We start from the raw sequence: 226436 nt of genomic DNA on the forward strand, positions 1-226436 counted from the left end.
CCACAACAGCTCGTCCTCGCCCGAAGAATTATCATGGCAAACGTGGTCTGTTCAGCCAGCAGAATTTCCATAGGTGAACGATCACTACCGGCGCAAACCGAGGTGAATCCCGTGCGACATTCGCGCTCTCTGTTCAGCACGACGCTACAAACATCACTCAAAGAAGAGGTGTTCACAGAGAAGTGTTTTTGTTCTGTGAGACCGGAGTCATCTTCAAAGAAGCTGTACTCGAGACGATACTGCTGGCGTTCAGCAACGTCTTTCCGAATCGGTTGCTCGTCTGATACGGATCGTTGTAGCGTTTTACCGGTTATCGCTGACCCGGTCAGAGCGATCACCGGTAAAGAATTACAACGGACCGTATGACCCACCCTCGAGCCGTCCCGAGAACACCCGGGCTTCGATTCGCGAAATGGGAACGATGTACCGGTGCGACTGCAGGACGTGTCGCGGTCACACCGGAACTGCCTGACGGCAGACCGTCCGCGTCGTCAGCGTTCCTCGTCGATCACCGCCACCTCGAGCGGGTCGGTATCGATCATGATCAGGTAGCCGGCGTACGCGAAGCGGACGGTGACGTCCGTGTTGGACTCGAGCACTGCCGTCAGCGCGCCGGGGTCGACGACCTCGTACAGCGGCGGCAACGTCGTAGGGCCGCGGCCCTCACGGGCCGCGACACGTGTGAGTACCGTGGAAATAGCTGGATGCATCGTGATCGTCGGGAAGCTGGATGATTCTCGCGGCGAACGTCGACTCACAATCGGGGCAGGTGACCGGCCCGTCGGTCGTCGTCGCGCGGAGGTCGGTTCCACAATCGCAGTGAATGGTTATTCTCGAGGCCATGGTTCGTTGTTCTCTGGGCCCCGACGCGACGGAACACAACCCAACAAACGAACCGGACGCAACGCTCCTGGTCCGAGGGGACGTCGGCACATCTTTATTTCGCCAACGTCAATGATGGATTGCTCCCGCGACGCGGGGGCGGTGTTACGAGCCGGAGTGGCATGCGTCCAACAAGCACTCCGGCTTAGCGCACTTTCGTGCGCATTCATTGGGTACGCAATCATCCGTAAAGAACGTTAGGATACTGACCGGTTGGGCCGATTGCGCCAGAGGCGAGAGACGTTCATCGCAGTGATCATCGCCGTCCTCATGGCGACGTTGCCGGCTTGTTCTACAGCGTGTCAGAGAATCGTTCACAGCGATCAAGAGAACGTGTACTGATCGGAGTATGTGGAGGAAAGAAGAGACGGAGCGTTCTGTTATCGTGGCAACGGGGAGTAGCCACGCCCTCCCCAGCCGATTCGCTCGGTCACTCCGTTCCCTCGCTCATCCCTCGCGCATGTCGGACTGCGGTTCGTCGGTGACTCACCGCAGTCCTGCGCGCGCCACCGAAACATCCTCACACGACAGCGCCCCGTGTGAATCGGTAGCATTCATCTCACTCCGCTCGAGAATCGGCGGCCGGTACTGGCCGTGCTGGCCGCTCGAACGTTACTGAGAGATTCTACCGACGCCGCTATTGCCAGCGACCGCTATCCGTCGGTGTCCCAGACGTCCGCCAGCGGACTCGAGCCCGAGGACCGCCGGGATCGACGCCGCGTTCGCCCGCCGTCACGACCGGCCGACGATCCCGAATCGCCCCCCGTTCCGTTCGCACTCCCCGCATTCGCGTTCCGTCCGGTACTTCGACCCCGTCCTCGAGTCGAGGACGTCCCTCCGAGCGCCGCTCGTGGCTCGAACTCGGGGAGGTCTGGCTGTTCCATCCGATCGACCTGTTCGGCGAACCAGTCGGGCATGTCCGTCCGCGCGCGCTCGAAGCAATCGACCAGGCTCGAGTCAGCGAGGTAGGTCGCGCCGTGGTCGTCCGGCGCGCGGATCACGCGGCCACAGGCCTGGATGACCGTCCGCAGCGCCGATCGGAAGTACCAGGCCCACTGGCCCTCCTCGAGACGGTGGGCGACGCGGGAGTCGCTGGTGTTCAAAAACGGCGCCTTGCAGATGACCTGGAACCGACAGAGGTCGCCTTTGAGATCGAGGGCTTCCTCCATCTTCACCGAGAGGAAGACGTCGGGCTCGTCGCTTGCTTTCCACTCCTCTAGGTCGGCGTCGCGGCCGTCGCGGTCGTGGGTCCGGACCCGGTCGCCGACGCCGAAATCCCGCAGGAGGTCGGCGAGTTGCTCCTGAATGTCGTAGGAGTGGGCGTGGACGAGCCCCTTCTCGTCGGGGTGGGCCTGCATGACCCGGACGATCGTGCGAGCGATCTTCGGGATCGTCTCCCCGCGGTGTTCGTAGGTCATCTTCCCCTGCGTGACGTCGTACAGCGGCCGGTTCTCGACGGGGAACGTGTGCCCGACGTCGACGAGGGCGACGGCCGACGGCTCGAGGCCGACCTGCCGACAGAACGCCTCCTTGTTCAGAATTGTCGCCGACAGCAGGGCGAACTTGTTGCCCCGATCCCAGACGGTGTGGGCGAGGTACTTCTCGGGGTTCATCGGCTTGATCGTCAGCGGGCCGCCCGTTTCGTCCTCGCCTTCTGGATCGTCGTCTTCGCTTCCATCGCCGTCCCGCCCTCGAGCGCTCTCGGCAGGCTCGGACTGGTCGACGAGCCACGTCGTTGGGCTCTTCGGGTCGCGAAAGTCGGAGACGAACCACTCGAGTTCGCCGATGAGTTCCTGGAGCCGGTCGCGTTCGCGGACCTCCGCGGGCGAGAGCGCCTCCTGGGCGAGCAGGTCGTCCTTCCGTCGAGTACAGGTCTGGGCGAGGTTCTCGGCGTAGCGCACCGCACGTTCGACGCGATCGACCTCGGGGACGCGAAGCTCGTCCCAGAACGGTACGGTGCGGGGGCCCAACTGGATCGTCGCGTACATTTCGGCCCACTCCGCGAGGCCGTGGGCCTCGTCGACCACGACGACGTCGCGTGTGCGAAAGACCTCGCTTCCCGCCGTCTGCATGAAGTACGCGAGCGTCATCGCCGCGATTTCCCGATTCGACGCGATCGCTCGGTCGGAAAAGTACGGGCACCGGTGTTTCACGGAGCAGTCGTAGCCGCGCTCGCGGACGCACGGAGCCTGGTTGACCGGCGTGTTCCGCTCCTCCGGCAGGATGCAGGTGTAGTTGGATTTCCCGCGGATGACGTTTAGATCCGAGAGCATGTCGTCGGCCGCCACGTCGTCTAACTGCGAGACCTGCGGGGTCGTGTAGTATGCCCCCGACGCCTCGCTCGGCTCGGCTTCCTCGACCGTTCGAGCACAGCCGGCGACGGCTCGAGCGAGCAGGGACTTGCCACTCCCCGTCGGCGCGCGCACGAGGACGACGTCGTTGCCGGCCGCGAAGGCGTCTCGAATGTCTCGGAGGGCCTGCTCCTGGTTCCCGCGGTAGCTCGGCGCGGGAAACGCCTCGAAGATCCGCTCGGGATTCACCGTTCGAGTCACGGCGCGGTCACACCCTAAAGGCTACGGACCGCCGCGATCGAAGGAGCCGGCTACCACGGGGTAGCCGGCCGATTACAAATACCGAATCGCGCCACAGATCTACTGCGGAAGGGTCGCTCAGCGGTAGAGCACCGCGGTGCCCTCCGGGTCCGCGGCGGCATCACCTGCCTCGTGGCGTTCGAATCCCACCCCTTCCGCTCCAGTGTCGTCTCCTGTCGTCCCCACTCCGTCCACCCCTGTCGTTCCCACTTCGTCCACCCCTGTCGTCCGCCGTGTCCTACTCCGTCCGAAGCCGAGAGGTCTCCTCGTCGACCTGCTCGAGTCGGTCGACGTCCGCGGCGGTCGGATCGTCCGGAATCGCCGCGATACAGGGATAACACAGCAGGTGTGACGTTCCGTCCTCGAACTCCAGTGTCATCGCGGTGCCGTCGCTGCCGTCGTCCTCGCCGAAGGTCCAGATGTTGGCGATACCGCCGGCGAGCGACACCGACCGGCCACAACCGTCACAGGAGTCCGTTGCCATACCCGGACGTCAGTTCCGAACGGTGAAAGTCGTTATCCCGCGAACGACCGATTCGGACGGACTGCTGTCAGACGATCTACTGTCCGTCGTTTCCGGAGCGATCCCGATTCGAGAACGGTGGCGTCGCGAAAAACCGGCGGCAGGGAAGCCCGGTCGTGGCATCTCCAACCGCCACGGGTGCCGGCCGATAGTATAAATCGATCGACGTGATAGCGACGACTATGGAGGTGAACTGCGAGGGCTGTGCGGGCTGTTGTCTCGACTGGCGACCGTTACTCGAGGAGGGGACGTACGACCGCGATCGCGGATCGATTCGCGACGGGGACGGCGATCAAGATCCGATCGACGACGATCCGACGTTCGTCGCGCTCACCCGCGAGACGGTGCGGACGTACCTCGAGCAGGGCGTCGCGGACGCCCTGACGCCACGCTTGTGGCACGCCAGAGACGAACGCGAGGGCGTCGAGATCGACGGCCGACAGGTCGCCGCGGTCGCCGGACGCCCGGTCTTCTTCGTCGGCCTCCGAAAGCCGCCAAAGCCCGTCGCGCCGTTCGATCTCGAGGAGCCGTCGTGGCTGGCGACCTGTGTCTTTCTCGATCCGACGACGCTCCAGTGTCGTGTCTACGGCGGCGAATTGTTTCCCGAGGAGTGTGGCGCCTATCCGGCACACACCCTCACGCTCGAGGCTCAGACGGAGTGTGAACGCGTCGAGGAAGCGTTCGGCGGCGACCGCCTGCTCGAGTCAGCCGTCGCGGAGGACCTCGACGGACTGTTACTCGGCGACACCGCGATCGGGGAGAAACTCTTCTGTCACCCGCGGCCGGCGGCCCTCGAGGGGGTCATCGATCGGCTGGCAGCGGGCGTGTCGACGACCGAGGACCGAGCGGAAGCGATCGCCGTCGCGGCCGCCTCGAGCCCCGGTACGGTCGCGATTTCGGAAAGCCACTACGATCGGGCGAAAGCGCGAGCGCTCGAAACGATGAGGGATGGAGTGGCGGACGAAGACGAGTCGGCGAGCGGAGGCGAACCTGGAGCCTCCGGCGACGGAGCGTCAGAGAATGGGTCGTGGGTCGGCCCCGCGATCGACGAGTGGCGACGGCGAGCGGAGGCCGACGGCACGGTTCCCGACCCCGAGGTCGCATCGGACATCGAAGACGGTCGTGGCGCACCGGCGACGCCGGGATGGGACACAGTCCGAGAGGAAAACCACCGTGGTGAAAAGCGACGGTGATCGATCGAATCACCGAGACTGTCCTCGAGCGATGTCGATGAAATCACAGTCGTGACAGCGATGTCAATCGGTCGAAGATATAGTAACAACTGAAACGATTTACACACCGATCGCCGATCAGTCTGGCGATCGGGTGTGCAATGACTTTCAGTGGCTACTATAGGTGCCGGACGCGTGGCTCACCGGAAAGGAAGCGACGAAAATCGGGGTCCGGACCACTACTCCGACTTGATCTCCTCGAACTTGTTCAAAAGCGCTTCCGCAGAGTCGCCGGAATCGTACTCGACCTGTCCGTGATAGATCGTCCGCTCGTCGTCGAAATCCGCGTCGACTCTCGAGGCCTGTTGTTCGCGGCGCTCGTGTTCGTCTTCGTCATAGGCACCCATTGACATGGTAAGCGTACACATTGTAGGGCGGTATCGCATATCAATGTAACGGTCGATCATATTTTGCCGACCGGTTCGAGGTGAACGCGGGTATCGTCCCTCGTAACACGTATCCCGACGTACGGCGTAGTACCCGTGTGGCACGGCCGCTTCGCTTTCGCTATTCGCCCACGGATTGGACCGAACAGCGGGTCCGACGGAAGATTCTACAGCCGTTGCGATCGAACATCGGCGCGCGTTCAACGGCGCCCGAGTTCGACATCGGCGGTGGGTGGGAGACGCATCGATTCGAGATGCAAAACGGGGACACCGCACTGTTTGCGCGGACGGACGGGGAGGCCTACTGGATGGGGAACACGGAGACGCCGTCTGCGCTGTGGAAGACCGACAAGTTCGGCTGGCGGGAGATTCCATACCGCGTCTCCCGGTGGACACAGCGAGAACTACTCGCGACGCTCCACGAGGAAGAGCCCTGGCTCGCGGACTATCCCTACATTTCGTGGTACTTTCTCCCTGTGTTCATGTCTAAAGACGGCCGCGAATCGACGCGAGCGTTCTTTCGCGAACACGCCGCCGGCTTCCCGGACGCCGGTCGACGGGAGACGACGCGATACTTCGAGTCGTTTCTCAAGACCGGGGTTCTCGACGAGTACAGACACGTCATGGCCGGAAAGCTGGGAACGAGCGATCACGTCGACCGGGTGCGGATGAGCGCCGCGATGGGCGAGTTCATCGCCGCGAAGATCCTGACCGACGCCGACTACGACGTCGTCCCCGAGATCGAGGTCACCACGGGTCACTCCCTCGACTTCCGCGCTCGAGACGCCGAGACGAACGTCCTCGTCGAGGTTACCCGCCCCCAGCCGCCGAAAAATCGCGCGGCCGCCGGCCCCGTCGCCGCCGTTCGCGACACCGCCGAGACGAAGGTCAACGGCCAGCTGGCCGAACACGGCGGCGGCGCAGTGTTGTTCGTCGACTGCTCGAGTTTCCGTGACGACGCCTGGAACGCCGTCCGCGGGGAACGACCGGACGTCCGCCACCGCCCTGCGGTGGTCTACCGCGCCCGACCCGACGGCCACGTCGAAGGCTATCGGAAGGGGTCGGTCCCGCTCGAACTCGAAGACGCGATCGACGTAGTAGACTAACGACCAACTGATCTCGAGATCCGACATACCGCTCTCCGCGGGAGATTTCACCGAACGCGAGCGTTGTCCGCGATCGGCCGGAAGCAGACCCGAGAAAAAACGTTCGTTCCTTAGAACGACACGGCGTCGGGCGTGTACGGACTGCCGACCGGAGTCGGATCGCGGTCGCTGTAGCCGACGCGGCCGATCGCCTTGTCGCTGACCGCGGAGTAGACGGCGAATCGAGCGTCTTCGGGTGACTGGAACGTCTCTGACTCGAGGCGGGTGAGTACCTCCTCGACCGTCTCGGTTCCGTTCGGGAGCTCGAGGACGCGGTCCCCGTGTTCCGCCATCAGTTCCTCGGTCGTTGCGGGATACTCGTAGTCGTCGATGACCTCGCCGGTGCCGTTGAGCAGCATTACACCTACATCTTGTGTGAACAATGATTATAAACATTGTCCATAAAGAATCCTAGCGGTTCGGAAGGGATTAGTTTCCTAGTATCCCCCTAGAGACCGGTTTCGATCGGGAGAGAAACCGCTATACCGGGGCCGACGCACAGGTGAGCTATGCCCTATGCCGACCTGCACGTCCACACGACTCGTTCGGACGGCAGTCTGGAACTCGAGGCGGTCCCCGCGGCGGCCCGACACGCCGGAGTGGACGTCGTCGCCGTAACCGACCACGACCGGGTACAGCCGTTCGACGAGCCACTGATAGAGCGCGAGGGGGTGACGATCGTCCACGGGATCGAACTCCGGGTCGAGGCCGACGACGGACAGCGTCTCGACCTGCTCGGCTACGGAGTCGAGCCGAGCGGAGCGGTCGCGGCGATGACCGAGCGGATCCAGTCGAACCGCAAAGAGCGCGGACGGGCGATCGTCGACTGCGTCGAGGACCGCCTCGGCGTCGATCTGGGTCTGACCGCGCGCGAGGGATTCGGCCGCCCGCACGTCGCGAGAGCGATCGACGACCATCCCGACGCCGACTACGACTATCAGGGCGCGTTCGACCACCTCATCGGATCGGAGTGTCCGTGTTTCGTCGCCCGCGAGATACCGTCGTTCGATCGCGGACGCGAGGTGCTCGCCGATGCGGCCGAACTCGTCTCGCTGGCGCATCCGCTTCGGTACGACGACCTCGAGGCGGCGCTCGTCCGAGCGGCGAAACTGGACGCCGTCGAACTGCACTACCCCTACGATCGCGAGGTCGATCTGGAGCCGATCGAGCGGACGATCGAGCGAAAGGGTCTGCTCGTGACCGGCGGATCAGACGCTCACGACGCCGAATTGGGACGAGCTGGCCTCTCGCGGGAGGAGTACGAACGACTCGGGTTGACCGAACGGTAGCGTCCGTTCTGACCGAGAGCGGAGGGTTCAATGTACACGAGTTCATACGGGGTGGTATGAACTGCCACTACTGCGACCGCACGGCCGCCTTCGCCGCCGAATCCGACGGCGTCAAGGTCGGCCTCTGCGAGGAACACTTCCGCGAGCGGTTGCAGGAACTCGCAGAGAGCGACGGACTCGAGACGCTCAAGGAGAAAGTCGACGTCGACCGCGCGGAGTAATACGGACTGTTGTCGCGGTTTACCGGTGATCGGTGGACCCGCTCGAGCGGTCACCAGTGTGAAACTCCAACGGTTCGTCTGCAGGCGCTTTTCGCCGTGTCGTTCCTACGCCGTACGGCCAGCGTCGACGTCGATCGCGTCGACCGGACAGACGTCGACACAGAGCATACAGTCGATACACTGGGCCTCGTGAGTCGGTTCGGCCTTGCGCTCGCTCTCGGGGTGGCCCGGCGTGTCGACCCACTCGAAGACGTCGACCGGGCAGTCCTCGAGACAGGCGCCGTCGGCGATACAGAGGTCGTAATCGACCGCGACGTGCGTCCCGCGGATGCCGAGTTCCTCGGGTTCGTCGACGGGTCCCCAGACGGCGAGGCCGTTTTCTTCGCCGACCTGCTCGCGGCTCTCGTGGAACTGTGGATCTATGGCCATTGCTAACAGAGACGAACGGGTGGCGCACACTTAAAAGTACGGACGGCTTTTAAACTCGAGCGAACGACGTCTCGAGCTAGGCCCTCCTAAATTCGGGTGAAACGGGCGTCTCCGTTCGGTATCGAGATTTTACCACATCGGGAGTTTATATACGAGGCATCTCCGATCGACGTCCCCGAGCGGATACTCGCCGAGGTCGACGATCGTCTCGGTCAGGTGTGAGACGAAACCGATCAACTGTGACGGAGCACCGATACCGCGGTTACTTACGATCTCGCGGAGACCTAGCCGAGCGAGATGACACGGGTCCGAATCCTCAGCACGGGCGGCACGATCGCGAGCACCGCCGACGGTACCGACGAGCCCGGAAAGACGCCCACGGTCACGGGCGAGGATCTCGTCGACGCCGTCCCCGAACTCGCCGACCACGCCGAGATTTCGGTGGAATCGGTCTGCCAGCGCTCTGGCTTTCAGATGGATGCCGAAAACGCCACGGCGATCGTCGACGCCGTCGAGAGGGCCAGCGACGTCGACGGGATCGTCGTCACGCACGGCACCGACACGATGGCCGAGTCGGCCTACTACGTCGACGTCGTCGCCGAGCGCGACCTCCCGGTCGTCTTCACCGGGGCACAGCGGCCGTTCGACCAGCTCGGCACCGACGGCCCGTCGAACCTCGAACTGGCGGTTCGGACCGCCGTCGACGAGCGCTTTCGCGACGCCGGCGGCTCGTATCTCGCGTTCAACGACACGGTTCACGCCGCCCGCTGGGTCGTCAAGTCCCACACGAGCAAACTCGAGACGTTCAGCTCGCCCGGCGCGGGACCGATCACGGAGCGAACGCCGGCGGGGCTTCGACTCCTGGGCGAGCCGGGCCGGTACTCGAGTCCGATCCCCGGCGCGCGTCTCGACCCCGGTGTCCGCGTCGAGATCGTGACGAACGCGCTTGGCGTCGGCGGACGGCAGGTCGAACGCGCGTTAGAGGAGACGGGGAGAGGTGACGGTCTCGACGGCGTCGTCGTCGCCGGAACCGGGCTCGGAAATACGACCGGTGAACTCGGGTCCGCCCTCGAGGCGGCACTCGCGGACGACGTTCCCGTGGTGCTCACGTCCCGCTGTTACGAGGGCGAGACCGCCGGGTTGTACGGCGGCCCCGGCGGCGGGGAAACGCTCCGCGCGGCGGGCGCGATCGGCGGCGGCGACCTCCCTCCCTGGAAGGCGCGCATTCGTACCGTTCTCGCGATCGCCGACGGGGAGTCGGCGTCGGCGATCGAGCGCGTCAGGGCGGCCTTCGAGGACGTGGATCCGTTCGAACGGTCGCCGTAACGGTCGGTTTTGGACGTCATCGACGACGGCCGGCAGGAGTGGCTACGTATACAGCGGCGGCGGTCCCAGAGCAGACGACCGGAACCTACACGACGATCCCAGTCGTTCGTCCGATATGACACGAACCGTCGACGAGCTCCGAAACGAGATCCGACTCGCCGTGGGCAGATACGAGCGCATCGAGTCGACCGCGTTTACGAAAGAATCACTCGCCGCGATCTGCGAGGCCGTCGGCTACGAGATCGAGACGAACCCGCTCCCGCCGAAGCCGGAGATGCGTGCGGGTATCCTCTCGGCGATCGGCGAACTGGACGCCGATTCAGACGACGCCGACCGTCCGTTCCGAAAGGCCGAACTCGAGGCGATCGAAGCGGTGCTTCGAGAGGACGCCCAGTAGCCGTCGGTGACAGGCGAACCGGACGAACTGTTGCCGGCCAGTTCCGGGACGATCACGGTCAGCCCGGTACGAGACGACGACGACGGATAGCCGACGAGCCGACAGAACCATCGACTGGTCGCCAACGAACCACCGACGGACCCTCGACAAACCGCCAACGAACCACCGACGGACCCTCGACGAACCGCCAACGAACCGCCGACTGACTGCCGATGAACCACCGACGGACCGGTGACCGACCGGTAATCGCTCACTCCTCCTCGAGTGAGCCGGACGCTTCGAAGGCGTCGCCGTCGTAGGCGAACGTCCGGCGCTCGCCTTCCTCGTAGTCGAACCGGCGAAGCGCGGTTCCGCGATCGGTCTCGACCACGACGCGTTCGACGCCGTCCTCGAACAGCGGGAGCGAGTTTCGGAGCGTGCGGAAGGGGCGCCGCGGGAGCTGTTCCGCGATGAGTCGGTCGTCGACGGCGGTCTCGTCCGCATCGGCTGGGCCGGGTTCGGACTCGAGTCGGGAGACGGTGACCGTCGCCGGCCGCCGGGCGTCCTCGTAGTTCGGCAGTCGGACGACGAGCCGATCACCCTCGTCGTCGATCGCGACGTCGTCTTCGGGTTCGACTGCGAGTTCCGGTGCCTCGAGGTCGAACTGTGTCGCGTGCGTCTCCGAGCCCGCGCTGTAGCCGACCGTGTAGGCGTAGCGGCCGCCGCCGAGGTGGCCGACCGTCCGACTCCCCCGCCGGTCGACCGGGTCGCCGTCGTAGAGGAACAGTTCCGACTCGTCGACGTTGCCCGGCTGGACCGAACTCAGCGGGAGCGGGAACTCCCAGGGATCGACCGCAAACCACCGGTCGTCGACGAGTTTGTACAGCCGCCAGTAGTAGGGGTTGCCCGACAGCGACTCGCAGCCGTGGTTGACGAGGTCGAACTCGACTTTCGCTGGGGTCGTGACCGATTCCGCGCTCGGCTCGAGAAACACCGGCGTCTCCGGGGTCGCATCGTGGTACCACCGGACGTCGTCGTCGGGTTCCGGAAACGACGGGGGGCCCTCGCCGTCGAACGCCGAGTCGCCGTCGGGTCCGGGTTCGTCGGTCGGCCAGCAGACGATTTCGAACGACTCCTCGCGCCGGACGAACGCGTACCGGTCGGCCTCGATCGGCGGCCTGTCGTACTGGTGGTGGCCCAGCAGGTAGTGCTCGCCGACGACCTCCTCCTCCGCCTCGAGCGTGAGCCGGTCGGGAAACCAGTCGTCGCCGACGTCCTCGAGTCGCCACCGGCCGTCGTCGTCGCGGTAGTAGCCCGATTCCGTCTCTGCGAGTGGATGGTCCGCCGCGGGCGCGAGATAGACGGAGTCGTTGTCCTCGGTTCGCCCCGTCGTCGGATCGTCGAGGATCAGCAGCCGGCGCGGCTGGAACGTCTGTTCGTACGGTCGATCGTTCCTGACGGTCGAGACGAGCGTCGCGGGCGAGTCCGCGGTCGCCGGCTCGGTGAACTCGAGGCGAGCCGAGAGGCCGTCGTCGGTCGAGACGCGACCGCCGACGACGGTGGCGGTGAGCGGGGCCGTCTCGAAGTCGACGATCGACGGCTCGTCGAACGGGAACGCGCTCTTGCTCGAGTCGGCCTCCGCGTCCTCGTCCGTCGTCGACTCCCCCGGGTCGTCGACCTGAAACGGAGGGCGTTCGGCTTCGGCGTCGGGGTCCTCGAGGGCGGTACAGCCGGCGAGGAGGGCGCTTCCGGCGAGGGCGGTCGCGAGAAAGCGACGACGTTGCATATCAGAGACGACTCGAGGAATCCGTATAAGCTTCCGGTTAGGTGAACAATTCGTTTTACCCGAAGATCGGCCGCGAACGCACCGCTTTTGGACGGCCCGTGAGTAGTGCTCGTATGAACCTCACACACCGCCCCCGCCGCCTTCGGCGCGACGGCGTTCGCGGCCTCGTCAGCGAGACGAGCCTCGAGCCGAGCGATCTCATCGCCCCCGTCTTCGTCGACGCGACGACGGACGAACGGATCCCCATCGAGTCGATGCCCGGCCACGAGCGCGTGCCGGTCGACGAATCGGTCGCCCGCGTCGAGGAAGTCCTCGAGACCGGCGTCGAGGCGGTGATGCTCTTTGGCATCCCGGAATCGAAGGACTCGGAGGGGACGCGGGCCTGGGTCGACGACGGCGTCGTCCAGGAGGCCACGCGCCGGATCACCGACGAGACCGACGCCTACGTCGTCACGGACGTCTGTCTCTGTGAGTACACCGACCACGGCCACTGCGGGCCGCTCGAGGAGGAGTTGCGAGGTGAAGCGGACCACGAACATGGCCCCACCTGCGAGCACGATCCGGCGCTGACCGTCGACAACGACGCCACCCTCGAGTCGCTCGAGCGGATCGCGGTTTCTCACGCGGAGGCGGGCGCACACATGGTCGCACCGAGCGGGATGATGGACGGGATGGTCGCCGCGATCCGGAACGGCCTCGACGACGCGGGCTACCAGGAGGTGCCGATCATGAGCTACGCCGCGAAGTACGAGAGCGCCTTCTACGGCCCGTTCCGGGACGCCGCCGACGGCGCGCCGAGCTTCGGGAACCGACGCCACTACCAGATGGATCCCGCGAACGCCCGCGAGGCGCTGCGCGAGGTCCGCCTCGACGCCGAGCAGGGTGCCGACGTGATGATGGTCAAACCCGCCCTCCCCTACCTCGACATCGTGAGCGCGATACGGCGAGAGTTTGACCACCCCGTCGCCGCGTACAACGTCTCCGGCGAGTACGCCATGCTCCACGCCGCCGCCGAGAAGGGCTGGCTCGAGTTAGAGGAGGTCGCACACGAGTCGCTGTTGTCGATCAAGCGGGCCGGTGCGGATCTCATTCTCACCTACTTCGCCGAGGACGTCGCCGAACGACTCGACTGAGTCGGGTCGAGTTCGATCGTTTCTGACGAGCGTCCATCCGGCGTCCGCCTCGGCGTTCGAACGGCAACATCTGCCGCGCGCGAGCCGTCTCGGCGCGAATACGCGCAGAATGGGAGGTCGAACGGCAATATTCACCGACCGCCGACCGGTTCGGCCGTCTACGAACGTCCAATATATAGCCACAGTATAGAAAGACCGAAAGATGCTCGATCCTTATACACATTATATCCACTCTAGATTTTCACGTCTTCACCTATTACGGCCAATTTTTCGACGTTAACCAACGCTAAGCCTTATATATAACAGGTCCATGCCAGTCAAACGTGATTCAGAACACGAACCACCCCATTATCGGGGAAAGCATGGACGTTTGTCAAGCAATATGCGGTGATTCGAACGTATCGATGGGGGTGTGTCGGTAATGGAGTCGTTCGTTCTCCAGGCGACCGAGGCCGACCTCGAGTCGCTCGCGACGGGGATGAACCTGATGTGGGCGCTGACGGTCACCTTCCTGATCTTCTTCATGCACGCCGGCTTCGCGATGCTCGAGGCCGGACAAGTGCGTTCGAAGAACGTCGCGAACCAGTTGACGAAGAACATGCTGACCTGGGCGGTCGGGATCTTCGTCTTCTTCGTGATCGGGATGGGGATCGCGAACAACGTCGGCGCGGCACTCGGCGGCGGCGAGTCGAGTCCGCTGACGATGTTCGGCCAGGGCTCGTTCGACTGGGCGATGTGGCTCTTTAGTGCGGTGTTCGCGATGACCGCCGCCACGATCGTGTCGGGTGCGGTCGCGGGACGCGCAAAACTCCGCGCGTACGTGACGTACACGTTCATTCTCGCGGCGGCCATCTACCCCGTCGTCGCGGCGATGGTCTGGTACGCCCCCGGCGGGACGCCGATCCTCGAACAGCTCGGCTTCGCCGACTTCGCGGGCGGGATGGTCGTCCACGGCGTCGGCGGGGTTGCCGGACTCACGGCGGCCTGGATCCTCGGCGCCCGCATGGACAAGTACAACGAGGACGGGAGCGTCAACATCATCCCCGGTCACTCGATGACCTTCGCCGTCCTCGGGACGCTCATCCTTTGTTTCGGCTGGTTCGGCTTCAACGTCGGGACGGCCGCAGAAGTAATCGATACTGCAGCGATGGCAGAGGGAGAATTCGTTCTCGGTGACTTCGATTACGTCGGTAGCGTCGCGATGGTCACCGCCCTCGGCATGGGCCTCGGTGCACTCGGCGCTTCCGCCGTCTCGCTCGCGATGAACGGGAAAGTCGACACGCTGTACGTCGCAAACGGCATGCTCGCCGGTCTCGTCGGGGTCACCGGTCCGACCGACCTCATCACCCCGATGGGTGCGATCGCGATCGGCTTCATCGCCGGCGCACAGCTCCCGATCGTCTTCAAGCTCGTCGACGAGAAGCTCAAAATCGACGACGTCTGTGCGGTGTTCCCGGTCCACGGGACCGCGGGGATGCTCGGCCTCATCCTCTTCCCGCTGTGGTCGATCGAAGGGACGGCCATCGGCGGCGGCCTGATCGCCGGCGGTATCCTCTCGATCGAGGCCAGCGCGTTCGCCCCGCAGATCATCGGCGTCGCCGTCATCACGATCTGGACGGTGCTCGCGACCGCAGCCGTCTGGGGTGTGTTCAAACTCGCCGGAGAGGCTCGAGTCACGCCCGATCACGAACGTGACGGCCTCGACCTCGCCGAACACGGCGTCGACACCTACCCAGAGTTCGGCGGTCCCGACGTCGCGACCGACGGCGGCCACACGTCGGACGAGATCATCCGTGCGGATGGAGGCGAACCGAACGACGGCGAACTCAAGATGGTCACCGCAGTCGTCCGTCCGGATCGTCTCGGTGCCATCAAGAAAGCGCTCGCGGAAGTCGGCGCGCCGTCGCTGACGGTCACCAACGTCTCCGGCCGCGGCTCCCAGCCCGCGAAGAAGGGCCAGTGGCGCGGCGAGGAGTACACGGTCGACCTCCACCAGAAGGTCAAAATCGAGTGCGTCGTCGCCGACGTCCCGGCCGACGAGGTCGTCGAGGCGATCGCCGACGCCGCAAACACCGGCGAACCCGGCGACGGCAAAATCTTCGTCCTCCCCGTCGAGAGCGCCCACCAGGTCCGAACCGGGAAGACCGGCCAGGACGCCGTCTGAGACGCCTCGAGGACGAACGAAAACGGCGGAACGGATTGCTCTCTTTTCGGTTTTCGAAGTTCGAGCCGACGGCGACGCGAACTAGTCACCTCCGGACATGAACCGACGGACAATCGTTCGGACGAGCGGACGCCTCGATCGAGGCGGTGTACTCCAGAACACCTGCTTTCCAGGGCAGTACGTGGTGTAGTATACGTTGCCTGACATATATGTCACCCCCCGCCGTCGGTAGAGTTAGAATGAGATCGAAACCACTCTCACGGACGAACCGGCGGGCGAACGCGGACGACACCGAACGCGAGAAGACGGAGGCACACCGATGACGGTCGCCGACGCCACCTTCGGCCCCGAACTGTTCGTACTCGGGCGAATCGTCTTCGCCGGCGTCCTCGGATACCTCGCCGTCGGAAACCTGCTGGACCTCGAGTCGATGGTCGGATACGCAGAGAGCAAGGGCGTTCCGCTCGCCGCGATTTCGGTGCCGGCCGGAAGCCTCCTCCTGATCGCTGGAGCCGGATCGATCCTCGTGGGCGCGTTTCCGCTTCTCGGTGCGCTCGCGATCCTGGCGTTCCTGGTCGGCGTCACGCCAACCATGCACGACTTCTGGACGCTCGAGGGGATGGAACGGGGGAACGAACGGGTTCACTTCCTCAAAAACGTCGGACTGGCCGCCGGTGCGCTGGTGTTCGCCGCGGTCGCTGGTCCCGAGTGGCCGTACGCGATCGGGGTGGGTATCTAATGTCGACGACGGTCACGGGTTTCACGGATCCGTTCTGTACGTGGTCCTGGGGTTCCGAACCGATCGTTCGTCGCCTCGAGACGGTGTACGGCGATCAACTCGAGATCGAGTTCGTGATGGGCGGCCTCGTCGGGGAGTTCGAGACGTTTCGCGATCCGGCCAACGGCATCACCGAACCCGCCCACGTCGCCCCCCACTGGGAGGAGGCGGCCGAGCGCCACGGCATGCCGGTCGACGCCGACGTCTGGCTCGAGGAGCCGCCGAACTCGAGCTATCCGGCGAGCATCGCCTACCAGGCCGCCACGTTCCAGGACGGCGAACTCGCCGACGACTACCTACGGCGGGTGCGCGAGGCGTTCGCCGCCGAGCGCCGGACGATCGACCGCACCGACGTGCTGATCGAACTGGCCGAGGAGGTCGGCCTCGACGTCGACCGGTTCGAAACCAACCTTCACGGAGAACGCGCCCGCGACGCGTTTCGCGAAGACATGACGCGAACCCGGCGCAACCGGGCGAACGCGTTCCCGTCGTTTCGTGTCGAGAACGGCGACGACGGGCGACTACTGCGCGGATTTCAGTCGTTCGATGCGATCGCGCAGGCGCTCGAGGAAGTCGACCCCGCACTCGAGCGTCTGGAGCCACCCGAACTCCTCGAGTTCGTCGAGCGCTACGGCCGGGTCGCGACCCGCGAAGTCGACGAGGTGTACGAACTCGAGCACGAGGAGGCGCTCGAGCGTCTTCGGGGCCTGGAAGCGGAGGGACGGGTCACGTCGATCGAACGCGGCTCTGGCATCTTCTGGGAGGTGGCGTAGATGGGGCGACTGGTCGATGGCGCCTGGTTCACCGACGACGAACTCGACGACGACGGTCGAACGCGCGAGCCGACGACGTTCCGCAACGCGATCGGTACCGAGACGTATCCGATCGAATCCGGGCGGTACCACCTCTACGTCTCCCGGGCCTGTCCGTGGGCCCACGGCGCCGTCCTCGTCCGGAAACTGCTGGGACTCGAGGAGGCCATTTCGATGGATGTCGTCGACCCCCACCGACGGACCGACGGCTGGGAGTTCACGCCTGAAAAGGACGGCTGTACGCCCGACACCGAAACCGGCGCCGACTACCTGCGAGACGTCTACACGACGGCCGACCCGACGTACACCGGGCGGGTGACCGTGCCGGTGCTCTGGGATCGCGAAACCGAGACGATCGTCAACAACGAGTCGATCGAGATCATGCGGACCCTCGCCGACGCGTACGCCGAGGAAGCCGGCGTCGACCGCTACCCCGACGCGCTGCGCGAGGAGATCGACGCGACCGTCGACGACCTCTACGGCTCGATCAACACCGCCGTCTACCGGGCCGGCTTCGCGGATAGCCAGTCGACCTACGAAACCGCAGTTGCGGAGCTGTTCGACGCCCTCGAGCGCTGGGAGGACGTGCTGGCTGAGCGGCGGTTTCTCGTCGGGAATCGGTTGACGCTCGCTGACCTCCGGCTGTTCGCGACCCTCGTTCGGTTCGACGCCGTCTACCACACCCACTTCAAGTGCAACACCCGGGCGCTCGTCGAGTACCCGGACCTCTGGGACTACACGCGGGACGTCTTCCAGCACCCCGGAGTCGCCGAGACCGTGAACCTCGAGCACGTCAAAGAACACTACTACCGCAGTCACACCGACATCAACCCGACCGGATTCGTCCCGGCCGGACCCGATCGGGAGTTCGCGGCCCCGCACGATCGAGACGCGTTGGACGCCTCGACCGACACCGAATCGAACGCCGCGTCGAACTGATCGGACGCTCGAGCCGGTATCCGCCGCGTTGCGTACGAACTGAGTTGCGACCCGGTTCCGCCGCGTTCGTGCAAAAAAGAATATAGTTATCCGCACCGACGCCTCTAGGACGGACATCATGCCGGAGGAGAAACGACAGCGGGAGATCGAGCGACGAAATCCCGGAGCCTGTCCGACGATCGATTCGCTCAACGAAATCGGCGAGACCTGGCGGCTCAACGTCATCCACGACCTGATGGAAGGCGAGAAACGATTCAACGAACTCAAGCGGTCGACCGGCGCCCGGTCGCGCACCCTCTCGAACGCGCTCGAGCCGTTGATGGAACGGGGCTACGTCGAGCGTCGAACCGAAGAGGCCGCGCCGATCGCCGTCTACTACAGCCTGACCGAGAAGGGACGAGCGCTCGAGGCGGTGTTCGACGAACTCGACGAGTGGGCGACCGAGTGGGTCGATCGGGTCCCGGCGGATTCGATCGAGTCCGACGCCCCAGCGGACCGCTAGAATCCACACCGCGATCTATTCACTCCTCGATCGAGACGTTCTCGAGACCGTGTGCGTACTCGCTCGGATTTGGAACGAACCCCTGGACGGCGTTTCGATATCCCGTTACGTACTGGGAGTAGGTGAGCGTGAACGCGGGAAGGTCGGCGTGAATGCGTTCCTGGAACTCGTCGTACACCGCCTCGCGTTCGTCCGGGTCGAAGACGGTACGTCCGCGTTCGATCAGCTCGTCGGTCGTCTCGTCCTCGTAGCCCGTGTAAATCAGCGTATCTTCGGAGTGGAAAAACGAGGCCAGGCGGTCCGGATCCGGCCACCAAAACGCCGACCACGACTCGAGGGAGACGTCGAACTCGCCGGACTGCTTGGCGCTGTCGAGGGCTCCCCACTCGGTCACCCGAACCGAGGCGTCGATGCCGACGGCCGACAGCTGATCCTGGAGAACGTCGGCGAGGAGTTCGAGTTCGGGCCGAAGCGTGTACGTCCACAGCGTCACCTCGAAGGGCTCGCCGTCGCGGCTCCTACCCTCACCGTCTCGATCCCATCCCGCCTCCTCGAGTAACTCGGCGGCGCGGTCGAGGTCGTAGGCGTACGGCTCGAGGTCCTCGTTCGCCCAGTGAGTGAGCGACGGGGAGAACGGCCCGGTCGCCGGCCGGCCGACCCCCTCGAGGACGTCATTGACGATCGCCTCCGCGTCGATGGCATGGGCGACCGCGCGACGAACGCGAACGTCGTTGAACGGCTCGCGAGCGACGTTGAACGCGAGAAACCGGATCGCCGAGACGTCGTAAACGTCGACGGTAACGTCCGGATCCGACTCGAGGGTGTCGACCGCCGACGCGGGGAGGAGATCGCAGACGTCTTGTTCGTCGTTTTGTAGGCTCAACACTCTCGTCTGGTTGTCCGTGATCCGCTCGTAGACGACCGTCTCGAGGCTCGGAGCCGCGCCGTAGTAGTCCTCGTTTCTGGAGATCGTCACCGACTGCTCGGGCTCCCACTCCTCGAAGGTAAACGGTCCGGTACAGCTCACCTCCTCGAACGTTCCGTCGACCACGCCCTCCGGACTGAGTATCGCGGCGTCTCGAAGCGTCAGGTACGCCGGCAACGGGGAGTGGGGCTCGTCGGTGACGATCTCGAGTTCGTACGAGCCGGTCGCATCGATCGAGGCGATCGGAAGTCCGACCAGCCGGCTCGACTCGTCGAATGCCCGCTCGAGCGAGAACTCAGCCGCCTCGGCGTCGAACGCCGTTCCGTCGTGAAACTCGACGTCTTCGCGCAACTCGAACGTCCAGGTCACCTCGTCGTCCCCCACCGACCAGTCGGTGGCGAGCTCCGGGCGAACGCGCATCTCACGATCGACCCCGACGAGGTTCTCGTAGACGCCGAGCTGTCCCAGCGTCATGTCTCCCTCGACGGGATCGAGCGATCGAATCTCCCACGTCGAAGCCATGTTGAACGTCTCCGAGTCGCCGTCAGCGGCGCCAAGACATCCCGCAGTGGCGAGTGCAGTACAGCCGATACCCGCCTCGAGCACGTTGCGTCTCGTCGGTAATCGATCCATACCACTAGAAATGAGAGTGTTTTATTAATATTTGTTATTTTATACCGCTTCATTATTATTTCAGATCGACAGCGGAACGTCCCGATGAGAAGAGACGACGTTGACGTGCCGACTGTCGCTCGAGCGAACCTCGGTACTACTTTGCCGTCCGAACCCGAACGCCCCCCACATGAACGACGACAACTCGCGTGCCCTCTACGATCGGGCGCTGTCGGTGATGCCGGGAGGAGTCAACTCGGCCGTTCGCGCAGCGATCGAACCCTATCCGTTTTTCGTCCAGAAGGGCGACGGCGGGCACGTCATCGACGCCGACGGCAACCGCTACCTCGACTGGGTGATGGGACTCGGACCACTCCTGCTCGGTCACGACCTCCCCGATCCCGTTCGGGCGGGCATCCAGCGAAAAGCCAGCGAGGGGCCGATGTACGGGACGCCGACCGAAGTCGAGGTCGACCTCGCCGAGTTCGTCGTCCGCCACGTCCCGAGCGTCGAAAAGATCCGATTCGTCAACTCGGGAACCGAGGCGACCGTCTCCGCGGTCCGACTCGCCCGCGGCTACACGGGTCGGAACAAGATCGTTATCAATCAGGGCGGCTACCACGGCGCCCAGGAGTCGACGCTGGTCGACGGCGACGCCGATGATCCCAGACCCTCTTCCGCGGGGATCCCACAGTCGTTCTCCGAGCACACGATCCCGGTGCCGTTCAACGACGAGGAGGCGGTCCGCGAGGCGTTCGAGAAACACGGCGACGACATCGCCGCCGTCCTCACCGAACCGATCCTCGGCAACTACGGCATCGTCCATCCCGCGGAGGGCTACCACGAGTTCCTCCGCGACGTTACGGACGAGCACGGATCGCTGTTGATCTTCGACGAAGTGATCACGGGATTCCGCGTCGGGGGCCTCGGCTGTGCCCAGACCGAGTTCGGCGTCACGCCCGATCTGACGACGTTCGGCAAGATCGTCGGCGGCGGCTTCCCCGTCGGCGCCATCGGCGGCCGCGCCGAAATCATCGAGCAGTTCGCCCCCGCCGGCCCCGTCTTCCAGGCCGGCACCTTCTCCGGCCACCCCGTCACGATGGTCGCCGGCCTCGAGACCCTGCAGTTCGCGGCGGAAAACGGCGTCTACGAGCACGTCGACGAGCTCGGCGACCGACTCCGGGACGGCCTCTCCGAGATCGTCGCCGACCAGGCCCCGGAGTATACCGTCGCCGGCACCGCCAGCATGTTCAAGGTGATCTTCACCCGCGACGGCGAAGCGCCGAAAAACGCCGCCGACGTGAAAAACGCCGAAACCGACCGCTGGCGTCGGGTCTTCTGGGGACAGATGAAAGAGCGGGGAATCTTCCTCTCGCAGAACCAGTTCGAGTGCCAGTTCGTCAGCTACGGCCACACCGACGAGGACGTCGACCGGACGCTCGAGGCGTACAAAGAGGCGCTGTGACGGGATCGGCTCGACCCACGCCGCGAGCGACGGCCGAGCAGGCGGCGCCGCCGACCGAGACGGACCGAGGCTCGATACCGGCCGGCTGATGGCTCGAGTCGCGACGCCCCTCGATGGGCTCGGGTGGGAACGCCTCGTCGAGCGCCTGCTGTATCTCTTTCCGCCGGTGATCGGCGTCGGAATCGTCGGTGTACTTCAGGAGGCGGAGTCGGGCGTTCCGTTCCTCGAGTCGGGGCTGGTGCTGGTCGGGACGTTCGGCTATACCCTCCTGAGCGTCGGGCTCGCACTCTCGCTGTTCGCGGACGCGCACAGAGTTCGGCGACAGGGGGCCGCGAGCGAGCACTGGCGACCGAGTCCGTGGGGGAACGCCCTGTTCGCGTTGCTGTGGCCGCCGGTCGCCGGCGTCTTCTACCTCTATCGGCGTCACAAGCGATTCGGGACGCGACCCGACTGGTCCGGCTGGTGGCTCGTCGTCGCGGCATCGCTCGTGACGACCGCGATCGGTTTTGCCGGGGCGGTGATCGCCGTTTTGCTCTCGCTTCCGGGACTGTTCCTGACCGCCGTCGGACTGGCCGGGGCGATCGCGTTCGGCACCTTCCCGATCGCGATCCACCGGGACGCCGCCTACGTCAGCACCTACGGCGACTCGTGGCGGCCCAATCCCGGCCTCTATCTGGGGCTGGCCTTTCTGAGCCTCTCCGTCGCGCCGTTACAGCCGTTGCTGGCGGGCTACTACCTCCTTCGTCGACGCCGAACGGGCGTTTCGAGCCCCTGAGCGTCCGAACGGAACAATGCTGAGACGTGTGTGGCGTGGTCGCGCGAAGTCACGACGAGTGAGACGCAGTAGGATCGCCACGCTGATGCGTCGCTCAGTCGGCCACAATCACGATCGCATCCCCGTAGCTGGCGACTGCCTCAAGCACCGCCTCCCGATCGTCTTCGGGAACGTCGAACGACTCGAGGGTCGCGGAGAGGTGCCTCGCGATCACGTCGAAGTCCGCGGGATCGATCTCGAGATGAGCGTGAGCGGCCCGCATGTCCTTGCCGTCGTACTCGACTGGCCCGTCGGCGACGGCACTCAGAAACAGGGTCTGGTGTGCCCGTTGGTGGTGCATGTCGACGTCCTCGAAGAAGTGTGCGACCTGTTCGTCGGCGAGTACCCGTTCGCAAAAGTGGCCGACGACGGTCGAAATCGTCTCCTCGCCACCGAGTCGTTCGTACAGTGTCGTCGGTCACCGATCGGGTTCTCAACGCCTCGAGATCAATCAGGATCCGAACATGATGGGGGCGTTACGCGGTATCTCGCTCGAGGAAATCACTCGCGGGAATCGCCCGGGTACGAACCGTCTCGAATAGACCGTCGAGCCAGGCGTGTGCGGCTTCGGAATCGCTAACAGCGAGCACCGTCGGGATACCAGTGTCGTCGTTCGCAACGACCGTGACGACGTCCTCGTGGACGGCGAACGAAAACGGAACGTCCTCGACCACGCGCATCGACACGGTCTCGGCGTCGTGTGAGCGCTCGAGCAGGTCTGGCGTGACGTTCCGGAACGTCTCGAAGACCGCCGGCGTCACACACATCTCGACGTCCATCTCGAGATCGAACATCGCCGCCGCTCCCTCGACGATCGACTCTCGCGTGCCGATCGCGCGCATGCCGACGAGGACACGATCGGAGTCCATCCAGAGTTCCAACGCTCGATCGTTCGGCGCGTACGGATCCGTTTTCGTCGCCACGACGATCTCGGCGTCTGTCAGCAGGTGGGCGTTCGCCGCGAGTTCCGGCGAGTCGACGGCCGAGAGCAACGGTTCCAATCGATCGGTTGCCTGCACGGCGTCGACGGCACGGCGAGCGGCCTCCAGGATCACCGCACCCGTGGTCGTCGTCCGATAGCCCCTCGGCGTGGACTCGAGCAAGCCGTCGTCCTCGAGGTCGTTCGTCACCCGGTAGATCGTGGCCCGCGAGCGCTCGAGTTCCTCGACGAGCGCGCCCCGGGAACGAGGCTCGTCTCGACAGGCGTCCAGAACGTCCGCCCGGCCGAGAACCTGCGAAACATCATCGAGTTGGCCTCCGTTCATACGTCGACTAATCAGCCACCGAGCATAACTGTTCGCCGGTGAGACGATGTCTCGAGCACGATACGAGCCAGGACGGGAAAGTATAAACTTCGATACTGTGTGCAAAATTCATGCAAAGCGAACAATCGTTGCGAGTGGGTGTTTTTGGGGTGGTCGCACTCGCCGCGTTAGTTCTGGTGGGGACGGTAGGCGGGGTCGGTCTCACCGGGGGTGGACCGTCTCTGTCCGTCGAGGGGGGCGACGGGACGACGGACGAGCCACTCGAGAACCAGTCGGAAGGGGAGACGACGGACGAACGCGGAGACAGTAGTGGTGAGCGGGATGATACCAGTTCCGACGGGGGAGCGTTCACGGTACAGTCGTCTATACAACCCCTAGGAGAGGAAGATGCGTCGCTCGGTCCGAATCTACTCGAGAATCCGGCCTGCGTTGTGGAAGGTCAAGTAAAAGCAGAAGATCCAGTTGACTGGACCGTCGAACAGGGGGAAATCGAGTGTAACGAACCCGAGCCAGATTTCATGCCAGATCCCATAGAAGGAGAGTACGTTTTCATAGACTGGGAGGATCTGGAACCGACGACCGACGAATCGGTCGTCACGTAGACAGTTTCGGTGACCGGTGGCTCGGAATACCAGTTCAGCGTGTGGGTCGGATCGGACGACGTGACGGACGACTACGCACAGTTCGAGGTGCAGTTTCTCGACGACGGTACCCTCATCGGCGACGGGATGATCGACAGCGGGGAGTTCCAGCCCGAAGATCATACTGAGCCTGTCCAGTTCACCGAGTCGACGGTCGCCCCGCCGGATGCCGACGAAGCCGTCATCCGAATCAAACTGATTAACGGGGGAGACTTCGGTCTGGATCGACCGTTGCTGTGGGCTGATCAGGTGCAGTTCCAGGAATTTAGCGACGCACCAACCACGTTCGACGTCGACGGCGTCGAAACGGGAATCGAGCAGACGCTCGAGCCCGACTGGACGCTGTTCGACGACGAGTTCGGCGAGGACGAAGACGATCGCGGATTCGACGACGACGCGGTGATCACCCACTTCGGCGGCGGCGACCTCGGCGGGAGCGTCACCGACAACGATGCGGGGGAGACGGCCGAGCTGGCCGGCGGCGATCTGCAGGTAAACGCCGATGGGACGTTCAGCCTGACGAACCCGACGCAGACGGGAACCTTCGAGTTCGACTATCGGCTGGGTCTCGAGGGCGACCACGACGACGCGACGGTGACGATCGACGTCTACGACCACGAACTCGAGAATCCGCTGTGTGAGGAGTGGGACGGAACCCAACAAGACCAACCGGTGGGATGGGAAGGTGTCGATATCTCCTGTCTCGATCTCGAGGCGTTACCGTTTGGCGAGACCGATCACACGGCCGTCGGGGAACGGTCGTTCACGGACAACTACATCAACCTCGACGACGAGGTAGACACCGAACAGACGGTCCACGTCGTTGGCGGTGAGACGTACACCGTTTCGGGACAGTACGGAACTGACGCTGCCGAGTACTCCGGGACCGTCGAATTCGAGTACCTCGATTCGGACGGTAACGTGATCGCTGAGGAGGGATTTACACTCGAGAATCTTCAGTCGGAATCGAGCACGGACTTCGATCGGTTCACGGAGGTTACCGACGCCCCCGACGACGCGAAACGGGCGACCCTCCGACTCACGGTCGTCCGTCCGAGCGGGCACGAAGATCCTGCGGGCGTCTACTTCGACGACCTCTCGATCGAAGCGGGCGATTCGGGAGAGGACCCGGTGAACGCCCGCGACGTCACGACCGAAGTCGGCATCTATCACGCGTTCGAGCCGTCGGACACCCTGTTCGACGATTGGGGCAACGGCGTGGACGAACTCGGCACCCCAGACGCGACACTCGTGAACTTCGGCGGCGGCGATCTCTCGGGGAGCGCCACCGACTACGAGCCGGGCGATTCGGTCTCGTTCGCCGGCGGAACGCTCACCGTCGAGGACGACGGCTCGTTCAGCCTCGAGGAACCCACGGAGGTCGGCACGCACGCATTCGAGTACAAGATCGAGAACGAACACGACTCGAGCACCGCGACGGTCGAAATCTGGGTCAGGGACAGTACGCTGTTGGACGCTGATTGCGATCCCAACGAGTTCGACGCGTGGGTCGACGTCTCACCCGGAAACGGGAATCTCGGCTGTATCGATCCCCAGCGGTCCGGGCCGGTCGACCCGAACGGCGAGCAAAGTCCGCCGGTCGGGTCGTACGCGATCGGTGACCGTGGCGGGGACGGATACGACGCAGTGGGTGAGCAGACGGTCCCTGTTCGGGATGGCTATACGTACGAACTTGCGGGATTCGTCGGAACTGAAGCGACCCCGGAGGATAGCTACGTCACGCTCGAAGTCGACTATCTAGACGAAGCGGGGACGGAACTCGGCGTGTCGGAAGGCGACGACGTCGATCTCTCCGAGATGAGATCCGAGGGCACGACCGAGTTCGACGCGTTCTCGGACACGACTGTTCCGCCCGAAGACGCGACCCACGCCACCGTTCGAGTGTTCATCAATAGTGCCGACGAGATGGATCTTGGTGGTGACGCCTACGCACGCGCATACGTCGACGACCTCTCGTTCGAACTGCTCGGCATCTCGCCCGAAGCGAACGACGTCGACGGACTCGAGGTCGGTGTCGACGACACGCTCGCCACATCCCTCCTCGAGGGCCACAGCACCGGCGCGGACGGAGTCAGTCTGTACCGAGTCACGGATTCGAACGAATGGGAACGGCTTCCGACGAGGACGCGCCGTCCGATCCCGGGGAGCCCGAAACCGACGACCCCGGAGCGGAGCGAACCAACGACTCGGCCGACGGTACTGACGACGAAGGCGAAGTCGAGATGGGTGACAGTACTGACGACGACGGCGAAGCCGGGGCGGCCGACGATTCCGACGGCGTTCCAGGATTCGGTGCGGTGGCTGGCCTCGTCGCCCTCTTCGTCACACTCGCCGTCTCGCGTTTGCGATCCGAGACAAGCGAAACCCGACGCTAACGAGGCTGTCGACGGGATGGCGGCCACACCTGCCGCCTGACGATCCAAGCTGTCGACGGGATGGTGGCCCACACTTGTCCGCCCGACGAACGGGTCTCGAGAGATCGGCGATGACGAGCGCGGGACAAGCGTGCGCTTTTCATACCTCAGGCGACGACTGACGCCTATGAGAACGCGCGGGACGTTACGACTGGCGACGCGAGGATCCGCTCTCGCCCGGCGGCAAGCCTCGCTGGTGAAAGGAGCCCTCGAGGATCGACGGTACGAGGTCGAACTCGTCACCGTCGAGACGACGGGCGACCAGATCAGGGACGAACTCATCCACCGGCTCGGAAAGACGGGCGCGTTCGTCCGCGAACTCGACGAACGAGTGCTCGAGGGCGACCTCGACGGTGCGATCCACTCGATGAAGGACATGCCGACCGAACAGCCCGACGAACTCGTCACGGCCGCGGTTCCGGAACGCGGATCGCCGGGCGACGTCCTCGTGACGCCCGACGGATCGACGCTCGAGGAACTCCCCGACGGAGCGACCGTCGGCACCTCGAGTCTGCGCCGGCGCGCACAGGTGCTCGCCGAACGGTCGGATCTCGAAATCGAACCGATTCGGGGCAACGTCGACACCCGCCTCGAGAAGTTGCTCGCGCCCGCGCTACAGGAAGAACACGAGAACCGGAGCGAGGCGGATAGCGAACGAAAAGCGAATACGGGCGACGAGGAGTTCGAACCGGCGTACGACCGAACGGTCGACGAGTGGTTCGACGGCCTCTCGGAACTCGAAAAGCAGGCCCTCGGCCGCGAGGTCGAGACGGGGTACGACGCGCTCGTACTCGCCGAGGCCGGCCTCGAGCGAAGCGGACTCCTCCACGCCGTCGACTACGAGCAACTGCCCACCCGGTCGTTCGTTCCCGCACCGGGCCAGGGCGCCCTCGCCGTGACGGCCGTCGACGGCGAGACGGCGGGCGAAATCCAGAACGCGATCGACCACCCGCGGAGTCGGGTGGAGACGACCGTCGAACGGACGCTCCTCGCGGAACTCGGCGGCGGCTGTATCGCACCGATCGGCATCTACGCCATCCTGCAGGGCGAGTACGTCCACACGCGGGTGAGCGTCTTCGACCGCGACGGCGAGCAGTCAGTGACCGCCACCCGTGACCTTCCAGTCGAACACCACGCGGAGGCGGCCCGCGAGTTCGCCGCTGACCTCGCCGACCGCGGCGCGGCGGAACTGATCGAGGGCGCGCGCGAGGACGCCGGAGACGGCGCGCCCGTCTCCGAAGACGATCAACCGGAGGGAAAGTAACGGGATGACGTCGAACGAGAGGGACACGGACGGCGAATCGGGCCCAAATACGGAGCCCGTCACCGAACCTGGAACGGTTTACCTCGTCGGGAGCGGTCCCGGCGACCCCGAGTTACTGACAGTCAGGGCAACGCGACTGCTCGAGGACGCGGACGTCGTCCTCCACGACAAGCTCCCGGGTCCGAAGATCATCGACGCGCTCCCCGAGGACCGACGCGAGGACGTCGGCAAGCGCGCCGGCGGCGAGCGCACCCCGCAGTCGGAGATCAACGAGCGGCTGGTGGAACTCGCCCGCGAGGGCAACTCCGTGGTACGACTCAAAGGCGGCGACTCGTTCGTCTTCGGCCGCGGCGGCGAGGAAGCTGAGTACCTCGCGGCCCACGAGGTGCCCTTTGAGGTCGTCCCCGCAGTCACCTCGGCGATCGCCGCCCCCGCAGTCGCCGGGATTCCAGTCACACACCGGGATCACGCCTCCTCGGTTTCGTTCGTCACCGGTCACGAGGACCCCACGAAAGAGGAGTCGGCCGTCGACTGGACGGCGCTCGCGGCGACCGGCGGCACGATCGTCGTCCTCATGGGCGTCGGTCGACTCCCCGACTACGCGGCCGCCTTGCGCGAGGCCGGGATGAACCCGGAGACGCCGGTCGCGCTGATCGAACGCGGTACCTGGCCCGGCCAGCAGGTAGCGAACGGCACCCTCGAGACGATCGTCGAGGTTCGCGACGAGGCCGATATCTCGCCGCCGGCGGTGACGGTGATCGGCGACGTCGCCGCCAGCCGCGAGTCGGTACGCGAGTTCCTGCAAAACGAGTATGGCGAGCGCGAGGACGGGGTCTGATCGATGAGCGATAGCCCGACGGTCGCCGTCTTCCGCCCCGACGACGAGCGAATCGACGACGCGATTTCCGTTCTCTCCGACCTCGGCGCCGACCCCGTTCCGGACCCGATGCTCGCGGTCGAGCCGACGGGCGCGAGTCCGCGGATCGACGCCGACTACGCCGTGCTCACCAGCAAGACCGGCGCGGAACTCGTCTCCGCGGCGGGCTGGACGCCCGGCGAGGCGACGGTCTGTGCGATCGGCCCCGCGACGGCCGACGCCCTCCGCGCGGAGGGGTACGCGGTCGACGTCGTCCCCGAGGAGTACACCTCGAGCGGGCTGGTCGAACGGCTCGACTCCGACGTCGACGGGGCACGCCTCGAGGTCGCCAGAAGCGATCACGGGAGTCCGGTGTTGCTCGAGGGCCTCGAGGCCGCCGGCGCGTACGTCCACGAGACGATTCTGTACCGACTGGTTCGACCCGAGGGAAGCGGCGACTCAGCCGAACGCGCCGCGGCCGGCGACCTCGACGCCGTCTGCTTCACCTCGTCGCTGACCGTCGAGCACTTCCTCGAGGCCGCGACAAACCGCGGCGTCCGCGAGGAGGCGCTCGAGGGACTCTCCGACGCCGTCGTGGGGGTCATCGGCGAACCCACGCGGGAGACGGCCGCCGAACACGGCATCGAGGCCGACGTCGTCCCGCCGGAGGCGACGTTCGACGCGCTGGCGAGGGCCGTCTGCGAGCGGTTGGACGCCTGATACGGTTTGCTGTAACGATTTACCGGTGCGACCGCAGGACGGATCGCGGTCGCACCGGAAATGACTGACAGCAGACCGTATGATACGGACTGCGATGAGTCGGCCCCTGTCGGCCCAAAACGGCGGGCGACCGACCAGCAATCAGTCATCGCGGACCGTACGAGCCGACGATCAGCGTCGGCGCCCGCCCGAACGCTCGAGATCGGGTCGGCGCTCAGCCGCTCACTCGAGCAGTCGAAACGCCACCAGCGCCGGCAGTGCGAAGCCGAACGCGTTGACCGCACCATGCCAGCGGACCATCTCCGGAATCGTGACGAGCGCGGCGGTACCGGGGAGCGAGGAGTAAGAAAACGCGAGCGCGAACGTCATCCCAGTACACAGCGAGAGCGACGCGACGAGGAGGAGAACGCCCGGTATCCGCGGAGCGACGGGAACGACGCCGCGGATCGTGACGCCCGCGAAACAGACGACGCCGGCGACGAACGGGACGACCGCGACGAACTCGAGGAGCGGGGAGACAGTAATGCCGACCGCGACGGCGAGGATGCCGACGACGACCGCGACCGTCGAGGCGGCCGCCGCGCGTCCGGCGAGCGTCGGAGGGAACTCCCGGTCGTCCGCGACGACTCGAGCCACCAGGCCGACGACGAGCGGGAGGACGAAGCCCGCGTAGTGAAAGTGGACCGCAGTCAGGAGGACGATGATCGGCGCGAAGCCGACCGAGACGCCGGCGACGGAGAGCAAGAGCGCGACCGGGGCGACGGGAACGTACAGAAGCGCGGCGTCGACGGCGAGCGCCGGCAGTGGTCCGACGCCTCGAGAGCGGAGATTTCGAACTCCGAGGACCGCCAGGATGGCGGTGACGGCGAGCCACGGAACCACCAGCGCGACCGCCGCGAGCGATTCCCGGGGCAAGGCCATCGCGGCGACGGCCGCCGTTGCCGCAGGAAACTGTCCGACGACGGCGAGCGGATAGAGACGCGGGGTCCGGCCACCGCTCGAGTGGCGGGCCGGTCCCCGGTGTTCGCGCGGAACGAGGCCGATCCCGAGCGGGACGAGGACGAACGTCGCGAGCGCGACGTACAGTTCGACGGGCGACAGCGCGATCCACCCGGCACCCGGCGCCGAGACGGCGACGAGCGCGAGCCAGACGACCGCCCCGAGGACGGCGCTCAGATCGGTCACACGCCGTCCGGCGAGACGCGGCGTCGAAACGCCCACCTCGGGAGCCGGGGTCGCCGCTCGAGTCGCCGTCTCGAGGTCGGTCACCCCCGCTCACCTGGCAGTTCGACGTCGGCCAGCGGCGGCCGGCTCGCCGACCCGTCGTCGACGGATCGGAAGTCGTTCTGAAACGACCCCTCGTAGCCGAATATGGACCCAACGAGCGGGTTCTCGATGTCGGCCTCGACCCGGAAGCACTCGGTCTCGTCGTCGTACCAGTCAGTGAGGCGTCCTCGAGCCGAAAGTGGTCCCGGAAGCGCGAGAGAACGCCCCCCGACGCGGAGATACTGGGTCCCGATCGAGAGCGCGAGCGCGCCGTCTTCGGCGTCGGCGTAGAGATCGGCGGCGACGTGTCCGCGCGTGCCGAAGAGATCGACGATGCAGTCGCGGGCGGGGTTCCACCGGAGCGTGTCGACGAACGTCCGCGGCGGCGACGTGTCGAACCGTCGCTCGAGGCGAAGCGCCTCGTTCCCGTTTCCGTCGACGAACGGCTCCGTGACGACCGAAAATCGGACGTCGGTCCCGCCCTCGGGGAAGAGAAAGTCGTCTATCGTGGCGAGCCACAGGACCGGCAGTGCGAGGGGGCTTCGCGTGAGTTCGTCCATTCGGCCGACGCCGACCGCCTCGCGGCCGCCCGCGACCTCGAGGCCGTAGCGGTCCCGAACCTGCGGGTGAAGCGTCGACCAATCCTCGCCGACCGCGCGTTCGAACAGTCCCGTCACGGACCCACCTCCGGATCCCGATCGGGGCGGTCGCGGCTTGCTCGCCGCTCCCGGTTTGCACTCACCGCTTGCTTCGCACTCCCTTCGCGCGTCGCACGCTCGTCGGAGGCGCCCGCACGGATCTCCGCCTCGCTCGGCACGTCGGCCGAGAACCGTCGGAGCGACTCCGGGTCGACGTCGAACGCCGCCAGCGCGTCGTCGTCCGTCGTGTTCTCGAGTGAGAGAGCACGGTACTGGTCCCTGCCGAGGGGAATCCAGGGGAGCGGATCGGCCAGCGCCGCGAGGGCGCCGGTCAAGAACATCGGAATCGGGACGACGACGCCGTCGCGGACGCGCGTCACGACCTCCGCCAGCGTGAGCGCCTCGGGGCCGCCGATCTCGTAGGCGTTCCCGACGTGGCGGTCGTCCGCGAGGCCGTCGGCGATCAGCGGCGTTAGCTCCTCGACCCAGATCGGTTGCAAGAGCGTCCGACCGCCGCCTGGGAGGACGATTATGGGGGTCGGAGCCAGCCGCTCGAGAAACGCCACGAACGCACAGCCGTCGCCGAACACGACCGACGGGCGGTAGATCACCCACTCGAGGGAGGATTCGCGGACGACCCGCTCGGCCCGCCGTTTCGCCCGGAAGTACGCCGTCTCGACGCCCGACTCGACGCCCAGCCCGCTCAACTGGACGAACCGCCGAACGCCGGTTCGTTCGCTCGCCTCCACGAGGTGGCGCGTCCCGTCCGCGTGGACCGACTCGTGACTTCGCCCTCGCGACTGGACGTGGGACGGAAGCGCCACGAGGTTCACGACGGCGTCGTGGCCGTCGACGACGGCCTCGAGGTCCGGTTCGGTAACGTCGACGGCGACCGGTTCGACGCCGGCCGGCAGTTCGGCCGGGTCGGGTGATCGCGAAGCCGCGGTTACGTCGTGGCCCTGGTCGACCAGAACGCGACACAGCGATCGGCCGACGAACCCCGAACCGCCCGCGACGAAGACGTCCATACCGAACTGTTCGGACAGGAGGACATAACGGTACTGCCGGACGGGGCGGCGGTTCGTCGGCCGATCGTGAGTCCGGAGTCGTCGGACCGGAGGTTTATCCCCCATGACGACCCACAGTCGACCGATGCACCGATGACCGGACCGGTCCCCGAACTCGCGGAGCGAGCGACCGCGTGCGCCGAACGCCTCCACGAGGCCGATCGCGTCCTCCTCGCATCCCACATCGACGCCGACGGACTGACGAGCGCCGCGATCGCGACGCGGGCACTCGAGCGCGCGGAGATTCCGTTCGAAGTCGTCTTCGAGAAGCAATTGGACGAGGACGCCATCGCCGATATCGCGGCGACCGACTACGAGACGGTCCTCTTTACGGACTTCGGGAGCGGGCAACTGGACGTCATCGGCGAGTGCGAGGACGAGGGCGCTTTCACACCGATCATCGCGGACCACCACCAGCCGGCCGACCGGGACACCGAATACCACCTCAACCCCTTGCTGTTCGGGATCAACGGCGCCTCGGAGCTCTCGGGTGCCGGCGCGAGCTACGTCCTTGCGCGAGCGCTGGCGGCGGTTGCGGACGGCAAAGCGGACCGAGAGCGAGCAGACGGTTCTGACCGTGCAGTGACGACCGACGGCGGCGCCGCCGTGGATGCTAGTTCGACCGCGCTCGCGGCTCGAGCGGACAACCGCGACCTCGCCGCGCTCGCCGTCGTCGGCGCCGTCGGCGACATGCAGGCTTCGAGCGGCGAGCTCCACGGCGCGAACGCGAAGATCGTCGAGGAGGGCGTCGACGCCGGCGTCCTCGAGACCGGGACCGACCTCGCGCTGTACGGAAAACAGACCCGTCCGCTCCCGAAGCTACTCGAGTACGCCACCGACGTCCGCATTCCAGGTATTTCGAACGACGAGGGCGGCGCGCTCCGGTTTCTCGACGACCTCGACCTCGAGTTGAAACGCGACGGCGAGTGGCGCCGGTGGGCCGGCCTCACGAACGACGAGAAACAGACCGTCGCGAGCGCGCTCGTCAGGCGAGCCGTCGAGTCAGGCGTTCCCGCGGGAAAGATCGACGACCTCGTCGGGACCGCGTACGTCCTCTCGGACGAGCCAGTGGGCTCGGAGCTTCGTGATGCGAGCGAGTTCTCGACGCTACTGAACGCGACCGCCCGCTACGACCGAGCGGACGTCGGCCTCGGCGTCTGTCTGGGCGATCGCGAGGGGGCGCTCGAACGCGCCCGGAAACTGCTTCGGGATCACCGTCGGAACCTCTCGTCGGGGATCGACCTCGTCACCCGCGAGGGCGTCACCGTCGAGGAACACGTCCAGTGGTTCCACGCCGGCGATCGGATCCGCGAAACAATCGTCGGTATCGTCGCCGGGATGGCGATGGGCAACGACGGCATCAGCCGGTCGAAGCCGATTCTCGCCTTCGCGGAGAAGACGGACGACGGCGGCGCAGACGACGTCGAAACCAAGGTCTCCGCACGCGGTACGCACAGGCTGGTCCGTCGCGGTCTCGACCTCTCGGTGGTCGTAGGCGAGGCCTCTCGAGCCGTCGGCGGCGACGGCGGCGGTCACGACGTCGCGGCCGGAGCGACCGTTCCGCGCGGGAAGGAAGCGGAGTTCGTCGAACTGGCGGACGAACTCGTCGGCGACCAGCTATCCTGATCGGTCCATCGAACCCGGCACCGTCGGAACGAGCGGCGTGCGAGACGTGAGGAGATACGCCGACTTCCTGATCGCACCCTTCGCATACTGGACGGAGCTCTTGTGGACGGGCGTGCGCTTGCCGCGGATCTGAGTGCGGCCCTCGAGGATCGCCTCGACGAGGTCGTCGCCGTCGATCTCCGCTTTGGAGGCCCGTCCATTCTCGGGTGTCACGAGAATCTCGGTGTAGGCTTTGCCGACGTTCGGCAGGTAGTGGGCGTCGCTCGCACCGATCTCCGGATACCCGCGCCGGCGGGCGAACGTCCGTGCACGGCGATTGCGGTAGCCGGTAAAGAGCATCGAATTGTAGGTCTCGATCGCGTCCGCGTCTGTAATGTGTCGTTTCCGGACGCCGTGGCGGCTTCGCTGAAACGGATGTGGAACGATGGCGATCCCGCCGAGTTCGCGGACGGTCGCGACGGTCTCGTCGAACGGAAGTCCGGGATCGGGCCGCGTCTCGACGCCGATCGCAAGCAAGTGGCCGTGACGCGTCGACACCTCGACGCCCGGAATACCGATCAGCCCGTACTCCGGCGCGAGTGACGCGGCGCGAAGCGACTCGCCGATCTCGTCGTGGTCGGTGATGACGACGCCGTCGAGGTCGATGTCCGCCGCGTGCTCGAGAACGAGTTCGATCGGTTCACGGCCGTCGTAGGAATCGTCGGAGTGAACGTGAAAGTCGATAGCGAAAGGGATTGGCGTCGTCATAGGATTCCGCCGGTCAGTGCCAACAATAGCCCGTTGGTCAGCATAAACACTGTGTTGTCCGTGGTGACACGCGCCGGGCAGTTCGATATAGCACCATGTAGTATATTCTCATGAGCACACCCGATGTCTGAACTCGGACGATCCGTCGGGAGACGCCCGTTGGAAGGTCTCGAGTGCAAGCGACCGGTCGCCTCGAGGCCCACAAACGAGAAACGAGTGATACGGTTTACTGTAAGTCATTTCCGGCGCAACCGCCGCCCGAGTCGCGGTTGCGCCGGTAAATCGTTACAGTAATCCGTATGAGACCACCCACTGCAGTTCGATCGGACTGATGGAAAGCCCGGCGAGAGCCAGCCGCCAAACGCTGGTGGAAAATGCAATTATCGACGCGCCCGCGTGGATTCGATCACGACGAATCGACGCCGACCACAAGGGATCGAACGGAATCGATTCGAACGACGATCCGTCGATACCCGAGCGAAACGCTCGGTCGAAGACCACCTGGTGTGTCGAGAAGAAGGTGGTCCAATACGGACACGAACCAGACTCGAGAGCGCACGGACAATATCGTAACAACTGAAACTGTTCTTCTCGCTCACACTCGAGCGGCAGACACGAGCGAGTTGGTCGCTGATTCGCGAGCAACGGAGGAAATCGACGACGATAGCATGACCGACCAATTCAGGGACGAGTTCGGACCGAAGTCGAGCTTCGACGAAACGATCCGCCGCGAGACGAACGCCGCCAACCAGCTCCGGGACACTCACACCTCTGACCTTCGCCACGCCGGGACCGTTCGGGAATATCCGCCGACAGTCGCTTCGAGAGTGACGACGACGGCGGTTCGACGCAGAAGTGGTAGAACGGAAAGCGAACGCAATAAATCGTATTTCGATATACTCAATGAGGTAGATTCCGATAACACAGTTTCGGAGGATACGATACTTCTCCCTCGAGCATCGCCTGATCGTTCGGAGTTCCCGAAACTGTGCCCGTGGATCACCCACCACTGTCCAGGAGAGACGATGTTTGCCATATTTTGTGGGCCAAGCGGCATCTCGGAGCGTAGCCACTCCTCCCGAAGCGGGTGCGACCGTCTCCTGGTAGCCAATCGTCCGTGTGAGATCCGAGAACACTACTTCGACGCACCCACCGGCTGTCAGCACGGCGTCTCGTCCATCCCGATCTCGAGGATACACGAAGGAGAAACCCGTACCCGGTATCTCTCGGTATAGGCGGTCAGTGGCTCCTCTGTTGGCCAGTAAGAACGAGTCGATCTAACCGCTCTGCTCTCGCTATCCAAAATCTCTTCTCGAGAGCGGTAGAATAAAAATTCATTACGAGAAGAGATATCTATGCGCTACGAGAACCCCATACTCCCGGGATTTCATCCAGATCCCACTATCTGCCGAGTCGGTGAAACCTTCTACCTCGCTACGAGCTCCTTCGAGTACTTCCCTGGCGTCCCGCTCTATCGAAGCGAGAACCTCGTCGACTGGGAACCCATCGGTCACGCACTCACTCGCGAGTCGCAACTCGACGTACGAAACGTCGGCCCGTCCGGTGGCATCTTTGCACCCACCCTCCGGCACAACGACGGGACCTTCTACCTCGTCACGACGAACGTCAGCGGCGACGGCAACTTCTTCGTCACCGCCGAGGACCCAGCAGGTGAGTGGTCTGACCCGACGTATGTGGACGCACCAGGGTTCGATCCCGACCTCTTTTTCGACGGCGACGGCACCTGCTACTTCACGTGTCACGACGAAGACACCGAGAATCCGATCCGTATAGCCGAACTCGACGTCGAGACCGGCGAACTCGGCGAACCGAAGACGATCTGGACCGGCTTCCGTGACCCGTACGTCGAGGCCCCACACATCGTCGAACGAGACGGAACGTATCACCTGCTCCTCGCCGAAGGAGGGACCCACGCGGGTCACATGGTCGTGGCGGCGCGTGCCGACCATCCGACGGGTCCGTACGAGGGGTGTCCGGACAATCCCGTCCTGACACACTGGGGTCGTCCACGAGCGGATATCCGTGCCGTCGGCCACGCCGACATCGTCGCGGACGACAACAGGAACTGGTGGCTCGTCTGTCTCGGCATCCGCCAGCGTGGCCCGTGGCCGAGATACCACCATCTCGGTCGAGAGACGTTCCTCGCACCCCTCTCGTGGGAGGACGGCTGGCCGGTAGTCAACGGCGGTGAGCCGCTCGAGGCCGAGATGGAGGCGTCCCTCCCCGGCGAACGCCAGACAAAACCGAACACGCTCGAGTACACCGAAACCACGTTCGCGGACGGGTTGGACGTCGAGTGGCAGTTCCGCCGCAACCCAGATTACGAACGCTATCAGACAGGGGCAGAAGGGCTCCGCCTCCGCGGCGGTCCAGAAACCCTCGACGAATCCGGTTCGACCTTCGTCGGCCGTCGGCAGACAGCCTTCGACTGCCGGGCTGAACTGTCACTGTCCTTCGATCCAGACAACGGCGAGGAGGCCGGCCTCGCGGTGGTAGCCAACGAACGGCACCACTATCAACTCGGTGTGATCCGGCGGGACGGGCAGCGAGAAGCCGTCGTCCGCCTCCGTATTGGAGACGCGACGGACGTGGTCGGACGAACCCCGGTTGGGGCATCGACCGACCTGGCTGTAGTGGCCGACACCGACGACTACCGCTTTCGCGTAGACGGCGACAAACTCGCATCGGCGGCGACCCGCTACCTCTCGACGGAGGTAGCGACCGGCTTTACGGGCGTCTTCCTCGGTCCCTACGCGACTGGGAACGGAACCACGTGCGAGACGGATGCGGTGATCGAACGTTTCGTTTACGAATCCTGAAACGTTCACCTGGAGCTGGAGACTGCGCTCACACGATACCGCTCACCAGCCCTCGTCTCGAAGACCAGCACGCCATCGTCGCAGTGTGCGTCTACCGAACCACCGTCGGACGCCTCGACTGCGAGGTCAGGCGTCGCCCGCACGCGACAGCGCACTCCGGACCCCGACTGGATGGTCGCGCTGTCCAGACTCCCGTCCGACCACTCGAGATCGACTTCGAAATTACCTCGAGCACGCAGTCCCGAGACCGATCCCTCGGTCCACGTGTCGGGGAGTGCGGGGAGGAGACGGATCTCGTCGCCGTGACTTCCTAGCAGCATCTCGACGACACCCGCGGTGGCACCGAAGTTCCCGTCGATCTGGAACGGCGGATGGAGGTCGAACAGGTTCGGCGCCGTCGAGTCCGTGAGCAACGTCTCGACCCACTCGTGGGCCCGCTCGCCGTCTTCCAGGCGGGCGAACTGGTTGACCAGCCACGCGGCGCTCCAGCCGGTGTGACCCCCGCCGTGCTCGAGTCGTCGCTCCAGTGACGTTCGGACCGCATCGGCGAGTTCCGGCGTCTCCCGTGGCGTGATCTGGTCGCTCGGGTGCGCGCCGTAGAGGTGGGAGATATGGCGGTGCCCCGGGTCAGCCTCGTCGTAGTCTTCGATCCACTCCTGTAACTGGCCGTGTTCACCCACCTGTATCGGAGGAAGGCGCTCGGTAGCGGCGACCAGATCCTCGTGGAACTCGCCCGTGATATCCAGTACGTCCGCGGCGGCGACACAGTGATCGAAGCAGTCGCGAGTGAGTTGTACGTCCATAGTCGGCGCGTAGGTGACCGTCGCCTCCTGTCCGTCGTCGGTGACGTAGGTGTTCTCGGGCGAGATCGAGGGCGCGGTCACCAGCCAGTCTTCCGCGGGGTGTTCGACGAGGAAATCTAGGAGGAACGCCGCTGCGTCCCGCAGGATGGGGTATGCCGTCTCGCGGAGGAACGTCTCGTCGCGGGTGAAGGCGTAGTGGTCCCACACCAGTCCGGAGAGCCACGCCGCGCCCATCGGCCAGAGCCCCCACTGTGCGCCGTCGACGGGCGCCACGTTTCGCCAGAGGTCCGAGTTGTGGTGAACGGTAAAGCCATCACAGCCGTAGTGGGCCTCGGCAACGCGCCGGCCGGGGTCGCGCAACTCGTCGACGAAGTCGTACACCGGGGCCGCACACTCCGCGAGGTTCGCCTGCAGCGCCGGCCAGTAGTTCATCTCGAGGTTGATGTTCAGCGTGTAGCCGCTGTTCCACGGTGGGTCGAATTCGTCGTTCCAGACCCCCTGGAGGTTCGCGGGCTCGGTCCCGGGTCGGGAACTCGCCAGCAGGAGATAGCGCCCGAACTGGGCGTACAGCGCTACGAGGTGCGGATCGTCGGCACCCTCAGACATCCGGTCGAGACGCTCGTCCGTCGGCCGGTCGACGGGCTCGCCCAGGTCCAGTTCCACGCGGTCGAACAGGGTGCGGTGGTCGGCGACGTGTGCGCGCCACACGTCGTCGTAGGGCCGGCCCGCAATGGTGTTCAGGACGTCCTCGCAGGTCGCGGTCGGATCCGCCGTCTCGTGGCTCGTACACCCGGTCAACACGACCGTCGCGTCGTTGGCACCCGTGACTTCGAGGCCGGCAGCTGCCGCACCCGGTGCGTCCGCACCCGTCACACGCTCGAGCACTCCCTCGGGCGCGTTCACGCGGCCCTGTGCTTCGAAGCGCAGTCCCCAGCCGCCCGCACCGCGGTCGTCGGTCGGCGTATCGGTGACCGAACCACGGAGGGAAAGCGTGTCGTCCTGGACAGCCGCTCGCGCACCCCGCTCACGATCGAGGCCGACCGTCACGTCCACGTCGTCCTGACCGTCGGCAGTGAGTCGGACCACCATCACGTCATCCGGCGCCGAGACGAAGTACTCGCGAGTGTAGGTCGTCCCCTCGTGGTCGTAGCGGACGCGCACGAGACCCGCCGACAGGTCGAGTTCGCGTCGATAGTCGGTGACGTCGTCGTGGCCCACGTCGAGAACGAGATTGCCGAAGGGCTGGTAGGGGCGCAGGCGGATCGGGTCACCCATCAGTTTCTCCTCGGCGAGCGCCTGTGCCTGCTCGACGTCGCCGTCGAAGAGGTGCTGTCGTATCTCCTCGAGATGCTCCCCTGCGACCGGGTTCGTCCGGTTTTCGTGACCACCTGCCCACAGCGTGTCGGCGTTGAACTGGATCCGGTCGACGCCAGGGCCTCCGAAGACCATCGCGCCGAGACGACCGTTACCGATGGGGAGCGCTTCGAGCCACTCCGCGGCCGGCGAGTCGTACCATGTCGTGGTCTGCGAGTCGAAGGCACCAGGCATGGTTCCAGATTGCGGACTTGCCGGTTAAAACTGGGCCTTCCGAAGAGGGTCGTTGTTTGTTACCCATAACGGTTGTGGGAATCTCGACCATCCGAAGCCACGAGTCGGTGATGGGCTTCGAGGGGGGCGAGAACGACGACGGACCGACCGACCCGCAGTCCCGGAACCGAACGCCCGCATCAATCGTTAGGTTGGCCTAAAATCCACCACCTTTATATCGTTTTAGGTTAGCCTAAAGGATAGAGAGAGCGATCGAACTCGAGCAGCCCGACAGGGCCGATTGCTCGAGCAGGCGCCCACGGAGAAGAGGAGAGTACGCATGGTCGGAACGACACTCAGAGAGATTCGAAGCCGCATCGAACAGTTGACGGTCGACGACGGGCGATACGCCGTCGTCTGTGCCCGGTCCGGAGAACAACCCGTTCCGGTCGTCGGAGAGCGATTCGCAACCCGTGGCGACGCCGCGAAAGCGGCACAGGCGACGGAACGGTATCGGGACGCCCTCCGTCGGTACGATCCACAGCTTTCGTTCTACGATCCGATCGTTACTGAACGACAGACCGGAGAGGCGACCGAGGCAAAGACACCCCGGGAGCGTCGGGACAGCCGGTCGACGAACTCCGAGACGGGCGTTCGTGACCGACGGAACGAGTCGCTCATGGAGTTCTGTCACGACGTCTCCGGGGCGGTCTTCGAGTCGCTGTCGGCTCGAGACCACGGCGACGTCGAGCGAACGATCATGGACACCTACCTGGCGGCGGCCGAAACCGTCGCCGACCGAGACCTGCTCTGTCTGGTGTTACTCGAGACGATGGCGACGGAACTCGAACGACAGCTCTCCGTCACGGAACGCGACGAACTCGTGCGCGAAGCGGCGAGGCACCTGGCGCCCGCCCCGCCCTCTTCGGATCCGATCGTCGAGAGCCTCGAGTATCTCTCGTCGCTCTCGCTCGTCGCCGGATTCGGCAGTACTCGATACCCGATCCCCGAGACAGGTGAAGATGCGTGGATCGTCTACGTCCACGGATACGCAGTCGACAGTAGCGGACGGACGTTTCCGACGCTTCCATTCGGCGTCGACCTGTTGCGTCGAGTGGACGAACCGTCGTCAACGTTCGGCGTGACCGAGGCTAACGCGCTCGGAGACGGCAACTGGCGGCTCGTATTGACCGCACAATCCACGGCCACGGGCGGCCTCGTCTGCGCCCGTGAACACAGATGACGACGATCGCGGATCGGGCGAGAGAGCGCGTCTCGAGCGAGGCGGAGGCAGTCGAACGGCGACTCGAGGCGATCGAGACGTTCGAGCGACGGGTTCGGGATATTCCGGTCGATCAGCCTAACGTAAGCGCCTCGCGGGCGACAAACGGGATGGTTCCGACCCTCGTCCGGGAGACAACGCCAGCCGGTAGGGCCGGCGACACGACCGACCGTTGTGCCGTCGTCCGACGCGAGTTCGCTCGAACGATCGAGCCACACAGCACCGCCGACATCGGTCACGAGGAGACGCTCGTCGAGACGATCGCGGCGGAGTTTACCGACGACGTCGCGCTCGCACTCACAACCGGGGGCGAGTGGACGCAATCGGTCAAAACCGCGGTTCTCGAGAGGACAGCAGAACGGCGGTCCGAAGCGGACGGAATGCGAACGGCTCTCGAAGCCGAACGGCAGTCGGTGCGAAACGCGATCGACGTCGTCGACGACGTGACCGAGATCCTCTTGTCGGTCACAGAGGGGTCGCTTCTCGACTGGGGGTTCGACCGTCTCAGGAAGAAACACGAACGCCTCGAGACCGCCCACGAGCGCCTGGAGTCGCTCCTCGAAACGCGTCAGCGTACGCTCTCCGAAACGGCCAACCGATACCGGAAAGGAGGACACCGCCACCGATCGATCGTCGAATACCTGTATGCGGAGTTTCGGGTCACCTATCCGATCGTTTCGATCGCGACGCGGTTGTGTAGACTCTGCAGACAATGTCAGCGAACGCTCCGGGATCAACTCACGAGACGGGTTTGACGGTCGGCACTCACGGGACGGTTCACCGAAGTAGCACTCACGAGTCGGTTCACGGAGCCGTCGTGTCCATGGATTCAGGGACGAAACACGTGAGTGAAACCCGATCGAGAACGCGTTGAACTTCGATCGGGTCCGCCGCGTCGCTGACGACGTCGTGAACGCAGTGCATGCACTCGAGGAGCCCGTCGACGGCCGCTCGGCGGGTCGATACGTGTCCGATCGTCTCCGAAATCGTCCGGTCTGCAAGCGAGTATCGGTAGCGAAGTTTCCAGCACCGGCAGATTCCGAGACTGGGATGGGATCTGTCGGCGGCGGTGACGTCGGCGATGAGTTCGATCGGTGGACGGCTGTGACGATAGGCGAATCGATCGTCACGGAGTTCCGTCGGCCCCCATCCCGGCGGCAGTTCCTCTCTTGGGATGGGGTGTTGATCCGTCGGCATAGGTGAGCTATCGATGGTGACTCGGGTGGCAGTTCCGCTTGCGCACGCATCCACCGTATGTAGGAGGTGCCTACCGGTTACACTGGGAAGAACGTCAACCGAAACGACGTGATCCCGATGTCGGAGCCGATCGTCCGACTTTTGTCGGTGCTGACCGACTGATCGGATATGACCGACTTCGATCCGGAACAGTTCGAAGACAAGTACGCAAACTACTTTCCCGAGCTCCAGCAGGCGTACAAAAACGCGTTCAACCGGATGAACGACCGATACGACTCGGAACTCGTCCACGCGATCGACCAGCAGGTGCTAAACGAGAGCGAGCCCTTCTACGAGGGAGACGGCGAGTTCCGAATCGAACTTCCGGAAGAGCCGTACGACCGCCTCTCAGGAGTACTCGTCGAGAAAGACCGGTTCGAGGAGGTCCTCGAGCGACACGTCGAAGAGATCGAAACCGAACTTCGGCGCGTCTTCGGTTTCGCCTGAGAACGACCGTACCGAGTGACACGCGGATCGCACAGCCCGCTGGTCGGCTGATCGCACAGCCCGCTGGTCGTCCTCTGTTCGCCGCTGCGGTTCTCGCGTCACCCGAATCGCGCATCCGTCCTGTGACTACGCCACAGCCGATCGACAGCAGTTCGTCCGAACCGAATCGAACACCTGGGACGGAAGGTTTAGGGGCTCGGCCCCCCAACGGTCGCCCATGAGTACCGAAACCCAAAACGACGGAGACGACCTCGAAGAGCGCGTCACGAACTTCCTCCGTCGAAACTTTCCGCAGATCCAGATGCACGGCGGCAGCGCGGCGATTCAGGATCTCGATCGCGAGAGTGGAGAGGTCACCATCGCCCTCGGCGGTGCCTGTAGCGGCTGTGGTATCTCGCCGATGACGATTCAGGCGATCAAGAGCCGGATGGTCAAGGAGATTCCCGAGATCGAGCAGGTCAACGCCCACACCGGTATGGACGGCGGTGGCGACGACATGGGTGGCATGAGTCCGTCGTTCCCCGGCGAAACCGTCGACGACGGCGAAGCCGACGAAGGACCGGAAGCACCGTTCTGAACGGCTTCGAAGCTGTTGACGTTCGTTTTGCGTTTTTGTCGACATCACACCGAGTGGATGCGCCTCGAGCGCACGACGGTACACCGGAAACCGGAGCGACCGCCAGCGCCGATTGCGGTTCGAGTGAACGTCACCGACGGTTATCGGAGATCCGATCCCCGTTCCCACGTCTCGACCAGTGACGTAAGCGCCCGGTTCGTCGGAACCTCGATGCCCAGTTCGGCCGCCCGGTCGACCACGTAGCCGTTGATGGCGTCGATCTCGGTTCGTTTTCCGGCGCGGACATCCTGGCGCATCGAGGAGGTGTTCGCCGCGGTATCCGCGGCGACGTCTTCCATCGCCGCGAGCGCCTCCCGGTTCGTGAGGGAGACGTCACACGCTCGAGCGACGCGCGCCGTCTCGCGGGTCGCCGCGCGGGCGAGGTCGTTCGACGGCCCTTCGAGGACGGCCCCGTTGTCGACGTCCGAAAGCGCCGTGACCGGGTTGATCCCGGCGTTGACCGCCAGTTTCTCCCACAGTCGGCGAGGCATGTCGTCGACGACGGTCGTCTCGAGGCCGGCCACGGCGAACGCCTCGCCGACTCGATCGGCGAGTTTGGACGAACCGCCGTCTCGCGGGCCGAAGACCACGTCTCCGAGCCCCGTACACGCCACGACGCCCGGCTCACGGAGAATTGCACCGTACGTCGCCGTGCCGGCGAGCACCGGTGCCTCGAGTCGGTTCGCGAGCGTCTCTTCGTTTCCCATTCCGTTCTGGAGCGAGCAGACGGCGTCGAACGAGCCGGTCGCGAGCGCGGCGGCGGCCGACGCGGTGTCGGACGTTTTGACGGTGACGATCGCGAGATCCGCCTCGAGCGCCCGCCCGTCGGTCGTCGCGGTGGGAGCGACGTGGGTCTCGAGTTCACCCGTGATCCGGAGGCCGGACTCCCGGACGGCGTCGACGTGGGACTGGCGACCGACGAGCCTCACGTCGTTGGTTCGGTCGCTGGCCAGGATTCCGCCGACGAGGCTTCCGAGGCTTCCGGCGCCGAAGACGACGATCTCCATCCGTGACTCGCAGTGAGAAAGGCGGAGTAAAAACGATTTCCGTCTGCCCGCAATCAGTCTTCGGTCCAGTAGTAGAGGCTTTCCCGACCGGTTTCACAGGATGGACAGCTATCGGGGAGCTCACGGTCGAGTTTTCCCATCTCGCCGCACTCGAGACAGCGCCACATCAGGTGGGCCTCGCCAAACTCGTGGCCCGATCGGACGTGTTCGACGCTCATCCCCTCGAGGCCATCCCGGAGCGTGACGTAGAACCCCTCCTCGTCGAAGCCGCGGATACGACCGATCTGTCTGCCGTCCTCGGTGTACACTTCCGTCCCGAAGCCGAATCGCGGTCGTTTTTCTTCGGACGCCATAGGAAACCCGACGCGTCGGAGGGATATAAAAGGAAGACGATGGTTAGCAGGCGTGAGCGTACAGAATACGGATGGGTTCCGAACGGACGTCGTTTCCCTCGTAAACCACTATGCGCGATATTGATTCGAACCGGGTGAGTGGCGAGGGCAGATCAACCACACACGGGATTGAAGGTCGGATTAAGCTGTGTTGGTAGGCGTGTGATCAGAGATCCACGTGTCAACTCGTGTCGTCGTTTCGCCGATCGTTGCGTCAGTCGTATCGACGACTGTGAACTCCTCGTCTGTGGTATTCTTGAACCACTGGTTGAACGCTACTTGGTCGTCGATGTCGGACTGATCCATCTCGAACTCGCCGGGGTGTCGTCCTGGGGAACGAGCCTCTAGTCGGCGCGCTTGCTCGTCGTCGTCACAGACGAGTGTGAGATAGTGGATCTCCGAGAAACACTCGTGTTGAGGGTGTGCTTCGATGCTCGCAGGAACGCCGAGTCCCGCACCGAACAGAACCGGAGGACGCTTCGACTGGGCAATATCTCGACAGAGACGAAGCCACGTTCGAACGTACCAATCGATTTCGTCCCAGAATTCCTCACGCCACACGACGTCCGAATCGAGGAGTACGACATCGTCGCGCGTCCCGCGAAGTTCACGGAGTACCGCTGACTTCCCGGTCCCACCCGCTCCACTGACGATCAGAAGCGGCTCCTGGTGGATCGATTGGTCGTGCCCACAGTCCGGACAGACGACCACGGATTCCGCCGAATCGACGGTCATATCGAGGTGGACCGCTCCACAACCGGGGCATTCATCGAACATACCTACGAGTTCTCACCCAGGCACCATAACATTTATTACCTGACTGAGCACCCACTCAGTATGGGCGGCGAAGACGTCGATCACGGGACGGGCGTACCTGACAGCGAAATTATTTGGGCGGTCATGCAGGCGCTGTCGAAACACGGCTATGCAGACCTCACAACGAAGAAAATCGCCGCAGAGTACTCGAGAGGAGAGTCAGCACTCTACTATCATTACGACTCGAAAGACGCGCTCATCTGTGCGTTTCTCGATTCGTCGATCGATTGGTTCGACGAACAACTCGAGATGATCGACGCGAAAACTCCAGAAGATCGACTGTACGAAGCCTGTGGTATTCTTCTCGGAGATGTACTCGACTCGGCGGAATACGGCGAATACGAGGGACTGTACATCGCCCTCGCGGAGCTGACGGCTCATGCACCGCACAACGAAGCATTTCGGGAACGGTTAGTCGGCCATCAACAGTCAGTTATCGATACTCTCGCCGAAATAATCGCCGACGGTATCGATGCTGGAACGTTCAAAGACGTCGAACCCGAGGCGGCAGCTGCGTTTCTCGTCGTTAGTTGTGATGCCGTGATCGACCACGCAGTACTGCTGGGGATGGACGACGTCGCGTCGGTGATTCGAGAGCAACTGTTCGCGTTCATCCGAACGAATCTGTCGAAAGCCGACCCAGTCGACTGAATTCGATGGTGGCCAGAAAACGAATGAGAAGCAGACGACGGCGGATCGGGTCGCCACGCGCTACATGAAGTCCTCGATCCCGCTTTGCTTGTTCTTGTCGTTTTCGAAGACACTCTCGAGGGATTTCTCGAGCACCTCCAGACGCTGTTTCGTGTAGTCGCGGCAGTCGTACTCCTCGGCAACCTGGATCGCCGTCTGCATGTACTTGTTCACCGAGCCCTTGTGGACGGTGAGGTTGACCCGGCCGCCACACTCGCGACAGTCGCCGGTCAGGGGCATCCGGCGGAACTTCTCGCCGCAGTCGAGACACCGCGTTTCCTGGCGGGAGAACGCCCGCAGGTTCCCGATGAGGTCCGGCAGGAAGTGGTACTCGATGACCCGCTCTGCGACGTCGGTCTCGTCGACCGCCTCGAGCTTTCTCGAGAGCTCGAGCTGGGCGTCCATCTTATCCATCATCGAACCCAGCGTCTTGTACGCCGAGAGGTCCGGCCCCATCGCGATGTCGGTCGTGTCGTGGGTGTGAGAAAAGCCGGTGTACTCGCCGTCGGTGCCGAGGGTGTCCTCGGCGATCCGGACGTCGACCTCGCCAGGGTCGGCCTGCTCGAGTGTCGCGAGGTAGAACTCGCGGGGGTACTCGGAGACGATGTCCATGTTGTGAGCCTCGTCGTCGATCTCGGAGGGGTCGATCCTCGAGGACATGACCAAGGGTGCGTCCATACGCCCGCCGCGTTTGTCTGGCAAGAAGCTTATACTAAAGTTCAGAAGGCCGTCCATGAGCAACATTACGCAGTCCTCGTCACCGTCGCAATTCCGCCGCTTCGCGGCGTGGAAGTACGGATGCGCATATCCAACTGCCGCGCTCGTGAAACCGATAACCCTCCCGACAGTTGCGGCGCTCGTGTGCGGTGCCATCCCGAAGACGAGTTCGCCGACGAGGTCCTGTCGATCCTCGAGTTCGTAGAAGGGCTCGAGGCCGTAGTACTGCTCCAAGAGATCGTCGATGAAGTCGGCCGTCTGCATCATGTGTTCGGCCGCGCCATCGGAGAGGACGATGTCCTGTACTTTGAGTTCGACCAGTTGATCCTCGTGGACGAGCGCTTCACCGTGGATGTCTTCTTCGTAGCCGAGCGCCTGAAGCTGGCCGACGTCGACGTCGAGTTCGCTCGCCCGCACCGAGGTGACGGGGAGGTCGGTCATGTCGTAGCGGACGGTGCCGTCTTTGAACGCCGAGACGTCGTGTTTCGCCCTGAGAACCCCTTTCTCCATCGGTTCGGGGATCTTGTTCGTCGAGGTGAGTCCCTTGACTCCTTTGAGGATCTCGAAGGCGTTCTCGCGTTCGCCGACGGACTCGAGGGCGTCGCGGTACTCGCCGTGGACGTCGACCTCGCGGATCTCGACGCAGGTCGCTTCGACCTCACAGTGGCCACACTCGACGCGGCCGGCCTCGTCCGGTTCGATGACCTGCTCGCAGTCGGGACAGCGGTAATCCGGAACCGTCCGGTCGCCACAGTCGGGACAGCGGTTCTCGAACGTCTCCGTGCCACAGCTCTCACAGCGTTGGCGACCGATCTGTAGTTCGACGACGCCGGGCGTATCCGACATCGTCTCCGCGTGCGTGGCGGCGTCGGCGACGTTTCGCTGTGCGCCGCCGGCTTCGCCGATCGGGAACAACGTGTGAACGGGTGGGCTCAGGTCGCGACGCTCCGATTTCTCCGGTCGGCCCATCCGGTTGCCGACCCGAGTCGGCGACCGTTCGCGGACCGCGAAGGGGGCGACCTCGTTGACCGCCTCGATCGCGTTCTCACCCGGTGATTCGTGGCCCCAGGTTCGTGCACGTTGGGAGAGGTCCTCGATCGCCCAGGTTCGCTCGAGTTCGATCCCGGCGTCGGTGGCGGGCTCGCCCCCCAACCCGGTGTCAGCGCCCAGGTCGCCGACCTCCGATGCGCCGTCTGTCGCCGTGTGACGGATCTCACATCCAAGCGTTCGCGCGAGCAGTTTCCAGTCGTCGACCTCGAGGCGACCTGCATCCTCGCGCTGGCGGTGTTCGATTACGATCGTCTCGAGGGCCGCGGCGATCCCGTCGGCGTAGTCGAGGACGAGGGTTCCCGTCCCATCGCCACCGTTCGACGGTTCGATCCAGCCGTCGACGACGGCGCTTGCGAGCGCGTCGAAAGCGTCGACCGAGAGGTCGTGCCAGAGGTAGGTGTACTCGGGGTGTAACGGCGCGTCGTACTCTGTGGCCCACTCGATCGCCCGGTCGACGCCGGGGTGTTCGAGGTCGATCCGAGGGTCGTCACGGAGCGCCTGGACGTCCCCGCCGGCGGCCTCGAGGTCCTGGATCCACCACTCGGGCGCGTACGACGCGGGCGCGAGCGGGTGGTTGTTCTCGACGAATTCGCCGTAGTTGACGAGGTACTCGCCGAGATCGAGGATCTCCTCGACGCCGTTTCTGATCTCGAGGGCGTCCGCGGGATCGTCGATCCGCCGGACGTCGCCGTTGGCGAGTTTCACGGTCGGCCCCTCGATGGAATCGACGGGGACGACGCCCGCCGCCTTGCCGGGGCGTTCGGTCTTGATCTGCGTGCCAGTTGCGAGGAAGTCGTCGACCAGGTGCATCGCGGCGGGGTGGACGCCGGCGGTCGCGAAGCCGTGATTGCGCGCACGGCCGTATCGGAGTCGAAATCCGCCCTCCGCACAGGGGTGAGAGAAAACCGGCCGGCCGGCGATCAAGTCGCGCAGAAACTTCTTCGACGAGTCGACGCGAGGCGGCCCCTCGGTCTCGTCGGCGTCCGGGGACTCGTCTTCGTCCGCGGGACCGCTCTCGTCGTCATCCGCATCGGTCTCGCCTTCCCCGTCGCCGTCGTCCGCCGAGTTCTCGTCCGCCGACTCGTCGTAGTAGGTACCGTCGATCAGGTCCTGGAGCCACGGCCAGTCAATCTCGTCGAGTTGGGAGGTGTACCGTTGGATTTTGGGTGCTTTGAGCGCGATCCCTTCGGCCATGACGAGACACATCCCGCCGCGGGCGCTGTTGGTGTCGACCCGCTCGAGATCACGAAAGCCGGAGACCTCCTCGTCGCCGGTCGCCTCCCCGTCTAACATGATCGGGAGGTGTTTCGCGATGAACTTCGTCTCCTTGTCCTTCGGGGTGTACTGGAGGCCGGTTTCCTTGTCGTAGAGGGCGACTTCCTCGGCGTAGCGTTCGACCTCCTCCTCGCGGGCGTCGTACTGTTCCATTCCCACGAGCGCGCGCGTGTAGTCGGCGACGAGCACCGACAGCGCCTGTGCGGTCCCGCCCGCAGAACGGATCGGACCGGCGTAGTAGACGTTGACGAACTCCGTCCCGTCGCCGTTTTCTAAGATCTCGACCTTGTCGATCCCCTCGATCGGCGCGGCGACGACGCCTTCGGTGAGCAAGGCGACCGCCGTCCGGACGGCACCCTCGACTTTCCCGTCTTTCGTCTCGTAGTCACCGACGCGACCCTCCGCGAAATCCTTCGCGAGTTCGAGCGCCGCCTCTTCGCGGCTCATCTCACCCTCGAGTTCGCGGACGCGTTCGGCGACGCCGTCGATGCCGAGGATGTTCTCGACCCGATCGGCCATGTCCTGTGCGACCGGAATCTCCACTTCGGGTTCGGGATCGGCGCCGCGTTCTTTCGCGCACTCGGCGACGTCGAACGCCTCGTCGAGTTGCGATTCGAGGCGCTCGAAGTAGCGTTCGTCTTCCGTGCGCATCTCAGAGCCAGAGGTCAAGTTCGGTCGTCTCGTCGTACTCGCGCTCGAGTGGTTCCTCGAAGACGCGCATGTGAACCTCGCCGGCCCAGACGGTCGCCGCGTCCAGGTGGCCCGCAAAAGCGTTCCCGTCGGCGTCCGAGAGGACGGCGTGGGTGTGGGCGAACCGATCTCCGTCGAGGAGCGCGACGTTGCCGACGCAACTGGCGACTTCGAGCGGTTCGTCGAACTCGATGGGGTAGTATTCGCAGTCGTCCTGATCGTAGAACCAGCACTCGGCGTCCTGGACCGCCCCCAAGGCAGTAAACCACGCGGCGTCGGCGTCGACCGCTTCGGCCAGCGACTCGATCTCGGCGCGCCAGTCCGCCCCCGTCTCGAGGCGGGCGACGTACTCGGCCGTGGTTTCGACGGCTCGATAGTTCATACGCCGATACTGTGTCGGCCGGGAAGAAAAAGATGTTCGGTCACCGTCGATGCAAACTGGGCGGTCGAAAGAGATGCAGTCGGTCGGGATAGTTCAGCACTGATGTCGAAAGAGAGTCACCAGTGTACACCTTTCAGCATCAATGAGAATAACCGTATACAATTGCCTTAATTACCCAAATTCTGTTAAGTAAATATTCATACTGGGCGAACAAAGACCAAAACCAATAAGAGTTACCCCCACGGCAATATGCGTATCATGGGAACTAATCACCATGACCTCACCCGGCGAGGGCTACTCGCCTCGGGTGCGACGGTCTCCGCAATTACAATCGCAGGGTGCATCGGTGGAAACGGCAACGGTGACGACGGAAACGGTGCCGGGAACGGCGACGGAAACGGCAACGGGCAGGCCTCCGGCGACCCGGGTACGATGGAGTTTACCCAGGAGTTAGAACGGGACGAGGACTTCGACCCGATCCACTCCAACGACGCCTACAGCATGCAGGTCGCCAAGCTGGTCTTCGACAGCCTCTACACGTGGGACGAGGGCCTCGGTCTCGAGCCACAGTTGGCCGTCGACTACCCGGACATCGAACGCGACGGCACGCGCTTCCTTTATGAGATCCAAGACGGGATCGAGTTCCACAACGGCGAGGAGGTTACGGCGAACGACGTCGCTCACTCCTTTATGGCCTACCAGGAAGAAGACAGCGTCAACGAAGCGCAATACGACATGATCGAGTCGGCCGAGGTCGTCGACGACTATCAGGTGCAAGTCGACCTCGACCACCCATACGGGCCGTGGGAACTCGACACGATGGGGATCTACGTCGTCCCCGAAGGCGAACGCGAGTCCGACGACGACCGCGATGAGTTCAACACGAACCCCGTCGGCTCCGGACCGTTCGTCTGGAGCGACTTCGAGCACAACGAGTACGTCACCTTAGAGCGCAACGACGACTACTGGGGCGAGCTTCCCGAACTCGAGGAAATCACGTTCGTCGACAACGTCGACGCCGCGAGTCGGGTCGCCGAAATCCGTGCGGGGGACACGGATGCGATCGCCGACGTACCAAACGACGACTGGGACGAGCTGGAAGGCGAAGACGGCGTCAGCGTCCACCTCACCGAGAGCCCGTCGTACATGCACCTGACGTTCAACTGTCGGGACGACGCGCCGACGGGCGACGCCGACGTTCGACGAGGGATCTGTCACGCGTTCTCGATGACGGACTTCGTCGAGTCGCGTCTCGAGAACGTCGCGGACCCGCTGTCGGCGCCGATTCCGCCGATTACCAACGAACAGTGGGGCTTCCCGCTCGACGAGTGGCACGAGGAGTACTATCCGGGCTACGACCCCGACCGAGCCCAGGAACTACTCGACGGCGCCGTCGACGACGACTGGAGCCCGCGAATCCTCGCGCCAGGCGACCACCGCGGCGACCTCGCAGAGCGGATCGTCACCCGGCTGCACGAACTCGGCTACGACGGCGCCGAAGCCGTCACCCTCGAGTTCGGGCCGTTGCTCGAGCAGACGGTCTACAACGAGGATCCGAGCCCGGACGACTTCCAGGCGTACCTGCTGGGCTGGACCGGCGGTCCCGACCCGGACGCCTACCTCTACAACCTCTACCACGAGAGCCAGGTGGGTATCAACCAGGCACACTTCTACGAGGGAAGCGCAGACTTCCACGACGACATCGTCGCCGCTCGCCAGTCGGCCGACCAGGACGAACGCTACGACCTCTACGAAGGCGTCATGATCGAGATGCTCGAGGAACTACCGTCGCTTCCGGCGTACTCGTTCCACAACACGATGGCCTCTCGTGACTACGTCCAGGGCCTCGAGCCACACCCGCAGGTCCAGTACAACCCGCGTCTCGTCTCGAGTTACTCCAACGTCTCCATCGAGTAATCGGTACTCGGCGGAGGTATCTTTATAGTACGCAACCGACGAACGAATACACGTTTCGAACACCAGACACTGACGATAGCTTATGGGACTACTTCGATATACGGTCGCCCGCCTGATTCAGGCGATTCCGGTCCTGATCGGGATCACGGTGATCACGTTTATCCTCGCGAACCTGGCGCCCGGCGACCCGGTCCGGCTCATGTTGCAGGGCCAGCAGGTCGACCAGGAGGTCATCGAACGGGTCGAACAGCAGTACGGCCTCGACAGGCCGATACACGAACGATACGTTACGTACATGGTAAATCTCCTCCAGGGAGATCTGGGTCACAGCATCCAGCGCGACCGACCGGTGACCGATCTGGTCGTCCAGCGCGCCGGACCGACGCTGATGCTCGTCATCTCGGCGTACGCGTTCGCGCTCCTCACCGCGATTCCACTCGGCATCCTGGCCGCGACGCGACGCAACGAGCCCGCCGACCACATCTCCCGGATCGTCGCCCTCCTCGGCGTCAGCACGCCCTCGTTCTGGATCGGGATCATGCTGATCCTCGTCTTCGCGATACAGCTTGGATGGCTCCCCTCGAGCGGGTTGGTCTATCCCTGGTGGGGGCCCGACCACTACGGCTACAGCGGCTATCCCGAGTTGCTCTTCCAGACGATCAGGCACCTGTTGTTGCCGATGGTCGCACTCGGGACGTTACAGATGGCGACGCTGATGCGCGTCGAGCGCACGCAGATGATCGAATCGCTCCAGGGGGAGTACGTGAAACTCGCCCGCGCCTACGGCGTCCCGGAGCGGACGATCCTTCGAAAACACGCCTTCCAGGTCGCCCAGCTTCCGATCATCACGATCGTCGGCCTCAACCTCTCGACGGCGCTGGGCGGCGCCGTCCTCATCGAGTACGTCTTCAACATCAACGGGCTCGGACGGCTGTTGCTCGAGGCGATCATCGGACTCGACTATCAACTGATCATGGGGATCACCGTCGTCATCGGCACGATGTTCGTCATCGGCGTGATCATCACCGACATCTCGTACGCCTACATCGATCCCCGCGTCACCTACGGAGACCGTGAGTAACGATGGCAATTGGAGAATCACAACTCGACGGCGACGGAGGACCGAGCGAGGACGTCGAGGCGCAGTTTGGCTGGCGCTACACGTTCGGCAAGGTCATGCAGGACACCACCGCCCGGTGGGGGTTGTACGTCGTTGCCTTCGTCCTGTTCGTCTCGGCGTACACGATGGTCGACAGCAACCTCTCGCGACTCACCTTCGGTGCGATCTCCGACTTCGCGATGGCGGAGGCGTTACCGATCTTCGATCACCCCGAACGCATCCCGCCGCCGGGCGAGATCGAGGGGAACGTTCCGCCGGCGTTTCACGTGGACGGAACGCTCTCACACCCGCTCGGGACCGATCCCGACGGACGAGATTACTTCACCAGAATCGTCTACGGCGCACAGGTATCGGTGAGCGTCGGGATCGTCTCGACGCTGATCGGCTTCGTCGGCGGGACGATCGTTGGCGCGGTCTCGGGGTTCTACGGCGGCCGCGTCGACGACGTCCTGATGCGGCTGGTCGAAACCGTTTACGCGATCCCGCCGCTGATCCTCATCATCGTCTTTACGGTCTTCATCAGCGGAGGGACGCCGGACATCACCTACGCCATCATCGGCGTCGGTATCACGTTCATCCCCGTCTTCGCCCGGATCATCCGGAGCGAGGTGCTGTCGGTCCGCGAGATGGACTACATCGAAGCGGCGAAGGCCTCCGGGGTAAAGAACAGAAACATCATCCGCAGACACGTTATTCCGAACAGCTTCGCGCCCGTGCTGGTCTACGCGACCCTCCAGATCGGCGTGACGATCCTCATCGTCGCGGGGCTTTCGTTCCTCGGCTTCGGCGCCCAGCCACCGACGCCCGACTGGGGACAGATGCTCAACGTCTCCCACGGCTACATGCACTCGAACGTCTGGCTGTCGATCTGGCCGGGACTGGCGATCCTCGTGACGATTATGGGATTCAACCTCTTCGGCGACGGGCTACAGGACGCACTCGACCCACGAACTAACGATTAACCATGGCAGAACCACTACTTCGCGTCGAGAATCTGAAGACGCAGTTCTTTACGGACGCCGGTACAGTGCGCGCGGTCGACGGCATCTCCTTCGAAGTCCACGAGGGCGAAATCGTCGGCCTCGTCGGGGAAAGCGGTGCGGGCAAAAGCGTCGCTTCGATGAGTCTTCTCCGGCTCATCGAGAGCCCCGGCGAAATCGTCGGCGGCGAGATCACCTACAAAGGCGAGACGATCTTCGGCGTCGAAGAGGGGCCGGATGGCGAACTCACAGAGCGTGCGGATATGCTCTCGAGCGAGGAGATGCGCACCCAAATTCGGGGCAACGAGATTGCCGTCATCTTCCAGGACCCGATGGAGTCGTTAAACCCCGTGTTCACGGTCGGGGGGCAGTTACGCGAGTTCATCGAACTCAATCGCGATCTGGCGAAAGACGAGGCGAAACGGGAGGCGATCGACATGCTCCGAGAGGTCGGCATCCCCGATCCCGAACAGCGATACGAGGAGTATCCCCACCAGTTCTCCGGCGGGATGCGCCAGCGCGTGCTCATCGCGATGGCACTCGCCTGCGAGCCGAGTCTCATCATCGCCGACGAGCCGACGACGGCCCTAGACGTCACCGTCGAGGGACAGATCATCGAACTCGTCGACGAACTCCAGGAGAAGTACGGGACGAGTTTCATCTGGGTTACCCACGACATGGGCGTCGTCGCCGAGATCTGTGATCGGGTGAACGTGATGTATCTGGGCGAGATCGTCGAGCAGGCGCCCGTCGACGAACTCTTTCACGACACCAAACACCCCTACACGACCGCGCTGTTGAACTCCATGCCCCGGCCCGACCGAACCGTCGAGGAACTCGAGCCGATCGAGGGCGTGATGCCCGAAGCGATCTCCCCGCCCTCGGGCTGTCGGTTCCATCCGCGCTGTCCCGACGCGAAGGAGGTCTGTCAGCGCGTCCACCCCGAGGTGACGGCGGTCGATCAGGCAGACGGACAATCTCATCGAGCGGCCTGCGTCAAACACGACGCGTTCGACGTCGGCTACGACGAGAGCGTTCCCCTAGACGAGGAGCCACAGGTCACTGCCGGCACGCCCGGCGGAGGTGAGAACCGATGAGCCAAGCGGACGAACTGGGCTCGGAGATGACCGGCGAGGACGTCGCCTTCGGCGACCCGCTCGTCGAAGTCGAGGGGCTCAAGAAGTACTTCTCACAGGAGTCCGGATTGCTCTCCGGACTCTCGGTCGATACCGACCAGTTCCCGCCGATCAGCGCCGACCGAACGCAGGTCAAAGCCGTCGACGACGTCAGCTTCGAGATCCGACGCGGCGAGACGCTCGGCCTCGTCGGCGAGTCGGGCTGTGGAAAGAGTACGCTCGGTCGGACGATCCTCCGATTGCTCGAACCGACGGCGGGTCGGATCTCGTTCAAGGGCGAAGATCTGGCGGATCTCGACGGCGAGGCGCTCCGACAGAAACGCTCGGAGATCCAGATGATCTTTCAGGATCCCCAATCCTCGCTCGATCCGCGGATGAAGATCGGCCAGATCGTCGAGGAGCCGATGCGCGCCCACGACATGTTAGACGACGAAGGACGCGAGAATCGGGCCAAGATGCTCCTCGAGAAGGTCGGACTCGACCCCCACCACTACAATCGCCACCCCCACGCGTTCTCGGGGGGCCAGCGCCAGCGGGTCAACCTCGCTCGCGCGCTGTCGGTCAATCCGGATTTCATCGTCTGTGACGAACCGGTGAGCGCACTCGACGTCTCCATTCAGGCCCAGGTCCTGAACACGATGGAGCAACTCCAGGAGGAGTTCGGCCTGACCTACCTCTTTATCGCCCACGACCTCTCCGTGATCCGCCACTTTTCGGACCGCGTCGCGGTGATGTACCTCGGCAATGTCGTCGAACTCGCCGAGAAAGAAGAGCTGTTCGAGAACCCCCAGCATCCGTACACGGAGGCACTGCTCGAGTCGATTCCGGTGCCGGACCCGCGCGAACGTGGCGCTCGTGGCGTCCTCGAGGGAGAGGTTCCGAGCCCGCTGGATCCGCCATCGGGCTGTCGGTTCCGAACGCGCTGTCCACGGCTGATCGCCCCCGAGGGCTACGAGTGGACCGACGAGGAGTGGGAACACACCCGGGCGTTCATGCGATCGGTCAAACGGCGGACGTTCGAGCCGACGGCGGCGGCCGAGATCCGGGCCGAATTCTTCGGTGACGAGCTTCCTCGCGGTGAGGCCGGCGAGATCGTCGCCGAGGCGATCGACCTCGTCGCGACCGACCGGGACAACGGCGAGGACGCCGAACTCGAGGACGGCGTAAACTGGGCCGGGGCGACCGAACTGTTGCTCGAGTCGTTCGCCGAGGAGAGCATCTGCGCCCGCGAGCAACCCGACTACGCCGTCGAACCCGAGTACGGTACCGAGATACACCGCGCGGCCTGTCACCTCCATCGCTGACGAACGAAACGCCCGTTCGTCGCTGGCAATGTCGGTTCGAAAATTCAACCGCCGTGATCGGCTGCGACTCGAGGGTAATTCGAGAATCGTACACTAATACTGGCCATTCCAGCTGAGGGACGTATCGTCTCGAGAGAGCTCGGGACGACTGGTAAGGGATGTGACCAACAGGAAGAATCATCGCAATAATACTTTTACCGATGACGAGGCTAGGAACTCGTGTATGAGTAAACTTCTCCACATCGTCACAACGTACACGAACACCGGCGCAAAGATTCGACGAACGATCGAGCACTCCCCGGATCTCGGTGACGAGCCCACCGACGAGCGGCCGTCAGGGCGGATTCCGCCTGGCGGCTTTCTCACGGGGTGAGCGGCGTCGAGAACGGGAAAGCCGACACGCACCGAGGGGCCGGCGATAACCGAACCATACCGGTACGGTCGGATGGGGCGAAGAGTATACAAAGATACGAGCGCATGCCCCCGTCTTCCCGTGAGTGACGAGCGTTCCGACGCTCCGTCGGAACCGAGGAGCGAACAATCAGGGGTTGAGCGGACAACTCAGTCACCGACCACGGACGGTGGATGACGGATTTCCGACTGCAAGCGTTTTTGTATGGTCCCGTATAGCACGGAATGCTACGGAATCGGTGAGATGCCGGCCCCGAACCACAAGGGGTGGCGAACCAGCGGTGGTTCGCACGGCGATGACACGGATTCCGATGGGACCTGTTTGACCGGGCCACAGCCCTACACAGGGGAGAAAACGAGAGTTTCGCCGGTATCAAGCGAGAGCAAGCTCTCGCGGACCGTCGGAAGACTGTGTCTTCCGAGATGCTGCCGGTTCCCCTTGAGTGCGGGTTGGAACCTCGAACGCCACGCTCGGCGGAAATCCGATGGTCGGATTCCACGTCCTTCAGGGCGTGGAGGAGGTCAATTCACTCTGTACTCGTTCGACCGATTCATCGAACTCAAGTATCACTCGGCGAGGACGAGCGGAGAAACGAAGGGAAAAACGGCGTGGCCCTCACCCGAGCAGGTAGCGCAGTTTCGGGAAGCGCTCGACGATCGGGTGTGCTTCGATGTAGCGGTCGAGGCCGACGATCCGGCCGGCCGCGAACGCCCCGAGTGCGAGGAACACCGCGGCGTAGACGAGCTGGTCGTTGACCAGGCCGCCCGCAACGTCCCAGCTGCCGAAGTAGAACAGCACCATCTGGGTGGCTGCTCCGAGGGCGGCGAGCCGGACGAAGACGCCGGCGATCAGTGCCAGCCCGATCAGCAGTTGCGTCCAGGGGACGATCACGTCGACGGCGGCCATCATCGCGCCGCTTTCGGCCATCAGCGCGAACAGGCCGCTTGCGGGACTCGCCGCATCGACGTTCGCGAGGTAGCCGTGGGCGCTGAACTCGCCCGCGACCTTGCCCCAGCCCGCACTCAGCATAACCCAGCCCATGACGAGCCGGAGTCCGACGACTGCCCACGCGCTGAGCTGGTGTGGACGTCCGTCTATCGTCACGCCACCGAGTCGACTTTCCAACCTGTTTATCGTGTTTGTTTCCATGATCGTCCACCTCTTACGGTTCAACGTTGAACGACCGGACACATATAAACGGGATTCGATTCCCAGCGAGAGGGAACGGTCCGAAAGAGCCGATTACCGGCCGAAACTCGCACCGAGCGTTTTCGAACGCGACAGCCCCGTCCTCGCGTCGTCGCTCTCGGTTCGTCCGAACCGCTAACAGCAGTTCAGACGCGGTCACAGGACGGGGCGGCCGATCCGATCGGTCGACTGTCGGTTCGTCTCACTCGAATACGGGTGCGGGCGGTTCGTCGTCGAACAGCTGTGACAACAGTCGCTCCTGGCCGGTTCTGAGGTGGCGGTTGATCGTCGGCTGGCTCACGTCGAGCATCTCGGCGACCTCCTCGCCGGTGCTCTCGCGAGGCCACTCGAAGAACCCGGCGAAGTACGCCGTCCTGAGCACCTCGAGTTGGCGGTCGGTTAGCTCGTCGAACAGCGATGCAACCAGTTCTCCCCGGGTGTGGACGGCGCGTTCGACGTCGCGTCGACCACGGAGGTCGACCCGGTCGTAGTGGCTTCGAACCATGGCGACGAACTCCCTGACGTCGGCCCCGGTCGGGACGTCGACCGTGACGACGATCCGCTCGCCGTCGGCACGAACCGCCCGCGGATTGGCGCCAAAACGCACCAGTCGCGACGCCAACACCTCGCCCGAGACCGTCGCCTCGAACAGACACTCGTCGTCCGATCGGGATATCAATCGGTAGTCGGCCACCGAAACGAGCGCCTCGAGCGCCGCCGACACGTCCGCCGGCTCGGCCCCGCTGACGCCGAAGAACAGTCGCGACTCGTCACCAGCGTGGGTTCCGAGTCCACGGTACTCGACGCGAGCCGTCGTCGCCGATGCGATCCGGGAGAGAACGTCGTCCGGCGCCTCGAACTCGAGCGTGAGTTCGACGCCGGTTTCGGCGTGGAACGCCTCCCGCGTCCGCACCGCCTCGACCGCGTTCGCGATGCTCTCGCCGAGTTCCGCGAACACGGTTCGTTCGAGGTCGGTGAACACGTCCGGCTCGTCGGCGTAGACCGTGAGCACCCCGTGGGTGTACTCCTCCAGCGACAGCGGGACACTGATGATCGACTGGAAGCCGGCGGCGAACGCCCGCGTTCGCCACGTTTCGGCCTGGAGATCGTCGACGACGTTCGAGACGACAGTCGGTTCGGCGCTCCTGGCTGTCCGAGCGGCGGGTTCCGCCGCCGTCGACGGATCGAGCGCGACGTCGTCGAGGTACTCCTCGTCGGTTCCAGCCCACGTTCGGGGCTCGAACGATCCGTCGGCGTCGACCGACCCGATCCACGCGAACGCGACGTCGTCGACCTCGAGCAGGCGCTCCGGAACGGTCCGTTCGATCTCCGCCCGGCTCTCGGCGCCGACGAGCGATCGGTTGATGCGCCTGATGATCCCGTTGATCGCGATCTGGCGTCTGAGCCGGCGATTTCGCGCCGCCAGCTCCTCGTCACGTTCCAACAGTCGTTGCTCGCTCTCGAGGCGATCGAACGCGGCCTCGGTCGTAGCGACGAGCGTTTCGATTAGCTGTCGATCCTGCAAGGCGATCGAGGACGCGGTCGAAGCAACCGTGAAGACGCCGTGATCGCCGACTGGAACGACGAGCGCGCTCTCGACGGCGTCACCAAAGGGCGTCGGTCGATCACCCGACGACGGATCGTCGACGACGGTCTGACCGCCGGTCGCGAACGCGTTCCAGAGCGGGGAGTCGACGGCGCCGACCGGTATCGCACGCGCACCCCCACAACAGTCGACGAAACCGTCCGACGCGGCCGGCTCGAGGCGGTTCACCTCGGGATCGAGACGATAGAGAGCCGCCCCTCCCTCCTCGACGATCTCGTCGGCGGCCTCGACGACCAGCTCCGTAGCGGACTCCACGGTGTCGATTCCGAGCAATCGACGGGCGACGTCGTGAAGCGATTCGAGGGCGATCTCGCGTCGTTTCAGATCTGAGATATCCTGGACGGCACCGCGATACCCCACGAGGCGTCCGTCGTCGAAGACCGGAGCGCCGAACGTGCGAACCCACCTGACGTCACCCGATTGCGTCCGCAGACGCGCCTCGAGATCGTAGCTCGACTCCGTTTCGAGGGCGTTCTCGACCTCGCGGCGAACGCGGGACCGATCCTCCGGATGGTAACTCTCGATGGCCGTCTCCAGATCGGGAGTCACGTCGAGCGGGAGGTCGTGGAGCCGGTAGAGTTCGTCCGTCCACCGTACCGTCGACGGTTCAGTCTCAGCGTCGACTTCCCAGCCGCCGACGCCCGCGATCCGCTGGATGTGTTCGAGAAACGCCCGCGTTCGCTCGAGTTCTCGCTCGCGTTCCGTTCGATCCGTGACGTCCTGGATCGAGCCGCGGACGGCGACGACCTCGCGATCACCCGCCGCCGCCTCGGAGTCGTACCACCGCTCGCCACCGACGACCGGATCACCGATTGCACGAACCCAGCGACGGTCGCCGTCAGCCGTGATTACCCGGAGTTCGAGGTCGTACGGTTCGCCCTCCTCGACCGCGCGGTCGATCGCGGTCCGAAGCCGCGACCGATCGGCCGGGTGGTAAAACGCCAACGCCTCCTCGAGCGAGATCGAGGCGGCAGTCTCGGGTCCCAGGCCGAATATGCGGGCGACCTCGTCGGTCCACTGCAACTCGTAGCCGTCCCCCTCGACGACGAGTTCCCAGGCGCCGACGTTCGTCAGTTGCTGGGCCTGTTCGAGGAGGTGCGTCGTTCGTTCGAGTTCGCGCTCGTACCGGTCGCGATCGGAAACGTCCCGGCCGACGCCGACCTCGACCGGATCACCGTCCGGGTCGGCCACCACCGAGGCGACGAACTCGTAGGGGGTCCGGTCGCCGTCTTTGGAGACGATCTGTGTCTCGATGTGCGTATCGCCCGTCTCGAACGCCTCCTCGATCGAGGCTTCGATCGAGTCGAGATCGGCGTCGTCGAAGTACTTCGGGCCGTCCATCCGCTCGATCTCCTCGTTCGAGTAGCCCGAGACTTCGACCAGCGTCTGATTCCACTCCCGGAGTTCGCCGTCCTCGTCGAGAACGAAAAAGACGTCGTCGATCGCGTCCAGTACGTCGTCGGTGAACGCGGAACGGCGCTCGAGTTGCTGGACGCGCCCCCGTAGTTCCCGGTCGCGTTGTTGGTACACCCTCACCAGCGCCGCCATGTCGTCGATCGCCGACGAGAGGCGACCGATCTCGTCGTCTCGCTCGAGGTCGAAGGTCACTTCGCTCGATCGCTCGTCGTAGTCACCTCCCGCCTCGTCGACGAACGTCCGGACGTCGTCCGCGAGTCGTTCGATCGGATCGTTCGATGGTGAACCGCCATCGACGGCGAGTCCGAGCAGGCAGACGACCGTGGCCCCGAGGAACGGATCCAACGCCACGTCCGCCACGGGACCGACGAAGGGGTCGAACCCGAGTGCGTGTGATGTGGCAACGAAACCGAACAGACACGTGACGTACCCGCGGGGGAGTCGCCTTCCGGACGAATGGACTCGAGACGGACGCGGGGAAGCGATCATACATCCGGTACGCGTCGAACGGGAATGATCCGTGTGGTAAATATCGGCGACGAGCCGTAAAGTTCAGCGAACGTCGCGGGCGAACCGAAGATGTGGCGGGCAACCCCGTGGTACCACATCTCGATTCTATACACGTAGCGTCCGGGCGCAAAGCGGTTACGTGTATAACGAACAGCGGGATACCCACGTCCGCCGTTTGCCCCTGTATGGCAGGAACGACGCTCGATTACTACCGCGATTCTCCCAGCCTCCGCGTCGTCGACGCGCTGGCAAGTGCAACTGACACCGATCCGCTCGACCTCGAACCGCTGTACGACGTCGTCGACCCCGAGGCGTTGGATCAACTCTTCAGAGACGACGTCGACGTCAGCGGCCGCGTCCAGTTCTCGTACGACGGTCACGCGGTCGAAGTGGGAAGCGACGGAACAGTCACCGTAGACGGGACAGTCTACGATGACCGCTAGTACCGTTCCGAACGTCGACCGTGGGGGAGAATTCGGCGGCGAGAGCCGACTCGAGGCCGCGGCCACCTCACAGGAGGATGCTACGGGAGGAACGAATTCCCGACCAGATCGTCCTGTCCGTCACGGTAACCGGGGTCGGGGTGGCCAACTGCGGTCGTCCGGCGACCACCGTCACCGAGCCCGGCCGGAACGGTCGGAGGGTCGATGATCGTCACCTGTCCCGAGATCGGGCCGCCGAAATCGGCGGTCTGCTCGCCAATTAACGTCCTCGTACTCGCGGTCGATCGTGCCTATCTCGAGCGCGTCGAGACGATCCTCGACGACGAACTGCTCGAGGTCGACACGGCGGGATCGACGAGCGACGCGTTCGGGCGTCTCGGGGAGGTCGACTGTCTCGTCAGTGAGTTCGACCGAACCGAACCCGGCGGAACATCGCTCCTCGAGGCTCTTCGCCACCGCGATCCCGACCTTCCGATCGTCTTTCTCGTGGACGACCACGAGCGCGCTACGGACGTCACCGACGTCGATAGACACGGCCACCCCTCGCTGGTCGATACAGTAGTGCGCCCCGAGAGTGTTCCACAGATCGAGCGACTCGGCCGGCGTATTCATCAACTCGTCCAGCTTCGTCGGTTCGCGGCGCTATCGAAGCGGTCGCTCGAGGGAATCGAGCTTCTCGAGACGCCGATCGCGATCGTCGATCCCGACGGCGATCTCGCGTTCGCGAATCGCTCGTTCGCCGTCCAGTTCGGCCACGATCGAGCGGAGCTTCTCGGTACCCGCTGGCGAACGTTGTTCACCGACGAGACCGTCGAACGGTTCGACTCGAGCGCCGTGCCGACGGTCGAAGACGGGTGGCGCTGGACCGGCGAGTGTACGGGCGAGCGCAGTGACGGCACGACGTTTACGGCGCCGACCACGATCAGCAAGGTCGACGACGGGAGTTTGATCCTGTCGCTTCTCGAACGTGAGGATGCCGAGTAGTCGACGACGAATCGGTGTCGATCCGTTGGATCGGGGTGTCGTTGTCGCCCCCTCGTCAGAACGGCGAGAACCAGATGAAACCCGCCACGAAAGCGACGAGCGCGGCGAGTGCCACCGTTCCGCGGACGATCCGCGGAGCCCACCGCTCGCGCCAGCCGGCGACGCGGACCGTCGGCACCCGCTCGACCTGCCTGATACCGGATTCGGATCGGTACGTAAAGACGACCGGGAGCGGATACGTCCCCGGCGAAGCGCCCGCTCGCGTGTTGATCTCGAGGAGGTACACCGGCTCGTCGCGTCCGTTTCCGCCGAGCGGTTTCCACTCGAGGGCGCCCGTCGCTTCTCGCGTCCCGTCTCCGACCGACCCGGGCCACAGTTCGCTCTCTCCCCCATCGGCCGTCTCGGCGACGGCCGGGGTCGACGAACTGGCGGCCAGACTCCGGCGTACGACGCCCGGGTCCTCGAGATCGAGCAGGTCGGTTCCGTCGTAGAAGACGTTGAGTTCGTTCTCTCTAACCGTGCCGGTTCCAGAGACGAAGATACCGAGATCGATCGTTTCGCCGGGAGCGATCCGATCGTCCCGAAGGAGCACGTCGAGTTCGTTCTCCTCGATCGCGGCGGTTCCCGAGACCGAAACGCCGATCTCGAGGTGTCCGTCCGACTCGATCCGAGATCGCTCGAGAAGCGGGGCGATCGGAAACTCGGTTTCGGAGTCGGCTCCGGACGAAGACGAATCGGCCATTGCCCACCCATTCCGGCGAGAGAAATTCAGCGCTTCGGCCGTCTCGAGCGGACGGCGCCTCCGTATCGCACCTGTCGTACTCGAGTGTGCGTCGAGTGCCCAACTGACCAGAGTGTACGTCACGTCCCTGGCGCACTCGAACGCCCGTATCGGGTATCCGAGCCGTACGTCCCTACGTTCCGTGGTCCCAGCTTCCCATGTACTCGCGTTGGGTGTCGGTCAGCGAGTCGAACGCGACGCCCTCGGCTGCGAGTTTGATTTCCGCAATTTCCTTGTCGAGTTCGTCCGGGACGTCGTGGACGCCCGGGCCGTACTCGTCGCCGTTCTCGAGCATCTCTCGCACGCAGACAGCCTGGATGCCGAAGCTCTGGTCCATCACCTCGACGGGGTGGCCCAGTGAGACGGGCGCGGCGAGGTTGACGAGGCGGCCCTCGGCGATGACGTTCAGACGACGGCCGTCCGCGAGTTCGTAGGCTTCGACGCCCTCCCTGGCCTCGTAGCGGTCGACCGCGAGATCGTCGAGTGCCTCGAGGTCGATCTCGATGTCGAAGTGGCCGGCGTTGGCGAGCAAGACGCCGTCGCCCATCTGCTCGAGGTGCTCTTCGACGACGACATCGCGGTTGCCGGTCGTCGTGAGGAAGACGTCACCGATCTCGGCCGCCTCAGACATGGGCATGACCTCGTAGCCCTCCATGTGGGCTTCGAGTGCGCGGCGCGGTTCGACCTCGGTGACGATCACGTTCGCGTTCTGTCCAGCGGCTTTGCGGGCGACGCCCTTCCCGCAGTAGCCGAAGCCGGCGACGACGACGTTCTTGCCGGCCCACGAGAGGTTCGTCGTCATGGCAATGGAAGCGAGCGAGGACTCGCCCGTGCCGTGGACGTTGTCGAACAGCCGCTTCATCGGCGTGTCGTTGACGGCGAAGACCGGGTACTCGAGGGCGCCGTCGTCGTCCATCGCACGCAGGCGGTGGACGCCGGTGGTCGTCTCCTCCGCACCGCCGACGATGCCGTCGATCAACTCGGGGTAGTCCTCGTGGATCGCGGCGACGAGATCCATCCCGTCGTCGACGGTGATCGTCGGCTCGTGGGCGATGACGGCCTCGATTGCCGCGTAGTACTCCTCGTCGTCGACGCCGCGTTTGGCGTAGCAGGTGATGTTGTCGTGGGTATCGAGCGCCGCCGAGACGTCGTCGTGCGTCGACAGCGGGTTACAGCCCGTGACGGCGACCTCTGCACCGCCGTCCGCGAGCGTCTCGACGAGAATCGCGGTCTTCGCCTCGACGTGCATCGCCATCGCGATTCGCTCGCCCTCGAATGGCTGGTCGTCGACGAACTCCTCGCGGACGACCTCGAGAATCGGCATGTGCTGGGCGGCCCACTCCATCTTGCGCCGGCCCTCCTCCTGTGCGGACTCGAGATCGTCCAGCTGATCGCTGATCGGGGGATACGAACTGTCGGTCATGTATCGATAGACGGAGACCGGAGCCAAAACGGTACCGAAGCGGAGACGTAATTTCCTGTGAACGTTCACTGTCGCCGTCTTCGAGCGACGACGCCGTCACAAAGAGAGTGCCGCTCGAGAGAACCGATCGTCACACGACGCATCGAGCGTCGACGGTCGCGTCTGCGATCGGCCACCGACACCAGCGACGACGCGTGCCTCTGACTGGAGATTCGACGTACCCTACCCGCGTCGTCGCACCGCGTCGGTCCTCGAGCGATCGGATGAGAGGGAGGAGCTACGGCGGGCCGGCGTGACTCGGCGGTCCGCTACTGCTGTCGTCGCTCCCGTCGTCTTCGGTCGGCGAACTCCGATCACTCGCTGTATCGGTGCCGGACTGGTCGGTGGTATCCGACCCGTTAGGCCGGTCGACGTGATCCGACGCGGTACCGGGCTGGCCGACGTGATCCGGCACGCTTCCGGGTCGATCAGCGGTATCCGGCGCGTTGCCGGCGTTGTGCTCGTGGACGAAACTCGAGACGAGGTGCCCGAACGGAACGCTCGAGTCGTGTTCGTGGACGAACGACGAAACGAGACCGCCGAGCGAATCGTCGGCGGACTCGTTACCGGTGTCGGCTCCGTTGCCATCGGTACCGGTGTCGGCTTCCTCGCCGTCTTCGTCGATCGCCACGAGCGTCGTCTTCGTGTCGACGCTGTCCACGTCAGTCGAAACCGTGATCGACACCGTTACCGGTTCGTCGGGACTCGAGAGTTCGACCACGCCATCGGCGTCGGTCGCGTACTCACCGGTACCCTCGTACGGCTCGGTACCATCGACCGAAACGACGACCGTCGCATTCTCGACTGGACTCTCGTTCGCGGTCACGGAGACGAGTCCGTCGTCCGCGACCACGAGCGACAGGTCATCGTGCGCGTCCGATTGTGCGCCCACGACGCCAAGCGGTGCGAGCGCGGACAGCACAACGGCGACTGCGATCGTCACTGCGAGTGCTGTGTTCCCTGTCATCCATCGGATCGTTCAGGAGAGAGTGAATAAACCCCGCCAGACGTTCTGGACGGTTCGGGACTGTAACGAAAGTGCAAAATTCAGTTAAAACGTTTACGAGGGGCCCTGGGCGTTTTGATCGTTTTTTACGTTCTCGAAACGAAGCGCCGAGTCCGGCTCCAGTCAGCCGTCGATCCGATCCACCAGCGCTGCCGCCGCCGCCTGTGCTCGCTCGAGTACCGCCGATTCGTCGAGTGTCAAGACCTCGCGATCGCGCATGAGCACCTGGCCGTCACAGACGGTATGGCGGACGTCCGAGGCCGCCGCCGCGTAGACGAGGTGACTGACGAGGTCGTGACGCGGCGTCAGATGTGGCGCCTCGAGGTCGATCACCGCGAGGTCGGCGGGCGCACCCTCCTCGAGGCGACCGGCGTCGAGTCCGAGCGCGTCGGCACTCCCCTGGGTCATCATCCGAACGACGGTTTCGGCCGAGACCGCGGTCGCGTCGTCGGCGGCGAGTTTCCCGATCATCGCCGCGTCGCGGGCCTCGTCTAACATCGAGAGATCGTTGTTCGACGCCGCACCGTCGGTCCCCAGTCCGACCGTCACGCCCGCATCCAGTAGCTTCTGGACGGGGGCCATTCCGCTCGCCAGTTTCATGTTCGAGGCCGGGCAGTGGATCACGCTCGCACCGGTCTCGGCTAACAACTCGATCTCGCGCTCGTCGACGTGGACGCCGTGGGCGACGAAGTCCTCGGGCTCGAGCAGTCCCTTCTCTACGGCGTACTCGAGCGGGCGGACGCCGTGTTCGTCGACGATCGGGTCGACTTCGTTCGTCGTCTCGTTGACGTGAAAGTGAAACGGAACGCCGAGTTCGCGGGCTTTGGGGACGAATTCGTCGAGGTACGCCTCGCTGACGGTCGTCAGTGAGTGGGGCTGGAACGTCGTGTTGATCCGCCCGTCAGCCGCGCCGTCGAGATCGCGTGCGACCTCGAGGCTCTCGACCATGTCGGCGCGCGCACCGTCGTCGTCTTTTCCGACGGTGATCGCGGTGAACCCGAGAAGCGCCCGCAGACCCGCCTGCTCGACGACGTCGGCGATCTCGTGGACCTCGAAGTACATGTCAGAAAAGGCCGTAGTGCCGGATTTGATCATCTCGAGAACGCCGAGTTCGGCGCCGATACGGATGTCCTCGCCGGTCAACTCGGACTCGGCGGGCCAGATATCCTCGCTGAGCCAGGACTCGAGTCGCTTGTCGTCTGCGTACCCTCGCAAAAGCGTCATCGAGGCGTGTGAGTGCCCGTTGACGAATCCGGGCGTCACGAGCGCGTTCGACGCATCCAGCGTTTCGTCGCCCGCGAGATCCGTGCCGATCTCGAGAATCTCGCCGTCGTGCTGATCCACCAGCACGTCCGCACGCGTCACCGTCCCGTCGGGCCTCAACACCTGTCCATCGGTGATCGAGAGCGTCGTCATCGCGTAGACGTTCTCGAGCGGAGAGCCTTATACTGTCGATCGACTGGCGGCTGACCGTCGAGTCATACCGCCGGACAGAACGACGTGAAGTCGATCGTGAATACGGGTCGTCGCTCTCGGCGCCGCCCCAAGCAAAACGATCGACTCCGTATCGACTTCTGTCCGCCAGTATCAGGCGGTGACGATCCGAGACGGCGGAACCCGCACGAACACTAATACGCCCTCCGGCGGAAGACGGCTGTATGTCGAACGAGGAGGAAGCCGCGGACGCTTTCGGCGTCCTCGCAGATCCGACACGCATCGCGATCCTCCGGGCGTTTGCCGAGGCGCTCGACCGGATCGAACTCGGCACGGACGATCCGATGCCGGTGCTCTCGTTTTCAGACGTCTACGACCGGGTAGAGATCGACTCGACGTCACAGCTGTCCTACCACTTAGAGAAACTCGACGGGACGTACCTCCGACACACCGAGGAGGGATGGCAGTTCACGTTCGCGGGCGAATCCATCGTCCGGCTCTTCCTGTCGGGTGCGTACGCCGGCGCTGTCGAGTTCGAGCCGGTCGACGTCGACGGTCGCTGTCCGTTCTGTGACGCCGAGGCGCTCCGGGTGGTCGTCGACGACCTCGCCTTGCTTCGCGAGTGTGGCGACTGCGGCCGGCGAATGGACGGAATACAGGTGACCCCCGCACAGATTCGAGACCGCGATCCGGAGTCGTTGCTCGCGAGTGCGAACGCGAACAGACTGGCGCTGTTCTGGCAGTTTCGCGAGAACGTCTGTGACGAGTGTGGCGGTGCCGTCGACCTCGAGTTTCAGGAGAGATCCGCCGACAGCCCCCTCGAGTGGACCGTTCGCGGGCGCTGTCGCCAATGCTGGCGGGTCGTCCACGGACCGCCGTCGATCTGGCTCGCGACTCACCCCGCATCGATGGGGTTTCACTGGGACAACGGAATCGACCTCCGTACGCTGGCGTTTCGAGACCTGATGGGACGGCTCGAGTCAGACGACTGGCGGACCGAACGCGTCGGGGAAGACGAGTACGAGATCACGTACCGACTCGACGAGGCGGAGCTCCGACTCACGGTCGACGACGACCTGTCGGTGACCCGAACCGAGCGCGTCCGACGCGACTCGATCCCCGACGCGTGATCGTGTCACAGCCGTGACTCAACGATCGTTGAGTGATCGGCGGCGGGTTCCCAGTGGATCGACCGTCGAGTCGATGTCACCGCCGAACTCCATCGAACGCGCTCAACGATCGTTTTGAACGCGATCGAACACGTGTTCAATCTTTGATAATACTTACGTAGGCGTTCGGCGGACGTCCTCACGATTGCAAATGTCGATGACAACCGAACGCCGACGACAGCTCTCGAGGGTCGACCGACTGCCGACCGCAACCGTCCGTGACCAGGACCGACATCGTCCGCCGGAGGTGGAGTATGGCGAGTGAGCGTCCAGGCGAAACCCCGAGAAGCGACGAGGGGTTCACCACCTCGAGACTCCTCGGCCGGTGGCTCGTCTTGTTGGCGACGCCGGTGGCCCTCGGGGCCGTGTTGTGGGTTCATCCCCACGGCGGCGAGAACCTCTACGAGTCGCTCTCGCCGGTCGCCGACACCTGGTATTTCATCCACGTCCTGTTGTTACCCCTGTTCGGACTGCTCGGGATCAGCCTCTACGTCCTGTTGAACGGCTACGACGGCCCCGTCGCCACGATCGGCCGGATCGGAACCGCGATCTACCTCGTGTTCTACCTCGGATTCGAGGCGATCGCCGGGATCGCAACCGGGATCTTGATCAGGGAAACCCAGACGCTCCCGGCGGAACAACGGGAAGTGGTCGCGGAGGCCGTCCAGACGATGGTCGCCGATCCGATCGTCGGCGCCGCGGCCCTGATTGGGACCGTCGGGTCGACGGTCGCGGTGGTCGCGATCGGCGTCTGCTACCGACGGGCCGGTGCCCCGCTCGTTCCCCTGCTCGGTCTCGTCGGCGTCCCTCTCACGGCCGTCGCCCACGGCGGTGGCCTGGGCGACGTCATCGGCATGGCACTGTTTCTCGCGAGCGTCGTCTGGCTCGAGTTCGGCTGGCGACGGGTCGACGACCGGCCGTCACCGCAAGCGGCGTGAATCAGCCAACGCCGCAGGCGGCGTGAATCTCGGGTGTGAGCGGATTTCGGCGCGACTCGAGGCGGATACCGATCGCGGAAGTGGCGCTATCGAAACATCCAGCTCACGAACTCGCCCGTACACACCGTCGAGCTACTGGGTCCGGAACCGTTCGAGAAGCTGATTCCGTGATCCTGCCCGCGGCTGGTACAGGTCTTCGTCAACGTCGCGACGTGGGTCCTGTTGTCGCCCTCCTCGAGGATGTAGATCGTCTGATCGCCGTGCTCCCAGCCGTCGACGGTCGTCGTGACGTTCTCTCCGGGTTCGACGGTGACCTCGTGGCTGTTGACGCCGTCGTCGACGAGCGTCACGTTCCGGTCGTAGTTCGGCCAGACGAGATCGGCGAAACTCACCAGCCGTTGGTCGCCGTCTTCGGTCGTCACCTCGAAGTTGAGATAGCCCGCCTCGTCCATGTCCTCGACGGTGTAGGCGGTGACGTGGTACTCGACGTCGTTTTCGTTCTCGACCGTCAGGATCGGTTCGGGCGTCCCCGTCGCGGCGCCGATTCCGATCAACACCGTAAACAGGGCGACGACGCTTAGGAGGGCGATGAGGCGGCGACTGACCATACGACCGATTGGTCGGTCACCGATAAAAGCGCATTCGTTCCGGCTGAGAGACACGAATCGGTTCTGGGCCGGCCTCGAGCGCGATCGTCCGACGCCGCGGAACCGCTCGCCCGACGCGTCGAAACCACTCGTCGGATGCCACGGGATCGTTCCTCGACGCCACGAAATCGATCGGTAGACTAACGTGTGCGTGAGCGACACGTTCAACGAAGAGTCGATGCCCTCCACCAGACGACAGCTTCTCGCCGCCACAGGGCTGACCCTCGTCGGCGGCGTCGGAGCCGTGGCCGCCACCGAAGAGACCATCGTCGGCGAGCGCTCCGTCGCGGAGACGGAGTCGAACACGTCCGCCCTCGAGTGGCCAGTCTCCCAGTACGATCCGGCCGGAACCGGCTACAACCCCGACGCGTCGGGGCCGACCGAGGATGTGCGCGTCGCCTGGAGCCACGAGTCGACCGACTGGTTCCGCGGGGCCGCGCCGCCGATCCGGCTCGAGGACACCATCTACGCCGTCGGCGAGGGACTGCTCGCCCTCGAGGCCGACACCGGTGAGCGCCGGTTCGCACGCCGGGGCCCCTACACCTCGAGTCCCGCCCGGGTTTCGGCCTCCGCCTACCGGACGGACGCGCTCGCGGTGACGTCGACGGCCGGCGTCTTCGGTCTCGGCGCCGGCGGCGGGATCCGGATTCCGGGTCTCGGACGCTGGTTCGGCGGCCAGCGCTGGGAGGGGCCGGGGGTCGGGTTCCATCCCTCGTCGCCCGAGCACCGCCCGTCCGTCGATCCAGTCGCGGTCGACGGAACGGTCTACGCGCCCATCTACGGCACGAACGATCTCGTCGCCCTCGAGGCGAACGACGGAACCGAACGCTGGCGGATCACCCACCACGAGGACGATCCAGTGGGCGTCTCGTACGGCCGACCGGCCGTTCGCGACGATACCCTCTACGTCGCCAACTGGCCCCATCAGGTGACGGCCTACGACCGCGACGACGGGTCGATGCGCTGGCAACGCGAACGCGACGACCAGATGCAACTGTGCTCGGTGCCGACCGACGAGGGCGTCGTCGTCACCTCCCGCAACGGCATCGCCCTCCTCGATCTGGAAAACGGGGAGACGATCTGGCACCGCGACCTCGATGGGAACGCAGTCGAGGGGACGGCGGCCGTCGCCGACGGAACGATCTACGCGAGCGACGGTCGCGAGACGTTTTACGCGCTCGCCCTCGAGACGGGCGAAGAGCTGTGGTCGGCGCCGTTCGAACGCGAGACCGAACCCGTCGTCGCCGACGGAATGGTCTACGCCGTCGAGGAGGATCGGGCATTGATCGGCTTCGACGCCGAGACGGGCGACGAGCGGTTCCGGTACGAGCCCTCCCAGGTCCCGTTGTCGCCGCCCATCGTCGGCGACGGAATGCTCTACGCGGTCAACCGTCGTCGGGTAATTGCACTCGAGGAAGCCTAATAGAGCAGATGGAACGCGACTTTAGGACCCATCACGGCGTCTCCCGGCAGACGATCGGGGACCGCAGGCGCCGCAATCCCCTCCGGCTGGCGCGCCACCCTCAGGGAGCCCCACTCGAGGGCGAAGACCTCCGAGTCCGACGACTCGTCGGTTCGAGCGATCGGTTGCAGTCGAAGGGAGGGTTTCGCTTCGGCGATTCTCACCGGGGCGCCCGGCGGGGCGAACTCGAGTGCGATTCGAGCGGTCGTCGAACGAATCCCTGGCCGGCCCGAGTGGCCCTGAAACGCGGAAACAACACCAATCGCTCCGTCGGCCTGACCGGGCATTACGAACTCGGCTCGCACCGCCAGTAACCGGGCCGCTCTCGGACGACGTATCCACTCGCCTCGAGAACCCCCTTCGTTTCCACTGGAACGTCCCGTTCCAACCCCTCCTCGTGGATCTCGACGAACAGGATCGGGCGATGGCGCTCGAGGACGTCTCGAGCGCCGCGAAGGACCTCGGGGGCCGCTCCCTCGACGTCGATTTTGAGAGCGTCCGGAACGGGAACCCCCGCGACTGGACGGGTTTCCGGACCCGCCAACGAGCATCGAGGCTCGATTCGGCCGTCTACGGACTCGTGGCGCTCGTTCGCCGTCTTGGGTTCGACCCGCTTCGTCGCCTCGGAGCCGAACACTAACGCGTCGAGCGTCCGGACCGGTACTCGTCGCACGTCGACGACCGACCCGTCCCAGCGGGTGGCACTCTTCCGGTCGAACGCCGAGAGTTCGGGATTCGAAGCGCGATAGAACGGCCGATACCCGACATCGTCTCCAACACCGATCGGGCGGACGTCGATCCGGTCCTCGAGGGAATTCAGGCGAGCGTTTTCCCGGAGACGAGCGACGACGGGGAGGGACGGTTCGAACGCGACCACCCGCCGATCCGGCTCCCCGCTTGCAAGCGCGAGCGCGTAGATTCCAACGTGTGCGCCGACGTCGAAGACGACCGCGTCGGGGCCGCAAGCCTCGTCCAGTTCGGCGAGCATCGCGTCCGTTCCGTGTCGGTTGAGCGGCTCGAGACAGCGAAAGCTCCCCGCCGGCGTTCGATTTCGCCTCGAGATCAGCCGGTGTTCGTAGTTCGCGGCCGCGACCCGGTGGTACGCCCGCCGGCCGAGACGTTCGGCCGCGGCGCGTGTCCGGCGAATCACCTCGATCGAACCGTCGTTCACGGTCGTCCAGTGCCACGACGCGGGCCCAGTTGTACGTTCGGCCGCGCCGCGACGGGCGAGAACGGGATCAACGACTACGACGACGGCCGTCGTAGCCTCGAGCGATGAGCCGGCAAGCGGTCGAACGAATCGTCGACGCCACCCTCGACGCCACAGTCCGGTCGTGTCGACGGCCGGCTACCGGGGCGATTGCGGAGACCTACCTGATCGAACTCGAGGGCGGAGGCGGTACCGCGTCGAGGGTACGAATGGATGACGCCGACTTCCCGGAACGTGCGGTCTGTAAACTCGGCGGTGTGAACGTCTGGACCGGCGACGTGATCGAGCCCGCGGTTCTCGAGGTCGTCGGCAGGGAGACGGAGCTTCCGGTTCCCAACGTCCTCGCGACGGGACGGCTCGAGGGTGGCGCCGACGAGCTACCCGACCGGTGGGCGCTGTACGAACACTGCGTGGGGACGAATCCAGGGCCGTCGTACCCGAACCTCGAGTCCGAGGTTCGACGGCGGCTGGTCGCCGACGCCGGTTCGCTCCTCGGACGGCTCCACGCGGCCACACCGGCCGAATTCGACCGCGTCGGCGGCCTCGCCCGCTGTGATGGGCGTTTCCAAGGAGGCCGAGACTGGCGGCGACGACTACGCGTCTGTGAACCGGTCGGTTGGCACGCACTCGATCCGGGTCCGCTCCTCGAGATGCTACCGGTTACGTTCACCGGAGACGACGGCTGTCGTCCGGTGTTGACACACGGCGACTACCAGCCCGGCAATCTGCTCGTCGACCGATCGGGCGCGGTGACGACGGTGCTCGACTGGGGGAACGCCCACGTCACCCACGCGGAGTACGCGCTCGCTCGAGCCGAAATCCGGTTCATCGACGTGTACGCGCGGCGGCTCTCCTCCGCACACCGCTGGGAACTCCGGCGAGCGTTCCGGGCGGGGTATGCGCGTCACGCGATGCTCAAATCCGGGTTCGAGGAACGAAAACGGACGTACACGGCGCTGTGGCTCCTCCAGTCGGCCGCCAACTACGCCACGATCGCAAGCGACGAGCGCGGTCGCCGACAGCTACGCCGGCAGTGTCGAAACGCCCTCGAGCGGTAGTGGTCGCGAACGCTCGAGAAGCGGCGTTCGCTCGCATCGACCTCGCACGACGGAGAACAGTCGGCGGATTTATCCTCCAGATTGTCTAACGGACGAACATGAACGGCGCCGGAAACGGAGACGACGCGGAGGCCCACGGAGCGAGAGCGGACGACCGTGACGGCTTCGACGACGGGCGCCCTGGGGATGACGAGAGACGAATCAGGGTCGATCTCGCCGATTCGAACGACGGTATGGATGCCGACCCCGCCACGAGTCCGGCGCCATCGACGCCGGATCCGAACGACCCCGATCCGAAAGGCGGGCCGACTCCAGGCCCGAACGCGGTGAGAAACTGGAGCATCCTCTTCGGGGCGCTGGCCGTCGTCTCGTTCGTCACGGCCGCGGTAACCGTCGCGACGGGCAACGACGTTCTTCCGGTAGCCGGCGCGAGCGTCGTCGGTCTCGCGTTCGCCGCGATCGCGATCGTCTCCTCCCAGCGTGCTCCTTGGTTGCTCGAGTGGCTCGACGCGGCCTGGGTCGAACACCGCCGGTACGTCTGGTTTTCCACGGGGCTGTTCGCGTTCGGGATCGTCCTCGGCGTTTTGCTCTTGTTCGCGGGGGTCAACCTGTTCGAACTCGTCCTCGAACTCCTCGAAGAGGAGCTGTTTCCGGAACTCGAGGACGAGGAGTTCGAGTTGACGGCGACGTTCTTCATCGTCAACAACACGCAACCGTTCTTGCTGTCGATCGTCGGGGCGCTCTCGGTGGGCGTGCTCACGGCGTTCGTCATGCTGTTCAACGGGCTCATCGTCGGCAACTTCGTCGCGGCCATCGTCGGCGACATCGGCTTCGATTACGTGATCGTCGGCCTGGCACCCCACGGCATCTTCGAACTCGCGGCGCTGTTTATCGCCGCTGGCGTCGGCTTCCGTCTGCTCTATCGGTTCGCCGAACGGATTCTCGGTCATCGTGAGGCCTTCCTGACGAAGCCGTACCTCCTTCGGACGACCTCGCTGGTCGTCTTCGCCTGGCTCATGCTCGTCCTCGCGGCGTTCGTCGAAGCGTACATCACCCCCGAACTGCTCGAGATGCTGTTCGCCGAACGCCTCGAGGCGCTCGAGAGCGAAGCACAGAACCCGTAGGCCGCGTTGCGATCCGCCCACTCGATGGGCGACGGACGAACTCGGAGAGCGCCGCGTTGAATACCGTTCGCGTCCGATCGCCCGTATGCGACTGTTCGTCAGCGTCGACCTTCCCGAGGAGCTCACAGAGCCGGTCGCCGACCTCCAGACCGAGTTCGACGACGCCTCGGGGCTGAATTTCACCGACCCCGAACAGGCCCACGTCACGCTCAAGTTCCTCGGCGACGTCGACGAGGATCGGATTCCGCCACTCGCCGACGAACTCGAGGTGGCCGTCGACGACAGCGGCGTCGATCCATTCACCGTCCGCTACGGCGGGCTGGGCGTCTTTCCGAGCCTCGAGTACATCAGCGTCGTCTGGCTCGGCGTCGAAACCGGCGGCGAAGAACTGGCCGAACTCCACGAGTCGATCGAAGGTCGGACGACTGCGATGGGGTTCGACCCCGAAGCGCACGACTTCACCCCACACGTCACGCTCGCACGGATGGAACACGCCGGTGGGAAAGACCTGGTACAGGACCTCGTCCGGGAGTCGAACGACGCGGACGGCGAGGAGTTTACGATCGGCGAGACGCGAATCGAGGAGGTCCGACTGACCGAGAGCACGCTGACGAGCGACGGGCCGGTGTACTCGACCGTCGAGTCGTTCTCGCTCGAGTGAGCCGTTCCGGACGGAGGGGACGCCCCGTTTTCCCCACAGAGCGGTCGGTTCTCGCAAAAGACCCGAGACGGGGCGACGCGCGCTCGAGCGGTCGGTGCCTGCCAATGGACAAGATTTTAAGCCAGCGTGGGCTACCTGTGGCTACTATGGGTAAGAAATCGAAGGGCAAGAAAAAGCGTCTTGCCAAACTCGAGAACCAGAACAGCCGCGTCCCGGTCTGGGTCATGATGAAGACCGATATGAACGTCACCCGAAACCCGAAGCGACGCAACTGGCGGCGCAACGACACTGACGAGTAACGATGAGTGCAAGTGATTTCGAGGAACGTGTCGTTACCGTTCCACTGCGCGACGTCAAGAAGGGACCCAACCACGAGGCCGCCGATTACGCGATGCGTCTCATCCGCGAACACCTCGCAAAGCACTTCGCCGTCGACGAGGACGCGATCCGCCTCGACCCCTCGATCAACGAGGAAATTTGGTCGCAGGGTCGGTCGAACCCGCCACGGAAGCTCCGCGTCCGCGCGGCTCGCTTCGACGAAGCGGGTGAGGCCGTCGTCGAGGCCGAGGTCGCCGAGTAAACTTGCAACGTCTCGCCTTCGCCGGGTCGTCGTACGTCGGCGTCTTCGCCCGCGCGACCGACTCGTGCGTACTCGTTCGACACGACGTCGACGACGACGTTGCCGAAACCCTCGCCGACGAACTCGAGGTGCCCGCGATCCGGACGACGGTCGGCGGCTCCTCGACCGTCGGTGCCCTAGCGACGGGTAACGAGAACGGCTTGCTCGTCAGTTCGCGCGTCCTCGAGTTCGAACGCGAACGGCTAGCAGAGGAACTCGACGTCCCCGTCGCCGAACTTCCGGGGAACATCAACGCCGCCGGCAACGTCGTCCTCGCGAACGACTACGGTGCGTACGTCCACCCCGACCTTCCACGTGAGACGCTCCAGATCGTCGCGGACACCCTCGACGTTCCCGTCGAACGCGGCGACCTCGCCGGCGTGCGAACCGTCGGCACCGCCGCGGTCGCGACGAACTCCGGCGTGCTCTGTCACCCGAAGGCGACCGACGACGAACTCGACTTCCTCGAGGAGGCCCTCGACGTCCGCGCCGACGTCGGGACCGTCAACTACGGCGCGCCCCTCGTCGGGTCGGGACTGATCGCGAACGAGGCCGGCTACATCGTCGGCGAGGACACCACCGGGCCGGAACTCGGCCGAATCGAGGACGCACTCGGCTATCTCGAGTAGCGCGCTCGATCGTCGGTTCTCCGTTTTCGTTCGTTCGGACCGATTCTCCGCTACGCGATTCGCCGGGATCGAGTGGTCGCTTCTATCCAATCGTCGTGACTCAAAACTGAGTTTGACTCTTCTGAAAATATTTACATTACAAGTACGAACTCGGTTCGATGGCAGTACTCTCCGCGTTCCGTGACGGTATATCGGTCCTCAAGCGAAATCCGGTGATCCTCGTCGTCGGACTGGCGATAATGGCGATTCAGCAGGTGTCGTCGCTCGGCGATTTCACCGACTCGTTCGCGCTGATCGCTCTCTTCGGACTGGTCGGGCTCGGCATTACGGTCTTCGTCTGGCCGTTTTTCCTCGCGGGCATCCTCGGCATGGCCCTCGAGGGACTCGAGGGATCGACGACGGTCGATCGGTTCCTCGAGGTCGGGAAGGAACGGTACGTCTCGATGTTCGGGGCACAACTCCTGTTCCTCGGGATAATTATCGCCCTGATAGTCGTCCTGATGATCGCCTCGTTCTTCGTGTCCATTATCGCGATGGTCGGGTTCGGGGCCGGGTTCGCCGCCATGGAACTCGACGCCGGGGGGCTCCCGATCGGAGTCGGAATCGTCGCGCTCGTCGCGATCGTCTTCTTCCTCGTGTTCTTCGTCGTCTTCATGTTCCTGCAGTTTTTCGACGCGGCGATCGTCGTCGAAGGCGAGCGGGCGCTCGATTCGTTCGGCCGGAGTATCCACGTCGTCCGATCGAACCTACTGAGCGTCGTCGGCTACACCCTCCTCTGGGGAACGTTGAACTTCGCGATGTTCACGCCGGTGTACATCGCCGAGTTCGCGGTGGCCCAACCAGATATTCAACTCGAGGTGAGCGAGACGGTCCTCCGGGCGTCGGCGATCGGTCTCACCGTCGTCGTCGGCGGACTGGTACAGGCGTACCTCTACACCGTCCACGCCGCCTACTACACGCGATTGCTCCCCGAACCGGCGCCACAGGAGCGCTCGGGAGACGGAACGCTGTGATTCACGGCGAAAATCGACGCCGGCTCGAGTGTCACCACCACCTCGAGCACCCCTCCGGCTAGCGCCGAGCGTCGGTTCCGTTCCTCGTCGACTTCCGCCCGTGTTGGGTCACCGTCGATCCCACCTCGTGTCCGCCTAGTGGCTTCCCAAGCCTGAACTGAGGAGCGAAATCATGCGGTGAGTGTCGATTTCGCTCATCAGTCGACGCTTGGGAGGGTACTAGAGGTCGAGAAATCGAAGGAAGAGACCGGCGAGGACGAGGATCGTTCCGATCGTCGTGCCGACCAGTGGCGGCAAGACTGGGATCGGGATGACGATCAGGAGGACGCCGACGGCGATGACTTTCGTAGACGTTCTCACGACTTGGCCCTCCACGCCGACGGGTAAAACGCCACGGGGTGAGCGAACGCACGGTCCAGAAGGACTCGGGGCGCCACAGATCGACAGATTCGATCGTCTCGAGGAAAATCGAGACTGGATCGAGTCGAAACAGTGACGAGCGGCCACGGCGAGGCACAGTCCTTAAGCAGTTCTCACCGCTATTGGGAGTCGATGCACGTCATCGGAACGGTGGGTCTGCCCGGAAGCGGAAAGGGTGAGGCCGCCACCGTCGCACGCGAGGAGGGAATCCCGGTGGTGACGATGGGCGACGTCGTCCGCCAGGAGACCGCGGATCGCGGGCTCGACCCCGCGAAAGACCACGGCACCGTCGCGCAGGCGCTTCGCGAGGAGAACGGCCCGGCGGCGATCGCCGAACGGTCGCTTCCGATGATCGACGACCGCCTCGAGCGCCACGATGCCGTTCTGGTCGACGGCATTCGATCGGGCGTCGAGGTCGACGCCTTCGAGGGGCGATTCGGCGAATCGTTCACGCTGGTCAGCATCGAGGCCCCCTTCGAGGTTCGCCGCGAGCGCATCGACGCCCGCGGTCGGGACGTCGGCGAGGACGACGGCGGCGAGGGACTGGCCGCCCGCGACGAGCGCGAGCGCGGATTCGGGATGGACGACGCGATGGACCGCGCGGACGTCGTGATCGAGAACACCGACTCGCTCGAGGCCTTTCACGACCGAATCCGGGCGATCATCCGCCAGGGATCGGCGAGGGAGGCGGCGACCGGGGACGAACCGACGGAGGTGCGACGATGACCGACGTCTACCGGGTCGACGTGGAGATCACCGCGCCGGTGTACGACACCGAGGTGACGAGTCGCGTCACGGGCGCGATCGCGAACGTGTTTCCGAACGCCGAACTCGAGGAAGGGTTCGGCGAGATCAGAGCTGAGACCCACACGATGGACCACTTTTCCGACCTGCTCCACCGCCAGGAGATCCTCGACACCGCACGCGGCGAGTTCTTCTCGAATCGCGAGGGGAACGTCTTCTCGTTCGCGTTAAAAAAACAGGCGGCCTTCGAAGACCGCGTCAACTTCTCGGTCGGCGAACCCGACGAACTCGGCGAAATCAGCGTTCGGGTCCGCGTCGAGGAGCCGACACTCGAGGAGTACGTCGACCACGTCGCACCGCCGACCGAAGACGGACGCCCGCTCGAGGGGTGAGTGGAAACTGCACCGATCACTCGTTTCGATCGTCCCCGTGACGGAACTATCGACCGACGGTTTTTGTCCGTTGGGAGAGAGGGATACACATGAGCGCGGACGACCAGGATTCTGATCGACACCGGGCCCACGGCGAGTATCAGGACCTGATCGACGCGATGAACGACACGGCGTGGGTTCTCGATCTCGACGGCCGGATCGAAGCCGTAAACGAGTCTGCCGTCCGGACGCTCGGATACTCGCGGGAAACGCTACTCTCGATGCGAATCCACGAGATCGACGACGGACTCGATCCCGGGGAGATCACGGCGCTCATCGAGAACATGCCCGCCGACGAGATCCAGGTGTTCGAGACCGCACACGAAACCAACGCCGGAACGACCATCCCTGTCGAAATCAGTTCGAGTATCGTCTCCTATCGCGGCGAGACGCGAGTCCTGAGTATCGCTCGAGACATCACCGAACGCAAGCGCTACGAAGGGGAGTTAGAACGACAGCGTGACAATCTCGAACTGCTCAACGAAGTCCTCCGACACGACATCCGAAACGACCTCGCGGTCATCGACGGCTCCGCGGAAACACTTCGTGAACAGATCGACGAGGAGGCGAATCCGGAGCTGGCGACGATCCAGGAAAAGGCCGAACACGCGATCGATCTCACGACGACCGCGCGTGATCTGGCAAACGTGATGTTACAGCCCGAGGCCGAAGATCGACGCGTTCCCCTCGCGCGGACGGTCGTTCAGCAAGTCAGGGAGACTCGTTCGGGGCATCCGGATGCGGACGTGACGATCGAGGGTGAACTTCCGGCCGTACAGCTCAGTGCCGACGAAATGCTGGAGGCCGTGTTTCGGAACCTCCTGCAGAATGCCGTTCAACACAACGACAAGGCTACACCGGAAGTGAGCGTGTCTGCCGAACGGCTCGACGACCGAGTGGCGGTCCGGATCGCGGACAACGGACCGGGTATACCGGACTCCCGGAAGTCGACGATTTTCGGAAGGGGTGAAAAAGGGCTTGCAAGCGCCGGGAGCGGGATCGGTTTGTACCTCGTTCAGACGCTGGTCGATCGCTACGATGGCACAGTGTGGGTCGAAGACCGCGAACCCGACGGTTCGGTTTTCGTCGTCGAATTACCGATCGCCGAATAGCGCGTGAGTTCGGGCCGAGTACGACGAAAGAACGAAGATCGCGGACCGACCCCACGACTGAACTGGCGTTTCGAGGGCGAGAAGTGATGTGTCGTGAACGCATAGCATCGCCGACATGCACGAGACGATTCCCGCCTCCGAGATCATGGTCACCGACGTCGTCACCGCGTCGGCGGACGCGAGCGTCTCCGACGCCGCGACGTTGATGGACGACGAACGCGTCAGCTCCGTCGTCGTCACCCGCGACGGCGCACCCGTCGGCATCGTCACCGAAGGGGACTTCGCGACCACCCTCTGTGAGAGAAGCGACGTCGGAAACCTCGAGCTCGCCGACGTCATGTCCGCCCCGCTCGAGACGGTCTCCCCCGATTCGTCGGTCGTCGATGCGGTCTCCCTGCTCCGTGCTGACGGCATCGAACACCTACCGGTCGTCGCCGACTCGAGGAAGGGATCCACGGAGACGACGGCGTCCCGGACGACGAACGACGACGATGGTGAACTCGTCGGCATCCTCACCACGACCGAACTGTCTTACTTCGTCCCTCATCTCCTCCACCGCTCGAGGAAACTCGAGGACCGGCCGCCGCGACGGCAGGTGCGAACCGATACTGAGTACGAGCGCGACGGCTGGGAGTTCGAGTATCGCGGCGCGGACGAATCGACGGTCTCCGTCGGCGACGTCGCTCGGTTCTCCAAAGAAATTTCGGCCGAGGACGTCGAGGCGTTCGCCGACGCCACTGGCGATACGAACCGACTCCACCTGGACGCCGCCTACGCGGCGGAGACGCGATTCGGCGAGCGGATCGTCCACGGCGTCCTCGCGAACGGAATCATCAGTGCGGCGCTCGCACGGTTACCGGGGTTGACGATCTACCTCTCACAGGAGAGTTCCTTTCTGGCGCCGCTTTCGATCGGCGAGCGCGCCACTGCAATCTGTGAGATCACCGAGGATCTCGGCGAGTCGAAGTACCGGATCGAAACGACGGTCCTCGACGCAGACGAGACGACGGTTCTCGAGGGCGACGCCGTCGTTCTGATCGACGAATTGCCGCCGGGATCAGCCCTGAAAGCGGAGGCGGCCGACGGCTAAGCCGGCAGGGGATCGGCCTCGAGGAGGGCTCAGAACGGACCCATCCCGCCCATTCCGCCGCCACCGCCTTGCTGTTGCATCTGTTTCATCATCCGTTGCATCTCCTGGTCCGAGCCCATACCCTGGAACTGCTTGATCGTTCGTTCCATCATCTTGTACTGCTGAAGCAGTTCCCGGACCTGCTCCTCGCTGGTGCCCGACCCGCGGGCGATGCGCTCGATCTGGCTCGCACCGACGGCCTTGGGATACTCCTTTTCGGCGTCGGTCATCGAGTCCATGATGACGCTAAAGGAGTGCATTCGCTCCTGGGTGACGTCCATCGCGTCGTCCGGAAGCTGGTCTTTGATCCCGCCGCCGAAGCCGGGGATCATGTCCATCACCTGGTCCAGTGGCCCCATGTTGTTCATCGCCTCCATCTGCTTTTGCATGTCGTTTAGGGTGAACTGGCCCTGCAACATGTCCTCGGGGTCCCAGTCTTCTTCCTCGATGTCGGTTTCGGCCATCGCGCGCTCGACGCGTTCGGCGAGCTGGCCGAGGTCGCCCATGCCGAGCAAGCGGGAGATGAAGCCGTCGGGCTCGAAACGCTCGACGTCCTGTACCTCCTCGCCGGTCCCCAGAAACGCGATCGAGGAGTCGGTTTGATCGACCGCGGTCAGCGCGCCGCCACCTTTCGCCGTCCCGTCTAACTTGGTGATGACGACGCCCTCGATGCCGATCGACTCGTCGAACTGCTGGGCCTGCTCTTTGGCACCCTGGCCGATCGCGGCGTCCAAGACGAGCAAGGAGGTGTCGGGTTGGACGACGCCCTCGATCTGCTCGATTTCGTCGATCAGGTCGTCCTCTAAGGCGTGGCGACCCGCGGTGTCGACGATGTGGACGTCGGCATCGGCCGTCTCCTCGAGGCCCTTCCTGGCGATTTCGACGGGGTCGTCGTTGTCGGGGTTGCCGTAGAAGTCGACCTCCGCGCGAGCACACATCTCCTTTGCCTGATCGTAGGCGCCGGGCCGGAACGTGTCGGTCTGGATGACGGCCGGGCGAAGTCCCTTCGTCGAGAACCACCACGCCATCTTCGCCGCGGACGTCGTCTTACCGGAACCCTGGAGGCCGGCCAGCAAGATCGTCTGTTCGTCGAGAGGTAACTCGGTCGACTCGCCGATGAGGTCGACGAGTTCCTCGTAGACGATTCTGAGGACGAAATCCCGCGCCGGCGTCCCGGCGGGGGGCTCTTCCTCGAGCGAGCGCTCTTTGATGTTGTCCGACAGCTCCATCACGAGCGAGACGTCGACGTCGGCCGACAGCAAGGAGCGTTGGATCTCCTTGACGATCTCCTCGATGTCCTCCTCGCTCAGCCGTGACTTCCCGCGGAGTTTGTCGAGGGTGCCCCGCAGAGAGCTTCCGAGATCGTCGAGTACCATTTGCTACTCGTAAGCGCCGGCGTCGTTAAAGGCTTTTTCTCGGCCGCGCCTCGAGGCGGTGTGTCATCGGTCGCCGCGACCCGACACGACGAGTTCGATCGCCACGAGCGTAAGAAGCGTTGCGACGAACAGCCCGACGTGGGTGCCTGCGAGGTCGTAGGCGAGAAAGAGTTCGGTCAGCAGTGTGAACGCGGCGAAAAAGCCGACCGCAGGAACGAACGCTAGGTAGACCGGGGCCAGGTCGAACGGATCGCACGCCACGGCGACGAGCGCTCGCCAGCAGAGTATCGCAACCGCCAGCTCCCAGAGGACGCCGATTCCGAAGATCACCGCGACGGCGGGCTCCGGGAGGGCGTACACCGCGGTGATCGAACGCAGAAACTGGTAGTTTCCGGAGGCGAACGCCCAGCCGTCGCCGAGGACGCCGAGTTCGACCAGCCCGTCGAAGGCGTTCGTGAGGAAGACGAGCGACCACCAGAGCGCCCAGAAACCGACCAGCGTCCGGACGAGCAGGGCCCGACCCGCCCGAGGCGTCGGTACTGCCGCGGTGGTGGTTCGACTCGAGTCGGGTTCGGTCGACATGCGTCGTACCTCGAAGAACGCCTTGATAAAGGTACACTCCCGGCGGCCGGAATCTGACCGCGGGAGAATCGGTCTCGAGGGGGCACACACGACGGGAAATCGATCACGACGTCAACAGGGTGGATACTCCTCGACGTCCCGCTGTGCCAGTTCGATCTCGACGGAGTCCAGGTGATCGATCTCAACCTCGAGGGAGTCGGCGCGAAAGTCGTAGACGTGACCGCCGCCGTCGCGGGCCGACGTGATGAAGTGGGCGTGATAACCTGGGGGGTGGATCTGTTCGAACTGGTCGGGGATGAAAAACGTCGGCATCTCTCCCTCGACGTCCTCGAACTCGAAGACCGTCTCGTTCTCGAGTACGTCCTCCAGAGTCGGGTACGGCTCGACCTGACCGTCGACGCTTCGGGTTCGAACGAACTCGAAGCTCCCACGAAGGTTCAGCGCGTGGAAGTGATCCGTTCGCGGGAGTCGCTCCGTCACGCGGTCGGCGAACTCCTCGAAGCTCTCGACGTTCTCGAGTTCGATCGTCGCGTCGGGTTCGAACGCCGTCACCGTGGCGAACGGCGTTTTCGTCTCCGGCTCGAGCGCCACGGCCGTTCCGTCGCCCCTGACGGCGTACGCCTCGCCGTCGACCACCGCCAGTTCGCCGTCTAACTCGTTGACGGTTCCGAGGCCGAATCCGCCGCGTTCTAACAGCCCGCCTACGGTCTGTTCGTCCGCGAAGTGCCCACAGGAGAGGGCGTCGATCGTCGACACCTGATACAGCGTGTCCGTCACCTCGACGGATCCGGCCGTCGATTCCGCTCGCGGCGTGGCACACCCGGAGAGTGCGGCCGCGAGCCCGACCAGAACGGCTCGTCGTGACGTCGTCATGATTGCTCTGACCGGAGAGTCGGCCGGCACGACCATCGCTCTTTGCTCGGTCGATCCATCACCGACTGTCGGTGGCTATTCGTCCCCCGACGAGAATGGTCTCGTATGACTACTGACTCGGACGTCGACCCCGACGAGTACGACGCGCTCGCCGAGGCCGAGGTGACGATGCGCCAGAACGACCACGGCCTGCACATCGCCGACGACGAGGTGACCGGCGTCTCGAGCCAGGGCCAGACGCCAGCGGAGGCGCTTTCGAATCTCGCGGCCGCGGTCGAATCCTATCTGGAAGCGACCGACGACGATCCGGGCGACGACTGGCTCTGAAAGACGTTCTGGCGACAAAGCGGCTCTGGAAGACGTTCTGGAAACGACTGGCTCGATCGGTCTGTCGTCCGTTCGTACGGTTTGCTGTGCCGATTACCGGCCCAACCGCTCCGGGTCGCGGTTGCGTCGGAACTGACTGACAACAGCCCGTATCAATCCTCCAGACGGAGTGGTTATACCGTCTTGAGACACACCAGGAACCATGACTGTCCGGCGTGATCGCGTCGAAACCGTGTTGCGAGCGATCGTCCACGAACTCAGGGTCGAACGGGTCACGTTTATGGCCGGGAGCATCGCCTACAACGCCTTTCTCTCGCTGTTACCGCTTCTCCTGTTGTTGCTCGCGGTCATCGGCTCCGTCGGGAACCAGAGTCTCGAGGATGGACTGGTTTCGATCACTCGAGCGGCGTTGACTCCCGGTGCGGCGGACGTACTCGTCGCGGAACTCCAGACGACGCCGCCCGCCGCCTCGACCCTGGGTATCGTCGCTCTCGTCTGGGGAGCGTTGCGGATATTCAGGAGCCTCGACATGGCCTTTTCGGACATCTACGAGTCCCAGGCACAGAACACGTTGCTCAATCAGTTACACGACGCGGTCGTCGTGTTGATCTCGGTGACGGCGGTCGTCGCCGCCGTCGTCGCCATCGAATCCGTCGCACCCGGTGGGTTCGGCCGCTCCGGTGGTCCCGTGGGCTGGCTCGGACAGCGGCTCTTCCTCGTCGTCGCCGTCGGCGTCGCGCTGGTCCCGATGTACTACCTGTTTCCCGACGAGGAGGATATGGCGCTCATCGAGGCGCTTCCGGGCGTCGCCATCACCGCCGTCGGACTCGTCGCCGCGGAGTCGATGTTTCAACTGTACGTCCAGTACAGTTCGGCGAGCGCCCAAAATAGCCTGCTCGCTGGCATCATCGTCCTGATGACGTGGCTGTACGTCAGCGGACTCCTCATCCTCGTCGGCGCGGCCGTCAACGCCGTGCTCTCGAACCGGAGCGAGGACGTCTCGATCCGCCCCGTCCTGGGCGGCATTCCCCTCGAGGAAGACGGTACGGAACCGACGACCAGCGCCGAACCCGTCGATCCCGTCCGGGCGATCGACGACCTTCGCGAGCGTCTCCCAACGGCGACCGACGTCGAAATCGTCGTCGACGGAGAGTCAGTACGGATCTCCCCGCCGGATCGGATCGATACCGACCGACGGAAGACGGTGCTTCCGTTCGTCGACGACACCGTCAGTATCGATCTACACTGGAACGCGCGGGGCGGCGAATCCGAGCCAGAGACCGCCGGTAGACGGGAGTGACGTCGAGACGGCGCGCTCCAGTGCAGGCTCCGGTTTTAGGCGATCAGCCATCGTCGGAACGAGATATGGACGCGTACGATATCGTCGTAATCGGTGGTGGATCGGGCAGTCAGGTCGCGACCGCCGCCACAGACCGAGGGCTCGAGGCGGCCGTGATCGAACGAGGGCCGCTGGGCGGGGCCTGTATCACGCGTGGCTGTGTGCCCTCGAAGGCGCTGATCCACCGCGCTGACGTCGTCGACGAGATTCGAGGAGCCGCGAAAACGGGGATCGACGCCGAGGTGAACGACGTCGACTACGGCGAGATCACGTCCGCGATCCGGGAAACCGTCTACGGGAAAGCCGACAGACAGGAACGGAGTCTCCGCGAGCGCGAGCACGTCACGCTCTATCGCGGCGAGGGACGGTTCGTCGACGACCGAACCGTCGCGGTCGACCTCGAAGAAGAGGCGACCGACCGGGGTGGCGACAAAACGAACGGTGGGGGAGAAACCGTCGAACTCCGCGGCGAGTCCGTCGTCGTCGCCGTCGGAAGTCGGCCCACGGTTCCGCCGATCGACGGCATCGAGGACGCTGATTACCTCACGAGCGACGACGCGCTCTTCCTCGAGGAGCGGCCCGATTCGCTCGTGATCGTCGGCGGCGGCTACATCGGAGCCGAACTCGGCTACTTCTTCGGCGCGATGGGGACCGACGTCTCTCTGGTTGGGCGAAGCGACCGACTCGTCCCGCGAGAGGACCACGAGGTGAGCGACGCCGTGACCGAGTCGCTCGAGCGCTACTGTGACGTCTACACCGGTCACGAGGCGACGCGCGTCTCGGGCGGCGACGGTGGCGTCGGCGTCGAGGTGGAATCGGCCGACAACGAGGCGATCGAACTCGAGGGCGAGCGCCTGCTGATCGCGACCGGTCGACGACCGAACACAGATACCCTCTCGCTCGAGGAGACTGGGATCGAAACGGACGACGCGGGACACCTCGAAGTCGACGACCGGCTCGAGACGGGCGTCGACGGCGTCTGGGCGCTCGGCGACGTCGTCGGCACACAGCCGTACAAACACGCCGCCGACTACGAGGCCGAGATCGTCTCGGCGAATCTACTGGAAGAGAGCGAGGTTGGGGACGTCGGAGGCGACGCCGAGCGGACGGTCGACTACGACGCAATGCCCCACGCCATCTTCACGAAGCCACAGGTCGCAAGCGTCGGGCGGACGAGTGGAGAGCTCGAGGATAACGAACGGGAGTACGAGTCGACGACGGTGTCGTTCGACGCCGCGCCGTTGGGGATGATCCTCGAGACGGACGGCTTCGTGAAGGTCCTCGCCGCACCCGACGGCGAGATCCTTGGCTGTCACATCGTTGGGCCGCAGGCCTCGACGCTGATTCAAGAGGTGGTCGTCGCGATGGAACGCGGATCCGGAACCGTCGACGACGTCGCGGGGTCCGTCCACGTTCACCCGGCGCTTTCGGAGGCCGTCTACGCGGCGTTCGACGACCTCTCCTCGAGGCCGTTCTCGACGGCACCTGACTGGCGGGACGTAGCCGACTGACGACGTCTCGGGAACCTTTGACGTCGCCTCCGGTCGTGATCGGAGTCGAGCGTTCGTCGGTTTGCCGTCGGTGAAGGCCGGACAGCCATATGTGTCAAACAGGTAGCCATTCGAAAGAACGATTGTGATCGGTTCAAAACGCCTAGGTGTCCCTCCATGAACCTCGACCTCGACGGCGGCAAGGTGTTGTACGCGCTGGGCGTCGTCTTCGCCCTCGTTGCGCTCCTGTACTTCGTCCAGGACGTGGTGTTCGGGCTCTCGATCACGGTCCGATCGGCGTTGTTGTTCGCCCTGTTCGTCGGCTTCTTCGCCGGCGGCGTCGCCATCGGTCGCGGCGCTCTCGACGTGGTGTCGTTCGCGCTGGCGGCGATCACCTACACGGTGTTCGTCTGGTACGTCGTCAACCGGTACGACCCCGGCGAGACCGGAATCTTCCTGGCGCTGGCCGTCTCGGCGGCGCTGTTCGTCGGGCTGGGCTACGCCGTCCGCGAACGAGGGGTCACGATCAGCCTCCGTACCGCGGGGGTCGTCGTCCTCGCGTTGCTCTGTGTGAGTCTCGTCCTCGTTGGCGCGGACGTCCTCGGCGGCGGCGTCAGCTACGATACCGATCTCGAGGAGTCCGTGACCGTAATCCCAGCCGAAGAGGACCCGACGGACCGGGACGGAACCCCAGCCGAGGTTTCCGTCGGAACGGCCAGCGCGACCAACGAGTTCGTCTTCACGCGTCCGCTCGATCACCCAACGATCTACGGCTGTGTGGCCGGAAGCGACGACGTGCTCGGGGACGAGGTGTCGGTCAGATACGAGAGCTATCAACATCCGGATGCGATCGGTGCCAACGAGGAACACAGCGTCGAACTCGAGGCACGTCTCCTCCTCGAGGATGACGTCGACGAGACGACGCTTTCGGTCGAACGCGTCGACGACCTCGAGAACTGTGACGTGACTCGCTCGGAGCCGACGCTGATCGTCGTGGTCGACGAGAGCGAATGAGACGCACCCATATAGAGCGCGTGAACCGGGCAGAAACGCGGTGTCGTCGAATCGCTACCGGTTCCAGGGTCCGTGGTCGGGATCGATCACGCGGTGTCGGCGGTCGATCGAGTCGATCAGCGCGAGGTCCTCGTCGTCGAGGTCGATCTCGAGGGCCGCGAGGTTCTGTGTCGCGTGCTCGCGACTGCTGGCTTTCGGGATGACTGCGACGGGATCGTGTGAGAGCAACCACGCGAGCGAGATCTGGGCCGGCGAGGCGTCGTGTTTTTCGGCGACCTCACGGATCTCGGGAACGTCGAACACCGCACCCTGGGCCAGCGGCGAGTAGGCGACGAGCCAGTGGTCGTGTTCCCGTGCGTAGTCGACCAGTTCCTCCTGGGGGAGCAACGGATGCATCTCGACCTGGTGGGCGAAGATCGGTGCCTCGAGGTGCTGGCGGGCCTCGTCGAGCAGTTCCGGAGTGAAATTCGAGAGGCCGACGTTGCGAATCTTTTCGGCCTCGTAGGCCTCGTCGTACGCCGGCAACACCGCCTCGTGGTCGTAGATTCCCGTCGGCCAGTGGACATAACAAAGGTCGACGGCGTCGACGCCCAGCCGCTCGAGACAGCCGTCGATGGCCTGGGGGACCTGCTCCGACTCGGGAGGCACGTCGTGGTGGACGGTCTTCGTCGAGAGGAAGACGTCCTCGCGGTCGACGTCGCTGGATCGGATTCCTTCGCCGACGTAGCGTTCGTTCTCGTAGACCTGCGCCGTGTCGACGTGGCGGTAGCCGACTTCGAGGGCCGTCCTGACGTTTTCGGTCCACTGCTCGCGGTCGTCGGCGGAGTACGTCCCGAGGCCGATTCGGGGGAGCGAGTCTCGAGGCATCGACTCGATGTAGCCAGCATCGACGGTTTACCTTTCCGAACGCGGCAGATCGATCGTCGGCGGGGTCGACCGGTGTCAACTCGTCCGATTCGACGCTCGTATACAGCGATACCGAGAGATAGCTCGACGGTTGGGGCGGTTTGGGTGGTGGGTTTTGCCCCGTCGGAGACCAGTGGAGTGTCTGTGAAACGAAGAGAGGAGAGTGCAAAGAGAGGAGACCCGGTACGGAGTGCTGTACCGATGTCCCGGCGGTGAGTCGAACCGTGTGAGACGAGTCTCGGTGGAGGAGTGCAGCGAGTCCACCGTTGCAACCGCCTTCGAATCGCGGTCACGCTGGAACTGACGGACAGCAAATCGTCTGAGTGCGCTCGTGCCCTCCGGGTGGATCGCTCAGCGACGCGGCCCCCTGCGGAAACGATCGCATTTCGATCACCGGGGGCCAGTCGATGGTTCGTGCCCACCGGTCCTACGAGTTGGCCATTCGGTTGCATGGACGGTTTGTCGGGGCGGATACCGGTATCGATAGACGCTCTCGTACCAACACTGTTTGGCCGCAGTGTCTTGTCACTCTGTGCGATAGTTCGGCGTACACTCGCGGAAGATCACAGTCGAGCGCCCCCGGCGGGTCATCCCGATCTCTGGCGGGCGGCGATCAGCGGTGTATCGGATTGTCGTAACGGGTTACCGGTGAAATCGCGGGCGGGTCGTCGTTTCACCAGCTTACAGCAATCCGTCTCAGAGGCACGCCTTCCGCGAGTGTACGTCCACGTCCACACCGAGCGGTCGCGAGTGATCCGCGATCGACGAATCCGTCCAGTCTCGAGTGACGACCAGTATCGCCGAATTCGCCCTTCCTGTTAGGACCGTTCCGTCGAGTGCATCAGGGAATCAACTGCTCGCCGTCGTCGTCGTAGATCCTGATCGCGTCGACGGGACACGTTCGCGCGGCGAACTTCGCGTCGAGTTCCGCGTCTTCGGGCACCTCGCGGACGAAGACACCGTCTTCGGTCTCCTCGCTCCCCTCGAGGATCGCTTTTCCCCTCGCTTTGTCCTTCTCGAAGGCGTCCCACTCGGCGACACACTGATACATCCCGATACAGGTGTCCTCGTCGAATTCGACTTTCATGGCCGACGGTTGGACCGATGTGGGTAAAGCACTGACGGGATTCCGCGTCGCACCCGATATTCCGGGACGGAACGGTCGCTCGAGCGCGTCGCTGAGCACGACCCAGTCCTCGACGTCGGCTGTGGCAGGCCAGCACGCCCCGTAGCACCAAGTACGCGTGTTCGGCATCGGCTCGAGGCTGGCCGGGTAGATGTCCGAACCGACTCGAGGGCGATCGGACGAACGCTTATCCGGCCCCTCGTTGAACGTCGCGTGACGGATGGTCGCGCTGTCGTTCGTCGTCCTCGTCGGGATCGCGATCGTAACGTGTCTGTTCATGGCGTGGGTCCTAGGTGCGAACAGTAACTCGCCGCCGTTCGCGCCGGCGATCGGAGCGAACGCCATCTCGACGATGCGAGCCGCGTTCGTGATCGGCCTGCTCGCGGCCGCGGGGGCGCTCATGCAGGGCGGGAGCATCTCCGAGACCGTCGGTGCGGACCTCATCGACGGCGTCGCGATCACGCCGCTCGCGGCGACCGCCGGATTGCTGACGGCGGCGACGTTCATGGCCGTCGGAATCTACACGCGGTATCCGATCCCCGCGGCGTTCGCGACGACGGGCGCGATGGTCGGCGTCGGGCTCTCGCTCGGCGGTGATCCGGCGTTCGACACGTACCAGCGTCTCGGTACGTTCTGGGCGCTGGTGCCGATCATGTCGGGTGGACTCGCCTACACCACGGCGGTCGTCCTCCGCCGGGACGACGTTCCCGAATCGGTCGGCGTCCCACTGCTCGCGGGCGTCGTCGGCGCGATCGTCGCGAACGTCCGAATCAGCGTGATTCCGGACCCCGCGACCGACCAGGGAACGATCGCTCGAGCCGTCTCCCGGCAGTTCGGCGGCGGTCCGACGCTGGTCGCGGGCGTCGACCTCGGGACCGTGCTCGTGACGATCGTCCTCGGCGCGCTCGCGTATTACTGGGTCCGAAAGCGCGTCCTCGTCTCGGTCGAGGACGGGATCCGGTCGTTCCTGCTCGTCCTCGGCGGTATCGTCGCCTTCTCCTCGGGCGGCTCCCAGGTCGGGCTCGCGACCGGGCCCCTCGAGAACTTGTTTCGCGTCGAACTCGGCCTGCCGGGGATCACCCTGCTCGCGCTGGGCGCGGCGGGTATCCTCGCCGGCGCCTGGATGGGGGCGCCGAGATTGCTGCAGGCGACCTCACGGGAGTACGCCCAACTCGGCGTTCGGCGGTCGATCGCCGCGCTCGTCCCCGGTTTCGTCATCGCCCAGTTGGCGATTGCTCTCGGCATTCCGATCTCGCTCAACAACATCATTCTCTCGGGGGTGATCGGCGGCGGACTGGCCGCGGGATCGGCCGGCGTCTCCAGGCGAAAGATCGCCTTCACGATCACCTTCTGGCTGCTCACCCTCGCCAGTTCGATCGCCGTCGGATACGGGCTCTACCGGCTGCTCGCGACGATCGTCGGTGCCTGATCGACATCGCGTCTCGAGACGCCGCCGGACGCCTCGAGTCCGTGACCGGGCGGCTTACCCTGCTGGTGACAGCAGGTAGCTCCCGCCGATCGCGAGGACGCCGACGAAGACCCCGAACAGGCCAACCGGCGGCGAGACGAGCGCCAGCGCGCCGCCGAAGACGAGCGCGCCGACACCGACGCGCCAGGCGATCGACTGCGGATAGTAGCCACAGTGTGGGCACTCCTCGGCGTGTCGCGAGATTTCTTCCCCACAGCGTCGGCAGTAGTACACCGGTTTCATCGTTTGATCGGTTCCCACTCGAGCGTTATCTGATCACCGTCACGGGACGCTCGGTCCGTTCGACGACCGTCGCCGCAATCCCGCGACCGAGCAGCCGGCGGGTCAACCCCGTCGCGCGCTTTCCGTGGCCGTAGACGACGACGTGGTCGATCCGTTCGTCGCCGGCGTATCGGGGAACGACGGTGCCGGGGCGTCCCTCCGCGACCTCGATGCGGACTCGGTCGATCACTGTCCGATCGTCGAGTGACTCGGCGGCCGACTCGAGTACCGATTCCGCCCGCTCGCGTGTCGCCTCCCCCCGTTCCTCGTCGCGCTCGAGGACGCCGCCCTCGCTCAACGGGGCGTCGAGCGGCGTCACGACGGCCAGGAGCGTGACGTCGGCGTCGGGGAACGTCTCGAGGGCGTACGCGAGGGCATCGTCCTCTTGCGGGCGGCCGAACGTCGGGACGAGAACGGTGTCAGGGTCGGCCATACGGCGTCGTTCGGTCGCCACACCCATCGATCTGTCGCCGACCGGTGTCGCGGGATCGGCGGGAGACGACAGTTTAAACCGCGGGACGCACCAACGACGGGTAATGAATCTCGAGGAGCTGTCGGGGCTCCCGCCCGGTGCCATCCAGCACTTTCGACAGGAAGGGGTCGAGGAGCTCTACCCGCCCCAGGCCGAGGCCGTCGAGGCTGGCGCGACCGACGGCGAGAACCTGGTCGCGGCCGTGCCGACCGCAAGCGGCAAGACGATGATCGCCGCCCTGGCGATGCTGTCGGCGATCGAACGCGGCGGGAAGGCGCTCTATATCGTCCCGCTGCGCGCCCTGGCCAGCGAGAAAAAGGCCGAGTTCGACGCCTACGAGTCCTTCGGCGTCACGACGGGCGTTGCAACCGGCAACTACGAGTCGACCAGTGAGTGGCTCGCGACCAAGGATCTCATCGTCGCGACCAGCGAGAAAGTCGACTCGCTCGTCCGAAACGGCGCCGACTGGCTCTCCGATCTCACCTGCGTCGTCTCGGACGAAGTGCACCTCATCGACGACCGCAATCGCGGACCGACGCTCGAGGTGACCCTGGCGAAGCTCCGCCAGCTCAACCCCGGCCTCCAGGTCGTCGCGCTCTCGGCGACGGTCGGCAACGCGGACGAGGTCGCCAGCTGGCTCGACGCCGCACTCGTCGACTCCGACTGGCGGCCGATCGACCTCCGGACGGGCGTCCACTACGGCAACGCACTCAACTTCGACGACGGCTCGACCCGCGAGGTGCCGATCGAGGGATCGGAAAAACAGGAGGCCGCGCTCGTCCGCGACATCCTCCAGGAAGGTGGCTCGTCGCTCGTGTTCGTCAACTCCCGCAGAAACGCCGAGGCCGCCGCCCGACGATTGGGCGGCGTCTCGAGTCCCGAACTCACCGACGAGGAGCGAACGGAGTTGGCCGACCTCGCCGCAGAGATTCGCGACGACAGCGACACCGAGACCAGCCGCGACCTGGCCGACTGCGTCGAACGCGCCTCGGCGTTTCACCACGCCGGCCTCTCTTCCACCCAGCGGAGTCTCGTCGAGGACGCCTTTCGCGACCGCCTGCTGAAGGTCATCTCGGCGACGCCGACGCTCGCGGCCGGCGTCAACACGCCCGCCCGCCGCGTCGTCGTCCGCGACTGGCGACGGTTCGATCCGAGCGCCGGCGGGATGGCTCCTCTCGACGTCCTCGAGATCCACCAGATGATGGGACGGGCCGGTCGCCCCGGGCTCGATCCTTACGGCGAGGCCGTGTTGCTGGCAAAGAGCCACGACGAGAGCGAGGAGCTGTTCGACCGGTACGTCTGGGCCGAACCCGAGGACGTCCGCTCGAAGCTCGCCGCCGAGCCCGCCCTCCGAACCCACGTTCTCGCCACCATCGCCTCCGGCTTTGCCCGCACCCGATCGGGCCTGCTCGACTTTCTCGAGGCCACCCTGTACGCGAGCCAGTCGACCGAGGCGGGTCGCCTCGAAGCCGTCACCGACGACGTCCTCTCGTATCTCGAGCGAAACGAGTTCGTCGAGCGCGACGGCGGAAAGACCGATTCGAACGCCGAGGCCGTCACCGACGACGCAACGAACGCGTTCACCTCCGCGGCCGAACTGGCGAGTAAGGAAGCCACCGAGGTCGAACTCGAGGCGACGAGCCTCGGACACACCGTCTCGCGGCTCTACCTCGATCCGATGAGCGCCGCGGAGATCGTCCACGGCCTCGAGACTTGTGAGGAGCGCCCGACAGCGCTGGGGCTCTACCAGTTGGTCTCGCGCACCCCCGATATGTACGAACTCTACCTCCGATCGGGCGAGGACGAGAAATTCGGCGAACTCTACTACGAGCGCGAGCGCGAGTTGCTCGGTGACGCACCCAGCGAGTTCGAGGAGAACCGCTTCGAAGACTGGCTCGCCGCCCTGAAAACCGGCAAACTGCTCGAAGATTGGGCCGAAGAGGCCGACGAGGAGGCGATCACCGAGCGGTACAAGATCGGTCCCGGCGACCTGCGCGGGAAAGTCGACACCGCGGAGTGGTTGCTAGGCGCCGCCGAGTCACTCGCCCGAGAAGTCGACAGTGAGTGGACCGTCGCGGTTCGGGAGGCCCGCGCCCGCGTCGAACACGGCGTCGGCGAGGAACTGCTCGAACTCGTCTCTGTCGGCGGCGTCGGCCGTAAGCGCGCCCGCCGGCTGTACGACGCCGGAATCGAGGAGCCCGCCGACCTGCGAACCGCCGAGAAGGGCGTCGTGCTCTCGGTGCTCAAAGGAGAGAAGACCGCCGAAACGATCCTCGAGAACGCGGGGCGGGAGGACCCCTCGATGGACGGCGTCGAGCCGGTCGGTCTCAGGGACGGAGCGGTGGCCGACTCGAGTACCGGCCGTGGCGAACGCGACGGATCGAACGAGCCGTCGGCGGACGAACGAGCAGAGGCGGACGAGAGCCAGTCGAGCTTGGGTGATTTCTAATGAAGCGATTCCGCGGAGGGGAGGCCTGATGGAACTCCTCGAGTGTCGGCTCTCGATCGGCGATCTCGATTCGTTCGTCGCGACTATCGGCGAGGTCGGCGATCGATTCGGCGTCACGATCCAGGCGTTCGACGCTCGCTACGTCGCCGACCGCCGGCATCTGGAGCGGGCAGTGGAGCTGGCCAACAGGGCCATCGAACGCGACGAGAACGTCGCCAGGGATCGCGCCGTCGAGATCCTGCTGTACGCCGCCGGTCGTCGCCAGATCGATCGGGCGCTCGAGATGGGCGTCAGCGAGGGTGAAATCCCGGCAGTCGTGCTGATCGACGCGTTTCCGGTCGATCCCGACGGGCGGGGAAGGGGAGCCGCCGAACGGGCGAACGCAGATCGGGCGGACGCAGATCGAGCGAACGCCGAGGCACGCGCCCTCGAGGCCGTTCGGGATCTCGAGGCGGTCGTCGACGTGGAGCCGACGCTCGACGACCGCGACGACGAGCGGCTGTGTAGCTTTTTCGACGTGACCGACGCGGAGCGCGGAGCGACCGACGCCCCGCTTTCGGCGCTGGTTCGCGAACGGGTGGCGTTGCTCGAGGTCGAAAAGTAATCGCCGATCGGTGGTATCGGTATCCGGACACGACGGACGGCCCCGAGAAGTAATTCGTCTGATAAACACCTCGAAACTAACAACGCGTTTCTGTCTCAAACAGCCTGTTTCTCCTGTTTAGGACAGATAATTAACACGCTCTGAATACCCCATCTATATTGTAGTTCAGTGCCAGAGGCGGACGTATGATCAGGAAGGTGGCGGCGGTCGCGGCTGCGGTCGTCGTCTGTCTCGTCGTCGTCCTCGGCGGCCTGTTCGCCACAGGAGTGCTCGGGGTTCCCGACGCCGGCCTCGAGGACAACGCGTGGGGCGAGGTCGACGACGAACGGATCGAGGTGATCACGACGGTCTGGATCGACAACCCCAATCCTGGCCTCGAAATCGACGATCTGGACGTCGAGTACGCGCTCGCGATGAACGACGTCTCCCTCGCCGACGGGGAGTCGGCCGACGTCACCGTTCCGTCGGGTAACTCGACGACGGAGCTTCGAACCGACCTCCAGTACCACCAGCTTCCCGCGTGGTGGGCGACACACATCGAGAGTGGCGAGGTGAGCGACGTAGAAGCCGACGTGGTCGTCCACGCCGACGTCGGACCGCTCTCGGGATCGCCATCACACGCCCACGAAGACGAGATCGAGACCGACCTCGAGCCGATGATCGCCGACGCACTCGCCGAGATGGAGGGCGAACACTCGCTCTCGCCAGGGGCGTCCGAGCGGTCGGACACGATCCTCGAGCCCCGGGTCGAGATCGAAGACACCGACGCGGCATGGGGTGACGTCGACGAGGAACGGACGGAGGTCCACCTCACCTTCGACGTCCACAACCCGAACGCGTACCCGCTTGCGACCCCCGCGTTCACCGGCGAGATGGAGTTCAACGATCGACTCGTCGCGGAGTGGGACGCCCACGACGTCGACGTCGTCGGCGGGACGTCGGAAACCCACATCCCACCCGGCGAGAGCCGTGAGATTACGTTCGTCGCAACACTCGACAACGACGACGTCGCCGAGTGGTTCGCGACCCACGTCGACAACGAGGAACTCACCGACGCGGAGATGCGCGCCCAGCTCGCCATGCAGATAAACGACCACACGGTGACCGTCCCGCCCGAGGGCGAAGCGATCGAGTGCGAGTACGAGATGACGACCGCCATCTTCGTCGAACAGGAGGCCGACCTCGAGTCGGAGGGCTGTTCGTTCACACCGTGGGCCGTCCCCGACGACGCGGCGCTTGCAGACCACGGCGTGCTCGTCGACGAAAACGGCGAGAACGACCTAGTCGGGTTCGACGACGGTCCGAACGGCGTCGATGGAACCGGCGAAGACGACGGAACCGCGACGCTCACCGACGGCGAAAACGTGACGGGCCTCTAATCCTCGCGGTTCGCTTTCGCGACGACGCGACAGGAGACTCGAGGGGCGCGTCGAGTCGACCCGCTACTCGCCGCCGTCCGAGTCGACCCGTCGTTTTCTGGCCTCGTTGAGCCCGTCGCAGATCCCGGCTTGACCGGACATGTTGACCTGCGTGAGCCGTCCGCGACGGTGAACCAGCTCGAACGAATCCGGCGGAATCGTCTCGCCCTCGGGCGTCCGGAACAGCGCGTTCTCGGGTGTCGAGACGACGCCAGTCGCGCGGGCTTTCTCGAGGTACCGCTCGATCGGCTCCGCGGGAACGACGACCCCGACCGTATGCGCCTGGGCGTAGACGACGATCCGCTCCGTAGCGTTCTCGTCCGAGATACCCGCGTTTGCCGCTGTGCCGGGACGGGGAGACTCGTCGGCGAGTTCCGCTGGTAACCGCTCGAGATCGGCGAGTCGAAGCGAGACGATCGTTTCGGGGTCGAAACCGGCCTCGATCAGGGTTTCGACGGCGTCGTACTGTCGTGCGACACGGGCCTTTTCGTCCAGATTGGCGCGGACGCCGTCGATGCCGCCGTCGGCATCGGGAAACGCGTCCTCGAACGACCGCCGCTCGTTCACGCCACGGTTGATCTCCGCGTCGTGCATGTGCTCGCGGAGGACGACGGTCGCCGTCTCGACTGCCGGCAACGATTCGATCGCGTCGCGGGCGTCGACTGCCATCATCCAGGCGAACGCCGGCGAGCACCACGCGGTCGGGAGCGTAAACTCGAGAGTCACCTCCGCGCCGTCGATTTCGATCGAATCGACGTACTCGAGGGCCACGATCGAGTGATCGAGTTCCGGGTCGGTCACGGATTGGAGCGCGTCGCGGACGGTCGACTCCTCGAAGGAAGCGACGGCCGCGTCGGCGGTGCGGTCGCTCATCAGTCGGCCGCGGCGGGTTCGCCGCTCGCGTAGTGATCGCCGAGGTCGAAGCGGTCGCTGATCTCGTCGTCACGGAAGGTTCGGCGCTTGTCCTCGATGTCGATGTCGTACAGCGCCGCGGCGTTCTCGCCCATCACCTTCCGCTTGGTCTCGAGGTCCCACTCGACGCCGTACTCGGCTCTGTGTTCGGGCATCAGTTCGGCTTCCATCACCGTCTCGACGAGCCAGTCGGGGTTCCACAGCGCGTAGTCCGAGCCGAACAGGAGCCGGTCTTCGCCAAGCCACCACAGAAGCTCCGACATGATCTCGGAGAACTTCCCGGGACGGTTCTGGGCGAACGGCGCGGCGACCGCCAGTCCGCCGTAGACGTTCGGCTCCTGGGCGGCGATCCAGCAGAAGTCATCGAGCCGGGGCAGGCCCACGTGTTCGACGACGAAGTTGAGATCCGGGAACGACGAGGCCGCGTCGTCGACGTCCTTGACGTCGAAGGCGTCGCGGTTCAACGGTCGGATCGTCGGCCCTTTGTGCGGGTGGACGTTCTCGATGCCGAGTTCGGCGCACTTCTCCAGGAATCGAAACGCCTCTTCGTCGTCGAGTCGCCACCCCTTCGACTCGCCGCGCCACTCGGCGGTGTACAGTTTGACCCCCGAAATGTCGTACGTCTCGTGGAGGTCCTCCAGGTGCTCGATCCCCGTCTCGCCGTCGCGCGGATCGAAACTCCCGTTCAGGACGAACCGCTCGGGGTAGGCCGTCGCGAGTTCGGCGTTCTGGTGGGTGGTGTTGAACCCCTCCTCGTAGAAGTCGGTGAGGTACGTCGGCTGGAAGATAGCCATATCCGCGGCGGCGTTACCGAAGATGTCCTCGAGCATCCGGTCTGAGCCGTAGCGGCGGTACTCCGAGAGGTCCCACAGGCGGTCTTCCGGCGTGAACGTCGTGTGATAGTCGTAAAAACACCGGATGAACTCCTCGCCGCCCTCGTGTTTGATGTTCTGTTCCGATGCGTCCCAGAGATGGACGTGTGCGTCGATGACGAAGATGTCCTCCCCGTCGTGATCGTACATAACGGCATGGATGACGCTAGCATCCACCATGAGGTTTTTTCGCACGATCGGGACGGTCGTCACGACCGAACGGTCGTGATGTCGGGTCGAGCCGAGTTCCCGGTGCCGGACCTCGGCTGTAACGAAACGCACAACCTCGAAACGTATCAGAGCCGACGAACGAACGCACTCGAGAGGTGTGAGATTTTTGGTGTGGGCCGTCGGAGTGTCACACGTTACCATGCAAGCCGCGCGCCTCCACGAGTACACGGACGAGATGACCGACGCGCTCTCGATCGACGACGTCGACAGACCCACTCTCGAGCACTCCGACGGGGTGTTGATCGAAGTCGAAGGCGCGGGCTGGTGTCAGACGGACAACCACATTATCGAGGGGATGTGGGAAGAGTACGTCCCCCAGGAGCTACCGATGACGCTGGGTCACGAAAACGCCGGCATCGTCGCCGAGGTCGGCGACGAGGTCACCCTCGTCGAGGAAGGTGATCCGGTGATCTGTCACCCCGTCCAGAGCTGTGGCATCTGTCGGCCCTGCCGACTGGGCGAGGACATGTACTGCGAGAACAGCGCGTTCAACGGGCTGACGACCGACGGCGGCTTCGCCGAGTACCTGCAAACGAACGAGCGCGCGGTCATTCCGCTGCCCGAGGGTGCGGATCCGACGGAGATCGCCCCCCACGCCGACGCCGGCATCACGGCCTACCACGCAGCGAAGAAGGCGGCCGACGAGTTGAATCCGGGCGACGCCTGCGTCGTCATCGGCATCGGCGGTCTGGGCCACATCGGCCTCCAGTGTCTCGATGCGATGACCGCGGCCGACATCGTCGCTGTGGACCTCAAGGACGAAGCGCTCGAGCTGGCGGCCGATCTCGGCGCCAGTCACACGGTCAACTCGGGCGAGGAGGACGTCGCGGGCGTCGTCGCCGACGTGACCGACGACGACGGCGCCCAGCAGGTGCTCGACTTCGTCGGCGCCGACGAGACGACCGGCCTCGCACCCGACGTCCTCGCCGCAGGCGGCGACCACCACGTGATCGGCTACGGCGGCCACGTCCACGAGCCGTCCCAGACGCTCGTCGACGGCGAGATGGCGTTCCGGGGAACGCTCGTCGGCAAGTACGCCGAGCTTCAGGAACTCGTCTCCCTCGTCGACCGCGGCGACGTCGCCCTCCACACCGAACAGTACGGGCTGGACGAGATCAACACGGTCGCCGAGCGACTCGAGCACGGCGAGATCGAGGGGCGGGCGGTCGTCCTTCCGTCCTGACACCCCGCTTTTAGCGACGTCGAATCATCCCGGCAAGAGCACGTTGATCCCCGCCACGACGAGTCCGGCGAGCCCCATTCTGACCGCCGCGACGTACCACCGCTGGCGGGAGATCGATGCGAGGTAGATACCGAACGTGGACAGTACGAGAACGCCGACGGTGATCGAAGCGAGCACCGCCTGAAACATCGTAAAAACGACCCCCTCGAGCGCGAGCGGGACGAGCGTGAGCGTAAAGGCGAGCAACGGGCCGGACGCGCTCGCGACGGCGTGGACGATCTGGGCGGCGCGGTGTTCGCGCTGGACGCGCGTATCCTCGAGTTCCGTAAGCATCGCCCGTTCGATCCGCTGGCGCTCGGCCAGCGCCTCGGCGCGTTCGATCTCCCAGACGCTCCAGACGCCCGAGGTGCCGAGGCCGACGGCCGCGCCGAGACCGATCGCGACGACGGTGAATCCATCCCCGATACCGGAGAGATAGGCACCGACGACGACGCCGATGCTCGTGAGCGTTCCGTCGAACCCGTTGGCGATGAAGTACCGTCGGGAGATCGATCGGACGTCTTCCTTGCCGAGGACGCGTCGCAGACGGGCGACTCGAGACGCCATCGTCAGCCGAGCCAGGGATCGTCGACGGTTCGCGACCCGCAGGCGACCTGGTCGATCGAGTGGACCGACGCGCTGAGATCCTCGATTTCGGCGCGGATCACGTCCATCTCGAGATCCGTCCCCTCGATCGTCACGCGGAGCGTCTTGACGTTCTCGTCGACCTCGATGACCGTCGCGGTGACCGCCTCGATATCATCCAGCTCACCCAGCTGAGACGCGAAGGAAACGACGCCGGGGTCGTGGGGTTTCAGGACGTCGAGGACGAGTCGCGTTATCGGAGCCATGATCGTTCGAACGAGCGGCCACCGGAAAGATGTACGGACGCTGGTATCGCAACCGACCCGATCGGCCGGGTCCATCCGGACGGCACGCTCTTGTACGCTCCCGTGATAGCCCGGATATGACCACGCTCGAGGAGCCGATCGAGATCGGCGGCGTTCGGGTACCGAACCGACTCTATCGAGCGCCGGTACTCGAGTGTGCGGGCAACGGGCCGGACGCCGTCGACACGCTGATCGACGACCTCGAGCCTACCGCGGCGTCAGGCGTCGGATTGCTCTGTCAGGGGGCGACGATCGTCACCGGCGAGGGGGGCTGTGCGGCGCCTGGAATGACCCGCGTCCACGATCCGTCGTTCGTCTCGCGACTGTCGCGGCTCACCGACCGAATTCACGACCACGGGAGCCGAATCTTCCTGCAACTCGAACACGGCGGCCTGCGGAGCATGGAAACCTGGCACGCCGAGTACCGCCGGGAACACCCCGATATCGGGCAACTCGCCGTCTCGAGACTGCCCTGGCAGTTGCGGCTGTTCGATCGCCTTTCGTTTCTCTCGTACGACCCACACGTCCTCTCGACCGACGAGGTGTACGACCTCGCCGCGGATTTTGGCCGCTCGGCGGCCTACGCCGTCGAGGCGGGCTACGACGGCATCCACCTCTCGGGGGCGAACATGGGGATCGTCCAGCAGTTCCTCTCACCATTCTACAATCGCCGGGACGACGAGTTCGGCGGCTCGCCCGAAGCCCGCCTCGAGTTTCTCGCGCTCGTCCACGACGAGATCAGGGACCGAGTCGGCGACGTCCCCCTGATGACCAAGGTTCCGGCGGAGACGCCCGCGCCGCCGTCGCCGATCGTCCGTCGGAAGCTCTCGCTCGCCGACGGCGTCGAGATCGCCCGGCGACTCGAGCGAGTCGGCTACGACGCCGTCGTTCCCGTTCGAACGTCGGTCGTCTGGGATATGAGCATCGTCCGCGGCGAGTATCCCGATCGCGCCTGGGCCAACGAAGCGCTTCGCGGGGAGTACGACGCGGCGTTCGGCGGCGCCAGTCGGCGGCGACTCGTCGCACTCGGCAACCGCCTCGAGTCCGTCGTCTACGACAGCGAGCCGGCGTGGAACGAGGAGTTCTGTCGGCGCGTCCGCGAACAGGTGTCGATCCCCGTCCTCGCGGAGGGCGGGATCCGCGAGCGCGGCGAGATGGATCGACTGCTCGGCTCGCGAGGAAGGGAGGTCGAATCGAACGAGGGTGACGCCCGCTCGAAGCCCGCCTGCGATATGGTCGGCATGGCCCGTCCGTTCTACGCCGAACCGCGACTCGGCGCGCGATTGCTCGAGGGAAGCGAGACCGGAGCCGTCGAATCCGACGAACGCGCCCTCTGTGAGAGCTGTAACAACTGTACGGTCCCCCAGGTGACCGGCGCACCGGGGATCTGTCGGACGCCCGCAGTCCTTCGAAAGCGCGGCGAACTCGAGCGCGAGGGGGGTTACGATCGACGCTGACCGACGATACGGGAAAGAGTGAACGATCGACAGCGTTAGGCCGTGATGACGTCGCTCGTCGCCTCCTCGAGGGTCAACTCTCGGGTGTACCCCGGCGTGTCCACCTCGAGTAAGGAGTCGTCGTCGACGTCGGTGAAGTGAAGGGTCAGTTCGTAGCTTCCATCGTCCTCGACCGCGCTGACCTCGCTTTGGTCGCTCTCGAGGGTCCGGACGGTGACGAACTCACCCGCGTGTTCGGGATCGGAGACGCCGCGAACGTCGTACGCGGCGAGGCTGTACGTCGCCTCGGTACCCTCGATCGGATACTGGTCCTCGACCCAGGCCTGGAGCCCTTCGTCGAGCGCGTAGACCTCCTCGTAGCCGTTGGCGATCAGCGTCGCCGCTCGCTGTCCAGCCAAGGTGTGTGGACAGACGCAGTAGGTGACGATTCGATCCTCCTCGGGCCAGGTAGCGACTGGATCGTTCGAGACGCCGTCCGGGGCACTGCTCAGGACGGAGCCGGTGATCCGAACCGCGTCGTATTGATCGCGACCGCGCGTATCGACCATCCTCGCTTCCTGGCGCTGATACCAGTAGACGACGTCCTCGAGGGGCGCGAGCGGGACGTCGATCCCGCCGAACGACTCCGTCTCGTAGGCGTCGGTGTCGATCGATCGTTCCCCCGGAGCGTCGTCCGGTTCTGGTCCGTACCCGTCGGAGCTATCGTTCCCGCCGAGACAGCCGGCGACAGCCGTTACGGCGGCGGCCGTTCCCGCGACGAGATACTGCCGTCGGTTCATTGGGAGCGAGTAGGTACGTCGTGCAAATAGGGGTTCTGGTGGCGGTGATCGGCGGAAGGATACCCCCTTCGTTTCAGGTGGAAAACGACAGGCGGCGCTGGAGAGTATGCTCGAGTCGAAACGAGGAGAAGTAGTCCATGCTGGATTCGAACCAGCGTCGAAGCCCCCAGAAGGCTTCAGGATTGGCCACTACCCTAATGGACTTGACATGTTCGCCGAGTTCTGCTTCGACGACGTACACACTCGTAGTTGTCGTTCGTATTAGAGTGTTACGAACTCGGTCGAAGTCACGGTGTTGGAGAGTCCTAGCGTTCCAGTCGGTGGCAGTTCGCACAGAGAACGACGCTGCGATCGAGTCCGACCGACACCTCGAGTGCGAACCGACACCCCTTTTCCCCTCTCACGCGGACTCCCGGGTATGTACGTCGGACGATTCGTCGTCGTCGGCCCGGACGTGGGCGCCTACCGCGTCTCCTCGAGGTCGTTCCCGAACCGAGAGATCACCGCTCGAGACGAGGCGCTGACGGTGGGTCCCACCGCGGACGCCCCGGAGACGGACAACCCCTACGTCTCCTACAACTGTCTGCGGACGGTCGAGACGCCCACGGGCGAGACGGTCGCGTTCGGAAACGGTTCGCACGTCGATCCGATCGCCGAGAAACTCGAGCTCGGCTACCCCGCTCGGGACGCCCTCGCGACGAGTCTGCTCGCGCTGGATTACGAGAAAGACGACTATGACACGCCCCGCATCGCCGCGACGATCGGCGACGACGGCGAGGCGCTGATCGCGACGGTCCGACGGGACGCGCTTCTCGTCGAACCGGTCGACGAGCCGACGCTGGTCGCGACCTACGAAAAGAACGCACCCGAACCGATCGAGTTCGACGCGGAGAGTGCATCGGAGGCCGCAAGCGACGCCTACGGACTCGAGTTCGAACACGCGGTCTGTGCGGCCGGCGTCGTTCGAACCGACGACGGCTTCGAGACCGCACTCGAGAACGGAGACTGACGAACGGCGATCCGTCCATCGTGGCCGGACCGCTCGTCAGAGCGATTTTCGCATGCACGTCGCCGTCGCCGGACAGAGCTCCGTGAACTCGGCAGTGTCTCGAATCGTCGCCGGGGCGTCGTTTCGGTCGACCACCCCGTAGCCGCGGGCCGCGAAGAACTCGGATGCGGTCGTCGTGAGCAGGTACAGCGTCTCGACGCCGTCGGCTCGCGCCTGTGCTTCCAGCGCCGTACAAAGCGCCGCTCCGAGCCCGTTTCCACGCGCTGGGCGTTCGACGACGACCGATCGCAACAGCCCGTCGGCTCCACGGGTTTCGATCCCGCCGATCCCGACCCGGTCGCCCTCCCGACGGGCGACGTAGAAGCTGTCCGGTTTCTCTCGTACGTCCGCCGACGGGAGGTCGTTCGCCTCGAGCAGGGCCTCGACGGACGGGAGCGTCCGATCGTCGACCGAGTGGAGCGTGAGGGAGGAATCACTCATGTGGGGTTCGACGACGCGAAACGGCTAATTCGTTGTCATTCCGTCAACGACGCGTCGATCGCTGGACAATCTACATACCGCTCGCGCCCCGTAGGTTCGAGCATGCGAGTCGGACTCATCTCCGACGTCCACGGTAATCGGGTCGCCCTCGAGACCGTCCTCACTGCGATGGCGCCGGTCGACGAGGTGTTGTGTGCCGGCGACGTCGTCGGCTACAATCCCTGGCCGGCGGCCTGTGTCGACGAACTCCGCGAGCGCGACGTTCCGACGGTGATGGGAAACCACGACGCGGCCGTCGCCGCGGAGACGCCGTTTCGGTTCAACGGGATGGCCCGGGCTGGCGTCGAGTACGCGAAACGGCACCTCTCCGAGGACCACCTCGAGTGGCTCGCCTCGCTTCCGGCCGAGCGACGCGAGTGTGACGGACGCGTCAAGCTCGTCCACGGGCACCCGGACGATCCAGACCGGTACACCCGCTATACGTATCCGCGGGAGTTCTCGCCGCGACTGCTCGAGGAGGAGGACGTACTGGTGCTCGGCCACACCCACGTTCAGGGCGCCAAACGCTACGCCGAAGGGATCGTCGTCAACCCCGGAAGCGTCGGCCAGCCCCGCGACGGCGATCCGCGAGCGGGGTACGCCGTCGTCGACCTCGAGGCGATGACGGTCGAAACCCACCGCGTCGAGTACGACGTCGAAGCGGTCCAGGAGGCGGTGGCGGAGACGGAGCTTCCCGAACGGATCGGGACCCGCCTCGCCCGCGGGAAGTAGCGACGCCGCGAGCGGCCGTCGCCAGCGCCACGAAACGTCCGTTTTATGCGTTCGCAGGGCTAGCCTCGAGCATGGAGCATCCAGGCGACACCGCGTGGACAGCCCGCAACCGACCGCGTCGCGTTGGGAGCCGGTGTTGCCGACCGCTCGCTCGCCCCTCGAGGAGTCAGCGCTCCGCCGCGTTCGATCACACCCACGGGAGATCCACGACGCATGCTCGGACGACTCCGTGAGGACACCCGGGCGATGTGCAAGCGCGACCCGGCGGCGCGACGCTGTCTCGAGGTCGCGATCTGTTATCCGGGCGTTCACGCCATCTGGGGCCACCGGATCGCACATCGCCTCTGGAACGCCGGCTTTCGGTTCGTCGCGAGGCTGTTCTCCCAGCTCGTCCGCCTGCTGACAGGGGTCGAGATCCACCCCGGCGCGACGATCGGGCGGCGCGTGACGATCGACCACGGGATGGGCGTCGTCATCGGCGAGACGGCCGAAGTCGGCGACGACGTCCACATGTACCACGGCGTCACGCTCGGCGGGGATACGAACGAGCCGGTAAAACGCCATCCGACGCTCGAGGACGGCGTCCAGATCGGCGCGAACGCGACGTTGCTCGGCGACATCACGATCGGCGAGAACGCCGCGGTCGGCGCCGGGTCGGTCGTCACCGGAGACGTCGACGCGGGGACGACCGTCGTGGGCGTTCCCGCGCGAGCGATCGGTGACTGATTCGATCAGGCGAATTCACCCGGTTGCTTGCGAAGCAGACGGACTCACCCGGTCGCTTGCGATCGACTCGAAGAGACCGTCGTAACTCAAGCATTGATGAAAGCAGACTCGCCTGTGCCCCGGCGCTACCGCGACCCGAAGCGATAGTGCCGATGAATCGCCGTGTCACTTCTCCTGGTCGTCGCGTACGGTCCCCTCGCTCCCCGGCGGAGAACCCTCCGCCGGAACGCCGTCGTCAGACTGGACATCGGCCGGGGATTCCTCGTCGTCGTCGACGGTTTCCGCACCGGGTTCGTCGGCCGGGTCGGGATCGGAAACGTATCCCAGTTCGAACCAGAGTTTCGCCGTGCAGTCGAACGCCTGTTCGTCGAGTTCAGTGTCGCCTTCCCGCTGGTCGAGATAGCCGTTGCACCGACCGCGATCGACCACGTTCGAGAGCGTCGCGGCCGATCCACACTCCGGACAGTCGATGTAGTAGTTTCCCTCCTCGTTCTGGTGCCACGCATCGGGCGAGAGTTCGGTGTAAGCCGCCTCCTCGTTGCGTCCGCTCATACTGGGTCGAACGACCTCCGGGCCGGTAAACGCGGCCCCGGAGTACGCAACCAGTCGCTCGATTCCGGAAAGATCGGTTTTTCGAACCGATCACCGAACGCGCGTTTTGGAGCGAACTCGAGGGAACCAGCGCGGAACTCGCTCGCAGTAGCGGTCGTACTCCTCGCCGTACGTCTCGACGAGGTGGGGTTCCTCGTACTCGAGGACGCGGCCGTGAAAGCCGATCCAACAGCCCGCGGCCCACCAGAGGGCCGAAACGGACCGATAGCGAAGCGCCTGGCCGATAGCGACCAACAGGACGCCGACGTACATGGGATTTCGGACGTGTGCGTAGATCCCCCCGGTGACCAGCTCCTCGGGCTCGTCGGTCGACGACGGCGTTCCTCGGCCCTCGATGACGAACTGCCACGCAGTGTGGGCGTACAATAGCGATCCGATAAGGACCGATACCGATCCCGCGGCCCGCGCAAGCGTCGAATCGACGGGAAGTTGTGGATGCGTTCGCCACCGCTGGAGCGCTCGAGGGATCGCGACCGCAACGGTATACGGGACGAGAAGCGTGAATACGACCGTCTTTGCGAAGGTTCGCGAGAGCGCCATACCCGGGCAACGACGCGGAAGCGCAAATACGTGGCCCCCGATGCCGGCCGCGTTGTACTCGCACGAACCGCCGAAAGTCAGTTCCGGCGTGACCTCAGGGCGGTCGCGGTTGCCGCCAGGCCGTCCGTACCGCAGTCGGTCTCAGACCAGCGATTCGAGCAGTCTCTCACCGAACTCGAGCAACTCGTCGACCCGGTCGCCGTCGGTCGCCTCGGCGTACACTCGCAAGACGGGTTCGGTGCCGCTGGGGCGGACGAGCACCCACGAACCGTCGGCCAGCTGGAGCTTGAAGCCGTCCGCGGTGTTGACGCCGTCGACGGCAGTTCTCGTGATGGCGTCGGGAATCTCGCCCTCGAGGTCCGCGACGACGCGGGCCTTCTCGTGGTCCGGGCAGGGAACGCTCGTCTTGTCCTGGACGACGGTCCCGTGTTCGGCGAGTAGTCGATCGACGCGGTCGTCGATCGGTTCGGCGGCGTGCATGGCGGCCGCGAGCAGGGCGATCAGGACGCCGTCTTTCTCGCGGACGTGACCCCGAACGGTGAAGCCGCCGGACTCCTCGCCGCCAACCAGGGCGTCGCCGTCGGCCATCGCCTCGGCGACCCACTTGAAGCCGACCGGTACCTCGCGGACGCTCTCCCCGTGGGCGGTGGCGACGCGGTCGATCAGGAACGTCGTCGAGACAGACCGAACCGCCGGACCCGAGTCGTCCTCGAGGAGGTAGTCGTACAACGCGGCGAAAAAGAGGTTCTCGTCGAGGAATCCGCGCTCGGGCGTGACGAGCGCGATTCGATCGGCGTCGCCGTCGTTGGCGATCCCGAGGTCGGGGCCACCCTCGTCGGTGACGACATCGGCAAGCTCCGTCAGGTTCTCCGCGGACGGTTCGGGCGCGCCGCCGCCGAACGTCGGATCGGACTCACAGCGCAACCGTTCCAGAGAGGCGCCGGCTCGCTCGAGCAGGGCGTCGGTGGTCCCGCGGCCGCTTCCGTGCATGGCGTCGTAGGCGACGGTGAGTCCGGAGAGGTCGACGTCGCCGGTGATCGACTCGACGAGTTCGACGGTGGCGTCGGCGTGCGGAGTGACGAGATCGACCTCGCGGACCGTGCCGTGTTCGCTCTCGGGAAGCGGGTCGGGTTCGGCGAGGCGCTCAGCGATGGCGTCGGTCACCTCGGGAAGCGCCGGCGCGCCGTCCGCCGGGATGAACTTCACGCCGTTGTACTCCGGCGGATTGTGCGAGGCCGTGACGGCCAGCCCCCCCGCGAGGTCGCGTTCGACGATGGCGTGGGCGACCAGCGGCGTCGGCCGATCCCGCTCGGGAAGCAAGACGTCGAACCCGTTGGTACAGAGGACTCGCGCCAGCTCTTCGGCGAACCCGCGGGAACTCTCGCGGGCGTCGTAGCCCACGACGACCGGTCCCTCGAGACCCTCGTCCGCGAGGTACGAGGAGACCGCCTGTCCGACCCTCCGGACCCGCGGCGTCGTGAACTCCTCGAGCGTCGCCCGCCAGCCGTCCGTGCCAAACGTAATGGCTCCCATACATGTGCGTCGTCGCCCGATGTAAAAAAGGCGACGCCAACGTGCACGGACGGAAAACGAATCCAGTCCGAGCCCGATCGGCGGTCACTCGAGGCCGACTAGCCGCTCTTTTGCCCCGCGACTCAGTTGCTTGATCTCGTACTCGCGGGACATCGCCTGCGAGCGCGAGTCGTACCGCTCGTGGTATCTGAGTTCGACCGGCGTCCGCCCGCGCGTGTACTTGGCGCCGTCGCCCGCGTCGTGTTCGGCGACGCGTCGCTGGAGGTCGGTCGTGTATCCGGTGTAGAAGGTTCCGTCGACGCACTCGAGGACGTAGACGACGTGCTCGCCTGCGGACATCGATCGATCGTACGAGGGAGGCGACGAAAAGCGTCCCGGCTACGCGTCGTGGTCTTCGAAAGGGGTCCGCCGGTAGCTCGATGCGTTTCTCGTCTACGTACCGCGGGCGCGCTCTTTGGCTACCTCCGCGATCCCTGCGTTCGCAGAGCAGCTGATACACGCGTGAATCTCGCCGTCCTCGTCGGCGAAAACGCGCGCGAAGCGTTCTGAGACGTGCGCGCCACAGTGATTACATTCGGGCATTGGGCACACCGGCTTGGGCCGGCATTCAATATTACCCGTCGAGTATTTAAAAACGCTTTCCCATACACTGTTTGGCGTTTGGGTAATCAAAGAATTTGTTTTCGATATCAGTACCTCGACGGAATCGTTCACTCACCGTTCGCTCGAGCATCGTCGATCGCCCGGGCGATCAGCGCCGCCTGGGCGCCCGCGACGAAGCCGGCGTCGACGTTGACGACCGACAACACCGTACAGGACTGAAGCATTCCGGCAAGCGCCGCCTCGCCATCGCCGCCGTGACCGTAGCCACTCGAGACCGGGACGGCGATCACCGGCGTATCGACCAGTCCGGCGATCACCGTCGGGAGAGCCCCTTCCCGACCGGCGGCGACGATCAGGACGTCCGCCTCGCGGAACCGGTCGACCTGATCGAGCGTCCGATCGAGCGCCGCGACGCCGACGTCGTCGACCCGATCGACCGTCGCCCCCGCATCGAGACAGACGACGTGTGCCTCGTCGGCGACCGGTTCGTCGACCGTCCCCGCCGTGACGAGCCCGATCGTCGCCTCGAGCGATGGCCCCTCCCAGCCAGGCGTTCGGACGAGGACCGCACCGGTTCTCCGGTCGATCGTCGTATTCGGGAAGGAATCGGCGAGTGCAGACTCGAGCGCCGCATACTGGCGATCGGAAACGCGGGTGAGCAACGCCCGATCTGTCGTCTCGAGAGCCGTCTCGGTGAGGGTGACGACCTGCTCGGAGGATTTGCCCTCGGCGAGGATCGCCTCGGGAATGCCACGCCGTTGCTCCCGAGCGGCGTCGAAGCGGCCCGCTTCGTTCGGTACGTACCCCCTGAGTTCCGCCTCCGCCTGTGCCGGCGACAGCGAGCCGTCTGCGACGGCGTCGAGGAGTTCGCGCATACAACCCCTCGGTGGTGAACGTACTCGAATCCGTCGACCCGAATCGGGGGATCGTTGGCGAGCGGACCCGAGGCGCGCGCGAGCGTATTTTTTCCGCTCGAGAGGGGTGTGATTCCGGTCAGCAATTCATCAAACATATACTTTCCGGTGGTGGAGCCCGACGAAACGGGCGAATCAACCGCTGTTTCACCGGTATCTCCCCCGATAACCAAAATGTTTATATGAGGTAAAGGGAAATCGATACATCGTATGGCAGACCTTATCGTCAAAGCCGCCGTGAAGGAAGCGCTCGATGACAAGAACGTCGCCTCGGACTTCTACGATGCACTCGACGAGGAAGTCGAGGAGCTCCTCGAAGACGCTGCCCGTCGAGCGGAAGCGAACGACCGCAAGACCGTCCAGCCGCGCGACCTGTAAGGGACGCCACTCGAGTGATTTTTTATCGACGCAACGTCAGGTAGTGACGGCTGAACTGATCGGGGCGTTAGTCCGTGCGATATGACGGCTGAACTGATCGAGGCGTTAGTCCGGACAATACGACGGACACCAATCGAAAACGGAAGTATCGACTCGGCGCCGATCAGTGATCTCGTTGCTCGAGGTACTCCTTCGTTCGGCCGACGACGACGTGATCGGCCGATCGAAGTTCGGGAACCGACGCCGAGCCAGTAACGAACATCGCCGTGCGAAGCTCCAGTGTGAGCGTCTCGATCAGGTCGACGACCGCGTCGGTTCCTCGACCCGCGGGCGAGAGAAACGGCTTCGCGAGTCCGCCCGCCCTCGCGCCGAGGGCGATCGCCTTCGCGACGTCGAGTCCGGATCGGACGCCCCCGCTTGCGATCACGCAGTCGTGTTCGCTCGCCGCCTCGAGCGTGCTGACCGCCGTAGGCACACCCCAGGCGCGGAACAGCCGGCCGATCGCCTCCTGGCGGTCGGCGCCGACGGCGGCGGCCCGGTAGGACTCGATTCCCGACCACGTCGTCCCACCTTGTCCGGCGACGTCGACCGCGTCGACGCCGGCGTCGGTGAGTCGTTTCGCGGTCGACCGCGAGATGCCGTTGCCCGTCTCCTTGACGACGACCGGCACCGACAGATCGGCGGCGACGCGTTCGATCTCGGTGAGACAGCCGCGTGCGTCGACGTCTCCCTCCGGCTGGACGGCCTCCTGTAGGAAGTTGAGGTGGATCGCCATCGCGTCGGCGTCGATCATCTCGACGGCGCATTCGACGTCCGAAACGTCGTACTCGAGCAACTGGGCCGCGCCGACGTTCCCGTAGAGAAAGGCATCGGGCGCGACGTCACGGACGACAGTGTAGGACTCGAGGAGCGCCTCGTCGTCGAGTTCGAGACCGGCGCGCTGGCTACCGACGCCCATCGCGACGTTCGTCTCCTGGGCGGCTTCGGCGAGCGCCCGGTTGATCTTCGTCGTGTTCGGGTGGCCACCGGTCATGCTCTCGATGACGATCGGAGCCGCCAGTTCGTGCCCGAGTAGCGTCGTCGTCGTATCGATCTCGTCTCGGTGGATCTCGGGAAGCGCCTCGTGGACGAGTTCGACGTCCGCGAACCCCGAACCGGACGTCTCGACGTCCTCTTCCTCGATGATTCGAATGTGATCGTCTTTCCTGTCGGATGTCTCGGGCATCGATCGTCTCGACCGAAGGTTATCACGAGGGGATAGAAAACCTGTCCATTCCGCCCGCTCGGTCGCCACAACCTCGTCCACCCCGGACCCAGTCGACTCGAGGTTTTTAACGGCTGTCGTCGAACGGTCGCTCGAGACGATGAGAAAACTCCTGATCGGGTTCGCACTGCTCGAGATCCTCGCGACGCGACGAATCGTCGACGCCGCCGAGCGCGTGGCGTTCGAAAACCCCGACGCCGGACGGCTCCATCCGTGGACGATTCCCGCTGCCAGAGTCGAAGGGATCGTCTTCTGCTGGGTCATCCTCCGGAACGGGGGCCTCGGACGGCTCCGCTCGCCGCTGGCCGCGCTCGGATTCGTCGTGGCCTTGCTTCCGCGGTCGGCGCTCGCGTTCGGTCTCGCGGTCGCCTACGAGAACGCCGACGATCTCGAGGTGAAGCCGTGGGTGGGGCCCGTCACCCGGTTGATCGGCGCCTGTTATCTCTCGATTGCCCTGCTGGCCGGCCGTGTGGACGCGCCGGGAGACGAGCAATGACCTCATCGCGTCACTGATACAGACTACTGTCAGTCATTGACGGTGCAACCGCGAGTCGTCCTGCGGTTGCACCGATAAATCGTTACAGCAGACCGTATGAGGTCGCTGGAACGGCCGCGATCGCCGGGGCGTCCGGGTGGTTCCGGCCACGGCCTCGCTATTCCCGATGGAATCGCCCTCGAGGAGAAAACAATGGCGACGAAAACAGCGGAGGCGCTGATCGGCGGTCAGTACGATCGGCGGTCAGTACTCGCGTACCTCGAGGCCGTCGTCGGTCCCCACGTAGGCCGCGTCGGCCATTCCGACGAACAGGCCGTGTTCGACCACGCCCGGCACGCTCGAGAGCCGCGTCGCCAACTCGTCGGGTGCGTCGATCTCGTCGAACGCACAGTCTAAAACGAGGTTTCCGTTGTCGGTGACGACCGGCCCGTCCTTGTGTGCGGCGTCTCGGAGCGTCGGCTCGCCGCCCATCGTCCGGACTTCGTCGGCGACGATCGTGCGGGCGTCGGGAATCACCTCGAGAGCCACGGGCTTCTCGAGGACGCCCGAGAGCTTCGAGGCGTCGGCGACGACGACGAACCGATCCGCCGTCGAGTCGATCATTTTCTCGCGCGTGTGCGCGGCGCCGCCACCTTTCAAGAGCGCCCCGTATCCCGGTGCGTCCGAATCGTCCGCGATCTGGTCGGCACCGTCGATCGCGAGGTCGATCCCGTCGACGGCCTCGAGACACGAAATCGGAATCCCCACCTCGAGTGCGAGCTGACGTGACTGAAACGACGTCGGTATCCCCCGGACCGCGAGACCGTCGTCTACCGCCCGGCCGATCGCCCGGATCGCGTGGGCGGCCGTCGAGCCGGTTCCGAGACCGACGACGTCACCGTCTTCGACCGCCGCCGCCGCCCGCTCACCGGCGCGGCGTTTCGCTCCGTCGGAACCACCCTCGGTCTTCATATAATCCTCACGCGAGCGGCGACGGGAAAAACGTTACCGAACGACGGACTCGCGTCCCGGCGCGTCGTCCGAACGCGAGCACACCCGTGGATTCGCCGTCGGCTCGTCACTCGAATTCGGGATCGCGATCCTCGAGGAACGCGTCGATCCCCTCTCGCTGGTCGTGAGTGCCGAAGAGGCCGGCGAACGCCCGTTTCTCGTAGTCGAGCCCGCTCGTCTGTGACCCCTCGTACCCCTGGTTGATCGACTCCTTGGCCGCCCGGAGGGCGACGGCCGGCTTCGCCGCGAGCCGCTTTGCGAGTTCGGTCGCGACGGTCTCGAGGTCGTCGTCGGGGACGACCTCGCCGACGAGTCCCGCCTCCGCCGCACTCTCGGCGTCGAGGCGCTCGCCGAGGAAGATCATCCGGCGTGCGGTCTCGTCGCCGACGACTCGCGGCAGTCGCTGGGTCGCACCCCAGCCGGGGATGATCCCCAGGTCGATCTCCGTGTTGCCGACGACCGCCGACTCGGCCGCGATCCGGAAATCACAGGCCAGCGCCATCTCACAGCCGCCACCGAACGCGTAGCCGTTTATCGCGGCGATCGTCGGCGCCGGAAACGACTCGAGGGCGTCGGCGACTTCGTGGCCGAGGTCGACCCACTCGCGGGCCTCCTCGACGGGGAGGTCCTGCATGTGTGCGATGTCGGCGCCCGCGATGAACGCGTCCTCGCCCGCGCCCGTGAGGACGAGCGCGCGGACGTCCTCCTCGGCGGCCTCGAACAGCGCGTCGATCATCGCCTCGAGCGTCTCTACGTTCAACGCGTTCAGCGCGTCCGGCCGGTCGATCGAAAGCGTTGCGACGTCGTCCTCGATCTCGAGTCGAACTGTCTCCCAGGACATACTGCATGGATCGACGGCCGTAGTACAAATGGATTCGGTCGATCGAAGCGAGTCGGTCGATCGAAACGGGATACGGACAGCGGTCCGTATCACGCCCCGAGAACGGGTCGGGAATATTTGCGAGAGCGCGTTGGACGGTCGGCATGAGCAACCGGTTTGCTCGCCAACGGCGGACGGTCCTCACCGGCGTCGCGACCGGAATCGCGGGCGTGGCGGCGGTCGGAGTCGGCGGTGCCGGCGCCGACGCAACTACGGGATCGACGCCGTCGAACGACGCGAGTATCGAAACGCCGAACGCAACAGAGGCGGACGAGACGACAGACGACTCGAGTGAGACCATGACAGTGAGAGACGCCATCGAGATTCGATTCGACCACTGCAAGCGGGTGCATATCGAGGGGACGCATCCGTCGTTCAGCCACGCGACCGTGCTCTCGTGGGAAGCGGACGTCGTAGAGCAGGGAGCGGTGGCCCAAGACCGGTGGACGACGGTCGACGACCTCCCGGCGACGGTGACGATACCGGGAGGGCCGAACGAACCCACCCCCGCGGCCCTGCGCGGGGTTCGGATCGCGACGCGAACGGGCGAGGAGTTTACCGAAGCCGCTCCCGGCAACTGTCGTGCGCTAGTCGAGCGGTACATCGAGGAACGCGACCGAGACAGCGATAGTCTCCACTGATACGGATTCCTGTAACGGTGTCCCGGTGCAACCGCGACCCGAGTGGCGGTTGCGCTGGAAATGACTGATAGGAAACCTATGGGGCCGGGGTGAATCCAAACCGTCGCCTCGAGCCACTCAACGGGTGAGATGATTATTCGCTTCGCATTGGAAAACGAGGAGCCATTATCGATTGGGTCGAAGAACGGAACGAACTTCGGGTACTGGAACTCGATACTCGAGACACAGTATGTCGGTAGTACGATCAATTTTGGCCCTGATGCGGTCACTGGACGCGCAAACGGAAACACCGAGGTAACTCACAGGAGAAAAACACTTACACAGCCATTTAATGTAATCTGAGATGTGTCGGAGAACGTCCCTGACCCTGATTGGTACCGGAACAGCGGCGTGGTGTGAAGGGTGTCTTTCGGTAGAAGGGGCGGGCCTCGTCGATTTCGTGTTACTGAACTTTACCCACGACACTCAGCGGGTTGAAGTCACCATCACCGATGAGGATGGAGCGGTCGTGTTGGAAAACGCCTACGAAATCGAAGAGCGGTTAGCTATAGTAGCCACTGAACGTCAATGCACACCCGATCGCCAGACGGATCGGCGATCGGTGTGTGAATCGTTTCAGTTGTTACTATAGTGGAGGAGGGAGGGCAATCGAGGAAAAGGGGTTTGCGGAGGCGACCAACGGAGAGACGCTCGACGTTGGCGTCTCACTCTCTGGCGGGGAAACGGAAGAGGGCGTGTTTCGAGTGACGTGTAACGAATCGGAGAGGGCTGATGACGTTTTCTACGCCGAAATACGCGAAACCCACGATGGGGACCAGACACGCTTCGAATTTCGACAGTCAACCTGCAGTAGCGGTCTCTGACGAGATTATTACATCAACGATTCCGTATCTTTCACGAACGGAACGGAAATTCGTGAACCGCCTCGGGGTCAAGCTACGAGTTGTGTCGCTACGTCCAACGAGCATCCGAGGTATCCGACCGTCGAAGTCGCACTCGAGAACCCGCGGGACGGCCACTCGCGAACGCTCGAGGCGAGCGACGGCTGGAAGCTTTTTCCCCGCCTCCGTGGTCGGACTCCCATGGCGAGTTCGGACGTCGCAGTCTCCCTCGAGAACGTACGCAAGACCTATCAGCTGGCCGAACCCGTCCACGCACTCGACGGCGTCTCCCTCGAGGTTCCGCGGGGATCGTACACGGCGATCATGGGCCCGAGCGGGTCGGGTAAGTCGACGTTGATGAATCTCGTCGGCTGTCTCGACACGCCGACGGAGGGGGTCGTCGTCGTCGACGACAGAGACGTGACCGCCTTGAGCGGGAACGATCGGACCGCCCTCCGCGGGGAGCAGGTCGGCTTCGTCTTCCAGACGTTCAACCTGATGCCCCGGCTCTCGGCGCTCGAGAACGTCGCACTCCCCCAGCTATTCCAGGGCGTCGGCCGCCGGGAGCGACGCGATCGAGCGCGGGAACTTCTCGAGCGGGTTGGCCTCGGCGATCGGACGGACCACTTGCCGAACGAACTCTCGGGTGGCCAGCGCCAGCGGGTTGCGCTCGCACGGGCGTTGGTGAACGATCCCGCGCTCGTGTTGGCCGACGAGCCCTCCGGGAACCTCGATACCGAGACGGAGGCTGACGTCCTCGATCTCTTTGCGGAGTTTCACGCCGCCGGGACGACGATGGTCGTCGTCACCCACGAACGCCACGTCGCCGAGCGCGCCCAGCGGATCGTCCACCTGCTCGATGGCCGAATCGAGCGGATCGAGGAACTCGAGGGCGTCGGCGAGCCGAGCGATCCGGGCACCGGGATGGGCTCGCATCTCGGGGACGGTCCACCCGACACCGGCGCCGGTTCGGCCGGATCGGACGCCGACGCCCAAACCCAGACCGAGGCGAACCCGGACTCGGAGTCAGGCTCCGAGGACGATGGATAATGGGGCCGCTCGAGCACGCCCGTCTCGCCTGGCGGTCGATCCGCGGCCACAAACTCCGGTCGGCGCTGACGACGCTCGGCGTGATCATCGGCATCGCCGCGGTGATCGCGTTCGTCACGCTCGGCGCGAGCCTACAGGCGGGGGTCATCGGCGACATCAGCCCCGACGATCAGCGCAATCTCTACGGCTGGGCGGCCGAGCCGGATACCGAAGGCGGTCCGCTGGCGGGCGCCCAACCCGTGGTTAGTCAGGAGGACCTCGAAGAGATCGAGGAGTTCGAGGAGGTGGCGGCCGCGTACGGCTACGCAACTGTTCCAACGCAAGCCGTCTCGGACGGCGACGAACAGGTTGCGTTGGGCGATGGGCTGGTTGCGACGGGACCGTCGTACGTCCGTGACGGGGAACTCGCGGAGGGACGGAGCTTCGAGGCGGGCGAGCGCGAGGCGGTGCTCAACCCGGCCGCCGCCGAACAGTTCGAGGAGAACGTCACCGTCGGTGACGAGTTGATCGTCACGACCGTCGGCGGCGGCCAGACGAGCGTCGAGGTCGTCGGGATCACGACGACCTCCGAGGGGTTGAGCCCGTTCGAAGGATTCGAGGCGTCGCCGCGGATCTACGTCCCGACCGACCCGTACTACGCCGAGGGAGTGGCCGACGTCGGATTCGGCGACGGGGCCGAAAACGGGGCGGACGACGACCTCGAGACTGGAGCGAACGACGACGATGACGACGTTCGGTATCTCGCCGTCGTCGTCGAGGCTCAGTCGGCTGAGGATGTAGACGTCGACGACGCTCGCGACCGGGCGATCGGCTACCTCGAGAGCGAGGAGGCAGATGCAAGCGAGTTCGTCGGCGACGAGGACGACCTCGAGGTGACGTTCCAGACCAGCACCGAGTTACTCCAGCAGTTACAGGACGTCCTCGAACTCTTACAGAACTTCATCGTCGGCATCGCGGCGATCTCCCTGCTCGTCGGCTCGATCGGCATCGCGAACATCATGCTGGTGAGCGTCACCGAGCGAACCCGCGAGATCGGGATCATGAAAGCTGTCGGCGCGCAAAACCGGGAAGTTCTCGGATTGTTTCTGACCGAGGCGGTGATCCTCGGCGTCGTCGGCGCCGTCCTCGGGACCGCCCTCGGACTGTTCGCGGGCTATCTGGGGGCGCTGTACGTCGACCTTCCGCTCGTCTACCCGCTCGAGTACGTCGCTCTCGCGATCCTGGTCGGAATCCTCGTCGGCGTCCTCTCGGGGCTGTATCCGGCCTGGCGGGCGGCCCGTACGGATCCGATCGACGCGCTTCGGTACGAGTGATCGCGCCCGCCACGCCCGAAGAGTACGCCGCTTACTCGTCTCGAGGGCGTTCGTCCCGCCCCTCGAAGCGGTCGTCACCCTCTCGCTCCCGGTCCTCGCGCCACCGCGTCGGTTCGCTCGAGTCCTCGGCCCGGTCGTCCCGGCCCGCTCGAGAGCGAGGAGGGGACTCCCTCGGCCCTCGCCCGTCTCGGTCGTCTTCGCCCATGCCGATCGTTCGGCGAGTATTGGTTCGTTTCTCGGGATACTCGTTCGCGAGGTAAGCGCCCAAATACCCACCGAGAAGCGCCACACCCACGGTATAGACGAGTAACGCCGTCGTCCCGATGACGATGAGAAACAGGAGAAACACGAACCCCCCTGCCGGCGCACCCGAGACGCCGAAGCCGAGGCCGAGAAAGAGAAACGCCACGGTCGCCGTGGCGGCGATTGGCAGGAAGGTGATCGCTCCCGCCAACGCGCCCACGACCGCCCCCTCGCGCGTATCCGGCCCCTCGAGAAAGCCCGCTACGGCGCCGCCGATGACGGTCGAAAACGGGATAAACGAGAGGACGACCCCGACGACCGCACCGATCACCGCGTGAATGAGCGTTCGGCTACTGACCATAGCGAAACGAACGACGAGCAGGCAGAAAAATGTCTGTGCTTCGAAACGCCACGAGGAACCGTGATCGCGGAAGACTGAGCGCGGAACGGCGAATTGACGAGGGTGTAAGCGATCAGTGCTCCGCCGACGGGGAACCCGACTCCTCGTACGTCGCTTCGGTGTCCGGTTCGGAGACCTCGGTGTCCGATGTGCGTTCGAGCGACTGTGTGGCGGAATCGTCGGCGTCCGGATCCAGCAGATCGGCGACGTCGGCGTCGCCGTTGACCTCGTCGGCGAGGAGGTCGACGGCCTCGACGAAGACGGCGACGATCAGCGGGCCGACGACGATGCCGATCACGCCGAGCGTGAACAGACCGCCAGTGAAGCCGACGAAGTAGAGACTGCCGGGCAGTCCCGCCGAGCGACGTGCCAGCCGCGGGCGAACGGCGATGTCCGGGAGCCAGGCGACCAGTACGATCCCGAGGACGCCAACCAGAACGGCGGCGACCAGTTCGCCCGAAACGACGTGATAGCCTGCGATCGGCAAAACGAGCAGGCTCGGTCCGATGATCGGCACGAACTGCAAGATCGCCGCGATGAGCGCGAGGGTAAACGGAATCTCGTAGCCGAGCGCCCAGAACAAGGGGTAGGCGATGAACAGCGTCGCGACCGAGGTCGCAAGCTGTAACACGTAGATCGCGTACAGCGTCTCCCGGGCTCGCGTCGCAAGCGCGTCCACGATGTCACGGTAGCCGTGGGGGACCGGCGCGATTGCGGCTCGAGCGGCTTCGTCGCCTTTGAGCACGAGCGCAAACAGCAGGATAACGAAGAGCGCGAACTTGATCGCGAGGACGGGGAGCGCGGAGAGAAGTGAGATCGTCGCGCTCGTGAGGAAATCGACCGCGAACGTCTGTACCTCCGCGACGTCGATCATATACGTCACGTCGAAGGCGGCGATCGGAATCTCGGGCGGAAGTCCCTCGACGATGTCGACGATCTCGTCGACGTTTACGTAAAGCGTCAGGATGATCGGCGAGAAGACGGCGACGACGACGACGAAGCCGACGCCGGTTGCCGCGGCGGCGCCTGTCCACTCGGTAAACCCGCGTCGGACGAACCAGCGCTGGACCGGCATCAACACGTACGCGGCAGTCAACGCGAAGAGGATCGTTCCGAGCACCTCGAGTAAGATGCCGGCCGTCAATACTCCCAGGGCGGCGACGATGGCGGCAAGCGCGTACCGGCGCGACCGAGTCCCGTTCGTGGCTCCGTTCGATTCCACGGTCGTGACTCACACCGAACGAGGAAAGTCTTTTCCGACGAGAAGAGATCGATCGGGTTCTCACGATCTGATCTCGATCGGTGGGTCGCGTCCGAATCGGGAGCCAGCGAAACGCCACGACGCTTAAGCCCGTTCGTCGCAACATTCGAACGATGAGACGACGGAGCTTCGTCCGCGGCGTCGGCGCCGGGTCGATGGTCGCCCTCGCCGGATGTGCGACTCGCGAAAACGGGGACGAAGACGAAACGGGAGACGACCCCGACGAGGAGCCACTGGAGGAAGGCGTCGAAGACGACAGCGCTCTCCGCGTGGTAACGTACTCCTCGATGGTTGTCGACGAGACCTCGGCCGGCCGGTGGCTCGCGGAGGCGTTCGAAGCCGAATTTCCCGACGCCGAGATCGACTGGGTCGTCCCCGAAGCGGGGATCGAAAACTACGTCCAGCGAGCCCGTCTCGGCGCCGAAATCGACGCCGACGTCTACCTCGGGCTAACCCTCCCCGAACTCGTTCGGGCCGACGAAGCCCTGTCGGAGCCGCTGTTCGAATCGCTCGAGCGAGACCGTCTCGAGAACGACGATCGAATCAGCGCCGACCTCGAGTTCGGGGATCCCGACGGTCGGGTGCTTCCGTACGACGTGGGCTACGTGAGTCTCGTCTACGACGAAACGGTTCTCGAGCCGCCGGAGACGTTCGAAGACCTCCTCGAGGCGGAGTACGAGGACGCCCTGTTGGCACAGGATCCACGACGGTCGGCGCCCGGACGGGCGTTTCTGCTGTGGACGATCGCGGCGTTCGGGGACGAGTACCTCGAGTACTGGGAGGAGCTCTGGGAAAACGGCGTCGACGTGCGTCCTCGCTGGACCGACGCATACGTCGACGGCTACCTCGAGGAGAATCGGCCGATGGTCGTCTCCTACTCGACCGATCGCATCGGCGCGAACCTGACCGACCGAAACCTCGATCGCCACCAGGTCGCAACGCTCGAGGGAGAGGGCTACGAAAACGTCGAGGGGGTCGCCATCTTCGCCGAGACCGAACGGCGCGAGCTCGCCTACGAGTTCGTCGACTTCGTCTTCTCGAGCGAAGCCCAGGCCGAGATCGCCGTCCGAAACGCCCAGTTCCCCGCGATCGAGGACGAGTACCTCGGTCTCGGCACGGAGTTTACCGCCTTCGCACGCCAGCCGGAAGAGCCGGTCCGTTTCACGTACGACGAGCTTCGAGAACAACTCGCCGGCTGGCTCGAGGCCTGGGACGACGAGTTTGGTGAACAGTTGGAGGACGCACCTGTCGGAGAAACCGACGACGCGCCACCAGACGAAACCGAGGGTGAAAACGGCGGAACCGACGACGGCGCGGACGACGGCGAACCGGGCGACGGCGAGATCGACAACGGAACTGAGGGCGAACCGGGTGACGAGAGGGATGATGGAACTGACGACGGCGCCGACGACGGCGAAATCGGAGGCGACGAAACCGGCGACGAATCGAATGGCGCCCCAGCGGGAAACGAAACGGCTGACGACGAAGTCGAGACGGACGCCAATTGACCGGGCACCGGCTTCCGCGGTGGAAACACCTCCCTTCGCTCGAGGTGGTGGTGATATCGCAGTGCAGATTTAAGGACGGGAACGTGGTACGTCGCCGCGCATGGAGTTTGGACGACTACTCAGCGGCGATCCATCGAAGAGCTCGAAGCTCTACCTCGCGATCGGCCTCCTCTCGCTCGTCAAGGCGATCGCGGTACGCAACGATCGAGAGCGATTCCGGCGCGAGCTACTCGACGCGGGATTGTTCATCGGCGTCGGGATCGCCCTCCGAAAGTACAGCCAGCTCAAAGCCCAGAAACGTGCCGAACTCGAGTCCCAGGTTCCGGACTGGCTCGCTGGATCGGAAGCCGACTCCGGCGAACCGACGCTCCAGTCGTTCGCGAAACGGCAGTTCGGTCAGCGCTCCGAGGCCGAGCCGACGATCAGAGACCGCGCCCGCGGAATCGTCTCGAGTCTATAACATCAGTACTGTCGACCCCGCGATCCGTCTGGGGTCGCTGGGTCACAGTTATCGTAACAACTGCAACGATTTACGGAAAATTCGAGGCGAAAGCCTCGCCCTTCAGGGGCATGGCGAGAGCTTCGCTCTCGCTGCAACCGAAAAGCTTCGCTTTTCGAGGACGGGGATGAAGCCGACCAACAGTATTCCACCGCCGACGATGGCATAGACGGGGTTCCAACGCGATTTTTAAGTCATCTGACTGTGATAGTGTGCATAGATGGTAAAGAGTACCCGTCACGCGAAATACGAACTCTACTACCACATAGTGTTCGCGCCGAAGTATCGGCGTTCGCACCTGACGGGGAAGACGAAGGAACGTCTCGGAACCATCTTCGCGGAAATCTGTGAAGACAAGGGCCTCGAACTGGCCGAGTCCGAGGTCATGCCCGACCACGTACACCTGTTCATCGGGAGTCCACCGAAGAACGCCCCGTCACTCATCGTCAACTGGGTCAAGGGCATCTCCGCCCGCAAGTACAATCAGCGGTACGACGACCGCGTGAAGTGGACTCGCTCGTACTACGTCGGGACGGCGGGAAGCGCATCGAAGGGCGCTGTCGAACGTTACATCGCTGAACAGGAGGGAGGGGACGCATGAAGCGCGTCAACACCTTCGAGGTCGTCCCCCAGACCGAGAACGACAAAGAGTGCCTGCTACGGCTACTCGACGCTTCCGCCTCCCTGTGGAATGAGCTGACCTACGAACGTCGTCAGAACTACTTCGGTGACGGTGACGTGTGGGACACGTCCGAGTACCGTGGGCAGTACAACGGCGTCGTCGGAAGCGCGACCGTTCAACAGGTCACGCGCAAGAACAGCGAAGCGTGGCGGTCGTTCTTCGCCCTCAAGGAGAAAGGCGAGGACGCCAACCCACCGTCGTACTGGGGCAACGAGGAGGACGGACGCGAACTCCGCACCTACATCCGATGCAACCAGTACACGATTCAGTGGGGCAAGCGTAGTCGTCTCGAAATCCCTGTCGGGCAAGAACTGAAAGACGAATACGGATTCGGCTACCACGAACGACTCCGCCTCGAAGTCCGAGGCAACCCGAAGTGGGACGGCAAACAGGGTCGTCTGGAACTTGAGTACGACGAGGTGAGCGACACGTTCAGGGCTTTTCAACCAGTCACCGTCGATGATTCTCGACTGGATTCACCACTGGCTTCGGAAGAAGCCGCCCTCGACGTTGGCGCGAACAACCTCGTCGCCTGTTCCACGACCACTGGGAACCAGTACCTCTACGACGGGCAGGTGTTGTTCGGACGGTTCCGCGAGACAACTGACGAAATCGCCCGTCTACAGTCGAAACTCCGAGAGGAACACTACAGTTCCAAGCGGATTCAACGACTGTACCGACAGCGGACGAAGCGCCGTGACCACGCACAGAACGCGCTGGTACGCGACCTCGTTGAACGGCTACACGACGAGGGCGTAGCGACGGTGCACGTAGGCGATTTAACCGACGTGCTTGAAACGCACTGGTCGGTCAGGGTGAACGAGAAGACGCACAACTTCTGGGCGTTCAAGAAGTTCATCCACCGTCTCGAGTGTGTCTGTGAGGAGTACGGCATCTCTCTCGAAGCCGAGTCGGAAGCGTGGACGAGTCAGACGTGTCCCGAGTGTGGCGACCACGAGGAGACGGTTCGCCACGGAGATACGCTGACGTGTCCGTGTGGATTCGAGGGGCACGCCGACCTCACGGCGTCAGAGACGTTCCTTCGAGAAAACAGCGATACGGAAGTCAGGCCGATGGCACGGCCCGTGCGATTCGAGTGGGACGACCACGATTGGTCGGGGAAACCACACCCTCACGAAAGTCCCAAAGAAGTGCGCACAAACCCGCAAGTTGCCTCCGTAGGTCGGTAGCCGAACCCCCAACAGAGGAATCCTCGCGCTTTAGCGCGGGGAGGATGTCAAACACTGGTCACCGGTGTGTCTGGCGATCAGGTGTACAAGACCTGCAGTGGCTACTAAGCCCAGTCCGTCCTAGAGCGTCAACTCGAGTCCCGCACCGAGCCAGCTAAACTCACTCGCCAGCCCGTCCCCGAACGCGTCGTCGCCGATCCGTTCGGGTGTCGGGTCGGGTCCGACGAGTTCGAACCCCGACGCCGAGCGGTCGTCGGCGCGCTCTGTTACCCGCTCGCCGTTCGAGTCGGAAAACGGGTCTCCCACGCCCCCGCCCGACTGAACCGTTACCGTAGGCTCGCCGACGAGCACGGCGTTAGTCTCGTCACCGAACTCCACGGGTTCGCCGACGGCCGGCTCTCCCAGCGGATCGGGCGACCCGTCGAATCGGTCGAGGTCGGCGAACAGTTCCTCGAGGTCGTCGTCGGTCGCATCGATTTCGTCGTCGGTCGTCGGATCGTGATCGCCGCCGGCCTCGAGGAGTTCGTCGGGCGATTCGACGCCAGAGAGTGCGAGGATCGCGTCGGGATCGGGATCGACGTCCTGAAACACTTCAGTTACCGTGGGTTCGGAACTCATACCGACGACGACGGAACGGTCGTCCTTCGTTACGAGGACGTTTCCGCTGGACAAGGGCCTGATTACCACCGGATTAATTACAGATTCAGGATGCGTCGAAACGGTCGGATATCGACGGGATTTCCTCCGAAGGGGCGAATTAGTGACGGAACGCCGATACCGAATGCTATCAGTCTCGACCGAACGCTTGGCGATTGCAAAGGTCGGTCGACGATGCTCGAATGATACGCTCCGGAAGCGAGAGTTGAGACGCCTTAAAAGAGGTCCTGTGTCAACTCGAGTGTCTTCTCGCGGTCGTCCCAGTCGACGAACAGAGCGACGCTGGTCGCGCTCGTGACGACGTCCTGTAGGTGGATGCGTTCTTCCGCGAGCGGGCTGATGATGTCGTTGACGATTCCCGGCTGGTTGGGGAGTTCGCCGCCGGTAACCCGAACGACGGCGACCGGCGAGTCGACGGTAACACTCGAGAGCGTGTCGTGTGCGATGACCTCGCGGTGGAGGATGTTTTCGGCGCGTTCGGCCTCTTCCTCGTCGATGTAGAACGTAATCGTATCCATTCCGCTCGCGACCGCGTCGACGTTGACGTCGCTCTCGCTCAGCGCCTTGGAGAGGTCGTAGAAGACGCCGGGCTGGTTGCGGATCGCGCGCCCGGCAACGGTCAAACAGGCAAGCGGTCGTTCACGAAGGTCGACGAGATTCTTGAACTCCCCCTCGATGCTCGTCCCACCCGAGAGCAAGTCGCCGTGTTGGTAGTGGACGACACGGACGTTGAGTCTGCCGTCTTTGTACGAAAGTGCCGACGGGGCCACGACCTCCGCACCGCGAAACGAGAGGTTTCTGAGTTCGTCGACGGAGATTTCGCCGACGTTGCGAGCGCCCTCGACGACCCGCGGATCGCCGGTCATGACGCCCTCGACGTCGGTCACGATGACGACCTCGTCGGCTTGCATGTACTTGCCCATCATGACGGCAGTCGTGTCACTGCCACCACGGCCGAGCGTCGTGATCGAGCCGTCCGGCCCCTCCGCGAGGAACCCGGTGAGAACCGGAACCGTCTCGTCCATCGACTCGGCGATCTCGAGTGCGCGTTTCTGGGTCTCCTCGACGTCGACCTCGCCGTACTCGTCGGTGATGACCGGCCACTCCGCTTTGCCCGGCTCGAGAAACTGGGCCTCGATCCCGCGAGCCGCGAGTGCGGCTTTGAGCATCCGAACCGACGTTCGCTCGCCCATGCTGACGATCTGAGCGCGGTCGGCTTCGTCGGTCTCGAAGGTGATGTCCTCGAGCAAATCGTCGGTCGTCGACCCCATCGCACTCGCGACGACCGCGATTTCGTGGCCATCCTCGACCGCCGCCGCGACGGAATCAGCGGCGCGGTCGATGCGTTCCCCGCTCCCGAGACTCGTCCCGCCGAACTTGGCTACGACGCGCATACTGACACCTCACGGCGTGGCTGTGATCGTGTACCGATGTCCGAACTCATACTCGGTTCGTTACCAGAGCGGGCAGATAACTGTGTCCCATTGGACCGGCGAAGACTTCCGTATCGACACCCCGAGATGCCAACGGAGTCGACAATCACCGAACGCGATACGTCCCGACGCGGCCGGGAGTCGGACGCCGCCGCGGCCGGGATTTATATTCACGCGTGGCATTACCACACGACGATGAACGTACGGGACGCACTCGAGGCCGACGCCGACGCACTCGCGGCGATCGCCGACTCGCCGACCGACGTGATGCGGAACCTCGTTCACGATCGGACGGTCCGCGTCGCCGAAGACGGGACGCACGATCCGAACGCCGACGTCTCGAGTTCGCAGTACGACGGCTCGGATCCGGAGGATCTGCTCGGGTTCATCAGCTTCGACGCGCGCGAGGATACGGTTCACGTCACCCAGATCGGCGGGACCGCCGAGGCCTGCAAGCGGCTCCTGGCCGAACCGGTCCGATTCGCCGAACGCGAATCGATGGCCGTCGAACTGCTGGTGTCGCCAAACGGCGACACCGTTCGAGACGCGGCTGATACGCTCGGGTTCGAACGAACGGGGCGTGGACCGCGGTTCGACGGCGCCCAAACCGAGCGGTTTCGGCTGGAGCCAGAGTGAATGGCGACCCCCGACGCCGTCGATTCGTCGAGACGGGCTCTCTCGTCGGTCTGGCGCGCGCTCGAGCGACGTGTCGCGAATCCCCTCTTTCGCCGCTGTTACGATCGCGATGTCACTGGCTGGTGAGTCGTCGCCTCCTGCTCCTCTCGTACGTCGCCACTCGAAGCGGGAACCGTTACACGTTCCCGGTCTCCAACCGCTCGATCGACAGACACCCGACCGTCCTCACGCCGCGGTCGGAGACGAACTGGTGGAAGAACTTCCGTGACCCTCACGAGTGCGTTCCGTCTTCGCGGGAGGGAACTCCCCGCGCCACCGGAGAGGTCGTCGGCGACGACGACCGCGAGACCGTTACCTCGGCGTACCTCGAGTCGAGTCGCCTGATGCAATTCGCGTTCGGTTCTTACGAGGTCGGATCGGGCCGAACCGACGACGTGAGACCGCGTCTCGTGGCCGTTCGATTTCGACTCGAGGCCGACGTCCTCAGCTGAACTTCTGGACGGTGACGTCGAGGGTATCGAGGTCGACGATGGGGGCGTAGCCGGAGTCGGGGTCGATGTTGACGGACTTCTGGAAGTCGGTCTGGGCCTGCCAGCAGCCGGAGTTGATCGCGAGCACGTTGTGGTACTTGCCGAAGCCGAGCTTGTGGACGTGTCCGGTGTGGAAGATGTCCGGAACGTCCTCGATGACGAGATAGTCGCGTTCCTCCGGGGCGAGACGGGTGTGCCCGCCGAACTGTGGCGCGACGTGGCGTTTCTTCAGAAGCTGGTACATCGCCTTGTGTGGGTCGTCGTAGCTCGCTTTCTCCTCGGGGAGTTCGGCGATCACCTCGTCGAGTGAGACGCCGTGGTACATCAGCACGGAGACTCCCTCGAGCGTCACTGTCGACGGGTTGCTCACGATCCGGGAATCGTGAGCCGACATGATATCGCGGAGATTCTCGTCGAACCCCGGCTGCGGTTCCGCGAGTCGCACCGCGTCGTGGTTGCCCGGGATCATGACGATCTCGATGTCACCGGGGACCGACTTGAGGTGTTCGTTGAACGCCTCGTATTGCTCGTAGATGTCGACGATCTCGAGTTCCTCGTCCTGATTCGGGTAGACGCCGACGCCCTCAACCATGTCGCCGGCGATCAGCAGGTACTCGATTCGTTCGGCCTCCTCGGTGTAGAGCCAGTCGGCGAAGGCGTTCCAGGCGTCTTCCATAAATTCGTCACTGCCGACGTGGACGTCACTGATCAGCGCCGCCTGGACGTGGCGATCGGCCGTCTGTGGCTCGCGAGTCCGGGGAACGTCCGGGAAGTACATCGAGTCGACGAACGCGATCCCCGCGTCGTCCGACAGCGTCCCCTCCATCGCTAACACTTCGTCACAGAGCAGTTCTTCGACCAGATCGGCGTACTCTCGATCTTTCATCACCAGCCAGGGGAACGTCCCCGTGGCGTCCTCGAGTTCGATCAGCCAGTGGCCGCTCGCGGTCGAGCGAACGTCGTTGACCAGCCCCACCATTCCCGCCTCGCTCCCGCCCGGCATGCTCTGGATCGCCGTCGCCGGTCGGTGGTTGACCCGCCCCTTCAGCTTCGAGCCGAGTCGCTCGAGACGATCGCGAAACACCGCCACGAAGTCGTCGTACTCGCCCGTCCCCGTACTCTCGCCGGTCATGTCGCCTTCGATCTCGAGCGACCGCAACTCGGGGTCGACCGATCGGTTTCCGGTAGACGGCGGCTGGTTGCTCTCCGGCGAAGAGTGTGCCGGCGATCCGTCTCCATCGGACGACCCCTTCGTTTCAACTGGAGAATGAGAACCAGATTCGCCTGCAGTGGCCGGTTCCGTTCCAGTTGAAACAGAGGGGTGTTTCGGGTTCGAATCTCCGGTCCGTGACGCTCGGTCCGCCGACGGCGATTCCATCGAGAGCGCCGTCTCGACGTGGTCGGTCCGAACGACAAGCGCGTCGTCGGCGACGTCCTCGACGACGCGTTCGAGGATGGCCGCCGGGTTCTCGGCGGAGGCGATCAACGTGACGGCCTCGCGCTCGGCGTTGTAGCCGCGGCTCGTCAGTTCGTCGACGACCCGGGCCGCACCCTCGAGTGGCACACTCCCCACATCGGCGACCGGACGAAAAAAGGGTAGCGAAACGACGGCCGACGACTCGTCGGGCAGACGGGCAGACGTACAGAGGGGCGAGGTCCGCCGAGCCACCGGAACGGTGAGCGTCGACGTCGAAGGCGCCGAAAATCACGGAACGAAATCGGGGTCGACGAGAGGACCGCAACAGGGGTTGGGCGCCGAATCGTTCCGGAGTTATCCGCGCTCAACGCGGTTCGACGAGGGGAACCTTGATTGCACGTCCCGGCAAAATGCGGGACGATGAGCGGTCCCCACTCCGGCGATTCAGGCGGAGATTCGGATACCGGGGATTCCGGTTGGAATTCCCACGATTCGACGCGGAACACCGATCGTCCGGGAGAACCCGACGACGGCGCCGCGGCGAGTGAATCCACTGGCGCAGACGCGGACGAACCCACTGGCGCAGACGCGGACGAACCCACTGGCACAGACGCATCGAGCGACGACGCCACGAGTGACGTGACGATCGAAGACGACGGAATCGTCCGCTGGTTTCTCGACACCGAAGACGGAACGGTCGTCTTCGTCCGGGACGTTCTGAGTAGCGTCGCTATCGTCGCCGTCATCGCGCTGATTCTGTTCGGGATCAGCGGTATCTGGCCGCCTCTGGTCGCGGTCGAGAGCGGAAGCATGGAGCCGAACATGGAACGTGGCGACCTCGTCTTCGTCGTCGCGGACGACCGATTCGTCGGCGACGAGTCGATCGACGGAACCGGCGTCGTCACCCTCGAGAACGGCGAGAACGGCAACCACGAGAAGTTCGGCCAAGCCGGGGACGTGATCGTCTTCAAACCCGACGGAAGCGACCATCGCACGCCGATCATACACCGGGCACACTTCTGGGTAACGGAAGACGAAAACTGGGTCGACACCAAAGCAGAGCCGGAGTACGTCGGCGACGCCACCTGCGACGACGTGCCGACCTGTCCCGCCCCACACGATGGGTTCGTCACGAAAGGTGACGATAACCCCGGCTACGACCAGTACCGCGGCGGCGCCCAAACCAACGTCGTCTCCCCCGACTGGGTGACCGGTAAGGCGATGGTTCGCGTCCCGTGGCTCGGTCACGTCCGGCTGTTTTTCGACTCGCTTCTCGGCGCGACGATCGCTCCACTCCCCCACGGCACAGGGGTCGCACTCGCCTCGAGCGTTCTCGGCGCCGGAAACGCCGCATCCCTCGGCGTCGCCGGCGTCGCTGGCGTCGGATACGGACTCAGTCGGCGGCGGTGACCGCGAACTCAACGTCCGCTCGTGCTCTCGAGGTCAGCCCTCGGTCGTAATCTCGAGGTGCAAATCGTCGCCGTCGGAGAGTACGTACTGCGTCGGATCCACCTCGTCGTCGTCGACGAGAAACGTCAGTTCGGTTCCCGGATCGCGTCCGTCGTAGACGGCACCGTCGTAGGTGACGATGTCAGCGCCGCTCGCGTGTTCGTACGCGAAGTACGGGAGGGCGTCGATCCCCTCGGCGAAGGTCACCGGTTCCTCGCCCTCCATGTACCAGAAGTCGTCTCCCTCGTGGAGGTGAAACGCCAACGAGTAGTTGTCCGCGTGTTCGGCCTGAAACCGATCCTCGGAGAGATCGACAGACGATCCGTCGATCACGACCTCGATCTCTCCGAACCCGAGGAGTTCCGGCGGCCCGTCGTGTCGGTCATCGGCGAACAGACAGCCGGAGAGTCCAGCGACACCGGCGACCCAGACGATGACCGTCCGTCGTCTCATACTCGAGTGAACTCACCCCATCAATATTGGCCCGTCGATGATTCCAGCAGCGCTGGAACGGGCGGTGACGACGCTCACGCAGGCGGAGTCAACACCGAAACCGACGAGAAACGAAGGACGTGGGCAAAGGACGGTTCCGAGCGATCAGTTCTCGAACCGAGCCTGGACGAACGGCTGGACGTCGTCGATATCGGAGAGCCGAGAGTCAGAAAGCAAGACGGCTTCGGTCTCCTCGAGTGGCACCGAGAGGCTGATCTCCTTGGTCCGGCCGTATCGCCCCTTCGAGACCACGACGGCGTTGACGATGCCGAGCATGTCGAGTTCGCTGATGAGGTCGGTGACGCGCCGTTGGGTCAGGACATCGGCGTCGATCTCCTCACAGAGGCGCTTGTAGATGTTGAACACCTCGCCCGTGTTGATGCTGTGAACGCCGTTTTTCTCGAGGAGCATGATCGAGAACAGGACGAGTTTGCTCTGGGTCGGTAAGGTGCGGACGACCTCGACGACGCGATCGAGTTCGATCTTGTCCTGGGCCTGCCTGACGTGTTCTTCGACGATCGTCTCGGACTGGGCCCGTTCGGCGAGTTCGCCGGCGGTTCGAAGCAAGTCGAGCGCGCGTCGCGCGTCGCCGTGTTCCTGGGCAGCGAAAGCCGCACAGAGCGGAATAACGTCGTCTGAAAGCACCCCGCCTTTGAACGCCACCTCGGATCGATGCTGGAGGATATCGCGCAACTGGTTCGCGTCGTACGGCGGGAAGACGATCTCCTCTTCGCCGAGCGAGGATTTGACGCGCGGGTCGAGAAAGTCGGTGAACTTCAGATCGTTCGAGATACCGATGATCGACACCCGCGAGTTCTCGAGTTCGGAGTTCATCCGCGAGAGGTTATAGAGGGTGTCGTCGCCGCTTTTCTCGACGAGTTTGTCGATCTCGTCTAGCATGATGACGACGACTCGCTCGTCGTAGTCGACAGCCTCGAAGAACACGCTGTAGACGCGGTCGGTCGGCCATCCCGTCATCGGAACCTCCTCGAACGACTCTCGATCCTCCTCGAGCGACTCGATTCGGGTCTCGACGGCCGCTTTCGAGTCGAACGGCGTCGATTCGAGTGGATGATCAGGGGGAAAGTCGGCGTCGTCGCCCTCGTGATTCCCGTCCGTCTCTCCGTCCACGGTCGTGATGAACTGATCGGCGTCGGCGGCCTCGCCCGTCCGCTCGCCACCGCTGGGCTCGCCGACTTCGGTGGAATCGTCGGCCGATCGACTATCCCCCTCGTTTCGAGTCGGAGACCCACTCGCCCCCAACCCCCCTGTTTCGACTGGAGAACCGCCATCAGTAGGCCGATCGGAGTCTCCAAGCGAATCAGTCGAACCGGACGTGACAGGAGACGTATTCTCGCGATCGGTTCCGGCTTCGGGTCCGCCCGAGCGACCCTCCGCGTCCTCGATCGGGAATTCGAATAGATCGGAGTCACCGTCGGGAGAGCTGGAAGACGGATCGGACGGACGCGACCGATCGTACTCGTCGACTGCGTCCAGAAGGGACTCTAGCTCGTCGACCCGGTCGTCGATTCGACGTTCGTTCTTCTCGATGAACTTGTTCGCCAGTTGCGCGAGTACGCGATACTGCGTATCGGTGACCTCACAGTTTATGTATTCGACGTCACACGGAACGCTGTACTTCTGGGAGGTGCTCTCGAGTTCCTTGCTGACGAACTTCGCGCTGGCGGTCTTTCCGGTTCCGGTCTTTCCGTAGATGAGGATATTCGAGGGCGTCTCACCGCGAAGTGCCGCCACCAGAATCGTCGCCATCTTGTTGATCTGGTCGCTTCGATGGGGGAGTTCGTGTGGCGTGTAGGAAGGGCGAAGGACCTCCTTGTTTTCGAAGATCGGTTCGCCGCTGAGGAGATCGTCGAACAACCCTTGGTTCGACTCCTCGTCGCCGAGCTCCGTTGTGCCGAGATCCGTGGAAAACCCACGCGTCCCGTCGATTTCGTTCGACCCGGTGTCCATATCGTCGTCTGACATTCGTCGTACACGCACCCCCTTGTTTCGTGTGGAGACTCGAACCCGAAGACGCGATTATGCGGGTGTAGATAGGGAAACACAGCCAATCTACGAGAGTATCGATCGAGTTCGAATCCAGTTGATGCAAACGAACCAGAGGAACACATGGATAATAAATTCTTCCCTTCAATTCAGGATAATCGAGGAAATACGATCCGTATCACCCCCTTCGTTTCGACTCGAGACCGATTTCTGCCGTGGGAAACCGGTCGATTCGATCCGAAGACCGATATCGTATGCGAAGCCCCGCGGGAAACGTCTCGAGAGAACGCAGGAGTCGAACTGGATGGAGTCGAGTGCAGTGAGATGGAAGTGAAGCGAGGTGGAGTGAGACGTGTGGATCGGTTCGAGTGATCGGTTCCGCGAGTCCTGAGTGGTGAGGTTCGACCAACCTTCGAGAGTCGACAGTAGTTCGACGGAGATGGAGCGTCGATGCAAGTGATATTCTCGGGGAACCCCCCCACCCCTTCGTTTCGAGTGGAACGCGACGAGAGACCGGGTGGGAACGAGGGTATCTGATCTAGGAGGTTTTATTTAGGTGGAGTAGAAACAATATCCGCAACACTAGCAAAATAGTGTTGTTACTAGAGTGGTTTAGTTTTATTGCTAGAGAGTACTAGATTTGCCCGTCTCAAGTCGAAGAGTTACTAGACATCTCGATACTGCCGATTTCGGTCAGTAGACCTTCCATCTCCTTCGATCCACGTCAGTTCACCTCGCTCAGCGTCCTCGACCGAGTTCTCGAGTCCGACGGGTTCGGCGATCTCCACACGAAACGAAGGGGTGGGGGTATGTCTGTCGGGTCAGTTTCGGATCTGTCTCCGAACCATATCGGTCACGAACTATCCTTACGAATCGACGTGCTCGTTCTCCCCACACCTCTCGGGGGACCGACATCCGATCGAATATTTCGTTAGGATCGACGCTCTGTTTTGTCTGAGAATCAACTCGTTTGACGTAGGCTTAAGTGAGTTCGGTTCAGTAGTACGCGCAGACACACCCCGTGTGCTGGAGGCCCTAACGATGGGACTGTTCACAGAACTCAAAGATAGTATCTCTCGGGTTACGGACCGCCTGTTCTCCGAACAGGAACCCAAACGAATCGGTATCTATGGTCCACCGAACGCTGGAAAGACGACCCTCGCGAACCGGATCGCTCGAGACTGGACTGGCGACGCGATCGGGACGGAGAGTCACATTCCCCACGAGACTCGCCGCGCGCGCAGGAAAGAAAACGTCGAGATCGAACGCAACGGAAAGACGGTGACGATCGACATCGTCGACACGCCTGGCGTGACGACGAAAGTGGACTACGAGGAGTTTACGGACGAGATGGAAGAAGACGACGCGATCCGTCGTTCCCGCGAGGCGACCGAGGGCGTCGCCGAGGCCATGCACTGGCTTCGCGAGGACGTCGACGGCGTTATCTACGTCCTCGACAGCGCGGAGGATCCGATCACGCAGGTCAACACGATGCTGATCGGTATCATCGAATCTCGCGATCTCCCGGTTCTCATCTTCGCGAACAAGATCGATCTCGACGACTCGAGCGTCAAGCGGATCGAGGATGCATTTCCACAGCACAAGACCGTCCCCCTCTCGGCGAAAGAAGGCGAGAACATGGACGAAGTGTACGAGAACATCGCGGAGTACTTCGGGTGATCTTCGATGCCAACAGCAACTAACGCCGACGACTCCGATCCCACGGACGGCATCCAGATCGACCTGATCAGCGGCGAGCGCATGGAGAACATGGCGACGATGGAGAAGATCCGGATGATCTTAGACGGCGTCCACGACGGAAACATCGTCATCTTAGAGGAGGGACTGACGCCGGACGAAGAGAGCAGGCTCATCGAGACGACGATGGCGGAGATCAACCCCGAGAACTTCAACGGAATCGAGATCGAAACGTATCCAAAGTCGGACGGCGGGGATTCCTCGCTTCTCGGCCGAATCATGGGCGGCGACGGACCGGAGGCGAAACTGACCGTGATCGGCCCGGCAAACCGGATCGAGACGCTTCACAAAGACGAGACGCTCATCAGCGCCCTCGTCTCTCGAAGCTAATATCTACACCACTCCGAACTAATGCCCCACGAATGCACGAACTGCGGCCGGACGTTCCCTGACGGCTCCAAGGAGATGCTGTCGGGATGTCCGAACTGCGGCGGAAACAAGTTCCAGTTCACCCCGTCGACGTCACGTGATACCGACGGCTCGAAAGCCAGTACTGAGTCGACGGACGCCGCGACCGGGGCCCAGCCCCCCTCCACTTCCGGTGGAACCGACACGGACGGAACCGACACCAGTAGATCCAACAGCGGCCGAACTGATGCCGACGCAATCGACAGCGGCCGAACTGATGCCGACGCAATCGACAGCGGCCGAACTGATGCGGACGACGGGACGAACGGATCGGATTCGGTAGCTACTGACTGGGTTCCGGCAACGGAGACGACCGAATCAAAGCCCGCTTCGCCTCGAGAGGCGTCTCCTGCGAACCACCTCGAGAAGTCGGACGTCTCGGATCGGGCCTGGCCGGAGACGGCGCGTCGCCCGGAGGATCGAACGGCCGGTGAGTCGGAGCCTTCGGAGCCTTCATCAGCACAATCGGACGGCTCTCCGTCCACACAACCGGACCGATCTCTGTCCGCACAGTCGGACGACTCTCCGTCGCCGAGTACGTCCTGGACCGACAGCGGTTCGACCACGTCCGACGACTCGAACCGATCGGAAGACCGAACGGCCACGCTCGCGGAATCGGAGGAATCAGCTCAGGCGGACGCGCGGAGTGAGATTATTTCGAAGGACGACTTGCCACCCGTCTCCGAGCGTTCGTCCGCCGACCGACGGAACGGCGAGGCGGGTCGTGGCGAGTCGACCAGCACGGCGGGTTCGACGCCAGACCCTTCGGCAACTCCCGCCTCGACCGACTCCGAGGAAGCTACCGACATCGCCTCCGAGGGAGCTACCGAGGTCGACTCGAGCGTCGACGACGCCGCGGAGGCCGAATCGGTGTCGGACTCCGGTGACACTCCCGATCACGGACGTGTCGTCAGCGAACCGTCGGGCGATCAGCCATCGATCGAGGAGCTTCGAGCCGAACTCAACGAACAGTTCGAGAGCATCAAGATCCTCAGCCCGGGCCAGTACGAACTCAACTTGATGGAACTATACAATCGAGAGGAGTACATCATCTCCCTCCAGGAGGACGGACGGTACGTGATCGACGTCCCAGATTCGTGGCGGGACGCCGAGGACTGAGACGGACCGCCGTCCGCGGTTCCGTACTCGCCATTGAACGGAAACCAGTCTCTCGCCCGATTCGATCCGTTTTCACGGTTCGCCGCGAGTCGAACCGCGTCAGCCTCCGCGTTAATACCCTCTGTTTCCTCTCGAGACGAAGATAACCCCTTATCTCACTTCCAAGTGGATTGTATGGGTTTTCCACCTGAAATAGTGGGGGTTTGTCCGACGATACCACTGTCCGAACGAAATCGTCGGTCGACCACCCATCAGAAATAATTTATTTCTCGTCACGAACTGTCGAGCGCGACGGAACGAACCTCGAGAAACCCATCCGATCGCGCCTTGAAACGGAGAAAGATGGATTTAAGCGACGGGAACGACTGGTCTCGAGTATGAGTACACCAACCAAGATCGTCGTTGGCACCGTCGCCGTCTCGGCTATCCTGTCGCTTTTGCTCGTCTTCCAGACCGTCTTCGTCTGATGTTCGAGCGCCGCGATCTCTCGGACCGCCTCGAGGACGTTCGCGACGAGCACGCACCCGACGCGCTCGTCTTCGATTGCGAGCGCGATTTCGAGACGCTCCAGCCGGCGCTCGCGGAGGATCTCGGGGTGGTCGTCGACACCCTCGAGCCGGTGAGCTATCCGTCGGAGTGGCTTCCGGCGGATGCGCCGACGTTGCTCCAGCGGTACGCCGGATCGGAGTTCACGATCGGAATGCCCGGCGACGGAAGCATCGCCTGGACCGAACAGACCGATCCGGCGGTCGTTCTCGTCAAACCGCGGGTCGAGGGCTCACCCGAGCCGTTTCTCGAGTTCCTCCTCGCCGAGGCGTTCGTCGAACTGGGCCTTGGAGTTCCCGAACATTTCCTCGGCTTCTTCGAAGAGGGGTATCGCGAGTTCGATCGTGCGGTTTCGCTCGGTCCGAACGACACCTACCAGGTGGCGACGGCGCTGTACGATGGGTGGGTCGGCCTCCAGACGCGGGAGGTCTTCGCCGACTGGCGAGACGACCATCCCGACCTCGCGGCGGCCTGGCAGGACGCCGGAAACCGCCTCGAGGGCCGCGTCTCCGACCTTCCGCGGGCAACCGCCCGCGGTGAGATCGAGTTCGCCGACGCGACGGAACTCGCCTGTGCGGCGATCAAACACGCGATCGAACTCCCCACGCCGTTTGCCGCACTCGAGACGGACGCCTACCGCGATCACGGCCCCGGGTACGCGGTCACCTGGGCCGAGAAGACGTTCGACGCGCTCGCAGAGTAAAGACGTTCGACGCGCTCGCAGAGTTAACATCCTCGAGTTCTGCTCTCGAGAAATACCTTCTAATTTTTCCTCGAGCAATCCGCTTCGAGTTCCGTCGTCGTGTCACTCGTCGACGCGTTCGAGGACGATTCCGTCCGCGAATCCGCCACGCTCGGATCGTTTCCCGCGGCGTGTCGCCTCGAGGTCCTCGAGCGTTCGCTCCCGATTGTCGAGGATCGCGTAGACGACCTCGAGGACGTCGGCCAACTCCTCGAACTCGCCGGAGTCCGCGAACTCCTGGCTCTCTTCGCGGAGTTTCGCGGCGAGGCGATCGGCGTACTCCTCGCCGTCTGCGACGTGGGTTTCGGGCCGTTGGTCGTTTGCTTCGATGATCTCGGGAATTCGGTCGCGGACGAGTTTATCGTACTCTGGCATGTGGATTGTCCGGTGTCGTAGCTCGGTATCCGTGGTGTGGATCGTTCTCTCGCCTGATGCTGACCGTTCGTATCAGAAGTCGGCGTCGACGTTTCCGTCCTCGTCGAGGTCGATTACGCCGTCGAATCGGTCGCGAAAGTCGTCGACGATCGAGGGGTCGTGGGGCTCTTCCGAGAGGTGAAAGAGGCCGACTGCGTCGTGTTTCTTGAGCAGTTCGATGATACGGTCGACCGCTTCGAGGGCGTCGTCGTCGCCAGCGTAGTAGGCGAGTTCGGTGACGGAGTCGAAGCTGAGCCGGAGTTTACCGTCGTGGTTCTCGAGGAAGCCGTCGATGTGCTCGACGATTCCGTCGACGTCGTCGGGGGCGGCGACGTAGTGGACGGTATCCGTCTTCCGCCGGGAGTAGCCGCGGTCGATGCTCAGGGTGTCGAGAATCTCCGCACGCTCTTCATCGACGTCGTAGTACTCGAGTTTCTGTCTGACTTCGCGGGCAGTGGTTCGGGTGGAAACGACGAGGAAGTGGTCGGTGTCGGTTTTGAGAAAGTCGGTGTCGATTCGGTCCGTTTCCCCGGTGCTCGGATGAAGTAAGAGAACGCCGGTGCCACCGGGAATCGTCGCCGGTGTTCCGTCGATTTCGAGCCTGTAGTCCATGCTGGTGTGAACAACTTTCGACATCGACTTAAGAGTGCGGATATCACGAGTGTGGTGGCCTGTCACCACCGGCGGTTGATTTCGGCTGATGTCGTCCGGCTACCGATTGACCGTCGGGCGGACTGCTGGCCGTCACTTCCAGTGTAGCCGTGACCAGTCCCGCGGGTGTGCCGGTACATCGATACAGCAGATCGTCTCAACCGATCTTGCCACCCTCCTGTCGGAGCAAGACGATCATCGAGAGCCCGGAGATGAGGATTAGGAGTAGCGAGGGAATCGCGGCGTATCGGTACGCAAGCGAATCCTGGGCGTTCCAGATGATACTGACGAGCGTCTCCATTCCGATTGGTCTGAGCATCAGCGTCACTGGCAGTTCCTTCATCGTCGTCAGGAACACGAGAACGGCGCCGGCGATCACACCCGGCATGATAAGGGGCAGAGTCACGCGACGGAACGCCTCGAGTCGGCCGGCGTTGAGCGTTCGGGCGGCCTCGATCGTCTGGTGGTCGACTTGCAAGACGGACGAGCGGACGGTCCCGACCGCCTGGGGAAGGAACCGGACGACGTAGGCGAACACGAGTAGCCAGATGCCTTCCCGGTACAGCGACGGCAGGGTTCGGGTTCCAAGGAACACTAACGCGAGGCCGATGACGACGCCTGGAACGGCGAAGCCGACGTAGGTTGCCCGTTCGAACACCCGTGAGACGAGTGAATTCGCCCGTCCGGAGTAGTAAGCGACGGGCAGCGCGAAGACGCAGGCAACCAGCGCGGCGAGTGCGGCGAGGTGGAGGGAGTTGTAGGCCAACCCCCACTGGAACTCGTAAGCGGGGATGCGGTCGCCCTCGCTTCGGAACACCCAGTTCGTGAAGATCGCAACCGGAACGACGAGCGTGAGCACGCCCAGCCCCGAAACGAATCCCATCGCCGGCCACTTCCAGTTGCCGAGCCGAATCGTACTCCCAGTGTCACCGCCACCGCTGACGTCCTCGTCGCGGCCGATCCCTGCCTCGATGACGAGGACGACGGCGACGATCGCGATCAGTTGCAAGGCGAGCAACGCGGCGTATTCGACGTTGAAACTGCTAAACTCCCAGTAGATCCTGCTCGTGAAGACGCTCGCCCGCATGAACGCAGGCGTTCCGAAGTCAGAAATCGCGTAGAGGCCGGCGAGCAACGCACCGGCGGCGATCCCTGGCCTGATCTGCGGCAGCGTGACCCGTCGGAACGCTTCGAACGGACCGGCGTTGAGCGTCCGTGCGGCGTCGGCGAGCGAACTGTCCATCGACAGTAGCGCCGCCCGGGTCGTCAGAAACACGTACGGGTAGGTGTACAGCGTGATGATGAACGTCGCGCCGGAGAGGCCGTCGATCCGTGGGAGCGCCAGTCCGAATAGCGAGTCGATTTCGCCGCCCGAACCGAACATGCCGGTAAACGCGATCGCGCCGATGTAGCTCGGAATCACGAGCGGGAGCGCGGCCACGACCGTCCAGAACCGCGGATACGGGAGATCGGTTCGGGTCGTCAATACGGCGAGCGGAACGCCGAGCAGAATCGAAAACACGGTCACGAACAGCATCAATCCAATACTGTTCGCCGTGATGCGTGCGGTCTGTGAGGAAACGATGAGATCGTACGCCCGGGAGAGTTCGACCGTCGACGCTTGCCAGACCAGCCAGAACATCGGCAAAATGACGAGAAACGCGACGAGAGCGCTCGCGGCGGCCAGGGCGATCGTCCAGGGCTCGGCACGCTCGAGACGCTCCGTGGCGGCTTCGGCGTGCTCTGTGAAACTGATGGCGTTTTTGAGCGATTTCATCGTCTGTGTCTGCTAACCGAATCGGCTCTCCTACGAATCGGTCTGCCTTCGATTCTCTTGAACCCCCTGATTAGTTTCTCGATCCGGGAGTGTCGAATGGTGGCAACCATACTACAGATGGCGAAATCGATCGTGCCGATCGAACGTCGGTACTAGGACTGATCGGAACACGTTCTCGGTGAGTGGAGATCGTGTGGATTTGATGGACAGTTCGTACGAGTGGTGAAAGGCGGGACGGAATGGGTGGGACAGAATGGGTCGATTTCGGGTGTCGGTGGTCGTCAGACGGTTTGCTGTACCGGATTCCCGGCACACCCGCCGTCCGGATCGCGGTTGGGCGGGAAACGACGTACAGCAGACCGTCTCAACCGTTCGTCAGTGGATTACAGCGGCATCATACCCTCGTCTTCCAGAAGGTCGTTGGCCGCCTGCAACTCCATGTCGAACTCGCTGAGGTCGTACGTTGGCGAGTTGAGTTCGTCGGGACCGGGGAGCGGGCCAACGTAGTCGACGCCTTCGACGACGGGGAACTCGCCGTTGTCGTCCATCATGAACTCCTGTCCCTCGACGGCGACGAGGTGACGAGCGAATTCGGCGACGAGTTCGGGATCGTCGACACTGTTCGTGACAGCGATGCCGGCGACGCTGAACAGGGCACCTGCATCGCCTTCGGTGAACGCTACGCGAATCGGCGAGCTGGAATCTTCGTTGACGAGACGCGCGGCGTAGTAGCTGTTGCCCAGACCGATGATTGGGTCGTCGTCGCCACCGCGGTTGACTTCCTCGGCTTGGGTGCTTCCGCTCCCGTACAGCTGTGGATCCTGGTCCATGAAGTCACTGACCCACTGTCGCGTCGCGTCTTCGCCCTCGAGGTCGACCATCGCCTGAATGAACCCGCGGAACGTCCCGGAGTTCGGACGCGTCGAGATGATCCCCTCGAACCGATCGTCTTCCGCGTACTCGAAGATGTCCGTCGGTAGCTCGTCCCAGCTATCCAACGGCGTCTCGTCCAATCGGTCCTCGTTGTAAAAGACCGAACGGACCCGGCCGCTGACCCCGGTCCAGTATCCGTCAGGATGACGGTAGCTCTCGGGGACCGTATCGACGATGTCGCTCGGAAGCTCCTGGACGATTCCCGCGTCGTGGACGGCACCGAGTGCGCCCGGGTCCTGGGAGTAGAACACGTCCGCCGGCGTCGCGTCCCCTTCCTGTTCCAGCTGGTTGACCTGGACGTCGTTGTCGTCGTAGTCGCGGCTGATCGTCAGTCCGCTGTACTCGTTTTCGAGTTGCTCGAAGACGAGATCGATCTGGTCGGGGGTTCGCCCGGAGTAGACCGTGATCTCGCCCTCGAGATCACCGAGGTCGTCCCAGGAGACGCCGCTCGAGTCGACCGGGCTGGCGAGCGGTTCGGCGTCGGCGACCGACGTGGCCCCGCCGTCGTCGCCGTTTCCGTTGCCGTCATCGCCGTTTCCATTCCCACCGTTGCCGCCGTTGCCACCGTTACCGCCGTTACCGCCGTTGCCGCCCTCGTCACTCGTACACCCTGCGAGCGCGGCGAGTCCGAGCGCAGAGGCGCTTGCGGAGGCGAGGAACGGTCGTCGTCCGGTCGTCCTGTACGTGCGGTCACTGTCGTGTCCTTCCATACTTGATTTAGGCTGACCTAAAACACATATACCTTCCGATTGTCGTCGAGAGAAGGGTCGAGAGGAGGGGACAGCGGACGCTGTCTCGTTCGACCGAGACCGATGCCCACGGTATTTCGGCCGACCTAAACCTCTCCACTCATACTTTTTAGGCATCCCTAAAGAGTCTGTCGGTCGGTACAGACCGTTGGGAACCTATCGTAACAACTGAAACGATTCACAGACCGCTCACAGACAGTGGCCGGGGCCGGACGAACGGAACGCTCTCCGGGCCGGCTATCGTGAGCGGGTGTGCAACGACGTTCAGTGGCTACTACAACGACCAGATGCGTCGGCGGGGAACGTTTACGCGCGGACTACGTCGACCAACGACGGCGTCTCCAGCACCTGGATCCGGACCGGGAGTCGAAGTCGAACGGATTTTGGCGCCGGGACCCGACCGGAATGTATGAGCGTTCGCGAGGAGTTCGACGAGTGGGCCGCGAGCGGCCGAGATAGAGGGATGGAGGAACGCCACTGGCACACCGCGAAACACGCGCTGTCGCGGATGCCGGTCGAGCCCGGCGACGTGATCCTCGATCTCGGCTGTGGGAGCGGGTACGCCGGTCGCGCGCTCCGGGAGACCAAGAACGCGGGACGGATCTACGGGCTCGACGGTTCGCCCGAGATGGCCCGAAACGCGGCGGGGTACACCGACGATTCCGACGTCGGTTACGTCGTCGGCGACTTCGATTCGCTCCCGTTTGCGACCGACTCGATCGATCACGTCTGGTCGATGGAGGCGTTTTACTACGCCGCGAACCCGGAGACGACTCTCGAGGAGATCGCCAGAATACTCCGACCCGGCGGGACCTTCTACTGTGCCGTGAACTACTACGAGGAGAACGTTTCCTCCCACGAGTGGCAGGAGTCGATCTCCGTGGAGATGACCCGCTGGGATCGCGGGCAATACCGCGAGGCGTTTCGCGAGGCGGGACTCTCCGTCGCCGAACAGGATCACGTTCCGGATCGGGAGATCACTATCCCGCCGGATGCCGAGTTCCCGACCGAGGACTGGGACACCCGCGAGGAGATGGTCGAACGCTATCGTGAGTTCGGCACGTTGCTCACCGTCGGTGTCGCCCCCTGACGGCCGGATTTTCGAACGCGGTTCGAAGTGACGAACGGTACTTCTTGCTCGATATCAGTTCCACCGGAAACGACCCGCCGTTCTCACTCGAGTTCGATCGCAACTCTCCGTTCGATCACAACTCACCGGTCTGACCACAACTCTCGAGTCCGATCCTCACTTGCGGTCTCGGCTCGAAGGCCGTCGTTCGAGAACCCGTCAGGACTCGAACCGCTCGCCAGCCGGGATCGCCACCTCGAGCCAGTTTTCCTCCGGCGGGAGCGGGCAGTCGTAGGTCTCGCTGAACGCACAGAACGGCGTGTACGCCAGGTTGAAATCGAGGACGATCTTCTCACCGTCCGTGAGGTCGCGGTCGGGCGAAAGTTCCATGTACCGCCCGCCGTCGTAGCTCTGCTGGCCGGTCGTCTTGTCCCGGAAGGGGACGAAAAGCGGCTGCTCGCCCGGACTCTCGAGTCGATAGGCCGCGAGTTCGAACGTGCCGTCCGCGAGATCGGGATCTTCTCGATCGAGCGGAAACTCGAGGGTCGCGACCCGGAGGTACCGCATCTCTCCGCCGGCGGTCGTCTCGATCAGGACGACCTCGGGATCGTCGTGGATTCTGACCGTCGCCGTCACCCGGTAGGTCGGCTCCGGCTCGAAGTACGAGAGCCCGTCGAACGCGTCGCGGTCGTCCGGCGGGATCGGCGACTGGGGGTGTGTCCCGAAGAACTCGTCTTTCTCGGCCCGTTTGTCCTCGAGTTCGGTCCGCCACCGATCCACGTCCAGGTCCTCACTCGTGCCGTCACCGGGGTCGCTCATAGCGGGACTACCGCCCGGAGACGGGAATGCGTTGTGCTTCGCCACGAGCTTCGTGTTCGACACGAACCGTTGGTCGTCCGCTCGAGGGCGGGTTTCGAGGGAAAATCACTCGAGAACCGATCGAAACCGAACCGATTCGGAGCGCGTATCGACGATCGCGACCGTTCGGTGGTCGGCCGGGATCGTCGGGAACTGCCCACCCGGGTTGAGCACCGTCGTCCGGCCGCGTTCCGTAATCTCTCGCTCGTGGTGGTGGCCGTAACAGACGACGTCGTACGCCTCGGCGTCGGCGAGCGCCTCGACCTCCGCTTTCGACTCGCCGTGTAACACTGCAAAGGAGAGCCCGTCGAACTCGAGACTCGCGAAGCGGCCGTGGAGTTCGCTTTCGTTTCCCAGTTCGTCGAACGCCGTTCCGAGCCCCGATATTTCGCCGTCGTTGTTCCCGAGGACGCCGTGGACCTCGAACCCCTCGAGAGTAGAGAGTAGCGGCGGAGCGACGAAATCGCCGCAGTGAACGACGATCTCGACGCCTTCTTCCGCGAATATCTCGGCCGCACGCTCGGCGGCGTCGACGTTGTCGTGAGTGTCTGCGATGATCCCGATGTTCATACGGGTATCCGTGCGGGCGAGGCACAAAGGCGTTCGGGAGCCAGCGACCGCCAACGGACGGAAACAGTATCGTAGCCACCGAGACGGTCTGCCGTCCCGATTTACCGGCGCAACCGTCGCCCGGGTCGCGGTTGTGCCGGAAATGACCGACAGGAAACCGTCTCAGTCGTTGGAGAAGTCAGTCTTTCGGCTTCTCCGATGTGCGACCGATACGGCTATCGCGAGCGCGATAATCGCAACGCCGACGCCAAATCCTGGTACGGTATCGGTACCACCAGAATCGTCGTCGGCCTCTCGAGCAGATTCGACGTGAAGCGATCGTTCGACGGCGTCGTCGCCAGTATCGATCACGACGATGTTCTCTCCCTGAGCGAACACATCAGCATCCAGATCGAGCGTCGTCGTCGTCGAGTCGCCACTCTCGAGGTCGACCGACGCCGTCTCGACGAGTGCGTCGTTGACGAGGACGTCGACGTCACGCGTTGTGTCCCGATCACCGCTGTTCCTGAGCTTGACGTCGATGGTCACGTCCTCGTCGTCTCCGACCGACTCCGGCAACGTCGTCTCGACGATCTCGACGCTCGCCGGCCGCTCGAGAGTGAGGGTGCCGGTCTCCGCATCGTCTTCGGTTCGGACCGTGTAGTTGTACGTCCCGTCCGGGAATCCGTCTGTGGAGACGGTCTCGAAGACGACTGTCGTCTCGTCGCCACCCTCGAGCGTGCGACTCTCGTTTGCGAGAACGAATGCGCCCGATTCGAGGACGTAACTCTCGTTCAGTCGCGCTCGAGTTTCGTCGTCGACCGTCTCGGCGTCGACGAGAAGCGAAAGGTTCTGCGTCCCCTCGCGGTCGCCATCGTTTTCGACCGTCGTCGTGACGTCGAACGTCTCTCCAGCCAGCGTCGTGATCTCCTCGGTTTCGAGTTCGAGGTGGAACTCGGCCGGATCAGTACTGGACGAGAGGCCCGCGCCGGTGCTCGATGACGGACTCGGGCTGGGACGTTGTGACGTCCCGTCGTCGTCGAGCGTGAACGAGTGATTTCCGATCACGGTGTCTGCGTTGCCGGCCTCGGCAGTAACCGTTACAGTGTAGGTGTCGGCCGACTCGAGTTCTCCGACGTCGAACTCGATGGTCGTTTCGCCACCGCCATCGAGTTCGAGGACGTCAGTCGTCTCGGTGACGACCTCTCTTTCGTCCTCGCCAACGATCTCGAGGGTGGCCACGAGGCTGTCGGTTCCGATGCCGGCGACCTCTTCGATCGTGATTTCGACGCTCCCGTACTCGAAACCGGCGTCCTCGTCGGGGAACTCCTCGGCGAAGTCGGCGATCTCGAGGACGGCTCGCTGGGGTTCGTCCGACGTAATGGTCAGCGTCCCCGTCCGAGTACTATCCTCGCTTGCGATCTCGTATTCGTAGCTACCCGGCCCGAGACCCGTCGTTGACACGTCCGTGAACGCGACGGTGGTGGTCGCTTCGCCCTCGAGCTCGACTGTCCGGTTGGCGATCTCAGCGTCGTCGATACGTAGTTCAACAGTTTGCTCGCCAGTTTCATCGCCGACATTCGTGACAGTCGCCGAGACGTCGACTGTCTCACCCCCTTCGACTGTATGTTCCGTAGGCTCGAGATCGCCCACCGCAAAGAACGCTTCTTCAGCCCGCGCTTCGACGGTCAGCGTCCCCGTTTGGTCGCTGTCTTCACTGAAGATTCCGTGTTCGTAACTGTCCGGCTCGAGCGTCTCCGTCTCGACGCCCGTGAACTCCACTGACTCGGTCTCGTCGGTGTCGAGTGCGACAGTTTCGTTTGCAATTTCGTCCCCATCGATGTGAAGTTCGATGGGCTGTTCGCCACGTTCGTCCCCGCGGTTAGTGACAGTTGCCGAGACGTCGAGGGGCTCTCCTTGCTCGACGGTGGCCGTTTCGGGTTCGAGATCGGCTATCTCGAAGAGCGCCTGCTCGTCTCGATCCTCGACGGTGACCGTCTCAGTAACGCTCTCGTTCGCAGTTTCAACGGTCACGTCACCCGTCCCGGTACCCTCGCTGTCGGTCTGCCAGGTGAGAACGACCGAGTCGTCGAACTCGCCGGGCTCGAGTCGGACGTCGAGTTCGTCCCGCACCTCGTTGCCGAAGCCGGTGTCGGTCAGCGTGATCGTCTGAGTAGCGGTGGTCTCCCCCAGGTTTGTGGCGTTGACCACCACCTCGAGCGTTTCGCCCGCCTTCACGGGGCTGTTCGTCTTCTCGATTTCGACGTCGAACTCGGCCGAGTCAGCGTCGACGTCGAGGGTGAAGCCGGCTGTTTCGGTTTGCTGGTCTGCGTTCTCCGCATCGGCGGTCACCGTCGCGGTGTACTCGTCAGCGTCGGTGAGTTCGCCAACGTCGAACTCGACGGTAGCTTCCTCGTCAGCCAGTTCGAGCGTGTCGTTCGTCCCGGCGAATACCTCGCCCGTTTCGTCACCGACGACCTCGAGGGAGATCTCGAGTCCGTCGGTGTCGACGCCGGCGGTCTCCTCGATCGGGATTTCCACGATTCCGTAGTCGTAGCCACTGGTCTCGTCGGGGAACTGTTCGTCGAAGGCACCGATCTCGAGGACGGCCCGCTCGGGTTCGTCCGCCTCGACGGTCAGCGATCCCGTTTGGCTCGAGTCGTCACTGAAGATTCCGTGTTCGTACTCGCCGACGTCGAGGTCACCGGTTTCGACAGCCGTGAACTCGACGAGGTGGCTCTCGCCACTGTCCAGTTCGACTGTCTGGCTTGTGATCTCGGTCCCGCCGATTCTGAGTTCGATCGGTTGTTCGGCGCTTTCATCACCGATATTCGTCACTGCCGCCGAGACGTCGAGGGTCTCGCCTCGTTCGACAGTTGGGTTTTCGGGCTCGAGGTCGCTCACCTCGAACACGGCTGGTTCTGGTGGCTCCGTGACCGTGAACGTCTCCGATCGGGTCGATTCGCCCGCGTTGTCCGCGTCGGCGGTCACCGTCGCCGTGTAGCTGTCTCCCTCGCCGATCTCGCCGACCTCGAACTCGACGGTGGTTTCCTCGCCAGCCAGTTCGAGCGTGTCGTTCGTTTCAGCGAACACCTCGCCCGCCTCGTCGCCGACGATTTCCAGCGTTACGTCGAGGTCAACTGTCGTTTCATTGCTGGTTTCCTCGAGTGGGATCTCGACGGTACCGTAGTCGTGGCCCAGCTCCTCGTCGGTGAATTGCTCGGCGAACTCGCCGACCTCGAGCGTGGCTTCGCCGTAGATGGTCACCCCTGCGGTGTCATCGCTATCGTCACTTGCGACCGTCACCTCGTGGGTGCCACCGTCTTCCTCGTCGGTTTCCCACTCGAGGACGACCGACTCGTTCGACTCGCCGCCGGCGAGGGTGAGTTCGACCTCGTCAACGGGGTCGCTCTGGCCGTCCGAAAGCGTCACCGTCTGGGTGGCCGTCTGGTTGCCGACGTTCGTCACGTTCGCGGTGACGATCAGAACGTCACCCGGATTAATCGGCGCATTCGTCTCCTCGACCGAGACGAGAAACGCCGCGGGCGCTTCGACCGTCAGGGTGCCCGTCTGCTCGTCGTCGCCAGCCGCGTCGGCGACCGACACCGTGTATTCGTCGGGTGCGAGATCGCCCGTGACGTTCCCGAAGGCGATTGTCTCAGTTTCGCCGGGTTCGAGTTCGTCGGTCTCAGCGCTCGCCTCGAATTCCTCGCCGATGGTGAGGTCGATCGTGAACGAGCCAGCGACATCCCCCGTGTTGGTGGCGTCGACACTGACGTTCGCATCGTCGCCCTCGATGATCGTCGCCGCCTCGCTGGCGTCGGCGATTTCGAGGTCGCTGAGTTCGGCCGTCGCCGGTTCGACCATCTCGAACGTCTCGTTCCGGGTCGTCGCGTCGGCGTTCGCGGCGTCGGCGGTCACCGTCGCCGTGTAGGTGTCCGCCTCGTCGAGTTCGCCAACGTCGAAGCTGGCGTTCACGCTCTCGCCAGCCAGCACGAGCGTGTCGTTCGTCTCGGCGAACACCGCGCCCGTCTCGTCGCCGACGATCTCCAGGGTGACGTCGAGGTCGATCGTCTGTTCGCCACTCGTTTCCTCGATCGGAATCTCGACGGTACCGTACTCGTGACCGGCCACCTCATCGGTGAATGCGTCTCCGAACTCACCGATCTCGAGGGTCGCGGCCGGTGGGTGGGCGAACGCGCCGAACGTCGAGAACTCGGTCACGTTCGCGGTGACGACCTGGCGGTCGGTATCGACACTCGAGTCGTCCACCGCGTGCCACGTCTCGCCGTCGTGTTTCCACAGCGCGAGCGTCTCCTCGTCGGCCATCTCAGAGAGGGCGGTCGGATCGTACGCGACCTCGAGGTCGCGGAGTTCGCCGTCACCCGCGTCGGTCGCCTCGACGTACTGCTCTGCGGAGAACGCTCCATCCGGCGCGTCGGCGGGGGCGTCGGTCGCTCCCACCGCCACGTTCTCGCCCTCGAACGAGAGGGTGACCGAGTCGCCGGTCGTCGCGTTCGCGGTGAGGTTCGAGACGGTGGTGCCTGCGTCACCGACCTCGAGCGCCGTGGCGTTCGCGTCGTGTTCGACGGTGAGGTTGGAGACGGTCGCGTCCGACCCCGAAAGACTGATCGCGGGCGCACCGCCCGCGTCGGCGATCTCGAGCGTGCGGTCGTCGCCGTCGATCGTCACGTCGCTTGCGGCTACTTCGAAGATCGTTCCGGTGCCGACGAGGTCGGCGTGGAGGCTGTAGGTGCCCGAGTCCTCGATGGTGACGGGGTCGTCCGCCGTCGCCGGTACGGCCCGGTCTTCCCAGGCGAGTGCCGGATAGTCGTCGTCTACGAGCGTCCAGGTCTCCTCGTACTCGAGGGCGGCGAAGATCGCTGGTGCGACGTCGACGAACTGGTCGGTCTCGAGACCGGTCATGCCCTCGAGTTCGCCGACTCCCATTGCGTCGGTCTGGCCGGTGGCCTCGACGTCCCAGTAGCCGTCGGTCACCTCGGGGGACGTCTGTGGATTGCGACTGCCGACGAGTCCGGCACCGTCTTCGACCGCACCGGTCGCGTAGACAGCGCTCGCGTCACCCGACTGGAACCGCCCGAGGAAGCCGCCGGCGTTGCCACCGCCGGAGACGCCACCCTGTGCGTAGGAATTGCTCACCGAACCACCGAGCACGTACCCGGCGAATCCGCCAGCATTGTTTCCGGTCGCGTCGACGTCACCGGTCGCGACGGAAGTGGTCACCTCGCCGTTGTGCAGGTCGCCGACGAAGCCGCCGACGTTGCCATCGCCGGAGACGTCACCGGTGGCGATGGAGTCGGTTACCGAGCCGGTGACGCTCCCGGCGAGACCGCCGACCTCGTCGGTGCCGGTGACGTTGCCTGTTGCGGTCAGTTGCGTCGCCTCACCATCAAGGATGCGGCCGGCGAGGCCACCGATCCAGCGGTCGTCGTCGCCGTCGGCGGTCACGTCGACGTCCGCGGACACGTTGCTCACGTCGGCGGGGCGAAGCTCACCGACGGCTCCACCCGTTAATGTCCCGCCGGAGGCGGTGCCGGTCGCGGAGACGTGCTGGAAGTCACCGTCCACCTCGCCCGCCACCACGCCGGTGAACCGGTCGCCCGTGACGTCCCCGGTCGCGGTGGCGTTCGTGATCGAACCGTCCACCGCTCCGGCCACCAGTCCGGTGTGATCGTCGCCGGAGGCCGTTCCGTCCGCTACCACGTTCGTGATCGAGCCCTCGACCTCGCCGGCGACCAGTCCGGTGGTCTCTCCGCCGGTGACCGTCCCGGTGACGGTCACGTTCGAGAGCGCGCCCTCCTCGACGTGGCCGACCAGCCCGCCGGTGTGTTCGCTGTTGTCCTGGTCGGACCACACGTCGACCTCGAGCAGCGACACGTTGTGGATCTCGTGGCCCGCACCGTCGTCGTCGAACACCGCGAACAGGCCGGTTGGCCCGTCGCCGTCGGGGTCCTCGATGGTCAGTTCGGTGATCGCGTGGCCGTTGCCGTCGAACGAGCCGGTGAAGGGCGCGTCCTCGTCACCGATGGGTGCGAACGCCGTGTGATCGTTCATGTACTGCGAGCGCTCGGCGTCGATGTCGTTCGTCAGGACGTAGTCGTCCTCGAGGCCCGGCCCTGCGTCATCGTCGCCGATGCACTGTAATTGATCCAGCGTCCCGACTTCGTAGACGCCCTCGTCGGTCTGCTCAAACTCGACCCGGGCGCAGTTCACCGACGTCGGGTGTGCCATCCCCGCCTCCCAGAAGAGTACCGGGTAGTCGTCGGGATCGGTCTGGGTGGCCCAGAAGGCACCGAAGCTGACGTCCATGTGCTCTTCGGCCGCCGTGCCGACCATCGCCGTCGTCTCGAGGCCGGTCGCGCCTTCGGGGGTGATGAACTCGTCGTCGCCGTCGTTTCCAATTGCGTGGTCCTGGCCGGTCGTCTCGACGTCCCAGTAGACGTTGGTGAAGTCGTTCTGGTCGTCGGGTTCCATCTCTCCGATGATGGCACCTTCACCGGCCTCGTCGTGTTCGTTGATGACCGAGCCCGTCGCGTAGCTGTTCTCGATGGTCGGGTATCCCCAGCCGACCAATCCACCGACAGAGCCTCTAGAAGTGTCACCAGTCACGTCGGCGCTGGTGTGGGAGTTTCGAATCACGGTGTCGGTTCGCTGTGAAGCGACGAGGCCACCGATTCCGGTTCCCCCGTCGACCGAGCCGGTGGCGAATGAGTTGGCAACCGTCCCACCCTCGGTGAGATCACCGACCAACGGAGCCGCCCCAGGAGTACCCGTAACGTTCGCGTTTTCGACACCCACGTCGGTGACGGTGCCATTGACCAGGCTGAACAGTCCCACGAAAACTTCGCCGTCGATCGTCAGGTTCGAGATGACGTGCCCGTTGCCGTCGAAGGTTCCCTGATACGGGATGTCGTCGTCGAAGTCAGCGATCGGTTCGAAGCCCTCGCCGTCGTTCCAGTGGGCCGTGTCCGCGAGGTCGATGTCGTTCATCAGCACGTAGTCGTCCTCGAGACTGCCACTCGCGTTCTCGTGGCCGAGACACTGCAACTCCATCGGCGTCCGGATCTCGAGGAAGCCATCACTGGCCTCGGCGTACTCGATGGCGTGACACGTCGACTCGAGGGAATCGGGCGTCGGGGGCGCTTCCAGGCCGACCATAGCAGGGTAGGGGTAGGACAGCGAGTCGCCGTGTTTGACGGCCCACTCGTCCTCGAAGTCGAGGTCCATCGCCTGCGTCGCGGAGACGCCGACCATGTCGGGCGTGTGGAGGCCGGTGACGCCCTGATCGTCTCGCTCGCCGATTCCGTCGTCGAGCCCGGTCGCGTCGACGTCCCAGTAGGCGTTTTCGATGTCGGGTGAAGCGGTTGACACGCCGGCGATACCGCCCGCATAATACGAGTCGCTGTCACCGTAGTCCGGCGGGAGGGTGATCTCGCCAGCGGCGTAGACGTCGTTGAGTGCTCCCCAAGAGGCGTCGTGGGCGCCAATGAATCCGCCGATAGCCCACTGATCGCCCGTGAGATCGACCACCGCGGCCGAGCGTTCGATGGTGCCATCCCCCATCGTCTGCATCGCGAACCCGCCCATCGACCCTTGCGCGGTGATGGAGCCGGTGACGTACGAGTCGGTGATCGTCCCATCGTTCAAGCCGACGAAGCCGCCGACGTTCGTGTCCGCGGTGATGTCCACGTCCTCGAGACCAACGCCGGTGATGGTCCCGTCGTTGCGCTCGAACAGTCCACCGAGGTAGGTACCGTAGCCGTGTTCGGGCCGGTTTATCACGATGTTCGAGATGACGTGACCGTCACCGTCGAACGTACCCGTAAATGCGACGCCTTCGTCGTCATCTCCGATCGGGTCGAAGCCCTTCGCGTCGTGCCAGGCCGCGGTATCCGAGGCGTCGATGTCGTCGATCAGCACGTAGTCCGCGTCGAGACCCGGCCCTTCCTCGTCGTCACCGACACACCCTAACTGCTCGAGCGTGCCAATCTCGTAATAGCCCTCACTGTTCTGTTCGAACTCGACCTCGCTACAGTCCGGTGCCTGATACGCTGGCAGGTCGGCGGCCTCCCAGAACAGGATCGGATAGTCGTCATCTTCCGGGAGGAACCACCGTGGCTCTGAGAGCAATTCCGTGTACTCCGCGGCGTCTTCGCCGGTCAACTGCCAGGTCTCGAGGCCGGTCATGCCCTCTGGGGTGGCGGGCTCATCGGTCTCGGCAATTCTCCCCAGGCCCTCGTCCTGGCCGGTCGCGTCGACGTCCCAGTAGACGTTGCTGTACTCGCCTGGGAATTCATCATACGCGGATCCAACGATCCCGCCGCTCTCGTCACCGGAGACGGTACCCGCCGCGTACGTATTCTCGATGGTTGCGTCTGCCACAGCGAAGGCGACGCCCCCAGCAGTGCCGGAGAAATCCGTGACGTCAACGGTGGTGTGCGAATTTCGCATCTCGGAATCCTCGTACATTATGGCAACCAGACCACCAGTCTGCCAATCTCCCTCGACGGATCCCGAAGCCGACACGCCGTGGACCGCACCCCCTTCCTCGAGTATGGCGACCAGCGCAGCGCTGTTGCTCGAGCCTCCTGCAATGGCTACCTGTTCGAGACCCACGTCGGAGATGGTGCCGTTAGCCGCCACAAAGAGTGCGTTGAACTGACCGGTCCTGTCGATCGTCAGGTTCGAGATCGCGTGACCGTCGCCGTCGAACGTCCCCGTGAACGACTGGTCGTCTTCACCTGGCTCTGCCCGCACGCCGATCGGGTCGAAGCCCTGACCATCGTCCCAGTGGGCCGTGTCCGCGAGGTCGATGTCGTTCGTCAGGAGGTAATCGTCCTCGAGCGTACCGCTCGAGTCCTCGTGGCCGAGACACTGCAACTCCGTCGGAGTCCCGACCTCGAGGAGGACCTCATACCCAAAGTCGTTGCTCCGGTCGCGCTCGGTGTACTCGACGGCGTCACACGTGACCTCGAGTGAGTCGGGAACCGCTGGCGCCGTCGGCTCGGTCGAAGCAGGGTAGGGGTACGACAGCGAGTCGCCGTGGTCGACGGCCCACTCGTCCTCGAAGTCGAGGTCCATCGCCTGCGTCGCGGAGACGCCAACCATGTCGAGCGTCTGGAGCCCGGTGATGCCGTCGTCAGAACCGGTACCAACGCCTTCGTCCACCCCCGTCGCGGCGACGTCCCAGTAGGAGTTTTCGACGGTGCCGCCCGAATGCCACCCGATGAGCCCGCCCGCATAGTCTTCATCGTGGTCGCCGAAGTCATCCGGGAGATCGATCTCGCCAGTCGCGTAGACGTCGCTGACTGTCCCACTGGAGTGACCGGCGAGGAACCCACCGTTCACTAGCCCATCAGTCTCGATGTCGACCGCCGCGAACGATCGTTCGAAGACAGCATCCTGCCCACTCGCCTCGAACCCGAACCCGCCAACGTCCTGTTCGGCAACGAGTTCCCCAGTGACGTACGAATCGGTGATCGTTCCCCTGTTTATCCCGACGAATCCGCCGGCGGCTGCTTCCGCCGTCACGCTGACGTTCTCGAGACCAACGCTAGAGATAGTTCCCTCGGTATTTCCGAATAGTCCGCCCAGGAAAATCCCATCTGGCTGGTTCACGGTGAGGTCCGAGATGACGTGACCGTCCCCGTCGAACGTTCCCGTGAACGGTTCGGAATCGTCGCTGGACCCTGGCTCTGCCCAAGAACCAATCGGCTCGAAGCCCGCCCCGTCGTTCCACTCCGCAGTTGCTGAGGCATCGATGTCCTCAGTCAAAATGTAGTCCGCATCCAGACCCGGCCCCTCCTCATCGTCGCCAACACACTGCAACTGCTCGAGCGTGCTAATCTCGTAGTAGCCCTCGCTGTTCTGCTCGAACTCGACTTCGCTACACTCGGGCGCATCAGTCTCGGCAGCGACACCGCCAGCCGACACCAGCATCACCGCCCCAAAACTAACCACACAAATGAATACCCACCGGGCCACCCGACCCGACACACGACGATCTGACCGATTCATGGAAGAGGAATTGTTCACGTTATCTTAAATATTTTGAAACTAATACTCATGAAATAAATACCGATCACCGACTGCGTGAAACGCAAAACGTGAGTATGAGCCGAATAACGATTCCTCGGCGATCGATGGCTTCAATGTCGCCGAAGGGACAGGACACTCACCCGTTATCTTCCTTATCGCTATTCGTAGCTGAACCAGTGGCGCGATCGAATACGACTCCGGTGACCACCGAGTGTTCGAGGGACTCTCGAATCGTCTACGGTGTCGACGCTGTTGTCGGCAACTGATACGGATTACTGTGACGATTTACCGGCGCAACCGCCGCCCGGGTCGCGGTTGCGCCGGAAATGACTCACAGTAAACCGTATGACTCGTCGGAGCCCACTCCGTTCCCGCGTCGTCTATAGTAGCCACTGCAAATCGTTGCAGTTGTTACCATAGCGGAGTCGGCGGACTCGACGCTGGTCGACAGCCGCTTACCGACCAAACCACTTCGAAAGTGCGTCGTTTCGCTCGGCAACGAGGACGAACAGCACCGCCCATCCCACGACGACGATACCGAGACCGACGCCCAGACTCGAGCCCTGCTCGGCTCCGGGATAGGCAATCGAGGCCAGCCCGATCACGCTCAGTAACGCTGCTCCCGCGTAGACCGGAAAGCGCCACCCGGGTCCGCGGAGACAGCCGTACAGCGAGAGCGCCGCGATGCTCGTCCCGGTCGTTGCCATGAACTGATAGTGTCCGAGTGCAGTGTGATCGTCCGAGACCGCCAGGTGTGCGTGTAACTCGAGTCCGGCAAAGGCGATGGCGCCGACTGCGGTGAGCACTCCGACGGCGACCATCGCTGGCTGTAGCGCTTTCGCGTCGGGACGCTGGCTCGCTCCTGCCGGATGCGTAAGCACCGCCCCCAAGAGCAAAGCCAGGAGGACGAGATGTACCGGCGAGAAGTCGCCGGTGATGGCGAATACGACGGTCAACGAGAGCCAGATGAGTACCGAACTGTGGAGTGCTCCGACGCGCCGGGACGGACGGATCGCCTGTCCGATCACACCGAGAAGGAGAACGGTAAACACGCTCCCCAGAACGAAATGGTGGAGTTCGTGCGTCGGGTACCCGTACCCGCCGAAGACGATTCCCGTCCAGAACGTCATCGGTTCGGCAAACGCGGGTACAGAAAGCGCGAGAAACCCGAGCACAAACGCGACAAAGACGCCATCTTTCAGGTGCTGTCTCGCGAAGCTGACTGGCTGGACGCTACTTGCCATCGGTCGTCCCCCTCGGCCTCGAGCCGTTGTCTCGGCTACAGTTCGACTCGTCTCCACTCCGATCTCCTCGGCGATTATTCGGTCGGGTCATCTGCGAATTGCAATCCAACCAAATTATATAATCTTACTGATGGTTAATTTCCACCTCGTGCGCAGAGAATGCGTCGTGATCAGCGTCTGGGCCGACAGCCGAGTTGGAATCATCGGCCGAAGGATGGGTGACGGTCGTTTTCGGCCAACTCGTTGTTCGCTCCCAAAATCGACCCCGTCCGCCGCGAACGACTCACCACGGGTATGAACTTGGGGCGAATCCGAACCGCGACCGCCTCTCATACGATTTGCTGTACCGATTTACCGGTGCAACCTCGACCCGTCCTGTGGTCGCACCGGAACTGACTGACAGCAGACCGTCTCACTCGAGCCTTCGCCTTACTCGAGTACAGACGGCACGCCCGCTCGCTCGAGTGCCCGTCGTCGCTCGTCGGCAGTCAGCCGGTAGGGTTCGACCTCCCGATCCAGGTTACCAAGTTCCTCGCGGCGGCGCTGGTGTCCCTCGAGGAACTCGGCGATCCGCTCGATCGCGATCTCTTTCAGTTCGCCGCTGAGGAGGTCGCCCTCCCGGTACGCCGCGGCGAGGCGCTCGAGTTCGTCGTCGTCTTCCTCGAAGAAGAATCGCAGGTACTGGAAGGGGACGTCGACGGTCGGATCGCCGCCGCGTTCGCGGTGGGCCTCGAGGCTCGCTCGGCCGCCGGTGTATGCGTGCTCGCGGATCGTCTCGGCGACTGTGTCGGGGTCGTCCGTCAACTCGATCGACGGCGCGTCGCCCGAGGAACTCATCTTGCCCGGCCCCTCGAGACTCGGGAGGAATCGCCCCAACAGGGCACCCGGTTTTTCGACTGGCAGGGCCTCCCTGGCGGCGACGTCGCGACAGACGCGAACGTGGGGGTCCTGATCGACGGCGATCGGCACGAGCGTCGGCTGGCGCCCGTCCACGAGTTGTGGAAACAGGAGGTGAGCCGCCTGCACGGCGGGATAGAACTGCAGGCCCACGGTCTGTTGCTCGCCGTAGACGGCATCGACGGTCGCCGGCGTGAGGTGTTTCGCGAGGCGGACGGCGATCGGATACACGACGTCCGCGTCCGCGGTATCGACGACGATCCGCGTCCGCTCGGGATCGAAGCCGACTGCCAGGATATCGCGAAGGTTGTCGCGAGTGTGCTCGCCGATCGATTCGAACGATTGCGCTTTCGCGAGGAACTTCTCGTCGTCCGAGAGCGGTACGTAGACCGTCGCACCCGTCTCCCGCTGGAACCGCTTTGCGAGGTACAGCGGGAGGACGTGGCCGAGGTGCATCGGCCCCGACGGGCCGCGACCGGTGACGATCGCGTGGGGGGCGCCTGACTCTGTGGCCTCGAGATACCGATCGACGTCCCGACCGGCGTAGAACGTTCGCCGGCGGATCAGCGGGTGGTCGGGGAAGCGAGCGATCTGTTCGTCGGTCAGGAAATCGGCGCCGAAGCGCTCGGTGAGTTTCTCGTAGTCGACGTCGCCGGAGACGGCGTAGGGCGTGACGGTGAACCTCTCGTCGCCGTCGGGGACGTCTCCCGTCGCCGAACTGTCGCGGTCAGAGACGTCTCCCGTCGTCGAACCGTCGCGTTCGCGGGTCGGCGTCGGTTCGTCGGTGTCGTCTGTGGTCGGATGCGATTCGCTTCGAGTGTCGGTGTCGTCTTCCATTGGTATCGGTGGATCGACTGCGGTGGCTAGAACGCGGTGCAAGAATACGAACGGAGGGAGCGCCCGTCGCCGCGATCGACGGGTTAGGCCGCGTCGCCCGCCGCGAGGACACTGTCCGCTCTCGAGGGGATCGGCCACCGCCACTCGAGAGCGGACGTCATCACTTCCGTCTTCGAACGCCGTCGAGATGAGTATTGCGCTCCTGTAAGGGAACGATCGACTCGAGGGGTCGCCGGTTCGCCGGGCAACCGGAACTCCTTCCGGCAAGTGTACACGATTTTCCCGCCAGCACACGCGACGGATGTGCTGATTGTTACCGTTCATCATATGAGGTGCGCTGTATCTCGTGCTCATACGAGGGCCCTGCATCTGGGATACACACGATAGAGTCCGTTGCCTGCCTACAGACGAGCGTACGTGTCTGACGGAAATTATTTCAGCTTCCGGTCGGATGGGACTAACATGTCAGAGAGGGAGGGAACCGACCGCGAGATCGACCGTCGTCGGGTGCTGACGTCCGTCGGCACCGCCGGGACGATCGCACTCGCCGGGTGCTCGAGTGAGGAGACCGAAACGGACGACGGTGAGAGCGGCGACGAACCCGACGCCGACGGAACCGGTGAGGACGACCGTGGCGATGTGGACGGTGGGAGTACGTCCCTTCGGATCGTTCACGATACCCATTTCCACGGACGTCTCGGCGACTCGGCGGAGCCGTTGAACGTCGCGAACTACTTCGGCCTGATCGAGGAACTCCACGCCGAAACCGACAACGCCGTCGCGGTCGGCAACGGCGACGATCTGCACATGTCCGTCGCCTCCTCGGTGTTCGATGGCGCACACGTCACGTCGGCTCTGAACGAAAGCCCGATTACGTACAACGCGATCGGTAATCACGAGTTCGACAACGGTCCCGAGAGCCTGCGTGAGAACGTCGCCGACAGCGAGTTCACCTGGCTCTCGGCGAACGTCGTCGACGAGGAAACCGGCGAGGCGTTCGCGAGCGACGAGGGTGCGGCCAGGTACGCCGTCGAGGAGATCGACGGCGTCCAGGTTGGCTTCACCGGACTCGCCCCGGCTGATACGCCCGAAATCAGCTCCGTCGGCGACGACGTGACGGTTCTCGAGCCCGGCGACGCCGCCGAGGAGGTCGTCGCCGACCTCGAGGAGGCCGGTGCCGAGGTGATCGTCCTGCTGTCACACCTCGCGAGTCCGATCGCAGAGGAGATCGTCGCGGACGTCGACGGGTTCGACGTCGTCGTGGGCGACCACGCCGCGTTCGTTCTGGACGACCCCCTCGAAGTCAACGATACGATCCTCTCGTTCGTCGGCGACGAGTTCGACCACGTCGGGCAACTCGACCTCGAGATCGACGCTGGCGAGGTCGTCGACTACTCGTTCGAACGTCACGACCTCGAGGAACTCGTCGAGGCGGGCGAGGTCGAACCCCACGAGGAGATCGAGTCGCTGTTACTCGAGTACGAGTCCCGGCTCGACGACGAACTCGACGAAGTCATCGGCGAGACGACGGTCAGTCTCGACGTCCGCCAGGAGACGGTCCGGAGCGAGGAGTCGAACTTCGGCAACTGGCTGGCGGACGTAATGTCCGAGGACGTCGACGCCGACGTGGCGATTCAAAACGGCGGTGGAATTCGAAGCGATCAGCTGTACGAGGTGGGCGATATTACCCGCCGGATGATCGTCGACATCTTGCCGTTTCCCAACTACACGGTGAAACTCGAGGTCACCGGTCAGCAACTCCGCGAAGCGATCGAGACTGGCGTCAGTTCGGTCGAGGAAGGCCACGGACGCTTCCCACAAGTTAGCGGGCTGTCGTTCGTATACGACCCCGACGCCGAACCCGGCGAGCGCGTCGTGGAACTGCTGGTCGGCGGCGAGGACCTCGATCCCGACGCGAGCTACGAACTCGCGACGAACGACTTCCTGGCCGGTGGCGGCGACGGCTACGAGTCGCTCGCGGCGGCCGACGTTCTCCGGCCGGCGGACGAGGGGACGCTCCTGTCGGCGCTTGCCGTTCGGACGGTCGAGACGGAGGGATCGATCTCGCCGGCCATCGAAGGGCGTATCGAGACGCGGTGAGTTCATCGGAGTTCGTCGAAATTCGTCGCCCCGTAACCGACGAAATTCCGTGGACGAACCGCTGATATCCGGCCGTCTCGAGCGCCCACGGGGCAAAACGTCCCACATCTATAATTGTTCTCAACCCGCTGGTCCGAGTGGGACCGGGGATGACGAGCGCAGAACAGTCGTTGACGTTCTTCATGTTGATCTGTGCCGTCCCGATCGCGGGGATGGCGGCCTACGCGTTCCGAAAGCGCGACGAGCCGGGTGCTCGCGGTTTCTTTCTCTGTGAACTCGGAATGGTCGGCTGGTCGGTTCAGCTTGCGTTGATCACGTGGCCCGTCCAGATCATGCCGGTGTTCGTCAATACGACGATCCGCCACGTCTTCCAGATTCTCGTCATCTTCGGCTGGCCGCTTCTCGTCTTCGAGTACACGAGACGAGGTCGGATAACGGTAACGCGGCCGTGGCTGGTCGCGCTCTCGGTCATCCCGGTCGTGACGGTCGTCCTCACCGCAACGAATCCGTGGCACCACCTCGTGCTCGCCCCGGAGACGCCGACGAATCCCTCGGGAATCGCCGAGTTCGTCCTCGGCCCGTGGTACATCGTCCACATCGGGTTCGCGGTCGCGATGGTGATGCTTCCCGCCGGCCTCCTCGCACAGGATCTTCGGTCTGCGGTCGGCGACCACCGCAGACAGCTCCTGTTGCTCATCGCCGGCTGGGCCATCGGCTTTCCGGGCGCGCTCAACACCTACGTGTTCAGAAACGTCGACGCAGTTCCGCCGTACGTCGACCTGACGCCGCTTTTGTTCCTCGTTACGACCGTGCTCTGGGGGATTGCTCTTTTTCGATACCAGCTCTTTGCGCTCGCGCCCGTCAGCCGTCGGAAAGCCGTCGAGACGATGTCCGACGCGTTGATCTCCGTCGATACCGAAGGGATCATCGTCGACGTCAATCCGGCCGCGAGAGCACTGTTCGATATCGAGGAAAACTGCATTGGGCGCTCGCTCGAGTCCGTCTGTGGGCACTACCCCGCGATCGTCGAGCAGTACGAACGGGGGGAGACGACCGGGACCGAAGTCAGCCTCGAGTCCGAGGGAGAGAGACGCCACTTTTCGATGGACGTTCGACCGATCGAGCAGGGGGCAACGGCGACCGGGACGTTGCTCCTCTTGCGGGATATCACGGAACTCAAAGAGCGCGAACAGGAGCTCGATTTGCTCAAGCAGGTGCTTTCCCGCGTGTTCAGACACAACATCCGAAACGAGCTAACGATCCTGCGTGGTCACGCGGAGATCATCCAGGAGCAAGCCGACAACGGACGATTCGACGATCACGTCGCCGAAATCGTCGCCAACACCGATCGCATCCTGAGCCACAGCGAGAACGCCAAGGACCTCGAGACGATCATCGACGCCGAGACCGCCGACGAGCCGATCCGTATCGAACCCGTCGTCCGGCGATACGCCCGGATTTACGCCGACGTACACCCGTCAGTCGAGATCGACACCGACGTCCCCGCCGAGGTGGTCGTGTCGGCACATCCGAGTCTCGAACGGGCGCTCAAGGAACTCGTCCAGAACGCCATCGCTCACCGTGACGGCTCCAGTCCCGTCCGGATCGTCGTTCGCGCGCGGCCGGCCAACGGCGTCGTTCGTCTCGTCGTCTCGGACGACGGCCCCGGAATCGATCCCCACGAGATCGAGACGTTACAGGCGGGCGAGGAGACCGATCTTCACCACGGCTCCGGAATCGGGCTCTGGATGGTCGATCTCGTCGTCCGAAAGTCCGGCGGCTCGCTCCGAATCGACGACGACTCCGAACTCGGCGGCACGCGCGTGTGTATCGAACTTCCGAAAGCCGACTGATACCGACTCCGTACTTCCACGACGGACTGATACCGAGGTCAGTCTCGAGAGGGGTCCGGCTCCGGCGTCGTGACGAACTCGAGCAGTTCGTCGGGATCGGTCTCGAGGCCCTGTCGGGAGAAGAAACTCGCGACGTTTTCGCAGTCTCGCTCGAGGAAATCGCGGCTGTTGGGGTGGTGGACGGTGACGGCCTGGCCGACGTCGATGATGACGAGTTGGCCCTCGTCGAAGACGACGTTGTACTCGCTCAGATCGCCGTGGATGATTCCGGCCGAGTAGAGCCGGCGCATGTACTCGCGCATGACGCCGTAGGCGGTCTCGGGGTTCTCGATGTGAACCTCGCCGAGGCGCTTTGCGCGGCCCTCCTCGTTGCCGATGTACTCCATGACGAGGACGTTTCGCTCGGATGCGATCGGCTCCGGAACGCGGACGCCGGCGTTTTTCGCCCGGCGGAGGTTCGCCAGTTCCTTTTTCGTCCAGGCGAGCACGACGTCTTTTTTCTTGCCACCCAGTCCCTCAAAGCGCGGGTCGCCCTCTAGGTAGTCGCGCATCTGCCGGAAGTTCGAGGCGTTGATCCGGTAGATCTTGACGGCGACGTCGTGGTCGTCGCCCAGCGCGTGATAGACGTTGGCCTCCTTGCCCGTCGAGAGCGGCCCGCCGAAGGCCTCGACGTAGCCGTCCTGGACGAGTTTGTACAGCGCCGCCAGCGTCGCGTCGTCGAACACCGACTGCTCGACTTTGAACTGGTCGGCGTCCTTGATGCGCTCTTCGAACTGTTCGAACTCCCGGTCGCGCTTGCGGGCGATGCGATCGGCTTCCGTATCCGAGACGTCGATCTCCTCCCACTCGTCGCCCGGCGTCTCCGCCTCCTCGAGGTCGACCAGTCCGTACTCTCCCTGTCCCATCTACTGGCGCGTACGGGTCGGGTGCGGGTAAAGACTGGGTATCGTTCACCAGACTCGACGGAGAGCCGTCGACCGCAAGCGCCAGCTTCAGTCCAGCGTTCGTAATAGACGATCCATGCACGGCGCGTTCGAAACCGCTCCGACGGGGCGACTGGACCGATGACCCGTTACGACGTTACCCTCGAGTGGCCCGACGGGCGGGAGGAATCCGTCCCTGTCGACGAAACCGAGACGGTGCTCGAGGCGGCACATCGAGTCGGCGTCCGGCTTCCCTACGACTGTCGGACGGGGACCTGTACGACCTGCGTCGGTCAGGTGCTCGCGGTCGGTTCGGACGGGGGCGACTCCGGGGCCACCGATCGGCCGATCGAGGCTACGGAAGCCTTCGGGTACCGCACAGCACCGCGGGCGCTTTCCGACGGCGAGCACACGGAGGGATACGTCCTGCTCTGTATCGCCCTGCCTCGAACCGACTGTCGCGTCCGGGTCGGTCCGATGGTCCGCGCCGAAGTCGGCGACAGTCCCTGGAAGTGAGGTTCATCCGGCGCGACCGCGTGAGGAGAACGGCAGACGACCTCACTCGGAGCCCGTCAGTTCGGATTCGTCCATCTCGAGGGTGGATCCTTCGTCGCCGTTTTCCTCGACCTCACCGTTCACTTCGTCGCCGTTTTCCTCGACCTCGCCATCCATCTCGTCACCGTCCGCCTCATCAGCGTCTACCCCGTCACCGTCTGCCTCGTCGTTGCCACCCACGTCGTCACCGTCTCCTTCATCGGCGTTCCCCTCATCATCCTGCGCCTGATACCGATGTGCCAGGTCGAACAGTTCTCTCGCTTCCTCGTCGGTCACCTCGATGACCTCGACCGGATGGTACTCGAGGCCGGCGCGTCGACACGCTTCGATCCGTTTGTGGCCGTTGATGAGTTCGTAGTGGGTGCCGTCGGATTTCTCGCGAGAGACTGGACGGACGACCGGAAATCCTCCGGTGAACTGATCGCGATAGGCACCCCGCACGTGATCGTCGACGGGAGCGAAATCCTGGTCGTGGTGTGGGGAGGGCTCGATCCGACTGACGGGGAGATACTCGATTCGCTTTACGGGTTTCAACACTTCCATCGCTTCGACGATCCGAACGAACACGGAGCCGACGTCCCTGTCCTGATCGCCGGTGAGGACCCTCGCATCGTGGAGGATGACGCTCCCGCGGCTGTGGTGTACCCGCTCGACCCATCCCTCGTAGACGCGGTCTTCTTGCCCGTAGACTCGAGCGTACTTGCCGCGAAATCCCCAGTCGAGGGCGTTGTTAAACGGATTTGCACTGGACATTACGTTCGGTACTGGTTTTTCACTCACACGTTATTTGTCTTGTGACCGTCGACGACGGCCCGTCGTCGGCGAACCAGCCGTCTCCGACGCGAGCGGTGACGATTCGTCGTGGTGAGGCTGTCACGGTAACGTTAACGGGGCCACGGTGCAACCCTCGAGCAACGAATGTCTCTCGCCGACGAGGACGCGGACGACAACCCGTACCTCCGGGATCCGCCGACGGAGTTCGACCCGCTCGAGGAAATTTCGACGGACGAAGCCCGCGAACAGGTCGGGTTGCTCCGCGACGCCATCCGCGAACACGACCGCCGGTACTACGTCGAGAACGACCCGATCGTCGCCGACCGCACCTACGACGCGCTGTTCGCCCGCCTGCGGGAACTCGAGGGGGCGTTCGACCTCGACCACCCCGATAGCCCCACGCGGGGCGTCGGCGGCCAACCCCTCGAGGAGTTCGAGACGGTCGAACACGTCGCGCCGATGCTCTCGATCGACCAGAGCGGCGACGCCGAGGACGTCCGGGAGTTCGACGAGCGCGTGCGCAGAGCGGTCGGCGACGAGGGTGCGAGTGAACGTGCCAGCGGGAACGCAGGGGAGATCGAGTACGTCTGCGAACCCAAGTTCGACGGCGTCTCGATGGAGTTCGTCTACGAGGAGGGTCGCCTCGAGCGCGCCGTGACCCGCGGCGACGGCCACGAAGGCGACGACGTCACGCGAAACGCCCGGACGATCGGCTCCGTCCCCCAGACACTCCACGGCGACTACCCCGACTTTCTCGCCGTCCGCGGCGAGGTCTACATGCCCAAAGACGCCTTTCAGGCGCACAACCGCGAGCGGATCGAACGCGGCGAGGAGCCCTTTGCCAACCCCCGGAACGCCACCGCGGGGACCATCCGCCAGCTCGACCCCTCCGTCGTCGCCGAGCGCCCGCTCGAGGTCTTTTACTTCGACGTCCTCGACTCGAGCGACGGGGCCGACACTCACCGGGAGGAACTCGAGCGATTTCCCGAGTGGGGACTGCGGGTCAACGACCGCGTCGAGGTGGCCGACGGCGCGGACGACCGGCCCGCGGTCGAGGAGGCGATCGACTACCGCGATCGGTTGCTCGACGTTCGTGACGACCTAAACTACGAGATCGACGGCACCGTGATCAAAGTCGACGACCGCGAGGCCCGCGAGGAACTCGGACGAACCGCCCGTCACGACCGCTACGCCTTCGCCTACAAATTCCCCGCCCGCGCGGAGGTGACGCCGATCGTCGACGTCGCGATCCAGATCGGCCGCACGGGCCGGGTGACGCCCGTCGCCTTGCTCGAGCCGGTCGACGTCGGCGGCGTCACCGTCTCGCGGGCGAGCCTGCACAATCCGGAGGAAATCGCGGCAAAGAACGTCGACGTCGGCGATACGGTCCGCGTCCAGCGGGCGGGCGACGTCATCCCCTACGTCGAGGAAGTCGTCGAGAAGGGCGCCGAGAACGAACCGGGGAGCTACTACGAACTCCCCGATCACTGTCCCGTCTGCGGGAGCGCCATCGAGCGCGACGGGCCGATGGCCTACTGTACGGGCGGGTTAGCGTGTGACGCACAGCTTCGACGCTCCATCGAGTACTACGCGAGCGACGACGGCCTCGACCTCGAGGGCCTGGGCGAGAAGACCGTCCGCCAACTCGTCGAGGAGGGCCTGCTCGAATCGATCGCGGACCTCTACGAACTCGAGTCCGAATCCCTCCTCGCCCTCGAGGGCTGGGGCGAGACGAGCGCGGAGAACCTGCTGTCCGAACTCGATTCGGCTCGCGAGCCGCCGCTCCCGGACTTTCTCTCGGCACTCGGCGTCCCTCACGTCGGCCCGGCGACCGCCCGCGAACTCGCCCGCGAGTTCGGGACTTTCGAGGCGATCCGCGGGACGGCCGAATCCGAACCCGAGCGCCTCGAGGGCGTCGACGAGGTGGGCGAGACGGTCGCGGAGACGATCCACGACTTCTTCGCGAGCGAGGCCAACGCCGAGGCGGTCGACGCCATCCTCGAGCACGTTTCGCCCCAGGAAGTCGACGTCGAGGAGGGTGGCGACGAACTTGAGGGACTCACCTTCGTCTTCACCGGCTCGCTCGAGGGGATGACTCGAGGCGACGCCCAGGAACTCGTCGAGGCCCACGGTGCGAACGCGACCTCGAGCGTCTCGGGCAACACCGACTACCTCGTCGTCGGCGACAACCCCGGGCAGACCAAACGCGACGACGCCGCCGAAAACGACGTCCCGATCGTCGACGAGGAGGCGTTCCGGGAGTTGCTCGGGGAGCGCGAGGTCGGCTTCGAGTAGCGCCGACCGGTCGCCGGCGCTCGTTTCGCGTGTCACCGACAGGGAGCTGGAGTCTGCCTCGAGTCGCACCGACCGGTCGCCGGCGCTCGTCTCGAGTGCAACCGCCGACACGGCAGATTGAAAATAGTCGACAGTTACAGTACACTACTCGACGTACTGTCCGACGAACTCGTGATCGACCGCCGTCCGCTTCTAGTGTTTTTCGGTTCTCTCGTCGCGCTCTCGAGCGGTTTCGTCGCCGTCTCGAGACTCGCGGACGTGAGCATGATCCTCCTCGCCCCGGCGTACATGTTCACCCCGATGTTCGCGGGGATCGTCACCTGCGTCGTCGGCGGGTCATCGTTCGAACGCGCAGGGCTTCGGTTCCCGTGGAACCGAGTCGTCTGGCTCGGCGTCGCCGCCGCGGCTCCGATCGTCTTGATCCTGGCCGGAACCGCCGTCTCGATCCTCCTCCCGGGCGTCGAGTTCGTCCCCGACGCTGATCCGCTCACCGGCGCGGGAACCGAGTTCGCGCCGGCGGAGGAGCCGGTCGGACCGTCACTGCCGGGCTGGCCGTTCAACCTCCTGCTCGCGATCGTTCTCGCGATCGCGGTCGGCGCGACGATCAACGCGATCTTCGCGTTCGGCGAGGAGTTCGGCTGGCGCGGGGTCTTGCTCACCGAACTCGCGCCGCTTGGCTTCTGGAACGCCTCGGCGGTGATCGGGCTCGTCTGGGGGCTCTGGCACGCGCCGGTCATCCTCGCGGGCTACAACTTCCCATCCGATCCCGTCCTCGGCGTCGGCGTGATGACTCTGGCCTGTCTCTCGATGTCTCCCGTCTACACCTACCTCGCCGTCACCGCACGATCGGTGCTCGCGCCGACGATCTTCCACGGCGTCTTCAACGCCTTCGCCGCGACGATGTTCGTCTTCGCCCAGGGTGGCTCCGAACTCCTCGTTAACCCGGTCGGCGGTGTCGCCATCCTCGTCTTCGCGGTCGCGGCCGTCGCCATCGCCGTCGCTGGCACGCCCGCGCTCGATCGCGACTGGGCACTCGAGGACGACGCTCCGGACGGGCCTCGAGCGGACGTCGAATCCGCAGACGCGTAGCCCCGGGATCGACGGTCTTGGGGCTCACAGTGGTTGAAAACACAGTTATTTTATTCAGCAGAGTGGATGCAACGACTGTTCGATACAGGTGAAAGCGTGTACACTCACCGCGAGCGAACGACGTGAGCGAGCGGGCCAAGGAATCCCTCGAAGCCGCGCCGTTGGCGCGGCTGAGGGGGTGGTGCCGTGCTTTTCATCGAAGCTAAGCGGAATCGAAGATTCCGCGAGGTCCGAGAGAGCTTGCTCTCTCGAGATTTTGCCGAGGACGCGACGGAGTCGCGCCCGCAGCGCAAAATGTTCGTTGCGCACACGTAGTTATCGCACTCTATTTAATTGTAGAAATACGTGGAATGAAAATCTAAACTGCTATTGGTGAACTTCCAGCAATTCCCGGGGTATGTGCCAAAGTCCATAGGATTATGGCGATGGAGCTAATAACATAGGATAGCGGATGGCGTCCTACATCAGTATCGTAGACTGGAAGGATGTCGAAGACGGATACGTCGTTGATGTCACCATCCGACAAACGGAGGACGAGAAGTATCCGAGCGGGTGGGACTACGGTCTTCACCTTGGAGAAGTCGGCGGGGATACCATCCTTCGCTACGACAACGCCCACGAACGGACGAAGGGTCACGAGCACCACACCCATGACGGTGTCGAAATCATCGAATTCCCTGGGATGCTGACGCTCTACGACCAGTTCAAACGAGAGACTGAAGCAATATCGTCTGTTTCGTGGGACTGGCCGGAGTAGGACGCCTCTAGGAGGTACAAACCATGCCCACGCTCAAAGTCACAGTCGGCAAACGCGACCGCCTCGACCAGCACACGCGCAGCCGTATCAAGGCCGCCCAGGAGGGTGAAGAACTCGACGACGCCCAGCCGGTATTGAACTTTGGATCGTATACAGAACTCAGTCGCCTGCTCAGCCCGAAGAATCTGGAATTGTTGGAGGCAATCTCCAAACACGACCCCGAGAGTATCCGCGAAGCCGCTGCCTTGGTGGAGCGAGACTACAAGCAGGTCCATCGGAACCTTTCCGAACTCGAGGACATCGGTGTCCTCGAGTTCGAAGGCGGCGGATCGGGCCAGGCGAAGCAGCCGAAGTTGGCCTACGACGGTCTCGAAATCGACATCCCGTTTGCAAGGTCGAACGGGAGTTTCGGTGCAGCCGCACCTTGAAAGGCCCTATCGCTCTTGTACAGCACATTGTTGACTCATATCATCAGCTGAGTATTACCATCTCAAATTTGACACCGTCGCCGCCCTGAACAGTAGTTGTGAAGGGCAACATCTGTGCACGGCAAATTTTCACCTCGATATTGTAGAATTGAGCGGTCGTATAGGCGAAGTGGTTACCGGAGCAGCTATCGATTCCTATGGAATTTGTCAGATGTTGCCTGCTGACTCGGTGGAAATTCTGCTATAGCCCATGAGAGCGTGAAACAAGTATGGGACGCAAGAGACCGAGCAGTCCTTGTCGCCCGAAGAATTATCTTAGCAAACGTGGCTTGTTCAGCCAGCAGAATTTCCATAGGTGAATATAGAGCGCCTATTCAGGACTTTTCGACCAGTTCACTCGACAGAAATTATAACACCGATCCCGTACAGTAATCTCATATGAATCGACTCCCCTCATCAAATACACTGCACCGATTGTGCCACCGATATGGTCCCGGTCGGCTCCCCAAAGCCGAGAATCGCGCTATCGGGGCCGGGTACGCCGCCGCAACTGCTGCCTTCGCCGTCGCACTCCTTTACGCTGTAAGCACCACTGTTATCGAAGTCATATTTACCGGCGTGACGGACCCCAATCTTAGTGGCGCCGAGTTTGCGCTTGCAGCAATTCCGGTAGTTGTCCCGGCTGCGTTCGCAACTGGTGTCGTCGGGTGGAAACTGTATCCTCTGACGACGTTCCGACGTGCAGTAGTCGCTGGGGTAGCTGGGACACTCATGACGTACGTTACGGGGTTTCTCATCCTCAGCATCTATGCCGTCCTGGGTGCAGTACCCAATATTCCTACTACTGATCCACTCTTCGCGATTCAATTTTCGTTCGTTTTCACATTGTTCGGCTTTATTTTCACGTTTTGGCTTACCGTTCCAATTGGCTGTATTAGTGCCATAGTCTACAGCCGGAGCAGACCGAGTGCCTCGGGGCTTGACCCCGAGGCGGTTCACTGTTCTGAATAGCCGTTTCCTGTATACGGGCTGTCCGGATCGTCGATGCGATTTCTGTATTTTTCTAGAGACTTGTCCAGAGCTTCTGCGGCGTCTATGTCGAACGACTCGGCGACGACGAGCAACGAGAAGAATGCGTCGCCGAGTTCATCACATGCGACGTCGATCTCGTCAGGTTCAGCCCCCCAGTCGGTTGACTTTGTCGCATCGGAAGCTAGTTCCCCGACTTCAGAAACCAGATCGAGCAATTGATACTCGGGTGCATTTTCGAAGTTAAACTCCTCCATGAATTCCGCGACTTTCTGTTGCTCGTCCATGTTCCACTGCTATACGAGGTCGCTTGATAATCCTTGGTACGTTACTTCCTCTGACTCAGCACATTCATGTGCTGAATAGGGATCGAAATATCCGATCACTGCGCACACGTCGTTACCGACTCACCCAATCCAGTTTCAACCGTATTCTGCATAAAGAAATCGCGCTACCAACTACTGGGAATCCACCGACACAAGTCAGCATCCTAACGTTCTTTACGTTGGTTGAACAACGAATAGACGCGCACTGAAAGTGCGCAGAGCCGGAGTGTGTGCTTCCAGGCTGCACTCCGGCTCGTACACCACTCCCGCGTAGCGGGAGCAACTCACGATTGACGTCGGTGAAATAAAGACCTGCCGACGTGTCGCCGAACCAATCCCACGCGTCCCACTGGAGCGACCTCACGTATTCCGGCCTCACGTGTTCGTTTCACCGGACCGATCTCACGCGTTTCTGGTTCCCTGTCTGGGTTGTGCTCCGCTACGTCGGGTCTCGAGAACTGAGCTACGCATGCCAACGAAACTCACCATCCACTGTGACTGTGGTACCGACGTACGGACGGAGCCGACCGGCGGCGCGATCGCCGCCGAGAGCGCGATCGTCTGCCCCGACTGCGAATCGGTGTTCGCCGCGAGGATCATCGAACTCGAGGCCGATCAGGATGCACCCAGCACTCGCCACGGTACTCGCTCGTGTCGCGGCCCGTGAGGGCTGTCGCGGGACGGCGCTCCCGCCGCTGTACGAGAGCGTGGACACCGACGCGCTGGTATCGCTACTCGAGTCGGAGGCCGACGTGACGGTTCGCTTCGAGTACGAGGGGTATCGGATCGTGATCGGACCGAGGCCGCTCGAGGTGGGTGTGATCGACGGGGGTGGGTGACGGACCGTCGGTCGCCATCACACCCTCTCGCGTTGGTGCTGTTCAGATCACGCGGGAACGAGTGTCAGAGTGCTCTTCCGACAGTGTTAATGACACTGGCTCCTCCGGTGAATATCCGACAAGTAGGTATAGTTGTTGACCAGCGAGCGTTTTCTCAGGGTAGAGTGAAGTTCGTATCGCCGTGTGAATACAGCGCACGAACGTGGCACGAACTGAAAGTCTGTTACCAATCATCGATATTTTCTTCCGTATAGTTTCCATAGAATACATGTCTGTTGTTTATAACATGCAAGCCCTGAGTATCTGGTGAAATGGTTGAGATACCTACCACTACGTTCAAAGGCACTGCCTTTTCCCGAATTGACGTACTCCGAGCGATGGCTGCATCGAACCCAAACGAGACCAAAGGTTCTCGAAGTTGGTTTGTTGAGTTTGAGGGGCGGGAATATCCGCTTAAGCATATCGTTCGACAATCTACGCAGTTTGCAACAGGGGATAAGGTAGAATCCTTCTACCCGGATGACGCAGCGGAGCCTGTTGAGGAACTTGGGTTCGACACAATTCACAAAGGGTGAACCATCGACGATAGACTGCTAAATCTGCCACGGTATCGTAGACGGGGAATCCGACAGCAACCGTCAGAGGTGGCTTTTGACTTCTCCTGAAACGTCTCCGTGAGATTCATTCGACGGCATTCGAAGCGGATGATGGCTATCTGATGGACCACTTGATGATCAATAAGCAGGTGTATCGACCGGTTCGCTCACCGGAGTTTACGTGGCGAAGAACCGTTCTGCTATCGTGGCAACGGTGAGTAGCCACGTCCTCCCCAGCCGATTCGCTCGCGATTAGCGATCGCTCGCTCATCCATAGGAAGACGTTTCACGCCTTCCACGCCTTCGCTCGCTACGCTCACGAAGACCTCGCGCAGTTTTCTCGAGCGGTCTCGTCATCACTCGACCGCTCGACAGCGCGCGCCACCGCAAGTCGGTAACTGCCCAGATACCCTGACATCGTCCGAACACTGCGCTCGCATTCCAGCCGACAGTTTATATCTGAAGCCGAGGCACGACTCCGTCAACGCTATGACCGACCGACGATGAGTACGGGGAGAGTCATGGACTGGCGTCCGATCTTCGGCCACGACGAGCCCTACGACGCGCAAGTCGACGGCATCGAGACGGCCGTCGAGACCGCTCGAGAGCGTGGCTTTTCGGTCGTCGAGGGTGCCTGTGGCACCGGAAAAACGATGATCGCGCTCACCGCGGGAATCTCGCTCGTCCGCGACCCCGATGCCGACTACGAGCGCGTGTTCGTCCTCACGAGCGTCAAACAGCAACTACGCCAGTTCGAAACCGACCTCGAGACGATCAACGAGAACCTCCCCGACGACGCCGAACCCGTCTCGGGGCTTACGCTCGTTGGAAAGGCCGACGTCTGTCCGTACAACCGCGAGCGCGCGGCCGGCATCGACGATGGGAACGTCTACGACCGATGTGAAACCCTTCGCGATCGAACCCGCGATCTGACCGGCGAAGGCGGCGAGACGACCGCGGGCGCCCTCGCCGCCGAGGCCCGAAGTCAACAGATCGGCCTCGCCGACAGCGGGAGCCGCGGGGGTGGCGCGACCTTCCTCGAGACCGCCGGAGAGGCGACGCCGTACCCGCCCGACCTCCCCACCTACGGCGAGGGCGGCCCCGTCGGCGCCGAAACCGAGTACTGTCCGTTCTACGCGCGCTACCTCGAGGACCTCCCCGACGAGGGAAGCGATGGCGACGCCGCCGAGGCCGTCCCCTACGATTTCACCGGGGCGGGGATGGTCACGCCAGAGGACCTCGTCGCCCGGTCGGCCCGCCACGGCACCTGTCCCCACTCGGTGATGGGGGCGGCCCTCGGCCACGTCGAGGTCGTCGTCGGCAACTACTACCACGCGTTCGATCCCCGAACCGTCGGCTCGTTCACCGGCGCGTTAGTCGACGACTCGACGTTCGTCGTCTGCGACGAGGCACACATGTTAGAGCCCCGCGTGCGCGATCTGGTTAGCGACGGCGTCGCCGACGCCACCCTCCGGGACGCCGAGACCGAACTCTCGCGGGTCATCCAACCCGTGAAGTTCGAACGCGAGGGCCGCCAGGCGGAAGGCGGCTCGAAGACCGCCGACGCCGACCTCGTCCGCGCGGAACTGAACGACAGCGACGTCTCCTACGAGGAACTCAACCGCACCCTCGAGTTCCTCCGGGACCTGCGGGGCGAACTCGACCGGCGCGTGACCGCCTATCTCGATCGCAATCACCGCGGGTGGCAATCGAACCTCACGGACCTCGAGGACGCCGAAATCCCGCTTCGCGATCCGGCCGAACCCGCCGAGGACGAACTCACCGAGTGGGCGCACAAAGCGGGCTACGGCGACGCCGACTGGGTCCGCGCGGAGGCCGTCGGCGCCGTCGTCGCCCGAATCCTGAACGAAGCCGAAGACGAAGAGCGAACCCGTGCCGCGCCGGCGGTCGGCCGCGTCCTCGGCGAGTGGTACCGCCGCGGGCACACCGACTACTTCCGCGAGATCGAACTCGAGCGAACCTGGAACGAGGTCGAATCCGCAGACTCCTGGCGTCGGGCCTACACCGCCCGCCTCGCGTTGCACAACTGCGTGCCCAGCGACGCCATCGGCTCGCGACTCGCGGCCTTCGGCGGTGGCATCTTGATGAGCGCGACACTCGAGCCGATCGAGGCGTTCACCGAGGTGACGGGTCTCGAGTATCTCGAGCGCGAGGAGGAGCGACCGGTCGTCGAACGCCGGTACGGACTGCACTTCCCCGAGGAGAACCGCGAGAGCTTCGCGGTCGCCGCGCCGAAGTTTACCTACGACAACCGCGGCCGACCGGGCGAGGAGAATCCGACGCGAGACCACTACGCCGACGCGATCGAACGGATCGGCCGCCTCCCCGGAAACGTTCTCGTGGGAATGCCGAGTTACGCCGAGGCCGACTGGATCGCGGGCGCCCTCGAGGACCGACTCTCGAAACCCGTCTTGCTCGACGCCGCGAGCGACGACGAGACGACCGAGTCGCTCAAAAGCGAGTTCTTCGACGGCGAGGGAAAGGTGCTCGTGACGAGCCTGCGGGGGACGCTCACCGAGGGCGTCGATTACAGTGGCGACCGACTCTCGGCGGCGGTGATCTGTGGCGTCCCGATCGTGAACACCTCGAGCCCGCGTACGAAGGCGGTTCGGCGGGCCTACGACGACGAGTTCGAGGACGGCTTCACGTACGCGCTGACGATCCCCGCCGTCCGCAAGGCCCGCCAGGCGATCGGCCGGGTGATCCGCTCGCCCGAGGACGTCGGCGTCCGCGTCCTGCTCGACGAACGCTACGCCCGCGAGAGCTGGGATTCCGTCAGGCCGTACCTACCCGACGACGGCGAGTTCCAGCCCGTCAGCCCCGACATGCTCGAGCTCGGTCTCGAACGGTTTCGATCGAAACTCGAGTCGGGTTCCCCCGAGTAGCCGTCGGATCGGGTCCGCTCTCGTTTCCGTCGGCCGACCGGATCATCTCAGGTACCGCGCGGTGATCAGTTCCGTCGTCGACGTCTCGACGTACAGCGAGTACAACAGGATGGCGAACCCGCCGGCGACGAACGAACTCTGGATCGCGACGCCGAGTGCGACGCTGTCGCCGAGAAGGTGGGCGACGCCGCCGAAGACGGAGCCGACGACGATGAAGGTAAATCCCGTGGCGACTGCACGGAGTGCCCTGGACCCGGTTCGTCTAAATGCTCTGTACGAAAACGTCGCGACGGCGCCGCCGGTCAACAGCGTCGCCGCGTTCGCGACCGCGATGATGAGTGTATACTCGTTCATTGGGTTCCCCGAGCCGGGTGACTCGACGTTCGAGGATTCACCGCCGCGACTCTTGAGTGAGATCGGCCCTTCTCAGTCGGGAAGAACCGTGACGAATACGTTCGGCGAACGCCGTCCCTGGTGAGTCTCCGTCACCGCTCCCACACGGACGACTAACGCTGATCGTGTGGCCGCTGATTCACGAGAGAGCGCAACGACGTTCACCGACTCCGGTGGTCGGCGGACGTCGCAGGCCCCGTCGCCACCTCGCCGTCGTTCGCCAGCCACTCCGTGAGGCTTCCCTCGTAAAACGCGACGTCTTCGTAGCCGAGTCCGCACAGAACGACGTAGGTGTGACTGATCCGTCTCGCGGTGTTACAGTAGAGGACGATCTCGCGCTCGCGCGTGATGCCGTAGTCGGCGAGCAGGGCCTCGAGTTCACCTTCGGGCTTCAACCGACGCGTCTCGTCGTCGACGACCTCGCGCCAGTCGAAGCGGACGGCACCGGGAAGGCGGGCCTCCTCGAACTCGGATTGCTCGCGCGTGTCGAGGAACAGGGCGCCGCGCTCGAGGGCCGCTTCGACGGCCTCGAGGTCGACGAGCGGGCTCTTCTCGCGGGTGAGTGGATCGGTTTCGTAGCTCGTCGGCTCGATCTCCGGTTCGTCGGTCGTGGTCTCGTGTTCGCGGTTCCAGGCGCTGTAGTCGCCGTCGAGCAGGCGCACGTCGTCGTGGCCGTACTCGAGGGCGGTAAGCACGAAGCGGGCGGCGAAGACGCCGTGGGTGTCGTCGTAGGCGACGATCGTGTCCGTCGGTTCGATCCCCGCTTCGGAGAGGAGATCCGCGAACGCCTCCGCGCCGGGGAGCGTCCCGCGGTCGACGTTGCTCTCGTCTCGGTAGCTGTCGAAGGGGACGTTGACCGCCCCGGGGACGTGACCGATCCCGTCGTACTCCCAGGGGTCGCGAACGTCGATCGGACGGACGGTCGATTCCTCGAGTCGCGATGCCAGCCAGTTGGGCGAGACGACGACGGATTCGTCCATCGTTCGTGACCTCGCCCCGGAACGCCGATAACGCACCGTTCCCGGCACGTCTCCCCTGGGTACCGAGGTCGTGGCAATTATTTCCGCATTCGGTCGATGATCCGTGTTCGTTCCACGGGTCATACGGCGGGCATACTCGCGGACGGGGGCTGGCGGCTCCCTTCGGGACGCCCGCGCTCGGGGGTCGTCCGAGGTAGCGGCAACCATCACCGAGACGGTCGACCTGTGACTGAATTGTCCGGTTCGAGTGCCACTATGACCCTGGCGGTCGTGGACTCGAGTATGGCAACAGATTACGCCAACGACGTACTCGTCACCGCCGACTGGGTCGAAGACCGACTCGAGGAGTTCCAGGACGCCGACGCCGACCTCCGGCTGGTTGAAGTCGACGTCGACACGGAAGCCTACGAGGAAGCACACGCCCCCGGCGCGATCGGGTTCAACTGGGAGACCCAACTGCAGGATCAGACCACCCGCGACGTCCTCTCGAAAGCGGACTTCGAGGACTTACTCGGCAGTCACGGCATCAGCGAGGACGACACCGTCGTCCTCTATGGCGACAACTCCAACTGGTTCGCCGCCTACACCTACTGGCAGCTGAAGTACTACGGACACGAGGACGCCTACCTCTTAGACGGCGGCCGCGAGTACTGGCTCGAGAACGAGTATCCGACGACTGACGAGGAACCCGAGTTCCCGTCCGTCGAGTACGACGCCGCGGGTCCGCGCGAGAGCATCCGCGCCTACCGCGAGGACGTCGAAAACGCCATCGAACGCGGGGTTCCGCTCGTCGACGTTCGCTCGCCCGAGGAGTTCAGCGGCGAGATCCTCGCGCCACCGGGACTGCAGGAGACCGCCCAGCGCGGCGGCCACATCCCGGGCGCGAAGAACATCTCGTGGGCCGCGGTCACGAACGACGACGGCACCTTCAAAACGCGCGAGGAACTCGAGGAGTTGTACGGCGAGGAGGAGATCGACGGCGACGAGACGACCGTCGCCTACTGCCGCATCGGCGAACGTTCGTCGGTCGCGTGGTTTGCGCTTCACGAACTGCTCGGCTACGAGGACACCGTCAACTACGACGGTTCCTGGACCGAGTGGGGCAACCTCGTCAACGCGCCGATCGAGAAGGGCGAGGGCGACTGAGCAGGGTGCGGTTCGGAACGACCGTAGGGAGTGAGAACCGCAGAAGCGCGAGCGGTGTAGCCGCGAGCGAAGCGAAGGAGACCTCGGAAAAGCGAGCGGGCTCTGGCCCGCGAGCAGGGCGAGGCCGACGACTGAATGAAGGAGGTGGCCTCGAGGCGGAACGGCGAACGAAGTGAGCCGTGGAGCAGGGCGACGCCGAGTGAAACGAGGCCTCGAGTTGGGACGCGGTAGCGTGATGACGTCGAGCTGTGGGTGAGCCACGAACCCCGTCTGTCAGTTCCGGAGCGGCGTGGGACGGCACCTGATCGCACGACGGCAGCGCGGTTCGGAGTGTGCGCGGTTCGGAGCGTGCGCGGTTCGGAGCGTGTGCGGTTCGGAGCGAACGAAGTCGTTCGAACGACCAGCGGTCGTTCGTGATGACGAAAATCTTCGATTTTCGAACCATGAGCGAGAACCGCGGACAGTGCGATCAGTGTGTGAATCGTTGCAGTTGTTACTATCGGTACAGCAGTCGGTATCAGTCCTCGTCACCGAGTTCCCGAAGCTTCTTTTGGACCTTCGTGTACACCTTCGGATGGAGATTCATCCCCTCGTCGACGAGATCGTACAGGACAGCAGTTGCGTCGGTTGACGACAGTGTACCGTCTTTCGCGCATTTGAGTACCAACGTCGTCACCCACCAGCACTCGACGTCGCGAGTGCGAGCGACATCGATGAGACCCTTGTCGTTCGCGAGGAGGATTTCGTCTCTGTCTTCGGATAGTAGAATCACTGACGCATCGGCGACGGCAATGCCCTCGAGCGATGCGACGTCTGCCGCTCTGGGTGGGGTCTCACAGACGGTGACCCCGTGGAGAAATTCTTCGAGGATGGCGGTCCCTGGTTTCCCGTCCGTGAGAACTTCCGCTTCTACCTCCTCCGTCGTTTGGATCTCGTCGAACGTCGACGAAATGAGATCCAGTCGGCCGACCCACGCGAGCGGAATCAGGGCGGATGAATCGACGACGACCATTAGATTCGATCGAGATCGCGTTCGAGATCGTCGGTCGTGTACCCGACGTCAATTCCCTCTTCGGCGGCGAGTGATACCATTTCGACGTACGTCACATCGGCGATTTCGGCTGCCCGGCGAAGCGTTACCTCGTCGTCTCGGAGTTGCTCGAGTGCCTTTTCGCGTCGCCAGTCTGCGAGTCCCTGTCGAATGAGGCGACGAAGGACCTCGGATCGGTCTGCGGTTAGTTCTGCCTCGAGTTGGGCCAGTACTTCTTCGTCGTCTTCGGGGATCCGCGTGGTGACCGTTTTCATCGTTACAATTCGCTACGTTACGATACACCATAGATGTAACGCCAGTCCGGACCCCGACAGATTCAAATCTCGACGCCTGCGAGAACGACTCCGATCCGTGGCAGTTCGCTGGAATCGGCATCCGAAACCGGACGGACCGCGAAACTACTTCCACCCGCTACCGGATGCCGGCTCACCTGTCACCGACGACGATAGGCCTAACTCCCGCCCGGCCGAACCACCGCCTATGACCGACGCCGACGCGTTCCTCGAGACCGTCCAGGAGGAAAACCAGACAGCCCTCTCTCGACTCGGCTCCTCGAAATCGCTGTACGCCGACACCGGCGGAGACATCGACACCGAACCCGTCCTCGAGGCGACCGCGGATGCCGAACACGCCGCCTGGGAGACGTTCGAGGGCTGGGCCGACGACGAGGACGACGAGGCCGCCCGCGAGGCGTTCGCGACTACCGCCGAAGAGGAACGTGGCCACTTCGAAACGGTCGTCGACCACCTCGAGAACGAGGAATACGACCCCCAGGAGGTGCCCACACTCCACGAGTACCTCCGGGGGCTCGAGTCTACGACCGAGCGCGTCGGCGCCTTTATCGGCCGCATCCTCGCGAGCAAGCGCTCGAAAGACCAGGTCGTCGGCTACTTCGTCGGCGACGCCGACCCACAGACCGCCGGCGTCTTCCGCGAGTTCGGCGACGACTTAGACGAGCAACTCGAGCGCGCCGAGACCGTGCTCGAGGCGGTCTGCGAGGACGACGAGGACTGGAGTCACGCCGAGGAGGCCGCCTCGGGCGCGATCGAGGCGGCCTACGGAGAGTACGTCGAGAACCTCGAGTCGATGGGCGCAAACCCGAAGCCGGTCTGTTGATCGGGAATCGGCGCTGTTTCGATCGGGTCTGTTGATCGGGAATCTCCGTCTTTCGTTCGGCCGGGTTGTTGTGAACCAGTGCCGGCACAACCGCGACCGGTTGCGATTACACCGGCGATCGTTACGACGGTTCCTCAGACGCCCTCGAGCGTCTCCCGGAACGCGCGGATCGATTCGAGGGCGTCGTCGACGTGGTCCGAGACCTCGCCGCCTGCGTCCTCGGCGATCTCTCTGAGCACGTGTTCGTGACGGGCGAGTTTTCCGTGGTCGGGGTCGCGGTCGGCTTCGGCCATGCGCTCGAACTGCGAGGCCTGGCTCTCGAGGCGTTCGGCGACGTCGCCGCTGGCCGCTCCGGCCGCGTTTCGGACGGACTCCGCTGCGGTCTCGAGTGAGTCGCTGGGCATCGTTCGGTCCTTCGCCGAAGACACGGAAAATCGTTGCGTCCGATCTTCCGACGAAGAGCACTCGAGGCGAATCTCGACGGGGAGGCGGTCCAGAACGTACCCGGTCCGGCCCACCCTCTGTGTCAACATTGAGGGATATAATTTAGTGAATGCACGGAATGAAAAGAGGTATGAAGATCAGACGGAGCCCAGGTGGACGGCGCGAGCGTCGGATACGCAAGGCCGGTCAGCTGTTGCTGTTCGTCCTCGCGATCGGGTTGATCGTGCTGAGTGCGACAGAACGGGTCGATCTCACCTGGCCGGCGATCGCGCTGTTCGCGATCGTCCTCGTCGTCGTAATCTTGAACGACCTCGAGCAACTCGAGGTCGGCGAGTTCGGCTCGATCCACCTACGGGAGGATATCGACCGAGCAAAGCGGCGGGTCGACGCGCTCGAGGATCGTCCCGCTACGGGCGGGTCGACCGATGGCGCTGACGATCGATCGCCCGTCGAGGCCCTCGAGGTCGAAACGCGGAACGCTCGCGATGAGACGCGTCGCGATGAGACGCGTGGAACCGATAGCGAACGCGCGAAGGGAACGACTCTGTCGGGATCACAGGGCGAAGGCGACGAAGCCTCTTCTGCGAGCGAAGATCCATCGGAGATTGCGACGCGACTGTACGAACTGCTCGCGGCGGACCCGCAGTACGCCCTCGTCGAGCTACGCGTCGAACTCGAGCGGGCGCTCGAGCAGGTAGACGAGGCTGTCGACGCCCCTGGTGACGTACAGCCGACGGCGGGACGGACGGCGGACCTCGCCGAGCTGGTGGCCGCACACGAAGAAGTCGTCGGCGTCTGTGACAGGGCTATCCGGGGTGAAGATCGCCTCGAGCGGGACGAAGCGGCCCGGGTGATCGAACTCGGTTTGCGGGTCCTCGAATACGTTCGGTGTCGGACTCGAGCCAGTGTCGAGGCGCGTCCCCGAGGAGAAAGCCGCTGAGATCGGTCCGTCGTCACTCGATTCGATCGGTCGTGACGTCCTCACACGGCCCGGTCGATCCGTCTTCAGACGATCCGGTCGATCCGATCGCCGAGTTCGAGGTCGTCGACGGACTCGGGACCGAAGCCGGCGACGGTGTCGTGGAAGTTCGTCCGGTAGCTCGCCGGGCCGTCGTGTGCCATCTCGGCGGCCTGCTCGCCGGCGACGCCGAATGCGAGCGTTCCGTGGACGGCGGCCGCGTGGCCGTCCTCGAGGGTGCCCGCGAAGACTGCGAGGGTGGCACCGAGCATACAGCCGGTGCCGACGACGTCGCCGAGTCGGTCGTGGCCCACCGAGAGCCGAGCGGCGCTGTCGGAATCGGCGACGACGTCCTCGACGCCGGAGGCGACGACGATCGCCCCGGTCGAATCGGCCACCGACCGGGCCGTCCGTTCGATCTCGTCGTAGTCGCCGACGGACTCGACGCCTTTCACCTCGGCTTCGACGCCGGCGAGGGCGCTGATCTCGCCGTAGTTGCCCTTGATGATCGAGAACTCGAGTTCCGAGAGGAGCCGTTCGGCGACTGCTTCGCGGGAGGGCGTCGATCCGACGCCGACCGGGTCGAGGACGACCGGGATCCCCCGTTCGTTGGCGCGGCGTCCTGCCTCGCGGGCGGCCTCGACTTTCGACTCCGGAATCTGACCGGTGTTGATCAGGACCGCACTCGCGAGGTCGGCCATCTCGCCGGCGTCGCCGGGCGAGTCGGCCATCACCGGCAGGGCACCCCAGTGGAGAACCAGATTGGCGACGTCGTTCATCGTCACCTCGTTGGTCAGCGACTGAACCAGCGGTTCGGTCTCGCGGATCGTCCGAAGCGACGATGCGAGGTCGTCCGTCGTAACGTCGATCGAGTCACTCATTCGTCGGTCCTCCGCTCTCGAGGGCCTTGCCGGTTTCGACGGCGTCCGCGAGCCGGCGCGTCGCGGCCGCGGGATCCTCGGCGGCCGTGATCTCCGAGATGACGGCGACGCCGGTGGCCCCCGCTTCGGCGACCGGCGTGGCGTTGTCTGCCGTCACGCCGCCGATTCCGACGATCGGGATCGAGACGGCGTCGGCGATTGCGGCGACGCGTTCGGGGCCGAGGCGATCGTTCTCCGCTACGACGTCTTTCGAAGAGGTACCGTAGATCGATCCGACCCCGAGGTAGTCCGCACCGTCGGCCTCGGCGCGCTCGGCTTCCGTGACCGTCGACGCCGAACAGCCGACGATCGCGTCGGATCCGAGTAAATCGCGGGCAACCGCGACCGGGAGGTCTGACTGGCCGACGTGGACGCCGTCGGCGTCGATCGCTTCCGCGACGTCGACCCGGTCGTTGACGATCAGGGCAACGCCCGCCGCCGCGGTGAGTTCGCGCAACTCGAGGCCGAGTTCGTACCGCCAGCGTGCGTCGGCGTCCTTCTCGCGGAGCTGGACGGCGTCGACGCCGCCGTCGATCGCCGCCTCGACGATCTCGACGGTCGACCGGCCGCTCGAGAGCGACTCCTGAGTGACGAGGTAGGTTCGCCAGTTCGGGGGGTTCATGGACGATACCGCGACGGTGAGCCACTAAGCGCCTTCGATCGACGGGACGGTTCGACCGAACGCAAGTCGGCGATCTCCCCGGCGTCCCGTTCGAGTGGTAACTGTCGAATCGGTTTTTCATTCGGGATCGAACATCCTTGTCTAGATGGTGAACCGGACTGTACCTTTATTTGGATGGAGAATCACTCCGGTACAGAGACGATCACCTCGGAATGACTTCCTCGTCGCGATCACGGCCACGTGCGGTGCTCTATCTCGCCAAAACCGCTGATTCGGCCCGCGAAGGTGCGGCCACACTGGAGGCGGTTCGATCGGGACCGGATAGATACGTCCACCCGATGCCGATCGAGGACGTCGGACAGCTACAGGCGTGGGAGTCGGACGTCGACTGCATCGTCTTCGCCGAAACGCCGACGACCGCCGCGGGGGGACCCCTTCTCGAGGCGATCGAAGTCTGTGAGTCGACGCCGATCGTCCTCTTTTCGGATGCGTCGTACGCCTCGTCGACCGCGCGGGCGACCGACGGAATCGAGGGCTACGTCCGGCGAGACGCCGACGACGCGATCGTTCACCTCGCCGACGAGATCGAGTGGGTGTGTGCCGGAGGCGAAACCGAATCGGACGCCGAGTCCGAGACGATCGCGATGCCCGGTACGGGGGCGGTGACCGACGCCCTCGCCGACCGACTCCTCGAGTCGCTCGTCGACGTAACCAACCGACGGGATCGGGATCGGCTGTTCGAACTGCTGGTCGTTCACGCGGCGACCGCACTCGAGGTCGACCACTGCTGGCTCTCGACGGTCCAGTTCGGCGAGTTTTCGTTGCGGGCCGCGACGGCGGCCGTTCCCGACGAGGACCTCGACGGAGTGGCCCGCGACGGGAGCCTCGAGGAAATCCTCCGGAGTGGCGATCCCGCGATTCTCGACGACGCCGACGGCGAACGACACGCCGCCTTCGTTGCCATCGAGGAACTGCGATCGATCTGTTGTGTCCCCATCGGCGACGTCGGCGTCTTACACGCCGCAACGACGGAGCGAACGGCGTTCGACGAGCGTGACTGCGAGACGCTCGCGGCGTACTGCCGGGTCGCCCGCGCGGTGCTCGAGCGACTCGAGACCGAGTCGAGGCTCGCCGACGAGACCGACCGCATCCGGGAGGAACGGGATCGGGTCCGGAAGCGACTTCTCACCGAACGGGATCGGTTCGCCGACGAACGCGACGAACTCCTCGCCGACCGAGATCGGGTCGGCGCGGAACGCGATCGTCTCCGATCGCTGTTCGAACGGTTTCCGGAGCCGGCGGTCCACTACGAGATCGACGGCGAGCAGGTAATCCGCAGGGACGTCACCGAAACCTACGCGGACGTCTTCGACGTCGATCGCGAACCGGTCGTCGACGTCCACACCGAGGTGGGAGTCCTCCTGCCGGGTGTCAAACGGCGACGAGCGGCGCTTCGCGAGGCGGCCAAGACGGGTGAGCGACGCCAGTTCGTCAGCCGGATCGAAGTCGGCGACGAGGTCCGCGAATACCGGATCACGGTGGTTCCACTCGAGGCAGGTGACGGTAGCGACGCGCGGGAAGCCGACCGAAACCCCCACGGAGTGGTCGTCTACGACGACCTCACGGAGGCGAACCGGCGAGAACGGAACCTGGCCACGGCCGAACGCCGGCTCGCGACCGTCGCCGAACTGGTCGACGACGACGTGCGGACGCTACTGAACGTCACCCGTGGATTCCTCGACATCGCCGAAGAAACCGGAGACAGAGAACACTTCGTCGAAATCGCTGACGCCCAGCATCAGCAACGAGAACTGCTCGATCGGCTGGTCGGGATCGCTCGAGGGAACGGCCCATCCGCCGAGGCGGAACCCGTTGCTCTCGGAGACGTCGTCCAGCGTGCGTGGGAGGCTGTCGAGACCGACGACGCAAAACTCGTTATTCAGGCCGTCGACGATCACGCTCTCGAGGCCGACGATGAGCAACTTCAGGAGCTGTTCGAACGGCTGTTGCCGGTGACGATCGAACGGGCGGACGGAAACGAGCGCGCGGAGTCCGGAGAACCGGCCGAATCGGACGAATCGGTCGTCGTAACCGTCGATACGACTCCCGACGGCTTCCGCGTGGGCGGTCGTCGGTCGGGAGTCGAGGAAACGGCGGCCGATCGCGACTCCTCGCCCGTTTCCGACCGGACGGTCGAAGGCGACGTCGCCGCGTTCGACCTCGAGACCGTCGAACGGATCGCCGCCGCGCACGGCTGGAACGTCGACGTTGCCGGCGGCGTTGATGGGCCGGTCTTCTTCGTTCGCGGCGCGGACGTGATCGGCGTCAATCGAAACCCGGCGTGACCGATCGAGTCCATTAGCGCTCGAGGAACGCTTCTCCGGCGGCGATCAGCGATCGCACGTCCGGGTCCTCGCGGAGGTCGGAAAACGAGGTGATCGGCTCGGGGTCCGCCGTCTTCTCCCCGAGCGGGCGGCGCCACCAGGCGACGTCCTGCCAGTCTCCGTGGGTGTGGCCGATCGCGGGAAAGTCGGCCAGCCGTTCGAACCCCAGCCGTTCGTGAAACCGGACCGTCTCGGGGTTGGGAACGGTCGTCACCGCGTAGGCGTCTCGGACGCCCTGGCGCTCGAGGATCGCGAACAGCGACTCGTAGAGCCCGCGTCCGATCCCCGACCGGCGGACGGCCGCGGCGACGTAGACGGAGAGTTCGACGACCCACTGGTAGGCGTGGCGTTTGCGCAACTGACTCGCGTAGGCGTAGCCGACTACTTCGCCGTCGCGTTCACAGACCAGCCACGGATACCGCTCGAGCGTCGATCTGATTCGCTCGGACAGAGCGGCCACGCTCGGCGCTCGCTCCTCGAACGTGACCGGCGTCGACTCACAGAAGTGGGCGTAGATCTCCCGGATGGCCGGGGTATCTCCACCGGTTACGGTCCCGCCCTCGACGGTCCCGGGCTCCGCGACTCGAATGTGACGATCGCTGGCCATCGCCTCTGTGCTACTCGTCTTCGAGCGCGAGCGATGCGAGCATCGCCTCGAGCTGGAGTCGTTCGCTGGCGCCCTCCGTGATACGGTAGTCGACCTCGCCGAGGCGCTCGAGCAACTGGACGGTCGCTCCCTCCGGAAGGTCGAACTCCCACGCGGAACGGTGAAGCTGGTCGATGACGTCGCCGCCGGCCAGACCACGGTCGGTCAGCAGCCCCTCTAAGGCGGCGCGGGCGGCGGTGAAGTCGCCCTCGATGGCGTGATCGACCATCGCCTCGACTTCTTCGGGGCGAGCGGTGGCGGTGATCGCGAAAACCGTCTCCTCGTCGACGACCTCGCCCATAACCGCCGCGGCCTGCAGACCGTTGATCGCCTTGCGCATGTCGCCGTCGGCGGCGTAGACGAGCGCGTCGACGCCGTCGTCGGTCACCTCGATCCCCTCCGTCTCGGCGATCTCGCGAATCTGGGCCTCGATCGCCTCCTCGCCGAGTTCGGTAAAGCGGAAGACGGCACACCGCGACTGGATGGGGTCGATGATCTGACTCGAGTAGTTACACGAGAGGATGAATCGCGTGTTGTTCGAAAACTGCTCCATCGTCCGGCGCAGCGCGGATTGGGCGTCCGAAGTGAGCGCGTCCGCCTCGTCTAAGAAGATGATACGGTGATCGTAGCCGCCGAACGACGAGCGTGCGAAGTCCTTGATTCGGTCCCGGACGACGTCGATCCCGCGCTGGTCGGAGGCGTTCAACTCGAGGAAGTTCTCGCGCCAGTCGTCGTCGTAGACTTCGCGGGCGATGGCCTGTGCAGCCGTTGTGTTGTGCATAACGGTTGGCACGTCACCTGCGACGTAGTTTCGCGTTCCGGGAACCGTGAGATCGTAGACACGACGCTCGTCTTCGACGTGTTCGATGTCCATTATGTGGTCGAAATAGAGTGTTCCGCGGGAGAGACGATCGAGCGCGACTAGTCGTTCGACGACTTCCATTGAACACATCTCATTGGCAACGCCGAGAATTCGTTCGGCGACAGTTTCGAACCGCGGTAGTGACCCAATATCGTGATCATCGTTCTCGATAAGTTGACGGACATCACTGCCAAGCAACGTTGTTCCCTCCGCGATTCGATTGTCCGAGACACCAAGGGCATCGATCGCGTTTCCGAGCGATTGCTGTATCGATGCAGTGTCTGGCACGTCAGTACGCGACCCGAGCGTAACGAGGAGTTCGCTCGTACGGCTTGCGACCGGCGAGCGCCGTCCATCGGAGTACTCGAGCAGTCGATCGGATCGAACCCCAGTCGTTGCTTCGATTTCCTTTCTGATCGAGAGTGGTTCCAACGTGGATCGCTCTCCGGCCCACACCGAGGGGATCGCGCTTATCGATCGAATGTCCGACCGGACTCGATCGATATCGTGCTTAACCTGTTGTGCCGCCTCAAGGCGATCGGATGCTGCTTGAATGAGACGGTCGATGTCCTCGAGATAGGACTCACGGCCGGGGTTTTCCGGGTTCAGCGTCTCGGTGATCAGTGGCTCTTTTTTCAACGAGAGCGTGTGACACAGGTGGTCGAGGGCCGCTTGCGCAGGAATCGTATCGTGGTTCGGATTTCCAGAGCCGGCCGTCGCATCAGCGAGTCGATCAGACTTGTGATCGATGGTGAATCCGACGGCATCCTCGAAGCGCGAAAGAGCAGGGATTCCAGAGATATACAGCGAATGATACTCCTGAGGTGATCCTGATCCATTCGTTGCCGTCTTTTCGACCCGCTTGCGCCGGGTTGGAATCCCGAACGACGCGAGCAGATAGGAACAGAGCGTGATCAGCGATTCGTCCTTTTGAGTCAGCTCGATCGTCCCCTGGGTGGCGACGTACGCCTCTGAATCGAAAACGGCCTGAATGAACGCTGCTCGAGCGTCTTCTGACGCGTGGACCAGCGTCGAACCGATAGCGGCCGTGTGCGAATCACCGAAGACGTCAAAACAGGATTCGAGGAAGTGATGGAGGGACTTGGTTCGGAGGTCGACGTACGGAACGCCCTTCTGAACACCCCGAGTCGTTTCGGCATCGAACAGTTGCTGTGCAATCCGTTCGAACGTCTCACAGAGCGTCCTATCGGTATTGTAGAATTTGATCCGCCCATTCTCGATCCGTGCTTCGCTCACGGCGAGACCGACGAAGCGTGCCAGGTCCGGAGTAAGTTCCCAGGGCGGCGTGATCGGGCTGGATCGCTTGTTGTATTGCGTCACGTACTGGATACGTTCGACGTGGGATCGAAGTTCCGACTTCTCGACATCGAGCGACCGAAGATACGACAGTGAACACGTCGTCGACGGCGCATGAAGATCGATCGATACCGTCCGAGCGTAATCGGTGGCGGTTTTTCGACGGATATCGTAGTCGGAAACGATCTCGTCGATCGAATAGCCGCGTCGGAGACAGCCGATCACCGTTTTTTTCTGTCCGACGTAGTTCTCTTCGGCCGGGATTTCGTGTCGGCGAGCGAAAGATTCCGAGACGGTCACGAACGTTCGCTCGCCGTCCATCGACGAGAGCCAGTCGAGTGAAGAAAACGGGCCGTCGGCTACGGGCGTCTTCAGCGGTCGAACAATACGTTCCTCCCCGGAAAGCCTTCCAGCCTCCCGCCACTCAAGCCCCGACTCGTCCGCGATGAGTAGCTTGTGTTCCGGTGTGACCGTGAACTCGTTGCCGTCACGGGTCTCGATCGAGACAAGATCGGTTGCGTTCTTCGAGAAAACGTGGGAGGGAGAAACGTATTCGAACGTACCGTCGTTGTCGTACGTGAGTATCTCGAGATCGTCATCCGGGTCGCCGAATCCGTCGACGCCACCGACGACAGCCGAAATGGGCGAAATACCCTCGTTGGTTAGTACTGGAGTCTCCCCTGTCACGCATTTTCCCGTCCCGGCCGGCCCCGCGAACATGAGGTGGGGCAGGTCGTCCTGTTCGACGTACCGCCGCAGTCGAGGGACGATGTTCTCGTGGCCCTTGATCTCGTCGAGGCGTTCCGGCCGGTACTTCTCGATCCAGACTTCGGTCTTGCCGGGGGTTGGCTCTGACGCCTCGGCATCGGCCTCGCTCATACCCGTCCAAAGAGTGGGCGGGAAATAAATCGACCGAAGGGATCTCTCGCGTCGGCCACGCTGGAGACGAGACGCACACCGTGATTCTCCGCACATCTGACGTATGTGTGACACTATTTTGACCGCGCTCGAGGGAGTTCGAGTATGCGAACAGCAGTCACACCACAGCGGGCGGTCGTCATCCTCCTCGCGCTCGCGGTCGTTCTCTGTGGCGCGCTTCCAGGGGTGGTCGTCGCCCAGTCCGAATCCCAGACCGGCGGGACCGTCGTCGTCGAGGACGGGGAGACGGTCGACGAACTCGAGGCCTTCGCTGGGGCAGTTATCATCGACGGAACCGTCACCGGCGACGTAAGCGTCGTCGCGGGCGACGTCCGGATCGAAGGCGATGTCGGCGGCGACGTCTCGGCCGCGGGTGGTAGCGTCACGGTCGAGGGAAGCGTCGATGGCGACGTCGACGCCGCCGCGGGCGGGCTCAGGGTCAGTGAGGGCGGAACCGTCGGCGGCGACGTCTCGGTCGGGGCGGGAACCGTCGCGATCGACGGGGCGGTCGACGGGAGCGTGGCGGCCGGCGCGGAGACGATCAGGCTCGGCGACGACGCGTCGATCGCGGGCGACCTGCGCTACGGCGGCGAGCTCGTCGGCAACACCGACGCGGTGGCAGGTGAAATCACCCAAGAGTCGACCGGCTGGGAGGGCGAACCCGTCCTCGAGCCGATCGCCACCTGGCTGTTCGCACTCTATACGCTGGGTTTGAACCTGCTTCTCGGCGCCGCGTTGTTGCTCGTGTTCCCTCGGTTTTCGAGCGGCGTCGCCGGACGCATCGGGACCGATCCGCTCCGAACCGGGCTCGTCGGGGTGGGGGTACTCGTGGGCGTTCCCATCCTGCTCGTCGCGCTCGCGATCACGATCGTCGGGATTCCGCTGTCCGTCTTCGGGGGGTTCGCGTTCGCCCTCGCGGTCTGGATCGCCGTCGTCTACGGACGTTATGCCGTCGCCGCCTGGCTCCTCTCGCTCGTCGACGTCCACAACCGGTGGATCGCGCTCGTGGTCGGCGTAGTCGCCGGCGCGCTCGTCAGCCAGATACCGTATCTCGGTGGAGTGGTCGACCTGCTCGTCCTCTTGCTCGGCCTCGGCGCGATCACTCGAGGGATCGTCGCCCACCGACGCGCGGTTCGGAAACGAGAGTCGCGGCCCCAGGAGGGGGTCGGGACGGACGGTCCGGCGGCGGATTAACCCGCCTCGAGCGACGCGCTCAAGTTCGGCCGCTCGCAACTGGACGTATGCACGTCACCGTCGACGTCAAGGGTGAAGACACCCACGAACTCGACCTCGAGGCGGACGACGGGACGCCGACGTACGCGGACCTGTTGGACGAGGTCGACCTCAGCCCCCACGAGGTGAGCGTCCTCGTCGACGGCACGCCCGTCCCCGAGGACCAGCCGGTCGAAAGCGACCACGTCACCGTGTTGCGTTTGATCAAGGGGGGATGAACTCGAGCCGCTCTCGTCGCGGCGGCTCGAGTCGGTTTCCCCGAGCGGATCGAAACCGCGCTGGCGAAAACGGGTCGAAACCGCGCTCGTGAACGAAGCTCCAAACCGCGCTTTCGAAAGGTCGACCGTTTTAGTACCGCGTGACGTAGCCGTCTTCGAGATGTCTCCCCACGTCCGGGTCGCAAGCGGCGACGACGCCCTCGAGGTGAGACGCATCCTCGACGCCGCGATGCTCGAACCAGGCGACGTCGAAGGCCGGATTGCAACGGACGACGTCCTCGTGGCCGGAGATCGTCGAGGGGTGGCGACGAACGGCGGAACGCCCGCGTCTGACACAGCGCCACGACCGAACGGCGGCGAACCCGACGCGGGTGACGAGCGGATTCTCGGAACGATCGTCCTCGAGCCGGCCGAGGGGGACGGCGCACACGTCTCAGCGATCGGCGTCCGACGTCGTCACCGAGGGCGAGGGATCGGCACCACGCTGATCGAACGCACACTCGAGCGCGAAGGCCGGCTCACGGTGCGGTTCGACGAGGGCGTTCGGCCGTTCTACGAGGCGCTCGAGTTTTCGATCGAGCCGATCGACGAACAGCGGTATCGTGGCGTCGCGACCGAATCGAACCGCTGATACGGATTACTGTAACGGTTTATCGGTGCAACCGCAGGATAGGACGTCGCTGTACCGGAAACGACTGACAGTAAACCGTACGAGACGCCGTTCAACGACTATCGCGTCCCAACGCCGCATCGACGAGCTCTGACTCGGCCGTTCGGAGGAGCGTCGAGGCCGCACTCTCCGAACACTCGAGTGTCGCCGCGACGTCCGCGAGCGACCCGCTTCGAGGGACGTCGTAGTAGCCGAGATCCCGTGCGGTTTCTATCGCCTCGAACTGGCGAGCGGTCAGCCGTCCGGCCAGGGTTTCGGCTCTGCGCTGGTGTTCGCTCACTCGCTCGACCTCGACGGAGACGCCTTCGGGGAACGCCTCGAGCACCGTCGAGAGCGCGTCGGGTTCGCCGAGGACGGTCGCGTGGACGGTCTCGCGGCCGGTGTAGACGATGGGGGGAACGATCACCAGTCCCGGAACGTCGAATGCGCCCATCAACATCGCGTCGGAGTCGCGGAGATCCATCTCGACGTAGCCGTAGAACGTGTCGTCGTCGACTCGGGAGATGTCGTATCGGTGGACGAACTCGAGGTCCGAGGCCACCGCCTGAATCCCCTCCGGATCGCCGACGAACAGCGAGAGAAAGCGGACGGTTTCCGATTCGGGATCGATTTGCCAGGAGAGTAACTCTTCCCGGTGAAGCGCGGATTCGACTGCCAGTTCCGGCACCGGCATCCGCATCGACGGCGGCAGGCGTAGCGTCAGGTCGGCGGACTGCATATCCCTCGTTACTACTTATAGATGTTCAGTGCTTCGGCACAGCGACGACACTGCTGGAACGCCAACCCAACGCTATGAGTCGTTCAGAACCGCCGGCGGATCGGCGAACGGGAGACGACGACCGCGATCCGGACACGCTCGAGGGCCGGAGGGACGAGATCGAGTCGGATGAGCCTGTCGACGCCGGGGCGGCGTCGCTCCCCGGACCGCGGGGGCTCCCGCTGATCGGAAGTACGCTCGCGTTCGGTCGCGATCCGGTCGCCTTCCTCGAGTCACTCGGCGAGTACGGCGACGTCGTCGGCTACGAGGCCTACGGTCGCGAGTTCGTCGCGTTATGCGATCCCGATCTCGTCGAGACGGTGCTCGTCTCCCGGAGCGACGCGTTCTGGCGTGGCGAGTTCGAACACGAGTTCGGCGAGGCCATCGACCTCGAGGGGGTTCTGTTCGCCGAGGGCGACCGCTGGAAACGCCAGCGGCTCCTGTTGCAGTCGGCGTTCACGCCGGATCGAATCGGGTCGTACGCCGACGATATGATCGAAGAAACCGCCCACACGGTCTGTCGCTGGGACGACGGGCAAGTGATCGCCCTCGAGGAGACGCTGTCGACGCTTACCCTCCGGGTGCTCGCACGGACGCTGTTCGACCTCGAGTTGACCGACGAGCGCGGGACCGTCGTGCGACAATGGGTGGGGGCGATGAACGAGTACACGGACCGCGAGATGTTCGGCGTTCGCGCGTTGCTCCCGTCGTGGGTCCCGAGTACCACCGAACGCGAGTTCGACCGCGCCGCCGCCGACGTCGGAGCGCTGGTCGACGAACTCGTCGCCGAACGTCGTGGGGCGAGCACAGAGGGCGACGACCTGCTGACGCTCCTCGCGACCGCGGAGTACCCCGACGGGAGCCGTCCGTCCCCCGAGGAGATCGGTCACCAACTCGAGACGTTCCTGCTCGCCGGCCACGAGACGACCGCGACGGCGCTCACCTACGCCTGCTGGCTTCTTGCGGGCCACGATGACGTTTGGGATCGCCTCGAGCGCGAGGTCGACGCCGTCTGTGGCGACCGCCAGCCGACGATGGCGGACCTTCCCGACCTCGCGGTCACGGAGGCCGTCGGCCGTGAGGCTATGCGGTTGTATCCGCCGCTTCCGTTTCTCAACCGCGAACCGCTCGAGCCGGTCGCCGTCGGCGGCTCTCGACTCACTCCAGGGACGGTCGTCCAGCTACCGATGATCGCCATCCACCGCGACGAGCGGTGGTGGGACGAGCCCGACGAGTTCCGTCCGGAGCGGTGGCTCGAGGGGGGTTCCGAAGTCGCTCCCGACGAGACGCTCGCCGACGGCGACCGGCCGGAGTACGCCTACTTCCCGTTCGGCGGCGGTCCGCGCCACTGCATCGGAATGCGGTTTGCGATGACCGAACTACAGCTAACGCTCGCGACGCTGGCTCGACGCGTCGACTTCGAGCGGATCACCGACTCGATCGACACCGGCGTGGGCGTGACCCTCGAGCCTGGGACGGTCGAGATGCGCGTTCGAAGGCGGTAGCTTCGATGGACGGATCGCTCGGTCTCGCGGGTGACGGGCTGAAAAAACGAGGTCGACCGAACCCGGACTACGCGATCTTCTCGTACTGGTCGGAGAGCTTCTCGGCGGCCTCGCCGAGCTGGTTGCGCTCGAACTCGGTGAGATCCCACTCGACGATCTCCTCGACTCCGTCGGAGCCGAGTTTGACCGGCACGCCGAAGGCGGTGTCCTCGTGACCGAACTCGCCGTCGAGTGTGACGCTCGCGGGAAGCACTTCGCCGGTGTCGCGGAGGATCGCCTCGACCATGTGGCCGACGCCGGTCGCCGGCCCCCACTCGGTGGCGCCTTTCTTCTCGATGACGTTCATCGCGGACGTCTGGAGTTCCTCTAAGAGTTCTTCTTTCTCCTCGTCGTCGAACTCGAGGTCCTTGCCGTTGACTCGAACCTTGGAGAAGACGGGGACCTGCGCGTCGCCGTGTTCGCCGAGGATGGTCGCCTCGACGTTCTGGACGGGGACGTCGTAGCGCTGGGAGATGACGTACCGGAAGCGCGCCGAGTCGAGTCGGCCACCGAAGCCGATCACTTGCTCGCGGGCGCGGTCGCCGGCCTCGTAGAGGTGGCGGTTGAGCAGGTCCACGGGATTCGAGGTGGTGACCGTGATGAAGTCGTCGTTGTGCTCGGCGAGCGAGGAGCCGATGTCCTCCATGATCGGCGCGTTGTCGCCCGCGAGATCGATTCGTGTCTGACCCGGCTGGCGCGGAATGCCGGCCGTGATGACGACGACGTCCGACCCCGCCGTGTCCTCGTAGCCGCCCTGTCGGATCACGGTGTTCGAGTCGTAGGCCGCACCGTGGTTCGTGTCCGCGGCCTGTCCGATCGTCGTGTCTTCCTGGTCCGGAATGTCCACGAAGACGAGTTCGTCGGCGATGTCCCGAAGCGCGATGTTGTAGCCTGCGGCGGCCCCGACCGTCCCGGCCGCGCCGACCACGCTAACTTTCGTCATACCACGTAACGCTCCGCCTGCCCCCGCGTTAAATCCGTCGAATCCGGCTCTCTCGAGCGATTTGACGTCATTAACATCGACAACTGTCGAACATCGACGGGCAGGTCGACCGACCCCTCTCGAGCGACCGCACGGATCGACTCGAGCGGTCCGAACCGACTCGAAGCGGATGTCCGTCCGCCGGTCCGCCAAACCCGAGATTCGTCCGGGTTTTCCACACATCGGTGCGGAAATCGACCGAAATCGTCGGGCCATCTCGCGACGTCGAAGTTCGCGTTCGATTCGAAAACATCACTCGTAACCGGATAATTTATAATGTGAACGGGAGGATGCTGTGGTATGCGTTACCGAATGGGTGTCTGCTGTCTCGCGGTTTTTATCCTGCTTTCGGGCTGTGTCGGCGGCGCGCTCGAGGAGACGAGCCCATTCGGCAGCGAGCCTCCCGAACCGACGACGGACGACTACGCCTTCGAGGAGGTCTCCGCCGAGGCGAACCTCGAGTACGAGTCGATCGGCATCGGGGCGATCAACGGCAACGACGGCATCTACGCGGTCGACTACACGAACGACCTCGAGACGGATCTGCTCGCGATCGGCGGCGGACAGCCGGTCCTGTTCGAGAACGTCGACGGCGAGTTCGAGCGATCCGACGACCTCCCGCCAGTCGAGGGAACCGTCCAGGGCGCGCTCTTTGTCGATCACGACAACGACGGCTGGGAGGACCTGTTCCTCTTGCGTCGCGGCGACACGCCGGTGTTCCTCGAGAACGACGAGGGGACGTTCCGCGAGCGCGACGTCGGCTTCGACGACGAGTTCGTCGTTCCGGTGTCGGCGACGGCGGCCGACGCGACCGGCAACGGCTGTCCCGACGTCTTCGTCATCGACTACAACGACTGGCTCGACGAACAGCCGATGGGGTGGCAACACTACCTCAATCTGACCGCCGAGGAGGACAACGGCCAGCCGAACGCGCTGTACTACGGCGATTGCGACGGCTTCGAGCGGGTCGACGACGCCGGGATCGAGGGCGAACACTGGAGCATGGCGACTAGCTTCGTCGACCTGACCGGTGACGGCAATCCGGACATCCACGTCGCGAACGACTTCTTCGAGGACGAGGTTTACTACAACGCGGGCGACGGCACCTTCGAGCGCGAGTACCTCGGCGAGGCGACGGACCGCAACGGGATGTCCTCACAGGCCGTCGACGTCACCGGCGACGGTCAACTCGAGCTCTTCGTGACGAACATCTACTTTCCACAGAGTCGCTGGGCCGAGATTCCCGACTCCCAGCGCCAGCTGTTCGTCGACTTCATGACCTCGCGGATCGGCGACCGCAACCAGGGGAACAACCTGCTCGTGCGCACCGAGGACGGGTTCGAGGACCAGGCGGCCGAGCGCGGCCTGAACGAAGGCGGTTGGGGCTGGGGATCGGCCGTCGAGGACTTCGACAGCGACGGTCAGGTCGACGTCTTCCACGCGACCCAGTTCGAGGTTCGCTTCGACGGGGACGAGCCGACGTTCGTCCGCGCGATGCTGTTCGCCCAGCAGGACGGCGAGTTCCATCGGCTCAACACGAGCGAGATTGGGTTCGAGGAGGTCGACGAACGCGGCGTCGCCGCGTTAGATTACGATACGAGCGGATCGATGGACGTCGCCGTCGCGGCAAACGACGCTCGATACCGCCTCTACAGCAACGACGGCGACCAGGGCGACAGCTTACAGGTCGTCGTGGGCGGGAGCGAAACGCTCGAGCAGACGACCCTCGGGACGACCGTCGAGGCGACCGCCGACGGCGAGACGCAACTACGCGTCCGAAACGCCAGAGCGGACTACCAGTCACAGGATACGCGAACGTTACACTTCGGGTTCGGTGAGGCCGAAACGGTCGACGAACTCCGGGTGACGTGGCCCGACGGAACCGAACGAACGTTCGAGGACGTCGAGACCGGCCAGCGAATCTTCGTAACGCCCGACGGCATCGAACAACGCCAGCCCTACTCACCGTAGTATGATCGGACCGATCACGCGATACATCTCTGGACGGACCCGCAGTGAACGTCAGCGCTCACGCTCGAGACGAGCCGATAGTGGTTCGTCCTCGAGCGATGCGGACGGCGCCCCCGACTCGTGGAGCCGACGCTCGGTACTCGCGGCCACCGGAACGAGCGCAGTCGTCGGATTCGCCGGCTGTACCGAGGTTCTCGGAACCGGCGTGACGCCGGCCGAGGAGCCGCTGTGTCTGTGGAACGAACGGTTCGTCGAGGAGATCCAGCACTTCCGTGGCGGAAACTTCGCTCCGACGCGTCGCGGTGCGCTGTTGAACGTCGCGATGTACGACGCGGCAAACGGCGTCGCGGCGGCGGCCGGCGACGATCACTTCGAGCCGTACCTCGTGGATCCTGCGGAGGCCCCCGGAGACGCGTCGGCCCTCGCCGCGGCCATCGGCGCGGCCCACGAGTCGATGACGGAACTGTACGGCGGCGAGTTCGACGACGACCTCCAGGCGACGCTCGCGGCGGCGACGGGCGGGGACGTCGACGCCGGGGAGCAGTGGGGACGGACGGTCGCGAAAGCGTTGCTCGAGCACCGCGACGACGAGTACACGACTGGTATCTACATCCCCTGCGAGGAGCCATCCCAGCCCGGCTGTTTTCGCCGGGACTGGAACCCGGTTCACGCCCGGATCGAACCGTGGGCGATGAACTCCCGCGATCAGTTCCGGCCGGCCGGCCCGCCAGCCCTCGAGAGCGAGGCGTACGCAGACGACTGGTGGGAGGTCTACGAACTGGGTAACGACGCCGCGGATCGCCCACAGGCACACGTCGATATCGCCGCCTTCTGGCGCGGCGCGCCGGGTTCGCCTCGGCCGCCGAACATGTGGAACGTCGTCACCCAGAAGCTCGTCGTCGACGAGTCGCTGTCCATCGTCGAGGAGTGCCGGCTGTTCGCACTGCTGAGTCTGGCGCTGGCCGACGCCGGTATCGCGGGCTCGGAAGCCAAGTACGAGTACGGCTTCTGGCGCCCGCGGACGGCGATCCACGAGGCCGACCGCGACGGCAACACGGAGACCCACGCCGACGGATCCTGGTCGCCGCTCTCGACGGGCGGCTCTCCGGAGTACACGTCGACGCTCGCCGCCTACGGCGGAGCCGGCTGTGCCGTCCTCGAGGGCGTCCTCGGGAGCGACGAGTACGCCTTCGAGTTCGGGTCGAACGTCCGGACCGGCACGTCGGGGGAAGACGAGGGCGTGGTCCGATCCTACGACAGCCTCTCGGCGGCCCTCGAGGAGTCGATCGACAGCCGAATCTACCTCGGAAACCACTTCCGTTCGGCGATGGTCGACGGCCGCGACCAGGGCGAGCGGATCGGCGAGTGGCTCCTCGAGAACTCCCTGCGTCCCGTCGAGTGATGTGGGTGAGGCGGATGACTCGAGCGAACTGACGACGAAGCGGTCGCTCGAGTCGCGGGCTCGTTACTAACGAACCGGCCGATCGGATCGAGGACTCGCCCCCTCGCTGAATCGGTCGATCGAGTCAAGGCGTCGTCCCGACAACGAGCCCGTATGCGCGTCAGCGTTATCGGCGGCGGAACGATCACGGATCGGGAGCGAGTGGTGGCCGAGAACGTCGGTCGCGAACTCGGAGCGTGCGGGCACACGGTCGTCTGTGGCGGCCGCGGCGGGACGATGGCCGCCGTCTGCCAGGGCGTCAAAGCCGAGGGAGGAACCACGATCGGGATCCTCTCCGGCGACCGTCGGGAGGCGGCCAACGAGTACGTCGACGTCCCGATCGCGACGGGGCTCGGCCACGCCAGAAACGCGCTCGTCCCGATGAACGGCGACGGCGTGATCGCCCTGGCGGGCAGCGCCGGCACGCTCTCGGAGATCGGCTTCGCCGCGATCTACGGTCGGCCGGTCGTCGGCCTCGGAACCCACGAGATCGACGATCTCGAGATCGAGATCGTCGAGACGCCCGCAGAGGCCGTTCGGGCGCTCGAGGCCGCCGTTTCCGGATAGCCGGAACCGGGACGTTTCGCCCGCGGGAAGGTCGGAACCGTCCTCGAGCGTCGTTGTTCACAGCTTCGACCGGAACCGTCCTCGAGCGCGTTGCTGGTGTCGTCCTCGAGCGTGTGAAAATGCAACAGTATATGGTTCCGTACTGACAACTATCGCTCGTGAACCGCAGAGCCCTCCTTCGCGCTAGCGTCGTTGGGGTGGTCGGTGCGACCGCCGGATGTCTCGACGCCGTCTCCCGGATCTCCTGGAGCATCGGCGTCGGATCGCTCCACCGCCCCGGCGACGTTCGTATCGACGAGCGCGACCCAGCGAACGACGCCGGTATCGCGGCGATTCTCACGGACGAGAGCGAGACTGACCGCATCACGGGAACCGAACCGGTAGTCGAGTTCGCCGACGAAACTGACTTCGACTCCGATGGCTTCCTCGCCGTCCAGATCAGCCGTCCCGCCGCGGACGCCGCGTCACTCTCGTTCGAACTGGGCGGGCCGGAGCGAACCGGCCTCCGCGGACTGTCCACGGTCGTCGACGTCGAGCCGTGGGCCGATCTTCCCGACTCGCTCGCTGACGCCGAAACGCTCGAGTACACGATGGCCCAGCGTTTCGACCGTCCGGACTCGTTCGTTCCCCGCTCCGCGACGATCACGCTCCAGAATCGGAACGGCGGTCGTCTCGGCCGTCTCGAGGCGGAATAGCTCGAGCCGACGCGGACTCGAGCCGGCGTTCGTTTTGGAGAGTGGATCGAGTCGATCCGGGAGGGTCGAGAGAACAGTTGTCGCCGTCAGCGCCTTCGAAACACGGTATCGGCCGTCGGAGCGATCGAAACGCGAGACCAACATCGATTTCGGACGACGCGCCCGTGTCCCACTCATGTCCAACACAGTCGAGTCCACCGACCGATACGCGATTCACGAGGAACTTCCGGAACCCGCCACGTTCCTCGCGCTTCGGGAGGCCGCCGGCATGCCGCCACGGTCGCTCGAGGGAGTCGAGTGCGGACTCCCGAACTCGCTGTACGGCGTGATCGCGGTCCACGAGCCGACCGGCGAGGTCGTCGGCATGGGTCGGATCGTCGGCGACGACGGCACGGTTTACCAGATCACCGATATGGCGGTCCACCCGGACCACCAGGGCCGAGGGTTGGGGACCAAAATCATGGACGCCCTCGAGGGGTATCTCGAGGAGACGGCGCCGCCGAACGCCTACGTCAACCTGATGGCGGACGTCGACGGCTTCTACGAGCGATTCGGCTACGAGGAGACGCGCCCCGAATCGAAGGGGATGTTTCGCCGAACTGAGTGAAGCCAGCGTCGAGGGGACGGTTCGCACCGTCGCCACCTGGGGCGCTCGAGTAACGGCGGTGTCGAACCCGGCGCTCGAGGTGGACGTCGCTCGCGATCACGTCGCGTCGCCGATCGCGTACAGCCGCCCGTCGCTGGTCCCCACGTACACCCGCCCGTCGGCGACCGCGGGGGAGGAGTTGAGATACCGGACCTCGTCGTCGTCGGATTCGTGCTCCCGGAAGTCGACCTCGAATCGCGGCTCGCCGTCGCCGCCGATCGCGGACATCGCGGTGCCGTTGCCGACGTACACCGTCCCGTCCGCGACCGCCGGTGAGGATCGCGTATCGGCCGCGAGGTCGGCCTCCCAGCGTCCCTCGCCCGACTCGGCGTCGATCGCGTACAGCGTTCCCGACGATTCGGCCTCGCAGTCCTCCGCCAACCCGGGACACGCCTCCACCGTCGACCCCGCCAGGTAGACCACGCCGTCGTCGACCGCCGGCGACGTTCGGAGACTGAGTTCGCTCAGGTCGGCCGACCACCGCGTCTCGCCCGTCCCCGTCTCGAGTGCCCACAGCTTACCGCGGACCTCGTCGTTCTCGCGCATTTCGTCGTCGTCTGGACGACCCGGACAGTAGACCACGCTGTCGATGACCGTTGGCGAAACGTCCGAGTGGGCTCGGAGATCGCGCCGCCAGCGCTCGTCCCCGCTGTCGGCCTCGAGCGCCAGCAACTCGCCGTCGGGGCTGACGACGAAGACGAGTCCGTCGGCGACCGCGGGGGAAGACGAGACGCTCTCTCGATCGTCGAACGCGTCGTAGCGCCACCGCTCTTCTCCCGTCTCGGCTTCGAGTGCGAAGATCGCAGGTGCCTCGAACTCGTCTTCGTCGTCCGGACCCGAGACGACCATTGGGGCGTCGCCGTAGGAGCCGACGTAGACGACGCCGTCGACGACGGCTGGCGAGGAGTCGCCGAACCGGTGGCCGGGCTGGAGCGTCCAGATTTCGTCTCCGGTGTCGGCGTCGACGGCGTGGAACCGATGGTCCCACGTCCCGACGTAGAGGCGCTTGCCGTCGAATCCCGGGGCACTGCTCGCGTAACCGGCGGTCTCGAACTCCCAGCGGTGCTCGCCCGAGCCGCCGTCGATCGCGTACAGGCCCCCGTCACCGCCCGTCGCGGCCGTGTAGACGACGCCGTCGGAGACGATCGGCGAACAGTTCATCGTCGGCGTCCCGCCGTCGAAAATCCACGAGACGCCGCTCGTCGTTGGTCCAGTCAGGTCGGGACCGGAGCCCGTGTTTGCGGCGTCGAAGCCGAACGCCGGCCACGACTCGTCGGCTCCGTTCTCGCTCTCGTCCGACTCCTCCTCGTCGGTCTCGTGTTCGTCCTCGCGGTTCACCTCGGTGGCGTTCTCGCGTTCCTCGAGTTCGGCTTTCGACCTGTCTCCGCTCGAATCCGCATCGCTCGCATCCGTCTCCGCTGGTTCGGCGAAACAGCCGGCAACACCGGCGAGGGCCGTCGCCACGGCCGCGAGCGCGCTTCGCCGCTGGAGGTGTCCGTCTCGAGCGTTATCGCGTCGGAGGCCTGCCATGTTCTTCGATTGAACCGTTCGGTACAAATACACTGCCCTGGGTCAAACCGCTGTTTGACCCGTCCGTGTCGTAGCCTTTTCGACGCCCGAGGTCCTGTAGACGGACATGAGCGACTTCGACAAGGAAGCCGAGCGCGAGAAGCTTCGGAAGAAGTACGAACGCGACAAGAAAGAGCGCGAGGCCACCCAGCGGATGAGCGACCTCCTGCTCAAGGGGGCGACGATGACGAACTCTCACTGTGGGACCTGTGGCGATCCGTTGTTCAAACAAAACGGGACAACGTTCTGTCCGAGCTGTCACGGCTCTGCCGAGGCCGTCGAGGGCACCGATCTCGAGGCCCAGTCGACGGACGAGGCGTCGACCGAGGAGCCGTCGACGGACCACGGATCGGCCGACGGCGAAAACGGGGCATCTCAGCCGGCCGATGTCGAATCCATCGCCGGGGAATCCACGTCGTCAGAACCACTCGAGGCGGAGACGACGGAACCCGATCGACGGGATTCCGAGACGGCCCGACCGGATCAGCCCAGTCGCCAGGATCAGCCCAGCCGATCGGAACGGGCTCGAACCGAGTCGGACGACCACACCGGATCGCCGTCTCGAGTGCGCGGATCGGACACGTCACGATCGACGGACGATTCGCACCGAGAAGCGCCGAACACGGTCGCTCGGTCGTCCTCAGTCGGGAACGAGTCGAGTCCTCCGGTCGCCGACGAGTCGGCCGGTCGTCGTCCCGCCCAGCCCGCGGTCGACGGCGATCTCGAGGCCGCTCGCGACTCGCTCGTTCGCGCACTCGAGAAGTTCGCCGGCGAGGCCGCGGCCGCGGACGACCCCCGCCACGCGCGCGAGTGTCTCGAAGCCGCCCGGGAGGCGAGCGAGACGCTGAACGCGCTCCGCTAGGGGGCCGAGGGTTCTAGTCAGTCGAGAAATCGTGACTGCACGTCCTCGCTCGGCATCATACACTGCTCTTTCTTGCCGAACAGCCGGTATCGGTTGGCCGCGACGACGTCGTAGCCGAAATCCCGGAGCCGACGCGGAAGGTATCGAAGCGGTCCGGCCAGGCGGTAGACGCCGCCGAGGAGCACCCCGATCCGGAGTGCGGCCGTCGATTTCACGTACGCCTTCTCGCCCTCGATGAGGACGATCGAGTCGAGGTCGTGATTACCGAGGCCGTAGTCGTCGACGAGTTGCTGGCCGACGTCGGACTGGAGGGAAGCGAAGTAGAAGACTCCCTCGGGATCGCGAGGGATGAGAAACTGGACGAAGCCGGTACAGAGATTACAGACGCCGTCGAAGAGGACGATCGCGCCATCCTCGGGAACCACGTCTGCGGTCGTCCGATCGTCCGGAACCTCTTCACTCATCAGTTGTTCGAACTTGGGTCGGCCCGTAGTTCAGGGTTCCGGTCACCGGTTCGGACGCTCACAGGTCGTCCGGTGGCGGGCCGATCTCCATCGGATCGTGTTCGTCACCGCAGGTATTTTTCTGGATGAGCGTCGCGTAGCGTTCGCGCTCCTCGTGGTCGTCGATGGTCTCCATCGTGATGTCCTCGGTGACGTAGTACATGTTCACGTGGGTCAGCTCGATACCGTACTCCTCTTCCCACGTCTCACAGAGTCGTTCGGCCATCACGTCCGGCGCGTCGTTGCCGGCGCTCGAGCCGCCCCGGCGGATGCTGTTCATGTAGAATCGCTCGCGATACGTGCCGTACTGTTGCTGTAGCTGGTCGTAGGGTCTGTCGTAGGTGAGCGGCCGATCGTTGTAGACGTCGATCAGATCGCCATCGGCCGTCTTCGCGGGGAACACGTAGTACCGGTCGGACGTACGCGGGTGGGGCGCGAAGATGGTCCAGTTCGGTTGGTCGGCGGCGACGATCGATAGCGTGCTATCGATTTCGTCGTTAGGGTTGACGTCGTCGCCGACGACCGCTCCCATCGGTGCGTGCGTAAAGAGCAAGAAGATGATCAGCGAGGCGGCGACGACTGCCAGACTTACGTCGTACACTGCCCCCCTCACCTGTGACAGCCGTTCGTCGTCGAATCGGATCGTCGGGAAGTAGTCGGCGACGCGCTCGAGTCGGGAGAGCCGATCGGCGATCCGCGACGGGTCGACGTTGGCGTAGCCCAACAGCGTCTTGGCGTCTTCCCAGGCCTGTGCCTGGAAGAACATGAGCAATCCGGCGATGGCAACGTAGGCGAACGCACCGATCCGGACCGTCACGGCGAACGACGCGTGGGCGATGACGAACGGCAAGACGAGTATCATCCGCTTTCGGCCGACGACGAGGAGGAGCACCCACGAGAACAGCAACATGTAGTACCACTTCAGCCCGCCGAGTTGGAGTAGCGTCGGGAACTGCCGGATCGGCTCCGCGAGCAGGAACGTCATGTCGTCGAGCCCCATGATCAGCGGGGTCGCGTCCCCGCTGGTCCACAGATCGGATTCCATCTTGTGGACCCCGTTGTGGATGTACATGTAGATCATCTGGACCAGGATCAACGCCGAGGCGAGGCTCGCGACGCTCGCTCGCGGCTCGCGGTCGGCCTGGACGGCGTCGACCGACCACCGCTCGCCCAGCGGGAGGAAGATCGCCCAGAACAACAGCAGTCGGTACAGAATGTCGGCGTAGCTCGTCACCAGGGGGTTGTGGTGATCGAGCGAGATGACGAACAGGAACGTCAGGATCGTCGCGATACGGGTCTTGTAGCCGACGATCAACTGGATCGCGATCAGCGCCTGGACGACGAACAACGCGGCGATCACCGTCGGATCGGTCGTGTAGTGATAAAACGAGAACGCACCGCTGGACGAGAGGTCGTGTGCGAGTGTCTGCGGGACCACACCGTCGTTCGTATAAAAGTACGAGAAGTTCCGACTTCGGGCCGCCAGATCGGCCAGGGCGAGTATCCCGACGAACACCCGGAACACGGCGAGCGTTCGGGTATCAACCCGAACGCGATCCGCAACGCCCTCGCGGACTCGAGCGGAGAGATCCGCCCGGCGAAGCGACAGCTCGGGAGTCATCGGTTCACGACCGTCTGGTCGTTGAATGGGTCTATCCCGTAACCGACCGTCTGCTGTTCGTTCGTGGTCGTCGGTCCTTTCTGGCTCGTCATCGTGGGCTCGATTCCGTTCGCGCTCGGTTCCCGGCCGAATATCGATCGACCGGCGCGTCGTCGGTTCGCGGGGCCGATTCGGGAGGGACGACCGGGTATCTCTCGCAGTATCCCGAGCCGTATGATATATATTTTCTGTTCATCGTCGCCGAACGGGATCGTCGCATCGACTCGTCGGACCGTCGAGTACGACGGCGGCCACCCGCCGCTTCGGCGATGCTCTCCGTTTCGCGATCGGCCTCACTCGAGGAGACAGCCGCCGAACCGTCCTCGATACACCGTTTCTCCGTTCTCGAGGCACTCGATCCGCTCCGTTCCCGAAAACCGCGCGAGGTCGCCCCGGACCTCGGTCGCGTAGCGAAACCGCTCGTCCTCGAACGTGGGGGGTCCGCGGAACGGCGACGTCGCCGAGTCGGCGGCAAGCGCCCGGCGGAGGAACGCGTAGATCGGCTCGTGGTCGACGCCCTCGACCCTCGGCCGTCCGTGGTAGTGCATCCCCCAGACCGGTTCCCCGTCCCGGAACACCGTCTCGTGGCCCACGAACGACCGCGACCCCGAGTATCGGTCGACGTATCGGAACTCGCCGTCGCTGTACTCGAGGCGCTTTCCGAGTTCCTCCGCGTCGCGTTCCGCGTCCCCCGTCGCGTACCCGTTTCGGTGGGCGCGGACGACGAACGCTCGGAGCGCTTCGATCCCCGTTCGTTTCCCCCCGATCTCGTCCGCCACGTTCACTTCCCACCTGTGTACTGGCCTCCGACGACCTCACGGATCCGTTCTGCCGTCACCGCGCCGACGCCGTCGGCCTCCTGTAGCTCCTCCTCGCTGGCGATCATCACCGCCTCGACCGTCCCGAACTCCGCGAGCAACGAGCGGGCCGTGACGGGACCGATCTCGGCGATCGAGGAGACGACGTACTCCTGTTGTTCGCCCAGCGTTTTGGCCTGCTTCTCGCCGTGAACCGACACTTCGCGGTCCCCGATCTCCTGTTCGCGGCCGGCGATCACGGCGAGTAGTTCGGTCGTCTCTGCCTCGCTTTCGGTCCGCAGAATCGAGGCGCCGAAGTCGACGGCCAGACTCGAGAGCGCACCTCGGATCGCGTTCGGGTGGACGTCACGCTGATCGTAGAGCCCGTCGCCCTCGACGACGACGATCGGCCGCGAGTAGTGGCGGGTCATCGCACCGACCTGCTCGAACACCGACCGGTCGCCGCCGACGAGCGAGTCGACGAAGTCGGCGACCGATTTGCGCTCGACGACGACGCGATCGGACAGGACGTAGTCGCCGACGTCGAGCGTCTCGAGGCGAATCTCGATCTCCTCGCGCCTCGAGAGGTCGCGGGCGATGTTGGCGTCCATCTCGCGCTGGTCCGCGACGATTTCGATCGCGTCGCCCTCGGCGGAAGGAGCGTGCGTTTCGACGTCTTCGTCACCGCCGATGTCTGCCGAACTCGCGGAGTCGTCGCTGGTACCCGAATTCGAGTTAGTTTCCCCAAACTCTTGCAGTCCGGGCTGTGTGCGACCCCCCTCGCTTCCACTGGAAGAGTCGCCGCCTGCGTCGGGTTCGGTGGCTTCGACGTTCACTTCCGCTTCGCTCTGATTCGCGTCGAAATCCGCGAGCGACTGCTGGGAGTCGTCGAGTTCCTCCTCGAGGTTCTCGGCCATTCCCTTCAACTCGCGCAGTTCGCTCTCCATCTCCTTCTCGCGCCGGCGGGAGATCCAGAAGTAGGCCTCGTCGCGGGTGTCTTCCGCCATGAGTACGACGACCCGACCCTCCGACTGGCGGCCCGTTCGTCCCTTGCGCTGGATCGACCTGATCGCCGTCGGGACGGGTTCATAAAAGAGCACGAGGTCGACCTCGGGGACGTCCAGTCCCTCCTCGGCGACGGACGTCGAGACGAGCACCTCGAACTCGCCCGCACGAAAGTCGTTGAGCACCTCCTGTTGTTGGTTCTGGGTCATTCCGTCCGATCCCTCGCGGTCGCCCTGGCCGACGAACCGCTTGGCGTCGAAACTTTCCGAGAGGAAGTCGGTCAGTGCCTCCGCCGTATCCCGCGATTCGGTGAAGACGATGACCCGTTCGCCGCCCTCGAGTCCCAGCGTCTCGGCGAGGAGCATCCGGGCCTTACGGTACTTCGGGTGTAGTTGGTCGAAATCTTCGGCCCGGCGCATCGCCTCGCGAACCCGCGGATCGCTCACGAGACGCTGGCTCGCTTTCGAGGCACCCGACGACCGCGCCTGGTTGCGCTGGCGTTCGAAGTACCGCCGCAGGGCCTCGACGCTTTGGGTTTCGACCAGGGTGACCGCCTGGCGAAGCTTCATGACCTCCGCGTGGATCGACATCCCCTCGAACCCCTCCGACTGGTCGTTGTCGATCAACTGCTGGAGTTCGGCGCGCATCCGATTCAGGTCCTTCTGGGACTGGTCAGGCTGGGTCGAGGAGGCGATGCCGAGTTCTTTTAACTTCTCGAGGCGGTCTCTGACGACGTCGTTGAGCGCGTCCCGGATCTCGAGTACCTCCTCGGGAAGGTCGATGCGCTCCCACTCGACGTCGGTGTCGTGGGTGAACTCTGCGACGTCGGCGTCCTCCTCGGTCATCACCTCGACCTCCCGGATGCCGAGGTTCTCACAGACCTCGAGGATGGCCTCCTCGTCGCCGCCGGGGGATGCGCTCATTCCGGTGACCAGCGGCTGGTCCGCGTCGGCGTGGTAGCGTTCGGCGATGTAGTTGTAGGCGTAATCGCCGGTCGCACGGTGGCACTCGTCGAACGTGCAGTGAGTGACGTCGGCAAGCGAGATTCGCGAGCCGACGAGGTCGTTCTCGATCACCTGCGGGGTCGCCATCACGACCGTCGCCTCCTGCCAGGTTTCGGCGCGGTCGTCGGGGCTGACGTCGCCCGTGAAGACGACGATCTCCTCCGCTGGTATTTTGAGGGCTTCCCGGTAGAACTCCGCGTGTTGCTGGACGAGCGGTTTCGTCGGCGCGAGCATGAGCGAGGTCCCGCCGACCTCCTCGAGTCGCCGCGCGGTCACGAGCAGGCTCACCGTCGTCTTCCCCAGTCCGGTGGGTAGACAGACCAGCGTGTGGTCGTTGGCGGCCGTCCCGGCGAGTTTCAGCTGGTAGAGCCGGCGCTCGAGAAAGTCCGGCTCGAGAAGCGGGTGCTCGATCGACGGCGGCTCCGTCCCCTCGTCCGTCGTTGCCATTGTCCGTCGTTTGCCGTCGGCGCTGTTAAGGATTCGTAAAGCGGGGTGGAAGTGAAGCGGTTCGCACGGACAGCCGCCCGTCTCAGGCTGGTTCGTCCCGGAACCGTTCGATTCGGTCTTCGAGGCCGCCGACGTTGCCGTCGGCACCGACGAGGAGCGTTCCGTCGACGGCGTCGGCACTCGCGAGCGCGTCGGCGTCGCTCGAGAATGATCCGTCGAGTGTAGGCCGTGGCTCCAAGACGGTTCGATACGTACTCGGCGTATGGCGACTCGAACGAGCGAATCACGGCTCCCCGACCCCGGGTCGGTCCTTCGAGCGATCGGTTTCGTCGTCCTGGTAAACGTCGTCGGGAGCGTCCCCGGCATCCTCTCGAGTCCCGACACACCCTGGTTTCAGCGCCTCGAGAAGCCGTTCTTCTACCCGCCGGAGATCGCCTTTCCGGTGGTGTGGACGCTGTTGTTCGTCCTCATGGGCGTGGCGCTGTGGCTCGTCTGGCGATCCGACGCCGGGGGACGACGGCTCGCGATCGGGTTGTTCGCCCTCCAGATGGTCTTCAACGTCGCTTGGACGCCCGCGTTCTTCTCGCTCGAGTCGCCGCTGGTGGGTCTGGCCGTCATCTCGATCCTCTGGGCGCTGGTCGTGGCGACGATCGGCGCGTTCCGGCGGGTCGACCGCCGCGCGGCGTTGTTGCTCGTCCCGTACCTCGCGTGGGTAACGTTCGCGGCGGTACTCAACTTCGAAATCTGGCGGCTGAACGCGTGACTCGCGACCGGCAGTAGACTCGACCGATCGGCCGTAGCTGTCACAACTCCGGAAGCCACCACGTGAGCACGATCGCGACGATTGCAAAGCCCGCGAGCACGAAGTACCCCTGATCGAAGAACCCTCGTTCGGCGAACGCGCCGAACAACACCGGGCTCGCGGCCCCCACCGTCATGTAGAACGTCCGGAGAAAGCCGAGCCCGGTCCCTTTCATGTCCTGGGGAAAGGCGGCGGTCATGTACGGCAGGGTGATCGTCCCGTAGCCGAGGATGCTCGAGAGCAGTATCGTCCCCGCGACGAGCGGCCAGAATCCCTCGAGAAACGGCAGTGCGACGAGCGCGACCGCGACGATCCCGAGGACGACCGGGAGCGATCGCCGCGCGCCGATCCGGTCGTACACCCCGCCCGTCAGCGGCTGGACGACGATCCCGAGCGCGAAGAAGGCGCTGAACAGCCCCGTTGCGACCGCCGGGGAGAGCTCTTTGACCTCGATCAGGTAGGTGGGATAGAAGCCCGTAAACGCCTGCCAGACGCAGTAGACGAGCACCTGAATCGCCGTCACGACGACGATCGGCCGACGCCGTAGCTCCGAGGCGACGTAGCGAACCGTCTCGTTCGAGATGGCGTCGACGGCGCTCGTCTCGCCGGACGTTCGCCCGGGGACGGCGCGCCACAGCAAAAGCGCCGCGAGCCCGAACGCGGGAACGGCGAGTCCGAAGCCGTACTGCCAGGCGAGCGTCGCGGCGATCGCGCCGGCCACGAGGGGGAGGACGGCGTTGCCGACTTCGCCCGCCGCCAGCGTGACGCCGATCGCGGCTCCCTCGTTCTCGGGGAAGACGTCCGAGAGGATGGTGTAGCGGGCGACGCCGTACAGTGCGGTTCCGAGGCCGAACGCGGCCGTCGCGACGAAGACGAGGTGTGCGGTGTCGACGATCGCGACGGCGCCGAGGGCGATCGCCGAGACGAGCGTGCTCACGACGAGGACGTTTCCCTCGCCGAGCCGATCCGCGAGGACGCCACCGGGGAGCTGTCCGAGCGCGTACGCAAGCCAGAGGATCGACAGTAAGACGCCGGCGCCCGTCAATCCCAGCTCGAGATCCGACTGGAGAAACGGCAACAACACCGGGTACGCGAGTCGAACGCCGATCGAGAGGAACCAGCCGGCCGCAACGGCGACCAGGATCTTCCCGCGGCCGTCCGCCAGGACGTCCCTCGCCGATGACGTTCGCTCGAGACCCAACAGTCGGGACACGGTGGTAGTTTCGCTTGCGCGGCGACCGTCATCAGGGCTCCACAACGGTACGGCCTTGCCGATATCGTGGCCGCGTCGGGAGCGAGACGGCGTCGAGTCGGCGCCCGGTCGGCTGACAGCGTTACCGAACGCCGGTTAGACGGGACCGAATGCGAGGACGAGCCAGGCGGCTACGGCGGCGTAGATGGGGATCGTCAGGTTGTCGTCGACGATGAAGTCGCCGATCTGCACTTTGATCCCGTCGGCGACGGTCGCTCCGAGCGCCGCCGCGAGCACGGCGATCGGGTTGGCGAGAAACGGCGCGGCGATCACCGCGCTCACGACGAACATCGTGACGAGCACCTTTGGTCCCTTGACCCGTCTGAGCGTGTTATCGGAGACCGCACCGCTTATCGGATCGCCGAGTGCCAGCATCAACATCGCCGGGAGCGCGATCGCGGGCGGAAAGAGGACCACGACGACCGTCATGCTCAGCATGTAGTAGCCGTAGCCGGCGAACTGATCTTGCTCGTACTCCCGCGTGAGTTTGTCGTAGATCCACCACTCGAGGCCGACGCGAAGCCGGAGGAACTCGAGGGCGATGGCGCCGACCGCGAGGACGACCATCAGGACGCGAAAGTGCTCCCAGGTGAGCCCGACCTCGAGGTAACTCGCGACGAGATAGAGCGCGACGAGACCGGAGCCACTCGCGTGGACCAGCCGTCGTTTCAGTTCGTCGGCCATCACGTCACCCCTCGAAGGTGGTGACCTTCAGTCCGTCGGTACGGAGCGGGTTACAGCTCGTCGAACTCGAGGTCGCCTTCCCGAATGGAGGCGAGCGTTTCGGCCAGTTCGTCGATGGAGAGTCGTTTTTGTTCGGTCGTATCTCGCTCGCGGACCGTCACGGTCGTCTCCTCGTTCTCGACCGTCTCGAAGTCGACGGTCACGCAAAACGGCGTGCCGACCTCGTCCTGGCGGCGGTAGCGCCGGCCGATGTTCCCCGAGTCGTCGTAGGTGACCGAGAGGCCCGAACCGCGCAGATCGGCGACGATCTCCTCGGCTTGGGCGAGGAGCTCGTCGTCGCCTTGGAGCGGGAAGACGCCGACGAACGTTGGCGCGACCTCCGGCTCGAGTTCGAGATACGTCCGCTCTTCGCCGGCGACTTCGTCTTCGCGGTAGGCGTGGTGGAGGACGGTGTAGACGAGTCGGTCGACGCCGAAGGAGGGTTCGACGACGTGGGGAACGACGTGCTCGCCGGCTTCGGTCTGCTCTTCGACCGCGAAGCCGGTGTGCTCGACGGGAATTTCGTGCGTTTCGCCCTCGAGTTCGATTTCGACCGTGTCGCCCTCGAAAGCGGCTCGATCTCTGGCTGCGAGGGTCTCGAGTTCGGAGACGACGGCCTGGGCGTCGCCGCCGAACTCGGGTCCGAGGTAGCTCATGTCGGGGTCGACCGTGGCACGCTCGACGGTCTTTGGTTCGTCGTACTGTTTGAAGATCGTAAAGCGGTCGCCGGAGTGTTCGGCGTGTTTCGAGAGATCGTAATCGCCCCGGTAGGCAAAGCCCGCAAGTTCGATCCAGTTCCCGTCTATTTCGCCCTCGGCGTCCCAGCAGTCCGCCGCGTAGTGGGCGCGTTCGCCCGAGAGATGCTGGCGAAACCGGAACCGGTCCATGTCGACGCCGACCGACTCGTACCACGGTTTCGCGACGCCGAGGAAGTACGCCACCCACGAGTCGCCGATGATACCCTCGGAGACGGCGTCGCCGATGGTCGTCTCGAGCACCTCGCCGTCCTCTTCGTTCTGTTCGCTAGCCGGGTAGAGCACCACTTCGACGTCCGCGACCGACTCGAGATCAGGCTCGTTTTCCTCGGGATCGACGAAGTACTCGAGTTCGGCCTGGGTGAACTCCCGGGTTCGGATGATCGAGCGCCGGGGGCTGATCTCGTTTCTGTATGCGCGGCCGATCTGGGTGACGCCAAAGGGGAGCTGGTTGCGTGCGTACTCCTTCAGACGGGGAAACTCGACGAAGATGCCCTGGGCCGTCTCCGGGCGCAGGTAGCCGGGCTGGGCGTCGCCCGGGCCGATGTTCGTCGCGAACATGAGGTTGAAGTCCTCGACGGCGACGTCCGCGAGGCCCGCGCCACACTCGGGGCAGACGAGTTCGTACTCGGCGATGATCTCCTCGACTTCCGGAATGGGGAGGCTCTCTGCGTCCTCGTACTCCGTGTTGTCCTCGACGAGGTGATCGGCTCGAGTGCTCGCGCCACACTCCGGACACTCGATTAGCATGTCGTCGAAGCCCTCGAGGTGTCCCGACGCCTCGAAGACGGGCTCGTGCATGATCGTCGGCGCGTCGATCTCCATGTTGCCCTCCGCGACGGCGAAGCGGTCGCGCCAGGCGTCCTCGACGTTGCCCTTCAGCGCGGCACCTTGCGGGCCGAAGCTGTAGAAGCCGCCGACGCCGCCGTAGGCTCCCGACGACTGGAAGAAGTAGCCGCGTCGCTTCGCCAGTTCGACCAGTTTCTCGCTCGTTGGCGCCGCCTCGGATCCGTCCGCGTCGGTGTGTTCTTGCTTACTCATAGAGTGCCTCGAGAATGTCGACGTCCCGGACGATACCGACGAGCTGTTCGCCGGTCACCATCGGGATCTGTTCGATGTCCTCGCTGATCATGCGCTGGGCGGCCTCCTGGACCGAGGTCTCCGCCGAGACGGTCACGACCTCGTCGGTCATGAACTCGTTGACCGGTCCGTTGGGAATCTCGATGTCTCGCGTGGGGAGATACCGGCTACCGACCCCCTTGATCCCCTCCCAGGACCACTGGGAGTCCTGATCCGGGAAGTTGTTCCCGGTCTCCTCTTCGCCCTCGACGATGCGGGCGACGTCGATGATATCGACCTCCGTGAGGACGCCGCTCATCCGCCCGTCGTCGTCGAGCGCGACGGTGTAGGGAACGTTTGCGTACGAGAGTTCGCGCTCTGCGACCGGCAACGGCGCACCCTCGTAGGTCGTGTTTACGTCCTCGCTCGCGTACCGATCGACCGTCTCGTCGGTCTCCTGGTCGCCGGTTGCGATCGCGTGGACGACGTCGGTCACCGTGACGATGCCCTCGAACTCGCCGTCGACGACGGGGACGCGGCGCGCGCTCTCCTCGACCATCGTCCGCGCGACGTCCGGGAGCGCGGTGTCCGCAGTCGTCGTCGGCACGTCGTCCATCAGCATGACGAGCTGGTCTTCGTCGGGCTGTTCGATCAGGACGTCCCGCGAGATCAGTCCGCGGTACTCCGGGCCGCCGTCGGTCGATTTGACGACCGGAACCGAGGAGAACGATCGCTCTTGTAGGTACTCGAGGACGTCGGATCGAGTGCCCGGCAACTCGGCGGTCACCACGTCCTCGCGGGGCGTCATCGCGTCGGCTACGTTCATGTCCCCACGCTACGGCGAAAATGAGTATAAACCCAGTGTTTCCCGCGCCCGAGGACGGTCCCCTCGTCTGACCGATTTACTGATCGGACAGTCCAATTCGACGAGTTTATATGTGGGTGTGTGTGACTCTCTTACATGGCGACGAACCCCCACGCCACGACGGAACACGATACCATCGTTGGCTCGATCGACTCTGCCGGCACGAGCGACCGCGACGAGTACGTTATCGCGGACATCTCCGCGGACGGCGCGTGGCTCTCGATGCAGGCCGAGGCGGCACCGACGCTTACGGCCTGGCGATAACCGAAGTGGGGGGCGGGAGACTGGGGGGTCTCGCTACGTCTTCCTCGCGGACGACGATCGGTTCTCACTCGAGGAGTCGACCATCCGAGCGATCGCATCGCGGATTCAGTCGGGCGGTCCAGCATCGAACGCTCGCGCCGTCAACTCTCGTTCGATACCGTTAGTATCGAGGAGCGACTTGCTCGCCCATGGTCGGTCCGAAGCCACACGAACGGGCTTCCGGTGGCGCTTCGAGTCCCGAGACCGACGGCTCCCGGTGGACGGTCGCGACGCTCCTCTCGGCGCTCGTTCCGACCGCCATCGCCCGACGAGCGATCTCGGTCTCGGTCGAGACGGATCGTGCCGTCTACGAGGCGGGCGATCCCGTCGAAATCACCGTCGAGTTTCGGAACCGACTCCCGCTGGCGGTCGAGATTCCGACGCCAACCCGGCGACGCTGGGGGTGGAGCGTCGACGGCGAACTCGAGGCGACGGACGAGCGACGCTTCGTCAGGGATCGGCCGTCGGCGTTTTCGTTCGACAGGGGCGAGCGAAAACGCACGCGAATTACCTGGAACGGGCGGTTCGAACGCACTCGAGGTCGACACGAGTCGATCGTTCCCGAACCTGGTGAGTACGAGATCCGAGCGTTCGTCGCCGGCCACGAGGGTCGCCACCAACCCGCCGATTCGACGACGATCGAACTCGAGTGAGCGATCGTCCGGGTTCGGAAAACCACCACACTGACTTACGACTGGACCGTATCACTCGAGAGATGGATACCTCCTCGCGCGTTCGCGACGGCAGTCCGATCGTCGCGACGGCCGTCGCGATCGGTCTCGCTATCTTCGGAATCGCCGCGACCCAGCTGACGACGTTGCCGGCGTTTCTGCTGGATCCGGCGCTGATAACGTCGCCGGGAGATGCCTCGATCACCGCGCGGACCGCACTCATGGTGCTCAACTTCCTCGGGTTCGCCCTCGCCGGCGGGATCTACCTCGCCGCGACCGACCGGGGCTGGTCGTACGTCGACTGGCGGATGCCGACGGGACGCGGGTGGATCTACGTCCTCGTCGGGATCGTCGGCAGCATCGCCTTCTACTTCCTCGTGAGCATCCTCGTCCAACTGCTCTCGTTACCCACCACGGACAATCAGGTAATGGAGTACGTCGCTGGCGACCAGACGATGATCCTCGTCATGATTCTCATCGTCTTCTTTTTCAACGCACCCGCCGAGGAGTTTCTCTTCCGAAACGTCATCCAAAAACGCCTCTACGACGCGTTCACTCGGATGCAAGCCGTCGTCGTCGCGAGTCTCATCTTCGCGCTGGTTCACATTCCGGCGTACCTCGCCGCCTCCGGCGATCTCCTCTCGATCGGGCCGGACGCACTGTTCGCGACGACCGTCTCGCTCGCGGTCGTCTTCGGCGGTTCGCTCATCTTCGGCTACCTGTACGCGAAAACCGACAACCTCGTCGTCCCGACGGCCGCCCACGCCGCGTTCAACGCGTTCCAGTTCGGCCTGCTCTATCTCGCCCTCGAGTTCGGTCTCGAGGTGGAAGACCCCGCGCAGTCGGTCGTGGCCGACCTCGTGTTCGTCCTCTCGTAGCGCCGCCGTTGGCTTCGAGGATCGGTTCGTGTTCGGTCCCGCCGACCTGCGTCCGTCCTTTTAATACCCCCCGCCGGCGAGTGGTGGATATGTCTCATGCGAAGGGCGACCGCCGCGAGCGCGAACTCGTCAACGAACTCGACGAGGCGGGCTTTGCGGTGATGCGTGCGCCCGCAAGCGGCGCGGCGACCGACCGGGAACTCCCCGACGTTCTCGCGGGCGACGGCGAGGTCTTCTACGCGATCGAGGCCAAATCCAGCTCCGGCGATCCGATCTACCTCTCGGGCGAGGAAGTCGAGGCGCTGATCTACTTCGCACAGAACTTCGGCGCGAAACCCCGCATCGGCATCCGCTTCGACCGCGAGGACTGGTACTTCTTTCACCCGGCCGATCTCCACGTCACCGACGGCGGTAACTACCGCGTCAAAAAGGAGACAGCCATCGCCGACGGCGTCGACTTCCCCGAGTTCGTCGGTCGATCCGAGAAGATGACTCTCGAGGAGGTCGGCGACGGCGGTGACGACGGCCCCAACGAGGAGATCCTCCGCGTCCTGAACGCCGTCGAACAGGGCGTGATGGACGTCGAGGAGGCCGCGGAGTTACTCGAGCAGTGACGGAGACTGGAGTGGGGACTCGAGCAGTGACGGAGACTGGAGTGGGGACTCGAGCAGTGACGGAGACTGGAGTGGGGACTCGAGCAGTGACGGAGACTGGAGTGGGGACTCGAGCAGTGACGGAGACTCGAACAGTTACGGCGGAACGACTCGCTCGAGACGCGTCCGCGGGAAGGTGTAGACCGTAAGCGACGACGGGACGACGCCGTTGCGCTTTACGCTGGCGTGGGGGTAGACCGCGGCGACGACGGGGACGTCGGGGTCGTACGCTTCGTTCGTCTCGTACTCGGCGACGGTGCAGTCGGCCGCTCGAATCTCGACCGCATCCGCGCGGTACTCGGAGACGTCGACGACAGTGAGACGGCTTCCAGTCTCTCGGTCTCGAACCGTATCGCCCGGCCCGATAGCGTGGTCTACGCAGTAGAACGGACCGGCGGCTTCACCGCCGCCTCGATACCACATCGTGGCAACGCTTTCGTCGACGAACACCGTCTCGCCGCAGTCGTGACACTCCACGGTAACCTCGCCCGGCGGCGGCGTTCGCCCTTCCGTGATCTCCATCGCGATCCGGCGGACGTGCTTACATCGAACGCCGCGGAAGACGTGGTCGGGGCAGGTACACCGACCCGCCTCGAGGTCGACGAGGTAGGTGTGTTCGCTGGCCGATTCGACCTCGTAGAGCCCGTCGCCAAGCGGGAGAACGGACATCGACTCTTCGCGGGCACGGCGCGAGCGCTCCTCGAGGTGGTCGGGCGTCGAAACGGGAAGCGGTGCTTTCGGTGACGCTATTGTTTTCATGGGTGCGTCGGGCGTGTAAACGGCGTCTCGGTCGGTCGGCTATTCGACTCTAGTACGTGCTCGAGGCCTATAACGGGTGTGTTCGTCAGGTACGCTGATGATTCTCGCGTCGTTTCACGTCGTGTTCTCTCGTGTCGTTTGTCACTCCGACGTCATACCTGCTCGTGACGCGTTATCTGTCATTCCACGTCGCGTTCGCTCGCAACGTGTCGTTTGCCACCGTTCTACGCCGCGCCTGTCTCGAGTGTCCGTCCATCGTCGGCGTCGACCGCCGACCGGAGACGTTCGGATCGCGCGACCAACAGGTGCATTCTAAGGGCTCGGGTTCGTTTCACAGCCTATGGGACTGCTGGACGGACTCCGCGCCGCGCTCGGATTGCGCGCCGAAGCGGACGCGAAACGCGACGCCGACCCTGACGACCTCTTCGGGATGAGCACCGCCTACCTCACGATGGAGGCCGAACTCGGCTACGACGCCATCGGCGTCGGCGCGCTCTGTTTCTCCGGCGTCGACTCGAACAGCTTTCGCGAGGCCGTCGACGAGGTCGAGGCCATCCTCGAGGCCGGCCGCGAGGAGACCGGAACCGACTTTTCGGTCTCCGAGGACGACCACGGCTACCACTGGGTGATCCTAGAGGACGACGACACCGAGGACCTCATCACGAGCATGCACTTCGCCGCGGACACCTTCGTCGAACACGGCTACGGCTCCCGACTGCTCGCGGCCGTCTTCGGTTACGAGGATCATCGGAGCGGCGATCCGGCCTATTGGATCTACTCCTTCCGCCGGGGATCGTTTTACCCCTTCGCACCCCAGTCGGGCCGCGAGCGCGACTCGAGCGCCGAGTTCAAACTCGAGGCGGCCTTAGACGGTGAACTCGAGATCGAACGCGAAAAGGAGTACTGGTACCCGCTGTGGCCGAGTCGACGCGGTACTCATCCCTGGGAGTGAGACGGTCTGCTGTCAGTCATTTCCGGTGCGACTGCGACCCGTCCTGCGAGACCACCGGTGAATCGGTACAGCAAACCGTATGAAACGGTCTTTCGTTCCGGTGAGCCGACGGACTGGTCGGGGGTTTTCGCGACTGGCGGATACCAGGACGTCAGCACGACGAACCTCACCGCTCCCTGGGACGCTCAGACGAACCCAAACCACGTAGGGAGTACCGCCATACCGTCCCATCGCCTACGAGTCGTCGGCGGGACGACGATCACCGCGGCGGGCCCACACGCCGACGTCCTGTCTTTCCTTCCATCCGACTGCACACCCGGAGATCTCCGTCTGGGCCGGAGTACGATGCTCGGCACGCACGCTCGATCCATCCCCGACTGTCTCCCACCGTTCGGCCGTTCCGGTTCGGCGGCCGTCGAACACGACCAACTACCGCAGGACGTTGCACCCATGCGGATCGTCGTCGCCTGTCGGACCCATTATACCGATCCGTTCACTACGTCGACACAGTGACGGAGTGGAACCAGTTCAAGGCCGATCGACGAAACGCCGGTATCGTTCCCGAGGTCGAGGGACCGTACCGGATCGAGGAGACGTGGACGGCGGAGCTTACTGGCTCGGCCGGTTCGCCGGTCCTCGACCGCGACACCGTCTTCGTGGGCACGGACCGTGGAAACCTGTACGCACTCGAAGCCGACACCGGCCGCCGTCGCTGGGTGCTCGAGACGGTCGAGCCGACCGATTCGGCGCCGGTCGTTACGCGCGAACGGGTGTGTTTCGGAACGAGCGGCGGGACGGTCCGTGCGGCCGACCCAGCGACCGGCGACGAGCTATGGGAGACCGATCTGCCGGCCCCGCTCACGACGCCGCTCTCGCGATCCGACGGACGGCTTTACGCCGGACACGAGGACGGTCTCTCGGCGCTCGAGGCCGAAACGGGCGAACTCGTCTGGACCTACGAAACTGACGCACCCGTCGCCGGGACGCCCGCGATCGACGACGACCGAGAGTGGGACGGCGCGCGCGTTTTCGTCGGAACCGAGGACGAGACCGCCGTTGCGGTCGACGCCGAGGCGGGCGAAGAGTGCTGGACGGTACCGACGGACGGCGCCGTAACCGGCGGACCGACGGTCGCCGACGGCCGCGTTTACGTCGCCGACGACGGCGGGACCCTGCTCGCACTCGGCGGCGATACCGGTCAGACGTGGTTCACCTATCAGGTCCGGGGCTCGCTCACCTCCTCGGCGACGGTCCTCGTCGACGACGAACTCGAGGACGGCGGGACGACGTTTGTCGGCGCCGACGACGGCTATCTCCACGTCACCGACACGACGTTCGGGCGGCGAAAGGTCCGGGGTTGGCTGTTCTCGAAGAAAGGGATCGGTCTCGACGGCCCAATTCGTTCGGATCCCGTCGTCGTCGGCGACGTCGTCTGCGTCGGCGACTCGACCGGCTCGCTCTACGGCATCGACGTCGAGGAGTTCGATCACCTCTGGTATCACTCGCTTGCGGCCCCGATCACGGCCACGCCCGCGGTCGGCGAGCAGTGTCTCTATGTCGGGTGCGAGGACGAGCGGCTGTACCGTCTCGAGTGGACTCCGGGCGAAGCGAAACCGTAGGTTCGCCCGTTTCGAGGCGCTTGCCGTCTCGGGACGAGTGGGCTCATCGCCTATCCATCGGTCGCGGCGGCTTCCCCTTCCTATCTAAACTCTCCGATAGAATCTCGAACGGCCCGACGCAGTACGGCACTTTCACTTTCACTCCCCTGTTAACGAGCCTTTATGGGGTGTCCGGAACTACGTCGGAGTATGCCAGAAGCAGATCTCGAGACGCTCCCCGGCGTCGGACCGGCAACCGCAGACAAACTCCACGACGCAGGCTTCGAATCGTTCCAGAGTCTCGCCGTCGCCTCGCCGTCCGAACTCTCGAACACGGCCGACGTCGGCGAGTCGACGGCCGCCGACATCGTTCGCGCCGCCCGCGACGCCGCCGACATCGGCGGCTTCGAGACCGGCGCGACGGTCCTCGAGCGACGAAACAAAATCGGCAAACTCACCTGGCACATCGACGAGGTCGACGACCTGCTGGGCGGCGGGATCGAGACCCAGTCGATCACGGAAGTGTACGGCGAGTTCGGCTCCGGTAAGTCCCAGGTCACCCACCAGATGTCCGTCAACGTCCAGCTCCCCCAGGAGGTCGGCGGTCTCCACGGCAGTGCCATCTTCGTCGACTCCGAGGACACGTTCCGCCCCGAACGTATCGACGACATGGTCCGCGGACTTCCGGACGACGTCATCGACGCCACGCTCGAGGACCGCGAGATCGAGGGATCGGCCGGCGACGAGGAGGCGATGGACGAACTCATCGAGGACGTCCTCGACAAAATCCACGTCGCGAAGGCGTTCAACTCCAACCACCAGATGTTGCTGGCCGAGAAGGCCAAGGAACTGGCGAGCGAACACGAGGAGTCCGAGTATCCGGTTCGCCTGCTCGCGGTCGACTCGTTGACGGCCCACTTCCGCGCGGAGTACGTCGGCCGTGGCGAACTCGCGGACCGACAGCAGAAGCTCAACAAACACCTCCACGACTTAGACAAGGTCGGGAACCTCTACAATGCGGCCGTGCTCGTCACCAACCAAGTCGCATCCAACCCCGACTCGTTCTTTGGCGACCCGACCCAGCCGATCGGTGGCAACATTTTAGGCCACAAGTCCACCTTCCGAATCTACCTCCGCAAGTCCAAGGGTGACAAACGGATCGTCAGACTGGTCGACGCGCCGAACCTCGCCGACGGAGAAGCCGTTATGCGCGTACAGGACGGCGGCCTGATGGCGGAGTAATCCTCGACCGAGAGCGCACGGAGACGCTTTTGATGCGCTCTTAACGTGCTTTTGACGTGCCTTCGATGCCGGCTTTCGTCCACCGTGTTGCACGCGAAAAACGACTCTCTCGCTCACACTCGAGCGGTCAGCACTGATCGTGCTTGGCGCTGGCTTGCAAGCGAGAGTGCACTGACGGAAAACGTCTGCGACAGAGCTTACGCGATTCACTCCCGTTGAGCAAACCGAAGGTTTGCGATGCCCATCAGAACGCAAGCGTTCTGCGGACGTCCCCAGAAATCGAAGATTTCTGTGTGCGAACAAATCGCGGAGCGATTTGTCAACGCCCTGTTCGTTCCTCGGTTCCGACAGAGCGTCGGAACACTCGTCGCTCACGAGAAGAGCGGGATTCTCTCGCTGAATCAAGATAGTGACGTAAAGGGCTCCGCGTCGGCGAATCGAACCGTTCGGAACGTCGACCCGATTCGGCTCGATCAGTCTTCGGTCGTCGTCTTCTCGACCTCGAGTTCGCCGCGGTAGATCTCCGCGCCGTCCTGGGCGACCTTCTCCGCGAGCACCGCACATTTGATCCGCATCGGCGAGATGTCGACGCCGAGCATGTCGACGATGTCGTCGCGGTCCATCTCGAGCAGTTCGTCGACGGTCTTGCCCGTCAACTCACTCGAGAGCATACTCGCGGAGGCCTGGCTGATCGCACAGCCGTCGCCCGAAAAGGCGACGCGTTCGATCGTCTCGTCGTCCTCGTCGAGACGGACGTCCATGCGAATCTCGTCACCGCACATCGGGTTCTCGCCGACGTGGGTGAAGGTGGGATCCTCGAGTTTCCCGTAGTTCCGGGGGTTCTTGTAGTGGTCGAGGATCTGCTGTCTGTACATGTCCGAGCCAAGTCCCATCGTGTCCTCGAATAGATCGGAGAGTTGTAAAAGGGTTCCGGGGAACGGTTCCGACCCGTTACCACGATCGGTTACGTCGACTGTCGATCGTCAAAAGCGCGTGACGATGATCGGTTACGGACGGAGACCCGATACCTGCCGTCGATCGTCGCCGCTCGCGTCGAAGACTCGTACTGTCGGATGGGACTTCGCGGAGAACGGTTGCTGGTCGGTACGCACCCTACGTCGGCCCCCGTTCGGTCGGAGGATTCAGGTAGCAGGCGTCGACGATCACGACCATCCCGACGACGGCCGCAACGACCATTGTGGCCTCGAGCGAGACGCCCAGGACGCTCGCCCCGACCAGTGCAACCGCGAACGCGATCGGGACGATCGCGAGCAGGAAATCGTACCGATTCGCCGCGGTGAGTGCGTCGATCAGGACGTCGAACGGATCCCGCTTGGGACGTCCAATGGACTTCTCGTACATCGGCTTTCACCTCGGCAATCCATTGTAACGGAGCGAGCCCCAAAAGCGCTGTGCGCCCGTCGACTCGATCGTCGAAGCTGTGGGCTCGAGAGCGTCCGAACGCGGTTTACACCGCCAGCCGCCAGTGCGGTGTCGGTGGCGTCTGAAGATCAGCGCTCGCCCGCCACTTCGGCGTCGAACTGCGAGACGAACTCGCGGACGTACGCGGCGCGGCGATCGGCGAGCTCCCGACCGGCGTCGGTGTACATCCGTTCCGGGAGGTCGAGGATCTTGCGATGGAGGTGGTTGTACTGTGTCTGTCCGGCAGTCGTCTCGTCGTCCTCGAGCGCGGTCGCCGGATCGTGGATCGGCGAGCCGATCGCGGTGCCGTGAGCGAACAGGCGGGCGAGGCCGACCGCACCCAGCGCGTCGAGGTTGTCCGCATCGGAGAGCACCTTCGCCTCCGGCGTTTCCGGCTCGATCGCGTTCGAGTAGCGGTGGGCACGAATACAGTGTGTGACGCGTTCGATCGTCTCCGTGCTCGCGTCGGCGGCCTCGAGAATTACGCCGGCCTCCCTCGCTCCCCAGGTCGCGTGGTCGTCGATTTCGCCGCGATCTTCCCGTTCGCGGCCGATATCGTGGAGAAGCACGGCGAGTGTGAGGACTCGTTCGTCGACCGGTTCGGGATGGCGCTCGAGCAACGTCTCCGCGAGCGCCTCGACGCGCTCGACGTGATGCCAGTCGTGGGCTGGCGGGGCATCCTCGAAGTACGGGCGGGCGCGCGTTCGAACCGTCTCCAACATGGACCCGGGTTATCAGATAACGGGCATAACCGTTTCGACCGGCGCTACGGACGGACGACGTCCTCGGGTGTCGATCCGAACTCGTCGGGGTGACAGAGCGCGGCGAGCCGTTCTGCGGCATCGACCAGCCGCGGGGTCCAGCGGGTCAGGTACGCGCTTCCGTCGAGGACGAACGCGCGGTCTTCCCGAACCGCGGTGAGGTCGTCCCATCCCGGTCGGTCGGACAGTTCGTGAAACTGCTCGAGCGTCCGTTCGGCGTCGAACCCGCAGGGGGCGACGACCACCACCTCCGGATCGTACGCGAGGAACTCCTCCCACTCGAGCGGGGCGGACCGGTCGCCGGGTTCGCCGAGGCCGTACTCGCCGCCAGCGACGCGGACGACGTCGGGGACCCAGCTTCCGCCGGGCCGGATCGGGTCCATCCACTCGAGGACGGCGGTTCGCGGCCGCTCGCCGTCGGGAACTCGCTTCTCGACGGCGTCGGTTCGCCGCCGAAGGTCGTCGACCAGCGTCGCCGCTCGCTCTTCCCGGCCGACCGCCTCGCCGACGTCACGGACGCACGTCAGGACGTCCTCGAGGCGGTTGGCCTGCAGCGCCAGCACGTCGGGGTCGACCGCGAGATCGGAAAGCGTCTCGCCGACGAGGACGTCGTCAACGGCACAGACGCCACAGACGCCCTGCGTGACGATGAGGTCGGGCTCGAGCTCGCTGATTCGGTCGGCGTCCATCCGGTAGAGGTGGCCGTCCTCGGTCGCCGATCGGACCTGCTCGTGACGGTCGGCGCTTGCGGTCGCGTCGACTTTCGAGACGTCGATCGCGGGTAGTTCGGCCACTTCGGGTGGGTAGTCACAGGCGTGAGAGACCGCGACCGGCTCGACGCCTAACGCGTACAGGATCTCCGTCGACGACGGCGACGTGGAGATGACGTTCATACGAGAGTGCTCTCACGAACGATCATTACGATGACGGAGCGACCCGATCGCGGCGAGTGCGACTGCGACGACGGCTGCAGCCGTCGCGGCCGAAGCGAGTCCGAATCCGGGCACGCCGTCTGCATCGTCGCCGGCCGTTTCGTCGTCCGATTCCGTCGTCTCTGCCGGCGCATCGTCGTCGACATCGGGTTCGTCATCGGCGCTCGAGTCGCCACCGTCGTCGTCCGCCGAGTCGCCGTCGCCAGTCGGTTCGTCGGCCGCGTCGGCGGTCGCCGCCGCGTACGCCTCGGGGTGGAACGTCTCCGCAAACGTCGTAATCGCGTGAATTACCCGCGGACCGGGTCGATTCAGGTGGTTGATGTCGACCGTCACTACCTGGTCGGACTGGACGGCCGTCGTCGACTCGTACGCCGAACTATCGGGCATCTCCGGCGAGTTTGTGTTCAACACGATCCAGTCGGGGTCCTGTTCGACGACGGTCTCTTCGCTTAGCTGTTCGTACGCCGCGACGCCCGCCTCGGCCGCGACGTTCGTTCCCCCGCCGGTTTCGATCAACTCGTGGATGAACGTCTCCTCGCCCGCCGTAAACCCGAAGAACGTATAGAGGACGTCCGGACGCTCCTCGCCCTCGAGGGCCGCCTCGACGATCTCGAGTTCGTCGTCCATCCAGGCGACGGTCTCCTCGGCACCTTCACACTCGCCGACGAGCGAACCGACGAGTAACGTCCGCTCGCGGACCTCCTCGAGTGACTCCGCCGACTGGAAGTAGTAGACGGTCACGCCGGCCTCCCGGAGCGTCTCGACGGTTTCCTCGGAGACGAAGTTCGAACTCGGGGCGAGCACGAGATCCGGCTCCAGGTCGACGACGATCTCGGGTTCGATCGTCTCCGCGTCCGTCGAGATGTTCGTCCGCTCCGAGGCACCCTCGAGGTTCTCGGCGTGTTTGGTCGTCCCTACGACTTTTTCCTCGGCGCCGATCTCCCACATCGTCTGGGCCGCACTCGGGTTGAGCGTGACGACCGTCTCGGGTTCGTCCTCGAGGGTGACTTCCGTCCCGCTGTCGTCGGTCATCGTCACCGGGAACGAACAGTCGTCGACCGTGTCGATCGACGGCCGCTCGTGTGCTACTGACTCGCCTCCAACCGCGGCGACGGGAGTGCACGCCACCATCAGAACGAGCAACGCGATTCCACCGATCCGTATTCTACTCATCGGGCTACCGTCGCCAGCACTCCAATATATATGTGACTGTTACAAACTCACTTTCGAACACCGCTTCGAAACTCTCGGATCGCGGACTCGTCCTGCCGGGAGATCACTCGAGTGAAACGTCGTGATTCGACTGCAGGCGGCGGCATCCGTGACACTGGCCGCCGCAGACCGGATGCCGTGACACCGCCGCTTACGCGAACAGCTGACGCGCATCGTCTAACGCCGCGACCAGCTTGTCGACCTCGTCTTTCGTGTTGTAGACGTAGAAGGAGGCTCGAGTCGAGGCGGCGACGCCCAGCCTGTCGTGAAGCGGCTGAGTACAGTGGTCACCCGCCCGAACCGCGACGGTGTGATCGTTCATGATCGAGGCGATGTCGTGGGCGTGAACGCCTTCGAGGTTGAAACTCACCAGCCCGCCGCGGTCGGGGCCGGGTTCGGGGCCGTAGATCTCGACGTCGCCCTCGGCCTCGAGTCGCTCGTAGGCGTAGCGGGCGATCTCCTCTTCGTGGGCCTGGATGCGGTCCATGCCGATCTCCTCGAGCCAGTCGATGGCGGCCACGAGGCCGACGGCTTCGGCGATCTGTGGCGTTCCGGGTTCGAACTTCCAGGGCAGGTCGCCCCAGGTCGACTCCTCGAAGGTGACCTTGCGGATCATGCCGCCGCCGTAGAGGTAGGGGTCCATCTCCTCGAGCAGGTCTCGCTTGCCGTAGAGGACGCCGATGCCGGTGGGGCCGGCCATCTTGTGGCCCGAGAAGGCGTAGAAGTCGGCGTCGATCTCGCCGACGTCGACCGGGCGGTTGGGGACGGCCTGGGCGCCGTCGATAAACGAGAGCGCGCCGTGTTCGTGGGCGAGTTCGGTGAGTTCGGCGACGGGGTTGACGGTGCCCAGCGTGTTCGAGACGTGGACCGCCGAGACGATTGCGGCGTCGTCGTCGATCAGTTCGCGGGCGTGGTCCATGTCGAGGCGGCCATCGTCGTCGACCCGGATGTACTCGACGTCGGCACCCGTCTGCTCGCCGATCTGTTGCCACGTGACGAGCGAGGCGTGGTGTTCCATCTCCGTCAGCACGACGCGATCACCGGGCTCGAGTTCGTTCAGCCCCCAGGCGTAGGCGACGAGGTTCTCGCTCTCGGTCGTGTTCTTGGTGAAGATGACCTCCTCGCGGCCGTCGGCGCCGATGAAGTCGGCGACGCGGTCGTGGGCTTCCTCGTAGGCGATCGAGGCCTCCTGGCTCAGGTGGTGGATCCCGCGGTGGATGTTCGCGTTGTACTCGCGATAGTAGTCGCTCATCGCGTCGACGACCGGATCCGGCGTCTGGGTCGTCGCCGCGTTGTCGAGGTAGACGACCTGCTGGCCGTCGAACTCCCGCTCGAGGATCGGAAACTCCTCGCGGATAGCCTCGACGTCGAGCGCCTCGAGATTCTGTTGGCTCATTGGCGACTAGCAAGGGCCGAACACAAAACACTCCTTCGGTCCGCCGATCAGCCTCCGCTCGGAACGGCAACGATCCGGCCGAGACGGACATCGTGCGGAGGCCGATCAGTAGAGCCGAAGCAACTGTGCGTGGAGGGTGTCCTCGACCTCGAGGACGTTTTCGGCCTGGATAATGCCCTCGTCGATGGCGAGTTCGACAGCCTGCGTTCCGACGATGTTGGCGACGGTGGCTCTCGCTAAGCTGTCGATCACCGCGGCTTCGTCGACGGATTCGCCGCCGTAGAACTCCTCGGTGACCGTAAGCGACAGCTCTCCTTCCTCGAACGTCTCGCCGAGGACGTCGTCGTCACAGATAGCGACAAGCAACCCCTCGGGTGTCTCCCGTTCGGTGAGGTACATCGTCACTCGAGTTCCCACTCGCGCTCTGGGTCACGGTTCGCCTCCTCGTAGGGGGACCCACCTCCTTGCATCTCCTCTCGTTGTTCCATCACTCGCTGTTCGGCTCGCTCGCGCATCTCGTTTGCTTCCT

The 226436-nt window shown here is 64.3% G+C and carries 214 protein-coding genes and 2 tRNA genes (1 of these 216 running past the window's edge); 112 read left to right on the forward strand and 104 right to left on the reverse strand.

What is annotated here, in order from left to right:
• The 3 genes from AB7C87_RS08015 to AB7C87_RS08025 all read right to left on the reverse strand — a co-directional run.
• The coding region (locus AB7C87_RS08015) for a hypothetical protein (protein ID WP_369728911.1) at positions 1-338 on the reverse strand (338 nt) is incomplete at its 3' end.
• Between the two features lie 153 nt (positions 339-491).
• Entirely contained in the window at positions 492-710 is a 219-nt protein-coding gene (locus AB7C87_RS08020; RefSeq protein WP_369728912.1) for a HalOD1 output domain-containing protein, read from the reverse strand.
• Positions 711-1535: 825 nt separating this feature from the next.
• On the reverse strand, positions 1536-3422 hold the full coding sequence (locus tag AB7C87_RS08025) for a helicase C-terminal domain-containing protein (RefSeq protein ID WP_369729324.1): 1887 nt from the start codon (positions 3420-3422) through the stop codon (positions 1536-1538).
• A gap of 118 nt (positions 3423-3540) precedes the next feature.
• On the opposite strand from AB7C87_RS08025, the gene AB7C87_RS08030 reads away from it, so the two are divergent.
• Positions 3541-3631, forward strand: a tRNA-OTHER gene (locus tag AB7C87_RS08030).
• 80 nt (positions 3632-3711) lie between these two features.
• Here the strand turns inward: AB7C87_RS08030 and AB7C87_RS08035 are convergent.
• Positions 3712-3957 carry a DUF7561 family protein gene (locus tag AB7C87_RS08035; RefSeq protein WP_369728913.1) on the reverse strand — a complete coding sequence of 82 codons (246 nt, stop codon included), beginning with the start codon at positions 3955-3957 and terminating at the stop codon, positions 3712-3714.
• A gap of 221 nt (positions 3958-4178) precedes the next feature.
• Here AB7C87_RS08035 and AB7C87_RS08040 point away from each other — a divergent pair, with 221 nt between their 5' ends.
• Positions 4179-5189 (forward strand): YkgJ family cysteine cluster protein, encoded by a 1011-nt coding sequence (locus tag AB7C87_RS08040; RefSeq protein ID WP_369728914.1) that lies wholly within the window; start codon positions 4179-4181, stop codon positions 5187-5189.
• Positions 5190-5407: 218 nt separating this feature from the next.
• Here AB7C87_RS08040 and AB7C87_RS08045 read toward each other — a convergent pair whose 3' ends face one another.
• Complete coding sequence (locus tag AB7C87_RS08045; protein ID WP_200840425.1) at positions 5408-5581, reverse strand: DUF5786 family protein; 174 nt, start codon at positions 5579-5581, stop codon at positions 5408-5410.
• A gap of 131 nt (positions 5582-5712) precedes the next feature.
• Here AB7C87_RS08045 and AB7C87_RS08050 point away from each other — a divergent pair, with 131 nt between their 5' ends.
• A complete protein-coding gene (locus AB7C87_RS08050) occupies positions 5713-6720 on the forward strand; it encodes a DUF5784 family protein (protein WP_369728915.1) in 1008 nt (335 codons plus the stop codon).
• A gap of 110 nt (positions 6721-6830) precedes the next feature.
• Here AB7C87_RS08050 and AB7C87_RS08055 read toward each other — a convergent pair whose 3' ends face one another.
• On the reverse strand, positions 6831-7118 hold the full coding sequence (locus tag AB7C87_RS08055) for a DUF5789 family protein (RefSeq protein WP_369728916.1): 288 nt from the start codon (positions 7116-7118) through the stop codon (positions 6831-6833).
• A gap of 150 nt (positions 7119-7268) precedes the next feature.
• Here AB7C87_RS08055 and AB7C87_RS08060 point away from each other — a divergent pair, with 150 nt between their 5' ends.
• Positions 7269-8048 carry a PHP domain-containing protein gene (locus AB7C87_RS08060; protein WP_369728917.1) on the forward strand — a complete coding sequence of 260 codons (780 nt, stop codon included), beginning with the start codon at positions 7269-7271 and terminating at the stop codon, positions 8046-8048.
• Between the two features lie 56 nt (positions 8049-8104).
• Positions 8105-8269, forward strand: a complete 165-nt coding sequence (locus AB7C87_RS08065) for a DUF6757 family protein (RefSeq protein WP_165875282.1) — start codon at positions 8105-8107, stop codon at positions 8267-8269.
• A 105-nt stretch (positions 8270-8374) separates the two neighbouring features.
• Here AB7C87_RS08065 and AB7C87_RS08070 read toward each other — a convergent pair whose 3' ends face one another.
• Entirely contained in the window at positions 8375-8698 is a 324-nt protein-coding gene (locus tag AB7C87_RS08070) for a 4Fe-4S dicluster domain-containing protein (RefSeq protein ID WP_369728918.1), read from the reverse strand.
• A gap of 297 nt (positions 8699-8995) precedes the next feature.
• Here AB7C87_RS08070 and AB7C87_RS08075 point away from each other — a divergent pair, with 297 nt between their 5' ends.
• Both AB7C87_RS08075 and AB7C87_RS08080 read left to right on the forward strand, forming a co-directional pair.
• Positions 8996-10024 (forward strand): asparaginase, encoded by a 1029-nt coding sequence (locus AB7C87_RS08075; RefSeq protein WP_369728919.1) that lies wholly within the window; start codon positions 8996-8998, stop codon positions 10022-10024.
• A gap of 115 nt (positions 10025-10139) precedes the next feature.
• The gene (locus AB7C87_RS08080) at positions 10140-10421 is read left to right on the forward strand and encodes a hypothetical protein (RefSeq protein ID WP_369728920.1); all 282 of its coding nucleotides are present in this window, start codon (positions 10140-10142) and stop codon (positions 10419-10421) included.
• Between the two features lie 250 nt (positions 10422-10671).
• On the opposite strand, the gene AB7C87_RS08085 is transcribed toward AB7C87_RS08080, so the two are convergent.
• A complete protein-coding gene (locus AB7C87_RS08085) occupies positions 10672-12186 on the reverse strand; it encodes a hypothetical protein (protein WP_369728921.1) in 1515 nt (504 codons plus the stop codon).
• A gap of 113 nt (positions 12187-12299) precedes the next feature.
• Between AB7C87_RS08085 and hemB the strand changes: the two genes are divergently transcribed.
• The 6 genes from hemB (at position 12300) to AB7C87_RS08115 (ending at position 18514) form a co-directional block, all read left to right on the forward strand.
• Positions 12300-13319, forward strand: coding sequence for a porphobilinogen synthase (gene hemB / locus AB7C87_RS08090; protein WP_369728922.1), 1020 nt, complete (start codon positions 12300-12302; stop codon positions 13317-13319).
• A gap of 421 nt (positions 13320-13740) precedes the next feature.
• Positions 13741-15483 carry an ammonium transporter gene (locus tag AB7C87_RS08095; RefSeq protein ID WP_369728923.1) on the forward strand — a complete coding sequence of 581 codons (1743 nt, stop codon included), beginning with the start codon at positions 13741-13743 and terminating at the stop codon, positions 15481-15483.
• 319 nt (positions 15484-15802) lie between these two features.
• Complete coding sequence (locus AB7C87_RS08100) at positions 15803-16222, forward strand: DoxX family protein (protein WP_369728924.1); 420 nt, start codon at positions 15803-15805, stop codon at positions 16220-16222.
• The gene (locus AB7C87_RS08105; protein ID WP_369728925.1) at positions 16222-17034 is read left to right on the forward strand and encodes a DsbA family protein; all 813 of its coding nucleotides are present in this window, start codon (positions 16222-16224) and stop codon (positions 17032-17034) included. Before AB7C87_RS08100 ends, AB7C87_RS08105 begins: the two co-directional genes overlap by 1 nt.
• Positions 17035-18012 (forward strand): glutathione S-transferase family protein, encoded by a 978-nt coding sequence (locus AB7C87_RS08110; RefSeq protein ID WP_369728927.1) that lies wholly within the window; start codon positions 17035-17037, stop codon positions 18010-18012.
• A 118-nt stretch (positions 18013-18130) separates the two neighbouring features.
• Complete coding sequence (locus AB7C87_RS08115; RefSeq protein WP_369728928.1) at positions 18131-18514, forward strand: winged helix-turn-helix transcriptional regulator; 384 nt, start codon at positions 18131-18133, stop codon at positions 18512-18514.
• Positions 18515-18533: 19 nt separating this feature from the next.
• Here the strand turns inward: AB7C87_RS08115 and AB7C87_RS08120 are convergent, their stop codons facing one another.
• A complete protein-coding gene (locus AB7C87_RS08120) occupies positions 18534-20072 on the reverse strand; it encodes an ABC transporter substrate-binding protein (RefSeq protein WP_369728929.1) in 1539 nt (512 codons plus the stop codon).
• A gap of 169 nt (positions 20073-20241) precedes the next feature.
• Here AB7C87_RS08120 and hemL point away from each other — a divergent pair, with 169 nt between their 5' ends.
• Both hemL and AB7C87_RS08130 read left to right on the forward strand, forming a co-directional pair.
• Positions 20242-21516 carry a glutamate-1-semialdehyde 2,1-aminomutase gene (gene hemL / locus AB7C87_RS08125; protein WP_369728930.1) on the forward strand — a complete coding sequence of 425 codons (1275 nt, stop codon included), beginning with the start codon at positions 20242-20244 and terminating at the stop codon, positions 21514-21516.
• Between the two features lie 88 nt (positions 21517-21604).
• A complete protein-coding gene (locus tag AB7C87_RS08130) occupies positions 21605-22291 on the forward strand; it encodes a hypothetical protein (protein WP_369728931.1) in 687 nt (228 codons plus the stop codon).
• A 94-nt stretch (positions 22292-22385) separates the two neighbouring features.
• Here AB7C87_RS08130 and AB7C87_RS08135 read toward each other — a convergent pair whose 3' ends face one another.
• Both AB7C87_RS08135 and AB7C87_RS08140 read right to left on the reverse strand, forming a co-directional pair.
• Complete coding sequence (locus AB7C87_RS08135; protein WP_369729325.1) at positions 22386-22739, reverse strand: group I truncated hemoglobin; 354 nt, start codon at positions 22737-22739, stop codon at positions 22386-22388.
• A gap of 67 nt (positions 22740-22806) precedes the next feature.
• Positions 22807-23595: a helix-turn-helix transcriptional regulator gene (locus AB7C87_RS08140; RefSeq protein WP_369728932.1), complete on the reverse strand. Its 789-nt coding sequence runs from the start codon at positions 23593-23595 to the stop codon at positions 22807-22809.
• A gap of 110 nt (positions 23596-23705) precedes the next feature.
• Here AB7C87_RS08140 and AB7C87_RS08145 point away from each other — a divergent pair, with 110 nt between their 5' ends.
• The 5 genes from AB7C87_RS08145 to AB7C87_RS08165 all read left to right on the forward strand — a co-directional run bounded on the left by AB7C87_RS08145 (position 23706) and on the right by AB7C87_RS08165 (position 29511).
• Positions 23706-24197, forward strand: a complete 492-nt coding sequence (locus AB7C87_RS08145) for a hypothetical protein (RefSeq protein WP_369728933.1) — start codon at positions 23706-23708, stop codon at positions 24195-24197.
• A gap of 9 nt (positions 24198-24206) precedes the next feature.
• Positions 24207-26672 (forward strand): hypothetical protein, encoded by a 2466-nt coding sequence (locus AB7C87_RS08150; RefSeq protein ID WP_369728934.1) that lies wholly within the window; start codon positions 24207-24209, stop codon positions 26670-26672.
• 126 nt (positions 26673-26798) lie between these two features.
• Entirely contained in the window at positions 26799-27935 is a 1137-nt protein-coding gene (gene hemC, locus AB7C87_RS08155; protein WP_369728935.1) for a hydroxymethylbilane synthase, read from the forward strand.
• A gap of 4 nt (positions 27936-27939) precedes the next feature.
• The gene (gene cobA / locus AB7C87_RS08160) at positions 27940-28773 is read left to right on the forward strand and encodes a uroporphyrinogen-III C-methyltransferase (RefSeq protein WP_369728936.1); all 834 of its coding nucleotides are present in this window, start codon (positions 27940-27942) and stop codon (positions 28771-28773) included.
• 3 nt (positions 28774-28776) lie between these two features.
• Entirely contained in the window at positions 28777-29511 is a 735-nt protein-coding gene (locus AB7C87_RS08165; RefSeq protein ID WP_369728937.1) for a uroporphyrinogen-III synthase, read from the forward strand.
• A gap of 222 nt (positions 29512-29733) precedes the next feature.
• Here the strand turns inward: AB7C87_RS08165 and AB7C87_RS08170 are convergent, their stop codons facing one another.
• The 3 genes from AB7C87_RS08170 to AB7C87_RS08180 are packed head-to-tail and all read right to left on the reverse strand — an operon-like array spanning position 29734 to position 32443.
• A complete protein-coding gene (locus AB7C87_RS08170) occupies positions 29734-30780 on the reverse strand; it encodes a YndJ family transporter (protein WP_369728938.1) in 1047 nt (348 codons plus the stop codon).
• Positions 30777-31454, reverse strand: coding sequence for a DUF4166 domain-containing protein (locus tag AB7C87_RS08175; protein WP_369728939.1), 678 nt, complete (start codon positions 31452-31454; stop codon positions 30777-30779). The genes AB7C87_RS08170 and AB7C87_RS08175 overlap by 4 nt, the downstream gene beginning before the upstream one ends.
• On the reverse strand, positions 31451-32443 hold the full coding sequence (locus tag AB7C87_RS08180; RefSeq protein WP_369728940.1) for a complex I NDUFA9 subunit family protein: 993 nt from the start codon (positions 32441-32443) through the stop codon (positions 31451-31453). The genes AB7C87_RS08175 and AB7C87_RS08180 overlap by 4 nt, the downstream gene beginning before the upstream one ends.
• Positions 32444-32575: 132 nt before the next feature.
• Between AB7C87_RS08180 and recJ the strand changes: the two genes are divergently transcribed.
• The gene (recJ, locus tag AB7C87_RS08185; protein WP_369728942.1) at positions 32576-34108 is read left to right on the forward strand and encodes a RecJ family nuclease; all 1533 of its coding nucleotides are present in this window, start codon (positions 32576-32578) and stop codon (positions 34106-34108) included.
• On the opposite strand, the gene AB7C87_RS08190 is transcribed toward recJ, so the two are convergent.
• Positions 34100-34855 (reverse strand): PHP-associated domain-containing protein, encoded by a 756-nt coding sequence (locus tag AB7C87_RS08190; protein WP_369728943.1) that lies wholly within the window; start codon positions 34853-34855, stop codon positions 34100-34102. The genes recJ and AB7C87_RS08190 overlap by 9 nt on opposite strands.
• A 1355-nt stretch (positions 34856-36210) precedes the next feature.
• On the opposite strand from AB7C87_RS08190, the gene AB7C87_RS08195 reads away from it, so the two are divergent.
• A complete protein-coding gene (locus AB7C87_RS08195; RefSeq protein WP_369728944.1) occupies positions 36211-37695 on the forward strand; it encodes a glycoside hydrolase family 43 protein in 1485 nt (494 codons plus the stop codon).
• Positions 37696-37700: 5 nt separating this feature from the next.
• On the opposite strand, the gene AB7C87_RS08200 is transcribed toward AB7C87_RS08195, so the two are convergent.
• Positions 37701-40046 carry a glycoside hydrolase family 95 protein gene (locus AB7C87_RS08200; RefSeq protein WP_369728945.1) on the reverse strand — a complete coding sequence of 782 codons (2346 nt, stop codon included), beginning with the start codon at positions 40044-40046 and terminating at the stop codon, positions 37701-37703.
• Positions 40047-40365: 319 nt separating this feature from the next.
• On the opposite strand from AB7C87_RS08200, the gene AB7C87_RS08205 reads away from it, so the two are divergent.
• Together AB7C87_RS08205 and AB7C87_RS08210 are read left to right on the forward strand one after the other, a co-directional pair.
• The gene (locus tag AB7C87_RS08205) at positions 40366-41268 is read left to right on the forward strand and encodes a DUF7551 domain-containing protein (RefSeq protein ID WP_369728946.1); all 903 of its coding nucleotides are present in this window, start codon (positions 40366-40368) and stop codon (positions 41266-41268) included.
• Positions 41265-42062 (forward strand): DUF7260 family protein, encoded by a 798-nt coding sequence (locus AB7C87_RS08210; protein ID WP_369728947.1) that lies wholly within the window; start codon positions 41265-41267, stop codon positions 42060-42062. The genes AB7C87_RS08205 and AB7C87_RS08210 overlap by 4 nt, the downstream gene beginning before the upstream one ends.
• A gap of 49 nt (positions 42063-42111) precedes the next feature.
• On the opposite strand, the gene AB7C87_RS08215 is transcribed toward AB7C87_RS08210, so the two are convergent.
• Complete coding sequence (locus tag AB7C87_RS08215) at positions 42112-42504, reverse strand: hypothetical protein (RefSeq protein ID WP_369728948.1); 393 nt, start codon at positions 42502-42504, stop codon at positions 42112-42114.
• Between the two features lie 168 nt (positions 42505-42672).
• On the opposite strand from AB7C87_RS08215, the gene AB7C87_RS08220 reads away from it, so the two are divergent.
• Together AB7C87_RS08220 and AB7C87_RS08225 are read left to right on the forward strand one after the other, a co-directional pair.
• Positions 42673-42990: a DUF5783 family protein gene (locus AB7C87_RS08220; protein ID WP_369728949.1), complete on the forward strand. Its 318-nt coding sequence runs from the start codon at positions 42673-42675 to the stop codon at positions 42988-42990.
• Positions 42991-43207: 217 nt separating this feature from the next.
• Positions 43208-43567 (forward strand): NifU family protein, encoded by a 360-nt coding sequence (locus AB7C87_RS08225; protein WP_369728950.1) that lies wholly within the window; start codon positions 43208-43210, stop codon positions 43565-43567.
• A 140-nt stretch (positions 43568-43707) separates the two neighbouring features.
• Here the strand turns inward: AB7C87_RS08225 and AB7C87_RS08230 are convergent, their stop codons facing one another.
• The 3 genes from AB7C87_RS08230 to AB7C87_RS08240 all read right to left on the reverse strand — a co-directional run bounded on the left by AB7C87_RS08230 (position 43708) and on the right by AB7C87_RS08240 (position 45782).
• Positions 43708-44613, reverse strand: a complete 906-nt coding sequence (locus tag AB7C87_RS08230) for a ketopantoate reductase family protein (protein ID WP_369728951.1) — start codon at positions 44611-44613, stop codon at positions 43708-43710.
• A 53-nt stretch (positions 44614-44666) separates the two neighbouring features.
• Entirely contained in the window at positions 44667-44966 is a 300-nt protein-coding gene (locus AB7C87_RS08235) for a DUF7130 family rubredoxin-like protein (protein ID WP_369728952.1), read from the reverse strand.
• Positions 44967-45146: 180 nt separating this feature from the next.
• Positions 45147-45782 (reverse strand): P-loop nucleotide/nucleoside kinase family protein, encoded by a 636-nt coding sequence (locus tag AB7C87_RS08240; RefSeq protein WP_369728954.1) that lies wholly within the window; start codon positions 45780-45782, stop codon positions 45147-45149.
• 60 nt (positions 45783-45842) lie between these two features.
• Here AB7C87_RS08240 and AB7C87_RS08245 point away from each other — a divergent pair, with 60 nt between their 5' ends.
• Positions 45843-46472, forward strand: coding sequence for a TetR/AcrR family transcriptional regulator (locus AB7C87_RS08245; RefSeq protein ID WP_369728956.1), 630 nt, complete (start codon positions 45843-45845; stop codon positions 46470-46472).
• A 60-nt stretch (positions 46473-46532) separates the two neighbouring features.
• On the opposite strand, the gene AB7C87_RS08250 is transcribed toward AB7C87_RS08245, so the two are convergent.
• Together AB7C87_RS08250 and AB7C87_RS08255 are read right to left on the reverse strand one after the other, a co-directional pair.
• Complete coding sequence (locus AB7C87_RS08250; protein ID WP_369729326.1) at positions 46533-50204, reverse strand: DNA polymerase II large subunit; 3672 nt, start codon at positions 50202-50204, stop codon at positions 46533-46535.
• Position 50205: 1 nt separating this feature from the next.
• Complete coding sequence (locus AB7C87_RS08255) at positions 50206-50625, reverse strand: PPC domain-containing DNA-binding protein (RefSeq protein ID WP_369728957.1); 420 nt, start codon at positions 50623-50625, stop codon at positions 50206-50208.
• 258 nt (positions 50626-50883) lie between these two features.
• On the opposite strand from AB7C87_RS08255, the gene AB7C87_RS08260 reads away from it, so the two are divergent.
• The 6 genes from AB7C87_RS08260 (at position 50884) to AB7C87_RS08285 (ending at position 57455) form a co-directional block, all read left to right on the forward strand.
• Positions 50884-52542: an ABC transporter substrate-binding protein gene (locus tag AB7C87_RS08260; RefSeq protein WP_369728958.1), complete on the forward strand. Its 1659-nt coding sequence runs from the start codon at positions 50884-50886 to the stop codon at positions 52540-52542.
• Between the two features lie 82 nt (positions 52543-52624).
• Positions 52625-53623 (forward strand): ABC transporter permease, encoded by a 999-nt coding sequence (locus tag AB7C87_RS08265; protein ID WP_369728960.1) that lies wholly within the window; start codon positions 52625-52627, stop codon positions 53621-53623.
• A gap of 2 nt (positions 53624-53625) precedes the next feature.
• Positions 53626-54624, forward strand: a complete 999-nt coding sequence (locus tag AB7C87_RS08270) for an ABC transporter permease (protein ID WP_369728961.1) — start codon at positions 53626-53628, stop codon at positions 54622-54624.
• A gap of 2 nt (positions 54625-54626) precedes the next feature.
• A complete protein-coding gene (locus AB7C87_RS08275) occupies positions 54627-55739 on the forward strand; it encodes an ABC transporter ATP-binding protein (protein WP_369728962.1) in 1113 nt (370 codons plus the stop codon).
• On the forward strand, positions 55736-57082 hold the full coding sequence (locus AB7C87_RS08280; RefSeq protein WP_369728963.1) for an ABC transporter ATP-binding protein: 1347 nt from the start codon (positions 55736-55738) through the stop codon (positions 57080-57082). The genes AB7C87_RS08275 and AB7C87_RS08280 overlap by 4 nt, the downstream gene beginning before the upstream one ends.
• A gap of 223 nt (positions 57083-57305) precedes the next feature.
• On the forward strand, positions 57306-57455 hold the full coding sequence (locus tag AB7C87_RS08285; protein ID WP_369728964.1) for a hypothetical protein: 150 nt from the start codon (positions 57306-57308) through the stop codon (positions 57453-57455).
• Between the two features lie 654 nt (positions 57456-58109).
• Here the strand turns inward: AB7C87_RS08285 and AB7C87_RS08290 are convergent.
• A complete protein-coding gene (locus AB7C87_RS08290) occupies positions 58110-58643 on the reverse strand; it encodes a DoxX family protein (RefSeq protein WP_369728965.1) in 534 nt (177 codons plus the stop codon).
• 241 nt (positions 58644-58884) lie between these two features.
• Complete coding sequence (locus AB7C87_RS08295) at positions 58885-62193, reverse strand: bacterio-opsin activator domain-containing protein (protein ID WP_369728966.1); 3309 nt, start codon at positions 62191-62193, stop codon at positions 58885-58887.
• 206 nt (positions 62194-62399) lie between these two features.
• On the opposite strand from AB7C87_RS08295, the gene ddfA reads away from it, so the two are divergent.
• Positions 62400-62657 (forward strand): DdfA family disk-determining factor, encoded by a 258-nt coding sequence (gene ddfA, locus AB7C87_RS08300; protein WP_369728967.1) that lies wholly within the window; start codon positions 62400-62402, stop codon positions 62655-62657.
• Between the two features lie 204 nt (positions 62658-62861).
• On the forward strand, positions 62862-63641 hold the full coding sequence (locus tag AB7C87_RS08305) for a PAS domain-containing protein (protein WP_369728968.1): 780 nt from the start codon (positions 62862-62864) through the stop codon (positions 63639-63641).
• A gap of 55 nt (positions 63642-63696) precedes the next feature.
• Here the strand turns inward: AB7C87_RS08305 and AB7C87_RS08310 are convergent, their stop codons facing one another.
• From AB7C87_RS08310 to AB7C87_RS08325, 4 genes are all read right to left on the reverse strand, one after another.
• Entirely contained in the window at positions 63697-64383 is a 687-nt protein-coding gene (locus AB7C87_RS08310; RefSeq protein ID WP_369728969.1) for a DUF8164 family protein, read from the reverse strand.
• A 172-nt stretch (positions 64384-64555) separates the two neighbouring features.
• Positions 64556-65845, reverse strand: coding sequence for an adenosylhomocysteinase (locus AB7C87_RS08315; RefSeq protein WP_369728970.1), 1290 nt, complete (start codon positions 65843-65845; stop codon positions 64556-64558).
• A 277-nt stretch (positions 65846-66122) separates the two neighbouring features.
• On the reverse strand, positions 66123-66851 hold the full coding sequence (locus tag AB7C87_RS08320) for a hypothetical protein (protein WP_369728971.1): 729 nt from the start codon (positions 66849-66851) through the stop codon (positions 66123-66125).
• A 162-nt stretch (positions 66852-67013) separates the two neighbouring features.
• Positions 67014-68306 (reverse strand): amidohydrolase, encoded by a 1293-nt coding sequence (locus AB7C87_RS08325; RefSeq protein WP_369728972.1) that lies wholly within the window; start codon positions 68304-68306, stop codon positions 67014-67016.
• A gap of 242 nt (positions 68307-68548) precedes the next feature.
• Between AB7C87_RS08325 and AB7C87_RS08330 the strand changes: the two genes are divergently transcribed.
• Together AB7C87_RS08330 and AB7C87_RS08335 are read left to right on the forward strand one after the other, a co-directional pair.
• Entirely contained in the window at positions 68549-69454 is a 906-nt protein-coding gene (locus AB7C87_RS08330; RefSeq protein ID WP_369728973.1) for a winged helix-turn-helix domain-containing protein, read from the forward strand.
• 293 nt (positions 69455-69747) lie between these two features.
• Positions 69748-70431, forward strand: coding sequence for a hypothetical protein (locus AB7C87_RS08335; RefSeq protein ID WP_369728974.1), 684 nt, complete (start codon positions 69748-69750; stop codon positions 70429-70431).
• Positions 70432-70517: 86 nt separating this feature from the next.
• On the opposite strand, the gene AB7C87_RS08340 is transcribed toward AB7C87_RS08335, so the two are convergent.
• Positions 70518-71039, reverse strand: coding sequence for a hypothetical protein (locus AB7C87_RS08340; RefSeq protein ID WP_369728975.1), 522 nt, complete (start codon positions 71037-71039; stop codon positions 70518-70520).
• A gap of 217 nt (positions 71040-71256) precedes the next feature.
• Here AB7C87_RS08340 and AB7C87_RS08345 point away from each other — a divergent pair, with 217 nt between their 5' ends.
• Complete coding sequence (locus AB7C87_RS08345) at positions 71257-72501, forward strand: PQQ-binding-like beta-propeller repeat protein (RefSeq protein ID WP_369729327.1); 1245 nt, start codon at positions 71257-71259, stop codon at positions 72499-72501.
• On the opposite strand, the gene AB7C87_RS08350 is transcribed toward AB7C87_RS08345, so the two are convergent.
• Complete coding sequence (locus tag AB7C87_RS08350; RefSeq protein WP_369728976.1) at positions 72498-72827, reverse strand: hypothetical protein; 330 nt, start codon at positions 72825-72827, stop codon at positions 72498-72500. The two genes, AB7C87_RS08345 and AB7C87_RS08350, sit on opposite strands and share 4 nt — an antisense overlap.
• On the reverse strand, positions 72827-73711 hold the full coding sequence (locus tag AB7C87_RS08355) for an FkbM family methyltransferase (protein ID WP_369728977.1): 885 nt from the start codon (positions 73709-73711) through the stop codon (positions 72827-72829). The genes AB7C87_RS08350 and AB7C87_RS08355 overlap by 1 nt, the downstream gene beginning before the upstream one ends.
• A 104-nt stretch (positions 73712-73815) precedes the next feature.
• Between AB7C87_RS08355 and AB7C87_RS08360 the strand changes: the two genes are divergently transcribed.
• The 7 genes from AB7C87_RS08360 (at position 73816) to AB7C87_RS08390 (ending at position 78854) form a co-directional block, all read left to right on the forward strand.
• The gene (locus tag AB7C87_RS08360; protein WP_369728978.1) at positions 73816-74808 is read left to right on the forward strand and encodes a phosphotransferase family protein; all 993 of its coding nucleotides are present in this window, start codon (positions 73816-73818) and stop codon (positions 74806-74808) included.
• Positions 74809-74906: 98 nt separating this feature from the next.
• Positions 74907-75932 (forward strand): stage II sporulation protein M, encoded by a 1026-nt coding sequence (locus tag AB7C87_RS08365; protein WP_369728979.1) that lies wholly within the window; start codon positions 74907-74909, stop codon positions 75930-75932.
• 85 nt (positions 75933-76017) lie between these two features.
• Positions 76018-76593: an RNA 2',3'-cyclic phosphodiesterase gene (gene thpR, locus AB7C87_RS08370; RefSeq protein ID WP_369728980.1), complete on the forward strand. Its 576-nt coding sequence runs from the start codon at positions 76018-76020 to the stop codon at positions 76591-76593.
• Positions 76594-76739: 146 nt separating this feature from the next.
• Complete coding sequence (locus AB7C87_RS08375) at positions 76740-76892, forward strand: 50S ribosomal protein L39e (protein WP_149079569.1); 153 nt, start codon at positions 76740-76742, stop codon at positions 76890-76892.
• Between the two features lie 2 nt (positions 76893-76894).
• Entirely contained in the window at positions 76895-77173 is a 279-nt protein-coding gene (locus AB7C87_RS08380; RefSeq protein WP_369728981.1) for a 50S ribosomal protein L31e, read from the forward strand.
• 2 nt (positions 77174-77175) lie between these two features.
• The gene (locus AB7C87_RS08385; RefSeq protein WP_369728982.1) at positions 77176-77841 is read left to right on the forward strand and encodes a translation initiation factor IF-6; all 666 of its coding nucleotides are present in this window, start codon (positions 77176-77178) and stop codon (positions 77839-77841) included.
• Positions 77842-77999: 158 nt separating this feature from the next.
• Positions 78000-78854: a DUF7847 domain-containing protein gene (locus tag AB7C87_RS08390; protein ID WP_369728983.1), complete on the forward strand. Its 855-nt coding sequence runs from the start codon at positions 78000-78002 to the stop codon at positions 78852-78854.
• Between the two features lie 219 nt (positions 78855-79073).
• Here AB7C87_RS08390 and AB7C87_RS08395 read toward each other — a convergent pair whose 3' ends face one another.
• Positions 79074-79214 carry a hypothetical protein gene (locus AB7C87_RS08395; RefSeq protein ID WP_369728984.1) on the reverse strand — a complete coding sequence of 47 codons (141 nt, stop codon included), beginning with the start codon at positions 79212-79214 and terminating at the stop codon, positions 79074-79076.
• A 192-nt stretch (positions 79215-79406) separates the two neighbouring features.
• Between AB7C87_RS08395 and AB7C87_RS08400 the strand changes: the two genes are divergently transcribed.
• The 4 genes from AB7C87_RS08400 (at position 79407) to AB7C87_RS08415 (ending at position 82651) form a co-directional block, all read left to right on the forward strand.
• Positions 79407-80000 carry an AAA family ATPase gene (locus tag AB7C87_RS08400; protein ID WP_369728985.1) on the forward strand — a complete coding sequence of 198 codons (594 nt, stop codon included), beginning with the start codon at positions 79407-79409 and terminating at the stop codon, positions 79998-80000.
• A complete protein-coding gene (locus AB7C87_RS08405; protein WP_369728986.1) occupies positions 79997-80410 on the forward strand; it encodes an RNA-binding domain-containing protein in 414 nt (137 codons plus the stop codon). Before AB7C87_RS08400 ends, AB7C87_RS08405 begins: the two co-directional genes overlap by 4 nt.
• An 89-nt stretch (positions 80411-80499) precedes the next feature.
• Positions 80500-81561 (forward strand): ATP-binding protein, encoded by a 1062-nt coding sequence (locus AB7C87_RS08410; protein WP_369728987.1) that lies wholly within the window; start codon positions 80500-80502, stop codon positions 81559-81561.
• Between the two features lie 115 nt (positions 81562-81676).
• Entirely contained in the window at positions 81677-82651 is a 975-nt protein-coding gene (locus AB7C87_RS08415) for a CBS domain-containing protein (protein ID WP_369728988.1), read from the forward strand.
• 29 nt (positions 82652-82680) lie between these two features.
• On the opposite strand, the gene AB7C87_RS08420 is transcribed toward AB7C87_RS08415, so the two are convergent.
• From AB7C87_RS08420 to budA, 3 genes are all read right to left on the reverse strand, one after another.
• Positions 82681-84066, reverse strand: a complete 1386-nt coding sequence (locus AB7C87_RS08420) for a signal recognition particle protein Srp54 (protein ID WP_369728989.1) — start codon at positions 84064-84066, stop codon at positions 82681-82683.
• A gap of 63 nt (positions 84067-84129) precedes the next feature.
• Positions 84130-84648 (reverse strand): hypothetical protein, encoded by a 519-nt coding sequence (locus tag AB7C87_RS08425; protein WP_369728990.1) that lies wholly within the window; start codon positions 84646-84648, stop codon positions 84130-84132.
• Between the two features lie 111 nt (positions 84649-84759).
• Positions 84760-85521 (reverse strand): acetolactate decarboxylase, encoded by a 762-nt coding sequence (gene budA, locus AB7C87_RS08430; RefSeq protein ID WP_369728991.1) that lies wholly within the window; start codon positions 85519-85521, stop codon positions 84760-84762.
• A 105-nt stretch (positions 85522-85626) separates the two neighbouring features.
• Between budA and AB7C87_RS08435 the strand changes: the two genes are divergently transcribed.
• The 4 genes from AB7C87_RS08435 to AB7C87_RS08450 all read left to right on the forward strand — a co-directional run bounded on the left by AB7C87_RS08435 (position 85627) and on the right by AB7C87_RS08450 (position 89691).
• On the forward strand, positions 85627-85848 hold the full coding sequence (locus tag AB7C87_RS08435) for a type II toxin-antitoxin system HicB family antitoxin (RefSeq protein ID WP_369728992.1): 222 nt from the start codon (positions 85627-85629) through the stop codon (positions 85846-85848).
• 202 nt (positions 85849-86050) lie between these two features.
• Entirely contained in the window at positions 86051-87148 is a 1098-nt protein-coding gene (locus AB7C87_RS08440; RefSeq protein ID WP_369728993.1) for a YihY/virulence factor BrkB family protein, read from the forward strand.
• 65 nt (positions 87149-87213) lie between these two features.
• Positions 87214-88698 carry a dihydrolipoyl dehydrogenase gene (locus AB7C87_RS08445; RefSeq protein WP_369728994.1) on the forward strand — a complete coding sequence of 495 codons (1485 nt, stop codon included), beginning with the start codon at positions 87214-87216 and terminating at the stop codon, positions 88696-88698.
• A 156-nt stretch (positions 88699-88854) separates the two neighbouring features.
• A complete protein-coding gene (locus AB7C87_RS08450) occupies positions 88855-89691 on the forward strand; it encodes a DUF1109 domain-containing protein (RefSeq protein WP_369728995.1) in 837 nt (278 codons plus the stop codon).
• Positions 89692-89745: 54 nt separating this feature from the next.
• Here AB7C87_RS08450 and AB7C87_RS08455 read toward each other — a convergent pair whose 3' ends face one another.
• Entirely contained in the window at positions 89746-90558 is an 813-nt protein-coding gene (locus tag AB7C87_RS08455; RefSeq protein WP_369728996.1) for an aldo/keto reductase, read from the reverse strand.
• Positions 90559-91438: 880 nt separating this feature from the next.
• Positions 91439-91684 carry a ferredoxin gene (locus AB7C87_RS08460; protein ID WP_369728997.1) on the reverse strand — a complete coding sequence of 82 codons (246 nt, stop codon included), beginning with the start codon at positions 91682-91684 and terminating at the stop codon, positions 91439-91441.
• A 259-nt stretch (positions 91685-91943) separates the two neighbouring features.
• Between AB7C87_RS08460 and AB7C87_RS08465 the strand changes: the two genes are divergently transcribed.
• Positions 91944-93152, forward strand: a complete 1209-nt coding sequence (locus tag AB7C87_RS08465) for an inorganic phosphate transporter (RefSeq protein WP_369728998.1) — start codon at positions 91944-91946, stop codon at positions 93150-93152.
• A 54-nt stretch (positions 93153-93206) separates the two neighbouring features.
• Here the strand turns inward: AB7C87_RS08465 and AB7C87_RS08470 are convergent, their stop codons facing one another.
• Together AB7C87_RS08470 and AB7C87_RS08475 are read right to left on the reverse strand one after the other, a co-directional pair.
• Entirely contained in the window at positions 93207-93434 is a 228-nt protein-coding gene (locus AB7C87_RS08470; RefSeq protein ID WP_369728999.1) for a zinc-ribbon domain-containing protein, read from the reverse strand.
• Positions 93435-93459: 25 nt separating this feature from the next.
• Complete coding sequence (locus AB7C87_RS08475) at positions 93460-93906, reverse strand: universal stress protein (RefSeq protein WP_369729000.1); 447 nt, start codon at positions 93904-93906, stop codon at positions 93460-93462.
• 103 nt (positions 93907-94009) lie between these two features.
• Between AB7C87_RS08475 and AB7C87_RS08480 the strand changes: the two genes are divergently transcribed.
• The 3 genes from AB7C87_RS08480 to AB7C87_RS08490 all read left to right on the forward strand — a co-directional run bounded on the left by AB7C87_RS08480 (position 94010) and on the right by AB7C87_RS08490 (position 98377).
• The gene (locus AB7C87_RS08480; RefSeq protein ID WP_369729001.1) at positions 94010-96394 is read left to right on the forward strand and encodes an ATP-dependent DNA helicase; all 2385 of its coding nucleotides are present in this window, start codon (positions 94010-94012) and stop codon (positions 96392-96394) included.
• 28 nt (positions 96395-96422) lie between these two features.
• Positions 96423-96998, forward strand: a complete 576-nt coding sequence (gene cgi121 / locus AB7C87_RS08485) for a KEOPS complex subunit Cgi121 (protein ID WP_369729002.1) — start codon at positions 96423-96425, stop codon at positions 96996-96998.
• 185 nt (positions 96999-97183) lie between these two features.
• Entirely contained in the window at positions 97184-98377 is a 1194-nt protein-coding gene (locus tag AB7C87_RS08490; protein ID WP_369729003.1) for an LEA/WHy family protein, read from the forward strand.
• Between the two features lie 63 nt (positions 98378-98440).
• Here the strand turns inward: AB7C87_RS08490 and AB7C87_RS08495 are convergent, their stop codons facing one another.
• Entirely contained in the window at positions 98441-99289 is an 849-nt protein-coding gene (locus AB7C87_RS08495; protein WP_369729004.1) for an iron-sulfur cluster assembly protein, read from the reverse strand.
• On the reverse strand, positions 99289-100350 hold the full coding sequence (locus tag AB7C87_RS08500; RefSeq protein WP_369729005.1) for an amidohydrolase family protein: 1062 nt from the start codon (positions 100348-100350) through the stop codon (positions 99289-99291). Before AB7C87_RS08500 ends, AB7C87_RS08495 begins: the two co-directional genes overlap by 1 nt.
• Before the next feature lie 220 nt (positions 100351-100570).
• Between AB7C87_RS08500 and AB7C87_RS08505 the strand changes: the two genes are divergently transcribed.
• Positions 100571-101614: an NAD(P)-dependent alcohol dehydrogenase gene (locus AB7C87_RS08505; RefSeq protein ID WP_369729006.1), complete on the forward strand. Its 1044-nt coding sequence runs from the start codon at positions 100571-100573 to the stop codon at positions 101612-101614.
• 24 nt (positions 101615-101638) lie between these two features.
• Here the strand turns inward: AB7C87_RS08505 and AB7C87_RS08510 are convergent, their stop codons facing one another.
• Positions 101639-102220 carry a VIT1/CCC1 transporter family protein gene (locus tag AB7C87_RS08510; RefSeq protein WP_369729007.1) on the reverse strand — a complete coding sequence of 194 codons (582 nt, stop codon included), beginning with the start codon at positions 102218-102220 and terminating at the stop codon, positions 101639-101641.
• 2 nt (positions 102221-102222) lie between these two features.
• Positions 102223-102504, reverse strand: a complete 282-nt coding sequence (locus AB7C87_RS08515; RefSeq protein WP_369729008.1) for a DUF211 domain-containing protein — start codon at positions 102502-102504, stop codon at positions 102223-102225.
• A 116-nt stretch (positions 102505-102620) separates the two neighbouring features.
• Here AB7C87_RS08515 and AB7C87_RS08520 point away from each other — a divergent pair, with 116 nt between their 5' ends.
• Positions 102621-104000: an oxidoreductase gene (locus AB7C87_RS08520; protein ID WP_369729009.1), complete on the forward strand. Its 1380-nt coding sequence runs from the start codon at positions 102621-102623 to the stop codon at positions 103998-104000.
• A gap of 35 nt (positions 104001-104035) precedes the next feature.
• Here the strand turns inward: AB7C87_RS08520 and AB7C87_RS08525 are convergent, their stop codons facing one another.
• Positions 104036-104779, reverse strand: coding sequence for a rhodanese-like domain-containing protein (locus AB7C87_RS08525; protein ID WP_369729010.1), 744 nt, complete (start codon positions 104777-104779; stop codon positions 104036-104038).
• Positions 104780-104910: 131 nt separating this feature from the next.
• Positions 104911-104983: transfer RNA gene (locus AB7C87_RS08530), tRNA-Gln, on the reverse strand.
• 214 nt (positions 104984-105197) lie between these two features.
• Here AB7C87_RS08530 and AB7C87_RS08535 point away from each other — a divergent pair.
• Positions 105198-105788, forward strand: a complete 591-nt coding sequence (locus AB7C87_RS08535; protein ID WP_369729011.1) for an IMP cyclohydrolase — start codon at positions 105198-105200, stop codon at positions 105786-105788.
• A 36-nt stretch (positions 105789-105824) separates the two neighbouring features.
• On the opposite strand, the gene arsN2 is transcribed toward AB7C87_RS08535, so the two are convergent.
• Positions 105825-106268 carry an arsenic resistance N-acetyltransferase ArsN2 gene (arsN2, locus tag AB7C87_RS08540; protein WP_369729012.1) on the reverse strand — a complete coding sequence of 148 codons (444 nt, stop codon included), beginning with the start codon at positions 106266-106268 and terminating at the stop codon, positions 105825-105827.
• Between the two features lie 102 nt (positions 106269-106370).
• On the opposite strand from arsN2, the gene AB7C87_RS08545 reads away from it, so the two are divergent.
• Together AB7C87_RS08545 and cysE are read left to right on the forward strand one after the other, a co-directional pair.
• Positions 106371-107039, forward strand: coding sequence for a metallophosphoesterase family protein (locus AB7C87_RS08545; protein WP_369729013.1), 669 nt, complete (start codon positions 106371-106373; stop codon positions 107037-107039).
• A 213-nt stretch (positions 107040-107252) separates the two neighbouring features.
• The gene (gene cysE, locus AB7C87_RS08550) at positions 107253-107765 is read left to right on the forward strand and encodes a serine O-acetyltransferase (RefSeq protein ID WP_369729014.1); all 513 of its coding nucleotides are present in this window, start codon (positions 107253-107255) and stop codon (positions 107763-107765) included.
• A 165-nt stretch (positions 107766-107930) separates the two neighbouring features.
• Here the strand turns inward: cysE and AB7C87_RS08555 are convergent, their stop codons facing one another.
• The 6 genes from AB7C87_RS08555 to larB all read right to left on the reverse strand — a co-directional run bounded on the left by AB7C87_RS08555 (position 107931) and on the right by larB (position 111928).
• Positions 107931-108317, reverse strand: coding sequence for a hypothetical protein (locus AB7C87_RS08555; RefSeq protein WP_369729015.1), 387 nt, complete (start codon positions 108315-108317; stop codon positions 107931-107933).
• A gap of 90 nt (positions 108318-108407) precedes the next feature.
• Complete coding sequence (locus AB7C87_RS08560; RefSeq protein ID WP_369729016.1) at positions 108408-108917, reverse strand: methyltransferase family protein; 510 nt, start codon at positions 108915-108917, stop codon at positions 108408-108410.
• A gap of 141 nt (positions 108918-109058) precedes the next feature.
• Entirely contained in the window at positions 109059-110450 is a 1392-nt protein-coding gene (locus tag AB7C87_RS08565; RefSeq protein WP_369729017.1) for a phosphohexomutase domain-containing protein, read from the reverse strand.
• Between the two features lie 84 nt (positions 110451-110534).
• The gene (locus AB7C87_RS08570) at positions 110535-110789 is read right to left on the reverse strand and encodes a GIY-YIG nuclease family protein (RefSeq protein ID WP_369729018.1); all 255 of its coding nucleotides are present in this window, start codon (positions 110787-110789) and stop codon (positions 110535-110537) included.
• Positions 110790-110882: 93 nt separating this feature from the next.
• Entirely contained in the window at positions 110883-111032 is a 150-nt protein-coding gene (locus tag AB7C87_RS24210; protein WP_440590507.1) for a DUF7563 family protein, read from the reverse strand.
• 128 nt (positions 111033-111160) lie between these two features.
• On the reverse strand, positions 111161-111928 hold the full coding sequence (larB, locus tag AB7C87_RS08575) for a nickel pincer cofactor biosynthesis protein LarB (RefSeq protein ID WP_369729019.1): 768 nt from the start codon (positions 111926-111928) through the stop codon (positions 111161-111163).
• 249 nt (positions 111929-112177) lie between these two features.
• Between larB and AB7C87_RS08580 the strand changes: the two genes are divergently transcribed.
• Positions 112178-112345 carry a DUF1931 family protein gene (locus AB7C87_RS08580; protein ID WP_369729020.1) on the forward strand — a complete coding sequence of 56 codons (168 nt, stop codon included), beginning with the start codon at positions 112178-112180 and terminating at the stop codon, positions 112343-112345.
• Between the two features lie 163 nt (positions 112346-112508).
• Here the strand turns inward: AB7C87_RS08580 and fni are convergent, their stop codons facing one another.
• Entirely contained in the window at positions 112509-113570 is a 1062-nt protein-coding gene (fni, locus tag AB7C87_RS08585) for a type 2 isopentenyl-diphosphate Delta-isomerase (RefSeq protein WP_369729021.1), read from the reverse strand.
• A 139-nt stretch (positions 113571-113709) separates the two neighbouring features.
• On the opposite strand from fni, the gene AB7C87_RS08590 reads away from it, so the two are divergent.
• Entirely contained in the window at positions 113710-114105 is a 396-nt protein-coding gene (locus AB7C87_RS08590; RefSeq protein ID WP_369729022.1) for a hypothetical protein, read from the forward strand.
• A gap of 243 nt (positions 114106-114348) precedes the next feature.
• On the opposite strand, the gene rpiA is transcribed toward AB7C87_RS08590, so the two are convergent.
• Together rpiA and AB7C87_RS08600 are read right to left on the reverse strand one after the other, a co-directional pair.
• A complete protein-coding gene (rpiA, locus tag AB7C87_RS08595) occupies positions 114349-115056 on the reverse strand; it encodes a ribose-5-phosphate isomerase RpiA (RefSeq protein ID WP_369729023.1) in 708 nt (235 codons plus the stop codon).
• 106 nt (positions 115057-115162) lie between these two features.
• The gene (locus AB7C87_RS08600) at positions 115163-115936 is read right to left on the reverse strand and encodes an enoyl-CoA hydratase/isomerase family protein (RefSeq protein ID WP_369729024.1); all 774 of its coding nucleotides are present in this window, start codon (positions 115934-115936) and stop codon (positions 115163-115165) included.
• Positions 115937-116079: 143 nt separating this feature from the next.
• On the opposite strand from AB7C87_RS08600, the gene AB7C87_RS08605 reads away from it, so the two are divergent.
• From AB7C87_RS08605 to AB7C87_RS08615, 3 genes are all read left to right on the forward strand, one after another.
• A complete protein-coding gene (locus AB7C87_RS08605; RefSeq protein WP_369729025.1) occupies positions 116080-116616 on the forward strand; it encodes a hypothetical protein in 537 nt (178 codons plus the stop codon).
• Positions 116617-117698: 1082 nt separating this feature from the next.
• The gene (locus AB7C87_RS08610; RefSeq protein WP_369729026.1) at positions 117699-118547 is read left to right on the forward strand and encodes an ABC transporter ATP-binding protein; all 849 of its coding nucleotides are present in this window, start codon (positions 117699-117701) and stop codon (positions 118545-118547) included.
• Positions 118547-119860, forward strand: coding sequence for an ABC transporter permease (locus AB7C87_RS08615; RefSeq protein WP_369729027.1), 1314 nt, complete (start codon positions 118547-118549; stop codon positions 119858-119860). The genes AB7C87_RS08610 and AB7C87_RS08615 overlap by 1 nt, the downstream gene beginning before the upstream one ends.
• Before the next feature lie 31 nt (positions 119861-119891).
• Here AB7C87_RS08615 and AB7C87_RS08620 read toward each other — a convergent pair whose 3' ends face one another.
• A complete protein-coding gene (locus tag AB7C87_RS08620) occupies positions 119892-120464 on the reverse strand; it encodes a DUF5518 domain-containing protein (protein ID WP_369729028.1) in 573 nt (190 codons plus the stop codon).
• 112 nt (positions 120465-120576) lie between these two features.
• Entirely contained in the window at positions 120577-121725 is a 1149-nt protein-coding gene (locus AB7C87_RS08625) for an AI-2E family transporter (RefSeq protein ID WP_369729029.1), read from the reverse strand.
• 152 nt (positions 121726-121877) lie between these two features.
• On the opposite strand from AB7C87_RS08625, the gene AB7C87_RS08630 reads away from it, so the two are divergent.
• The 4 genes from AB7C87_RS08630 to AB7C87_RS08645 all read left to right on the forward strand — a co-directional run bounded on the left by AB7C87_RS08630 (position 121878) and on the right by AB7C87_RS08645 (position 125643).
• Positions 121878-123272 carry a thiamine ABC transporter substrate-binding protein gene (locus tag AB7C87_RS08630; protein WP_369729030.1) on the forward strand — a complete coding sequence of 465 codons (1395 nt, stop codon included), beginning with the start codon at positions 121878-121880 and terminating at the stop codon, positions 123270-123272.
• Between the two features lie 100 nt (positions 123273-123372).
• Positions 123373-123732, forward strand: a complete 360-nt coding sequence (locus AB7C87_RS08635) for a hypothetical protein (protein ID WP_369729031.1) — start codon at positions 123373-123375, stop codon at positions 123730-123732.
• Between the two features lie 259 nt (positions 123733-123991).
• Complete coding sequence (gene tnpA, locus AB7C87_RS08640; protein WP_369729032.1) at positions 123992-124372, forward strand: IS200/IS605 family transposase; 381 nt, start codon at positions 123992-123994, stop codon at positions 124370-124372.
• Positions 124369-125643, forward strand: coding sequence for an RNA-guided endonuclease InsQ/TnpB family protein (locus tag AB7C87_RS08645; protein ID WP_369729033.1), 1275 nt, complete (start codon positions 124369-124371; stop codon positions 125641-125643). The genes tnpA and AB7C87_RS08645 overlap by 4 nt, the downstream gene beginning before the upstream one ends.
• Positions 125644-125763: 120 nt before the next feature.
• Here the strand turns inward: AB7C87_RS08645 and AB7C87_RS08650 are convergent, their stop codons facing one another.
• Together AB7C87_RS08650 and AB7C87_RS08655 are read right to left on the reverse strand one after the other, a co-directional pair.
• On the reverse strand, positions 125764-126261 hold the full coding sequence (locus tag AB7C87_RS08650) for a hypothetical protein (RefSeq protein WP_369729034.1): 498 nt from the start codon (positions 126259-126261) through the stop codon (positions 125764-125766).
• 254 nt (positions 126262-126515) lie between these two features.
• Positions 126516-127694 (reverse strand): aspartate kinase, encoded by a 1179-nt coding sequence (locus AB7C87_RS08655; RefSeq protein WP_369729035.1) that lies wholly within the window; start codon positions 127692-127694, stop codon positions 126516-126518.
• A 234-nt stretch (positions 127695-127928) separates the two neighbouring features.
• Here AB7C87_RS08655 and AB7C87_RS08660 point away from each other — a divergent pair, with 234 nt between their 5' ends.
• Complete coding sequence (locus AB7C87_RS08660; protein ID WP_369729036.1) at positions 127929-128369, forward strand: hypothetical protein; 441 nt, start codon at positions 127929-127931, stop codon at positions 128367-128369.
• 122 nt (positions 128370-128491) lie between these two features.
• Positions 128492-128860 carry a hypothetical protein gene (locus AB7C87_RS08665; RefSeq protein WP_369729037.1) on the forward strand — a complete coding sequence of 123 codons (369 nt, stop codon included), beginning with the start codon at positions 128492-128494 and terminating at the stop codon, positions 128858-128860.
• Here AB7C87_RS08665 and AB7C87_RS08670 read toward each other — a convergent pair.
• Positions 128853-130463, reverse strand: coding sequence for a DNA-directed DNA polymerase II small subunit (locus tag AB7C87_RS08670; protein ID WP_369729038.1), 1611 nt, complete (start codon positions 130461-130463; stop codon positions 128853-128855). The genes AB7C87_RS08665 and AB7C87_RS08670 overlap by 8 nt on opposite strands.
• Before the next feature lie 273 nt (positions 130464-130736).
• On the opposite strand from AB7C87_RS08670, the gene AB7C87_RS08675 reads away from it, so the two are divergent.
• The gene (locus AB7C87_RS08675; protein WP_369729039.1) at positions 130737-131726 is read left to right on the forward strand and encodes a S24/S26 family peptidase; all 990 of its coding nucleotides are present in this window, start codon (positions 130737-130739) and stop codon (positions 131724-131726) included.
• A gap of 33 nt (positions 131727-131759) precedes the next feature.
• Here the strand turns inward: AB7C87_RS08675 and AB7C87_RS08680 are convergent, their stop codons facing one another.
• Both AB7C87_RS08680 and AB7C87_RS08685 read right to left on the reverse strand, forming a co-directional pair.
• Positions 131760-132218: a hypothetical protein gene (locus AB7C87_RS08680; RefSeq protein WP_369729040.1), complete on the reverse strand. Its 459-nt coding sequence runs from the start codon at positions 132216-132218 to the stop codon at positions 131760-131762.
• A gap of 144 nt (positions 132219-132362) precedes the next feature.
• Entirely contained in the window at positions 132363-134243 is a 1881-nt protein-coding gene (locus AB7C87_RS08685; protein ID WP_369729041.1) for a cell division control protein Ccd6, read from the reverse strand.
• A 1062-nt stretch (positions 134244-135305) separates the two neighbouring features.
• Here AB7C87_RS08685 and AB7C87_RS08690 point away from each other — a divergent pair.
• From AB7C87_RS08690 to AB7C87_RS08705, 5 genes are all read left to right on the forward strand, one after another.
• Positions 135306-135944 carry an Era-like GTP-binding protein gene (locus AB7C87_RS08690; protein WP_369729042.1) on the forward strand — a complete coding sequence of 213 codons (639 nt, stop codon included), beginning with the start codon at positions 135306-135308 and terminating at the stop codon, positions 135942-135944.
• Between the two features lie 6 nt (positions 135945-135950).
• On the forward strand, positions 135951-136352 hold the full coding sequence (locus tag AB7C87_RS08695; protein ID WP_369729043.1) for a DUF2073 domain-containing protein: 402 nt from the start codon (positions 135951-135953) through the stop codon (positions 136350-136352).
• 21 nt (positions 136353-136373) lie between these two features.
• Complete coding sequence (locus AB7C87_RS08700) at positions 136374-137549, forward strand: OapC/ArvC family zinc-ribbon domain-containing protein (RefSeq protein WP_369729044.1); 1176 nt, start codon at positions 136374-136376, stop codon at positions 137547-137549.
• 377 nt (positions 137550-137926) lie between these two features.
• Positions 137927-138016 carry a hypothetical protein gene (locus AB7C87_RS24215; protein ID WP_440590508.1) on the forward strand — a complete coding sequence of 30 codons (90 nt, stop codon included), beginning with the start codon at positions 137927-137929 and terminating at the stop codon, positions 138014-138016.
• Positions 138016-138798 (forward strand): DUF7089 family protein, encoded by a 783-nt coding sequence (locus AB7C87_RS08705; protein ID WP_369729045.1) that lies wholly within the window; start codon positions 138016-138018, stop codon positions 138796-138798. The genes AB7C87_RS24215 and AB7C87_RS08705 overlap by 1 nt, the downstream gene beginning before the upstream one ends.
• A gap of 102 nt (positions 138799-138900) precedes the next feature.
• On the opposite strand, the gene AB7C87_RS08710 is transcribed toward AB7C87_RS08705, so the two are convergent.
• From AB7C87_RS08710 to AB7C87_RS08725, 4 genes are all read right to left on the reverse strand, one after another.
• Positions 138901-139212, reverse strand: coding sequence for a hypothetical protein (locus tag AB7C87_RS08710; protein WP_369729046.1), 312 nt, complete (start codon positions 139210-139212; stop codon positions 138901-138903).
• Positions 139213-139284: 72 nt separating this feature from the next.
• Positions 139285-139863 carry a DUF7090 family protein gene (locus tag AB7C87_RS08715; protein ID WP_369729047.1) on the reverse strand — a complete coding sequence of 193 codons (579 nt, stop codon included), beginning with the start codon at positions 139861-139863 and terminating at the stop codon, positions 139285-139287.
• 196 nt (positions 139864-140059) lie between these two features.
• Entirely contained in the window at positions 140060-141679 is a 1620-nt protein-coding gene (locus tag AB7C87_RS08720) for an ABC transporter permease (RefSeq protein ID WP_369729048.1), read from the reverse strand.
• A 383-nt stretch (positions 141680-142062) separates the two neighbouring features.
• Positions 142063-143322: an extracellular solute-binding protein gene (locus AB7C87_RS08725; RefSeq protein WP_369729049.1), complete on the reverse strand. Its 1260-nt coding sequence runs from the start codon at positions 143320-143322 to the stop codon at positions 142063-142065.
• 448 nt (positions 143323-143770) lie between these two features.
• Here AB7C87_RS08725 and AB7C87_RS08730 point away from each other — a divergent pair, with 448 nt between their 5' ends.
• Complete coding sequence (locus AB7C87_RS08730) at positions 143771-144451, forward strand: class I SAM-dependent methyltransferase (protein ID WP_369729050.1); 681 nt, start codon at positions 143771-143773, stop codon at positions 144449-144451.
• A gap of 198 nt (positions 144452-144649) precedes the next feature.
• Here the strand turns inward: AB7C87_RS08730 and AB7C87_RS08735 are convergent, their stop codons facing one another.
• The 5 genes from AB7C87_RS08735 to AB7C87_RS08755 all read right to left on the reverse strand — a co-directional run bounded on the left by AB7C87_RS08735 (position 144650) and on the right by AB7C87_RS08755 (position 158874).
• On the reverse strand, positions 144650-145249 hold the full coding sequence (locus AB7C87_RS08735) for a DUF1684 domain-containing protein (protein ID WP_369729051.1): 600 nt from the start codon (positions 145247-145249) through the stop codon (positions 144650-144652).
• A gap of 105 nt (positions 145250-145354) precedes the next feature.
• Positions 145355-145858: a metallophosphoesterase gene (locus AB7C87_RS08740; RefSeq protein ID WP_369729052.1), complete on the reverse strand. Its 504-nt coding sequence runs from the start codon at positions 145856-145858 to the stop codon at positions 145355-145357.
• Positions 145859-146020: 162 nt separating this feature from the next.
• Complete coding sequence (locus tag AB7C87_RS08745; protein ID WP_369729053.1) at positions 146021-155797, reverse strand: GLUG motif-containing protein; 9777 nt, start codon at positions 155795-155797, stop codon at positions 146021-146023.
• A 554-nt stretch (positions 155798-156351) separates the two neighbouring features.
• Positions 156352-157140 (reverse strand): hypothetical protein, encoded by a 789-nt coding sequence (locus AB7C87_RS08750; protein ID WP_369729054.1) that lies wholly within the window; start codon positions 157138-157140, stop codon positions 156352-156354.
• A 429-nt stretch (positions 157141-157569) separates the two neighbouring features.
• Complete coding sequence (locus tag AB7C87_RS08755) at positions 157570-158874, reverse strand: tryptophan--tRNA ligase (RefSeq protein ID WP_369729055.1); 1305 nt, start codon at positions 158872-158874, stop codon at positions 157570-157572.
• A 462-nt stretch (positions 158875-159336) separates the two neighbouring features.
• On the opposite strand from AB7C87_RS08755, the gene AB7C87_RS08760 reads away from it, so the two are divergent.
• Together AB7C87_RS08760 and AB7C87_RS08765 are read left to right on the forward strand one after the other, a co-directional pair.
• Positions 159337-160974 (forward strand): bifunctional metallophosphatase/5'-nucleotidase, encoded by a 1638-nt coding sequence (locus AB7C87_RS08760; protein WP_369729056.1) that lies wholly within the window; start codon positions 159337-159339, stop codon positions 160972-160974.
• Between the two features lie 149 nt (positions 160975-161123).
• Entirely contained in the window at positions 161124-162827 is a 1704-nt protein-coding gene (locus tag AB7C87_RS08765) for a sensor histidine kinase (RefSeq protein WP_369729057.1), read from the forward strand.
• Between the two features lie 38 nt (positions 162828-162865).
• Here AB7C87_RS08765 and rio1 read toward each other — a convergent pair whose 3' ends face one another.
• Positions 162866-163732 carry a serine/threonine-protein kinase Rio1 gene (rio1, locus tag AB7C87_RS08770; protein WP_369729058.1) on the reverse strand — a complete coding sequence of 289 codons (867 nt, stop codon included), beginning with the start codon at positions 163730-163732 and terminating at the stop codon, positions 162866-162868.
• Between the two features lie 159 nt (positions 163733-163891).
• Here rio1 and AB7C87_RS08775 point away from each other — a divergent pair, with 159 nt between their 5' ends.
• Entirely contained in the window at positions 163892-164266 is a 375-nt protein-coding gene (locus tag AB7C87_RS08775; RefSeq protein WP_369729059.1) for a 2Fe-2S iron-sulfur cluster-binding protein, read from the forward strand.
• A gap of 42 nt (positions 164267-164308) precedes the next feature.
• Here the strand turns inward: AB7C87_RS08775 and AB7C87_RS08780 are convergent, their stop codons facing one another.
• Complete coding sequence (locus tag AB7C87_RS08780; protein WP_369729060.1) at positions 164309-165058, reverse strand: ParB N-terminal domain-containing protein; 750 nt, start codon at positions 165056-165058, stop codon at positions 164309-164311.
• A gap of 165 nt (positions 165059-165223) precedes the next feature.
• Between AB7C87_RS08780 and ligA the strand changes: the two genes are divergently transcribed.
• The 4 genes from ligA to AB7C87_RS08800 all read left to right on the forward strand — a co-directional run bounded on the left by ligA (position 165224) and on the right by AB7C87_RS08800 (position 169648).
• Positions 165224-167374, forward strand: coding sequence for an NAD-dependent DNA ligase LigA (gene ligA / locus AB7C87_RS08785; protein ID WP_369729061.1), 2151 nt, complete (start codon positions 165224-165226; stop codon positions 167372-167374).
• A gap of 123 nt (positions 167375-167497) precedes the next feature.
• Positions 167498-168463, forward strand: coding sequence for a CPBP family intramembrane glutamic endopeptidase (locus tag AB7C87_RS08790; protein ID WP_369729328.1), 966 nt, complete (start codon positions 167498-167500; stop codon positions 168461-168463).
• A 451-nt stretch (positions 168464-168914) separates the two neighbouring features.
• Positions 168915-169220 carry a toxin-antitoxin system TumE family protein gene (locus tag AB7C87_RS08795; RefSeq protein WP_369729062.1) on the forward strand — a complete coding sequence of 102 codons (306 nt, stop codon included), beginning with the start codon at positions 168915-168917 and terminating at the stop codon, positions 169218-169220.
• Positions 169221-169243: 23 nt separating this feature from the next.
• Positions 169244-169648 carry an HVO_A0114 family putative DNA-binding protein gene (locus AB7C87_RS08800; protein ID WP_149079542.1) on the forward strand — a complete coding sequence of 135 codons (405 nt, stop codon included), beginning with the start codon at positions 169244-169246 and terminating at the stop codon, positions 169646-169648.
• 995 nt (positions 169649-170643) lie between these two features.
• On the opposite strand, the gene AB7C87_RS08805 is transcribed toward AB7C87_RS08800, so the two are convergent.
• Positions 170644-170964, reverse strand: coding sequence for a MazG nucleotide pyrophosphohydrolase domain-containing protein (locus tag AB7C87_RS08805; protein ID WP_369729063.1), 321 nt, complete (start codon positions 170962-170964; stop codon positions 170644-170646).
• 508 nt (positions 170965-171472) lie between these two features.
• Between AB7C87_RS08805 and AB7C87_RS08810 the strand changes: the two genes are divergently transcribed.
• From AB7C87_RS08810 to AB7C87_RS08820, 3 genes are all read left to right on the forward strand, one after another.
• The gene (locus tag AB7C87_RS08810) at positions 171473-171670 is read left to right on the forward strand and encodes a hypothetical protein (RefSeq protein ID WP_369729064.1); all 198 of its coding nucleotides are present in this window, start codon (positions 171473-171475) and stop codon (positions 171668-171670) included.
• Positions 171624-171842 carry a HalOD1 output domain-containing protein gene (locus AB7C87_RS08815; protein WP_369729065.1) on the forward strand — a complete coding sequence of 73 codons (219 nt, stop codon included), beginning with the start codon at positions 171624-171626 and terminating at the stop codon, positions 171840-171842. The genes AB7C87_RS08810 and AB7C87_RS08815 overlap by 47 nt, the downstream gene beginning before the upstream one ends.
• Positions 171843-172941: 1099 nt before the next feature.
• The gene (locus AB7C87_RS08820; protein ID WP_369729066.1) at positions 172942-175344 is read left to right on the forward strand and encodes an ATP-dependent DNA helicase; all 2403 of its coding nucleotides are present in this window, start codon (positions 172942-172944) and stop codon (positions 175342-175344) included.
• Positions 175345-175386: 42 nt separating this feature from the next.
• Here the strand turns inward: AB7C87_RS08820 and AB7C87_RS08825 are convergent, their stop codons facing one another.
• Together AB7C87_RS08825 and AB7C87_RS08830 are read right to left on the reverse strand one after the other, a co-directional pair.
• Positions 175387-175698, reverse strand: a complete 312-nt coding sequence (locus AB7C87_RS08825; protein ID WP_369729067.1) for a DUF7521 family protein — start codon at positions 175696-175698, stop codon at positions 175387-175389.
• 200 nt (positions 175699-175898) lie between these two features.
• Entirely contained in the window at positions 175899-176717 is an 819-nt protein-coding gene (locus AB7C87_RS08830; RefSeq protein ID WP_369729068.1) for a sulfurtransferase, read from the reverse strand.
• A gap of 282 nt (positions 176718-176999) precedes the next feature.
• On the opposite strand from AB7C87_RS08830, the gene AB7C87_RS08835 reads away from it, so the two are divergent.
• Positions 177000-177863: a sulfurtransferase gene (locus AB7C87_RS08835; protein WP_369729069.1), complete on the forward strand. Its 864-nt coding sequence runs from the start codon at positions 177000-177002 to the stop codon at positions 177861-177863.
• A gap of 517 nt (positions 177864-178380) precedes the next feature.
• Here the strand turns inward: AB7C87_RS08835 and AB7C87_RS08840 are convergent.
• Entirely contained in the window at positions 178381-178875 is a 495-nt protein-coding gene (locus AB7C87_RS08840) for a PIN domain-containing protein (RefSeq protein ID WP_369729070.1), read from the reverse strand.
• A complete protein-coding gene (locus AB7C87_RS08845; RefSeq protein ID WP_369729071.1) occupies positions 178875-179168 on the reverse strand; it encodes a UPF0175 family protein in 294 nt (97 codons plus the stop codon). The genes AB7C87_RS08840 and AB7C87_RS08845 overlap by 1 nt, the downstream gene beginning before the upstream one ends.
• 226 nt (positions 179169-179394) lie before the next feature.
• Here AB7C87_RS08845 and AB7C87_RS08850 point away from each other — a divergent pair, with 226 nt between their 5' ends.
• Positions 179395-180030 carry a rubrerythrin family protein gene (locus AB7C87_RS08850; protein WP_369729072.1) on the forward strand — a complete coding sequence of 212 codons (636 nt, stop codon included), beginning with the start codon at positions 179395-179397 and terminating at the stop codon, positions 180028-180030.
• Between the two features lie 134 nt (positions 180031-180164).
• Here AB7C87_RS08850 and AB7C87_RS08855 read toward each other — a convergent pair whose 3' ends face one another.
• A complete protein-coding gene (locus tag AB7C87_RS08855; RefSeq protein ID WP_369729073.1) occupies positions 180165-180434 on the reverse strand; it encodes a DUF7553 family protein in 270 nt (89 codons plus the stop codon).
• A gap of 170 nt (positions 180435-180604) precedes the next feature.
• On the opposite strand from AB7C87_RS08855, the gene AB7C87_RS08860 reads away from it, so the two are divergent.
• Positions 180605-181414 carry a hypothetical protein gene (locus tag AB7C87_RS08860; protein ID WP_369729074.1) on the forward strand — a complete coding sequence of 270 codons (810 nt, stop codon included), beginning with the start codon at positions 180605-180607 and terminating at the stop codon, positions 181412-181414.
• A gap of 65 nt (positions 181415-181479) precedes the next feature.
• Here the strand turns inward: AB7C87_RS08860 and thiM are convergent, their stop codons facing one another.
• The gene (thiM, locus tag AB7C87_RS08865) at positions 181480-182313 is read right to left on the reverse strand and encodes a hydroxyethylthiazole kinase (RefSeq protein ID WP_369729075.1); all 834 of its coding nucleotides are present in this window, start codon (positions 182311-182313) and stop codon (positions 181480-181482) included.
• Positions 182306-182974, reverse strand: a complete 669-nt coding sequence (gene thiE / locus AB7C87_RS08870; RefSeq protein WP_369729076.1) for a thiamine phosphate synthase — start codon at positions 182972-182974, stop codon at positions 182306-182308. The genes thiM and thiE overlap by 8 nt, the downstream gene beginning before the upstream one ends.
• 245 nt (positions 182975-183219) lie before the next feature.
• Between thiE and AB7C87_RS08875 the strand changes: the two genes are divergently transcribed.
• Positions 183220-185319 (forward strand): GAF domain-containing protein, encoded by a 2100-nt coding sequence (locus AB7C87_RS08875; protein ID WP_369729077.1) that lies wholly within the window; start codon positions 183220-183222, stop codon positions 185317-185319.
• Between the two features lie 13 nt (positions 185320-185332).
• On the opposite strand, the gene AB7C87_RS08880 is transcribed toward AB7C87_RS08875, so the two are convergent.
• Positions 185333-185965, reverse strand: a complete 633-nt coding sequence (locus AB7C87_RS08880) for a GNAT family N-acetyltransferase (RefSeq protein ID WP_369729078.1) — start codon at positions 185963-185965, stop codon at positions 185333-185335.
• Positions 185966-185975: 10 nt separating this feature from the next.
• Positions 185976-189062 carry a replication factor C small subunit gene (locus AB7C87_RS08885; protein ID WP_369729079.1) on the reverse strand — a complete coding sequence of 1029 codons (3087 nt, stop codon included), beginning with the start codon at positions 189060-189062 and terminating at the stop codon, positions 185976-185978.
• Positions 189063-189206: 144 nt separating this feature from the next.
• Between AB7C87_RS08885 and AB7C87_RS08890 the strand changes: the two genes are divergently transcribed.
• From AB7C87_RS08890 to AB7C87_RS08900, 3 genes are all read left to right on the forward strand, one after another.
• Positions 189207-190295: a bactofilin family protein gene (locus AB7C87_RS08890; protein WP_369729080.1), complete on the forward strand. Its 1089-nt coding sequence runs from the start codon at positions 189207-189209 to the stop codon at positions 190293-190295.
• A 47-nt stretch (positions 190296-190342) separates the two neighbouring features.
• Positions 190343-190552, forward strand: coding sequence for a ubiquitin-like small modifier protein SAMP2 (gene samp2, locus AB7C87_RS08895; protein WP_369729081.1), 210 nt, complete (start codon positions 190343-190345; stop codon positions 190550-190552).
• Positions 190553-190712: 160 nt separating this feature from the next.
• A complete protein-coding gene (locus AB7C87_RS08900) occupies positions 190713-191183 on the forward strand; it encodes a GNAT family N-acetyltransferase (RefSeq protein ID WP_369729082.1) in 471 nt (156 codons plus the stop codon).
• A 91-nt stretch (positions 191184-191274) separates the two neighbouring features.
• Here AB7C87_RS08900 and AB7C87_RS08905 read toward each other — a convergent pair whose 3' ends face one another.
• Positions 191275-191940 (reverse strand): helix-turn-helix domain-containing protein, encoded by a 666-nt coding sequence (locus tag AB7C87_RS08905; protein WP_369729083.1) that lies wholly within the window; start codon positions 191938-191940, stop codon positions 191275-191277.
• Between the two features lie 74 nt (positions 191941-192014).
• Between AB7C87_RS08905 and AB7C87_RS08910 the strand changes: the two genes are divergently transcribed.
• Complete coding sequence (locus tag AB7C87_RS08910) at positions 192015-193484, forward strand: cytochrome P450 (protein ID WP_369729084.1); 1470 nt, start codon at positions 192015-192017, stop codon at positions 193482-193484.
• A gap of 67 nt (positions 193485-193551) precedes the next feature.
• Here AB7C87_RS08910 and mdh read toward each other — a convergent pair whose 3' ends face one another.
• Positions 193552-194466, reverse strand: a complete 915-nt coding sequence (gene mdh / locus AB7C87_RS08915; protein WP_369729085.1) for a malate dehydrogenase — start codon at positions 194464-194466, stop codon at positions 193552-193554.
• 339 nt (positions 194467-194805) lie between these two features.
• On the opposite strand from mdh, the gene AB7C87_RS08920 reads away from it, so the two are divergent.
• From AB7C87_RS08920 to AB7C87_RS08940, 5 genes are all read left to right on the forward strand, one after another.
• Positions 194806-196476 carry a CRTAC1 family protein gene (locus AB7C87_RS08920; protein ID WP_369729086.1) on the forward strand — a complete coding sequence of 557 codons (1671 nt, stop codon included), beginning with the start codon at positions 194806-194808 and terminating at the stop codon, positions 196474-196476.
• 1 nt (position 196477) lies between these two features.
• The gene (locus AB7C87_RS08925) at positions 196478-197878 is read left to right on the forward strand and encodes a vanadium-dependent haloperoxidase (RefSeq protein WP_369729087.1); all 1401 of its coding nucleotides are present in this window, start codon (positions 196478-196480) and stop codon (positions 197876-197878) included.
• Between the two features lie 153 nt (positions 197879-198031).
• A complete protein-coding gene (locus tag AB7C87_RS08930) occupies positions 198032-198484 on the forward strand; it encodes a TIGR00725 family protein (protein WP_369729088.1) in 453 nt (150 codons plus the stop codon).
• A 158-nt stretch (positions 198485-198642) separates the two neighbouring features.
• A complete protein-coding gene (locus tag AB7C87_RS08935) occupies positions 198643-199179 on the forward strand; it encodes a hypothetical protein (RefSeq protein ID WP_369729089.1) in 537 nt (178 codons plus the stop codon).
• Positions 199180-199354: 175 nt separating this feature from the next.
• On the forward strand, positions 199355-199786 hold the full coding sequence (locus tag AB7C87_RS08940; protein ID WP_369729090.1) for a GNAT family N-acetyltransferase: 432 nt from the start codon (positions 199355-199357) through the stop codon (positions 199784-199786).
• Between the two features lie 96 nt (positions 199787-199882).
• On the opposite strand, the gene AB7C87_RS08945 is transcribed toward AB7C87_RS08940, so the two are convergent.
• The gene (locus AB7C87_RS08945; protein WP_369729091.1) at positions 199883-201355 is read right to left on the reverse strand and encodes an outer membrane protein assembly factor BamB family protein; all 1473 of its coding nucleotides are present in this window, start codon (positions 201353-201355) and stop codon (positions 199883-199885) included.
• A gap of 106 nt (positions 201356-201461) precedes the next feature.
• Here AB7C87_RS08945 and AB7C87_RS08950 point away from each other — a divergent pair, with 106 nt between their 5' ends.
• Positions 201462-202256: an Sjogren's syndrome/scleroderma autoantigen 1 family protein gene (locus tag AB7C87_RS08950; RefSeq protein WP_369729092.1), complete on the forward strand. Its 795-nt coding sequence runs from the start codon at positions 201462-201464 to the stop codon at positions 202254-202256.
• Between the two features lie 17 nt (positions 202257-202273).
• On the opposite strand, the gene AB7C87_RS08955 is transcribed toward AB7C87_RS08950, so the two are convergent.
• From AB7C87_RS08955 to AB7C87_RS08975, 5 genes are all read right to left on the reverse strand, one after another.
• Positions 202274-202720, reverse strand: coding sequence for a thiol-disulfide oxidoreductase DCC family protein (locus AB7C87_RS08955; RefSeq protein WP_369729093.1), 447 nt, complete (start codon positions 202718-202720; stop codon positions 202274-202276).
• Positions 202721-202778: 58 nt separating this feature from the next.
• On the reverse strand, positions 202779-204380 hold the full coding sequence (locus AB7C87_RS08960; protein WP_369729094.1) for an HTTM domain-containing protein: 1602 nt from the start codon (positions 204378-204380) through the stop codon (positions 202779-202781).
• A 332-nt stretch (positions 204381-204712) separates the two neighbouring features.
• Positions 204713-205198, reverse strand: a complete 486-nt coding sequence (locus tag AB7C87_RS08965) for a DUF5680 domain-containing protein (protein ID WP_369729095.1) — start codon at positions 205196-205198, stop codon at positions 204713-204715.
• A gap of 2 nt (positions 205199-205200) precedes the next feature.
• Positions 205201-207672, reverse strand: a complete 2472-nt coding sequence (locus AB7C87_RS08970; RefSeq protein ID WP_369729096.1) for a DEAD/DEAH box helicase — start codon at positions 207670-207672, stop codon at positions 205201-205203.
• An 82-nt stretch (positions 207673-207754) separates the two neighbouring features.
• On the reverse strand, positions 207755-207910 hold the full coding sequence (locus tag AB7C87_RS08975) for a hypothetical protein (RefSeq protein WP_369729097.1): 156 nt from the start codon (positions 207908-207910) through the stop codon (positions 207755-207757).
• Positions 207911-207934: 24 nt separating this feature from the next.
• Here AB7C87_RS08975 and AB7C87_RS08980 point away from each other — a divergent pair, with 24 nt between their 5' ends.
• The gene (locus tag AB7C87_RS08980) at positions 207935-208435 is read left to right on the forward strand and encodes a TspO/MBR family protein (RefSeq protein WP_369729098.1); all 501 of its coding nucleotides are present in this window, start codon (positions 207935-207937) and stop codon (positions 208433-208435) included.
• A 40-nt stretch (positions 208436-208475) separates the two neighbouring features.
• On the opposite strand, the gene AB7C87_RS08985 is transcribed toward AB7C87_RS08980, so the two are convergent.
• The 4 genes from AB7C87_RS08985 to AB7C87_RS09000 all read right to left on the reverse strand — a co-directional run bounded on the left by AB7C87_RS08985 (position 208476) and on the right by AB7C87_RS09000 (position 213089).
• Entirely contained in the window at positions 208476-209687 is a 1212-nt protein-coding gene (locus tag AB7C87_RS08985; RefSeq protein ID WP_369729099.1) for an MFS transporter, read from the reverse strand.
• A gap of 135 nt (positions 209688-209822) precedes the next feature.
• Positions 209823-210410: a dolichol kinase gene (locus AB7C87_RS08990; protein WP_369729100.1), complete on the reverse strand. Its 588-nt coding sequence runs from the start codon at positions 210408-210410 to the stop codon at positions 209823-209825.
• A gap of 50 nt (positions 210411-210460) precedes the next feature.
• Positions 210461-212245, reverse strand: coding sequence for a glycine--tRNA ligase (gene glyS / locus AB7C87_RS08995; protein WP_369729101.1), 1785 nt, complete (start codon positions 212243-212245; stop codon positions 210461-210463).
• Complete coding sequence (locus tag AB7C87_RS09000) at positions 212238-213089, reverse strand: CBS domain-containing protein (RefSeq protein ID WP_369729102.1); 852 nt, start codon at positions 213087-213089, stop codon at positions 212238-212240. The genes glyS and AB7C87_RS09000 overlap by 8 nt, the downstream gene beginning before the upstream one ends.
• Before the next feature lie 135 nt (positions 213090-213224).
• On the opposite strand from AB7C87_RS09000, the gene AB7C87_RS09005 reads away from it, so the two are divergent.
• The 4 genes from AB7C87_RS09005 to hjc all read left to right on the forward strand — a co-directional run bounded on the left by AB7C87_RS09005 (position 213225) and on the right by hjc (position 215594).
• Positions 213225-213392, forward strand: a complete 168-nt coding sequence (locus AB7C87_RS09005; RefSeq protein WP_369729103.1) for a DUF7556 family protein — start codon at positions 213225-213227, stop codon at positions 213390-213392.
• A gap of 188 nt (positions 213393-213580) precedes the next feature.
• Positions 213581-214084, forward strand: coding sequence for a DUF7974 family protein (locus AB7C87_RS09010; RefSeq protein WP_369729104.1), 504 nt, complete (start codon positions 213581-213583; stop codon positions 214082-214084).
• Between the two features lie 62 nt (positions 214085-214146).
• Positions 214147-214980: a CPBP family intramembrane glutamic endopeptidase gene (locus AB7C87_RS09015; RefSeq protein ID WP_369729105.1), complete on the forward strand. Its 834-nt coding sequence runs from the start codon at positions 214147-214149 to the stop codon at positions 214978-214980.
• Between the two features lie 89 nt (positions 214981-215069).
• Positions 215070-215594 (forward strand): Holliday junction resolvase Hjc, encoded by a 525-nt coding sequence (hjc, locus tag AB7C87_RS09020; RefSeq protein WP_369729106.1) that lies wholly within the window; start codon positions 215070-215072, stop codon positions 215592-215594.
• A gap of 135 nt (positions 215595-215729) precedes the next feature.
• Here hjc and AB7C87_RS09025 read toward each other — a convergent pair whose 3' ends face one another.
• Positions 215730-216392 carry an SWIM zinc finger family protein gene (locus AB7C87_RS09025; protein WP_369729107.1) on the reverse strand — a complete coding sequence of 221 codons (663 nt, stop codon included), beginning with the start codon at positions 216390-216392 and terminating at the stop codon, positions 215730-215732.
• Between the two features lie 340 nt (positions 216393-216732).
• Here AB7C87_RS09025 and pspAB point away from each other — a divergent pair, with 340 nt between their 5' ends.
• The 3 genes from pspAB (at position 216733) to radA (ending at position 220184) form a co-directional block, all read left to right on the forward strand.
• Positions 216733-217344, forward strand: a complete 612-nt coding sequence (pspAB, locus tag AB7C87_RS09030) for a PspA-associated protein PspAB (protein WP_369729108.1) — start codon at positions 216733-216735, stop codon at positions 217342-217344.
• 509 nt (positions 217345-217853) lie between these two features.
• On the forward strand, positions 217854-218963 hold the full coding sequence (locus tag AB7C87_RS09035; RefSeq protein WP_369729109.1) for an outer membrane protein assembly factor BamB family protein: 1110 nt from the start codon (positions 217854-217856) through the stop codon (positions 218961-218963).
• Positions 218964-219152: 189 nt separating this feature from the next.
• The gene (radA, locus tag AB7C87_RS09040; RefSeq protein WP_369729110.1) at positions 219153-220184 is read left to right on the forward strand and encodes a DNA repair and recombination protein RadA; all 1032 of its coding nucleotides are present in this window, start codon (positions 219153-219155) and stop codon (positions 220182-220184) included.
• A gap of 473 nt (positions 220185-220657) precedes the next feature.
• Here the strand turns inward: radA and sufU are convergent, their stop codons facing one another.
• The 8 genes from sufU to AB7C87_RS09080 form a co-directional block, all read right to left on the reverse strand.
• Positions 220658-221077: a Fe-S cluster assembly sulfur transfer protein SufU gene (sufU, locus tag AB7C87_RS09045; protein WP_369729111.1), complete on the reverse strand. Its 420-nt coding sequence runs from the start codon at positions 221075-221077 to the stop codon at positions 220658-220660.
• Positions 221078-221297: 220 nt separating this feature from the next.
• The gene (locus tag AB7C87_RS09050) at positions 221298-221546 is read right to left on the reverse strand and encodes a DUF8015 family protein (RefSeq protein WP_369729112.1); all 249 of its coding nucleotides are present in this window, start codon (positions 221544-221546) and stop codon (positions 221298-221300) included.
• Positions 221547-221695: 149 nt separating this feature from the next.
• Positions 221696-222328 carry an HD domain-containing protein gene (locus AB7C87_RS09055; protein ID WP_369729113.1) on the reverse strand — a complete coding sequence of 211 codons (633 nt, stop codon included), beginning with the start codon at positions 222326-222328 and terminating at the stop codon, positions 221696-221698.
• 44 nt (positions 222329-222372) lie between these two features.
• Complete coding sequence (locus tag AB7C87_RS09060) at positions 222373-223260, reverse strand: ABC transporter substrate-binding protein (protein WP_369729114.1); 888 nt, start codon at positions 223258-223260, stop codon at positions 222373-222375.
• Between the two features lie 12 nt (positions 223261-223272).
• On the reverse strand, positions 223273-224472 hold the full coding sequence (locus AB7C87_RS09065) for a PGF-CTERM-anchored ABC transporter substrate-binding protein (protein WP_369729115.1): 1200 nt from the start codon (positions 224470-224472) through the stop codon (positions 223273-223275).
• Positions 224473-224662: 190 nt separating this feature from the next.
• Entirely contained in the window at positions 224663-225907 is a 1245-nt protein-coding gene (locus tag AB7C87_RS09070) for an aminotransferase class V-fold PLP-dependent enzyme (RefSeq protein WP_369729116.1), read from the reverse strand.
• A 105-nt stretch (positions 225908-226012) separates the two neighbouring features.
• Complete coding sequence (locus AB7C87_RS09075; protein ID WP_369729117.1) at positions 226013-226306, reverse strand: DUF424 domain-containing protein; 294 nt, start codon at positions 226304-226306, stop codon at positions 226013-226015.
• Positions 226307-226308: 2 nt separating this feature from the next.
• Positions 226309-226436, reverse strand: partial view of a tetratricopeptide repeat protein gene (locus AB7C87_RS09080; protein ID WP_369729118.1) — the 3' portion only. It continues 685 nt past the right edge of the window; 128 of the gene's 813 nt are visible here — the last part of the coding sequence; its start codon lies beyond the right edge, outside the window — the gene reads right to left on this strand; it ends in the stop codon at positions 226309-226311.

The sequence above is a fragment of the Natrarchaeobius versutus genome (assembly GCF_041205745.1).
GTDB lineage: Archaea > Halobacteriota > Halobacteria > Halobacteriales > Natrialbaceae > Natrarchaeobius > Natrarchaeobius versutus.

Bases quoted from the DNA above. Each gene is read 5' to 3' on its own strand.
- AB7C87_RS08020 (WP_369728912.1), bottom strand. From the start codon at position 710: ATGCATCCAGCTATTTCCACGGTACTCACACGTGTCGCGGCCCGTGAG.
- AB7C87_RS08035 (WP_369728913.1), bottom strand. From the start codon at position 3,957: ATGGCAACGGACTCCTGTGACGGTTGTGGCCGGTCGGTGTCGCTCGCC.
- AB7C87_RS08040 (WP_369728914.1), top strand. From the start codon at position 4,179: ATGGAGGTGAACTGCGAGGGCTGTGCGGGCTGTTGTCTCGACTGGCGA.
- AB7C87_RS08045 (WP_200840425.1), bottom strand. From the start codon at position 5,581: ATGTCAATGGGTGCCTATGACGAAGACGAACACGAGCGCCGCGAACAA.
- AB7C87_RS08055 (WP_369728916.1), bottom strand. From the start codon at position 7,118: ATGCTGCTCAACGGCACCGGCGAGGTCATCGACGACTACGAGTATCCC.
- AB7C87_RS08060 (WP_369728917.1), top strand. From the start codon at position 7,269: ATGCCCTATGCCGACCTGCACGTCCACACGACTCGTTCGGACGGCAGT.
- AB7C87_RS08065 (WP_165875282.1), top strand. From the start codon at position 8,105: ATGAACTGCCACTACTGCGACCGCACGGCCGCCTTCGCCGCCGAATCC.
- AB7C87_RS08070 (WP_369728918.1), bottom strand. From the start codon at position 8,698: ATGGCCATAGATCCACAGTTCCACGAGAGCCGCGAGCAGGTCGGCGAA.
- AB7C87_RS08075 (WP_369728919.1), top strand. From the start codon at position 8,996: ATGACACGGGTCCGAATCCTCAGCACGGGCGGCACGATCGCGAGCACC.
- AB7C87_RS08080 (WP_369728920.1), top strand. From the start codon at position 10,140: ATGACACGAACCGTCGACGAGCTCCGAAACGAGATCCGACTCGCCGTG.
- AB7C87_RS08085 (WP_369728921.1), bottom strand. From the start codon at position 12,186: ATGCAACGTCGTCGCTTTCTCGCGACCGCCCTCGCCGGAAGCGCCCTC.
- hemB (WP_369728922.1), top strand. From the start codon at position 12,300: ATGAACCTCACACACCGCCCCCGCCGCCTTCGGCGCGACGGCGTTCGC.
- AB7C87_RS08095 (WP_369728923.1), top strand. From the start codon at position 13,741: ATGGAGTCGTTCGTTCTCCAGGCGACCGAGGCCGACCTCGAGTCGCTC.
- AB7C87_RS08100 (WP_369728924.1), top strand. From the start codon at position 15,803: ATGACGGTCGCCGACGCCACCTTCGGCCCCGAACTGTTCGTACTCGGG.
- AB7C87_RS08105 (WP_369728925.1), top strand. From the start codon at position 16,222: ATGTCGACGACGGTCACGGGTTTCACGGATCCGTTCTGTACGTGGTCC.
- AB7C87_RS08110 (WP_369728927.1), top strand. From the start codon at position 17,035: ATGGGGCGACTGGTCGATGGCGCCTGGTTCACCGACGACGAACTCGAC.
- AB7C87_RS08115 (WP_369728928.1), top strand. From the start codon at position 18,131: ATGCCGGAGGAGAAACGACAGCGGGAGATCGAGCGACGAAATCCCGGA.
- AB7C87_RS08120 (WP_369728929.1), bottom strand. From the start codon at position 20,072: ATGGATCGATTACCGACGAGACGCAACGTGCTCGAGGCGGGTATCGGC.
- hemL (WP_369728930.1), top strand. From the start codon at position 20,242: ATGAACGACGACAACTCGCGTGCCCTCTACGATCGGGCGCTGTCGGTG.
- AB7C87_RS08130 (WP_369728931.1), top strand. From the start codon at position 21,605: ATGGCTCGAGTCGCGACGCCCCTCGATGGGCTCGGGTGGGAACGCCTC.
- AB7C87_RS08140 (WP_369728932.1), bottom strand. From the start codon at position 23,595: ATGAACGGAGGCCAACTCGATGATGTTTCGCAGGTTCTCGGCCGGGCG.
- AB7C87_RS08145 (WP_369728933.1), top strand. From the start codon at position 23,706: ATGCAAAGCGAACAATCGTTGCGAGTGGGTGTTTTTGGGGTGGTCGCA.
- hemC (WP_369728935.1), top strand. From the start codon at position 26,799: ATGAGAACGCGCGGGACGTTACGACTGGCGACGCGAGGATCCGCTCTC.
- cobA (WP_369728936.1), top strand. From the start codon at position 27,940: ATGACGTCGAACGAGAGGGACACGGACGGCGAATCGGGCCCAAATACG.
- AB7C87_RS08165 (WP_369728937.1), top strand. From the start codon at position 28,777: ATGAGCGATAGCCCGACGGTCGCCGTCTTCCGCCCCGACGACGAGCGA.
- AB7C87_RS08180 (WP_369728940.1), bottom strand. From the start codon at position 32,443: ATGGACGTCTTCGTCGCGGGCGGTTCGGGGTTCGTCGGCCGATCGCTG.
- recJ (WP_369728942.1), top strand. From the start codon at position 32,576: ATGACCGGACCGGTCCCCGAACTCGCGGAGCGAGCGACCGCGTGCGCC.
- AB7C87_RS08190 (WP_369728943.1), bottom strand. From the start codon at position 34,855: ATGACGACGCCAATCCCTTTCGCTATCGACTTTCACGTTCACTCCGAC.
- AB7C87_RS08195 (WP_369728944.1), top strand. From the start codon at position 36,211: ATGCGCTACGAGAACCCCATACTCCCGGGATTTCATCCAGATCCCACT.
- AB7C87_RS08200 (WP_369728945.1), bottom strand. From the start codon at position 40,046: ATGCCTGGTGCCTTCGACTCGCAGACCACGACATGGTACGACTCGCCG.
- AB7C87_RS08205 (WP_369728946.1), top strand. From the start codon at position 40,366: ATGGTCGGAACGACACTCAGAGAGATTCGAAGCCGCATCGAACAGTTG.
- AB7C87_RS08210 (WP_369728947.1), top strand. From the start codon at position 41,265: ATGACGACGATCGCGGATCGGGCGAGAGAGCGCGTCTCGAGCGAGGCG.
- AB7C87_RS08215 (WP_369728948.1), bottom strand. From the start codon at position 42,504: ATGCCGACGGATCAACACCCCATCCCAAGAGAGGAACTGCCGCCGGGA.
- AB7C87_RS08220 (WP_369728949.1), top strand. From the start codon at position 42,673: ATGACCGACTTCGATCCGGAACAGTTCGAAGACAAGTACGCAAACTAC.
- AB7C87_RS08225 (WP_369728950.1), top strand. From the start codon at position 43,208: ATGAGTACCGAAACCCAAAACGACGGAGACGACCTCGAAGAGCGCGTC.
- AB7C87_RS08230 (WP_369728951.1), bottom strand. From the start codon at position 44,613: ATGGAGATCGTCGTCTTCGGCGCCGGAAGCCTCGGAAGCCTCGTCGGC.
- AB7C87_RS08235 (WP_369728952.1), bottom strand. From the start codon at position 44,966: ATGGCGTCCGAAGAAAAACGACCGCGATTCGGCTTCGGGACGGAAGTG.
- AB7C87_RS08240 (WP_369728954.1), bottom strand. From the start codon at position 45,782: ATGTTCGATGAATGCCCCGGTTGTGGAGCGGTCCACCTCGATATGACC.
- AB7C87_RS08245 (WP_369728956.1), top strand. From the start codon at position 45,843: ATGGGCGGCGAAGACGTCGATCACGGGACGGGCGTACCTGACAGCGAA.
- AB7C87_RS08250 (WP_369729326.1), bottom strand. From the start codon at position 50,204: ATGCGCACGGAAGACGAACGCTACTTCGAGCGCCTCGAATCGCAACTC.
- AB7C87_RS08255 (WP_369728957.1), bottom strand. From the start codon at position 50,625: ATGAACTATCGAGCCGTCGAAACCACGGCCGAGTACGTCGCCCGCCTC.
- AB7C87_RS08260 (WP_369728958.1), top strand. From the start codon at position 50,884: ATGGGAACTAATCACCATGACCTCACCCGGCGAGGGCTACTCGCCTCG.
- AB7C87_RS08265 (WP_369728960.1), top strand. From the start codon at position 52,625: ATGGGACTACTTCGATATACGGTCGCCCGCCTGATTCAGGCGATTCCG.
- AB7C87_RS08270 (WP_369728961.1), top strand. From the start codon at position 53,626: ATGGCAATTGGAGAATCACAACTCGACGGCGACGGAGGACCGAGCGAG.
- AB7C87_RS08275 (WP_369728962.1), top strand. From the start codon at position 54,627: ATGGCAGAACCACTACTTCGCGTCGAGAATCTGAAGACGCAGTTCTTT.
- AB7C87_RS08280 (WP_369728963.1), top strand. From the start codon at position 55,736: ATGAGCCAAGCGGACGAACTGGGCTCGGAGATGACCGGCGAGGACGTC.
- AB7C87_RS08285 (WP_369728964.1), top strand. From the start codon at position 57,306: ATGAGTAAACTTCTCCACATCGTCACAACGTACACGAACACCGGCGCA.
- AB7C87_RS08290 (WP_369728965.1), bottom strand. From the start codon at position 58,643: ATGGAAACAAACACGATAAACAGGTTGGAAAGTCGACTCGGTGGCGTG.
- AB7C87_RS08295 (WP_369728966.1), bottom strand. From the start codon at position 62,193: ATGATCGCTTCCCCGCGTCCGTCTCGAGTCCATTCGTCCGGAAGGCGA.
- ddfA (WP_369728967.1), top strand. From the start codon at position 62,400: ATGGCAGGAACGACGCTCGATTACTACCGCGATTCTCCCAGCCTCCGC.
- AB7C87_RS08305 (WP_369728968.1), top strand. From the start codon at position 62,862: ATGATCGTCACCTGTCCCGAGATCGGGCCGCCGAAATCGGCGGTCTGC.
- AB7C87_RS08310 (WP_369728969.1), bottom strand. From the start codon at position 64,383: ATGGCCGATTCGTCTTCGTCCGGAGCCGACTCCGAAACCGAGTTTCCG.
- AB7C87_RS08315 (WP_369728970.1), bottom strand. From the start codon at position 65,845: ATGACCGACAGTTCGTATCCCCCGATCAGCGATCAGCTGGACGATCTC.
- AB7C87_RS08320 (WP_369728971.1), bottom strand. From the start codon at position 66,851: ATGACAGGGAACACAGCACTCGCAGTGACGATCGCAGTCGCCGTTGTG.
- AB7C87_RS08325 (WP_369728972.1), bottom strand. From the start codon at position 68,306: ATGACGACGCTCTCGATCACCGATGGACAGGTGTTGAGGCCCGACGGG.
- AB7C87_RS08330 (WP_369728973.1), top strand. From the start codon at position 68,549: ATGTCGAACGAGGAGGAAGCCGCGGACGCTTTCGGCGTCCTCGCAGAT.
- AB7C87_RS08335 (WP_369728974.1), top strand. From the start codon at position 69,748: ATGGCGAGTGAGCGTCCAGGCGAAACCCCGAGAAGCGACGAGGGGTTC.
- AB7C87_RS08340 (WP_369728975.1), bottom strand. From the start codon at position 71,039: ATGGTCAGTCGCCGCCTCATCGCCCTCCTAAGCGTCGTCGCCCTGTTT.
- AB7C87_RS08345 (WP_369729327.1), top strand. From the start codon at position 71,257: ATGCCCTCCACCAGACGACAGCTTCTCGCCGCCACAGGGCTGACCCTC.
- AB7C87_RS08350 (WP_369728976.1), bottom strand. From the start codon at position 72,827: ATGCCCGGTCAGGCCGACGGAGCGATTGGTGTTGTTTCCGCGTTTCAG.
- AB7C87_RS08360 (WP_369728978.1), top strand. From the start codon at position 73,816: ATGAGCCGGCAAGCGGTCGAACGAATCGTCGACGCCACCCTCGACGCC.
- AB7C87_RS08365 (WP_369728979.1), top strand. From the start codon at position 74,907: ATGAACGGCGCCGGAAACGGAGACGACGCGGAGGCCCACGGAGCGAGA.
- thpR (WP_369728980.1), top strand. From the start codon at position 76,018: ATGCGACTGTTCGTCAGCGTCGACCTTCCCGAGGAGCTCACAGAGCCG.
- AB7C87_RS08375 (WP_149079569.1), top strand. From the start codon at position 76,740: ATGGGTAAGAAATCGAAGGGCAAGAAAAAGCGTCTTGCCAAACTCGAG.
- AB7C87_RS08380 (WP_369728981.1), top strand. From the start codon at position 76,895: ATGAGTGCAAGTGATTTCGAGGAACGTGTCGTTACCGTTCCACTGCGC.
- AB7C87_RS08390 (WP_369728983.1), top strand. From the start codon at position 78,000: ATGGCAGTACTCTCCGCGTTCCGTGACGGTATATCGGTCCTCAAGCGA.
- AB7C87_RS08400 (WP_369728985.1), top strand. From the start codon at position 79,407: ATGCACGTCATCGGAACGGTGGGTCTGCCCGGAAGCGGAAAGGGTGAG.
- AB7C87_RS08405 (WP_369728986.1), top strand. From the start codon at position 79,997: ATGACCGACGTCTACCGGGTCGACGTGGAGATCACCGCGCCGGTGTAC.
- AB7C87_RS08410 (WP_369728987.1), top strand. From the start codon at position 80,500: ATGAGCGCGGACGACCAGGATTCTGATCGACACCGGGCCCACGGCGAG.
- AB7C87_RS08415 (WP_369728988.1), top strand. From the start codon at position 81,677: ATGCACGAGACGATTCCCGCCTCCGAGATCATGGTCACCGACGTCGTC.
- AB7C87_RS08420 (WP_369728989.1), bottom strand. From the start codon at position 84,066: ATGGTACTCGACGATCTCGGAAGCTCTCTGCGGGGCACCCTCGACAAA.
- AB7C87_RS08425 (WP_369728990.1), bottom strand. From the start codon at position 84,648: ATGTCGACCGAACCCGACTCGAGTCGAACCACCACCGCGGCAGTACCG.
- budA (WP_369728991.1), bottom strand. From the start codon at position 85,521: ATGACGACGTCACGACGAGCCGTTCTGGTCGGGCTCGCGGCCGCACTC.
- AB7C87_RS08435 (WP_369728992.1), top strand. From the start codon at position 85,627: ATGACTACTGACTCGGACGTCGACCCCGACGAGTACGACGCGCTCGCC.
- AB7C87_RS08440 (WP_369728993.1), top strand. From the start codon at position 86,051: ATGACTGTCCGGCGTGATCGCGTCGAAACCGTGTTGCGAGCGATCGTC.
- AB7C87_RS08445 (WP_369728994.1), top strand. From the start codon at position 87,214: ATGGACGCGTACGATATCGTCGTAATCGGTGGTGGATCGGGCAGTCAG.
- AB7C87_RS08450 (WP_369728995.1), top strand. From the start codon at position 88,855: ATGAACCTCGACCTCGACGGCGGCAAGGTGTTGTACGCGCTGGGCGTC.
- AB7C87_RS08455 (WP_369728996.1), bottom strand. From the start codon at position 90,558: ATGCCTCGAGACTCGCTCCCCCGAATCGGCCTCGGGACGTACTCCGCC.
- AB7C87_RS08460 (WP_369728997.1), bottom strand. From the start codon at position 91,684: ATGAAAGTCGAATTCGACGAGGACACCTGTATCGGGATGTATCAGTGT.
- AB7C87_RS08465 (WP_369728998.1), top strand. From the start codon at position 91,944: ATGGTCGCGCTGTCGTTCGTCGTCCTCGTCGGGATCGCGATCGTAACG.
- AB7C87_RS08470 (WP_369728999.1), bottom strand. From the start codon at position 93,434: ATGAAACCGGTGTACTACTGCCGACGCTGTGGGGAAGAAATCTCGCGA.
- AB7C87_RS08475 (WP_369729000.1), bottom strand. From the start codon at position 93,906: ATGGCCGACCCTGACACCGTTCTCGTCCCGACGTTCGGCCGCCCGCAA.
- AB7C87_RS08480 (WP_369729001.1), top strand. From the start codon at position 94,010: ATGAATCTCGAGGAGCTGTCGGGGCTCCCGCCCGGTGCCATCCAGCAC.
- cgi121 (WP_369729002.1), top strand. From the start codon at position 96,423: ATGGAACTCCTCGAGTGTCGGCTCTCGATCGGCGATCTCGATTCGTTC.
- AB7C87_RS08490 (WP_369729003.1), top strand. From the start codon at position 97,184: ATGATCAGGAAGGTGGCGGCGGTCGCGGCTGCGGTCGTCGTCTGTCTC.
- AB7C87_RS08495 (WP_369729004.1), bottom strand. From the start codon at position 99,289: ATGAGCGACCGCACCGCCGACGCGGCCGTCGCTTCCTTCGAGGAGTCG.
- AB7C87_RS08500 (WP_369729005.1), bottom strand. From the start codon at position 100,350: ATGTACGATCACGACGGGGAGGACATCTTCGTCATCGACGCACACGTC.
- AB7C87_RS08505 (WP_369729006.1), top strand. From the start codon at position 100,571: ATGCAAGCCGCGCGCCTCCACGAGTACACGGACGAGATGACCGACGCG.
- AB7C87_RS08510 (WP_369729007.1), bottom strand. From the start codon at position 102,220: ATGGCGTCTCGAGTCGCCCGTCTGCGACGCGTCCTCGGCAAGGAAGAC.
- AB7C87_RS08515 (WP_369729008.1), bottom strand. From the start codon at position 102,504: ATGGCTCCGATAACGCGACTCGTCCTCGACGTCCTGAAACCCCACGAC.
- AB7C87_RS08520 (WP_369729009.1), top strand. From the start codon at position 102,621: ATGACCACGCTCGAGGAGCCGATCGAGATCGGCGGCGTTCGGGTACCG.
- AB7C87_RS08525 (WP_369729010.1), bottom strand. From the start codon at position 104,779: ATGAACCGACGGCAGTATCTCGTCGCGGGAACGGCCGCCGCCGTAACG.
- AB7C87_RS08535 (WP_369729011.1), top strand. From the start codon at position 105,198: ATGTACGTCGGACGATTCGTCGTCGTCGGCCCGGACGTGGGCGCCTAC.
- arsN2 (WP_369729012.1), bottom strand. From the start codon at position 106,268: ATGAGTGATTCCTCCCTCACGCTCCACTCGGTCGACGATCGGACGCTC.
- AB7C87_RS08545 (WP_369729013.1), top strand. From the start codon at position 106,371: ATGCGAGTCGGACTCATCTCCGACGTCCACGGTAATCGGGTCGCCCTC.
- cysE (WP_369729014.1), top strand. From the start codon at position 107,253: ATGCTCGGACGACTCCGTGAGGACACCCGGGCGATGTGCAAGCGCGAC.
- AB7C87_RS08555 (WP_369729015.1), bottom strand. From the start codon at position 108,317: ATGAGCGGACGCAACGAGGAGGCGGCTTACACCGAACTCTCGCCCGAT.
- AB7C87_RS08560 (WP_369729016.1), bottom strand. From the start codon at position 108,917: ATGGCGCTCTCGCGAACCTTCGCAAAGACGGTCGTATTCACGCTTCTC.
- AB7C87_RS08565 (WP_369729017.1), bottom strand. From the start codon at position 110,450: ATGGGAGCCATTACGTTTGGCACGGACGGCTGGCGGGCGACGCTCGAG.
- AB7C87_RS08570 (WP_369729018.1), bottom strand. From the start codon at position 110,789: ATGTCCGCAGGCGAGCACGTCGTCTACGTCCTCGAGTGCGTCGACGGA.
- AB7C87_RS24210 (WP_440590507.1), bottom strand. From the start codon at position 111,032: ATGCCCGAATGTAATCACTGTGGCGCGCACGTCTCAGAACGCTTCGCG.
- larB (WP_369729019.1), bottom strand. From the start codon at position 111,928: ATGCGCGAACTCCTCGACGCCGTCGCAGACGGCTCGCTGTCGCCGGCA.
- AB7C87_RS08580 (WP_369729020.1), top strand. From the start codon at position 112,178: ATGGCAGACCTTATCGTCAAAGCCGCCGTGAAGGAAGCGCTCGATGAC.
- fni (WP_369729021.1), bottom strand. From the start codon at position 113,570: ATGCCCGAGACATCCGACAGGAAAGACGATCACATTCGAATCATCGAG.
- AB7C87_RS08590 (WP_369729022.1), top strand. From the start codon at position 113,710: ATGAGAAAACTCCTGATCGGGTTCGCACTGCTCGAGATCCTCGCGACG.
- rpiA (WP_369729023.1), bottom strand. From the start codon at position 115,056: ATGAAGACCGAGGGTGGTTCCGACGGAGCGAAACGCCGCGCCGGTGAG.
- AB7C87_RS08600 (WP_369729024.1), bottom strand. From the start codon at position 115,936: ATGTCCTGGGAGACAGTTCGACTCGAGATCGAGGACGACGTCGCAACG.
- AB7C87_RS08605 (WP_369729025.1), top strand. From the start codon at position 116,080: ATGAGCAACCGGTTTGCTCGCCAACGGCGGACGGTCCTCACCGGCGTC.
- AB7C87_RS08610 (WP_369729026.1), top strand. From the start codon at position 117,699: ATGGCGAGTTCGGACGTCGCAGTCTCCCTCGAGAACGTACGCAAGACC.
- AB7C87_RS08615 (WP_369729027.1), top strand. From the start codon at position 118,547: ATGGGGCCGCTCGAGCACGCCCGTCTCGCCTGGCGGTCGATCCGCGGC.
- AB7C87_RS08620 (WP_369729028.1), bottom strand. From the start codon at position 120,464: ATGGTCAGTAGCCGAACGCTCATTCACGCGGTGATCGGTGCGGTCGTC.
- AB7C87_RS08630 (WP_369729030.1), top strand. From the start codon at position 121,878: ATGAGACGACGGAGCTTCGTCCGCGGCGTCGGCGCCGGGTCGATGGTC.
- AB7C87_RS08635 (WP_369729031.1), top strand. From the start codon at position 123,373: ATGGAGTTTGGACGACTACTCAGCGGCGATCCATCGAAGAGCTCGAAG.
- tnpA (WP_369729032.1), top strand. From the start codon at position 123,992: ATGGTAAAGAGTACCCGTCACGCGAAATACGAACTCTACTACCACATA.
- AB7C87_RS08645 (WP_369729033.1), top strand. From the start codon at position 124,369: ATGAAGCGCGTCAACACCTTCGAGGTCGTCCCCCAGACCGAGAACGAC.
- AB7C87_RS08650 (WP_369729034.1), bottom strand. From the start codon at position 126,261: ATGAGTTCCGAACCCACGGTAACTGAAGTGTTTCAGGACGTCGATCCC.
- AB7C87_RS08655 (WP_369729035.1), bottom strand. From the start codon at position 127,694: ATGCGCGTCGTAGCCAAGTTCGGCGGGACGAGTCTCGGGAGCGGGGAA.
- AB7C87_RS08660 (WP_369729036.1), top strand. From the start codon at position 127,929: ATGAACGTACGGGACGCACTCGAGGCCGACGCCGACGCACTCGCGGCG.
- AB7C87_RS08675 (WP_369729039.1), top strand. From the start codon at position 130,737: ATGAGCGGTCCCCACTCCGGCGATTCAGGCGGAGATTCGGATACCGGG.
- AB7C87_RS08680 (WP_369729040.1), bottom strand. From the start codon at position 132,218: ATGAGACGACGGACGGTCATCGTCTGGGTCGCCGGTGTCGCTGGACTC.
- AB7C87_RS08685 (WP_369729041.1), bottom strand. From the start codon at position 134,243: ATGTCAGACGACGATATGGACACCGGGTCGAACGAAATCGACGGGACG.
- AB7C87_RS08690 (WP_369729042.1), top strand. From the start codon at position 135,306: ATGGGACTGTTCACAGAACTCAAAGATAGTATCTCTCGGGTTACGGAC.
- AB7C87_RS08695 (WP_369729043.1), top strand. From the start codon at position 135,951: ATGCCAACAGCAACTAACGCCGACGACTCCGATCCCACGGACGGCATC.
- AB7C87_RS08700 (WP_369729044.1), top strand. From the start codon at position 136,374: ATGCCCCACGAATGCACGAACTGCGGCCGGACGTTCCCTGACGGCTCC.
- AB7C87_RS24215 (WP_440590508.1), top strand. From the start codon at position 137,927: ATGAGTACACCAACCAAGATCGTCGTTGGCACCGTCGCCGTCTCGGCT.
- AB7C87_RS08705 (WP_369729045.1), top strand. From the start codon at position 138,016: ATGTTCGAGCGCCGCGATCTCTCGGACCGCCTCGAGGACGTTCGCGAC.
- AB7C87_RS08710 (WP_369729046.1), bottom strand. From the start codon at position 139,212: ATGCCAGAGTACGATAAACTCGTCCGCGACCGAATTCCCGAGATCATC.
- AB7C87_RS08715 (WP_369729047.1), bottom strand. From the start codon at position 139,863: ATGGACTACAGGCTCGAAATCGACGGAACACCGGCGACGATTCCCGGT.
- AB7C87_RS08720 (WP_369729048.1), bottom strand. From the start codon at position 141,679: ATGAAATCGCTCAAAAACGCCATCAGTTTCACAGAGCACGCCGAAGCC.
- AB7C87_RS08725 (WP_369729049.1), bottom strand. From the start codon at position 143,322: ATGGAAGGACACGACAGTGACCGCACGTACAGGACGACCGGACGACGA.
- AB7C87_RS08730 (WP_369729050.1), top strand. From the start codon at position 143,771: ATGAGCGTTCGCGAGGAGTTCGACGAGTGGGCCGCGAGCGGCCGAGAT.
- AB7C87_RS08735 (WP_369729051.1), bottom strand. From the start codon at position 145,249: ATGAGCGACCCCGGTGACGGCACGAGTGAGGACCTGGACGTGGATCGG.
- AB7C87_RS08740 (WP_369729052.1), bottom strand. From the start codon at position 145,858: ATGAACATCGGGATCATCGCAGACACTCACGACAACGTCGACGCCGCC.
- AB7C87_RS08745 (WP_369729053.1), bottom strand. From the start codon at position 155,797: ATGCTGGTGTCGGCTGGCGGTGTCGCTGCCGAGACTGATGCGCCCGAG.
- AB7C87_RS08750 (WP_369729054.1), bottom strand. From the start codon at position 157,140: ATGGCAAGTAGCGTCCAGCCAGTCAGCTTCGCGAGACAGCACCTGAAA.
- AB7C87_RS08755 (WP_369729055.1), bottom strand. From the start codon at position 158,874: ATGGAAGACGACACCGACACTCGAAGCGAATCGCATCCGACCACAGAC.
- AB7C87_RS08760 (WP_369729056.1), top strand. From the start codon at position 159,337: ATGTCAGAGAGGGAGGGAACCGACCGCGAGATCGACCGTCGTCGGGTG.
- AB7C87_RS08765 (WP_369729057.1), top strand. From the start codon at position 161,124: ATGACGAGCGCAGAACAGTCGTTGACGTTCTTCATGTTGATCTGTGCC.
- rio1 (WP_369729058.1), bottom strand. From the start codon at position 163,732: ATGGGACAGGGAGAGTACGGACTGGTCGACCTCGAGGAGGCGGAGACG.
- AB7C87_RS08775 (WP_369729059.1), top strand. From the start codon at position 163,892: ATGACCCGTTACGACGTTACCCTCGAGTGGCCCGACGGGCGGGAGGAA.
- AB7C87_RS08780 (WP_369729060.1), bottom strand. From the start codon at position 165,058: ATGTCCAGTGCAAATCCGTTTAACAACGCCCTCGACTGGGGATTTCGC.
- ligA (WP_369729061.1), top strand. From the start codon at position 165,224: ATGTCTCTCGCCGACGAGGACGCGGACGACAACCCGTACCTCCGGGAT.
- AB7C87_RS08795 (WP_369729062.1), top strand. From the start codon at position 168,915: ATGGCGTCCTACATCAGTATCGTAGACTGGAAGGATGTCGAAGACGGA.
- AB7C87_RS08800 (WP_149079542.1), top strand. From the start codon at position 169,244: ATGCCCACGCTCAAAGTCACAGTCGGCAAACGCGACCGCCTCGACCAG.
- AB7C87_RS08805 (WP_369729063.1), bottom strand. From the start codon at position 170,964: ATGGACGAGCAACAGAAAGTCGCGGAATTCATGGAGGAGTTTAACTTC.
- AB7C87_RS08810 (WP_369729064.1), top strand. From the start codon at position 171,473: ATGCCAACGAAACTCACCATCCACTGTGACTGTGGTACCGACGTACGG.
- AB7C87_RS08815 (WP_369729065.1), top strand. From the start codon at position 171,624: ATGCACCCAGCACTCGCCACGGTACTCGCTCGTGTCGCGGCCCGTGAG.
- AB7C87_RS08820 (WP_369729066.1), top strand. From the start codon at position 172,942: ATGAGTACGGGGAGAGTCATGGACTGGCGTCCGATCTTCGGCCACGAC.
- AB7C87_RS08825 (WP_369729067.1), bottom strand. From the start codon at position 175,698: ATGAACGAGTATACACTCATCATCGCGGTCGCGAACGCGGCGACGCTG.
- AB7C87_RS08830 (WP_369729068.1), bottom strand. From the start codon at position 176,717: ATGGACGAATCCGTCGTCGTCTCGCCCAACTGGCTGGCATCGCGACTC.
- AB7C87_RS08835 (WP_369729069.1), top strand. From the start codon at position 177,000: ATGGCAACAGATTACGCCAACGACGTACTCGTCACCGCCGACTGGGTC.
- AB7C87_RS08840 (WP_369729070.1), bottom strand. From the start codon at position 178,875: ATGGTCGTCGTCGATTCATCCGCCCTGATTCCGCTCGCGTGGGTCGGC.
- AB7C87_RS08845 (WP_369729071.1), bottom strand. From the start codon at position 179,168: ATGAAAACGGTCACCACGCGGATCCCCGAAGACGACGAAGAAGTACTG.
- AB7C87_RS08850 (WP_369729072.1), top strand. From the start codon at position 179,395: ATGACCGACGCCGACGCGTTCCTCGAGACCGTCCAGGAGGAAAACCAG.
- AB7C87_RS08855 (WP_369729073.1), bottom strand. From the start codon at position 180,434: ATGCCCAGCGACTCACTCGAGACCGCAGCGGAGTCCGTCCGAAACGCG.
- AB7C87_RS08860 (WP_369729074.1), top strand. From the start codon at position 180,605: ATGAAGATCAGACGGAGCCCAGGTGGACGGCGCGAGCGTCGGATACGC.
- thiM (WP_369729075.1), bottom strand. From the start codon at position 182,313: ATGAGTGACTCGATCGACGTTACGACGGACGACCTCGCATCGTCGCTT.
- thiE (WP_369729076.1), bottom strand. From the start codon at position 182,974: ATGAACCCCCCGAACTGGCGAACCTACCTCGTCACTCAGGAGTCGCTC.
- AB7C87_RS08880 (WP_369729078.1), bottom strand. From the start codon at position 185,965: ATGGCCAGCGATCGTCACATTCGAGTCGCGGAGCCCGGGACCGTCGAG.
- AB7C87_RS08885 (WP_369729079.1), bottom strand. From the start codon at position 189,062: ATGAGCGAGGCCGATGCCGAGGCGTCAGAGCCAACCCCCGGCAAGACC.
- AB7C87_RS08890 (WP_369729080.1), top strand. From the start codon at position 189,207: ATGCGAACAGCAGTCACACCACAGCGGGCGGTCGTCATCCTCCTCGCG.
- samp2 (WP_369729081.1), top strand. From the start codon at position 190,343: ATGCACGTCACCGTCGACGTCAAGGGTGAAGACACCCACGAACTCGAC.
- AB7C87_RS08900 (WP_369729082.1), top strand. From the start codon at position 190,713: ATGTCTCCCCACGTCCGGGTCGCAAGCGGCGACGACGCCCTCGAGGTG.
- AB7C87_RS08905 (WP_369729083.1), bottom strand. From the start codon at position 191,940: ATGCAGTCCGCCGACCTGACGCTACGCCTGCCGCCGTCGATGCGGATG.
- AB7C87_RS08910 (WP_369729084.1), top strand. From the start codon at position 192,015: ATGAGTCGTTCAGAACCGCCGGCGGATCGGCGAACGGGAGACGACGAC.
- mdh (WP_369729085.1), bottom strand. From the start codon at position 194,466: ATGACGAAAGTTAGCGTGGTCGGCGCGGCCGGGACGGTCGGGGCCGCC.
- AB7C87_RS08920 (WP_369729086.1), top strand. From the start codon at position 194,806: ATGCGTTACCGAATGGGTGTCTGCTGTCTCGCGGTTTTTATCCTGCTT.
- AB7C87_RS08925 (WP_369729087.1), top strand. From the start codon at position 196,478: ATGATCGGACCGATCACGCGATACATCTCTGGACGGACCCGCAGTGAA.
- AB7C87_RS08930 (WP_369729088.1), top strand. From the start codon at position 198,032: ATGCGCGTCAGCGTTATCGGCGGCGGAACGATCACGGATCGGGAGCGA.
- AB7C87_RS08940 (WP_369729090.1), top strand. From the start codon at position 199,355: ATGTCCAACACAGTCGAGTCCACCGACCGATACGCGATTCACGAGGAA.
- AB7C87_RS08945 (WP_369729091.1), bottom strand. From the start codon at position 201,355: ATGGCAGGCCTCCGACGCGATAACGCTCGAGACGGACACCTCCAGCGG.
- AB7C87_RS08950 (WP_369729092.1), top strand. From the start codon at position 201,462: ATGAGCGACTTCGACAAGGAAGCCGAGCGCGAGAAGCTTCGGAAGAAG.
- AB7C87_RS08955 (WP_369729093.1), bottom strand. From the start codon at position 202,720: ATGAGTGAAGAGGTTCCGGACGATCGGACGACCGCAGACGTGGTTCCC.
- AB7C87_RS08960 (WP_369729094.1), bottom strand. From the start codon at position 204,380: ATGACTCCCGAGCTGTCGCTTCGCCGGGCGGATCTCTCCGCTCGAGTC.
- AB7C87_RS08970 (WP_369729096.1), bottom strand. From the start codon at position 207,672: ATGGCAACGACGGACGAGGGGACGGAGCCGCCGTCGATCGAGCACCCG.
- AB7C87_RS08980 (WP_369729098.1), top strand. From the start codon at position 207,935: ATGGCGACTCGAACGAGCGAATCACGGCTCCCCGACCCCGGGTCGGTC.
- AB7C87_RS08990 (WP_369729100.1), bottom strand. From the start codon at position 210,410: ATGGCCGACGAACTGAAACGACGGCTGGTCCACGCGAGTGGCTCCGGT.
- glyS (WP_369729101.1), bottom strand. From the start codon at position 212,245: ATGAGTAAGCAAGAACACACCGACGCGGACGGATCCGAGGCGGCGCCA.
- AB7C87_RS09000 (WP_369729102.1), bottom strand. From the start codon at position 213,089: ATGAACGTAGCCGACGCGATGACGCCCCGCGAGGACGTGGTGACCGCC.
- AB7C87_RS09005 (WP_369729103.1), top strand. From the start codon at position 213,225: ATGGCGACGAACCCCCACGCCACGACGGAACACGATACCATCGTTGGC.
- AB7C87_RS09010 (WP_369729104.1), top strand. From the start codon at position 213,581: ATGGTCGGTCCGAAGCCACACGAACGGGCTTCCGGTGGCGCTTCGAGT.
- AB7C87_RS09015 (WP_369729105.1), top strand. From the start codon at position 214,147: ATGGATACCTCCTCGCGCGTTCGCGACGGCAGTCCGATCGTCGCGACG.
- hjc (WP_369729106.1), top strand. From the start codon at position 215,070: ATGTCTCATGCGAAGGGCGACCGCCGCGAGCGCGAACTCGTCAACGAA.
- AB7C87_RS09025 (WP_369729107.1), bottom strand. From the start codon at position 216,392: ATGAAAACAATAGCGTCACCGAAAGCACCGCTTCCCGTTTCGACGCCC.
- pspAB (WP_369729108.1), top strand. From the start codon at position 216,733: ATGGGACTGCTGGACGGACTCCGCGCCGCGCTCGGATTGCGCGCCGAA.
- radA (WP_369729110.1), top strand. From the start codon at position 219,153: ATGCCAGAAGCAGATCTCGAGACGCTCCCCGGCGTCGGACCGGCAACC.
- sufU (WP_369729111.1), bottom strand. From the start codon at position 221,077: ATGGGACTTGGCTCGGACATGTACAGACAGCAGATCCTCGACCACTAC.
- AB7C87_RS09050 (WP_369729112.1), bottom strand. From the start codon at position 221,546: ATGTACGAGAAGTCCATTGGACGTCCCAAGCGGGATCCGTTCGACGTC.
- AB7C87_RS09055 (WP_369729113.1), bottom strand. From the start codon at position 222,328: ATGTTGGAGACGGTTCGAACGCGCGCCCGCCCGTACTTCGAGGATGCC.
- AB7C87_RS09060 (WP_369729114.1), bottom strand. From the start codon at position 223,260: ATGAACGTCATCTCCACGTCGCCGTCGTCGACGGAGATCCTGTACGCG.
- AB7C87_RS09065 (WP_369729115.1), bottom strand. From the start codon at position 224,472: ATGAGTAGAATACGGATCGGTGGAATCGCGTTGCTCGTTCTGATGGTG.
- AB7C87_RS09070 (WP_369729116.1), bottom strand. From the start codon at position 225,907: ATGAGCCAACAGAATCTCGAGGCGCTCGACGTCGAGGCTATCCGCGAG.
- AB7C87_RS09075 (WP_369729117.1), bottom strand. From the start codon at position 226,306: ATGTACCTCACCGAACGGGAGACACCCGAGGGGTTGCTTGTCGCTATC.